Genomic DNA, 230,686 nt, shown 5'->3' with positions numbered 1-230,686 from the left:
CAATTATCAAAAAATCGTGGATGCTCTAGGGCAAAGCTATGGTGCCTTATCTGCCGAAGAAGTCAATAGCCTAGATGGGGTCAGTGTAGCTTTATCCGAGATCCAGTCAATCGCCCATCTTGATCCGGCTTACGAAAAAATCAGTGAAGCGATCCAAAGTGCGTATTACTTGTTGCAAGATGCAGCCACTGATATTTCGCGGCAAGTCGACAATCTTGAATTAGATGAAGGCCGACTGGAAGAAGTCATTTCACGGCTGGAAACGATTCGTCAATTGAAGCGCAAATACGGGGAGTCGATTCCTGTGATTCTTGCTTATTATGATGAGATCACTAAAGAAATCAGCGAGTCTGCCTATACAGAAGGTCAGTTGGAGCAATTAGAAGAAGAGCTTGCCCAAAAAGCTGAATCAGTCTGGCAGCTGGCGGAAGCCTTGCACGTCAAACGACGTGAACTGGCTCATCGTTTAGAAAAAGAAATCGTTCAAGAGTTAAAAGAGCTGTATATGGAGCACGCACAATTTGAAGTACGGTTTGCACCTGGCTCAAAACAATTGAGTAGCAGCGGATTTGACACCGTAGAATTTTATTTGACCACAAATCCTGGTGAAGGCATGAAGCCGTTGGTGCGGGTTGCTTCTGGGGGAGAACTTTCACGGATCTTACTGGCCCTCAAATCAATTTTCTCTCGGAAACAAGGAATCACCAGTATTGTTTTTGACGAAGTTGATACTGGGGTCAGTGGCCGAGTAGCCCAAGCAATTGCTGAAAAAATCGCCAAGATCGCAGCCAATTCGCAAGTTTTGTGTATCACTCACTTGCCGCAAGTAGCTGCTGTAGCGGATAATCAATATTTTATTGAAAAAGCAATTCAAGAAGGACGGACAGAAACCCACGTCCGTAAACTATCTAAAGAAGAACGGGTGGCAGAGATCGCCCGTATGCTCTCAGGTGCAGAAATCACCGATTTAACGATCGAACATGCACGAGAACTATTGGCACTTGCACACCGATAAAAATTGGGAAACATTCGTAGAAAGATTCAGGAGATGATGGACCAGCAAGTTTCGTCTGCCATCCTTTCCTGATCTTCTTTTTTGCAGGAGGATATGATGAGAAAAAGAACAAAAGTTTTGATTGGTGTATTGGTCACCGTTGTTATTTTAACTATTGCCGGTTGGATCGGTTGGCAACAACTACACTACCCAGCAGTTGATGCTGCAGTCACAGCTGCGAAAGAGGCAGAAGATGAGGGGAATGTCCTTTATTTTGCTGGAGATGAAGAAAAGCCATTGGTCATTTTCTATCCCGGCGCCCTTGTCGATGCGGAAAGCTATAGTGTATGGGCAGCAGGTCTAGCGGAAAAAGGCTATCCTGTCGCGATCGTTAAAATGCCCTTTAACATGGCTGTTTTATCAGGCAATCGTGCAGAAGAGGTCTTGAAAGAAATTCCCCATAACTCCTATGTCATTGGTGGTCATTCATTAGGTGGGGTAATGGCGAGCCGTTTTGCAGCGAATCAATTGGCTGCAAACGACAAGGATTTAAAAGGGGTCTTTTTCTTCGCAAGCTATCCCGATGAAAAAGGGTCTTTGGCTGATCAGTCGATTTCTGTGCTATCGTTGACAGGGAGTCAAGATCAGGTGGTCAATCAAGAAAATTGGCAAGCTGCCCGTAGCTTCCTTCCAGAATCTACCACGTTCCAAACGATCGAAGGCGGCAATCATGCTGGCTTTGGTACCTATGGGTTACAAAAAGGAGAAGCCGCCGCTGATTTATCAAATGAAGCGCAGCAAAAAGCCATCGTTGAGCAGATGGCTGCGTGGCTAAGTGAATTAGAGTAAAAAAAGACGGCAGAAGATGCATAGAAATGCTTCTTTCTGCCGTTTCGATTCAACAGACATTTTGGGGAAATGTTGATGAAATCGTGAAAACGCTGAACATAACAACATATTGTACTTGATTGGGGAAGCAAGATTAATAATTATGTTCTTTTAAAATACGTTTCCTCTCACAGTATAGCATAGCATACCTTCTGGATGCACGTAATTTAATTAAGAAATTCTGTCATTTTTTTTACGAAACAGTTATTTTGAAAAAGAAAAAAAGCGTTTTAAATAAACGAACGGACGCTGTTCCAGAAAAAAAAGCAAATAATAATTTTCATTAAATTCAACTAATGGTAAAATGAAAATAATTGATTTTTAAGATCAATGACTTACGAAAGTACAAGGAGCGTTATGATGAAAAAATTTAAACTTCTAAGTCCTATTATCGGATTGGTTATTTTACTCTCAGGATGTGCAAGCTGGGCAGATAGAGGAGAATCGATCACCGCAGTCGGTTCCTCTGCTTTGCAGCCGCTAGTAGAAACAGTTGCAGAAGAATTTCAAAACTCAAATCCAGGACGGTTCATCAATGTCCAAGGAGGCGGAAGCGGAACCGGACTAAGTCAAGTCCAAGCCGGTGCAGTCGATATCGGAAATTCTGATTTGTTTGCGGAAGAAAAGCCAGGAATCGATGCTGATGCCCTTGTTGATCATCGGGTGGCAACGGTGGGAATCACACCAATCGTTAACAAAGGAGTTGGTATCACAGACATTTCCACAGAAGATCTAAAAAATATCTTCTTAGGAAAGATCACCAATTGGAGCGAAGTCGGTGGAAATGATCTGCCGATCGTTTTATTGAACCGGGCGACAGGTAGTGGTACGAGAAGCACGTTTGAAAAATGGATCATGGATGGCGAAACCGCTATTCCTTCTCAAGAGCAAGATTCTAGTGGGATGGTACGCTCGATCGTTTCTGATACACCAGGGGCTATTAGCTACGTTGCATTTTCTTATGTGACTGATGAAGTCAATGTCCTTTCAATTGATGGCGTTGAACCTACGATTGAAAATGTGACGACGAATGATTGGAAAGTTTGGGCGTATGAGCATATGTATACAAAAGGAGAACCAACCGGATTAACTGCTGAGTTTTTAGAATATATGCTTTCTGACGAAGTCCAAGAGCATATCGTTGGGGATCTAGGCTATATTCCAATTTCCATCATGCAGGTGGAAAGAGACTGGGAAGGCAACATTGTTGAATAATCTTTACACAAAATTTACACAAGCTTTAACAGAAATTGATGTTGAACCGATAAACTAATGGTTATGAGTTTAGTTTGATTTTTGAGGAGGAACCCTCGTGGAAAATGTAAAAGAAGTGTTAACAAAAAAATCTAAGCGCGCAAGAATGGAACAAAGAGGAAAACTAATCAGTTTTCTTTGTATCGCGTTGATTGTTTTGGTTGTGATCTCCATTTTTTATTTCGTTGCTAGCCGAGGATTAGCGACATTCTTTGTAGACAAAGTCAATGTGTTTGACTTTTTGTTTGGTACCCAATGGAATCCGAGTGCTGTGGGACCTGATGGACAACCGTTAGTTGGTGCCTTGCCGATGATTCTAGGATCGTTCTTCGTAACGTTCTTATCAGCGATCGTGGCAACACCTTTTGCCATCGGTGCCGCCGTCTTTATGGTAGAAATCTCACCTCGTAATGGAGAGAAGATCTTGCAGCCGGTCATCGAACTTTTAGTCGGTATCCCTTCAGTTGTTTATGGTTTCATCGGTTTGTCTGTCGTTGTACCAGCAGTCCGCTCCGTTTTTGGCGGTACTGGTTTTGGGATCTTGGCGGGGACGTTTGTCCTGTTTATCATGATCTTACCGACAGTGACTACGATGACTGTCGACGCTTTGCGGGCAGTCCCACGGCATTATCGTGAAGCTTCGTTAGCTTTAGGTGCGACTCGCTGGCAAACGATTTACAAAGTTGTTTTACGAGCAGCTGTTCCTGGTATTTTAACAGCGGTTGTTTTTGGAATGGCGCGGGCGTTTGGTGAAGCATTGGCGATTCAAATGGTTATTGGTAATGCGGCATTGATGCCAACTAGCTTAGTGACACCAGCTTCAACATTGACTTCTATCCTAACGATGGGTATCGGAAATACGATCATGGGGACAGTCCAAAATAATGTCTTATGGTCATTAGCCTTGATCTTGTTATTGATGTCCTTACTATTTAACATTGTTATTCGCTTTATTGGGAAGAAAGGAGCCTTGAAATAATGAATGCAAAACGTTCAGATAAAATTGCTACCGGCGTCTTGTATGCCGTTGCTGGAATCATTGTTTTGATTTTGGCTTCCTTATTACTGTACATTTTGGTTCGGGGGGTTCCTCACATTAGCTGGGAATTTCTGACCTCTTCTTCAAAAGCGTATCAAGAAGGCGGCGGGATCGGCATCCAATTGTTCAATTCCCTTTACTTGCTTTTAGTAACAATGATCATTAGCTTCCCGATTTCTTTAGGAGCGGGGATCTACTTATCAGAGTATGCAAAGAAAAACTGGTTGACGGATATCATTCGGACATCGATCGAGATTTTGAGCTCACTGCCTTCAGTGGTTGTCGGTCTCTTTGGTTTCTTAGTCTTTGTTATTCAGTTTGGTTATGGCTTTTCAATTATTTCTGGTGCCTTGGCATTGACCTTCTTCAATTTGCCACTATTGACGAGAAATGTAGAAGAATCACTTCAAGCGATTCATTACACGCAACGTGAAGCAGGCTTGTCTCTTGGGTTGTCACGTTGGGAAACGGTCACACGCATCATTGTTCCAGAAGCAACACCAGGGATTTTGACTGGGGTCATTCTAAGTTCTGGTCGGATTTTTGGTGAAGCGGCAGCGCTGATCTATACTGCAGGACAAAGTGCACCGGCCCTTGATTTTACAAACTGGAATCCATTGAGTGTTTCCAGCCCGATCGGTCTTTTCCGACAAGCGGAGACGCTGGCAGTCCATATTTGGAAAATCAATACAGAGGGCACGATGCCTGATGGCGCACAAGTTTCAGCTGGAGCTTCGGCAGTATTGATCATTGCCGTCTTGCTATTTAACTTTGGCGCCCGTGCAGCTGGCAAACGGTTGTACAAGAAAATGACGTCAGCATAAGGAGAATGACAGTATGAACGATTACAATTGGGATGATCGAAATATCATTACCTTTGATAAACCAGAAGATGTGGCGCTTTATACCACTGACTTGCATGTATGGTATGGATCAAATGAAGCCATCAAAGGCATTGATCTACAATTTGAAAAGAATAAAATCACCGCATTGATCGGTCCCTCTGGTTGCGGAAAATCAACGTATCTGCGTTCCTTGAATCGAATGAATGACGGAATCGCAAATACGAGAGTCACAGGAAACATCATGTACAAAGGGGTCGACGTGAACACGAAAGAAGTCGATGTCTTCGAAATGCGTAAGCGGATCGGCATGGTTTTCCAACGACCAAACCCTTTCAGTAAATCGATCTATGACAACATCGCCTTTGCTTTGCGACGTCATGGAGAAAGAAACAAAAAGAAATTGGATGAAGCAGTCGAAACCAGCTTGAAACAAGCCGCACTTTGGGATCAAGTAAAGGACAGCTTAGACAAAAGTGCTTTGGCATTGTCCGGTGGACAGCAGCAACGTCTGTGTATCGCTCGAGCAATTGCGATGAAACCAGATATTTTGCTTCTAGATGAACCAGCTAGTGCCCTTGATCCCATCTCAACCGGGACAGTGGAAGAAACTCTTATCAACTTGAAAAACGACTATTCAATCATCATCGTGACCCACAACATGCAGCAAGCTGCTCGGATCAGCGATTATACCGCCTTTTTCTACTTAGGAAATGCGATCGAGTACGATGAGACCCGTAAGATATTTACTCGTCCAAAAATTAAAGCAACAGAAGATTACGTATCCGGTCATTTTGGCTGAGCCGATTCGATCAGTAAACGGAGGCAAAACAATGGCAGAAGAAATTATTACATCGAAAGATCTGCATTTATACTACGGAAAAAAAGAAGCATTAAAAGGAATCGACCTTTCCATCAAAAAAGGCGAGATCACTGCGATGATCGGTCCTTCAGGTTGTGGGAAATCGACCTACTTGCGTTCTCTTAATCGAATGAATGATTTGATCCCTGGTGTGACAATTACAGGAAGTGTTGTCTATAAAGGGAAAGACATTTATAGTCCGAAGCAAGACATCGTTGATTTGCGTAAAGAAATCGGGATGGTTTTTCAGCAACCGAATCCATTTCCCTTTTCAATTTACGAAAATGTGATTTATGGGTTAAAATTAAAAGGAGTCACGGACAAGGCGATTCTTGATAAGACGGTAGAGGAAAGCTTGAAAGCAGCGTCTGTCTGGGAAGATGTCAAAGATAAGCTTCACCAAAGTGCGCTATCTTTATCCGGTGGACAACAGCAGCGGGTATGCATCGCTCGGGTATTGGCTGTCGATCCAGAAATCATTTTGCTGGATGAACCAACCAGTGCGTTAGACCCAATTTCATCTGGGAAAATCGAGAATACCCTTTTGGCACTGAAAGAACGCTATACCATGATCATCGTGACTCACAACATGTCACAAGCTTCAAGAATCTCAGATAAAACCGCGTTCTTTTTGGACGGCAACTTGATCGAGTTTAATGACACGAAAAAAGTGTTCCTAAGTCCAAGCAAAAAAGAAACAGAAGATTATATCTCAGGAAGATTTGGTTAGGAGGAAAAGGGATGTTGCGTACACAGTTTGAAGAAGAATTATTAAATCTACACAATCAATTTTATGAGATGGGGATGCTAGTCAGCAGCGCGATCCACAAATCCGTACGAGCATATGTCAGACATGATAAAGCAATTGCTCAAGAAGTGATTGAAAATGATTTGGCGATCAACAATATGGAAGTTCGTTTGGAGAAAAAGAGCTTTGAAATGATTGCTTTGCAACAACCAGTAACCACCGATCTACGAATGATCATTACTGTAATGAAAGCCAGCTCTGACTTGGAACGAATGGGAGACCATGCAGTATCGATCGCGAAGTCAACGATTCGGGTCAAAGGTGAAACACGGATCGCCGAAATCGAAAAAGAAATTTCTGATATGTCGGATTATGTGAAGAAAATGGTCGATAATGTTTTAGTTGCCTATGTAAAAACTGACCAAGAAGATGCCCGTATGATCGCCCAAATGGATGATCGGGTCAATGAGTATTACAAAGACATCTATTACAAAACGATCGAGAGTATGAAAGAAAATCCGGAAACCGTTGTTAGTGGAACCGATTATTTATCTGTTGCACAGTACTTAGAACGTATCGGTGACTACGTAACGAATATTTGTGAATGGATTGTGTATCTTGCTACTGGAAAAATCAGTGAATTGAATACAAACCGTACGGAAATGATTTAAGAAACCAGCTTAGGTTCTTGATCACTTATCTCTTTTAAAAGAGATGGGACAGACCGCCGAAAGAAGTTGACCTTTAAGGAGTAACTTCTCTCGGCGGTCTTTTTGATTTGGAAGAATCACTGAAATAGATGACGTGAACAAGATAGACAAATTATAAAATGGCTTCCCTAAAGATGGACAATGGAAATCGATTCTATCGTAACCGAATTTTTCAAGTTGAACCTTCTGCTCTTTTCATCCCCGACCCGCAGTGAAATGAACAATAGATCATTTACTCTAGCAGGCCTATTCCTCAAGGCTGCTATTAGCTGAAACTTTTGTTTCCAATGGTTTTTCGTGGTACTGTTAAGATAAGGAAGATCGTTTTGTGCCTAAAGTAATGAAGAAAAGTGCCGGTTCTGCTTGCCAATCTGCAGATTGAGAAAAACTTGGTACTTAAGACCTATGACACTTTTGCAAAAACAAGGCATAATAGGTTCGTAAGCTAAACTTGCAATCACACATTTGCTGAAGGAGGCAATTTCCATGAACGAAAGAGAACGTATATTGGATCTAGTAAAAAAAGGTGTGCTTTCTACAGAAGAAGCCTTAGATTTACTAGAAGGTATGGCAAAAGCCAAAGACGAAAAACAAATTAACAAAGCTGCTGCTGAGGTAACCGCGGATAAGAATGCGACAAGCCCATTTGATGATACTGAAAATGACGATGAGATGTTCACGTTTGACGGCGAAGAAAAACTTCGTCAAAACGAAGCGCAAGACAAAGAAAATCTTGAAAAGATTCTTGATGGCTTAGCAACGGAAGCCAACCAAGCATCTGCTGAGTTGGACGAAATCAATGCTGAAATTCTTGGCGTCAAAGAAGAATTAAAAGAAGCGCAAGAAACTCTGATGCAATTGAATACCAAAGAAGAATTGGATCAATTGTCAGAAGAGGAATTGGCAACACGTCATGAAACAGAAGCGACCATTACTGGCTTAGAAGAAACTTTAGATGGCTTAACCGAAGAAAAAGCAGAATTGGAAGCAAAACTAAAAAATATTCGCAAAGACCAATGGTCTCAAACGAAAGAGAAAATCTCTCAAAAATTAGATATTCCAGAAGATTGGAAAGAGCAAGCGACCGATACTATCAATCAAGTAAGTGAAAAAATGGTCGATGCCAGCACCCACTTCGGACACTTCTTGAAGAAAACGGTTCGAGCAGTAACGGATTCTGTTAACGACAACATGGAATGGAAAGATATCAACTTGAAAGTTCCCGGTGTTGCAGCGACGAAATTTGAACACACATTCAGCTATGACGAAACGGCAGCGACATTGATCGATGTGAAGTTAGCCAACGGCAATGTTTCCTTCCAATTATGGGATGAACCAGGTGTCAAAGTAGATGCCAAAATCAAACTATATGGTAAAATGGATGCGGCGGAGCCTTTCGATGCTTTTGAAGCAAGAAGCCAAATCAATGTTGATGATGAACGCATCTCCTTCCAAATTCCAAACAAACGCATTCGTGCCGATCTGGTTTTCTATTTACCAAAACGTACCTATGATCATGTGGCAGTAAAACTATTGAACGGAAATGTTACATTCAATGAATTGGATGCAAAAGATGTTTATACAAAATCAACAAATGGCAATATCGATTTCCGCAAAGTAAACGCATCGATGTTAGAGATTGAAGGCGTGAATGGAACGATCACTGTTCAAGAGGGTGAGATTTTAGATGCCATCATCGAAACAGTGAATGGCGACGTGACGTTGACAGCCACACCACAAAACACCGGTATTTCTTTAGTAAACGGCAATATCCGTGTGACCTACAAAGAAGAAACGGTCCAAAAATTAAACGCCAGCTCTGTAAATGGCAATGTTAAAGTAGCATTACCTGCAGGGATCGGTTTTGAAGGGATCGCCAAAACAAGTTTAGGTAGCATTAACAATCGCTTAAGTGAAATGGAAGTTGTACGGGAGAAAAAAGAACGCCTAAACCAACTATTGCAATTCCGTCGGGTTGCCGATAAAGTCGCACAAATCGATCTATCCACAACAACAGGAAATGTCTTTATCAAAGATACAGATAAATAAGAATAGTTGAGTATACACTCATTAAAGAAAAGAAGGAAGGTGTAGATAAATGAACAAAAAATTAACAAAATCAGCCAATAACGTCGTCATTACAGGGACTCTAGGGGGTCTGGCAGAATACTTGCGAATCGATCCAACTATCGTTCGCGTGATCTATGTCTTTCTATCTTTAGTGACTGCTGGGTTCCCTGGAATCACTTTATATATCATCATGGCGGTCTTGATTCCTTCAGGACGCAAGAGCACCTCAGGATATGGTCATGACAATCGATATTACAAACAAAACAAATACAATGAAGCAAATCGTCCCCGTAAAGAAGCGGAAAAGGTAGAGGATGAGGACTGGAGTGACTTCTAGTGTCTTATTTTCAACGGCTTATCATGAATACACTGACGTTTGTCACATTGGCGGTTCTATTACCAAATATGATCCACGTTCAAAGCATTATGACTGCAGTGATCGCCAGTTTTGTACTGTCGATCCTGAATGCTTTGATTAAACCAATTCTGATCGTCATTTCATTTCCATTGACTTTACTGACGCTTGGGTTTTTCACCTTTGTGATCAATGCGCTCATGCTGAATTTGACTTCGTATTTTGTTGGGTCAGCCAACTTCGGCTTTTCCTCGTTTGGGGCTGCTTTATTAGTGGCACTGATCATGTCAGTGATCAATATGATCGTGACCGAACACCATATCGAAAAATATTCACGTTAAAAAGACGTTTCACGTTTTCTCCTACTAGCTACGAAGCTAGTGGAGAAACGGAAACGTCTTTTTTTAGTTTAACTGTTCTTCTTTGATGGCTGACAGATACGTATCTACTGCCTGTAAGGTTTCATCAAGCGCTCCTTTTTCAAAAGGTGAACGTAGATGAGCCAGAGCCAGGATCTCAAGAAATGTTTTCGTGCCGCCGACTTCGCAAATGGCCAAATAATCTTGCCAAGCGGTTTCGTCTTTTGCCACGATGAATCGATACCAAAATTGGAACGCACACACTTGTGCCAATGTGTAATCGATATAGTAGAAAGGTGATTCAAAAATATGCCCCTGTCTGAACCAATACAAGCCACGATCAAGGTCTGGATACTCTGAATAATCCCGTTCTGGACAGTATTGGCGCTCTAATTCCCGCCAACGGGCTTTGCGCTGTGATGGTGTCCATTCAGGATGCTCATAAACGTCTTGTTGGAAGTGATCTACTAAAACGCCATAAGGCAGAAATTGCAGGCTGCTAGCAAGATGCGCAAATTTGTATTTTTCTGTTTCTTCTCCAAAAAAGGCGTCCATCCATGGCCAAGCGATAAACTCCATCGACATTGAATGGATCTCGCAAGATTCATAATTTGGAAACAAAATTTCTGGTTCTTTGATCCAACGAGAGCGAAAGGCTTGAAAGGCGTGGCCAGCTTCGTGGGTCAAAACATCGACATCGCCCGAAGTACCGTTAAAGTTGGCAAAGATAAATGGCGATTGATATTCTTGGATAAAGGTACAGTAGCCGCCAGATTGTTTGCCTTTTTTGCTGAGGAGATCAAGCAAGTCATGTTCGACCATAAAGTCAAAAAATTCGCCAGTTTCAGGGGATAGTTCCTGATACATCACACGGGCTTTTTCCACTAGTTCTTCAGGTGTTCCTTTAGGCTCTGCGTTGCCACTAGGATAAACAAGTGGCAAGTCGGTAAAAGTTGCTTGTGCCAATTGATTACGCTGTGCCTGTCTTTGGTACAGTTTTTGGGTGATTGGGACGACTTTTTCTAAAATTTCACGACGATAGGTCTCAATCATTGAACGATCATAGTCCCAACGATTCATTTGGGTATCCGCAAAGGTGACGTAATTTTCAAAGCCGAGCTTGTGGGCGATCTCGGTACGAACCTTGACCATCTCGTCATAAATTTGATCAAAACGGTCTTCATTTTCCGTGAAGAAAGCCGTTTGCTTTTCAAACGCTTCTTTACGAACGCTGCGATCTTTATTTTCGGTAAATGGTCGCAGTTGTGCGAGGGTATAGGTTTCTCCTTGGAAGTCGATTTGGGCAGAAGCGACCAATTTGCTGTAATCGGAAGCCAATTGGTTTTCTTTTTGAAACAATTCGATCAAGGCATCATCAAAAAGCTTCACGCGGCTTTCGGCAAACAAGAAAAGTGTTTCTGGATATTCGGCTTTTAATTCATCTAAGACCGGTGAAGCCAAGAGTGCTTGATAGAATTGAAAATCCAGAGCTTCAAAATGAGGCTGGTATTCATTCCAGAAAGTGTCTTCTGTTTCATAAAAGGCATCGTTGGTATCGATCGAATAACGGATCGAAGCCAAGTTCATTGCGGTATCGATCGTTCCTCTTAGTTCGTTCAAAGCATCAAGAGCTTGCTTCGCCTCCGAGAAGGTATCGGCTGACTGAAGGTTTGCTAATGCTTTTTTGAATGTTTCTTGATAGACTGGAAAATCAGGGCGTTGATACGTGTATGCTGAAAATTTCATTAAAAATCCCTCCTTAGTAAAATAATAACACAAACGAAAAAGAATGAGGACTTCTATTGGCGAAGGTAGTAACTTTACTGATAGAATGATAAAATAGAACCAGAGTGTCGTTTACAAGAAGCAGCGGCAAGAATCATTGAGAAAAGAGGGAAAACCTATGGCAGAAACCGTCAAAGTCAGCGAGCTGGCGGAGGCTTTAAATTTAGAGATAGTTGAAGGAACTGAAAACAGTTTAGAAAGAGAAATCATTACCGGCGATATTTCCCGACCTGGTTTGGAATTGACGGGTTATTTTAATTACTATTCCCATGATCGTCTGCAATTATTCGGCAGCAAAGAGATCACCTTTGCGGAACGAATGATGCCAGAAGAACGCTTGATGGTGATGCGCAAAATGTGTGCCGATGATACACCGGGATTTATTGTTTCTCGCGGCTTGGAAGTACCAGCAGAAATGATTCAAGCCTGCAAAGAACATGAGATTACGATTCTACGTTCGCCCATCTCAACGTCACGTCTGCAAGGAGAGCTTTCTAGTTTTCTCGATGGGCGTTTAGCAACAAGAACCAGTGTCCATGGGGTATTAGTGGATGTCTATGGCTTGGGCGTTTTGATCCAAGGCGATAGCGGAATTGGTAAAAGCGAAACAGCATTAGAGTTGATCAAACGTGGGCATCGGTTGATCGCTGACGACCGTGTGGATGTGTATAAGCAAGATGAATTGACTTTGGTGGGGGAACCGCCGAAAATCTTGCAACACTTGATCGAGATCCGGGGAATCGGGATCATCGATGTCATGAATCTTTTTGGTGCCAGTGCCGTACGAGGGTATATGCAGGTTCAAGTAGCGGTGTATTTAGAAGCTTGGGCGAAAGACAAAAAGTATGATCGACTAGGAACCGATGATACGACGGTTGAAATTGGTGGCGTTGATGTACCACAAATCAAAATCCCCGTAAAAACTGGTCGAAATGTTGCGATCATTATCGAAGTTGCTGCCATGAATTTCCGGGCGAAAACGATGGGTTATGATGCTACGAAGACCTTTGAAAATCGATTGACGCAATTGATCGAAGAAAATTCTGGAAACTAGAGAGGATAAGATAGATGTTAGGTTTAGTAAATCGAGTCGCATTTGAACTATTTGGTTTGCCGATTTATTGGTATGCGATCATTATCGTATCAGGCGTGATCATTGCTATGTGGTTAAGCACGAGAGAGGCGGTTCGTGTCGGGCTCAAGCCAGATGATGTGACTGATTTTATGTTGATTGGATTGCCAGTATCGATCATTGGTGCACGGCTTTATTATATTCTATTTGACTTGCAATACTATATTGATGACCCAAGTCAAATTTTCAATATTCGGTCTGGTGGGATCGCTATCTATGGTGCATTGATCGCCGGGGGGATTTGGCTGTACTTTTTCTGCCAACGAAATTTTATTTCTCCCTGGACCTTTTTAGATATCGCCGCACCAAGTGTCCTATTGGCACAAGGCATCGGGCGTTGGGGCAACTTTATGAACCATGAAGCATTTGGAGCAGAAGTCAGCCGCTCCTTCTTAGAAAGTTTGTATATACCGAAATTTATTATCGATAATATGTATATCGACGAAGCGTATCGGCAGCCGACGTTTCTTTATGAATCGGTTTGGAATGTGATCGGATTTATCGTTTTGATTTTCTTGCGCAAGAAAACTGGGTTATTAAAAGAAGGCGAAGTTTTCTTGAGCTACTTAATTTGGTATGGGTTCGGACGCTTCTTTATTGAAGGAATGCGCACCGATAGTTTATACTTATTTGGGGATATCCGTGTGTCACAAGCACTTTCCGCTTTATTATTCTTTGGAGCGATTGGGCTATTGATCTGGCGTCGGAAAAACCAAACTTTAAAAGACTACAATCGCAGCTTTGGCAAAAACCAAACGATTATCTAAACAGTTATTTTATCGAAATTATGGTAAAATGATAAAGTGCATGAATTTGCGAAAAGGATAGAGGAGGTTTCCATAGTGAAACAGAAAATCGCCGTTTTAGGTCCCGGATCATGGGGGACTGCTTTGGCACAAGTCTTGTCTGAAAACGGACATGAAGTGACTATTTGGGGCAACAATCCCGCCCAAATCGATGAAATCAATACGTATCATACCAATCGGCATTATTTGCCTGATTTGAAATTACCTGAAAATATTTTAGGCTGCAAAAATCTAGAAGAGGCGATCCAAGGGGCAGATGCTGTCTTGTTTGTAGTACCAACCAAAGCGATTCGTGCCGTGGCACAAGAATTCACTAAGAAGACAACCGGTAAACCAGTCATCATCCATGCCTCAAAAGGATTAGAACAAGGCAGTCATAAACGAATCTCAGAAGTACTTGCCGAAGAGATCCCAGCCGATAAACGGCAAGAAATCGTTGTCCTGTCAGGACCATCACATGCCGAAGAAGTCGCTGTCCATGATATTACCACGATCACGGCAGCTTCAGAAAATGAATCGGCTGCTAAATATGTACAAGAGCTATTTATGAATGATTACTTTAGAATCTACACCAATAACGATGTGATCGGTGTCGAAACTGGCGCCGCGCTGAAAAACATCATCGCTATTGGTGCCGGAGCGATTGCTGGACTGGGCTTTGGGGATGATGCGAAGGCTGCGATCATGACCCGTGGGTTAGCAGAAATCAGTCGTCTCGGTGTGGCAATGGGTGCAAATCCATTAACCTTTATCGGATTGAGTGGTGTTGGCGATTTGATCGTCACGTGTACCAGTGTCCATTCGCGGAATTGGCGTGCCGGAAACCTATTAGGAAAAGGCCATAGCTTAGACGAAGTGTTAGACAATATGGGCATGATCGTTGAAGGAGTTTCAACCACCAAAGCTGCCCGCGAATTAGCAGAAGCTTTGTCAGTGGAAATGCCAATCACAGAAACGATTTATTCGGTCTTGTATGAAGGCAAAGACATCAAGCAAGCAGCTAAAGATATTATGCTGCGAGACGGCAAAGAAGAAAACGAATTTACGGTAGATCAATCATTATGATTAAAGGAGCGAGTCACATGAATGTCAAAAAAGCAGTTATCCCAGCAGCCGGTCTAGGTACCCGATTTTTACCAGCTACAAAGGCAATGGCAAAGGAAATGTTGCCGATCGTTGACAAACCAACGATCCAATTTATCGTGGAAGAAGCTTTACAATCAGGGATCGAAGATATTTTGATCGTAACAGGAAAAGCAAAGCGTCCGATCGAAGACCATTTCGATGCCAATTTAGAATTAGAGATGAATCTAAAAGAAAAAGGCAAGACAGAGCTTTTGAAATTAGTGGAAGAAACAACTGACGTAAATCTGCATTTCATTCGCCAATCTCATCCGAAAGGATTAGGCCATGCCGTATTACAGGCGCGGGCATTTGTCGGAAATGAACCGTTTGTAGTCATGCTAGGTGATGACTTGATGGAAGATCAAGTGCCATTGACGAAACAGCTGATCGATAATTATGAAAAAACGCATGCATCAACGATCGCTGTCATGGATGTTCCTCATGAAGATACATCAAAATACGGAATCATTGATCCTGGTATGGAAGTTGAAAAAGGCTTGTTCAATGTCAAAAACTTTGTTGAAAAACCAGCGCCAGAAAATGCGCCAAGTGATTTAGCAATTATTGGTCGCTACTTGCTGACCCCTGAAATTTTTGATATTTTAGCCAATCAGGAACCTGGTGCTGGCGGCGAGATCCAATTGACGGATGCCATCGACACATTAAACAAAACCCAACGCGTGTTTGCTCATCAATTTACCGGCAAGCGTTACGATGTAGGAGACAAGTTTGGTTTCTTAAAAACAAGTATTGAGTATGGTTTAGTACACCCTGAAGTCAAGGACAACTTGAAAGAGTATTTGATCGAGTTAGGAAAAGAACTAGCTCCGGCTCAAAAAGAAGTCAAAGAAGCACCGAAAGAGTCAAAAAAATAACAAAAACTCCTAAACAAGGCAATTTCTGATGAAATTGCTTTGTTTTTTTATTATTTCCTGTTGAAAGCGGATAATTTTCTTAAAAATGCAGTCTTTTATTTGTAGAAAGTGCAGTGAAATGCTATTCTTAATATAAGTAAATGGGGAAAGGAGCCATTCTATGTCAGGAGGAGAACTAGCTGCATTGATTGCTGCGATCGCATTTGTCGTATTGGTCATTTTCGTCGTTCGTTTGTTGATGCAAGTCAGCAAGACAATGACCAAAGTAGACAAAACGGTCGAAGAAGCAAACACAACCATCCGTGTCATTACCAAAGACGTTGATATTCTTTCAAAAGAGGTTGAAGGTCTTTTGGTAAAAACGAATGAGCTTTTACAAGATGTGAACGGAAAAGTCGCAACCATCGATCCTTTGTTCACAGCAGTTGCAGATCTAAGTACCAGTGTTTCAGAACTAAATGTTTCTGGAAAAAATTTAATTACGCGTGTGGGTAGTCTTGGCCGGACCACTGCCAAAGCAACGGTAGCTGGAAAAGTCGGTCAAACAGCCATGAAATTTTTCAAAGACAAAAATAACCAAAAATAAAAGGAGGACTTTCAATGAGTAAAAAAGGCGGATTTTTATTAGGAGCAATCATCGGAGGAACAGCGGCAGCAGCAGCAGCACTTTTGTTGGCGCCAGAATCTGGTAAAACATTAAGAAATAAATTAGCAAAACAAGCAGACGATTTATTAGATAAAGCATCTGATTATGGTGATTTAGCCAAAGAAAGAAGTACGGATCTTGTCGATATCGCTAAAGATAAAGCAGCAAAATTAAGCGAGCAAGCATCTGACTTTACCGGTTCTTTAACAGCGAAAGTCGATGACTTAAAAGAAACAGCAGCTGGTTCATCAGAAGAAACCGTTGAAGAGTTAAAGAAACAAGCAGGTGATCTATCAGAACGCTTCAAAAAATCAGCAAGCGATGTGAAAGAAACAGCGAAAGATGCCAAAGAAGATGCAGATGATACAGTCCAAGATATCATCATTGATGCAAAATCTTCTGCAGCGGATATGAAACAAACCGTCAAAGAAGGGGCACAAGAAGCAAAACCTGTAGTTGAAGAAGCCAAAAAAGACGGTCAAGCAGCCGCAGCTGATTTGAAAAAAGAAGCTGGAAAAGCAGCGGATGATGCCAAAAAAACAGCGAAAGCAGAAACAAAAGAAGCTAAAGCTGACTTGGAAGATGCAAAAGAAGAATTAAAAGATACATTAGAAAAAAACAATCCTGAAGCATAAGCAAGGATACAAAATTTGATTACTTTAAAAGATAAAAACGTTCGCCAGTTAAATCGGCGAACGTTTTTCGTGACTTCAGTAGCTATTCGTTTGATGCTTGGGTGATTTCCCAATCGCAAAGTTGATAGATCCAATCCCGCAGTTGACTGAATGGAAACCCAATTCCCTCAGCGAGAGCAACATTGATCGAATAAACAGGTGTACCATTGTAAGGGCCTTGATCACCTGTTTCTGAAAAGAGAGGGGAAAGACCGGTTTTTTCCGTTACGTATTGCAGCACTTCTTCTAAAGAAATCGTGCCTTTTGACGCACCGTTGATGGGTCCTGTGAAAGAGCTGGTACCTAAAAACGCTAAAAATTGGCCAGCTTCTTCAGCATCGACAAAGCCCATTTGATGCGTTAGATTATCGACAGCCATTGGCTTTTGCTTTATCAGATGGTCGATGTAAAAGGCAAAACGTTTTGTATAATCATCTGCACCGATCACGTAAGGAAAGCGGACAAAAACGGACGGAATCTGACTGTAGTTTTGGGTAAGAATCTCTTCAACGGTTCGTTTGCCTTCAGCATAATTGACTTCCTCAGAGCAGACAATTTTGACCGCTTCTTTGGCAGGGTCAAAATCCGTTTCTTTCAAATCGAAGTGCAGTTCATGATAGGCAGACATCGAACTAGTGACAATGTAGCGTTTGGGTGTGACATGACGCAGTAGAATCTCAATGTCGTTGGAAGTATAAGCAATATTGTCGTAAATAACATCATAGGTTTCTTGTGTCAACGTCGTTTTGATACTTTCTTCATCCGTGCGATCAAAGACAAGTCGGTTGACTTGATCGCCAAAAGAATCAGTCGTCTTCCCTCTGGTAGCGATCGTGACATCACAGCCTTGATCCACTAAAGATTGGACCAAATATTTACCGAAAAAACGCGTGCCGCCTAAAACTAACACTTTTTTACTCATAAGAACACTCCTTTTCATGTAATTACAACATATTGCGCCGTTTCATTAAAAGAATCAAGATAAAATCAACAATTCTTTTTTTGTTTTGGTAAATGGTACACAGCCATCTGCAGTGACATAGATGCAATCTTCAATACGAACACCGACTTGATCTAGCAAATAAATCCCTGGTTCGATAGAGAAGCACATGCCTTCTTCAATCACTAAATCATTGCCAGTGATCAAAGAGGGGAACTCATGAACCGTGGTCCCGATGCCATGACCTAAACGATGGTTGAAGTAGTCGCCATAGCCATAACCCGTAATCACATCACGAGCGATCTTGTCTAATTCTCCAGCGGTGATCCCAGGTTTGACCGCTGCTTGAGCCGCTAGTTCTGCTTCAAGAACGATGTCATAAATTTTTCTTTGTAATGCAGTCGGTTCTTTATAGGCAACCGTTCTGGTTGCATCGCTGCAATACCCTTTCCAGATGACTCCTAAATCAAATAAGACGAGTTCATTGGCAGTCACTTTGCGATCCCCAGGTACGCCATGAGGACTTGCTGCATTGGCACCAGCTAATACGGTCGTATCGAAGGACATATGGGAAATCCCACGTTTTTTCAACTCGTACTCAATTTCTGCCACGATTTCCATTTCACTAACGCCTTCTTTGATGGCAGCAAACCCAACCTCAAAAGCAACATCTGCCCAGTTGCCGGCTTCTAGCAAGGTGTCAATCTCAGACGCGGTTTTTGTTAATTGCATTTTTTGAATCACCGGGGTCACATCTAAAGAAAAATCGGTTTTTGGCAAGAACCGTTTCAATGCTTCATAGCGCTCGACGGAAAGGTCATTTTTTTCTAGTGCCAAGGATGAAACCTCGTAACGAGAGGTCAATTCCTGACAGATTTTCGCCCAAGGGTCTTCACTATCGAGATAGCCGATAATGTCAAAGGGCCAACCGCTATTTTTTGCTTCTTCTACTTCCAGAGCTGGTGTGAAAAGAAAGGGATCTTTTCCAGGTGCGACAAACAAAGCAAGAACCCGTTCATGAGGTTCACTTTTAAAACCGGAAAAATAAGCGATCGTTGCTGGATTAGAAATATAGGCAACATCGGCGCCAGTGGTTTTCAGCCAGCCATTTAACTCATTGATTTTTTTATCATTCATTTGAAAAAACCTTCTTTCAAGTATTATTTTTCTATTTTATCATGCTTTCGAAGAGAATAGGGGAGGGGAAAGTAGGAAATTGCTAAGTTTTCATGAAAACAAAATTAAAACGGTTGCAAATCCAGAAAAAATTTGCTATCCTAACAAAGAAATGTAAATAAGATTTTCTGAAAATAGAATAAGGGAGATATATCATGGAAAAACAAACAATTACGATTTATGATGTTGCACGGGAAGCGAATGTATCGATGGCAACTGTTTCACGGGTAGTCAACGGAAATCCAAATGTAAAACCAGCAACTCGTAAGAAAGTGCTGGAAGTGATCGACCGCTTGGATTATCGTCCAAACGCAGTTGCTCGAGGGTTGGCAAGTAAAAAGACCACAACTGTTGGTGTTATCATTCCTGATGTCAGCAATATGTTCTTCTCATCACTTGCTCGTGGGATCGATGATGTAGCGACCATGTATAAATACAATATCATCTTAGCCAACTCTGATGGCGATACGATGAAAGAAGTCAACGTATTGAACAACTTGTTAGCAAAACAAGTGGACGGCGTTATCTTCATGGGTCATCGCATCACGGATGAAATTCGCGGGGAATTCTCTCGCTCAAAAACACCAGTCGTTTTAGCTGGTTCGATCGATCCTGATGAACAAGTAGGAAGTGTCAATATTGATTACACAGCAGCTGCCAAAGATGCTGTTTCGTTATTGGCGAAAAACAATCAAAAAATCGCTTTTGTCAGCGGTGCTTTGATCGATCCAATCAATGGCCAAAACCGCTTGAAAGGCTATAAAGAAGCCTTGAAAGAAAACAACCTTGACTATTCTGAAGGGTTGATCTTTGAATCACCATACAGCTTTAAAGAAGGCTTAGCATTAGTTGATCGCATCATCAACAGTGGTGCAACAGCAGCTTATGTTACAGACGATGAGTTAGCCATCGGCGTCTTAGATGGTTTGTTAGACAAAGGCGTTAAAGTTCCTGAGGATTTCGAGATCATCACCAGCAACAACTCATTATTGGCTGAAGCAGCTCGTCCACGCTTATCAAGTGTGACGCAACCATTGTATGATATGGGTGCCGTTGCGATGCGTCTATTAACTAAAATGATGAACAAAGAAGATGTAGAACAAAAAACGATCGTCTTGCCTTACGGTATTTCAGAAAAAAGCTCTACGAAATAAGCAGCGATTTAATAAAAAGACTAGTGGAGCAACGCTTTGTTGTTCCACTTTTTGCTTCAACGATCGTTCGTGTGGGTAGAAAATCTATGGATTTTCTACCCACACTTTTTTTGTATAAAAAAACTGATCAGCACAAGGCTGATCAGTCATCATCATCATTTGTATTAGGTTGGTTATTTTCTTGCTCGTCATCGTCGTCATCATTTGCAGTAGGTGTAACATTGTTGGATGCGTTATTCGATGATGTATTCGACGAACGATTTGTTGAACGGCTAGAGGATGCTTTTTTCCAATAGTCAGCATAGTTTGCATCTGAACCACCGAGTCCAAATTTGAAATCGACCGTATCTGGTCCGCCAGTTGCCCAATAAGAAGTAACGGTACTACTTGGATTCGTATAGGTTCGATTATCGACTCGCACGGTTCCGCCTGGTTGGGTACCAGTAAACTTGGAAACTTGAGCTTTTTTGACATCACTAGAAAGTTCAAACTTCTGATTTACACCAAAGACTTCTTGGTTTGTTTGATAGATACGATTGATCAAGTAAGCCATGTAATTGGCTGTCCGAGTTCCTGCTGCACTATCGGTAGCTTTATTGTCATCCCGCCCTGACCAGCTGCTGATGGTGATCGATGGGGTGGAAACGACTAGCCAAGAGTCAGACCAATTATTGGTAGACCCAGTTTTACCGACCCAATCGGCATTCCCGAGGTTCCAATCTAATCCGCTGATAACCGATTTAAAGGAACTGGTTTTTTGCTCATCGATAACACTACGCATCATGTCGGTCATGATGGAAGCTGTCGCTTCAGAAAAGACTTGGACCGGTTTGGCTTCATGCTGATAAAGCACTTCGCCTTCATTATCCTTGATTGATTCGATGATGTAGCCTTGCTGATAGACACCGTTATTGGCAAATGTTTGGAAGCCATTTGTTTGATTCAACACTGTGACATCGGTAACCCCTAATGGCGCTGATTCATATGCCCAGCTGTTATCTTCAGGATAGCCCATTTTGCTCAAATAATTTGAATAGGCATAAAAATGATCGCCTTCTTTTTCCCACAGATCTTGGAAAATATTTGTCGCTGCGATATTACTGGAAACCTCCAAAGATTCACGAATCGACATGAAGGTATTGGTCCCACGGTTTGTGGCATTGACGATCGGCTCACCGGCGTTTTCTCCTGTCCGCCACTTTGCGGCATAATCAGAAACCATTGATTCAGAGCCCATCAAGCCACTTTCGATCGCCGGTCCGTAAACCAGCATTGGTTTGATACTTGAACCTGCTTGGCGTTTGGCATCAAAGGCATGGTTGAATTGATTGTCAGCATAGTTACGACCGCCAATAAAGCCTAATACTTTCCCGGTGGCATTGTCCATCATGACGTTGCCGACTTCGATGGTGGAGTCGCCCCAGTTGTCTAACATATAGCCGTATTTATCGACGGCATCTTGCATTGCATTATAAATATCTTTATCGATCGTTGATGTGACGGTATAGCCACCATTAACTAGTTTTTGCTGCGCCAATTCGAAGTATTTTTGGTAGGTTTCGTCTTTGGCATATTCTTCGTCACTGACATCATCTTCATCTGCCAGCTGTTTGGCAATAATGTCTTTTGCTTCATTTAACACAGTGTAATAAAGGAAGCTTTGATCCGTTTGTTCAATGGCTTCTTGTTTTTTGAAGTCTTGCTTCAAGTCATAATTAAGCGCTTCTTCGTATTCTTCTTTCGTAATATCGTGGTTACGATACATACTGAAGAGCACGAAGTCTTTCCGCTCTAAGCCAGCGGTCAAGTTTTCCTTGATCTCGCCCGTATTTGTATAAGGACTGTAGACGATCGGGCTTTGTGGCAGACCCGCAATAAAGGCTGCTTGCGGTAAAGACAGGTCAGCTGCGTTAACGCCAAAAATTCCTTGCGCCGCTTCTTGCACACCTGCGATATTTTGCCCTTTATTGTTCCGGCCGAAAGGGGAGATGTTTAGATACATGGTGACGATCTCATCTTTATCGAAAAATTTCTCCACTTCCATGGCTAATAAAATCTCATTGGCTTTGCGTTTGAAGGTCGTTTCACTAGAAAGGATTTGTTGTTTCACCAGCTGCTGGGTCAAAGTGGAACCCCCGCTGCCGCCAAAGCCTGTCGCTTCGGATAATAACGCCCGCACGACTGCTTTTGGTACGACGCCATTATGAATATTAAAATATTCGTCCTCTGTTGCGATGATCGCTTTTTTCAAGTAGTCTGAAATTTGATCGGAATTAACCGACGTTCGCATCAGATCTGAGCGAATCGTTGCGATTTTACTGCCATCAGCGTATGCGAGTTGAGAAGTCTCTGTGATGTCGGTCAGTTCTTTCTGCAACTCATCTTTAGAAGGAGCTGCGGTATCTTCCACAAGAAAAGCAAAGTAGCCGGCACCGATCCCCAAAGCTAAAGAACCGCCTAGCACCAGTAAAGAAATAGCCACTAAGAACAAGGCATGTAAAACCCTAAGACTGATATTGAAATAGAACCAGCCTCTATTTTTGTTTTCTGTATTCTTTTGATTTTTCGTTTTCTGGGACAAAAAGAGTCACCTCAATAAATTAGAATAGATTCCGTGTAATTATAGCAAAAAACAAGGCGCTTGGGTAGCACCCTATCTGTTATCGAAAGAAGTGTGCGAGAAAATGCCAGTTGGTATTTGTATTGAACCAGCGATAATAAGGGAAAACGAACAGATTTGCCTAAAAGTTTCTTTTTTGGTAAAGGACTTTGAGAGAAAGACTTTTCATTGCCCTCTTTTTCAGTTAAGATGAACAATGAAGCATTTATTAGGAGGAGAAAGAATGAGTACAGACTTTTTTGAAGAACTAAAGCAACGCGGATTAGTTCATCAGACCACAGACGAAGCAGCCTTGACCAAACAATTAAATGAAGAGTCTGTGAAACTATATATCGGCTTTGATCCTACCGCAGATAGCCTGCATATTGGTCATTTATTGCCTATTTTGATGTTGCGCCGTTTCCAACAAAACGGACATGTGCCGATCGCATTAGTTGGTGGCGGTACAGGAATGATCGGTGACCCATCCTTTAAAGATCAAGAACGTCAATTAAACACATTAGATACCGTTTTGGAATGGTCACAAAGTATCAAGAGCCAATTATCTCGCTTTATTGATTTTGATGACCAAGAAAATCCTGCCATCATTGCCAATAACTATGAATGGTTAGGGGAATTGAAACTGATCGATTTCTTACGGGACACTGGGAAAAACTTTACTATCAACTACATGATGAGCAAAGAAAGTGTCAAACGTCGGATCGAAACAGGAATTTCCTACACGGAATTTGCATACCAGCTTTTACAAGCCTATGACTTTTTGAACCTTTACGACAACCACGGTTGCTTGTTGCAATTAGGTGGTAGCGATCAATGGGGGAATATCACCTCTGGAATCGAATTATTGCGTCGTGAGCGTGAAGTCCAAGGGTTTGGGTTGACTATGCCATTGATCACAAAAGCAGATGGAACGAAATTTGGGAAAACAGAAGGCAATGCGGTTTGGCTAGATGCCAAGAAAACAACGCCTTACGAGTTCTACCAATTCTGGATCAATACGGATGATCGTGATGCAGTCAAATTCTTGAAATATTTCACGTTCTTATCATTAGAAGAAATCGCTGCGATCGAAGCTGAATTTAACGCTGCACCAGAATCTCGAGCAGCACAAAAAGCTTTGGCAAAAGAAGTCACTACTTTGGTTCATGGGGCAGAGGCTTATGAACAAGCCGTACGCATCTCAGCAAGTTTATTCAGCGGCAATATCAAAGAATTGAACGCTGAAGAGATCGAACAAGGCTTTAAAGGGGTTCCTAGTCATCAGGTAACAGCGGATGATTCTTTGAACATCGTTGAAGTGTTGACGACTGCTAAAATCGAACCATCAAAACGTCAAGCAAGAGAAGACGTACAAAATGGGGCCATCTACATCAATGGGGAACGCGTCCAAGCCCTAACGTACGAGATCCAAGCAAGTGATCGGATCGGTGGAAAATACGTCGTGATTCGTCGTGGCAAGAAAAAATATTTCTTATTAACATTTTAATCGCAAAAAGCGAACCGACCTGTTGGTTCGCTTTTTTTCAAATTTTTGTAGAGGAAGGGTCTTTGTTGGAATGGGAAATATAGTGTTGAATGCCGCCGGCTTATTTGCCATGATCTTCTTAGGGTATTTTCTTAAACGGCTAAATGTCCTTTCAAAAGCGGATGGCTCGATCTTATCCAAAATTATTTTGAATGTGACGTTACCGGCAGCAATCATTTTGAATTTAGCTTCAATGCAAGTACAAGTCAGTGCGCTTAGTTTGATTGTGATCGCTTTGATCATTACGATCGTCCAGATCCTCTTCGCATTTTTCTTGACCAAAAAAGAATCGAACACGCTGCAACAGTTTGCTATGTACTGCGGGTCAGGCTTTAATATCGGCAATTTTGCAATTCCTTTTGCCCAAAGTTTTTATCCTTTAGGGATTCCACTGATTTCGCTGTTTGATATGGGGAACAGTATCATGTTGGCAGGGGGAACGACGATTTTCATCGAGTTCTTGATTGGAAAGCGGACGACGTTTGAACCAGGAAAAATCTTTTTGAATCTCCTGCGCTCGCCAACATTTACCATTTATCTAGTGATGCTGATTATCCGCAGTGCGGATTGGAGGATTCCCGAGTCAGCCTTGGCGCTCGTTCAGCCAATCGGGATCGCAAATACGTTTCTGTCCATGTTTATGATTGGCTTATTTTTGGATTTCCGCTTACCGAAGCACACTACGCCAACGGTAATCAAAATTTTAAGCTTACGCTACGGACTGGCTTTCGTGCTGTTCGCGGCTTTCTATGTTTTACCGATCCCAGTTTTATTAAAACCAGTACTTTGTTTGTTAGTGTTTGCTCCGATCCCTTTATTTGGGGTCATTAATTCCGTGATTGCTGGGATGGAGGAAGAGGCGGTGGGATTTGTTTCTTCCATTAGCTTTTTGATAAGTATGCCGCTAATGACGGGTGTCCTGATGTTATTTGGACTCGCTTGATAAAAAAATACGGCAATGAGCAAAATAATCGCTTTACAAGGTGATTTTATCGATAATAGAGAAGACTAGATTTAGGAGGAAAAGAAAAATGTTGATTGGTTCACACGTTTCAATGAGCGGCAAAAAAATGCTTTTAGGAGCAGCAGAAGAGGCGGCTAGCTATCAAGCTACTACGTTTATGATCTATACCGGAGCTCCGCAAAACACGCGGCGCAAACTGATCGAAGAGATGCAGATCGCAGCTGGACAAGATTTTATGACGGAAAAGGGAATTTCGAATATCGTTGTCCATGCCCCTTACATCATTAATTTAGGTAATACCATCAAACCAGAAAACTTTGGCTTTGCCGTTTCGTTCTTACAAGAAGAAATCCAACGAGCCCAAGCTTTAGGTGCAACTCAAATCACGTTGCACCCCGGTGCCCATGTCGGTGCAGGACCCGAAGCTGGGATCAAGCAGATCATTAAAGGCTTGAACGAGGTCCTTGAAAAAAATCAAACCGCCCAGATCGCATTAGAAACAATGGCAGGTAAAGGCACCGAGATTGGTCGCAGCTTTGAAGAATTGGCAGCAATTATCGATGGCGTTACCTTAAATGAAAAATTATCCGTTACACTAGATACTTGTCACACGAATGATGCTGGCTACAATGTCAAAGAAGACTTTGACGGCGTGTTAAACGAGTTTGACAAAATCATCGGGTTGGATCGCTTGAAGGTCATCCATGTCAATGATTCAAAAAATCCACAGGGCAGCCACAAAGACCGACATGCGAATATTGGTTTTGGCACGATCGGCTTTGAAGCCTTGAATAAGATCGTTCATCATGAGCAATTATCAGCGTTACCGAAAATTTTGGAAACACCCTATGTTGGCGAAGACAAAAAGAATAAAAAAGCCCCTTATGGCTATGAAATCGCGATGCTGCGGGAAAAGACCTTTGATCCTGAGCTATTGACGAAAATCATGGCGGGTGCTTAAACGGTTCATTTAACCATGAGCCAGCTTATTATTGGAGGAAGAAAAATGGACTTTCAGTTGCTGATCGATGCCGCGAAACAAAAACTGGGATTCAGACAGCTCTCTCAATTTGCAGAAGCAGGGAGTGTTGCGGCAGCTCTGACTACTGCAGATGGACAGATTTATACAGGGATCTGTATCGATACCAGCTGTTCCATGGGTTTTTGCGCCGAACAGGCTGCGGCTGCGCAAATGATCACCGATGGGCAGCAGCGGGTGTTACAGATGGTTGCAATCAATTCGGCAGGTGAGCCGATCCCACCTTGTGGTCGTTGCCGTGAATTCATCAGCCAGCTGGATCCTGCCAACCACAACACGCAGGTCATGATCGCAGCAGGAAAAATCATGACGATAGAAGAGCTGTTGCCTTTTGATTGGAAAGCATCAAAATAAAAAGAGATTTAGCCCCTTAGACCGCTCTGTTCTAAGGGGCATCTTTGTTTTATCGATCCAATGGACGATCAACATGTTTAGATAAAAAAACTCCTCAACCAGCAATAGTGCTTTGTTGAGGAGTTGATCGATAGCAATGATTAGAATTTTTTCGCAGCTGCTGCTACGCGTTCTAAACCTTCAGCAATGATTTCTGCTGTTTTAGAAGGATCTGCATTGTGACCTTCGATGATTACTTCTTCTGTGATGTTCATGCCGAACATACCACCGAAAACTTTTTCCATAAAGGTTACAGCGTTTTCCATTGCGCTCATTTCGCCTGAGTAAACACCACCACGGGCATTCAATAGAACGATTTCTTTGTCTTTCAACAATTGGTTCATTGAACCATCTTCGTTATAAGAGAAAGTAAAGCCAGCTTGGAAGATATAGTCGATGAATGTGTGCAAAGCTGCTGGGATCGTTAGGTTCCACATTGGGAAAGCGAAAACGATGGTATCTGCTGCTGCGAATTTGTTCATTACGTCTTGACGGACAGTCATCAATTCTTGTTCTTCTTGGTTTAATTCTTGTTCTTGTGAAAGTTTGCCAAATGCTTCAAATAACGTTTGACCGATATAAGGCATTGGTTGTGCGTACACATCAAAGGTTACAACGTCCACATTGTTCGTATCAAGATTTTCAACGAACGTATCAAACATTTTTGCAGATACTCCATCAGGACGGTTATTGGCTTTAACAACTAAAATATTTTTCATTTTTTTCCACCTTTACTTTAAGTAAGTTTTAATCACAAAACGTAGTATACTATAAAATAATTTTGCTTACAATAAATAAGTGTACTTTTTTTAAAAAAGCTGGAATTTTGCAGTATTTTTCACGTAGTTTTGGTAAACTTTAGAGAAAACAGGAGGGGTTCTATGAAAATATTCGTGGTCGAAGATGACAAATCGTTAGTCAAAATGATGGAAAATCAATTATCCCGCTATGCGTATCAAACCTTTGTTCCGGAAAATTTCGCTGCGGTTTTAGCTGAATTCTTGATGATCCAACCTGATTTGGTTTTGTTAGATGTCAATCTGCCTTATTATGATGGGTTTTATTGGTGCCAAAAAATCAGGGAACATTCATTGGTTCCAATTCTCTTCATCTCCGCACGTGACGGCAATATGGACCAAGTGATGGCATTAGAATACGGTGCTGATGATTATCTGGTCAAACCTTTTTCTTATGACTTGCTGCTGGCTAAAGTGAAGAGCCATATTCGCAGAGTCTATGGGGATTATGCACAGTCTGATCGGGCGAGAAGCTTGAAAGCTGGCGAATTGACCTATTATCCGGAAGCGTTGAAGATGGTCTATCGTGAAGCCAGTGAATGGCTGACTGTTCGAGAAGGAGAATTATTGACCCTTTTAATGTCAGCGCACCCAGAAATGGTCAAACGGGAACGGATTTTAAATCTATTATGGGATGATGAGCGTTTTGTTGATGACAATACGCTTTCTGTCAATGTTGGCCGTTTGCGAAAAAAATTGGCGGCAATGGGCATCAATGATCCGATCCAAACGATTCGCGGAAAGGGTTACGCCTTATCGGTAGTAGGTACAGAAGAATGAGAGCATATGTAAGTGTTCATTTACCTAAACTACTCGTTACCTTCCTAGCCATTTCATTGTTCGTTTTAGTGATTTGGTTGGATGGCTATCGAAATTACCTCGTGATTGGTTATGGTCTGCTTCTATTCGGGCTGTTCATTGTTCTTGTTTATTTGGCAGATTACCTTTCCAATACTACGTTTTATCATTATATCAAGCATGGGAGAGCGACACACCGAAGCAATGGCTACCTTTCCAGGCAATGGCGCAAGCAGTTCGATGCACAAGAGCAGCATGAGCAAGAGCGGCTGACAGAATTAGATCAGCACCATCAAAATCATATTCGTTTCATGAATATCTGGGTTCATCAAATGAAAACACCTGTCTCAGTTTTGGCGCTAATGGCTGAAAGTGAAGAAGTCGATAGCTATGATCTTTTGGCTGAAACAGATCGCTTAAAAAGTGGCTTGGCGACTGCGCTGAATTTTGTGCGCTTGGAAGATTTCACGGAGGACTTCGTTATCGAGTCAGCCTCACTGTTGGAATTGTTAAAACACAGTATCGGTGACCAGAAGCGGAATTTCATTCGCAGTGAAGTCTATCCGAAGCTGATGAGTGAAGCAGATATCACGGTGACAACAGACAAAAAATGGCTAGGTATTCTGATCTTTCAACTCATTAGCAACGCCATTAAGTACTCAACAGCAGAGAGCAAAGTCTATTTTGAAATTGATCCGTTTTCTAGAAGCTTGACGATCGCAGATGAAGGATGCGGGATTGCAGCAGCGGATCTCCCGCGGGTTTTTCGCCCCTTTTATACAGGTCAGAATGGTCGGCAAACAGGCGAGGCAACTGGAATCGGACTTTACTTAGTCGAAACGATCAGCAAGCAATTGGATATCGATATCGCTTTGGTCTCTAAGGAGAATCTAGGCACGACGGTTACATTAACGTTTCGGACGTAAAGACTTTCTTACAATTTTGTAAGCTTTCTATCATGAAATCGATAACTGATTGCGGTGCCGCCTGCTAAACTGGTAGCAAAGGAGTGAAGATGATGGCTTTACTAGAATTGAAAAATGTATCGAAAACCTATACAGGGGAAGTGTCTGTTGAGGTTTTACAGCAAATCGATCTCAAAGTGCCAGAAGGAGAATTTATCAGCATTATGGGTCCATCTGGCAGTGGCAAGACCACCATGCTGAATTTGGTGGCAACATTGGATAAACCGACTTCAGGTTCGGTGATCATCAAGGGCGAGCAGCCCCTAGAATTATCTAAGCAAAAACTCGCGGAGTTTCGTCGTCGGCAACTAGGTTTTGTTTTTCAAAACTACAATTTACTTTCGCCATTGAGCGTGCTTGAGAATGTGATTTTACCACTGACATTGGATCGGGTGCCGGTTCTTGAGATGAAAGAACGTTCGGAACAGCTATTACGTGAGCTTGGGATCTATGAGAAAAAAGACAAACGCATCTATCAGCTTTCCGGTGGAGAGCAGCAGAGAGTTGCGATTGCTAGAGCTTTGATCCATCAACCGGAATTGCTTTTAGCAGATGAACCGACGGGCAATCTTGATTCAAAGGCAGCACGAGATGTCATGGAAATACTAAGTCAGATGAACAAGCAACTTAAGGTCACCACCATGATGGTCACCCATGATCCTTATTCTGCCAGCTTTTCTGATCGGGTCGTTTTCATCAAAGATGGAAAGCTGTATAACGAAGTCTATCGCGGGGCTGATCAACAGCAATTTTATCAAAAAATTCTTGAAGTCCTAGCACATTTAGGAGGTCGCCGTCATGAATTTCAGACAGTTGATCATTCGTAATCTGCGGGGGAATTTTCGAACCTATGCGGCCTACTTCGTCAGTAGCGCCTTTGCGGCGATGGTGTTTTATATCTTTAGTCTTTTGCTCTTTCATCCGCAATTGGAAGAAAATTTGTCCAATAGCGGTACACTTTCAGAATTGGCGAAGGTCGGTCTATCCGTCGCACTTGTGGTGATCGCTTTACTGTCGCTGTTGTTTTTATGGTATACATTTGTGGTCTTTTTAAAACGACGCAAACGTGATCTGGCAATCTACTTGATTTTGGGGATCGAAGAAAAAGATCTGCGAAAGATTTTGTTTGTCGAAAATGCCCTTGTAGGAACCTGTGCCACAGTGACCGGTATTGGGTTAGGGATTTTATTGACGAAATTATTGCTGCTGATTGCGCAAAATGTCATGTATCTAACAGAAGGACTGAAATTTATGGTTCCTATGGAAGGTTTAGGATTGACCTTTGGGATCTATGTCTTTATTTTTCTCTTGATCTCCTTTTTCAGTACCCGCGCCTTGCAAGGAGAACAGATCATCTCATTGATCAAGGAAAATGAAAAGCCACGTCCTGAACCAAAAAGCCATTGGGTATTGGCTTTTTCAGGAATTGTGCTGTTACTAATTGGCTATGGATCGGTCTTTTATTTTAGCTACCAAACGTACTCGATGCTGCCGCTTATGCTAGGAGTCTTGTTGACTGTTGCGGGCACGATTTTGTCATTCCATCAGTTCAGCGTATTTCTATTGAAACGATTAAAGAAACGCCCGACCTTCTTACGAGGGACTCGGATGCTGACTATCAGCGAATGGATTTTTCGCATGCGAGACAATGCGGCGATGTATAGTCTGATTGCTATTAGTACCTCCGTGGCATTCGTTGGGATTTCCGTGATGCTGGCGATTGGCAGTTCTTCTTTTTCTTCGATCCAAGGAATTAGTGTAGCCTATGTATTTCCGTGGTCTGGGCCAGAAGACCTCGATCATACCGAGGGAAAAGTAAACGAAATTAAAACTGCTATAGAAGAAAAAGGGTATGCGCCTGTAACGGATAGTGTTTCCTTACTATGGGCATATGCGAATCTTGATGAATCTGCAGTTACGAATGATTCATTCTATACGACGAATGGCTTTTCAATTATGCGAGAAAGCGACTATCAGAAAATGATGAAACAAATTGGTGAGGAAGCTGATTCTGTTGCAGATAATCAAATAATGACACTTAGTGCTAATTATTCACGTCGAAAACAGCTTCTAGAAGTCCCTGAGAACGAACGTACAAGTATCTATCCAATCGAATTGGGATCAGAGACCGGTATAAAAAAAGATGTTACGATTGTCCACAGTCCCTCAATGCTTTCTCTGGATTACTTTGGACTGTCAGTTGTGACAGATAAAACCTTTGAGGAGTGGCAAGCCCTCTTGCAAAAATCCACCGACGATATGGAATCTGGTTTTATTTGGTTAGACTATCCAGAATGGGCTGAAACACCTGAATTGGTATCTGATTTCAATGGGGATTTAGATAAAGAAAATGCCTTGATCGATCAGCAATACGAAGAGCTCAGTCAGGAGTTTGAAGCCAAAGGTGACTATACGGATGAAGAGTGGGCAGAAGCAGCAAAAGACATTCCGATGCGTACGTCTTATACCTCGAAATACCAAGCTTTCCAAGAAAATCGTCAAGGAAATGGCATCATCTTAATGATCACGGTATTACTGGGTTCGGTTTTCTTTATTTTCTCCGCTTCAATTATCTATTTCCGTTTATTTGCAGATTTAGATAAAGATGGGGCGTACCACCGTTCCTTGCATATCTTAGGTGTGTCGCCGAAGGAGCGTCACAAAGTTCTGCGACGCCAACTGCAAGTGATGTACTTCTTGCCAACAGTCGTGGCAATGATCCATTTTGCGGTGGCAATGACCGCTTTGCGTATTTTAGTAGAATTGCCTGTATGGCAATACTATGGTGTGATTGTTAGTCTCTTTTTGATTTTCCAAATCGTTTTTTACTTTGTTTGTCAGTATCGGTACTTGCAGCAAATTGATAGGATCGCCGATCCTACAGAGTAATTTATTCTTCAAGCCAAATCTCTTTCAGTTTGTACTGATTGGGATTTGGCTTTTTATTAGCTAGTTTGTCTAAATTTCTATCCATGAAGCCTTTTAATTGTGCAAATCATTGAAAAGCAGATAAAATTAAGTAACGCTCATTTTGTCAAACAAACGAAGAGACACTGTTAGAACACGACAACTGTCAGATGCAAAATTCATTTCGAGTACAGTGAAGGCTGCGGTCGATGGATTTAGGGAAGCACTTATTTGAGGGAGGAGACCAATGATCACACGACTTGGAAAAGCATTTGCAGTCTTACTGTTGCTGATTCCTTTATTTGCTGGTATCCGGATTGTTTATGGAGAAACCGATGTGGGCGCCAAGCTGATCACAAATGTGTCGATCGTCAATAGCCACAATGAGGTCATTACAAGTATCGAAAAAGATGACTCGTTTAAAATAGATATGACGTGGAGTTTAGAAAATCTGGGTGACTTAAAAGCCGGTGACAAAGCAACAGTCACCTTGCCAGTTGAGATTGAAGGCGTCAATAATACGTATGCTTTATACGATGAAAATAACAACTTAGTGGTCAATGTTACCCAAGTTGGCAATCAGCTGACCTTTGTTTTCACGGAATTTGTCGAACAAAATACCAATGTACACGGGGACTTTTATTTTTGGACAAAGTTCAGCGATGAAGTGACAGAGAACCAAATCAACAACATCAACTTCGAAACAGTAAATGGAACGCAATCGGTGCCTATTTTTATTCAAGCAGTGGATGATACAGGGGAGGGAGCCTTACTCACCAAACAAGGACTGTATTTAGGTACGCAAGAACCCAAACGGATTATTGATTGGCGTGTGTATATCAACTCGTTTGATACAAATCAAGTGACGATCAAAGATGGAACGTTTATTGATATTTTAGGTCCCCATCAGACACTCATCAGTACGACTGCCCGAGTGGTTTACGGCCCCAGCGTTTCCAACCCAACGTATGTTGAGCAAGTACCGATCGTTTTAAATAGTGATGGCTCCTTTGAAATTCCTTTGCGGGATACGGAGGAACGGATCTACATTACCTATAAAACAGAAACTGATGGATCATTGGAACAATATACCAATCGGGGCATCCTTGATGCCGTGGTCAATGATGTGCCAAGAACAAGCAGTATTACTGGCTATACGCCACGCTATGGTGGCGGTGGTGGCGGAACCGGTGAACCAGGGGAGTCCAGCAGCACGGAACCAAGTAGTGGAAGCAGTACTAGTAGTACTACCGAACCAAGTAGTGAAAGCAGTACAAGTAGTAGCACGGAATCAAGTAGTGAAAGCAGCACCAGCAGTAGCACAGAACCAAGTAGTGGAAGCAGTACTAGTAGTACTACCGAACCAAGTAGTGAAAGCAGTACAAGTAGTAGCACGGAACCAAATAGTGAAAGCAGCACCAGCAGTAGCACAGAACCAAGTAGTGAAAGCAGCACTAGTAGTACTACCGAACCAAGTAGTGAAAGTAGTACTACTAGTAGCACAGAACCAAGTAGTGAAAGCAGTACAAGTAGTAACACGGAACCAAGTAGTGAAAGCAGCACCAGCAGTAGCACAGAACCAAGTAGTGAAAGCATCACTAGTAATAGCACGGAACCAAGTAGCGACAGTAGCACCAGTGAATCCACCGAATCAACTAACAGGAGTAGTTCTAGTAATACTGGGGCGGTGTCACCTGAAAATTCATCCTCTGGGATCAATAAGTCATCCAAAACAAATAATTTGCATAATCAATCAGAAAAACAGCACTTTCCTCAAACGAATGAAGTGTCTAATCATTTATGGATTGCAATAGGAATGGTTTTAACAGGATGCGCATTGAAGTTAGGTTGGAGTAAATTTATCAGGTAGATAGAAACTGAAATTTTGGAGGCAGTTTTATTACTTGGAAGAAAAATTAATAAAGACTTATTTAAAGGAAAGATGCCATTTTATGGCCACTTTCCTTTTTTTTTCGGCGCATGTTTTCTCTGAGATTTTATTATAATTTCTTTATCAAGTTATCTTGAAATATACATTTAGGAAGTGAGGAAATGAGAAAACTGGTTGGTGTATTAATCACAATACTGCTAATAGGGTTATTGATTCTTGTGTTTGGTTTCGATCATACTTCAGCAAAAGAACGTTCCAGAGGAAATCTGTCGTTTTCTGTACAAACGAACCGAGTGATTTATGACGAAGCCTTGAAAATGATCACGGTTCCGGTACGGCCGAACAAAACGCTGACTTCACAAAAGGTTCGTGTCCTACTAACTTATGGTTGGGATGGGAACGGTCACAGCGAAAAAGTGATCGGCGAAACAGTTTTAACGAATGTCGATTGGTTTTCAGGTATTGAAAACTACTTAAGAATTCATGCTGAGATGGTTATTGATGAGATAAAAAGTATGGATAAAGTTGATTTAGTTGTCATATATGATGGTGAAACAACGATAACTGAGAACTTGAAGCCCAGTCAATGGCAAGTAATAACGCCCCCGAGCTCTAGCGAGACCACGAACTCTGAGATAAGCGCAAGCTCTAAGGTGACTGAAGAAACGGGCTCTTCCTTTAGTAGTATCGAACCGAAATTTAGCGACTCTCAATCCACGGATCCAAGGACTTCTACTACGGAAAACACAAGTCGGGATTCTCAAAGTATAGAAAGTAGTCACAATTCAAGTGAGTCAGAAAGTTTGAACACTCAACCAGTCAGTGAGAGCGAATCAAGTCAGATAACTAGGAGTCGAGAAACCACCGCAACAACAGGAACAACGACCGTTAGTGAAGCTGCATCTGAGGAGCTTTCAGATTCAGAAACGAAACCAAACAAATTAGCGCCGAACCAAAGTCAGTCAAGCAAGCTAAGTGTTTCCTCCAATGATCCCGCAGGCAAACAACTCGCTAAAGCATCGTCTTCAGTGAAAAAGGAACAGGAACAACCTACGAAGACAAGCAGTGCTAAGGAGGTCAATGGAGCCGTACTACCGAAAACCGGCAGCAAAAATACGAGTATTCACTATATCCTCTTTGGTCTAGGCGTGGTTATCCTTGCTGTCTTCCTTTACTGGCTGAATCGAAAGTTATTTTCTGATGAGAGGCAGTAAAGAAAAAAGCCAAGGAAAATGAGAGACTTGATAACCCACGATTGGAAATTTCTTCCCCAGAATGCACAATCACGTGTTGTTTTGCCGTAATTCATAATTAGTCTGACGATCGTTTTGAGGCGTCAGACTTTTTTTATGAAAATACACAGATAACGAAAGGAAAATTTGTTAAAAGTGATTTGACAGAAAAGAGCGCACGGTGGTACGATCACCAAACATTGACAGTTTACAATTTTGTACGATGACAAATTTAAGGTAAAAACAGCGTTTGCTGATTATACAAGCGAGGGAAATTTCATGTTACAGGCACTTTTGGATACGACAGAAAAACAAATTTATGCGTTTCTAAGTTATTGTTACGAAACGAACAAGAAAGACTATACAATGAAAGAGCTCTCAAGTGTTTTCGATAGGAAAACCAACAAAATGCAGTCGATCGTTCAGCAAGTAGAGGTGTTTCGTGCACGCTATCCTCAGTTTACTTTGACCTATGATCGGCTGGAGAAAGAAGTGTCCATTGCTTTTTCTCCACGATTCCTATTGAGTCAAGCCTATAGTGTATTGTTGCGGGGAACCGTTGGATTTATCTTGCTGGATGCACTCTTTCAGGGGGACTATCATTCCCTTGAACAACTCAGTCAAAAAACCTTTAGCAGTCCCCGCACGATTCAACGAAAATTGCAGGAGTTAAATCATGTTTTGGCGAACTATCATTTGTCCTATAGTTTAAAAAAAGGTGATCCTTTAGCAGGTGCTGAATATGCGATCCGCTATTTTTATCATCTTACCTATTGGCAAATTTTTGATGAGAAGGACTCACGAGTCTTGGCATCGCTCAAGGAGAAAGAGCAGGCTGTAGCGTTGTTTGAAACCCATGCTTCTTATATGAGAAAAATCGATATCGAGAAATTTCTTCATCTATTCGCTATCTCCGTGCAAAGAATCCATCAAAAGCATCCGCTTTCGTTTTTACCAAAAGAAGTACTGACGTTTGAGCACCCATTAATTGAAAAAAATCAGTTTGATCAGGTCTTTTTGAAACCATTGTTTAACAGGAATCATCTGTCGTTTTCTGATATTTCGGAGGATGAACGCAGCTTCTTGTATTATATGTTTGGCGTAATGAACACCTATCTTGAGGAGGATCTCGATGCTGCTAACATCTCGTGGCTGACTCAGCCAACGTACCAGCAAGAAGCGCAGCTCGTTGAAAAACTAGCCGTGTATTTTCGGTTGACGTTTACAGAAGCCGAAAAAAACTATTTACTGGTTAATCTGGTAATGATCCATTCCGCCTCTGGCTGTTTTGGTACGCGACAAAAAAGCGATAGTTTTGGCAAAACAACCGACGAGCAAGACCTGCAAGGCGCTTTTCCGGTGCTCTATCCAACCATGAAACGGTTTTTTTTGGAAGCGACTGTTTCTTTACCAGCGTTGCGTAGATTACTGCAAATGAATGATCGCTTGATTTTCCAATACTGTATGTTACTGAGAGTTATTTTTATAAAATATGAACAGCCGGTCACGTTCTCGATCCATTCGAAATACGGAAAAACGCAAGAGCTTTGGATCAAGAACCGCTTAATGAATGCCACGCATCGAGCGATGGCCCATTATTCGCTGTCTCAAAAGCCAGATTTGGTGATCAGCGATTATCCGATCCATCAGGAATTTTCTGAGGAAGAACAGCCGTACCTCTTTTATTGGAATGGTCACCCAAGCGCAAAGGAGTGGAAACAGCTCAAGCAAGTGATCAAACAGATCAGAAGTGCCAAGAACAAGGCAGCGTTTGCCCAGCTGGCATTCACCCAAACGGAGTGATCCCGCTATAAGATCGATCAGATAGAACTTATAATTTTGCCAAGCTTTTGACCAGTAGCAATAGGTCAAACGTTAAAAGTAACAGTGTTAAACGAAGAGGTCAAGAAGCAAAAACAGGAACATCGTCGTTCCTTTTTCGCTTCTTGACTTTTTTTTACAGAGATGGCATGGTATACATATTATCATAACGTTTTTTATTTAAAATCGTTGCAGAAATGGTGTTAGGAAGAAGGGGTAACTTTGACAGAAGTATTAGCACTGCAAAATGTTTCCAAATTGATTGGAACCAAACGAATCATTGATGATGTTTCCTTTGTGGTGGACCAAGGACAAGTCGTTGGTTTATTAGGGCCTAATGGGGCTGGGAAGACGACGATCATTCGGATGATCGTTGGCTTGATGAAGCACAACACAGGATCGATTGCCATTATGGGAAATTTACTGGATTCTTCTTTTAAAACCGCGATTGCCTCAGTCGGAGCGATCGTTGAGAATCCTGAGTTTTATAATTATATGACCGGTTATGAGAATTTGATGCAATATCAGCGCATGGCGAAGAAAAAAAGTACGACAGCAGAATTAGAAGCACTTATTCGTCAGGTACATTTAGAAGGACATATCCATCAAAAAGTCAAAACCTATTCATTAGGGATGCGTCAGCGTTTAGGTGTTGCCCAGGCATTGGTCCATCAACCAGACTTATTAGTTTTAGATGAACCGATGAATGGCCTGGATCCTAAAGGCATGCGGGAGTTTCGAGAAATGATTCTTTCTTTGAGAGAAAAAGGAGTTTCTGTCTTAGTTTCCAGTCATCAATTAAGCGATATCGAACAAATTGCCGATCATTTGATCGTGGTGCAAAAAGGAAAAGTCACTCATCAAGTAGCAATGGCAGAGTTGAAAGCAGAGAAAAATGTACTGATTATTAAAACTGATGATAATGCGGAAACAGAAGCACTGTTAAAAGCTTCCTTTGAGGTCGAGGTCTTGCAGGTTGCAGATGAATTGCAAGTCACTCTAGCAACAGATCAGCGTTCGGCAATCGCTGCAGCGATCGTGACGGCTGGGATCGGCTTGAAAGAACTACGGACAAAGCAATCTTCTCTAGAAGATACATTCTTGGCTTGGACCGAAGAAGGAGGTTTGTAAGCATGCTGACATTGATTAAAAATGAATGGATCAAATTAACCAAAAAACGTTCTACTTGGATCATGCTGCTTTTATTGGTTCTAATGACTTTTGGGTTGACCTATGTGGTTCGCTTAGGTAGTCCCGAGATTGGTGCCAATGATTTATTCGCTTCTTTGAGCGACATGACTTCCTTTTTAAACTTATTTGTGGTGATTGTGGCAGCTTCTTCAGTGGCGGAAGAGTTCAGTCGTGGAACAATCAAGTTCTTATTGATTCGGCCTTTTTCCAGAAGCCAAATCTTAGCAGCAAAAGCCATCAACACGTTTTTATTTGCGCTTTTAGGGACTGCTGTTTTACTAATCAGTAGTTTAGCAGCCGCCAATTTATTTTTAGCAGCTGAATCACCTTTTGCTGCTACTGGCTACAACGGGCTAGCGGCGATTCTCGTTGCCTTTGTTTTTGCGGGAACCAACTTGCTATTGATTGTCTTTTATATTGCATTGACCATCTTTATCTCAGCCGTCATTCGCTCTCAAAGCCTGGCGGTTGGCTTAGGCTTGGGTATGTTGTTTGGAAGCAGCATCATCAACTCGATCATGCTTTTTGCTCAAGAAAAATACCCATGGCTGAAGTGGAACCCGTTTAATTTTATGAATATCAAAGAGCAGATACCGAGTTTATTAAATAGTCCTGACATGCAGATGACTGCCTTTGATCCGGGATTGGGCTATTGGGAAATGGCGATCGGGATCCTTGTTTATAGTGTTTTAATCTACCTTTTAACAAATTGGTTATTCAATAAAAGAGATGTCGCATTAAGTTGAGGAAACGAGTGAAAGTTTTTGGATAAATCCAACTTTCACTCTTTCTTTTTGTGTTTTTTTCTAGTAAAATGATTCATTGAGAGTACAAGAGAAAGGAGAGTTTTCAAATGGTTAGTGTAGGAATCGTAATCGTGATCGCTGTTGTTGCAGCATTACTAGGCGCTGTCGGCGGCTTCTTTTTGGCGCGTAAATATATGCAAGATTATCTAAAGAAAAATCCTCCCGTTAATGAGGATATGCTTCGCTCGATGATGATGTCAATGGGTCAAAAACCTTCTGAGAAAAAGATTCGTCAGATGATGCAGCAAATGAAAAACCAAAAGTAGGTTTTTTTCTAAGAAGCGGGCTGATTTTATCAGCTCGCTTTTTATTGCGCCAAAATGCAGAAACTAAAAGAATGTCCCCAGGCTGCTTTTTCTATTTACGTTCTGTGAATAGCGGGGTAGCAATCGAATCTGAATCTAATAAATATTCGGAAAAATCGCAAAATTTAGGCAACAGGTCACAAAGAAATGGAGAGTGTTATGTCAATATTTAGGAAGTTAGGTTGGTTTTTTAAACAAGAAAAGAAACATTATTTGTTAGGCGTAGGCTCTTTAGTCCTAGTCGCCTTGGTACAGTTGGCACCCCCAAAAGTTATTGGGATCATCATCGATGAGATTGCGGAAAAAGAGATCTCGATGCAGACGATCTTTTTTTGGGTCATGATCTTGATTGCTTCAGCTATCGCTCAATACGTGTTCCGTTTCGTCTGGCGGACGCATATCTGGGGCAGTGCTGCTCGGCTAGAAAAAACGTTACGCAGACAGCTATTTGCACATTTTACAAGGATGGATCAGTTGTTTTATCAAAAGCATCGGACAGGTGATTTGATGGCCCATGCCACCAATGACTTGAATGCCATCCAAAATGTGGCAGGGGCGGGGATCTTAACCTTTGCCGATTCCTTCATCTCGGGAGGGGCAACCATCATTGCGATGGTTCTCTTTATTGATTGGCGTTTAACGTTGATTGCTTTGTTGCCGCTACCATTCTTAGCAGTCATGGCACGAGTTCTTGGCAGCAAATTGCATGATGCGTTTCGTGACTCACAAGAAGCATTTTCTTCCATCAACGACAAAGCCCAAGAAAGTATTACTGGGATGAAAGTCATCAAAACCTTTGGACAGGAAAAAGAGGACATCGCTGATTTTCAAACCAAAATCGATCATGCCATCATCAAAAACCGCAAAGTCAATTTTCTGGATGCCTTATTTGATCCGTTTATTACGATCATCATTGGAATCTCCTATGTGATGACGATCATCTTTGGCGGCAATTATGTCATGGACGGTACTATCTCGATCGGTCAATTGGTATCTTTCATCAGTTATATCGGTATGTTAGTTTGGCCAATGTTTGCCATCGGACGCCTGTTCAATGTGCTGGAACGAGGCAATGCAAGTTATGATCGGGTTGCCGAATTATTGGCGGCAAAGACCCATATCATTGAAGCCAAAGATGCGGTCGATACCCCAGCCCAAGGAACGGTGAACGTTCAAATCAATGAGTTTCACTATCAAGGAGATGATTTTGCCCTGCAAGACATCCACTTTACTTTGCCTGCCGGGCAAACACTTGGTGTGGTCGGGAAAACTGGTGCAGGAAAAACCTCTTTGATGAAGCTCTTGTTGCGAGAGTATGATTCATTTGATGGGGCGATCACCTTCGGGGGCATCGACAGCAAGCAATACTCTTTGAATGCTCTTTTGGGTTCGATCGGTTATGTTCCGCAAGATCATTTCTTATTTTCCATGACGATTCGAGACAATATCCGCTTCGCGCAACCACGGGCTTCTCAAGCAGAAGTTGAAGCGGCTGCTAGATTAGCAGTGATCCACGAGGATATCAGTCAGTTTCCTGAAGGGTACGAAACGATGGTGGGGGAACGAGGTGTTTCTCTTTCTGGCGGACAAAAACAGCGTTTATCAATTGCCCGTGCCTTGATCACTGATCCAGAATTATTGATTTTAGATGACGCCCTTTCAGCAGTAGATGCAAAAACGGAAGAAGCTATTTTACAACAATTACGGACATTCCGTCAGAATAAAACAACGATCATTGCTGCCCACCGCCTAAGCAGTGTCAAGCACGCAGAAGAAATTCTCGTGATTGACAATGGGAAAATCAGTGAACGTGGGACCCATGAACAATTATTGGCTGCAAATGGCTGGTATAAAAAAATGTGGGACAAGCAGCAACTAGAAGCCAAAATCGAAGGGAGTGAAGCCTAATGCAAGAATCAGAATGGAGCAAATCGATTCCCTTTAAAGAGCAAAAAAACATCATCAAACGAATGTTTCTTTTTGCCAAACCATTTCGGAAAACCTTCTATGCAGCGATCTTTTTTGCTTTTGTGCTATCGATCGTCAATATCTTGTTGCCTTTGATCATTCAAACCTTTATGGATAATTATTTGACCAATCAGACGGCGACCCAGCAAGTCATTTATTTCTTTGCTGCGTTGTATTTCTTTGGGGTGTTGGTAAAAGCCGTGATTTGGTTTTTCCAATGGTTCCTTTATTCAATGGGTTCTTTAAAAACCTATCAATATATTCGAGCAAAATTATTTGAAAAATTGCATAGTCTTGGGATGCGCTATTTCGATCAGACGCCAGCGGGTTCGATCGTTTCACGGGTCAGCAACGACACAGAAACATTGTATGAATTTTGGTATGTCTTCTTGATGGTATTGACAGGAATTTTTGCGGTGGTTTCTTCTTTTGCCGCCATGTTCCGCATCAACGTCAAAATTGCCTTACTAAACTTGATTTTTCTGCCAATCCTAATGGTAGTCATCTGGTATTATCAAAAATTCAGCTCTCGTATCTATCGTCAAATGCGGGAAAAACTGAGTCAGCTGAATACGAAATTGAATGAATCGATTTCTGGTATGCAGATCATTCAGCAATTCCGTCAAGAGGCGCGGCTGAATGAAGAATTCGAAGCGACCAACGATGATTATTTGAAAACCAGATACGCTATGATCCGCACGAATGCGCTGCTACTATCACCAATCATTAGTTTGTTGTATGCCTTAGCGATCGCCTTGTCATTGACGCTCTTTGGGTTTGATGCTTTAGAATCGCCGATTGAAGTTGGGTTAATTTTCGCCTTTACGACCTATATTCAAGGATTCTTTAATCCAATGACACAGATGATGGATTTTCTCAGCGTCTTTACTGATGGGATGGTAGCCGGCAGCCGGATTTTGAAGATTATGGATAACGAAGAATATACGCCGCAGCAAAATTCCGATGCCAGTCAAACCATCACCAAAGGAAAAATTGAATTTCGCGATGTCAGTTTTTCCTATGATGGAAAAAACAACGTATTGAATCATATTTCTTTCATCGCCTATCCAGGTGAGACCGTGGCTCTAGTCGGTCACACAGGAAGTGGCAAGAGCTCGATCATCAATGTGTTGATGCGTTTTTACGAATTTGGGGAAGGGCAAATTTTGATCGATGATCAAGATATCCGCGACTTCACGATGGAAGAGCTTCGGAAAAAAGTTGGACTCGTATTGCAAGATGCTTTCATGTTTTATGGGGACATCGCTGACAATATCCGCTTATTGAATCAGGACATTCGTGAAGAACAGATCGAAGCAGCAGCAAAATTTGTTCAAGCAGATGCCTTTATTCAAAAACTACCTGGTAAATACCACGCCAAAGTGATTGAACGGGGTGCCAGTTATTCAAGCGGGCAACGGCAATTGATTTCCTTTGCCCGAACGATGGTGACCGATCCGAAAGTGCTGGTCTTGGATGAGGCGACTGCCAATATCGATACTGAAACAGAAGGACTGATCCAAGAAGGCTTGGCAAATATGCGTCAAGGGCGAACCACGATCGCGATCGCCCATCGATTGTCTACCATTCGCGATGCTGAGTTGATTTTGGTGCTTGATAAAGGCTCGATCGTCGAACGAGGCACCCATGATGAACTTTTGGCTCAAAAAGGGTTGTATGCCGATATGTACCGTTTGCAGGCAAGTGAAGTTTAAACGGCCAATAGACCTTAAAATACCACGTAGGTATTTTAAGGTCTATTTTGTATAAATTGAACAAATGAAGCAAAAATTTCTATTTGTGATTGACAGCGTTTTCACCCTTTGCTATCATGTAGACATTAAAACAACTAGCACCTAGTCAAACAAATGATTAATCGGTTAGGATCCTTTTCGGTTTAGACTAGTAATTACGCTCGGTCAGGCGAGCGTCAGAGGAGCCTTATGTGAAATGTTGTGCAAACAAGAGGATCGAATCATAGAGGAGAAACAGGAGGGAAGCGGCTCTAAGCAAAAGGCAAGCATCCTGAGCCTATCTTTTACGAAGAGCCCAACCGACGAGAGTGGAATATGGAGGTTGATTTGAATAGTGGCAGCTCCCCATCGAGAAGGGATCGAAGGAGAATCGAGTGGAAGCTTAAAGATAGTGGATAAACACGAGATATTATTCGTTGTTTTATTTTTTTAAAATTTTTGTTAACCGGTTAACTAAAACGGTTAACAAAAAAGAGGAGGGAAGCAAACGTGGGAAATGGTCACAAGTCTAGCCGATTATTTCATGATAAAGGTCGCATTCAGCGAGAATAGGCAACACGATGTATGAACAAAAAAAGTTCAAATGGAAAGATGAGGGAAAATTTATGGTAGAAATTATAATTGGTATTTTAATGATCGTTTCTTTCTTAGGAATGGTTTGGTACTGCGTCAAAGGGTTCAACCTGATGGTGGGTTTCTTCGTTATGGCAACACTTTGGACCGTTTTAGCTTTTATTGGCAATGCGTTGAGTCCGGATTTAACAGCTTTGAATTTTGTCGATACGATCACAAATATTTATCAAACAGGACCCGCCGGTTTTGCTAGTTCGATTCTGGTCAATATTTTCTTCGGTTCCTTCTTTGGTCGGATTTTGATGGATACAGGGATCGCAGCAACGCTGATTCGCAAGGTTGTTGAGCTTGGTGGGGATAAACCACGGATCACCATGACCCTTTTATGTACTGTTACTGCTTTATGTTTCACATCCATGACGGGCATTGGTCCTGTAATCTCTATCGCAGTGATCGTTATGCCAATTTTGCAAGCGTTGGGTATTCCAACAGCGATCGCTTTATTCGCTTTTATGGGTTCCATCATGGCGGGAATTTTTGCCAATGTAACAAATTTTGTGCAATACCAAGGTATTTTAGCGGCATTACAACCTGACGGAAGTCAATCCATGATGGAATATGGGTTTTCCGATTATTTCACATTCGGCATGATTGCACTAGTCGTTTCCTTACTTGTGACATTGGTTTTTGCCAATATTGCTTTAAGTCGTGCGAAATCATCAAAAGTCAAAGCGTGGGCTTCCACACCTGGCGCAACTTCAGGCGATGCTCCTTGGTATTCTTGGGTAGCTGTGATCGCACCAGTCTTACTCGTTGTGTTTGCTGAATTTCCTATTATTCCAGCATTTATTCTCGCAGCTTTGTACGCCTTACTGACTTGCGGAAAATTAAAAGGTGGTTTCGTGAATATTTGCCGCATGTTAGCTAAACAATTTGCAGATGGTGCTGTCGATGTTGCGCCCCTGGTAGGTTTCTTATTAGTACTGGCTATGTTTAATTCAGCTGCAAGTCTAGCGGTTCCTTTCTTTGAACCAATCGTTGGCGGTCTAGTTCCTCATAGTACCGTGGCTCTTGCGATCTTATTTGCCATCTTAGCGCCCCTTGGTTTCTTCCGCGGTCCTTTGAACTTAGTCGGATCAGGAGGCGCAGTAGCGGCAGTGATCTTAGCTGCCACAAATTGGGATCTGGCATTCATTTTTCCACTTTTCGCTGTGGTCACGATCGCTCCTCAGCATTTGGATATTACTCAGTCATGGGTAGCATGGGGGCTAGGACATCATAAAGTTGGTTCTAAAGATTTCATGAAGTTTTCGATACCAGCTGGGTGGCTTTCTAGTGCGATCCTGTGTATCATTGCGCTCATTTTGTTCGGTTTGAATAACTAGTCGATGAAAGAACGTAGCTAATCAATAAATCATGCAACTATGGATGTAGGAGGAAAGTGGAAATGAGTGAATTAAGAAAAGTTAGAATGGGGATCGATGTAGGCGGTACCCATACAAAAGCTGTCGCTATCGATAATCTGACTCACGAGATCATAGGAAAATCCAGCGTGAAGACCACTCATGATCATGAACGGGGGGTAGCTGCTGGCGTTGTCGAGAGTTTTCAAAATTGTATGAAAGAAAATGATATTGACCCAAAAAGTGTGATTTTTGTTGCTCATTCAACCACCCAAGCCACGAACGCTTTGATTGAAGGGGATGTGGCTGACATTGGTGTTTTCGGTATGGCTCGTGGTGGTTTCGAAGGATTTCTGGCAAAGCGTCAATTAAAAATTGCCGATATCGTTCTAGGGAATCAGCGATCCATTAAGATCATCAATGCCTTCTCAAAACTCAAAGGAATGAATAAAGCGAGTGTTGAAGAAATGATCGATGATCTAGTGAGGCAAGGATCAGAAGTGATCGTCGCTAGTATGGCTTTTGGTGTAGATAATAATGATGCTGAGAATCTAGTGATGGAAGTTTGTACAGAAAAAGGAATTCCATGTACTGTTGCTTCAGATATCACGAAACTTTACGGATTGACCAGAAGGACACGAACTGCCACTATCAATGCAAGTATTTTACCTAAAATGTTATCTGTCGCAAATTCCACGGAAGTCTCTGTGAAGGAGTCTGGTGTAGATGTACCCTTAATGATCATGAGAGGCGATGGTGGGGTTATGGAGATTGCTGAGATGAAAAAGCGGCCAGTTCTGACCATGCTCTCGGGTCCGGCAGCTTCAGTAATGGGTTCACTGATGTATTTACGAGCATCAAATGGCGTGTATTTTGAAGTAGGCGGCACAACCACCAATATCGGTGTCATTAAAAACGGACGGCCAGCGATCGACTATTCTGTCGTTGGCGGACATGAAACATACATTTCCAGTTTGGATGTACGAATCACGGGCTGTGCAGGGGGGTCCATGATTCGCGCAACTGCTAATGGAGTGGTAGATGTAGGACCTCGTTCTGCACATATTGCCGGTCTTGACTACGCAGTTTACTCTGATCCAATCAACTGGACAGGAGGAACGGTGGAATTCTTTAGTCCGAAAGAAGGCGATCCTGCAGATTATGTTGCAATCAAATTTGATAATGGTGATCGGGTAACCATCACCAACTCATGTGCAGCAAACGTGTTGGGCTTGATCAAACCGGAACATTTCTCTTATGGGAATATCGAAGCGGCTCGAAAAGCGATGGGCGTATTAGCGGATTATTGTGGCACGACGATCGAAGATATCGCGACTCAAATCATGGAGCGTTCTTACGCAAAATTAGAGCCAGTCATTTTGGCTTTAGCAGAAAAATACAAACTAGAAAAAAGCCAGATTTCATTAGTAGGAGTTGGCGGCGGCGCTTCGTCATTAATTATCTACTTGTCAGAAAAAATGGGCGTAAAATATTCGATTCCGGAGAATGCTGAAGTGATTTCCTCTATTGGCGTCGCCCTAGCGATGGTACGAGATGTCGTTGAACGGATTATTCCTTCACCTTCGAAAGAAGACTTGCGATCAATCAAAACAGAGGCTATCAATAAAGCCATTGAGAGTGGGGCTACCCCAGAAAGTGTGGAAGTCTTTATCGAAATCGATCCTCAAACGTCTAAAGTCACAGCCATTGCAACTGGTTCCACCGAAGTCAAGACGACGGATCTTTTAGCAGAGGCAACCGTCGAGGAAGCCCAAGAATTAGCAGCGGGCGATTTAGGGCTACCTACTAACGAAATTGATCTTTTAGAGAAAAGCTCGCATTTTTATGTGTTTGGAACCCGTGTTTCTACAGGAGACAATCCGGCAATTCGAATCCTTGATAAAAAAGGCTTTATTAAAGTACAACGAGCTTCAGGGAAGGTCATCAAAACCACCGCGGAGAATTATGTGCAAGCAGTCGAGCAACTATGGGATGATTTGGCGATCTATCAGACAGAAGTGATTTTGCGTCCAGATTTCTATATTTGTGCCGGACCTCGGGTGATGGATTTTTCAGTAAACGATTTGGAGGCATTGATGTTGTTGATCGATATCGAAATGTCGACTTTAGATTCTAATGAAGAAGTGATGATTCTGGCGGCGAACTCCCTATGATCAAGCAGAGGTTTTTCTTAAAACAGCAAAATACGGTTGATCTGGCATTATTAGAAAAGTGGTATGAACAGCTCATGCCCATCAGCGAATTCAGTTGGGGAGTATTTGAGTTTACCCGCGAGATGCTACGTAATAAAGTGAGGGAAGAGGAAAAAAACGAAATCATTGAAGAAGCCATCTTATGTGGTAGAACATGGGCGCAAAAAATGCTCGACCAGTTTGATTTGAAAAAACAGGAAAAGGCAGATCGTGCCTGGTACTTGGCGAATAAGCTTGGTTTATCAATTACGGAAAGATCTGGAAAACCGACGAAGTTTCGCATGGTCTTTGCGCAGTTTGTCATGGAGCGCTCCATTGAATTGATCACTGAACCCATTGCTGCCTACACTGTGCTGACTCAATCTTCGCAAATATTGCCTAAACCAGAAGTTGTCCGAGGGATCTTGATCGCCCATGAAATTTTTCACTATTTAGAAGAGCAACATGGTGCCACGATGTACCATATCACCAAAACGATCCCACTGTGGCGCTTTTTTTCCTACGAGCACCGGTCAACGGTTGGTTGTGCTTCGGAAATTGCTGCGATGGCTTTTGCAAAAGAACTGTGTGAGGCAGACTTTGTGCCTCAAATATTAGATATTTTGCTTTCCTATCCGTTGGAAGTGGACTTTTCAAAAAGTATATATGAAGTCGTGCAGCAAGAAATGCGCCACATTGAAGCAATGGGCTAGTTCTTTGAAAATAGCTCACTTAGCGGCTTCTTTACGATCTGTCACTATTGAGATAGGACAGTCCGTGTCGAACGAAATCGGTCCTTGTTCATTTTTCAAGGGTTCCATGATATAATTGACCAACAGCAAAAAGCAAGGCGTGGATTGAATGGCAAATGAGAAAATCACCATTAAGATGGTGTCAGAAAAAGCAAATGTTTCAAAAACCACCGTTTCTAGATATTTGAATGGCAAATATGAATTTATGTCAGCAGAGACAAAAAAGCGCATCGAAGAAGTGATCGCAGAGCTTGAATACCGTCCAAATGCGCTAGCACAGGGGTTGAAAAACAATAAAACGGGATTGATCGGCATCGTTGTCAGCAATATCATGATCCCGGAAGTAGCAGCTTTAGTTCGAGGCGTCAATGATTATTGTATACGAAAATCTTTTCAGGTGATTCTTGTTGAAACCGATCAAAAAAATATTTCTCAGCAGGATCAAATCCAAGCGTTGATCGACCGTCAAGTGGAAGGGCTTATTCTATCGTCGAATCAGGACGAAGCATTCGTGAAAAGCTTGACTGAGCAAAAGGTCAAAATCGTGCTGGCTGATTGCACGATCGAAGAATTGATGATTGATACAGTCATCGTTGATAATGAAAAAGCGACGGCCGAGATGATTCAACGTATTTATTCAGAAGGCTTTGATCGAGTCGCTTACTTTACACCACCGCTCACAACGCCTAGTCGGAAGAAAAAACTTGCTCTTTTTCTGGAAAGTTCTAAAATCGCAGTCAGAAATCCTGAGCAACTAGCATTTGAGATCGAAGAAACACAAGTGGCATTTGACGCGTGTAAGGAATCACTAAACGAATTGTTGAAAAAAAATCAAGGCTATCGTTTAGCAATATTAGCTGAAAACAGTGAGTTGATGTTTGCATTGATCCATGTGATCTATAGCTTGGGCTTGCGGATTCCAGAAGACGTTGCGATCGGGGGCTATGATGATTTAGGCTGGAACAAACTTTATCATCATGAAATGTCTGTGATTGAAAAACCGTCGTATGAAATTGGTTCGCAAGCTGCTGAACTTTTAGTCAAGCGGATCTCAAAAGGGAAAATGCAGTATAAACCAAAAGTGATCGAAGTACAGCCAAAAATCAAAATGAGTGGTTCGACACAAGTGAGTGACAATAGTTTTGATAAAATCGTTATCCGTATGAACCAAGAAAACCAGCCTTACATCAAAAAAAATTATCGTAAACAAGATGATTAGCTTTTTTTGAAAAAACAAGAAGCAAATGACATAATAGCCGACTCCCCATCATTAGACTGATCAGTCAAGTCTTTGGGGAGCGGTTTTTTATCGTTCGTTAAGGTTTTGTCTTTATCTAAGATAAGAACGAATAAAAATTGATCCCTCGTGTTTTCAACAAACGATCAATAGATTCGTATTAGGTGTCAGTAAAAATAACGAACAACGATTGACAGCGCTTTCTGCCTTTGCTATGATAAAGATAATAGAACTGGTTCTAATGGATAGTGATTGTTGATTTTTAACAAGCTAAACCTGATGAAGCTGCGGTATTTGCGCTGCTTTCATGAGGTTTTTTCTGTGTTGACTGTTGGCTAAACAATAAAGACAAGCAATGAACCATATCCGCAATGATAAAGTAAGTGGGGGTAGGACATGAAAATCAGTAAAGTGTTAAACAATAATGTTGTGATCACTACCGATCAAAGTCAAAACGAGATTATTGTTATGGGGCGGGGGATTGCCTTTAAGAAAAAAGTGGGAGATGACATTTCTTCAGAAACGGTCGATAAAGTATATCGCTTAGAAAATCAGACGATCTTATCTCAATTTCAAGAGCTGCTTGCTGACTTACCACTGGAATATCTTGAATTATCCAATGAGATCATTGAGTATGCTCGGCGAGAATTGTCATCCCCCATCAATGATTCCATCTACATCTCGCTGACAGATCATATGCACTGTGCCATTGAACGATCGAAAAAAGGAATGACGGTCAAAAATGTCTTATTGTGGGATATCAAGCGTTTTTTCCCCGATGAGTACCAAATAGGCTGCAAAACAGTAGAAAAAATCAAAGAACATTACGGGATTCAGCTGCCAGATGATGAAGCTGGCTTTATTGCTCTGCATCTGGTCAATGCGCAAACCGAAAATGGTGACCAAGGCAATATTGCTGAGCTAACCCAAACGATGCAAGACATCATTAACATTGTTAAATATTTTTTCAAAACCACCTTTGATGAAGAGTCCGTTTATTTTTATCGCTTCACTACGCATTTGAAATTTTTTGTCTCAAGAATGCAAAACCATACCCCTCATACGGATGAAACCGATGAAGATCTTTTGGCTATGGTCAAAGTGAAGTACCGAAATGCGTATCAATGCGTACAAAAAATCGCTGAACTATTAGAAAATCAATATCAGTATCAAATGTCCAGTGACGAAAGTTTGTATTTAACGATTCATATTGCCAGACTTGTGCAAAAAAATCGTTGATTGAAATAAAGAAGAAAGGAGAAGGAGTTTTACTCAGTGCAAGATATAGAAGAAAGAATAATTTTTTGGCAATGATTTTTATTAAAACGTATTTTTAGGACCGCTAGTTAAGAAGCAGCATATCAAAGACGAAACATTTTGGATAGTGACATTCAGTTGGCTAAACCTTCAATACAAAAAAATTGGAGGAATCAAAAATGGGTAAATATCGTGAATTAGCAGAAAAAATTGTCGCAAATGTCGGTGGGAAAGAGAACATCAATAGCTTGACGCATTGTATCACACGCCTGCGTTTTAAATTAAAGGATGAAGGCGTCGCAAATGATGAAGTCTTAAAGAACATGGAAGGTGTCGTGACGGTCATGAAGAGTGGCGGTCAATACCAGGTGGTTATCGGAAACCATGTGCCAGATGTCTATGCAGAAGTGATCGATGTTGCAGGAATCAGTGGTGATGCTGAAGAAACAGCCTCAGGTGGCAACTTGTTTGATCGTTTGATTGATATTTTGAGCGGCTGCTTCCAACCCTTCTTAGGTGCTTTGTGTGCGGCTGGGATGATCAAAGGACTAAACGCACTGTTGCTTTTTATTGGTACAACAGGTTTGATCGATTATACAACAACGACTGGTACCTATGTGATGTTCAATGCGATCGGTGATTCGATCTTCATGTTTATGCCGGTGATTTTAGGGTATACGTCAGCAAAAAAATTCCGCTTAAATCCAATGGTGGGAATCGTGATCGGGTCGGCGCTTTGCTATCCGACGATTCAAGGATCAGCCTTGCAAGCGGCATTTGTTGCCGGAGCTGGCGAGGGAGCTGCTGCACCTTATAGCTTATTAGGCTTGCCAGCGTATGAAACCTTCTTAGGGATTCCGTGGGTTGGTGCGACATATACTAGTAGTGTGGTTCCAGTAATCTTTATCATCGCATTCGCTGCACAAGTTCAAAAATTGGCGAAGAAAATCATTCCGTCTGTTGTCCAAACATTTTTAGTGCCTTTCTTGGTTTTATTGATTGCATTGCCAATTGGCTTTTTGGTGATTGGACCTGTGATCAGTATGTTGACGGATCTTTTAAGCTCAGGATTTGAAGCATTGATGGACTTCTCTCCAGCGATTTATGGTTTGTTATTAGGCTTCTTCTGGCAAGTCTTGGTTATTTTCGGCTTGCATTGGTCAGTTGTGCCACTACACATTATGCAAGTGACACAGCTCGGCTACAGTCAAATTTTGGTAGCATCATTTGGTGCCAGCTTTGCCCAAACAGCGGTAGTGATGGCTATGTACTTTAAACTTAAAGATAAAAAACTAAAAGCTCTATGTCCACCAGCCATTATCTCAGGACTTTTTGGTGTAACAGAACCAGCAATTTATGGGATCACGTTACCGAAAAAAATGCCGTTTTTCTTCTCAATGATTGGTGGGGCGGTCGCAGGTGCCTTCTTAATGATCAATGGCACAACGAGCTATACCTCTGGTGGTTTAGGCGTCTTTGGAATCTTTAACTATATCACTCCAGAAGGCGATGCCAGTGGCATGTGGTTCTCGGTCATCGGGATCTTGATCGCTGCAGCGATTGGTTTTGGTTTGACGATGGCTTTCTGGAAAGATGATGCGGTGGAAGAAGAAATCGCAGAAGGACAACCAGCGATGACTGTTCGGAAAGAAGTAATCACTTCCCCTGTTGAAGGAACGATCGCACCACTAAGCAGTGCAAAAGATGAAGCCTTCGCACAAGGGATTCTAGGAAAAGGCATCTTGATCCATCCCTCAAAAGGCGAAGTTGTGGCTCCTTTTGACGGAACAGTAATGACCTTGTTCCCAACCAAACATGCCATTGGGTTGATCTCTGAGAACGGCTTAGAGCTTTTGATCCATATTGGTTTAGATACTGTTCAATTAAACGGTGAATACTTTGAAGCCCATGTGAAGCAAGGAGACACGGTGACTCGCGGACAAAAATTGATCACCTTTGATAAGGATGCATTGATCAAAGCTGGATTTAATATTGAGACCCCAGTGTTAGTCACCAACTCCGCCGATTATTTGGATATCATCGAGTCAGACAAACGTGAGGTAGGCTGTTCCGATGATTTGATCACGGCTTTTGTTTAGCCAAAAACTTTCTAACAAGTTCTACGTAAGGTTAAAAGCGATCGCCCATGTGAAGCGATCGCTTTTTGTCAGTCATTTAATTGGGAAACAGTGAGTCTTTATAATGAAGATTTTTATCGTAGGTTGGCTCAGCGATTATCGTCGATGATGTAGGGCGCTTGTCATAAGCCATGCCAATATCGATCAAATGCTGCAAGTTTTTTTCATAATGCTCCGAAAAGACGACTGCGTACAACAAATCCAGCAAGTAGCAAACGGACGTATTGATCGTAAAGTTGGCGATCTTTGAGTAGAGCCGTTCTCTTGTCGTGATATTCAAAACACAATTACTTAATTTCGCCAAGGAGTTCTCCCCGATACTCGTCATGCCAATGATGGAAACCTGCCGCTCGGCAAGGATCTTCCCGATTTCTTTGACCATTTTGTTTTCACCGGTGTAAGAAATCAAGATCGCAGTCGTATCGGAGGTACAGTTAGATGCCTCGTAAGCACTCTCGCCGAAGGTGTCGCAGACGTGAATGTTTTTTCCTAAACGCCGCATCTTCAAAACAAAGTCTTGAGAAATCAAGGTATTGGCATTACTGGCGAAGATCTTGATATGGTTGGCGTTGAGCAATGATTGTTTCGCTTTTTGTAATTCATCATGATGGATCAAGGAAAGCGTATCTTCAATCGTTGTTTGTTCAAGCTTTGCCAACTTTTTGGCGATGGTCATAATGCCGTCATGGGAGGAAAAAGGGAAGTTCGCATCTACATCGGTAAAATGGCTGCTCATATAAGTTTGCTCTTCCACAAAGGCCGTTTTTAAGTCGAGCCAACCATTGAAGCCTAATTTTTTGGCAATCCGAATAAAAGTAGAAGGATGAACATAGGTTTTTTCAGATAATTCCTTGATGGTTTGATCCGCCATCGCGGTCGGATTGGCTAATAAATAGTCAATCAACGATCGTTCGGCGGGTGCTAGTTTGATTTGGCGCATTTTTTCTTGTAACAACATGGTATATATGCTCCTTTTTACATTTTTTTATGATTATTTGTAAATCGTTTTTACAAAAATTCGTTTTTATTCAGTACCTAGCGAATCGTTTACATCCTAATTATTCCTTATTTGATGCTCTTTGTAAATCTTTTTTACAAAACATCTGCAAGAAGAAGCGAGATTTGCAAACGCTTTTTCTAAATAAGCTATTTACATTGAATCAAATGTTTTTATGAATGATAATAAGAATGTAAATAAAATAGCAAAGGAGCAATACAATGACAAAAGGAATCAAAATTGCAACCATTGGTGGCGGCAGCAGCTATACCCCGGAGTTAATGGAAGGCTTTATCAAACGCTATGAAGAATTGCCGATTCGTGAAATTTGGCTAGTAGATATCGAAGCAGGAAAAGAAAAATTAGCAATCGTTGGTGCGATGGCACAACGAATGTGGGATGCATCACCCTATGATGTAAAAATCCACATGACGCTAGATCGAGAAGAAGCGTTAAAGGATGCCGATTTCGTTACGACCCAATTTCGAGTAGGGTTGCTGAATGCTCGCATTAAAGATGAACGAATTCCTGCTTATTATGGCATGATTGGTCAAGAAACCAATGGCCCTGGCGGAATGTTCAAAGCGTTCCGTACGGTTCCAATCATTCTTGAGATTGTTGAAGACATGAAACGCTTGTGTCCCGATGCCTGGTTGATCAATTTTGCGAATCCAAGCGGCATGGTGACTGAAGCAATCGTGCGTTACGGAAAATGGGACAAAGTGATCGGGTTGTGTAATGTGCCAGTCATGGCAACCATGATTGAGCCAGCCTTGATCGGTAAAGAACCGGACGAATTGATCTACAAATTTGCAGGATTGAATCACTTCCATTGGCACAAAGTTGCTGATTCACACGGCAACGATGTAACGATGGATATTATTGATAAAATGTATGAAGAAGACAATGGCTTACCGAAGAATATCTTTGATATTCCATTTTACAAAGAACAGCTAGAACAAATGAAGATGATCCCTTGCGGTTATCATCGTTACTACTATCGTCAAGAAGAAATGCTGAATCATGCGATCGAAGAATACAAGACTGTTGGGACCCGTGCACAGCAAGTGAAACAAACCGAAGCCGAATTGTTTGAGTTGTACAAAGACCCTGAATTGGATCATAAACCAGAACAGCTGCAAAAACGTGGTGGTGCGTATTACTCAGATGCAGCGTGTGAAACGATTGCTTCCATTTATGCCAATAAAAATACCCAAATCGTTGTTTCAACAAAAAATGAAGGCGCCGTTCCAGATCTTCCTGCCGATTGCGTAGTTGAAGTAACAGCTTACGTTGGCGGACAAGGTGCTAGAAATGTTGCCTTTGGTGAGTTACCGACAGCTGAAAAAGGTTGGTTACAGGTAATGAAAGCAATGGAATTATTAACGATCGAAGCAGCTGTGACGGGGGATTACAATATCGCATTACAAGCCTTCACCATCAACCCATTGGTTCCATCAGGTGATACGGCAAAACGTGTCATGGACGAACTGTTTATTGCCCACAAAGATCACTTGCCTAAATTTAAGGAAACGATCGCACGTCTTGAAAAAGAAGGCGTAGAAGTACAAGATGAAGTAGCCCGCGAACTTGATCGCGAACTAGTTAAATAAAGAGAAAGTAGGAAAGAAACATGGCATTTAGAAAAGACTTTTTATGGGGCGGCGCAACAGCTGCCAATCAATGTGAAGGAGGCTACCAAGAAGGCGGACGCGGCTTGGCAAACGTTGACGTGGTACCGATCGGCAAAGATCGTTTTCCAGTCATTACTGGTCAAATGAAAATGTTCGATTTTGATGACGAACATTTCTACCCAGCAAAAGAAGCGATCGATATGTATCATCGCTACAAAGAAGACATCGCGCTATTTGGCGAAATGGGCTTTAAAACCTACCGTTTGTCGATCGCTTGGAGTCGGATTTTCCCTAAAGGGGATGAAACAGAACCAAATGAAGACGGCTTGAAGTTCTATGAAGATCTTTTCAAAGAATGCCACAAATATGGGATCGAACCATTAGTAACGATCACTCACTTTGATTGCCCAATGCATTTAGTTGAAAAATACGGAGCATGGCGTTCTCGTGAATTAGTCGGATTCTATGAAAACTTGTGTAACGTGATTTTCAACCGCTACAAAGGATTAGTAAAATACTGGTTGACCTTCAACGAAATCAACATGATTCTACATGCGCCATTTATGGGAGCGGGACTTTATTTTGAAGAAGGCGATAACGTTGAGCAAGTGAAATATCAAGCGGCTCATCACGAGTTGTTGGCATCCGCAATCGCAACGAAAATCGCTCACGAAGTTGATCCTGAAAACAAAGTAGGTTGTATGCTGGCTGCTGGCGCGTACTATCCATATACAAGCAAACCAGAAGATGTCTGGGAATCACGCAAAGCAGATCGCGAAAACTATTTCTTTATTGATGTTCAATCACGTGGGGAATATCCACAATATGCGCTGAAAGAAATGGAACGCAATGGGATCGAAATCAAAATGGAAGAAGGCGACCTTGAGCTGTTGAAAGCTCACACCGTAGACTTTATTTCTTTCTCTTACTATTCTTCACGCGTATCAACAACGGACGCTGAATTGTTAGAACAAACGGCTGGCAACATTTTTGCCTCTGTGAAAAACCCATACTTGGAAGCAAGTGAGTGGGGTTGGCAAATTGATCCACTTGGTTTGCGGATTACAATGAATGACATTTATGACCGTTACCAAAAACCATTGTTTATCGTTGAAAATGGTCTAGGCGCTGTGGATACACCAGATGCAGATGGCTATGTGGAAGATGATTACCGCATCCAATATTTGGCAGAGCATATCCAAGCAATGAAAGATGCGGTTGAACAAGATGGTGTCGACATATTGGGTTACACGACTTGGGGTTGTATCGATTTAGTTTCAGCTGGAACAGGTGAAATGAAAAAACGCTATGGTTTCATTTATGTGGACCGTGACAATGAAGGAAACGGCACCTTGAAACGAACAAAGAAAAAATCATTTGATTGGTACAAACAAGTGATTGCTTCAAATGGTGAAGATTTATCGAATAACTAATCAAAAGAAGCTGCAGTTGATCCCGTTGAGAAATCAAAGGGGATCAACTGCAGTTTTTTTAAAGTCTTTTTGAAATCTTTGTAACGAATGGTTTCTTTAAGAAGAAATAGACATTCAGATATTTTGACAAGCGCCAATGTGATTGTTGTATAATGTTTATGTTGCAGCAATCACAAAAAGGTGACCTTAAGGATGACATGTTTTGTCCTCAAAATCGCCTTTCTCTGTTTTTTAAAGAACTTTTTCAATTTCTGGAATCATTTTTTGAGGATTTGTCTGGGGAGCGAAACGCTCAACGACTTTACCTTGGCGATCCACCAAGAATTTCGTGAAATTCCATTTAATGGCTTTTCCTAGCGTGCCAGGTGCTTCTTCTTCCAAATAGCGAAACAAGGGATCCGCGTCTTTTCCATTGATCACTGTTAACTTGTGCATCGGAAAGTCGACACCATAGGTGGTTCGGCAAGAGGCTGCGGCTTCTTCGGCTGACCCGACTTCTTGTTTGAACTGATCAGAAGGAAACCCTAAAACGACCAATCCTTGGTCTTTATAAGTTTCATAAAGACCTTGTAATTCTTTGAACTGCGGGCTCAAACCACACTTCGTAGCTGTATTGACGATCACTAGCGGTTGACCTTCGTATTTTGCTAGCGAATAAGTTTCGCCATTTTCCAATGTTGCTTGGTAGTCATAGATTGACATAGCAAACGCTCCTTTTAATGTAAATCGTAGTCGATAGCTTCTGAGACAAGTATAGAGCAAAGACTTCAAAAAAACCAAGCAAACTTCTTGGCGCATTTTATTTTTTATGGAAAACAAAAAAGTCCAGCAGTCACCGAGACCGCTGGACTTTAATTATGCTTCTGGCAATACTTCGGGTTCTGTTTCTTGTGGATGAACGACAGATTTAGTTTTCCATACACCGGAGTGCCAACGATAAATCATTAAGACGCTGCGCAATGCTTCGTCAATGGCATAAGCGATCCAAACGCCGATCAAGCCGAATTTAAAGACGATCGCCAGTGAATAGGAAAACGGTAAGCTGATGACCCATAGAACAACTAGACTACAGATCAATGGGAACTTCACATCGCCACTTGCATTTAAGGAACCCACAAGGATCATATTGACTGCACGCGCCGTTTCTAAAACGATCTCTACCAAAAAGACACCTTTGGCAATCTCGATCACTTCCGCGTTGGTGGTAAAGATTCCCATGATTGGCTCAATAAACAAGTAAGTCAATAAACAGATCGTTACCGAGGCAATGATCCCGATCACCATCGTGCGCATGCCTCGCTGATGCGCGCGATCGTATTCTCCAGCACCGACATTGCGGCCAATCATGATTTGATTCCCTTGACTCAATGCGGAGGCAATCAAATAAACAAATTGGGTGATAGCTGTTACGTAAGATTTTGCAATCAAGACGCTGGCACCAAGTTGAGCCACGATCATCGTCACTACGACTTGCGCTCCCTGATAGGAAAGAGACTCGCCAGAAGAAGGCAATCCGTAAGTCAAAATGTTTTTCATCACACCCCAAGAGACATTCGAGAAACGGGCGGATAAAACAGAAAAATTCACATGCTTCTTCAGCAACATTGCGGCAATTATTAAACCAATCGAATTACCAAAGACGCTAGAAAATGCCAATCCGGTCACACCAAAATTCGGTAAACCAAAGGGGCTATATAAGACAAAGTAATTCCCAATGACGGCTAGGATACTAGCAAACATCGGCACCAATAACGCAGGTTTTGTGAAACTGTGGCTACGCATGACAGCAATTATGACCGCCGTGATCGATGAAAGGAACAGACTTCCCCCATACACTTGTAAGTATCCATGACCTAAAGCAACTAATTCAGCATCCAATCCCATGAAACGAAGGAGATAGGTTGAGCCGAAAAGGAACATTAAGCTGATCAAAATCCCGATGAACAATGAGCCAAAAAGAGCGGTATTGATGACTTTCGGTATCTGGTCGCGTTTTTTCGCACCAATCAATTGTGCGATAATGATCTGAGTACCCACGGTGATGAAACCGTAAATAAAGACCGTTAAATTCAATAGTTGATTGGCAGCACTGACGGCCGCTACTGCTGGCTCGGAGTAATGAGAAATCATCCAAACGTTGACATTCCCAATAACGACCCGCAAAAATAGCTCAACAAAAATCGGCCAGCTGAGGAAAAGCAGTTCACGGTCTGATTTTCCTAAAAGTTTTTTCTTATTCAATTGTAAGGACTCCTTATTTTCTATATAATAGACGTATCGTGAAAATTTTACAAAAATTGAAAAGAAAGTCAATGTAATTTTCAAAAGTAAAAGCAGGAATATCTTATTATTTTTTGTAAGCAGATGAGTTGATAGAATTTGCTTTTGAAAGTAAAGTATGGGTAGTCCAAATTGGAGGGAAATATATGTATGATGTAATTATCATCGGCGCAGGCCCTGCGGGGATGACAGCAGCGCTTTATGCGTCAAGATCGAATTTATCAGTACTAATGATTGAACGAGGCGCACCTGGCGGTCAAATGAACAATACGGCTGAAGTTGAAAACTACCCAGGATACGAATCAATCTTAGGCCCTGAATTAGCATTTAAAATGTATGAAGGTGCCATTAAATTTGGTGTTGAAAATGCCTATGGGATCGTTCAGAGCATCACGGATCAAGGTGAATTCAAAGAAGTTGCCACCGAAGACAAAACCTATCAAGGGAAAACAATCATCATTGCCACAGGATGCGTACATAGAAAGTTAGGCGTCAAAGGCGAAGAAGAATTCGCGGGACGCGGTGTTTCATACTGTGCGGTTTGTGACGGTGCCTTTTTCCGTAACAAACGCTTGATTGTTGTTGGCGGAGGCGACTCGGCAGTCGAAGAAGCTATCTACTTAACACAATTTGCTTCCGAAGTAACGATCGTTCACCGTCGTGACGAATTACGAGCACAAAAAATCATTCAAGATCGCGCATTTGCCAACGAGAAAATCTCTTTTATTTGGGATTCTGTTGTTGAAGAAATCAAAGGCAATGAGATGGTCGTGACTGGCGTGCAAATCAGAAACGTAAAAACGGATGAAGTGACAGAAGAAGCTGCTGGCGGTGTCTTTATCTATGTTGGTTTAGATCCGTTGACAGAACCATTCAAAGCCAGCGGTATCACGAATGATGCTGGCTGGATTTTAACCAATGAGCAGATGGAAACTTCAATTCCTGGTGTTTACGCGGTTGGCGATGTTCGTGAAAAAGGCTTGCGTCAAATCACGACGGCAGTCGGCGATGGCAGTATTGCTGGTCAACAAGTGTTTGATTTTATTGAAACACAAAAGGATGCTCAATTAACGAAATAGTTTAATGGAATCAGCTGTTATTTTTAAAGTGTCAATCACTTTTGATAGCAGCTGTTTTTATTTTTCGTTTGGTTATTCTTTGAGAAATCTGTAAGTAGTGTTATACTAATTTTAGAGCATTTTAACGGAAAAAGGAGAGGTTATTTTATGGCATGGGAACAAACATTTAATCAATGGAAAAACAGTGAACACTTAGATCCACAATTAAAAGAACAATTGACCGCATTAGAAGCAGATCCTGCGATGTTAGAAGACGCTTTTTATATGCCTTTGGAATTTGGAACTGCCGGTATGCGAGGAATTTTAGGACCTGGTATCAATCGGATGAATATTTATACGATTCGTCAAGCAACCGAAGGATTGGCTCGCTTTATGGATACACAAGATCCTGAAACAAGACGTCGTGGCGTAGCGATCGCCTATGATTCCCGTCATTTTTCACCTGAGTTCGCGATGGAAGCGGCAAAAACATTGGCAAAACACGATATTCCAGCCTTCGTCTTTGAAAGCTTACGTCCGACGCCAGAATTATCTTTTGCTGTGCGTTACTTAAAAACCTTTACTGGAATCATGATCACAGCTTCTCACAATCCAGCCGAATACAATGGCTACAAAGTATATGGGGAAGATGGTGGACAAATGCCACCAGCAGATGCGGATGCATTGACAAAATTCGTTCGGGAAATTGAAAATCCGTTAGAGATCCCTGTTTTAAGTGAAGAAGAAGCCAAAAACAGCGGCTTGATCTCTATTATTGGCGAAGAAATCGATACTGCCTATCTGAAAGAGATCAAAGAAGTCACGATCGATCAAGAATTGATCGATACGGTGGGCAAAGATTTGAAACTTGTCTATACACCACTTCACGGAACAGGGCGGATGCTTGGGGAGAAAGCGTTGAAACAAGCTGGTTTCCAACAATTCATTACTGAACCTTCTCAAGCGGTTGCTGATCCAAATTTCAGTACAGTAAAATCACCGAATCCAGAAGAGCACTCTGCCTTTGAATATGCGATTGCTTTAGGAGAAAAAGAAGGTGCTGACCTGTTGATCGCAACAGATCCAGATGCCGATCGCTTAGGAGCTGCAGTAAGAATGCCAGATGGCAACTACCAAGTGTTGACAGGTAATCAGTTAGGCGCATTGATGATCCGTTACATTTTAGAAGCCCATAAAACAGCTGGGACATTGCCAGAAAATGCAGCAGTCTTAAAATCGATCGTTTCTAGTGAATTGCCAACAGCGATCGCTAAATCCTACGATGTGGATATGATCAATGTATTGACCGGCTTTAAATTTATTGCCGAAAAAATCCAACAATTTGAAAAAGACCATTCTCAAACCTTTATGTTTGGCTTTGAAGAAAGCTATGGCTACTTAGTAAAACCATTCGTACGGGACAAGGACGCGATCCAAGCGCTCGTTTTATTAGCAGAAGTGGCTGCTTTTTACAAACAATCAAACAAAACATTGTATGACGGTCTGCAAGATATTTTTGAAGAGTACGGTTATTATGCAGAAAAAACGATTTCTGTAACGATGAGCGGCATGGAAGGGGCAACTAAGATTGCTGCCTTGATGAAGACTTTCCGTGAAAAAGCACCTTCTGTCTTCGCAGGAACCCCTGTCGTACAAACAGAAGACTTTAAACTTTTGACTCGTGTGGGCTTAGATGGTCACCAACAAAAAATGACCACACCGCCTTCTGATGTTTTGAAATACACCTTGGAAGATGAAAGCTGGATTGCGGTTCGTCCTTCTGGGACCGAACCGAAAATCAAGTTTTATATTGGTGTAAAAGGCGAAACGGCAGAAGCAGCAGAACAAAAAATTGCTGATCTGCAAGCAGCGATTGAAGAAATCACAGGTGAATAAAGTCATCTGCTGCCTTCATAATCAAAAAATTGCAATTTGACTGAATGATCCGAGTGGTAGAAAAAGAAGCATTTGTTTCCCTCAACGAACAGTTGTTGAGGGACCTAAGCTTCTAAAGGGAATTTTCTGACACTTGGATCTATTCTTGTCTTTTATTTAATTACTTCTCCTTGTTTGGCGGCCGCTGATTGACAAGCCGTCTATCAAGGGCTAAAATGCAAAAGGAAATAAGAGAGGATGTGGCGCGATGACTCCGCCTAAATTAGAGGAAATTCAGCAAGTAACGCAGATTTTTAAGATGCTTAGTGATCCGACCAGATTAAAAATTTTGTTGTCCCTTCAAGAGGGTGAACGCAATGTCACTTCAATCGCGGAACAAGTACATATGGAACAATCAGCAGTCTCTCATCAGTTGAAACTATTGAAAGATAATCGGATCGTAAAGTCGGAAAGACAAGGAAAAACCATCCTTTATAGTCTTGATGACAAACATGTTGTGGATATTTTGCAAAAAACATTCGAACATATCCATCACCGTTAAAACTAGGGCGAGAATTTCTCAAAAGTCCTAGTTTTTTCTTATTGTTTTTGGTATGCTAGTGGAAATATTAAAATTAGATGAACGGTTTTTAATAACGTTTTCAGTTAGGGGGCATTATGGGTAAGCAATTGAACATTGGATTATTAGGAATGGGTGTTGTCGGCAGCGGGGTATGCCAAGTGCTGGCAGAGCAAAAAGAAGCCATTCTAGCACGCACAGGAGTCAGTGTACAAATCACGAAAGCATTAGCTTCGCCTTATGAGGATAAGTCTGCGTTAGCAGCTAAGTATGGGTTTGCTTTGACGAATGAGGCAAATGAGTTGTTTGAAGATGAGACCATCGACGTAATTGTGGAATTGATCGGGAAGATCGATCCGGCAAAAGCGTTTATTTCAGCTGCTTTAGAAAATAAAAAGCATGTTGTGACGGCAAATAAAGATTTGATTGCCACCCATGGACCTGAACTGCTGGCAATTGCTGAAAAAGCCGGTGTTTCTCTTTATTATGAAGCCAGTGTGGGGGGAGGAATTCCGATTTTGCGCACATTGAGCACCCACTATCTACCTGATACCATCACAGGAATTTTTGGCATCGTCAATGGGACGACCAATTATATGCTGACGAAAATGACGGAAGATGGCATGACCTATGAAGATGCGTTGTCACAAGCTCAAGTAAAAGGTTTTGCCGAATCAGATCCTACCAATGATGTTGACGGTATCGATGCGGCTTATAAAATGGTGATTCTGACCAAATTTGCTTTTGGGAAAACAATCGACGTTGCAGATGTTGCAACAAAAGGTATTCGCGGATTAGCTGTAGAAGATATTAAGCAGGCACAAGCTTTTGGCTATGAAGTGAAATTGATTGGCGCAGCTCAAAAGACTGATGACGGTTCCCTTACTGTATCGGTTGGGCCGGTGTTAGTGCCAAAAAACCACGCCTTGGCGACGATCCAAAATGAGTTCAATGGTATTTTTATCAAAAGCGACGGAATTGATCAGTCGATGGTTTATGGACCAGGGGCTGGATCGCGTCCGACAGCCACTAGTGTGGTTGCCGATTTGACGGTATTGGCTAAAAACAAAACATTCGGGATCGTTGAACCTTTTTTAACCTTTGAAAAAGAAACAGCATTGGCTTCGGTACAAGAAGTTCCTGTGCAACACTATGTTTCCTTTTCAAGTAAAGACCTTAATGCAGCTTCTTTCCCAGAATGGTTTGAATCAAAGCACACAGCATTTGATGAAGCAAGCCAACGAATAGCTGGAATCACGAAGCCAATCAGTGAAAAGGAACTAACAGTAGCACTCAAGGCATACGCGAATACGCAAAACGTGCAAATAATGAAAGTGATGGAGGAATAAACATGTATCAAGGATTATTGCATCAATACAAAGAATATCTCCCAGTTAATGAAAATACCCCAGCATTGTCGCTGGCTGAAGGAAATACACCTCTGATTCCATTACCAAGTCTTTCAAATGAATTAGGGATCCAATTGTATGGAAAATACGAAGGCCTGAATCCGACAGGCTCATTTAAAGACCGCGGCATGGTGATGGCGGTGGCAAAAGCAGTGGAAGAAGGCGCGAAAGCGATCGTTTGTGCCTCGACAGGAAATACTAGTGCAGCCGCAGCCGCTTATGCGACCAGAGCGGGAATCAAAGCTTATGTCGTCATTCCAGAAGGCAAGATCGCTATGGGGAAACTGGCGCAAGCGATCGTTTATGGAGCGGACATCATTTCGATTCCAGGAAACTTTGATGAAGCGTTAAAAGCAGTCCGGGATATTGCGAAAACAGAAGCTGTGGCATTAGTGAACTCTGTCAATCCTTATCGTTTAGAAGGACAAAAAACAGCTGCCTTTGAAGTATGCGAACAGCTAGGACAGGCGCCTGATGTTCTTGCAATTCCAGTTGGTAATGCTGGGAATATCTCGGCTTATTGGAAAGGATTCAAAGAATGGCATGAGAAAAAAGGCACCACGTTGCCAAGAATGCATGGGTTTGAGGCAGAAGGTGCGGCTGCCATCGTTCGTGGGGAAGTCATTGAACAGCCGGAAACCATCGCTACAGCGATTCGTATCGGCAATCCAGCCAGCTGGCAGTTGGCAGAAGCCGCTCGTGATGAATCAAAAGGATACATCGATGCAGTAACCGATGAGGAAATTTTGAATGCGTATCGTAAAATTGCTGCGCAAGATGGTGTGTTTATTGAACCAGGCTCTGCTGCCTCGCTGGCTGGTGTCATCCAGCACGTGAAAGCAGGGAAAATCAAACCAGGTGAAACTGTCGTTGCCGTCTTTACTGGAAACGGGCTGAAAGATCCTGATACAGCGATTAAAGCAACGGAAGTTACGATCAATAAAATGAGTGATTTAGAAGAAATGCGTCAGCATCTTCGTGAAGGAGTTGCCAAGTTATGAAGATCCGCGTTCCTGCAACCAGTGCGAATTTAGGGCCTGGTTTTGATTCCTGCGGGATTGCCCTGTCAAAGTATTTGTTCATCGAAGTTTTAAAAGAAAACGATACATGGGAGATCATCCATGAGCTAGGCTCAGAGATCCCAAACGATGAAACTAACTTACTTTTGCGTGTGGCACTAAAATTAGCACCAGACATGAAACCCCTGAAGATCCGTATGAGTTCGGATATTCCTTTGGCACGAGGCTTAGGCAGTAGTTCCTCGGTGATCGTCGCTGGTATTGAACTAGCCAACCGAATGGCACACATGAATCTGAGTGCAGCACAAAAGCTTGAGATCGCAACTGCCATTGAAGGGCATCCTGACAATGTTGGACCAGCGATCTATGGAGATTTTGCAGTTGCTGCTTATGACCATCAGCACAAGCATACGTATTTAGTAAAGCATCATTTTCCAGAGTGCGAGATCATTGCCTATATTCCTCATGAAGAACTTTTGACTGAAGCAAGTCGTCAAGTCTTGCCGCAAACACTTTCTCACGAGCAAGCAGTTGAGGCCAGTGCGATCGCCAACGTGATGATCGCAGCGGTCATCAATGGCAATCTGCCTCTTGCAGGGAAATTGATGCAGCAGGATCGCTTTCATGAAGCCTATCGGGAAAAGCTTGTGCCACACTTGTCGACCATTCGCCAGATTTGCGAAGAAGAAGGCGGCTATGGCTGTTTCTTAAGCGGCGCTGGACCAACGGTCTTAGCGATCGTCCCAGAGGAACGGGCAGAACGAATCTCAAAACTTTTACATGCCTTGGAGAGCAATGCGTATATCGAACAATTACAAATCGATCGTGAAGGGCTGCAAGTTTTTTAAAAAACTTTGAAATGATAGATATTCTAAAAAAGATGAGCAGACGGCAGTCTGTTCATCTTTTTTTATTGCGTTATCGTTATCAGTCTTTTGTCTCTGAAGTGTAATAGCTATGGTCTTCTAAGTTTAATGCATTTAAAATCATTGAGGCGGTTTCTTCGATGGAAAGGGAAGCGACATTGATCACGACACAACCTAATTTCTCATAAAGATCATTAGCAAACGTCAGCTCCGCTTTGATTTTTTCAATATCGGAATATGCAGAGTCAGGGTTCAGGCCGTAAGAACGCATCCGTTCTTTGCGGATACTGTTTAACACATTCGGATCGTTTGTTAACCCGACGATTTTTTTCGGATCGATTTCCCAGAGCTGTTTCGGGATGTGGGCTTGTGGAACCAAAGGCAAATTAGCGACTTTTAAGTTTTTGTTCGCTAAAAATAGACTCAACGGTGTTTTTGAGGTTCGAGAAACCCCTAGTAACACGACATCTGCTTCCAAGAAGCCACGAGGGTCTTTTCCGTCATCGTACATGACCGCAAATTCCATGGCTTTGATGCGTTTGAAATAATTTTCGTTCAGGTGGTGCAAAGCCCCTGGCTCTCGTGAAGGTGCTACTCCAGTGCGGCGTGCCACTTCACTGACAGGCGGTGTTAATACGTCGAAATGATAGAGATCCGCTTCTTCACAAAAATGATTCGTCAAATCCACGAGTTCTTCTTTGATCAAAGTGTGAAGAATAATGGCATTGTGTTTCTTAGCATCTGATAATGCTTTGATCAAGTGCTCTTTCGTGTGGATAAATGTGCGTCTAAAAAGGTTAAATTCGACGCTGGGGTACTGTGCCATTGTCGCTTGGGCAAGCTTCGATGCTGTTTCACCGGCAGAGTCCGACAAAACGAACATCGTCACTGCAGCACTGGTTTGCAATTTTTCTTGCAAGTCTAGTTGTTCTGGTTCATTTGGCTTCATAAGAAAAATCCTCTCTTGCTTTTTTATTGATTTCATTATACCATACTTAAGATTGATAGAATCGGAATGATTTTGATTTATCAGGAGGGTCTACGATGAAAAATCAAACGCTCATAGAGCATGCCATGACAACGTTGAAAGAAAATGGCTTTAAAAATACGAAAAAAAGAGAAGCGATCATTACCTATTTAGTGAAACGCAATCGCTATTTACCGGCAAAAGAAATTCACGAATACATGTCGGAAAAGTACCCTGGCTTGAGTTATGATACGATCTACCGGAATTTGCACGATTTTTCTGAGATCGGTATTTTAGAAGAAACAGAACTGAACGGTGAGATGAAGTTTCGCTATAACTGTTGTGCAGAATTAGAAGACCATCATCACCATCACTTTATTTGCACGGTTTGTGGCAAAACAAAAGAACTGCATATTTGCCCAATGGACTTCTTTCAAGAACAGCTTCCCGGTTGTTTGATCGAGGGTCATCGCTTCGAGATTTTGGGTCGTTGTGAAGAATGTCAATGAAAACCCAAACAAACTTGACAGTATCGAAGACTTTTTTAACAGAATGCCTTGACACTTTTTCAGGGGTTAGCTATAATTTTTAAAGGACAGTCGTGTTTTTTGGGATTTTATTTCAATAACAACTACGGTTACTTTTTAAGCTCGGAGGGAGGGAATTTACATGTCAAAAACAGTCGTTCGCAAAAACGAATCACTTGACGATGCTCTTCGTCGCTTCAAACGTTCCGTGTCAAAAGCGGGTACTTTACAGGAATCTCGTAAACGTGAATTTTACGAAAAACCTAGCGTAAAGCGTAAGAAAAAATCTGAAGCAGCTAGAAAACGCAAAAAATTCTAATTTTCTACTGTTTTGAGAATTGGAGCTGGTAGTGTGACACTACTAAGTACACTGAATGATGACATGAAGACAGCGATGAAAGCCAAAGACAAGGAAACCTTGCAGGTGATCCGCATGTTGAAAGCATCAATTCAAAATGAGCAGATCAAAAAAGGTTCTGACTTGAATGAAGAAGAAGAGTTGACCGTTTTATCTCGTGAGATGAAGCAACGTCGGGACTCTTTACATGAGTTTGAGAAAGCTGACCGAAATGATCTAGCTGAGAAAGTCAAAGTTGAAATTGCAGTTGTTGAAAAATATTTGCCAGCACAACTTGATGAAGCGGAAATCCGCCAAATCGTTGCTGGAGCGATTGAAAAGACTGGTGCTTCTTCTTCCAAAGAATTTGGAAAAGTGATGGGTGCTGTAATGCCGCAAGTCAAAGGCAAAGCAGACGGCAATCAAGTCAATGCGATCGTTAAAGAATTATTGGATCAAATGTAAGCTCACGCCGCGAGTATGGATGACATGCTCGCGGCTTTTTTTCTGATTTCAAAAACTTAAAAAAAGCATAAGGACAAAAAGGAAACTACCCTTGGACTTTATAAGTAATTTTTCTTTTTTCCATCTTATGTTATTATTAATAAGAACGCCAAAAAAGGAGCTGTAACATATTTGACAGACAAAACTATGACGATCGAGATAACACTTAGTGAGAACGATGACGTTCGTTTACTCTTAGGTGCTCACGATAAGAACATTAAAATCATTGAAGACTCGACGGGGACAGTCATTCACACTCGTGGGGAGCTGATCCAAATCGTCGGCGAAGCGGAAGCTACAGAAAAAGCACAATCCGTGATCCGAGCGTTGCAAGAGTTGATCAAACGAGGCATCAATATCAGTACTCCTGATGTGATCACAGCTTTGAACATGGTAAACAAAGGCAGTCTTGATTATTTCAAAGATATGTATGAAGAAGAAATCATCAAGGACCGTAATGGGAAACCGATTCGGGCAAAAAATGCCGGTCAAAAGAAATATATCGAAGCTGTCCGTAAACATGATGTGGTCTTTGGGGTCGGACCAGCCGGAACCGGAAAAACCTTTCTGGCCGTCGTAATGGCGATCGCTGCTTTAAAGAAAGGTCAAGTGCAAAAGATTATTTTGACACGGCCCGCGGTTGAAGCAGGAGAGAACCTTGGCTTTCTGCCAGGCGATTTGAAAGAAAAAGTCGATCCTTACTTGCGACCGGTTTATGATGCGTTGTATCAAATTTTCGGGATGGATCATACGAACCGTCTGATGGAACGAGGCGTCATTGAGATCGCACCATTGGCATATATGCGTGGACGTACGCTAGAAGATGCCTTTGTCATTTTAGATGAAGCGCAAAATACGACGATCGCTCAAATGAAAATGTTTCTGACGCGTTTAGGATTCAACTCCAAAATGATCGTCAATGGCGATACGAGTCAGATCGACTTGCCAAAAGGGACTTTAAGCGGTTTGATCCATGCGGAGCGAACGTTGCAGGAGATCCCTAAAATTGCTTTTGCTAATTTTGAAGCAGGAGATGTGGTGCGGCACCCAGTTGTGGCCGATATCATTCGAGCTTATGAAGAAGCAGATCTTAAAGACAAGCGCTGATCGTCTTTCAGGAGGAGAACTATGATCATTCAACCACTACGGAAACTTAGAGAAAGACTCGGGAAGTTTTATTTACCAGTTTTGATGTTTCTCTTCTTTCTTTTTTCGATTGGTATCATGTACACCAGTGTCAAACAGAATAATGTCGATTATAGCGAAGGCCAGGTGGCGGAAGAAAACATTCGTGCCAATAAAACGATCGAAAACACTACTGCAACGGAACAAAAACGCAAATTGGCAGCAGAAGCGGTTCCGCCAGAGTACACCTATCAGGATACTCTAGCGCAGACACAGCACGATCGCATCGACCACCTTTTTGACTTAGTTGATTCAGTCAAAAAATCAACGGATGAGACACATGCAAAAGAAGTTGCTGAGGCGGATGAGGATGAAAATATCCCTAAACCGAGTACGGATGAATACATCGCAGCCTTAAAAAAAGAGTTTGAAAAAATGAGTGATGATGAACTTGATTTCTATCAGTCATTGACGAATAATTTTTTGTCGACATTGTTTTCATTAAGTACCGATGAATTGAATACGGTACGAACCTATGCGTTGCAGCTAGTAGACGAGCAAATGGCCAAACAGATCCGTCAAACAGAACTCAGTACTTTCCGCTCAGAGGCGGAAGACAAGATCCAATTTCTAGATGTTACTTCGGATATGGCGTCCGTTTTACGCTTCATTGTCAATCAAGGAATCGTCGTCAATGATATTCCCAATGAAAAGCGGACGGAAGAAGCGAGACAAACCGCCATGGATGCTGTTCCACCGGTAATGATCTATCAAGGGGAGATCATTGTTCGTGAAGGATCACAGATCGATGCCAACGCATTGGAAAAGCTGCAGCTTTTAGGAATGACCAATCAGACCTTCTCAGTTTTTCCATTAATCGCCTTAGTTTTAGCGACCTGCTTACAAATGCTCATGCTGTTTTATTATACAAGACAGACAAAAGATGTTGAAAAGCGAATGAACGCCGTCACTTTTTATATTTTGGCGATGGCATTCAGTATCTTGATCATGAAATTTTTCCAACTGTTCCAATCAGAATTAGTGACCTTTATCCCGCTCTTTTTCCCAGCAGCCTTTACACCGCTGATTCTAAGCATTTTCTCCAGCAGACGTTTAGGGATATTAGCCGCGATTTTCCAAGTGGTCAGTGCACTCTTCATTTACTTTGATTCCAGTGGGACCAACTTGTTGACGACTGTTTTAGTGACCTATCTCTTCTCTGGGTTGATGGGGACGATGATCAAACGAGCACGTATCGCCAGTCAAGGGAAAATCGCAGTCATGTGGGTGATCGTTTTCCCATTACTCTTAAGCATCATGTTGGTCATTTTCCAAGGAATGGATTTGGCCCGCGGCAATACGTGGACAACACTCGTCTGTGGATTGGCCGGCTCGCTTCTTAGCTATTTGCTGACGATGGGGCTGCATCCATATATCGAATTATTGGTAACGGATGAAAGTATGATCGTGTTGAATGAATTGAGTAACCCGAACCACCCGTTATTGAAGCAGTTGCTGGAAGAAGCACCAGGGACCTATCATCACAGTATGATGGTTGCTAATCTTAGCGCCAATGCCGTCGCCGAGATCGGTGGGCAAAGCTTACTGACCCGCGTGGCTTGTTATTACCATGATATTGGCAAAGTCAAACATGCCAATTTCTTCGTAGAAAATTTACCTGCTGGTGCCGAAAACCCGCATAATTTTTTGCTGCCGGAAGACAGCAAACAAATCATCTTCGGTCACGTGATCGACGGAGCGGAAATTCTCGAAGAAGCCAAAATGCCGCGGATGGTGATCGATATTTGCCGTCAACACCATGGCACAACTCTGATGCGTTATTTCTATGTAAAAGCTCAAGAGCGTAATCCCGAGGTGACAGAAGAAGATTTCCGTTATCCTGGGCCAAAACCGCAGACACGAGAAGCGGGTGTCGTGAGTATCGCTGACAGTTGTGAAGCAGCTGTTCGAGCGATGGAAAATCCGACCAATCAAAAAATTCAAGAATTTGTTGCGAATCTCATCAATGATCGGATCTTAGACGGTCAATTAGATGAAACGGGACTAACGTTGAAAGAAATCCGGATGATTGAAAAATCACTGGTCAACGGACTATGCAGTACCTTCCATTCACGGATCAAATACCCAAAAATGAAATCGGAAGCAGAGAAAATGAAAGAAGAACAAGAAAGAAGAGAGCGCTAATGGAGATTACCTTTTTAGATGAGACAAATTCAGTGGGGGAAACGAAGATCAAAGAGATCGAAGGACTTCTGCAATTTGCTGCAGGACATTTAGACCTTCCAGAGGATACGGAAATGTCCGTCACGTTTATGGACAATGCAGCCATCCAAGAAATCAATCGGGAGTATCGCGGCAAAGATATGCCGACAGATGTCATCAGTTTTGCCTTCGAAGAAGAAACGGCGGAGGAGATGCCGATTATTTTTGACGAAGCCCTTGAAGAGATGCCTCGTGATCTAGGAGACATTATGATCTCCATAGAACGGGCAAAGGAACAAGCTGCTGAATATGGGCATACCTATGATCGGGAACTTGGTTTCTTGGCGCTGCATGGTTTCTTGCATATCAATGGCTATGATCATATGACACCAGAAGATGAAAAGGAAATGTTTGGATTGCAAAAGGAAATACTGGATGCCTATGGACTCAAAAGATAAGAATATTGGGAAAAATAAACAGTTTATCTCGTCAATCGAATTTGCTTTCACCGGTATAAAAACCGTCTTTAAAGAGGAACGTAATATGCGTAAACATGTTGGGTTAGGCATCGTTGCGATCATTGCAGGTTTTATTTTCCGTTTGAATCAAATGGAATGGCTTTGGCTGCTGTTAGCCGTTTTCTTGGTCTGGATCGTGGAGATCATCAATACAGTCTTTGAGAATGTCGTTGACATGTTTACGGACTTTCATTTCCATCCAATCGGGAAAAAAATCAAAGATATGGCAGCTGGTGCTGTGCTGATGACCGCAGTTTTTGCATTAGTGGTCGCAGCGATCATCTTCTTGCCAAAATTACTGCAGCTCTTCTGATACGCACTAAAACCACAAGATAAAGGGGAACAACAATGACAACACACAAATCAGGCTTCGTTGCGATCGTCGGACGGCCAAATGTTGGGAAATCCACACTACTAAATCGAGTTGTAGGACAAAAAATCGCTATCATGAGTGACAAGGCGCAAACGACTCGTAATAAAATCCAAGGGGTCTATACGACAGATGACGCACAGCTGATCTTTATCGATACACCAGGGATCCATAAACCCAAACACCGTCTAGGCGATTTTATGGTGGAAACCGCCTATAGCGCACTTCGTGAAGTTGACGTGACACTATTTATGATCAGTGCCGATCAAAAGCGCGGCAAGGGTGATGATTTTATCATCGAACGGTTGCGTCAAAGCCAGACGCCGGTTTTCCTAGTGATCAATAAAATTGATAAAGTCCATCCGGATGCTTTATTGGCAATCATTGAAGATTACTCCTCACAAATGGACTTTGCCGAGATCGTACCGATTTCTGCAACGGAAGGCAATAATTTCGAAACGCTAATGAAACTATTGGTCGATGAAATGCCTGAAGGTCCTCAGTATTTCCCAGAAGATCAAATCACTGACCATCCGGAATACTTTATCGTTTCCGAGCTGGTACGGGAAAAAGTCTTGCTGCTGACCAGAGATGAAGTGCCTCACTCGGTAGCGGTCGTCGTTGACTCCATGAAACGAGATCATAATGATAAGGTGCATATTCAAGCGACGATCATTGTCGAACGTGACAGCCAAAAAGGCATTATCATCGGTAAAGGCGGTAAAATGCTGAAGCAGATCGGGACGAAAGCCCGTCTAGATATTGAACACTTACTAGATGACAAAGTCTTCTTGGAATTATGGGTGAAAGTTCAAAAAGATTGGCGCGACAAGCAAACCTTCTTAACGGATTACGGCTATCGTAAAGATGAGTATTAAGGAAAGGCAGATCCATCACGGTCTGCTTTAAAGAGGAAAAACTGATGCAGTTAGCGAACTGGATCAGTTTTTTTCAAGAAATGAGGTGCGACGATGAATCTTGTTGAAACAAAAGGAATTTTGCTTTTTTCAAAGGACCATAAAGAAAAAGACAAGCTAGTCAAAATCTTTACGGAATCTGCCGGGAAGCAAATGTTTTATGTCAAGGGTGCTCATCGGAAAAATAACCCCTTGGCACCAGCGTTGCTCTCCTATACTGAAGCCACCTACATGGGAACCATCAAAACGGAAGGCTTGTCCTTTTTAAACAATGCCAAAGACATCCATCCTTTTCGTACGATCCAAAGTGATATTTTTATTGCTGGTTATGCGACCTACTTGTTGAATTTGGCTGATTCTGCTATCGATGATCGGGTCTATGACCCACATCTATACCAATTTTTACATGAGGCATTGCACTTAATGGATCAAGGGAACGACGCAGAGATCATCACCAATATCTTTGAGATCCAGATTTTGCACCGTTTCGGGATCACTCCGAATTGGACCCATTGTGCCATCTGCGGAAAAACCGACGGTCGGTTTGACTATTCCTCAAAGTATAGCGGTATTTTATGCGAACAACACTGGGGGATGGACGAACGTCGCTATCATGCGGATTCTCGTGCGATCCATTTTATTCGCTTATTTTCGCAAATATCCTACGAGCAGATTGCTTCGATCAAATTAAAGCCAGAAACGAAAGCAGCGATTCGACAAGTGATCGATCTATTGTATGATGAATATGTGGGCATTCATTTAAAAAGTAAGAAGTTTATCGATCAGATGGGGCAATGGCAAGACGTCTTAAAACCGAAAAATCAATGATAGAGTTGGCGAAACTTCAATGGAGTTAAGCCGACTCTTTTTTTGAATAATGCGGTAAAGTGACTCGCATCCTGAAACCCTACAGCAAAAGCGGCTTGCTGAATGGGCAGATCCGGCTGTGCCACCAAAAGCTCTTTGGCACGGGTCATGCGATAGTTTAATAAGTATTGGGCGGTGGATTGTCCTAAAAAACGCTGGAACAACCGAGAGAGATATTGAGGCGAAACATAGACTAAACCAGCCAATTTTTTGATCGTGATCGCCTGATCATAATTGGTTTCGATTTCTTGTATAACAGGGACCAGATATTGTTGAAACAAGGGGTGTTTTTCGGTTGGATTCCCAGAGCGCTCTTGCATGATCGCCAGCAAAAAACGATAACACTCACTAGAAGCCCGTAACGGATCCCAGCTTATTTTTTGGTCTTCTTTAATGCGTTGTTTGATCCAAGTCATATAGGAAAAAGTTTTAGACTCTTCAACTAAAAGATAAGGTTGACTTGTAAATTGTTTTAATATCTCAGCTGCCAAAGGTCCTTGAAAGGTAGCGAAGGAGGTTTTCCAATCTGATAAGGGATAGTAGCGATGAGGAGTGAAAGGGAAAATCAAGATGCCTTCACTGGGACGTAAAATAAAGGATTCTTGACCAAAGGTGACGCGACCTTCTCCTTGTTCTGTCTGCAGCCAATGAAAGTAAGGGTAGCCATCGAGACGAACAACGTCATCTTGTGGCCAATCGTTTCCGATACTTTCAAGCGACAAAGGCAACTGCTGGTTTGTTTGATAAAAATAAATAGGCATGTTCAACCTCCATGTTTCGAAAAGTTATAAAATAGTGTTTCATGTATTATACTACAACAAAATGAAAAGCCTTACAATAAGAGAGTAGAAATCATTTTATTTTAAAGGAGCGTTCACTTATATGACAAAATTTTTTGATCGAATTCTATTCGGCGGCGATTATAATCCAAATCAGTGGCCGAAAGAGATTTGGGAAGAAGACATTCGGATCTTTAAAAAAGCAAGTATCAATAGCGCGACCGTCAATGTTTTTTCATGGGCAAAGATCCAACCCTCTGAAAATTGTTATGATTTTGAGGAATTGGATCAAATCATCGAAAAATTAAGTACGGAGGGCTTCGACATCGTCTTAGCCACTTCCACAGCCGCTTTGCCAGCTTGGATGTTTAAGAAGTATCCGGAAGTCGCTCGCACCGATTATGATGGACGCCATCATAAGTTTGGGCAACGGCATAATGCCTGTCCCAATAGTTTGGTTTATCAAAAATACGCAGAACGTCTGGCAACGAAATTAGCCGAACGTTACGGCGAAAATCCACAAGTGACTTGTTGGCACATCAATAATGAATACGGCGGCGAATGTTATTGCGACAACTGTGAAAAAGCGTTTCGTGTTTGGCTAAAGGATAAATATCAAACGATCGAAGCACTGAATAAAGCCTGGAATATGGAATTTTGGGGTCATACTGTATATGAATGGGATGAAATCGTTCTGCCAAATGCGCTGTCAGAAGGAATCGGCTATGACAAGACGGCATTTGCAGGAATTTCTATTGACTACCGACGCTTCAACTCGGATAGCCTTTTAAAAAACTATATGATGGAGCGGGACGCTATTCGGAAAATCGATCCCACGACACCGATTACAACGAATTTGATGGGAACCTTTAAAGGACTGGATTATTTCAAGTGGGCGAAGGAAATGGACCTTATTTCGTGGGATAATTATCCAGCGTATAATACGCCATGGAGTTTAGTAGCCATGACACATGATCTAATGCGCGGCTTGAAACAACAGCCCTTTATGCTGATGGAACAAACACCCTCTCAACAAAACTGGCAACCCTATAACTCATTAAAAAAACCGGGACAAATGCGGGCGCAAAGCTACCAAACGATCGCTCATGGGGCGGACACGATCCAATATTTCCAATTGCGACGTTCCATCGGTGCTTGTGAGAAATTCCATGGAGCTGTTATCGAACATGTCGGTCATGAAGACACGCGAGTTTTCCGAGAAACGGCAGCTCTTGGTGCTGAATTAGCGCAGCTTTCAGACATTATTGGGACGCAAACTCAATCACAGGTTGCCGTGATTTTCGATTGGGACAATTATTGGGCATTAGAATATACGAGTGGTCCGACCGTTGATCTGAAGTATGTAGAACAGATCCATCGCTACTATCGTTATTTTCATGAACAAAATATTGCCGTCGACTTGGTTCCCGTGGATGCTGACTTATCAAAATACAAATTAGTCGCAGCACCTGTTCTCTACATGATCAAAGAAGGAATGCAAGAGCGGCTCACTGATTTCGTCAAACAAGGTGGTTCTTTACTTACCACGTATATGAGCGGTATCGTTGATCAATCTGACAACGTTCACTTAGGGGGCTATCCTGGGCCATTGCGGGAGTTAGCTGGCATCTGGGTGGAAGAAATCGATGCATTAGCCCCAGAACAATCAAACGGCGTTTCCTTAGTCAATGAAGAACTGACAGGAACCAGTAATTTAGTCAGCGATTTGATCCATTTAGAAACCGCCGAAGCGCTAGCGCATTACAGAAGCAATTTCTATGCAGGAATGCCGGCAGTGACGAAAAATATGTTTGGCGATGGCACCGTCTATTACTTTGGTGGACAGTTGGAAGATCAGCTGCAAGATCAGCTTTTCAAAACGATTGTCGAAGAAAACGATATCACCCCAGTGATCGAGGAAGCAACAAAACTAGAAGTTGCCTGTCGTGAAAATGCAGAGGCGAAATTCTTCGTTATCATCAATTTCCACGAAGAAGCACAGCCTTTACCAGAAATTTTCGTCGGAGAAACGGATCTCCTGACGGGTGAGGTTCTTTCTTCAGAAACGAAACTGGCACAGTACACCACCTATATCGTCAAAGAGGAGCGTAACTGATGCGAACTTTTGCTATTGAAGATGACTTTTATTTAGACAACAAGCCGTTTAAAGTGATCTCTGGAGCGATCCACTATTTTCGTGTCGTTCCTGAATATTGGCAAGATCGTTTAGAGAAGCTACGCTTGATGGGCTGTAATACAGTGGAAACCTATGTTCCTTGGAATCTCCATGAAGCACAAGAAGGTGTCTATCAGTTTGAGGGGATCCTTGATTTGCGGCGATTTATCCAAACGGCACAAGAAGTAGGGCTTTATGTGATTTTGCGACCAGCACCTTATATTTGTGCGGAGTGGGAATTTGGTGGGTTGCCTTATTGGCTATTGCAAGATCCTATGATGAAGCTTCGGTTTGATTATCCACCATTTATGGAAAAAATCACTCGTTATTTCGCCCATTTGTTTCCACAAGTGCGGGATCTGCAGATCACCCAAGGCGGTCCGATTTTAATGATGCAAGTAGAAAATGAATACGGCAGCTACGCCAATGATAAAGAGTATTTGCGGAAAATGGTGGCTGCGATGCGGCAACAGGGTGTAGAAACGCCGTTAGTGACCTCTGACGGACCTTGGCACGATATGTTAGAAAACGGCAGTATCAAAGACTTGGCATTGCCAACGATCAACTGCGGCTCCAACATCAAGGAAAACTTTGAAAAACTTCGAAGATTTCACGGAGAAAAACGGCCACTGATGGTCATGGAATTTTGGATCGGCTGGTTTGATGCTTGGGGTGATGACCATCATCATACAACATCAACGGCTGATGCAGTAAAGGAACTTCAGGATTGCTTGGCAGAAGGTTCTGTCAATATTTATATGTTCCATGGCGGGACCAATTTTGGCTTTATGAACGGGTCAAACTATTACGAGCGTTTAGCGCCGGATGTCACTAGCTATGATTATGATGCCTTGTTGACAGAATGGGGAGAACCTACTGCCAAATACCAAGCCTTCAAAAAAGTGATCGCTGACTATGCGGAAATTCCTGAGTTTCCCTTGAGTATGAAACTTGAGCGAAAAGCTTATGGAACATTCTCAGTGAAAGAACGAGTCTCCTTGTTTTCGACGATCGACACGATCAGTCAACCGATCATAAGGAATTACCCTTTATCGATGGAAGCCTGCAATCAAGCGACAGGTTATATCTACTATCGCTCACTGATTGGGCCTGCACGGAAGATTGCCGACTACCGTCTGATCAATACGATGGATCGTGCCCATACGTTTATCAACCAGGAACTTTTGCGCATCGATTACGATCGAGAAATCGGTCAATCCTACAGTTTCGATCTATCAGAATCAGAAAACGAGTTGGGGATCTTGGTGGAGAATATGGGGCGGGTCAATTATTCCGTTAAAATGAACCATCAGCACAAAGGCATTAAAGACGGTGTGATCATTAATGGCGCATTCCAAAGCAACTGGGAAATCTATCCCTTGCCGATGGATAATTTGCATGCCATTGATTTCCAAGGGAAATGGCAAAAAGGCCAACCAAGTTTCTCACGCTTTGAATGTGTTTTTGATGAATGTGCAGATACCTTTATCGAATTGCCGGGCTGGGGCAAAGGGTTTGTCCAAGTCAATGGTCATATGATCGGCCGTTTCTGGGAAAAAGGACCGCAGCAGCGCTTGTACGTCCCGGCGCCGTTTTTAAAAACTGGAATGAATGAGATCATTGTTTTTGAAAGTGATGGGAAAATCGCTGATGAGATCGTCTTTCATGATCAGGCGGATTTAGGTCCAGAAGGATAAAAGTTCAAATTAATCATTGACAAACCCTAGCTTCAACTACTATCATAAGGGTAATCGAATCCGTGCTATGACCGGAAGAAAGAAAGAAGACCATTCCATGAAGCGAACTTGGGAGAGTGAAAGCCAAGTTGGAACCTTATTTCGCAGGCGTCCGTGAGCATGATCAATGAAGCTGCCGACTTGTCGGAAGTAGGGTGGAACCGCGAATGTATCGTCCCTATATCTATACACTTTGTATAGATATAGGGACTTTTTTATGTTTCACACTAAGAATAGCCAAAAATAAAGGAGGTTTATTATGTTATTTGATATGACGATTCCAGCAAGTGCGTTTACCGAAAAAAAGCTCAAAGTATTAGCAAGTATTCCACTGCAGGTTCGCCTTTTAAAGGATGAACAGCTTTTACATGAATTTACAACGAGTCCAGACCAAATGCTTTACGACTTATCTGATATTTTAGAAGCAGATGCCGTGGTCGAAGTGAAATTGATCCCCGGATCAGTTGTCGAGTTTTATCCTGTCGTCAATGCGTTATAAGAAAGGAAGAAAAAGATGAGTAAACTAACTGTGCAAGAGATGATTTTGACTTTGCAAAAATTCTGGTCTGAAAACGGCTGTATGCTGATGCAGGCCTATGATACAGAAAAAGGGGCTGGAACCATGAGCCCATACACATTTTTACGTGCAATCGGTCCAGAACCATGGAACGCCGCTTACGTAGAACCTTCTCGCCGTCCAGCTGATGGCCGCTACGGGGAAAACCCAAATCGTTTGTATCAGCACCACCAGTTCCAAGTCGTGATGAAGCCCTCTCCTGAAAATATCCAAGAGCTTTATTTAGAAAGCTTGCGTCTTTTAGGGATCGATCCATTAGAACATGATATTCGTTTCGTCGAAGATAACTGGGAAAACCCCTCAATGGGTTGTGCAGGTCTTGGTTGGGAAGTTTGGTTAGATGGGATGGAGATCACCCAGTTTACTTACTTCCAACAAGTTGGTGGCTTAGCGTGTAAGCCAGTGACATCAGAGATCACTTACGGCTTAGAACGTCTAGCATCTTATATTCAAGAAGTTGAAAGTGTCTACGATCTTGAATGGTCTGCAGGTGTCAAATATGGTGAGATTTTCCGCCAACCTGAGTATGAACATTCAAAATACTCCTTTGAAGTCAGTGACCAAGACTTGCTTTTAGGGAACTTCGATCGTTTTGAAAAAGAAGCAAAACGCTGTATCGATGAACGCTTAGTTCATCCAGCTTACGACTATATCTTAAAATGCAGCCATACCTTTAACCTGTTGGATGCTCGTGGCGCAGTCTCCGTCACTGAACGTGCTGGGTACCTCGCACGTATCCGTAATATGGCCCGTCAAGTAGCAAAACTATTTGTAGCAGAACGGGAAAACCTCGGTTATCCATTGCTTGATCCAGAAGTGGCGCAAAAACTGATTGAGGAGGGAAAATAAGATGGCACAAAACCTATTATTAGAAATCGGCTTAGAGGAATTACCTGCGCATGTCGTAACCCCAAGTATGAAACAATTACAAGAAAAAACGGCAGCTTTCTTAGATGCTCATGCATTACCTTATACAGCGATTGAAGCTTATTCGACACCTCGTCGTTTGGCAGTCTATGTCACTGGTCTTCCTGAAAAACAAGCGGATACGCAAGAAGAGGTCAAAGGACCAGCGAAAAAAATCGCGTTAGATGAAGCAGGCAATTGGTCGAAAGCAGCTCAAGGATTTGTTCGGGGACAAGGATTGACAACCGATGACATCACCTTCCGTGAATTAAAAGGTGTTGAGTATGTCTATGTAACGAAACATACCCAAGGTCAACCAACCGTTGAGGTATTGAAAGGATTGCAGGAAGTAATCACGAGTTTGACTTTCCCAGTAACGATGCACTGGGCAGACTACGATTTTGAATATATCCGACCAATTCATTGGATCGTCGCACTCTTTGGTGAGCAAGTCATTCCTTTCCAAATCCTTGATATTGTTACCGAACGCGAGTCAAAAGGTCATCGTTTCTTAGGTGAGGCAGTCACGTTTGATCATGCGGATGACTATTTGGAGAAAATGAAGCATCAGTTTGTCATTGCTGATCCAAGCGAACGTCAACAAATGATCACCTCACAAATCAATGCGATCGCTCAAGAAAACAACTGGCGGATCGATTTAGATGAAGACCTACTCGAAGAAGTGACAAATCTGGTTGAATACCCAACAGCTTTTGTAGGGGACTTTGAAGAAAAATATCTTTCTGTACCTGAAGAAGTGTTAGTTACTTCTATGAAAGAACATCAACGCTACTTCGATGTCCGCACCCTTGATGGAGAATTGCTGCCGCATTTCATCTCTGCCCGCAACGGGGATGCCGTGAAAATTGATAATGTCATCAAAGGAAACCAAAAAGTACTGACCGCCCGTCTAGAAGATGCTGAGTTTTTCTATAATGAGGACAAAAAATTGACCATCGACCATTGCGTGGAAAAGCTTAAGCAAGTCACCTTCCACGAAAAAATTGGCAGTTTGTATGAAAAAATGCAGCGTGTTGGATTAGCTGCACAAATCATCGGGAATACTGTTGGTTTAACACAAGAAGAACTGACTGATCTCCAACGGGCAGCTCAAATCTATAAATTTGATTTAGTGACAAATATGGTGGGAGAATTCCCTGAATTGCAAGGAATCATGGGGGAAAAGTATGCCTTGATCCAAGGAGAAAAACCAACAGTTGCCCAAGCGATTCGTGAACACTACATGCCGATCTCAGCAGAAGGTGAACTGCCGCAATCGAAAATCGGGGCTGTTTTAGCCATTGCGGATAAATTGGACAGCTTGCTTGCGTTCTTCGCTGTCGATATGGTTCCAAGTGGTTCAAACGATCCTTACGCACTCCGCCGGCAAACGTACGGAATTATCCGCATCCTAGCTGAAAAACGCTGGTATTTCCCATTTGCTCAGTTACAAGAAGAGATTCGTGAAGCTATTAATGCCCAACCGGAAATTTTTGGTATTCAACTTGCCGCAGGTCAAGAACAAGTGACCGATTTTGTGAAAAGCCGTCTGCGTCAATTCTTACTCAGCAAAAATACGCGTCATGATGTCATTGAAGCTGTTTTAGGCGCACGCCAAGCAGATATCAGTACGCTATTTGAAACGGCTCAGATGTTAAGAGAACATCTGCAAGACACCGACTTCAAACCATCGATGGAAGCCTTGACCCGAGTAATCAATTTAGCGAAAAAAGCCGAATTGGAACAAGCAGCAATTGATCCTGCCTTGTTTGAAAACGACTCTGAAACTGCCTTGTATGAAGCGGTCTTAACAGTAGAGAACAAGTTCCCACATCAAACGATGGAAGAAAACTACCAAAGCTTAGTGGCACTGCGCCCATTGATTGAAGCTTATTTTGATCAAACAATGGTCATGGTGGAAGATGAACAGATTCGCCGCAACCGTTTTGCCTTGTTGGATAAAATCGCGAAGATGAGTCTGGCAGTGGCTAGTTTAGATGCTTTGATTACAAAATAAAAAGCAGCTTGCAGTTGCACATTTCTGAATAAAAAAGCTGGAACTGAAAGAATCAGTTCTGGCTTTTTTTCTATGTTTCTCGATTTTTTTTGTACTTAGAATTGCTTTCTTGCAGTGTTAAATATTATATAATAAAAAACATTTTGACCCATTACTTTTCAAGGGATCGAACGATTCTTCGGCTTTAATGATTGGGGATTTGATGATGATTATAATGATACAAAGATTCTCATCATACAGACCGATTCATTTTTCCATTGAAAATACGCTGAAACGATAGGTGCAATAAAATAGCCTGACAGATCACAAGATGATTTGTCAGGCGAATGTTTATTTGCGGGTCAATTTTACCACCACTTCGCAGCGGGCGGTTTGTGGAAACATATCTACTGATTGCAGATATTCTACGTGAAACACTTTGGCTAATTGGACTAAGTCTCTTGCTAAAGTAGAAACATTACAAGATATATAGACCATCTTCTTCGGTGGTTGTTTCAGCAAAGCTTGCAATAATCGTTCATCCAAGCCTGTCCTTGGCGGATCAACAATGATGCTATCAGGTTTGAAGCCTTCATTGAACCATTTTGGTAAGAGCTCCTCAGCAGTTCCCGTTTCATAATGGGTATTTTGGGCACCAATACGGTGGGCATTTTCTTGGGCATTTTCGATCGCTTGAGGAATAATGTCCATGCCGCGGACTTCTTTGGCATAAGGTGCCACACTCAACCCAATCGTCCCCACACCACAGTAAGCATCAACAACTGTTTCATTTTTGCTTAAGTCAAGGGCTTTTAACCCTTCTTGATACAAGACGCTGGTTTGCTGCGGATTCAGCTGGAAGAATGCGCGGGCGGACAAGTCGAAGGTCAGTTCATTCAACCGTTCTTCGATCGCTTCTTTGCCCCAAAGATGAATCGTTTCCTCTCCCATGACGACGGACGTTTTTTTGTTTTGCACATTTTGCATGATGGAAACGACTTGCGGCAAGCGCTGATTGATCTCGCGAATCAGCGCATTTTTTTGCGGCAGTTTGACAGAATTGGTAATGAAAACAACTTGGACTTCGCCAGTGGCGATCCCGATGCGAACCATCAATGTTCGTAAAATCCCGCTATTTTTTCGTTCATCGTAAATCGGGATCTGGTATTTGTTCAACAATTGGACGATGCCGTTGATCACTTTTTGCGTATCTTGTTCTTGTACGAGGCAATCATCAATGGCGACTAAGCGATGAGACTCCATTTCGTATAAACCCGCTTCGATTCGTTTGGTTTGACTGTTGTAACGCAATTGAAATTGTGCTTTGTTGCGGTAATGCCAAGGAACATCCATGCCTAAAGTATCCCTTAGTTCAAACTGTTGGTAACCTTTTGGCTTAAATTTTTCAAGTGCTTGTTTCAATAGGTCTTTTTTGAAGTCTAATTGTTTGTCGTAGACTAAGTGCTGCAATTGGCAGCCGCCGCACCGGTCGTAAAACTTGCAGGGTGGTTGGATGCGATCGCTGCTTGGCTTGATGATTTTGGTCATCTTAGCTTCAGCAAAGCGGGGAGAGGCTTTGGTGACTTCGGCAATGACCTGTTCCCCCGGTAGAACACGGGGAACAAAGATGATCAGCTTTTTGTAATACCCGATGCCTTCTCCGTTGATCCCCAAGCGTTTGATCGTTAGTTGTAGTTTTTGTCCAAGCTGGACTTGTGTATTTGCCATGTGAACTCCTTAAATAAAATAGTCAGTTCATTTTACCACATTTTTTCAGCTTGATTAGAAGGAATTTCATCGTAGTTGTGGTAAAATAGAATGTACGTTCGCGAGGTGAAGAAGATGAATACAATTATTCGTATCAATAAAGGAAAAGGACCATTTTATGAAGTGGCGACATCAGAAGGTGAAACGCTGCGGGTCTCAGAAGATCTTTTGGTCCGTTTTCGGCTATTAAAAGGCAAGGAACTGAGTGAAGAAGAATTAAAAGAAATCAAAAAAAGTGCGGGGTTTGATTTAGGATTGCAGCAAGCCATGAACTATATCAGCTATCAGCTGCGTTCTGAAATGGAAGTCCGTACCTATTTGAAAGACAAAGAAATCGAAAAACAAGACCGAGACTTAGTCGTTGAACGTCTGAAAGAGTTGAATTTGATCGATGACAAAAACTACGGAGAAAGCTACATTCGCACCCAAGTCCGCATGAGTGATAAAGGACCCGTGGTCATCAGTCAGCAATTGAGAAAAAAAGGCTTGAAAGATCCTGTGATTCAGGAAGTATTGCCTTTGTATACCGAGGAAATGCAGTTTGAAGTCGGGTATCATACGGCTGAAAAAGCGATGCGTCGTTTTCACAACAAAAGCCATAAAGAAATGATCCAAAAGATAAAAATGCATTTGATGCAAAAAGGTTTTCATCAAGGAGTCATTCAGATGATTTTGGATGAATTACCGATGGAAAAAGATGAGGACCAAGAAAATGAAGCGCTCCAAAGAGAAGGGGCCCGACTTATGCGGCGGCATCAGCGGTTACCATTGATGAAACGAAAAATGAAAATCAAGCAAGGCCTTTATCAAAAAGGGTTTGCCATCGATGATATACAACGATTCTTAGATGAGGAAGTAATGGATGAGTAAGCAATGGGAAACTTGGGATGAAGAAAAAATCAAGACGTTCCAAGAAACATTTTTAACTTGGTATCATAAAGAAAAACGCAATCTGCCTTGGCGGGCGACCAACGATCCGTATGCAATCTGGATCTCAGAGATCATGCTTCAACAAACACGAGTGGAAACAGTGATTGGCTATTTCTATCGTTTTATGGAACAATTCCCGACGATCCAAGACTTGGCGGCAGCCGAAGAACAAAAGCTTTTAAAGGTTTGGGAAGGTTTAGGTTATTACTCTCGTGCCCGTAACCTTAAGGCTGCTGCACAGCAAATCGTTGCCGAATTCGACGGAGAAATGCCCCAATCAATTGAAGAGATTCGCTCATTAAAAGGAATTGGTCCCTACACAGCTGGAGCCATTGGCAGTATTGCTTTTGGCTTGCCAGAACCGGCAATCGATGGAAATGTGATGCGGGTCGTCAGTCGGTTATTTTGTATCGAAGCAGATATTGCGAAAGCCAGCAGCCGAAGACCATTTGACGAGGCGATGAGAACAATCATTTCCCCCGATGAACCTGGTGAGTTTAATCAAGCCTTGATGGATCTTGGCTCACGAATCTGTACACCCACTACACCGAAATGTGAAGAGTGTCCCATCAGTCAGTATTGTCTTGCTTATGCGGAGAATCGACAAACAGACTTTCCAGTGAAATCGAAAAAAGCAAAGCCAAAAGATGTCTATTACATCGCAGGCGCCATCGAAGATCAAGGCTCGTTTTTACTCGTGCAGCGACCTGAAACAGGCTTATTAGCTTCTATGTGGCATTTTCCTTTGGTAGAAGTGACGAAAGAACAGTACGAGGCTCTGCAGCGAACATGGGCAAAAGAGGAGCAGCTGCAGTTGGATTTGATTGCCGAAGATGATGCGCTCGAAATTTTTCCTGATCTGCCTGTCGTTTGGCAAAAACGACATTTTGGCGAGATCACTCATATCTTTAGTCATTTGAAATGGCACGTCCTTTTATTTTACGGCAGAAAACGTGGAGAGCTCACGTTACAAGACAGCGAATGGGCAGCAAAAGAATCCTTTCAAAACTATGTTTTCCCAAAACCCCAGCAGAAATTGGTGGATCAATTAAAGAAATATCAGAAACTCGATAAAGATTTCTAGGCAAAGCTTTCTTTTATTGCTATAATATTAACGATGTCGGTGTAATGAACACCCAAACAAAACGCAAGTTTTCTTGCTGAGGGAAGGGTTGCTATGCGAGTTCCAAAAGAAGGAGAGTTTGTCAGCATTCAAAGCTACAAACATGACGGCAATTTGCATCGAACGTGGCGGGATACGATGGTCTTAAAGACCAGTGAATTCTCAGTGATAGGGGTCAACGATCATACATTAGTGACCGAATCAGATGGAAGACGCTGGGTTACCCGTGAACCAGCAATTGTATATTTTCATAAAAAATACTGGTTTAATGTTATTGCAATGATTCGAGAAAAGGGGGTTTCCTATTATTGTAATCTTGCTTCACCGTATTTACTTGATGAAGAGGCATTGAAATATATCGATTATGACCTTGATATCAAAGTATTTCCTGATGGCGAGAAACGTTTACTAGATGTGGATGAGTATGAATTGCACAGTAAGATTATGCAATATCCGCAAGACATTGATTTTATCTTAAAAGAAAATGTCAAAATTTTAGTAGATTGGATCAATAATGGCAAAGGACCCTTTTCGCAAGGGTATGTGGACATTTGGTATGATCGCTACAAGCAGTTGTCTCAAAAATAAGTAAAATGGGTCGAATCGCTCATTTTCCCTAAGAAACTTCAACCAAGTTGGTTGGAGTTTTTTTGTGTTTCTAATGGAATGCTTCAATCAGCAGGTTTTAAGTTCTGTTTAAGCTGACAGTCCCATGATAGAGAGACCAAGAAAATTAGTGGGGGAAGCACATGAAGAAAAAAGGGAAGCTTGTTATCGGGACCACCATGATTCTGCTTTTTGCAGCGGGGTTTGCTGTGTTGAGAAACGACCAATCCGCTCGTGAGGAGAGTCAAGAAAGTACTTCTCAAACTGAGCTTAACGCTCAAACTGAAGAGACCACTCAGACTGCCAGTATGGTTCAAATTTATGTAGATCCCTCAGAATACGATGCAGCGATTGAAAGTGAGAACGATTATGTACCGATTTATCAGTCAACAAGTCAAGAGACAGTCATTGGGAAAATCCATCGGGGAAGTTGGGCAACCTTCATCAGTCAAACAGAAGACATGGTTGAAATTCAAACAGACGATGGGGTAACTGGTTATATTGAAAAGCAATCAGCATCGATTCAAGAAGTCGCGCTTTCGGCAATCCCAAAAGATCTATCGAACTTCAAAGTCGTCCTTGATGCAGGTCACGGCGGCGAAGATTCTGGGGCACTGTCAACGGATCAAATGATCATGGAAAAAGACTTGACGCTAACAACGGTCCAAACGATCGGCGAAGTGTTGACAGAAGCAGGTATTCAAGTCAGTTATACACGCACTGAAGATCGTTATCTCTCGCTGTCTGATATCACCGCTGCTTCGCTTTCAGAAGAACCAGATTTATTTATTAGCATTCATTACGATAATTCAGAAATACCAAACAGCAATCAAGGACTGACAACTTACTATTACTATACTGGGTCAAAAGAGATGGCAGAAACGATCACTGCCAATTTGAGTTCTTCGGTGGCATTGAGTTCCAACGGCACTCGTTTTGGTAACTATTATGTGTTGCGAGAACAATATCTTCCAGCAGTATTATTGGAGTTAGGCTATTTGAACAGTGACAATGATTTGGCAATGATTACAAGTGAAGGGTATGATCAAAGGGTGGCGCAAGCGTTGCTGACAGCGATTGAAGAGATCGTTGAAGCAGAGGAATAAAAAAACGGCGACTACAAAACAGAGGAAGGATCTGTTTTGTGGTCGCTATTTTAAGGAATCACTTCTCGTTAAAGATTTTGCTCATTTTGATATGGGGCATATCTGCGTCTAAAAAAACATCGCCTTGAGGCTGATAGCCTAACTTCAAGTAAAACTCTTTGGCAGTTATTTGTGCCCCTAAAGTGACTTTTTTGATTCCTTGTTTTTGAATGAAGGCTTCCGCACCTTCGATCAGTTGTCTGCCATAACCTGAACCTCGATGAGCAGCGGGGACCGCCATTCGCTGCAACTTCACTTCATGATCAGAGATAGGTAAGAAACGCAAGGTTGCGACTGCTTCATTATCGTCGTCATATAAGACAAAGTGGACTGCCAATGCTTCATTTTCATCTACTTCCAATGCTAATGGAACACCTTGCTCTTTCACGAATACTTGATTTCGTATTTTCAATGACGCCAAATAAATGTCACTCAGCGTATCTTTTGTTTGTGCAATATGCATAAAAAATTCACCTCAGCTAAGATTTCTCCGTTATTTTTAATAGTATACCACTTTTTTTACAAATTTTTTTTGTTTGCGGCTAAAGTCGCAAGCTTTTTTTTTCAAAATCATCTATAATGTTATAAAAAAGGGAGGGAATCTTTTGTTCGACAAATTCAAACAATCAAAACTGTTCTTTTGGTCATTGGAAGCATTGGTTTTAGTGACACTCGTGTTTGTGTTAAGTAAAGTCAATTTTCTATTTGCACCGATTGGCACGTTTTTTTCTACTTTATTTGCACCAGTATTGATTGCTGGCTTTCTGTATTACCTGCTAAATCCAATCGTCTTATTTTTGATGAAAACCACAAAAATAAAACGACTGTTTGCTGTCATATTGGTTCTGTTGTTATTAGTAGCAGCAATCATCTTGATTTTCGTCAGCGTTATTCCTAATCTAGTGAGTCAGATTACTTCATTGGCGGAAAATATTCCAACATTTGCCAAAAATATGGAAAGCTGGATCTCAAGAATCGCAGATGATCCATTTTTCAAACAAATCGATATCGCGCAGCAGTTAGAAAACCTAAATCTTTCTTATGGTTCTTTGCTGCAGCAGTTTCTTAGTGGGTTATCCACTAGCTTAGGATCGATCGTCAGTACGATTGCTTCCGCGACGATGATCATCGTTACAGTACCATTCATCCTGTTTTACATGTTGAAGGATGGAGAAAAGCTAGTTCCTAATCTGAAAACTGTCTTTCCAGAAAGAAGACGAGATCAGATTGTTGGGTTGCTAGGTGACTTAAACAAGACATTATCCAATTACATTAGTGGGCAAGCGATCGAATGTATTTTTGTCGCTACCTTCACGTTTATTGGTTACTGGATGATCGGCGTTAACTATGCCTTTCTTTTTGGGGTAATTGCAGGCGTCACAAACTTGATCCCTTATTTAGGCCCATATCTTGGTTTGATTCCGGCGGTGTTAGTGACGGTCTTTGATGAACCATTTCGCGCATTATTATGCTGTATCGTGGTTCTGGTCGTCCAACAATTAGACGGAAATGTTATTTACCCGAATGTAATCGGAAAATCATTGGCGATCCATCCGTTAACGATCATTTTGGTCTTATTAGTTGCTGGAAATCTAGCTGGCTTGCTGGGGATTTTCCTAGGTGTGCCATTTTATGCGATTTGCCGAACGATCGTCGTCTTTATTGTTCGCCTGATCAAAGACGACAAAATCAAGAAAAATCAGGAACGGTTGATCGAATAATCAATGACTGGTGTTTTTTATTGCAAAGAAAAAAACTTTGTGATAGGATTTTATCGTGGGCTAAGCCCACGATTTTTTTTAGAAAATAAAAAAATAAGGAGAGAATGCTATTATGAATGCTGACCCCGAGAGTCAGTCGCTTCTAGCGCAAATTTTATTATTGATCGTTTTGACATTGATCAACGCTTTTCTAGCGGCCTCTGAGATCGCAGTTGTCTCAGTTAACAAAAACCGTGTGGAGCAAAAAGCGGAAGAAGGAAATGTCAAATCACAAAAATTATTGAAAATCATTGATAATCCAACAAATTTCTTGTCAACGATCCAAGTTGGGATTACCTTGGTGAATATTTTATCTGGGGCATCTCTGGCAGATACCTTGTCGACCCGTTTGGCACCTTTATTAGGTGGAGGGACGGCGGCTAAAAGCTTAGCGAACATTATTGTTTTAGCGATCTTGACGTATGTGTCGATCGTTTTCGGTGAGTTGTATCCAAAACGGATCGCCATGAACAAATCAGAAGAAGTTGCCCAGTTCACTTCTGGTGTCATTCGAACGATCGGGATTATTGCAAAACCTTTCGTCTGGTTCTTATCTGCTTCGACAAGTTTATTGGCGCGCATCACTCCAATGGAATTTGACGATGAAGACACGAAGATGACCCGTGATGAAATGCGGTATATGTTGGAAACAGAAGGGGTCTTTGAAGAAGATGAATTAGAGATGCTGCAAGGGATCTTTTCATTAGACACGAAAGTGGCCCGGGAAGTCATGGTTCCTAGAACCTCAGCCTTTATGGTGGACATCAATGACTCAGTAGAAGAAATTTTGACTGAAATTTTAGCAGAAAATTATTCTCGTATTCCTGTATATAATGAAGATAAAGACAAAGTCGTAGGGATTCTACATACCAAAAATCTTTTGAAATGTGCGTACAAATACGGCTTTGATACGATGGACATCAAACAAATCCTGCAGGAACCATTGTTTGTGCCAGAAACGGTCTTTATCGATGATTTGCTTTATGAATTAAAGAAAACCCAAAACCAAATGGCGATTTTGCTTGATGAATATGGCGGCGTCGTTGGATTGGTTACACTAGAAGACTTGCTAGAAGAAATCGTCGGCGAGATCGATGATGAATCAGATGAAGTCGAAGAGCTTTATGAAAAAATCTCTGATAAAGAATATGTCATCCAAGGACGCATGTTGATCGATGATTTTAATGAAGCCTTCAACATGAGCTTGCATATGAGTGATGTGGATACGATGGCAGGATATTTGATCACTGCTTTAGGATTAATCCCTGATGAAGGAGAAAAACTATCCTTCGAAGTGGACAATGTGAAGCTGATCTCTGAAGAAATGGAAGGATCACGCGTCTTGAAGATCCGGGTGATTTTCCACGACCCAGAAGAAGGGGAAGTGGAACCAGAGGAAGAGCGGCGCTATTTCCGTAAAGATTTTGAGGAAGATGAGCCTCGCCGTTAAAGTTCCGTATAAATGAAATGAGAAAGACCAAGGCAGTTGCTTTGGTCTTTTTTGTCCGTTTTTTTACGTATTCCCCTTGATTTGTATGGAAGAAACGGTTACGATAAATTTATTGAATAATACAGTTTAAAAACAGATAAAAAAACACGTGTATCTTATCGTTAAGCAGTTTGATTGCAATTTTCCGTAAGAAAAGCGAGAATATCCATAGAAATATAATGAGAATGAGGGGCTTGAAATGAAATTTTACCGTATGCTTAGTGAAGATATCCGTTACAATTTGGCGACTGAAGAGTATCTGATGAATAACGTAGATGTTTCGGAACCTTGTCTTCTGTTATACATACAAAAACCATGTGTTATAATCGGCAGAAATCAGAATGCGTATCAAGAGATTGATTTTGACTATCTAAGAAGCCGTAAGATCGTTTTGACTCGCAGAACGTCTGGTGGTGGAGCGGTTTATGACGATCTAGGCAATATGAGTTTTAGTTTTGTCACCAAAAAAGATGCCACGAGTTTTGGTGACTATCAAAGTGCAACACAACCGATCATGAAAGGCTTAGCGGCAATGGGAGCCAAGGATGTTGAAGTACATGGCCGTAATGATCTGTTCATTGATGGGAAAAAGTTTTCTGGCAATGCGATGTATACAAAAAAAGGCCGGACGTATTCTCATGGCACGTTGATGTATGATGTGGATCTAGAAGAATTGACGAAAGTTCTACATGTTGCCCAAGAAAAAATTGCTTCTAAAGCCACGAAATCAGTTCGGAAAAGTGTGACGAATATCAAGCCCTTTTTGGCAGAGCAATACCAATCAATGGATACCAAGGAATTTCGAGATACACTGCTTTGCCGAATCTATGAAGTAGAATCGATTGATGAAATCAGTGAGCAAGAGATCGTCTTAACGGAAAACGATCGACAAGCGATCCAAGCACTGTTTGAAGAACGATATGCCAATAATGAGTGGATTTTTAATGAAGCGCCTGCTTTCGAATGGCAAAAAAGAAAGCGGTTTGAGCAGGTTGGGATTGTTGAAGTCGATTTTACTGTCAACAAAGGCAAGATTGCAGCGATTCAAATTACCGGTGATTTTTTTGGACAAAAAGAGATCAGTGAACTTGAAGCGATGTTGCAAGGTATTGATTTTGAAAAAAGCACCATTAGCCGCTTGCTAGAGGGAATCGCCATCGATCAGTTTATCCATCAGATGACCGCTTCTGAATTTTTAGCATTGCTGTTTGATTAGGAGGAAAAAGATGTTAGAAGCGATCAATCTCACAAAGCGTTACGATCGAAAGGTTCTCGATGGTTTGTCTTTTTCTGTTCAGGCAGGAGAAATCGTTGGGGTCGTCGGCAAAAGCGGCTCAGGAAAATCGACGTTGTTGCGGCTTTTAAACTTGATTGAAACCCCAGACAGCGGGGAATTACTTTTTGATGGCAAAAAAATCGATACATCGAATAAAAAGCATCTGCTACGTGCACAACAAGAAATCGGCATGATTTTTCAAAATTACAATCTGTTACACAATCGAACCGTTTTCGAAAATGTCTATTTGCCCTTGAAGTTAATGGGAAAGTCAGCAGATATGGTACTTGAGATGCTTTCGTTTGTTGGCATGGAAGATAAAGCCCACATCTATCCGGCCAAGTTAAGCGGCGGAGAGAAACAACGAGTGGCTATTGCACGGGCTTTGATCCGTGAGCCAAAAATCTTGCTGTGTGACGAGCCCACTAGTGCGCTGGACGAAGATACGAAAGCCGATGTTCTTGCTTTGCTGCAAAAAGTTCAACAGACGTTTCAACCAGCTGTCGTCTTTGTCAGTCATGAGCTATCGGCCGTCCGACAAATTTGTCAACGTGTGTTTGTATTGGAGGATGCCGTCTTTGAGGCGGAGTTTGCCAATCAGCCACAACCAATCGTCCGCATTGAAAGCTCTTATGTGAACAAAGTGGAGAGGAGTCTGCTGCATGACGATCAGTGAGAGTATTTTGTATTATCTGCCTGAATTGCTGCAATCTTTGAAAGAAACAGCGATCATGATGGGCATTTCGATGCTCGCAGCCATTGTCTTAGGTCTACCGTTAGGTGTCTGGCTTTTTCTCAGTCGCAGCCGAGGGAAAAAAATCTCATTTCTTTATGAGTGTTTGAATCTCGTTGTGACGATCATCCGCTCGTTTCCTTTTTTATTATTTGTTGTAGCGTTGATCCCGTTGACGCGGATGCTTTTAGGCAGCTCATTTGGACCGATTCCCGCCAGTTTTCCTTTGAGCATCGTTGCTATGAGTATTTTTGCTCGTTTGACGGAGCAAGTGCTGTTGGATGTTCCAGAAGAAGTTTCTTATTTGGCGAAATCTCTTGGTGTCAGTCAATGGCAGTATGTTTGGTCGTTTTTACTAGTGGAAGCTAGAAGCGGCTTGATTTTATCTTTAACGACGACAGCAGTCAGCATGGTTTCTTATTCGACGGTGATGGGGATCGTTGGTGGTGGCGGTATCGGCGATTTTGCGATCCGTTATGGGTACCAGCGTTATGAGTATGGCGTGATGTATTTTGCAATTATCATCATGATTCTTTTGGTCTTTATCCTGCAAGGGATTGGCAATCAAGCAGCAAGAAAACTTGATAAACGAAAATAGGAGGAATGAAAGTGAAAAAAGGATTTGTTTTAGGACTGAGTGTATTGGCATTAGGTGTATTGGGGGCTTGCGGTACAGGTTCTGATGAAGCGAGCGAAGAGAAAATCATCAAGGTCGCTTCGCAAACGACGCCAATGACCGATGTCGTAAAGGTTGCAGCTGAAGCAGTGGAAGATGGCTGGGAAATCCAATTGGTCCAAGTCAATGACAATATCCAGTACAATGAGTTGCTGAATAATGACGAGGTCGATGCTAACTTTGCGCAACATGAACCATATATGCAAATGTATAATGAAGAAAAAGATGCAAACCTAGTGGCACTAGATAAAATCTACAACGCAAAAGTCGGTTTTTATTCCAAAGAGTATACGGATATCAATGATATTCCAGAAGGAACGAAAGTCGCATTGCCAAATGATGTGTCCAATGAAGGTCGAGCGTTAGCGATTTTAGCAGAAGAAGGATTGATTACCCTTAAAGAAGGCGTTGGTGTCAATGGGACATTAAAAGACATTACCGAAAATCCGAAAAAATTTGAGTGGTTATCTGTCGATTTACTGAATCTTGCGGAAGCCTATGATGAACCAAACGTATCTTTGGTATACAATTACCCAACCTATATCGCGAAAATCGGTTTGAAACCAGCAGATGCCCTTTTCTTAGAAAAGACCATCGATGATCGCTTTGCTATCTCATTGGTTGCTCGAGAAGACAATCAAGATTCTGAAAAAATCGCTGTATTGCGCCGTGCCATGACTAGCGATAAAGTTCGTGAGTTTTTAGAAAACGAGCATAGCGATACCTTATTGCCAGCATTTTAATTTATTTCTATCAAAATGGAAGGAACGCCCTTTGCCTAACTCTCTAAAAGAGAGTAGTCAAAGGGGTTTCTTGTCTTTTTTTGCTTTTTTATCACCCTTATCCATGATATACTGATTTGGTCAGAAAACTAGCGACAGTCTAAAATAGACACTGTTCGCATTGTAAATACAAGAAATGGAGCAATAGAATCAATGGATAATCCAAAATTAAAACAACAAGTCGATAGTCGCCGTACCTTTGCGATTATTTCCCATCCGGATGCGGGGAAAACAACCATTACAGAACAATTATTATTATTCGGTGGCGCGATTCGCCAAGCTGGTACGGTCAAAGGGAAAAAGACTGGTAATTTCGCAAAGTCCGACTGGATGGAAATCGAAAAACAACGGGGGATCTCCGTTACCAGTTCCGTTATGCAGTTTGATTACCAAGGCAAACGGGTCAATATTTTAGATACCCCTGGGCATGAGGACTTTTCTGAAGATACCTACCGTACCTTGATGGCGGTGGATAGTGCTGTCATGGTGATCGATAGCGCAAAAGGGATCGAAGCACAAACGAAAAAACTCTTCCAGGTCGTTAAAAAACGTGGTATTCCGATTTTTACTTTTATCAATAAACTCGACCGTGATGGCCGCGAACCATTAGAATTATTAGAAGAACTAGAAGATCTTTTAGAGATCGAATCATTTCCAATGAATTGGCCGATCGGCATGGGGAAAGGCTTGGAAGGACTGTATGATATCCACAACCAACGGGTCGAATTTTACCGTCCTGACAATCACGGTGGGGAACGTTTAGTTGCCCTAGATGAAAATGGTCAATTCCCAGCAGATCATCCATTTGCCGAAGATGGGCTGTTCCAACAAGTTTTAGAAGAAGTGGAATTGCTGCAAGAAGCTGGCGACGCCTTTGATACAGAAAAAATCGCTCGGGGCGATCAAACCCCTGTATTCTTTGGTTCTGCTCTCACAAATTTTGGCGTACAGACCTTTTTAGAAACCTTCTTGACTTTTGCACCAGCACCTTACGGACATAAAACACTAGCTGGTGAGGAAGTCAGTCCTTATGAACCAGAAATGTCTGGGTTTGTATTCAAGATCCAAGCAAACATGAATCCTGCCCATCGTGACCGGATCGCCTTTGTCCGCATTTGTTCAGGAACCTTTGAACGAGGCATGGACGTTACTTTAGAACGTACTGGCAAAAAAATGAAACTCAGTAATGTGACTCAATTTATGGCTGATACCCGTGAAAATATTGAAGAAGCTGTCGCCGGAGATATCATTGGTGTCTATGACACGGGGAATTATCAAATCGGTGACACGATTTATGAAGGAAAACTAAAAGTTGCTTACGAAGAGCTGCCATCGTTTACTCCGGAACTCTTTATGAAAGTTACTGCGAAAAATGTGATGAAGCAAAAATCTTTCCATAAAGGAATCTATCAGTTGGTCCAAGAAGGGGCTATCCAGTTGTACAAGACGTATCTTAGTGATGAGTATATCATCGGTGCTGTCGGGCAACTGCAATTTGAAGTTTTCCAATATCGCATGATGAATGAGTACAATGCGGAAGTCATCATGACCCCAATGGGCCACAAGATCGCCCGTTGGATCGATCCGAAAGACTTGGATGAGCGTATGAGCTCCAGTCGTAACATTTTAGCGAAAGACCGTTTCGACCAGCCATTGTTCTTGTTTGAGAATCAATTTGCGATGCGTTGGTTCGCAGATAAGTACCCAGATGTCGAATTGAAGAGCTTGATGTAAGAGCCGTTTCCCGCGAGCCTGTCTAGGTATGCGCAACTCTGTACGTAAGGCTGATCTTTTTGAATTGAACGATCGTAGAAAGTCCTTTCTTATCAAAATGGATAAGAAGGGGCTTTTTTTGCTGAAAACGTGCTTTTGATACAGAAGGAAGGCTGTGTGATTGGGGCAATGGTCCAATGATCAGACAATTATCCTAATTTATAAGCATTCTTTTAAAAGAAGATAAAAAGAGTTGGAAAAAGAGCGTAGTATTAAAGATGACCGCAAGGAAGTGCACTTGAAATGAATAGAAAAATATCATAGGCACATTTGGTGATTCAGGAAATTTTCACTTGTTTGAAAGTAGAGGGAAAGCAGAGAATAGATTGCCAGTGATAGAGGTCATTTAATCATTTGATCGAGGGACAAGTTCTTTTTGTCAGATGCTACTAGTGAAGACTAAACTTTCTTTATCTGAGCATGATTCGGTTATAGCCCTTAAAACTTCATTTGAAGCACTTCTAACAGATGGCTTAAGTTTTCAGTTGGTGAACCATGGCTTCATAACTCCAAAATGAATTAGTCTCATTGCTAGTCTACTAGTTATCTATAGATCGATTTTGCTAAAGCGAATGATTATTTGTTAAATAAAAGTGATTTCTGAAAGAAGAAAGGGGACCATGTAGTGCTAAAAAGTTTGTTATTTATATTTTCGGCGATATTTTTCTTTCCAACAGTAGAGGCTGCGGCTGATGAGGTTTCCGAAACGTTGATTTTTGATTTGAACACGATTGACTTTAAGGACGAACACTATTATTTGTTGAAAACCACACAAGATCTTCAGCTGACCGTCGATAGCAACGGCAGTGAAGGTGCTTTTGGCGTAGAGATCACAGCTGTCGGGAAGGCATTTTCAGCAGAACTAAACAGCGTGAACGGTTCGGAAGAGAAAATCATTCAGATTGAGGATACTGATGAAGCATCAATGATTCTTAACGTAGCTGCAACATTGAACATAAAGGAATATCTTGATTCCAACTCTGAGTACTACCTATCAGTCACTTTTACAGCAATTGATGATTCAGAGACCTTTACGAAAGATATAAAAATGAATCAGACGGATGAGGAAAAAGAAGAGATATCGGATGAGAATTTAATGACTGAAGACCAAGACGATGAAAAGCAAGAAGACAATGGCATCGAAGATGATTCTGAGAGCCAAAAGGAAGAAGCAGAATCTATTTACGACGAGCAAGCAAACTTGGAAGAAGACTCGCTTGATAAGGATTCTACCAAACTAGAAGATTCAATCAGTGATGTTGAGGATGAGGCTGGTACTGAGTTTTTTTTAGGGAAGAAAAGCCAATGTGAGACAGCAACATTTTTTTCAAAAGAAATGATCATTGAAAAAAATATGTTTAGATTTATATTAGGAAAAACCGCTTATTTGATATGAGCAGTTTTTCTTGTCTCACTTCTTCTATTTCTTCCTAAAGAGGAAACCATGGAGAGAAGATACGCAACATTTCTTTAAAAAGGAATCTCTCAATAATTGATGACCAATGGAATAAGTAGAAGCAGAACAAAAGAGAGGAACTAGCCCTCTCTTTTTCTTTTTGATTTTAAAATGTAGATGACTGCAGTTGCTAGCGCTGCAATGAGAACAAAGATGATCCAGATAAGGATTTGATTATTTGTCTGAACGTTGGCAGCGTTCGTTGGACGGTTCTCTTTTTTGAAGTTATCCAAGTCCTCTTTCTCATAAGAAAAAGTAGTGGTGATCGCTTTTCTAGTTGTTTCTATTGTTAAACGGTATTCGCCTTCAATAAGCTCACTATCGTCTATTAAAGGAATCTGCATTCTTGATTTGGTTAACGGCGTTAAAAGAACGGAATCTGCTAACTCTCCAGAGGCAATTGTTTCTCCATTTGGGTTTATTAGTTCGTAGAGCGCATTGTTTAAGTTGCCTAAAATAGGATTATAGTTGAGGGCATAAAATTGAAGGTTTATCGTGTCCTGAAGAGCAACAAATGAGAAATCTTGATAAATAATATCTTGAATATCCTCATATTTGCTAAAAATTAAGTTGATAAAAATGATAGACTCGTAGGCAGACGCAATACTAATAGAATCTTCAGCTGTTTGAACACCTAATATTTGCTTAAAATTAATTCCACCCATTACAGTACCTTCAAGCTCTATGTCGTCTGGAACATTTATGGTAATGCTGACACCAACAGATTCATTAGGAGCAATTTCTATTTGATTCTCTTCGTCTATAGCTTCTGAAGCGATAGTAACATAATTTGAAAAGTCATATTTATCATCGAGAAGGTTCTCTGTATTCGAAGTGTACAAAATAGAGGATTCTCTTGAAATAGCAGTTGAAGCAAAGGGAGTGACCACTATTGATGAATCACCAGCTCCGATGTTTTCCAATTTAATTTCAAATGTATACTTTTTATCAACGTCAGAAGGAAGAGTAATAGTATTTCTTGATGTCTCATATTCGGTATCGCTAAGCGATAGTTTTAAAGTATTCGTTGTCTCATTCGCTGTTGCAATACTTATATTTATATTTGCGATTATTGTCAATATGAGGAAGAACACAGAAACTCTTAGAAAGGAGTCTCTGTGTTTTGATATTTTATCCATATGTTATCCTTTTTAAGAATTAAAGGTCTTGGCCATTGTCTAAGTCAGTAGTATCTGATGCAGTAACTGTGATAGTGGGTGTGCCATCTAGCAAAGCAGTTTGACGATTGAATGTGAAAGTTGTATCTACGCTGGTAGCTACTGATTGGGAAATAGCTTCTGCTTCAACGGCAACATCACCATTTTCGGTGATAACGATTCCTTCAGAATCAGAAGAAACTGTAATTGTAACTTTATTAACTGAACGAGTTAAGTTTGTTAATGTTCCGCCAACGTTTTCAATAGTTCCTGTCATTGTTCCGTTGACAAATAATGCTGGACTTATTTCGAACGTTTCGTTTAAATTCATATCATTAAATGCAAAACTAGATGTTCCTTCTGTTATAGTAACAGCAAATGGAACAGAGGGAACCTCTGGCATAGCAACATCTGCTGACGCAGTGATTCCTCCTACTAGTAGTAAAGATGTTGCCAATGTAGTACCCAAAATAACTTTTTTCATAATAAAACCTCACTTTAATTTTTGCAGATGATTTACTGCTTAAATAAAGTATACAATGATGATGTATTAAGTTATTATCCGTTTTTGCGCTATTTTTAATGAAAAAGTAGAAAGTATTTTATTAATCTGATTTTTTATGAAATAATTTAATCAAATTTTCTAGTAGTCAAGTGATGTTGATTATCAAGTCCACATATTTTTCTGTGTAGCAATTGTCCGTGCGGTAATGATTTATATGAAAATAATTTTGTTGCAATGTTACAATTTGGCTAATATTTTAAGTCAAGATCTTCTCAGAGTTGAAAGAATTGTCGTTCCAACTAGGATTCGACCTAGCAAAGTAATTATATTGTTATTCGTAGTCTCTGAGAATTTGCTCTGAATCAGTCGCTGTCAGGGGAATCAGTTCTGAAGATTCATATCTGTTATTTCTTTCGTGAACATCTGCAATTCAGTAGAATACAATCTTCTATCATTTTTAAGATACTATTTATAGAAGTAGTTTTACGAGTATGAACTATTGCATAGGTGGGGATTGAACGTATTGTTCTATTTATGCATTTCTATTGAATGGGCAATCAAAGTCATAGATTTGAAAATTATCAATTAATGTTTTTATTCAATTTGTAATCTGTACCTATAAATCTTCTACCTTAACGGGACAGAGATATTAAAGGTTGCTTCAAGCTTAAAATTATAAATCCGTACTTGTTTCATTTTAAAAATATCTCAAAAAAATTAGCTGTTTAGAATTACTATCTCATTAATACTAGATTTTAGTAGGATTCATAATATTAGGAGAATATACAATAAGACTCTTTGAAGAAACCTTAGAGTTTTTTTGTCTCTTTTATTTTTATGAAGTTGCTACTCGTTTCTAATTAACAGGTCTTTTAGTCAGTAGAAAGAAAAATGAGGAACAATGATTATTTTATTTGTAGTTTTTTTGAAAAAAAGACGATAAAAATCGGCTGGTTCTTACTATATCCTTAATAGCAGAGGATCAAAGTTCTTTTAAGGAGTGAATCAAAATGCTGCAAACCAGAATAAATTTCAGTCGACAAAAGAATGCTACCATGTTGACTGTGCGCTTTTTCAGCAACAAGACGAATACGATTTTAGAGAGAAATTTAATTGTGGATCAAGAAGATGATCGCCAATCGGTTCTTGACTACTTAGCACAATCACTAGGGGAAATCAACATCTTGCAATACTCTTCGAAAAACGTTTTGTGTATCGCTGAACGTTCAAGGTTAGAAAAAGCAGGCGGCAGTCATCGATTGGAACATTTTTGGGGAGATGTGATCAGCTATATCGTTGAGTGCGTGGATAAATCTGGTGTTCATTATGATTTGCATGTCATTGGCAATGTTGATTCGGATGATGAAGAAATCATGCGGTCAATCAATCAAATGAGTGATGAATTGTCGATCATCAACATTTATGAATACAAAGATTGCTGGCTAAAAAGAGAAGATATTTTATTACAAGCTCTTTGAAATGAACTTGATTCCTCAAAGAAGTTTGTCCAGCTAGAAAATGATTTTACTCTCCAAGTCACTTACCAATCAATGAAAGAATACGAATTTTTTCTAAGTTTATGGAAACAGCTAATTCACAGGTTCTTTTTCATGGTTTCCAACACTTTTATGTTACAAAAAATAAGAATCGTTTCACAAGTTTTTCTCACCCGTACTGTTTTAAAGAAGAGGGGATTTTTCTGAAGTTTTTATTAAAATTGTCCGTTTAATGAAAAAAGAGGCTTGAATTTAAGTTTATTTTACTATAATTGGATACTGGGATACTTTTTAAATAAGGCGGGTAAAAAATTTTGGAGTATATAGAAAAATTGTATAGGTTTTATTTAACCAAAAAACAGGTAGATAAATTAACTGTTGTTAGAAATATCATTTTGGAGAAGCAGCTGTCTCTCGATAAAATATGTGAAACGACAAACAAATCTTTGTATCAGGTGAAAATATTGATCAATGAAATCGCCGAAGATATGAGAGAGTTTACGACTTTTGACGAGTCAATTTTTTTGCTGAAAAAGAGAACTGTTTATTTGTCACGAGAATTAAATGAAGAACAAAGCCTGCATATTTTTGTGAATCTAAAGAAAAAATATTTCTTAGAATCTCCTTATTATCGTCTATTATCCTATTTGTTAAGAAAAAGAAAGACCCGTATGGTGGACATCTCGGAAGAATTGATTTTTAGTATTTCTTATTGTTATAAATTGATCAGCTATCTTAAGAAAATGCTGGTTATCCAAAATGTTCCGATTACTATCAATAACAATACAGATTCCATTGATTTGACAGGGGCAGAGCCGTGTGTGAGGATGTACCATTATTTAGTTGAGATCATGGCTTGTAATGTATACATCAATCAGCGAACCCGTGCCAGCGTTGAATTAGCAGCTAAAGAATATGAGCCGTTAAAAACCACGAAAGTGAAGCACGACATTATGTTTTCAATCATTGAAAATGCGGTGTTGAGAGGCTATATTGTCAACGAGTTAGACGATGCTTCCATCACTATTTATGAGCAAATCAAGCAACTAGATGGGGAAAAGCAAGTGATCAAGCTGCTGCCGATCAGAAGTCAGCAAGATATTGAGAAAGAACAGATTTTTTATCATTTCTGGGTTTTTCTTTTCATACCTGAAACGATCTCGGATCAAGAAAAACTACTTTTGGGCCAAAAGCTGAGAAATCTTTTAGGAAATCCGCTGGTCGAATTTTCTGCCGATGTTGTAGCTGTCTTGTCGCAAAAGTATAATCTTTCTAAAGAGATCGAAGAATTCATTACCTATGAATTAGTGATGAATACATGGGGCTGTCTTCATCTCTTTTTGGATAGTTTTGTGTCTACTGAAGATTTGTCCTCTACGAACGAACGAGTATTAGAGGTGGAAGAGCTGATTGCAGCTGCCTTGCAGCGCCATTCGTTTGTAATAGAAAAAGAAGCCCTCTTCTTAAGGAAAATCGCTCAGATCACAGCGTCTTATTTACCTATCCAGGAAGAGGAACCGATTCGCATTGGTATTTCTCTTTTGAACCATCCAGAATATATTCCGGTCATTAAAAACAAACTGTTGAAAATTTACAATGAAAATGTGATTCACTTTAGTTCGAATTTAGGAGACTCAGATATATTGGTTTCTGATGGCGTGCTAATCCATAATGAGTCGCAGAAATTCACATTTTTTGGCAATGTTCATAGTACCAAGGATTGGCACAATCTAAATGTGATGATCCAGTCGATGATTTCTAATAAATATACTTAAAAAGAGAGCGTATGGCTCTCTTTTTTTACTTGAACATCAGGTGTCGTTGATCGAAGTACTAACCAAAAGAAGGAAGAGAGAAGACAAAAAAAGATATCTATAAAAGAGGGCTGCGACAGTCACCTTTTATAGATATTTTTTAAACCCATGATCAGGCAAAGCTAACGTGATGAGGATAGCGTTTTTTTGATGGAGATTTCCACCACTTCGGGCATTTGGATCACAGAGATCGTTGCAGGATCATAAGAGCCATCAGGTAATTTTTTCAAGAAGTAATTTTTGATTTCTTCAACTTCCGTCGGGCGAATAGTTCTTTTTTTATTGATCAGCAAAATTTCATTGTGGTTCGGCGCTGAGGTAAAGATCACGGTTGTATCTCCGGCTGTGTAAACCTTTACAAGTTCCGCGTCGGTATTTTCAAGTTGATTCAATACTAGTCGAGAATGGCTGTTCGTAACATTGATTAATTTCACCAGACTCACCTCACATTCTATGTATTTATTAATAACATTATAGGGCGTTTTTTTTCAAAAGAAAAGCCAGACAACTCGGAATTACCCAATTTTTTGGCAAAACATGGTTGTCTGGCAAAGGAAACGTTTCGTTACACGTTTTGGCAGCTTGTTACTCGTTTGTTCCCGATGCTTCTTCTTCAGAAGCCGGATTGGCTTCTTCAAGAGGTGCAGGGGACTCAGCGGAGGTCACGATGATTTTATCTGCATCTTCTAATTGTGCTTTTAGTTGATGTACTTGTGGATGCTCAAGATAAAATTCTGCAATGCCGTCTTCGATTTGATCTTGGATGGTTCTACGCAATGGGCGAGCCCCCATCGTTGCACTGTAACCAAGATCCACCAATTTTTCTTGCACGTCTTGTGGAACGTCGATATGCAGTTTTTGTTGGTTAAGGGTTTGATTGACTTCATGCAGCATGAGAGACACAATCGATAACAAGTTTTCCTTGCTTAAAGCTTTAAATTCGATGATGCCGTCAAAGCGGTTGAGAAACTCTGGTGTAAAGTAATTATTCAATTGATTCAAAACGGAACGAGTGATACCTTCACGCGCCGCACCAAAGCCAACGTTAGCTTCAACTTTGCCGGTTCCGGCATTACTTGTCATGATGATCAAGGTGTCCTTAAAGCTGACGGTACGTCCTTGAGCATCGGTCAAGCGACCATCATCGAGAATTTGCAAGAACATATGCAATACATCAGGATGGGCTTTTTCTACTTCATCTAATAGAATCAAGCTGTAAGGATTCCGACGAACCTTTTCAGTCAATTGACCTGCTTCTTCATAGCCAACATAGCCTGGAGGAGAACCAATCAATTTGGATACACTGTGTTTCTCCATGTATTCTGACATGTCGAAACGAATCATTGATTCTTCAGAACCAAACATTTCATAAGCTAATTGTTTTGCTAATTCGGTTTTCCCGACACCGGTTGGACCGACGAATAGGAAAGAGCCGATCGGACGGTTTTGTTTGCCTAAACCGACCCGATTTCTGCGGATCGCTTTTGCAACTTTGTCGATTGCTTCGTCTTGACCAATAACTTTAGCTTTCAAGTCATCCGCAAGATTCCTCAACTGGGTTTGTTCTTTTTCTTTTAATTCCCCAACAGGGATATTTGTCCGTTCTTCAACGATTTGTTCCATGTCTTTTTCGGTGATGACTGGCGTTTCTTCTTCGCTGATTTGACGTTCTTTCATTTTTTGCAGCTTGTTGATTTGATCGCGATAGTAAGCAGCTTTTTCAAAATCTTCTTCTCGAGAGGCAGCTTGTTTTTGTTCTTCCGCTTCTTGTAATTTCTTTTCGATCGTTTTTGGATCAACGATTTGGATCGTCAAGTTTTTCTTCGAACCTGTTTCATCTAGCAGATCGATCGCTTTATCAGGCAAGAATCGGTCTTGAATGTAACGGTTAGAAAGGGTAGCGGCAGCTGCGATCGCTTCATCCGTATATTTCACATGATGATAATCTTCATAACGCGGTTGTAGGCCTTTTAAAATACGAATGGTTTCTTCCACAGAAGGTTCATCCACACGTACTGGTTGCAAACGCCGTTCTAAAGCGGCGTCTTTTTCGATAATGCGGTATTCATTTAACGTCGTTGCTCCGACCATTTGTAGTTCTCCACGGGCAAGAGCTGGTTTTAAGATGTTTCCAGCATCCATATTTCCGTCGCCGGCTGCACCAGCGCCAACGATTTCATGGACTTCATCGATAAACAAGATCACATTTTCCGCTTGCTTGATTTCTTCGATCAATTTTTGGATGCGTTCTTCAAATTGGCCACGAATACCTGTGCCTTGAACAAGCGACGCAACGTCCAAACGAATAACTTCTTTTTCCATCAATTTTTGTGGCACATCACCATCAACGATTTTTTGGGCTAACCCTTCAACGACGGCAGTTTTCCCAACCCCAGGTTCACCAATCAATACAGGATTATTTTTGGTTCGGCGATTAAGGATCTCGATCACGCGTTTGATTTCTGAATCACGACCGACCACTGGATCGACTTCACCATCACGAGCCATTTGAGTGATATTGATGCCATATTCTCCCAGCAGACCCGCAGGTGCTTGGTTATTGCGTGGTGGTTGCCCGCCAACAAAACCGTTACCGCCAGTTTGTGTCGGTGGGGTTTGTTCATAAGGGGTATTTCCTTGCTGCATTTGACGAGACATTTGACGGAATAAATCATCAAGATTGCCAAATCCAAAAGGATCTTGCGCCATTGCAGCTGTAGCATTCCCAGATTGTTCTTTTAATTTTTGGTAACAACTTTGACAATAATCGAGTTGTTTTCTTTGACCATTGACATTGGCATATAAATGAATTGAAGCTTCATTTTTGCCGCAATTTTGACAAAGCATAGATTCACGACCTTTCATATTTGTTCCAACAACCCTATTTTACGGCGCATTTGATTGCTTGTAAAAGAAAAGGGGCTGTGGGCAAAGTAACGGTCACCTTCAAGGTAATGTGATATTGACCTTTACTGACCATAATTCTATTATACTAACTTTTTGTCAGACTGCAAGAATTTTACCTTTAAAAATTTTCCCTTCGATTTCACTTATAGAAGCGGTCTTTTAAATAAAAAGTAATTCCTATATAATAGAAAGAAAGAGGTGAGAATAGACGTTGGAGAACAGAGATTTTGCTGCAGAAGTAGTACGTTTACGCAATGGAGAGATCCAAGAATTGATTGTCCAACAGCTGGAATTTCTGGCGTTTAGAGATGTCTGGCTCCAGTTGGAAGACCGGTCTTCTTTTGTCGGAGAAGCGGGGTTAAATGGGAAGATCATCTACCGTTACGTGCAAGAAAATAAATAGGACATTTATTTCAATCGTTTATTTAAGAGAAAACGGTTGTCTATCGAGGAAAAAAATGGTAATCTTAACAGTTGAAAGGGCGATTTTTTTCGGGTATCATTGCATGCATGGAAATTTTGCCTTCACACAAAAAAACGTATCATAAAGGAGATTGATCAATATGGAAAAGAAAGATTTTCACGTAGTTGCTGAGACAGGGATTCACGCACGTCCAGCTACATTATTGGTTCAAACAGCAAGCAAATTCAACTCTGATATCAACTTAGAGTACAAAGGTAAATCAGTAAACCTTAAATCAATCATGGGCGTAATGTCATTAGGTGTTGGCCAAGGTTCTGATGTAACTATCACTGCTGAAGGTGCTGACGAAGCAGATGCAATCGCTGCAATCGTAGAAACAATGAAAAAAGAAGGTTTGTCTGAATAATGGTTGAGATGCTAAAAGGAATTGCTGCTAGTGATGGTGTAGCCGTTGCGAAAGCCTACCTGTTAGTACAACCTGATTTATCTTTTTCAAAAGTATCAGTTGAAGATACTGCAGCAGAGGAAGCACGCTTAGATGATGCGTTAGCGAAGTCAACAGCGGAATTACAACAAATCCGCGACAAAGCAGCGCAAACTTTAGGTGAAGCAGAAGCACAAGTATTTGATGCTCATTTAATGGTTCTTTCAGATCCTGAGATGATCGGTCAAATCAAACAAAACGTGACAGATAACAAAGTCAATGCAGAAGCTGCATTGAAAGAAGTTACTGACATGTATATTGGTATGTTTGAAGCAATGGATGACAATGCTTACATGCAAGAACGTGCAGCTGACATCAAAGATGTTGCTAAACGTATCTTGGCGCATTTGTTGAATGTGACTTTGCCTAATCCTTCAATGATCAACGAAGAAGTAGTCGTTGTTGCGCATGACTTGACACCAAGTGATACCGCACAATTAGACCGCAACTTTGTTAAAGCTTTTGTAACAGATATCGGTGGACGTACTTCTCATTCCGCAATCATGGCACGTTCTCTTGAAATCCCAGCAATCGTTGGAACGATGGAGATCACTGCAAAAGTGAAAGCGGGCGACATCTTAGCTGTTAACGGCATTATCGGTGACGTTATCGTCAACCCGACAGATGACCAAGCGGCTGAATTTGTTGAAGCTGGGAAAGCCTACGCAGATCAAAAAGCAGAGTGGGAAAAATTAAAAGATGCTGAAACAGTTACGGCTGATGGTAAGCACTTTGAATTAGCTGCGAACATTGGTACACCAAAAGATTTAGAAGGTGTCCACAACAATGGTGCAGAAGCAGTCGGTTTATACCGTACTGAATTCTTGTACATGGATTCTCCTGATTTCCCAACAGAAGAAGACCAATATAAAGCGTATAAAGCAGTTCTAGAAGGAATGGCTGGAAAACCAGTGGTTGTCCGCACAATGGATATCGGTGGCGATAAAGAACTTCCTTACTTAAAATTGCCTCATGAAATGAATCCTTTCTTAGGCTATCGTGCATTGCGTATCAGCTTGTCTGAACTTGGGGACGACATGTTCCGTACCCAACTTCGTGCGTTGTTACGTGCTTCTGCTCATGGTAACTTACGTATTATGTTCCCAATGGTGGCAACATTGAAAGAGTTCCGTACAGCGAAGAAAATGTATGAAGAAGAGCGTCAAAAATTGATTGACGAAGGCGTTGAGATTTCTAACGAGATCCAAGTCGGAATCATGATCGAAATTCCAGCAGCAGCTGTCTTAGCAGACAAGTTTGCGAAGGAAGTTGACTTCTTCAGTATTGGTACTAATGACTTGATCCAATACACAATGGCTGCAGACCGCATGAATGAACGCGTGTCTTACTTGTACCAACCATACAACCCATCCATCTTACGCTTGATCAAAAACGTGATCGATTCAGCGCATGCTGAAGGCAAATGGGCTGGTATGTGTGGAGAAATGGCCGGCGATCAAACTGCTGTGCCACTTCTTGTAGGTATGGGCTTAGATGAGTTCTCAATGAGTGCAACATCTGTTCTGAAAACACGTAGCTTAATGAAACGTTTGTCAACCACTGACATGCAAGAATTAGCAAAACGTGCTTTAGAAGATTGCGATACAATGGAAGAAGTTGTAGAGTTAATCGAACAGTATGTAAAATAATCATTTCTAGGCAACAAGCAATTTTTGCTTGTTGCCTTTTTTTGTTTTAAGAAGACATTTTGTTTGATTTGACTTGCAACAACTTACTACTTTTTTCAGAAAACGAACAGTTTTGTCATATCTTGGAATTAAGCTATGATTCCCTGAGCTTTTCCCGTATCATGGTTAAATGGGGAACAAAATCTAGGACCATGGTAGGAGTATCTCTGCGATCGCCTATGGTATACTAATATCAGATATAAGCATTTCCAAGGAGGAATCATCTTTGAAAGTACTTCTTTATTTTGAAGGAGAAAAATTATTAGCTAAATCAGGTATCGGTCGCGCATTGGCCCATCAGCAACGAGCGCTGACATCTGTCGGGATTCCTTTTACTCTTGATAAAAATGATGAGGATTATGACATTCTTCACATCAACACGTATGGAATCAATAGTATGCATATGGTCAATAAAGCCAAAAGACAAGGAAAAAAAGTGATTTACCATGCCCATTCTACAGAAGAGGATTTTCGAAATTCATTTATAGGTTCAAATCAGCTTTCGCCATTATATAAAAAATATTTGATCAATCTTTATTCCAGAGCCGATCAATTGATCACCCCGACCCCTTATTCGAAAGAACTTTTGGAAGGGTATGGTATCCAAGTGCCGATCGAAGCGATCTCAAACGGGATCGATCTTGACAAATATCAGCCGGATCATGAGAAAGAAAAAGCCTTTCGTGAGTATTTTCAGCTTTTACCTGATCAAAAAGTCATTATATCGGTCGGTTTGTTTTTTGAACGAAAAGGCATTCTTGATTTTGTAGAGATAGCTAGACAATTGCCTGAATATACGTTTATCTGGTTTGGTCATACACCAATGATGACGATTCCTAAGCAGATCCGCGACCTTGTCAATGAAGACCATCCAGAAAATGTGCTGTTTCCCGGCTATATCAAAGGAGACATCATCGAAGGGGCATATTCAGCGGCTGATCTGTTCTTCTTTCCTTCCTATGAAGAAACAGAAGGGATCGTGGTCCTTGAGGCGTTAGCCAGCCACCAAAATGTGCTTGTTCGGGATATTCCAGTATATAAAGGGTGGCTAAGCAATGGGCACAATGCATACATGGAGAAAACCAATCAAGGGTTTATCGAGAAAATCAAAGGAATCGTAGATGGCACGTTGCCACAGTTAAGTGAAGCGGGTTATGAAACGGCCAAGCAAAAGAGTATTGATGAAATCGGATATGAGCTAAAAGAAGTTTATACAAAAGTGATGAATACGGAATAAAGAAACTAATGTAAAGTTTGGAGGTACCGTTTTGAAAATCGGATTTTTTACAGACACCTACTTCCCCCAGGTAAGTGGTGTGGCGACATCGATCAAGACATTGAAAGAAGAGCTTGAGAAAAAAGGCCATAAAGTGTATATCTTTACTACGACCGATCCCAATGCTGATCTGGACGAAGAAGATATCATTCGCATGCCAAGTGTCCCGTTTGTGTCCTTCAAAGATCGGCGAATCGTAGTGCGCGGCATGTTGTATGCCTATTTGATCGCCAAAGAGTTAGAGTTGGAATTGATCCATACCCATACCGAGTTTGGCTCTGGGATGTTAGGGAAAATGGTGGGGCGCAAATTGCAAATTCCTGTGATCCATACCTACCATACGATGTATGAAGACTACTTGCACTACATCGCCAATGGGAAGGTCTTACGGCCGTCTCACGTGAAATATCTTTCGCGGCTATTTGCCAACCACTCGACAGGTGTTGTTTGTCCAAGTGAACGAGTCATCGATACGCTGAGGGGGTATGGTGTGGTTTCACCGATGCGGATCATCCCCACAGGGATCGAAGTCGAGAAGTTTCGTCGACCGGACATTACATCTGAAATGAAAAAAGAATTGCGGGAGAAATTAGGCATCACTGAGGATCAACCCATGCTGCTTTCCCTCAGTCGTATTTCTTATGAAAAGAATATCCAAGCGATCATCGATGGGATGCCGGAAATTCTAACCAAGATTCCTGATGCGCAATTAGTGATCGTTGGGAAAGGTCCGCATAAAGAAAAATTAGAAGAAAAAGTGGTGGATATGGCGCTAACTGACCATGTTCAATTTGTCGGCGAAGTGGCGAATGATAAAGTGGCGATCTATTACCACGCTGCCGATTACTTCGTCAGTGCCTCCACTTCAGAAACACAAGGACTGACATACACGGAAGCAATGGCTGCTGGGACCCCATTAGTCGTGGAAGGCAATGATTACTTAAACACCTTGATCGATGATCCATCGTTAGGCGTCACCTTTGAGAGTGATCGGGATTTCGCAAAAGCATTTATTGATTATTATGAACAAAAGATTCCTGCTGATCCCGAAGTTCTTTCTAGGAAGATGTACGAGATCTCGGCATTACGCTTTGGTGAGTCGATGCTGTCTTTCTACCATGATATGGTTGCCTATTATGAAACCGAACGCATCGAGAAAGAAACCGAGCAGACGTTAGAAAAATTCAAAGTAAAATTAAAGGCATTTCGCCGAACGATCGATTAAACAGAAAATTTTCGCAAGTTCATGTTTTTAGCGTAAACAATAATTTTAGGTTAACTAAATGAAATATCCTTTAATATCAACGTTTCTATCAAATCTTTTTTGTGCAAATTTAAAGAAAAATCAAGTTTGGTTCTCAAAATGTTCTCACTAACCACAAATAACAGTAAAGCAAAGAGCGTTAACAATCATTATTGTTAATGCTTTTTGTTTTGCTTCTTTTAGTTGTTTTGGGATTTAATGAAATCAGATTAGTAAATATTTTAATTAATAACGTAGGGAAGAAATGCCACATTGAATATTTTGTTCACTACACCTAAAAATATTAGAAAGCGATGGATATAATTTGAAGTATTAATACTTGTTAAGAAATAGTTGTTGAAGTTGAAAAACTAAAATGACCTAAATTAATTAAAATATAGTAATAATAAGCAGCTTTATTATAATGTATTCTCATAAGTTTAAATGAAAAAGTTAAAAACAATGTAATGCTTAAATTTTTTTCTAGTTAGCTTTATAAATTTATAGCTTAAAAAAATTTAGTAAAATTCAATTTTTGTCCAAATAAAACGTGAAATTCGATAAAAAACAATAACTTTATTATACGTTATTATATTTTTTTTGATATTTTATATTGAAAAAAAACTGTATTATTGGTAATATGATTTTAACCTCTTTTTAATAATCAGAGGGGTTGAATTTTGATGGTCGAGTGATTTTATATAATTTTGTTGGTATAAAAATCAAGGAGTGATAGAGATGATAAAAAGAACAAAAAGTAAATTTTTTATGGGGATAATATGTTTGTCTTTACTTCTTCCATTATTTTCATTTGGATATTCTCCAAAAGTTGAAGCTGCTTCTAAAGAAGCTGTGGTTAAGAGTAAAGTTATCCATTATTTTGCGGTAACCGATATATATATGGGAACGGATACTTTTTGGCGCTCCATTTGGTACACTCAGTATTGTTATCTTCAAAACTCTTATATTTCAACTCAGACAGCATGGAATGGATCATATACAAAAACAGAGAACTTTATATATACCTATAAATAATTAGTAAGTACTCGACCATCTATTTATTGAAAGGGGATACATATGATAGATATTGTCAGAATTTCAAAAAAAATGAACGATAATGTAGTTTTCGATGATGTTTCATTAAAACTGCCTAGTAAAGGAATTATTTCTATCGTTGGAGAAAATGGTTCTGGAAAAACAACTTTTTTCAAAATACTTACACAGCTTACTTCTATTGATAGTGGACAAATATCGTATGGAAATAATTATGTTAATAAAAATGGAATAAGCTTCTTTCCAAGCGAGCAAATACTTGTAGATGATTTATCAGGATGGGATCATATTCACCTTTTTAGAGAAACAAGTCTGACTGAACAACTAATAGAGCTGTTTGAAGCTGAAAAATTTCTGGATAAAAGGATAAGAAAATATTCCCTTGGAATGAAGCAAATGTTGCTAATAATATTGACTTGTTCGGTTGATGCCCATATTTTTATTTTTGATGAAATAATTAACGGTCTTGATCCAGTCAATAGAGATCGCTCTCTAAATTTTTTGAAGGATCTAAAAGATAATAATTTAATACTCTTTTCCTCACATCTTTTGTATGATGTCATAGACATTTCAGACCAAATATTATTTATTAAAAACAAAAGTTTTTATAATTTAAGTGCAGATGAAGGCATCGATGTAAATAAAATTTTGAGTGAATTTAAGGAGGTTCATATGAATGCGAAAAATGCTGGCATTTGAATTCAAAAAAATGATATATAATAAGAAGAATATTTGTTTAATGATTATTCTCATGATTTATTTGTTTGTATTGTTTTATATGTCTGTAAATCTTACTAAAAATTTTTCTACAGATGCGATAAATCATAATAATGAACAGATTGTTACTTTATCTGAGCAAGTGAAGATAGCTGAGAATGATTTAAATAATAAAGATTTGGACAAGGCTACTGTGGAATTTATAGAAAAATATATTTCAGATACTAAAGATACTATTAGTATTTTGGAATTACAGAATGATACTATTAATATTAATCCAAAAGAATATTGGTTATTGCAAAGTAAATTATATTCAAAGATGGTTGAAGCACCTGAAGGTAATCTTCAACCAGATGAAATGACTAATATAAAAATCGTTCAAAACAAAATAGCTATTTTAGACAAGGAAAATATTGAGTTTGAAGAAAATATTCACGATCCAATAAGAGCCTTTCCTTATTTTGAGAAAAATGTTGTCTTTATTTCTTCTTTAATAGTTTTGCTTATCATCTCTTTGTTAATTGGAGATATTATGTCAAAGGATTATGTTGATAAGTCTCTTTATATTTATAGAAACATTGTTAATAAGGAAAAAAAGATACTTTTCAGTAAACTAGTTGTAGCAACAATTGTACCGTATGTTTCTTTTCTGATTTGTATAAGTATTTTTTTTATAGTTAATGGATTAGTAACAGGCTTCGGTTCCTTTAAATATCCTGTATTTTATTCGGGGCAAGGAGATCATCTTATTTATGACAATATGGCTGTTTTTGGAGTCAAGTTCATCTTTGTATTCTTAGTGATCTTATATATGTATTCAAGTTTATCTATTCTACTAGGTATTTTAACTAAAAATGTTATGTTGTCGACGGGGTTATTAAGTATTTTAATTATAACCATGGATTACCTTTCTAATGTACCTTCTGTTAAAGAGGTTTTGAAATACTTACCAATTAATTATTTTGGAGTATACAAAATTTTGAGTTATGATTCAATAATAGGGGATAGAATCATAATAGTGATAGGATACTTGTTGATATTCTGCCTATTTTTGAATATATGTAATTACTATTTATTGAAGAATAAAAAAGCGTGGTGTTTCTAAAATAAGAAAGGAGTAGATGGATAATGATAGAGACTTTGTTTTTCTTGTGTGTAATTTTGGGGTTTGTCGGATTAATATTAGTAGGAATAAACTTCAAAAAATTAAATTGGATGGTTAGAGTAGGGTATGTTTGTCTATTTATAAGCATATTGCTACCATATATTTTGAGGTTTTTTTACTAGTATAGAATTCTTTTTATTTTGACTAAAATTTTATTTCTTAAAAAAAAGTTTAGCGTAAACATGTATTCTGTGTAATTTATGCTGAAAAACCTTTAATATTAACGATAATTTAAAATCCGTTTTGTACAAAAATAAAGAAAAAACAGTTTTGTTCTCAAAATGTTCTCACGCCTATATAAAAACAAGACAAAGAGTATTATCAGAAATGATAGTACTCTTTGTTTTTCTGTATATAAAGAAGTAATTTGTTTTATATTCCCAATACTAATTTTATTAATTTCTCCCTTACTATTATAAAGAAGTACTTTTTTATCAAATATAGTTAAAAAATTATGTCAAATTAATTTATTGTATATTCATCTAGACGCATACTTAGTGTATAATATTATTAAAATAAACTTTTTTACTTTTAAATGGAGGCACTAGTATGGAGGAAGCTTTAACTCAAGAAATAAATTTTATAAATACGTTATTCTATTATTCAGATTATGTTAACTTAAATGATTTCTTGATTGAGTTACTTAGAATTAAGAATAATCATGAAACATCTGTTTTAGATCCTATTTTAAATGTGAATCGATTCTCTGAAATAATAAACTTCATGAAGAAAACAGTCATTCCTTTGGATATACTTAGGGACTTAAATGATTCTTTGGTTAAGAATATTATCTACCATAGTGTTTCTCATGTTTATATGTATCAATTGAACACTTCATACTCAATAAAAACTATTGAGAAGAAGTTAGTAAATAATATAGATAGTTTAACTAGTAATTGGAGTGATACGGCTCTTGATAATTTAGCAGAGGGTGATATTTACTATAATTTAATTGATCGTATTGCTCCTTCACGTAGCAATGAAATTTATTATCCTGCATTTTTTAAAACTTCTTCTAATCTATATCTTTTTTCAGTAATAAGAACTGTTACTAAAACAGGAGACTCTATTGTAATACCAGCAATGACAGTATTAGATACAAGTCAATCAATTGTAATGATTTTAGTTCCTAATAAATTTAAAGGTGGAAAACCTGATGGTGTATTTATTTGGTCTCCAGAAGCATACTGTAAAATTTTAAAAAGTAAAATTTCGATGATATGCGATGTTAGCGTAAAAAAAATAGATGATGTTTATGAGAGGGCTTTGAAAAAAAATCTGTTCACTTCTTGTGTCGAAATGAACAGAAAATTAGTTGAAGATTATGAAGACCAGCTCTTAGAAAAAATGCCGCCAATAAAAAAACATATCAACAATATCAAAAATAATATTGGCAAGGTAGTTCACCTAACTACAAATGATAAGGAGAAAATCGAAAAAAAAATTCTTTCTACTTGTGTCAGTGAGTATATGACTAAAGCGGTTAAACCATCTGAATTACAAAAAAAAGCTTTGGAAAAAGGTTTACAAGGATATCCCACAAAAATAAAGTTTGATGGTCTAGACTCTTCAAGTGGGGGAACAAGATCCAGTAATAGAAATTCACCTTTACCTATACATGAAATTTTTCATTCTATCAATACAAGTTTTGTATATTTCGGGACTATAAAAGAATGTCGAATTGCATGGTTTAATAAGTACCTATTTCCTAATAAAAAAGAATTTCTTAATAAGTCTAGTGTTAGTCAAGCTAATATTAAAATTTCATCTGGTAAAGTTCTTATTAATATCTTGAGACAAACAAATAAAAACGAGGTGATGGTTAATTATGTTATTAGCGAAGTTATCAAAATTATCAACTTTGTATGATACATGTAAGAAAGATAAAAATGAGTCTACTTTTTATGATCTTTTAAATGTTTTTTGTATGACAGAACAGAAATTAAGATATGAATATTATTTTGAGATGTTAGATAATAATATTAATGATCCAGAGTTTTTTTTTAGTGAAATGAAAAATGAAAATATTTTTTTCATTGATTATCAATATAAATGTGAAGAAGAGACTGAAATAACTAATATTTTAGATTCTTATTGTGAATGTGGAAAAAAGGTAAGCCAACATGATTCTGTAATAGAGTTGTATCAACTATCTAGTGATTTCAAGGAATTCATAAGTGATAGGAATAAAAAAGCTTTAGATTATAATGGAACTTCTTGGAGGAAGAACAAACTGATTTTAGAAGAATTAAGGGGCGTCAATAATTTGGTACCCTTTTTAGGATCTGGATTGTCAAAACCATTAGGATTTCCTTCGTGGCCCGAACTCGTAGAAGAATATAAGGAAGGCTGTTCTGAAAGTGAATTGCTAGGGATTCAATTTTTTTTAAGCAAAAAAAAATATTTGGATTGTTTCGATCTTATCATTAATGATGTAGAAAATCAAAATATTAAAAATGTTGAACATTTGAAACAAAAAATTTCGTGGGCATTTAAATCTAAAAAAATAGATAATGATAATAATTACAAAGATGTAATCAATTTGAATCTACCATTAATTATCACAACAAATTATGATGATAATATTGATATATCAGGGGAAAATCGATATTCATCAGTAATATTCAAAGATATTGAAGATATAAGAAGTATTGAAAATGACAATGTAATAATTCATCTTCATGGTTCTGCTAAAAATACAGTGAAATCTTCTATGATTGTAACAAAGCAAGATTATATAGAATTGTATGAAGATGATATATATATGAGGAAACTTCAGAGTATACTTGGAAATAAAGCAATACTATTTATCGGATACTCATTAGATGATTATTATTTTATGGATGAACTCATAAAGATATGTGAGGCAAATAAAGGTTTTTCAGAATATTATGCATTTATGATTAATGTAAGCCAAGCCGATTTACAATCCTATATGCCAGATTATTATAACATCATTAAAATTATATCAATTGATATATCAGAAACAGTAGAATTCAATTGTGAAGTTATTAATATCGTAAGAAGTTATTTAAAGTATATAAATAATAATTTATATTTAATGGATATTTAATAGCTAGAGTGATTATCATACTTAAAATTTATATAACCAATCATTTTTAATAATTTAAACAAAAGAGCATTATTCGATTTATAATGTTTTTTTTGTTTAAAATATATTAATCTAATAAATTACAGAGATATTTTAAAATATACGTTTACAAAAAAATCCTGAATTTTAATTTCATAAAAATCAGCAAGAGTCTTTGTGATAGATAGAGAGGGTTCCGTAAAGCTTTTTTCATAATTCTCTAGCATACCTTTGGATATGCTTTCTTTGTTATTTATGATAATAATATGAATAAGTATTTTTGTCTCTTTTAGTATATGAAATTAAAAAGGGAACACTTTTGTAATGACGTTAGAAAAAAATTTATTATCTTGCATTGTAAAGTAATTAATATTAGGATTGTTGTAGTAGTGTCAATAATAAACTAATATTATAAGGAGACTAGGCGATAAATTGAAAAGTGAGTACTATTATTCTGATTGTCCAGAGGAAGACATTTGGTTAAATTTAAAACATTATTCATACATCGAGAATATTAAAAGGTATTTTAGTGAAAAAGGTTTAGAAGTTAATGATGATTTGAGTGAAGTGATATCAGGTTCAATATTGCAAGCTTATGAATACTTTGAAGCAAGTAAATCGGCGTCTTTACAAACAGCACCTTTACTTTTATACTACGGATCTATAAATTTACTTTACGGTTCTTCATGTCTTCTTAGTGGAATGAAATTAGAAGTTAAAGGACATGGTATGCGTTTGGGGAGTAATGAGCAGCTTAAGGCGATATTAGAAAATAAAGTCAAAGTAATTAATACTGATTTTGGAGGGTTTAGCACCTACGTTAATGCATTGGAAGCAACTCAAGTTACTGAAAGTATTGAATTTACTATTTCTGAGTTACTATCCTCTATTCCAGAAATACATAAAGAATATGTAAACCTTTTTGGCATTGAAAGATCTTATGTTCTTCCGTTAGAAAAAGTTATTTCTGAAAATGAAACGACTTTGAGAGTGGATTTAAAATCTGTTTCTCAGGATGTAATGGAATCTATGTTAAATAATGTAACTGGTTATAATCTAAACTATCATAAATATAGAGTAAACAATAATGATCAAGCTATTTTACAAACGAAATTAAACGGAATCGATATGTCAATACAATCTTATCATGGAAATTTTTATTTTCCAGTAGCACATCAGAACAGTAATTTTAATAGTTTTTTCCTTCAGTTTATAGCGTTATTTGGTCTTGGAACTTTATGTCGTTACCACACCGAAGTATGGACCCCGTTCATAAGATTAGATACAAGTGGAGAAGTTAATCTGATAGAAAAATTTTTAAATTCAAGTAGAAGATACTTTCCTAATTATATTTTAGACAAAATTACAGGAGTAAAGCACTTCTATTCAAATAAATTGTATATGCCGATAAATTCTAAGAATATACTATCAGAAGGAGAATTAAGTAGAAAAATAAAACAAGAGCTAAGAAAAATGGGGGTCAGTTTAAATGAAAACTTTTAAACAAGAAGTTTTAATTATTGCCAAAAAATTATCAACAATGGATATTAGTAAAACATTAAAAGAAGTCAGAGAAAATATCAATAGTAGCAATAATGTTGAGATTGGAAGGAAATTTGATGGGAAAAGTTTGTTTTTCTCTGCAACGAACGAGACTTTTAACCATTTTTATGGTGTTTTGTTATTAAATAATGAAGTTGAAAATGGTAAAGTATCTGATGTAATGTTTAAAGGTGCTACAACATTTTCTGATGAAGAGAAATCCGTTTACTTACATGGTAATAAAATACTCATGTATGCCTTTAATGAAATAAGAAAAGAAATTGATTTTCTACCTATTTCGTATCAGTTGCTTTTAAATCCTTATGCATCCTTAAGAACGTTTAACCAAGAACCTATAGAATTAGCTGACACTAATTTTGATTACTCTGTATTTAATGAATTAGGTAACTCTTTTAAAAATACACAACTTATAAAAAATGTAAAGACAACATTTTTAGCTTCTAAAAAAAATTAAAGTCTTTTTCTGTAAATCAAATATTACAATTAACTAAAAAGATAGAGGATGAAGTAACAGGCTATGGTTTCGATGGTTATTCACCAGAGATGGGTAAATTATCAATAAAAAGAAAAGAAGGAGGGATGTCAGATGTGGATAAAGTGACTGACTTTTTTTGTTGCTATTTTTTTCTTAAGGATAGTATAGCTACGATGATGAACACATTTTTCTCTGCATTAATTGGTCACGATTTGTCAATAATAAGTGAAGAAAATATTATAAATATTACGAATGATTTCGGTAATCTAATTAAAAAAGGACGATCCTTTTTATTAACCGACTTTGATTTAAGAGTAGCACCTAGGGTTGGTAATTTAGCATTAATGTCATATGAAATTAAAATGAGTAATGCAACTTATAAAGATTTTGGTTTAGTATATTCTACAACTCATTCTTTTTTAGGAGACAGCGGAGGTACAATTAGCTGTTCCATACAATTAGTTGATGAAGATCTAAATAGGTTTTTTCCCTATCTTCGATGATTAAACGTTTATAATCTTTAAAGGATAAAGTAATATAAAAAGCATTGTCTTTAATGATAATGCTTTTTATATTATGGTGAATTTAAAGTAAATTATGCCAGTAATGGAAATAATATACGTTTTATGAAAAGAAGTCTTCGATTTTTACATTATAAAAATCAGCAAGAATTCTAGCAGATGATAATTTTGGTTCTTCCTTGTTATTCTCCCACTTAGATAGTTTTCCTTTACTGAATTTAGCTGTATCTGGATACTTTTCATTGAGTTGCTTTGCTAAATCTTCTAAGGTTAAATGTCGTTCTATTCTTAGTTGTTTTAATTTGTCCCCAATCAATTTGAATCCTCCCTTTTTGTTCTCTATGATATTATATCTTTCCTGTTGCGAAAACGCAACAAACATATTTTTTACGGTTTTCGTATTGACAGTGTAAATAGCTATGATAATATAGAATTATAAAGTTTCGAAAACGAAACAAACGAGGAGGTTTAGGCATGGTCACAGCACAACAATTCAAAAGTCCGTATAATAATTTGAAAATAATAATTGAGAAGCAGGAACAGACTCAAAAAGATGTTGCGGATAAAATGGAAATGAATCGCTCGACATTCAATCTTAAGATTAATCGAACAAATGGGCGAGATTTTTCACTGGAAGAAGCAAAAAGACTATCTGAGATATTAAGAATAAGCATTGATAATTTTTTTTGAACTCCAAGTTGCGAAAACGAAACAAAAGGGTGTGAAATTACTATATCTAACAAAGGGGTTTTAGCGAAGCAACTTAAAATAGATGGCAGAATTAAGTTGTTTCACTAAGGCGTTAGCCTTTAATGTCCATTGAAAAGTAAATAGGAACCAACAATACTACAAGCGGAATTACTCAAAAGAGGTCAGAAGCTGTAAGTATCGTTGATTCCCTACAAAGAGTTTCCCCTTTGCAAATCGTGGTTGATTTCATTATAAGGGAAAAACGCTTTGGTTGGTAGTGGAAACCATTTATAAAATCCATAAGACGCTCGCATGACTCGGTCATTGGGGGCGCTGATCGCACTAGATGGAACGCTTAGACTTGGTAATGAGATGAGTGTGTGCGTGACTGACAAAGAAGCCTAGCTGGCATGTCTGTATTTCCGCTGGGAGCGTGTTGATGCGATGAATTTTTCTGATTATAGCATTGATAGTGCCAAAATCAGCGGAAGTAAAAATCAGAACTATAATTCGATAGGAGTGTATAAATGAATGTCGAAAGTTGAATTAGTTCGAAGAACAGCTCGATTACTGAAGATAGTGGGTTGTTTGATTGGTTGGAATGATAATAGAATTTCTTTTGCTAATAATCATTCTGAAATTAACCTATTTTACTATTTAAAAAGTGCATATAGTGTTAATGAATTAAAAGATTTAGTAGATTATTTATTAGATGTATTAGATGATCTTGAAGTAATGGTATTTACAGGAGATTATGATGCCAGAGTTATGTAATTTAGAAACGAACTATGTGATAGATTTATTAGAGTCACGATTACAAGAATTGAAATGTTTATTAAGAGAGTTTTCAAAGTGCCGAATTTCGTGTAAAGTAGATATTGAAAATGAAATCCGTATTTGTGAACGTGTCTTAAGTAAACTAAAATGAGAAAGGATCGATGATTACATGATTTATTCCATTGAAGAGATACAATCAGTCATTAAGCCTGTTTGTGAAGCATATAAAATCCATGAAGTGTATCTTTTTGGTTCTTATGCTAGAGGTGAAGCAGACGAACAGAGTGACTTAGATTTTGTTGTAGATACAGTAGATTCTAATATCGTTTCCTTATTAGACAAGATGGCCTTTAAAAGTCAGCTGGAAAATTTATTGGATAAGGAAATTGATGTTATCTTGAAGTCTTCACTGGATAATCCTAGTAATCGTAAAAGAAATCCTTTCTTTTTGAAAAATATTCAAGAAGACATGAAGGTGATTTATGGAGCAGAAAGACAAGTTTTCGTTAACTAATATTGTAATAATTATAGATGAGATTAGAGAAACTGTTACTAAATTTGGTAACAGTTTTTTTTCGTTTGAAAATGATAGTGATTATCAAAAATCGGTAGCATTTAGTCTTACTCAAGTTGGCGAAATGATTCGTCATAATTTGAGTGATGAACTAAAAGAAAAGTATACAGATATATCTTGGGATCATTATCGTTTATTCAGAAATGACTTAGTGCATGCATATAATACAATAGATTTAAAAGAAATCTGGTATTTTGTCCAAAATGATTTGAAACCGCTAGAAGAGTACATTAGGTATATCTTAGTTGAAGAACAAGGATGATAATTTTTGAGAAAGATGAGGTATTAAATTTATGGAGTTTGCTATTTGTGAACCAAAAGCAACATTTGGTCGTTTAGAGTATGTAGGTAGAAAAGAAGAATTTGCAGAATACGTTAATGGTCGGCGTCAACCAGTGGGCTATTATCATGCAATTATGTCAGTGAAACAACAAGAAACAATCGAAGTAATCATTCCCAATCGTGTGAATACATCAGGATTAAGCTACGGTGATGAAGTTATTTTGAGAGATGTGAGATGCGAGCCTTTCAGCCAAGCAGCAGGAACAGATGGAGCAGTTGCTGGATGGACGATCAAGGCACAAGGTATCGAAAAAGCGTAAGTAATGGAGGAGTAATAGTTTATGGCAAAAATCAATGAATTGAATAAAGGAATTAGTTTAAATATTGAAGAAACCTTTGGTGAATTGAAATTTCTTCGAATGAAAGAAGATAAAAAGCGAGAAAACGACGAGGGAGAACTTATTTCTACCCAAGTTCGTTATGTTGTGCAATCGAAACGTCAAGTGTCAGAGGAGATTGTGAGCATTGATGTCTCTGCTGATCGGAAAGAATTTGAGTTTGGTGATCAGGTGAAATTGATCAATCCGAGAATCGAATACTATTCGTTCAGACAAGGTAATCGAACTAATAATTATTTAAAAGTAGTCGCCGATGGGATTGAGAAAGTTCAAAAGAAAGTGGATCAAAGAAAACCAGAACCACATAAACAAGAATCGAATAAGCAACAATAAAAAATTAGCGAAAAGCGTACAACAAAAGATTCAAGTTGTGCGCTTTTTTTTGATAGTTGGAGATACATAAAATGAATATAAATTAGGCGTTTGTTGGAAAAATAGACTGAGGTGAAAGCAATGGTTAAAATATTTGTTGAAAACTTACATGTTAGAAATCAAGGGGATTTGAAAGGGGATTGGTTTGATTTACCTGTTAGTATTGACCATATGAATCGAAAACTGGGATTAGAAGATGGTGATGAACATATCATTACTGATTTTGAAAGTCCGTTTCCAGTTGGTGAGTATGATGATTTAGAAGAATTAAACGAGCTAGCAGAATTGTTAGAAGACCTGCCTAGCGGCTACAAAAATAATCTAGCTGAAATTAAGGATGCTTTCTTTAGCGATATTCGAGAAGCAATCGAAGATTATGAGGAGATCATTCACTTACCAGAGGTTTATAACGACAAAGATTATGGGAACCATTTAGTCGAAGAAGGCTTATTTGAAGTTCCTGAAAACTTGCGATCATACATTGATGGAGAAGCACTAGGCAGGGATTGTCGATACGAAGGAAATATTATTTACACTGATGACGGGGCTTTCTATAAGTGAAAATATGCGTTTACCATAATTGTATAGAATTTTTTTCAAGAATGCGACCGATTTCAAATATGACTCCAAGACGATAGTCAATTGGCTTTATAACAGGAGTATTACAAGCTTTGTGAATATAGAATGTACCATCAAATTCAAAGTGTTTGAATCGATCAGACAAATCAATCATATAGGATGTTTTAAGAGTTCCTTCTCCTTTTAGAATTCCAGTGTTTGTAGAATGCAAGCCGTTTCCGTTCCAAAAAAATCCTAGAGGTTTGATATACTCTAAATCAAAATGATTATTTTCCTGATGCCTGAATGGAGCGCCAACATCTGCTCCTATAAACATAAACGCTTGGGACATTCGTCCCTTATTCCATATTGGAGAAATAATTGGTGCTGATTGTAAAGCTACTGGTATGTCAATATCAGTTTGAGGAATTGTTTCAAATTGCTTATAACAGTTGGTGCAGTGTGAACGTATAGGAAATGAGTCAATCATATAGTAGTTTATATTTTGGTCTTCACTGGTAATACACTCAGTATTGATGTCTGATTGAATTCCTGAGCTTAATCCTTTGATCATGCAAATGATGGCACTCTTTCGCTGGTTTATGCTCACATTTTTTTCATTCAAAATAGCAGCAGTTTGATCTAAATAAGCACGTAAAACATTTTGACGATGCTTCGCTTCTTTTGAAGGGAATTTTCGTGCTATTTTATATGCAGTGGTTTGAGGAAATAACTTCTGTTCCATAGCAATGTATACCTTCTTTCTAAAATTTAATGGTGGTGAATAAGTTGGTAATAGTGGTTACCTTAATAATAACAAATTTTTTCTTCTTTATCCTGTTTTTTAAAGAATGGAAACAAAAATACAAAATAAAAAAAGAGTTGCAGCAACTGAGAAAAAAAGAGCTAATTCAGCGTTCTATAGTGAAGATATGCTTAGATATGATGAAAGAAAAAGAATACTTAATTTCAGATAGCTCTTTTTCAACAAAAGAGATAAGCGTAATTGAACTGCTCCGATATTTAAGGGATGTTGATCTAATTTACGAACTGGAGGAAAAGAAGCTTAGTGAGAATAAGGGAAGATTTCCTAGAAGTGTCTATCTAGAGTTATTAAAAGTAGAAGGAATGCTAACTCGTGGCTAGTGAACATATTATTCGCAAAAGAATGGAGGAGATCATTTGAATCCAATGCTAAAAAAGTGGTTATATCGTGTGCTAGAAATAGCTACAAAAAAAGAAAATCGTTTTCGGGAGCTTTTTTACCAGAAGAGAAAGAATATTCCAGAAGAAAAAGCAGATATCTTTGAAAGTTTCTTTTATAACCGATTACGAAGATTAACAAATCTTCAAGATGAAGGAACGCAAATCATTGTTGATAGGTGGTTCGATTGTGTATTCATGGATGAAGGAACACAAGAAGAGCAATTGAAAAACTATGTAGAACAAGAGTTTCAAACAAAATTAAATGAAGTTTATGGAAATTGTGTTTCAGATTTAGAAGAAAAAACGAAACTGTTAGGTGTAAATTATGCTGAAAGAAATATTTAAGTATCGAGGACGGCGGATAAAGAAAATCCATCTTTATGATTGGTGGCTTCATTTTTTATTTTTGCTGAGTCCTTTTTTGATTGGAATCGGCTTTGTTGGATTTCTTTTGTTAAAACCAGTCATGACGGATTTTCATACGGCGCAACAATTAATTGTTCCGTCTTTAGTAATAACGCTCCTAACAGTGGGGGCTTGTTTTATTGTCTTTTCGTTTATGATGTGGTCTCGTTTGAAGGGTGGTTATTTTCTAAAAGTAAAGTACTATGACATGATTGCGAAAATGTTAAAACTAAGTGGCTTTGTAATTAAGAAAGAATCACGTCAAGCTGGGAAGAAACCTAAAGAAAAATTCCCAAAAGTTTATGTAAAAAAAGGCAAACATACAACTGATGTCACGTTACCATTAGACGGTGGGCAGCACCACGATCGATTTTTACAGTTGGGAAAGAAGTTAGAAGAAATGTTTTTAGCAGATTTAGTTGCAGAACAAATGGACTTTGGTTTTGTGACCTATTCTTTCATGACGGATGTCCTTTCGAAACGAAACGCAATCAGTGAAGTTATTGCTAAAGATGGCGCAATTACACTCATGAACGGTGTGAAATGGGCATATGACGAGTTACCGCACATGTTAATTGCAGGCGGAACAGGTGGAGGGAAAACGTATTTTATGTACTCGCTGATCAAAGCAATTTTATCAGTTGGAACCGTGCATATTTGTGATCCCAAGTCATCTGATTTAGCTGATCTAGCAGATTTACCTGTTTTTAAAGGGAAAGTTCATTACGGACAAGGAGAAACAATGATTCGTTGTTTAGAAGATGCAGTCAAACGTATGGAACAGCGATTTAAGTATATGAAATCTTTACCAAACTATGAATCAGGGCGTAATTATGCATTCTATAAGATGCCTCCTGAGTTCATTATTTTTGATGAGTGGAAGGCATTTTATGGGAGTCTAGGTCGTGATTATAAGAAAATTGAACGAGTGGATAATGCAGTTCAACAAATAGTTATGAAAGCCAGACAAGCTGGTATCTTTTTAATCCTTGGCACTCAAAAACCTGACAGTTCTGATTTTCCTTCGGGCGTTCGAGATAATTTAATGTGTCGGGTAACGCTTGGAAAGTTATCTGTACAAGGATATTACATGGTATTCGGTGATGAAAGTAAGAATAAGGCTTTCTTCAACAAGCCGATTAAGGGCAGAGGATATATTGACGATGGAAGTGGTGTTGTTAGGGAATTTTATTCGCCGTTCGTGCCTAAAAGCTATAATTTCCTAGAAGAATTCAAGAAATATGATCATATGATCGAGTTAGATATGCAGAACAAAAAAGTGTCCGAAGAGGAGGCAGAATCTTGAGTACTAAAGCAGATAAAATGTGTAAAGCTATTACCTGAAATGGTGGTAGTTTTTTTACTACTCAAAAGAAATATGCTTAGGAGGAAAATCTAATGGGTGATAGTGTGAATTTTGTGTATCTGTTAGTGACTTTTTCTATGTCGTTGTTCGTATTACATTATTATAATAATATCGACTTTGAAAAGATTGATTTGTATTTAACGAAAGAGTATCAAGAGTATCTACTGAAATATTGTTTCTATGATTCTTCTTTTAAGGAAGATACACTTGTCGCTATTGAAAAAATGATGCATCGAATGAAATTTGTATTGCTAGGAAAAAGAAAGCTTCCTGTAGATGATGATTTACCAGATAAGTTAGAACGTTTAAGAGGTTTTAGAAAACAGGTAGTAGCTGGAAGTTACACTGAAAAATTAACTGCAATGCCTGCGGAACAACGTAGGTTAGATGACTGGGATTTGTTCTAATTGATTGGATGAAAAAGATCGGTCATGGAGATTTTTTAGCTATTACCAGTAGTATAACAATAGGAGAATTTAAAATTGCCAAAGAGTATGAGAAGACTATATGAAAATAGTAACGTTTTTTCAACCGAGTATACGAGAGAGGACGAGCAATTGATAGCAGATATAACCACTGCTGCTATTGAATCTATCCGAATTCATAAGAAACAAATGAAAAATGAGCTTTCGCATACACAAATAAGCCGCATGGATAGCGAGTGTTCACAATTACAGAATTTACTATATAAGTGTGCTTTACGAAAACAACTATTGCCTTAAGAAGAATGAATATATATGGAGGAAAATTATGAATAGACTGAGACGAGCGAGATTGCAAGGAGTTTCTGATTCTATTTCTGAGTTGATTGAAACGTTACGTGATATTAGGGATAACGAAGAAAATTACAAAGAGAATATGCCTGAAAATCTTTATGGTTCAGAACGTTATGAGAAAGCAGAAGAAGCGGTTGAACAAATCGAAGAAGCAATCGAACTGCTGGAAAGTGCTACAGAATCAATTGAGGAAGCCATGAGCTAATCGTACTTTAGTTTAAAATTTATGGAGGTTTGTTGGGTGAAGGAAAAATATATTGAAAAACGATTTCGAGAAGAATCATTAAGGATGATCAATCGAGTAAATCACATAATTGAAGAATATAGTGAGAAAGGGTATGATCTCACCTTGCGTCAGGTCTATTATCAACTTGTTGCGGCGGATCTGATTGTAAACAGCGAGCGATCTTATAAAAATCTAGGGACATTGATCAATGATGGACGAATGGCAGGATTAATCGATTGGAATGCAATTATCGACCGAACACGAAACTTACGAGGGCTTCGTTCTGATGAAAATCCAGAAGATGCGATAAGTAGTGCCGCAAGAATTTATCGTCTGGATAAGTGGAAGAATCAATTCTATCATGTTGAGGTTTGGGTAGAAAAAGATGCATTGGCAGGGATCGTCGGACAAATCTGTGGTCGGCTAGATGTCGACTATTTTTCTTGTCGTGGTTATACGTCCCAATCGGAAATGTGGCGAGCCGCTCAAAGACTGAGCTATTACGAAAGTATCGGACAAGAAACAGTTATTTTACATTTAGGGGATCATGATCCATCTGGTATTGATATGAGTCGGGATATTGTCGATCGTTTAGAAATGTTTGGAGTCAATCCCCGGTTTAAGCGATTGGCTTTAAATATGGATCAAATCGAAGAATTCTCACCGCCACCGAATCCTGCTAAATTGAGCGACAGCCGAGCAAAAGGTTATATTACTAAGTTTGGTAAATCGTCATGGGAGCTGGACGCATTGAAACCTGAAACGTTAGATGCGTTGATTAATGTGCATGTAAAACAATATATCAATGATTATTTATTGGCAGAGACTGTGAATCAAGAAAAAGATGACATAGCACAAATGGAATCTGTTGTGGAGCGGTGGGATGATATTGTTGAATTTATTAATCAGAATTAGTTGGGTGTAGAGATGGAAAAAAAGATAGAATTATTGATGTTTTCAGATCGCTTTAAGAAATGGTATATTCGGCTGTATCATGTGCTCTCCTATGTTGGGGTAATGCTGGTGTTAGGTGGTGTATTGATAATTAATAGGCTTTTATTCTCGGAAGAAATGGTCGATGTGTTTCCAATAGGGACACCTATTGTCATCTCCTTGATGCTGACAGCTCTTGTGATATGTACTATTTTTGACACGAAAAATAAAGATTTCGATGATCCTGTAGAAGTATAAGCTATGCGTATTATGTATACACGAATAAAAAAGATGACGAGCGAGTGGAAAAGAAATGTTTCTAGTCGTTTTTTTTGGTTCTTGCAGGTGGGAAATGTATTATTACTAATGCGGTTTCTGCTAAAGAATATACTTTGGATTTTGCTTTATCAAGCAGTATTTCTTACCTGTCGAGAAATTATTGCAACAGAAATTTTAGCATTAGATGGTGTGTCGAGCAGTAAGGCAGCTTTTGATTTAGTTCGAAATTTGGAAATAAGTTTACTTGTTGTATTAATTTTGGCAGTGATTTTTTGGTGGGGGCTCGCTTTAACTGTTGTTAGTAAGAGGAATGTTCTGAATTATCGAAATCTGCGTTTAGTTATTGCGTTGTTGTTTCTTCCAGATTTTGAAGATGTTGAGCAATTATCAATGGTTCTCACAGGAACAATGATGAGAACATTTTTAATGTTTAGTATTGCCTTTTGTTTAGTATGTGGGATTTATGCCATTTATCTATACTTTTTAAAGGCTAAATCCTTCAACCTGAGTGTCAAAGATAAAGATGATTTGTCATGTAAAGAAGATTGGAGGGAAAGTTGTCAATTTCTAGAAAACTGTATTCTGCAAAAAGACTATGTCTATATTAAAGAATTTTCACTGAGTAAAGGTTTTTTACCTGAGAAATATGAAGGGTATTCAGAAAACTATCTGCTGGAGGTTTATGGAACGTCATTTAAAGACTTGCGATTTGTGATCCGATATAAATATTTATGGATAAGAAATTATTTTCAACTTTAGGAAGTTTATTTACCAAATGGATAAGGAAATAAAAAAAGGCGTGGCGAGTCTGCCGTGCAGGCTCAGCAAGCGGGGCTGCCCTAAGCAGCGCCGCTGTTAGGCTTTTTTAGGGAGTAGGTGGCGCCGTGCGACGCCTGCGACCGTAGAACCCCCGTATTCTAACAGGGGGGTAATGAAGATGTAAAAATGACAGAATTTAACGATTAAACATTGATATATAAGCGATTTGTTACTTTACATTGCGCTCGAAAAAAATGGCGAAAATGTAAAGTAAGGCATGATTAGAGGTGAAGTGTTGGATAGTGAAGAATTGAAGCTGATTGGTAAAAGTATAAAAGCTTCGAGAAGTCTGTTGAAAATGACTCAGGCAACTTTTGCTAAAAATGTTGGTCTTTCGAGGCAATCGATTTATAACCTCGAAAGAGGTTTAAGTTTACTATCAGATGAAAAAATGTATCGAATTTATGACTTTATTGCAGAGCAAAATTGTCATGAGCCGCTGGAAAGTATTATTGATTATATTCGTATCACGTTTCAAACTCATGATGTTGAACTAATTTTTAATGAGATTTTAAAAGTCAAAAAAGAATTTTTTGCACAAATATCTAGCCACCTTTACGGCTATGTCGGAGGGTATCAGTTAGATTACTTGATGGTTATGTATTCTAAAAAAGGTGATTCTCGTGGAACGATGATCCAATTATCTGGTCAAGGATGTCGTCAGTTTGAAGCATTTCTGAAAGCTCAAGGGCGGACTTGGTTTGATTTTTTTCATACTTGTTTTGATTACAGAGCAAAGTTCACTAGAGTTGATTTAGCTATTAATGATTATAAAGAATATTTGAGTATTCCGACATTGCTAAACAAAATAAATCGACAAGAACTGATTTCTCGTTTTGAACGTTTCGATTTCAATGGTTCTGGATCAATTTCTAAAAAGAAACGAGAAGGTGTCACTATTTATCTAGGTTCAAAAAGAAGCGAGCTTTATATTGCGTTTTATCAAAAGAATTATGAGCAGGCGAAAAAACTTGGGATTGATGTAGAGGATGTGCCAATCAAGAATCGTTATGAGCTTCGGTTTAAAGATGAAAAAGCCGAACAGGCGATTCATGGCTATACGAAAACTGGTGATTTGACTGAATTTTTATTGGGAATTTTAAGTGACTATCTTTGCTTTGTAGATAGAAAAGGCGGTGTTTCAAGGAAGTACTGGCCTGTAAATAAAAAATGGGAATACTTTCTTGGTGGTGTTGAAAAAGTAAAGCTAGTAACTGAACCGAATGAAGCTTTATACGAACGCTCAAAAAATTGGTTTAAACGATCGGTGGCTCCTACGATAAAAATGTTGATGGAAGTAGATGAGATTGAAGAAACAGATGAAGTGCAAGAAATTATCGATGAAGCTGAGCTTAGTGACAAGCATTTACACATGATTGAAGCACAAACAACAAGAATTGATGATATGATTCTTTGATAAATATAGAAAATAACGGAGTATGTGAATGGAAAATTCATACGAAATAAATATCACAAAACGTTATACAATCAATGATTGGGATGGAGAAACGAATGGAACGTATTAATGATCTATTGTCCAATCCAGAAAAATACGATCTATCACTGCAAGCAAGGGATGGCTTGCGTGAATTGAAAAGAATTTTTGATGGGAATCCTTTCTTCCCGATGGAGCCTTATGTTTATGCCAAAAATCATTTGTATGGCATGTATGCAAGAGGAGTGATAAGTGGGGACTTGATGCAAAGTATACTGAGCGATTTTTAATCTAATGAGGTGAAATCTGTGTGGGGAATTTTTGAAGATGGCGAGTTGATAAATATCTTTGGAGATGAGGCTGGTGCTGAATACTTTTTGGAATGTTGGATAAAAGAGGAACCACTGAGGAACTTTGAAGATTTCTCTGTTGAGAAAATTGATGACAAAATGAACGAATAGGTGTTTAAATTGGAGTTTCGGGAATACATTGACTGTTATATGGACTCAATCGGCGAGGTATTAAGAAAAACGATTCCAGATTATGACGAAAATTGTTCAAGATCGATATTTTTACTCACAGAAGAAGAAAAAATTGCTGAACAAGATTGGTATAATTATGTGAATGACAATCGAAAGAAGCCTGATCGTGCATTCATGTTCGAGAATGTTCATCGGTTTGGTGTCAATCGTGCTGATTTATTTGATGCGAATCAACGAGAAGTGTCAAAGACTGACTTTATTGACTTTTACTTAAACGAAATCAAAAATCACATTTTAATGAAAGAAACAAAATTTGAAGCAGAAGATCGTACGTTTATTATGGATCGTGAGAAATATATTGCGATAAAAAAATATGATGAACGCACGAACCCAGTAACGGGATACGATGAACTGAATATTACTACGTCTAAAAAGACCCAAGAATGGTTGTTACAAGCGCTCATATTGCGTTTTGAACGAGATTTTGGGTCTTTTTATATTGGACTACAAGCAAGGTGATTTATGAAATCAATTCGTCTAGTGGATCACTTAAAAGAAAAAGGCTTTATGTGTTATGTATCTAGTCCTTCAAAAGAGGAGTACGAGAAATTCTGTGAGCTACAAAAAAGGACAGGAAATATGAACATGAAATTTAAGCCATTTGTTCCTGTTTGCTATGAAAAGCAACTTTCACGAATTACGTCACTAATCATTGAAGGGGCTGCTAAGAATAACGTGTATTATTACGATTTTTATAAAATCACTTTTTTTCCTAAACAAAGTCAAGGATCAAATATCAAAATTTATGGTCGACACATGACGAGAAATCAATTGTTACGCTGTGTGGAGTGGGTAAAAAAATAAATGACAAAAGGAAGTTTTTGGATGAGTATACGTTCGCCGCCTAAGCTATTTTCATAAAAAAAGAAAGAGAGGATGTGAAAACATTGCTAAAAAAAATAATTGTGCATTTTATTGCTTCGATAGGATTGTTACTTGTTCTACTGCTTGTTCGAACCACAATTACCGATGCCTCAACGAATATTTGGGGGACTGGCAATTTAGGAAGTTCTGAATATGGTGAGATTGTTACCGACGAAACAGAAATTAGTGGCGACTATTCTTTTATTGCTCGCTGGATTGATGGCGTAACAACAGTTTCCACTTTTGGCGGACGCTGGGATAGTTGGGCATATAGTTATGGTGGTGCATCGGGGATTCTAGGACACCTACCTACAAATGATCGTGGAAAAGGTAACATTGGTGTTACTTACCATAATGTCGGTATGCACAATGGACGTGTCATTGATTTGAAAATCACGGTTACTGATTGGGAAAGAGGAGCGAATAACTACGGGTATATTTTCTATACGACTGGTGCAATCGCTCATATCCAACAAAGCTATCGTTATGTAAAACAGCGGTGGGAATTTATCGATGCTCAAACAGGACAACCTGTAAAGCTGAGCGGATATATGACCATTACAGATATCGATTTTCATCAAGGCGTGACTTTTGATAAAAATACTGTACCTCATATAGGCACAATCTATGTAACAGAAGATAGTAATATCAATGTCAAAAAAGAAAGCGATGGCGCTTTAACTGTCTATGATCCATTTCGTGTGAACGCTGATCCAAGTGATCTTTGGGCTCAATTTACATTTCTTTACAAAGACACAAGTTTTGTGGAATTTGATTGGAACTTGAAGAATCTGCCTAGTCATATGCAGATTGGAGAACCGAACATTAATGCACGAGGTGGGGAATTCTTTGGATTCACAGGGAAAAAACTTGCACGAACTGCAACGATTGAGCCAGAAAAATATATTCAATCTGATGATGGTTTGGTAACAGGTTCAATCCTTGAATCGCTCCACGATTCATTTACGTACCTTCTGATTCATAAGGTACCAGATGAACTGGATGAGTTCTACTATCGCTCGTATGAGATCCGTGACGATCTTCCAGCTGGTCTTGAAGTAGTGAATTATCGGATCGTTGATCAAGAAGGAAGAGATGTCTCTTTGTTTTTTGATGATTATTCGACAAAAAACAAAATACATCTTGTTGCGAAACCATCGGTGTTGAAAACAGCACGCTTTTACGATACAGATTATCGGATCGAAGTTGAAGTGAGAGTAACCGATGCAAAAGAATTGGAAAAACTCATTGACTCCGATCATGTGCTGTTTCGAAACGTCGTTCGGGTAAGTGTAGATGATAAGCCCAAAGTGTCGGAAGAAGTGACAACACAATTGTTTCGAAGAAAAATTGTTGTCGATCATATCGATAAACAAACCGAAGCATTGCTTCGAAAAGTTGAAGAATTTAAATTTGATGGTGAATCTTACCTGTATGAACCTCTTACTGATTTAGAAGATGATGAAGGACATCGATACAAGTCTACGGTCACACATTCAGGTATTGTTAATGGTCGTAATTTATCTTTTGTGATTCCTTATCATATCCCTGTTTTACAAGTTAATGTCGATTCGATTCAAATTGATACGTCTAAAGCGGAAAAAGATGGCGGATTACCGACACAACTCACATTGACCAAAGAAGCGGAGTACGAAGAGGATTTGTCGAATTTGCGCTTTGTACTTGAAGTTGTTGAAGAGTCAACGGGTCGGGTCGTCTATGAAAAAGAGTTGACCTTGTCCGATGAAGCAGATGTTTTGGAGCTATTGCTACCAACTGATGCAGTTGAAAAGGCGGAAAAAATCGATTACTTTGTGACAATCAAGGTAGTTGATAATCCTGACAAGAACAAATTCGTCACGGATACAAAAGATTTGGCGACTCACGGGTATACAGCTACTGAAAAGGTTTTGACCATTAGCGATTTAGAGAATGGTGTCGTAGACTATGCAGCAGTAGCTCGTACATTACGCTTGCGAGAGGAAGACGCTGTTCAAGAATTCAACGAGAGTATTCGTTTTGATTTCGATCCAACGATCCGTTCCAAAACAGGCTATGGTTTTGCGATTGACTTAGCACCAACTTTTTCGAGTCATGTTCATGATACCGTTGAAGCTTTTGATCTTCAAGTTAAGGTGCCGCAAGATCTAGTCGATAGCCAAATTCACGAAGTTTTTGTCGCAAGAGAAAAGGAAGTGATTATTCCTTTGGATCAAACATGGGCGTTGGCTCGTGCAGGCGATAGTCGGTCAGATAGTTCCTTCACTTATGAATTCCCAGAGATGCGTGTAGAGAGACTAACAGGAAATCTCTTCACAGAAAACCAAGTGTCTAGAACTAATCGTGAATTACTTGACGGTGGTCGTAACTTCTACTTGCCGATTTGGTTAGACCTTGGCAGTTATGATGTAACACTTGAATCCAATGATGTCGGGAAGAACCATATTCAATTGGCGATGACGAAATCAATCGATGTGTTCGCTTATATGTATGCCACGATGGATAGTGAAACGAAGGAGTTTGATGAACTGTTGTTAACACCAGTCTTTCCAGAAACCACTGTGCCAAATGGATGGTCGGATGAGGAAATCGCTTGGTTGAAAGGAGGCTAAGCGATGTATGGGACACATGCTTATTCCATATACGGGGAGTTTGCTCGAAGTCGTGCTGCTTTTTGGCGCTTCGTTCGTTTTTTGTTTCTTGTTAGTTTAGGCATATTGCTGGCTCGTCATTTATTTGAGATTCCGTTTTCCTTTTTAGACGGACTTTCTCAAAATTTGATGTCTGGCGATTTTTCTCAAAATCTGTCATTCAAACAAATTGCTCTAGAAAACGATCTTGTTCAATCGGTAGTGGTTTTTCTAACAGGATTAATCACTGTGTTTGCGACTTTCTTCAAATCACTGCGGCAGTTGCTGTTCTCTAAGTAGAACTGTTTTTTATCGAGGGGAGGTGAGGATAAATGAACCTAGAATTAAATACGGATCGCTTTTGGGCGACCTTGGGTGTGATTGCATTGTGTTCGTTAGTGATTGGTGCAGCCCTGTTGTTCTTTCCAGAATTGATGAACAATATTTTTGGACAGATGGAAGCTTATATCAATGGTATTAATGTACCTAACTAAGGATAAAGGGAAGAGAAATCTTCCTTTTTTTGTTCCTGCTTGAAGGGAGAAACACTATGAATAACGAAATTACCTTTGATGAAATTTGGCAAGATTTGTTTTCAACAAGTGCGGAATCGTTTGTTGCTAAGATGGAAGCAGAAAATATACCATTTGAATGGATCGATCAAAGGCTAGATGAATTGAAAGCATTTAGCCGCAATCGAAGAAACAAAGAATTGGAGTTGCTGACGGAACCTGTATCAGCGGCTGTCATTGATCGAATGATACGACGGATTTTCGATCATGAAGTCTATCCGTTGATCGATGAAAAAGAAGCGTTGTTAAGAAAAGAAACTGCTCAACGACCTGAAAATACACAATAAAAATAACTAGAAAAAGGTGGAATTTGAATGAATTTAGAATTGAATACAGATCGCTTCTGGGCGACATTAGGTGTTATTGCGTTATGTTCGTTAGTGATTGGTGCAGCTCTGCTGTTCTTTCCAGAATTGATGGATAGTGTTTTTGGGCAAATGCAGAACTATATCAACGGAATTACAGTGCCTAACTAAACAGTGGAAAATGCAAAGGTAAGGGATACCCCTTGCCTTTTGCTTGTTATATAGGAGGTGGCAAATGTTATCAGGAATACCTAGAAAAGTTGCGTTGATGTCTCTTAGCTTTTTGATTATTACAGGTCTCGTTGTGTTTGTGTTAGGAAACTATCAAACGGATGTTGATTCGTTGACATTGACGGAAACATTACGCAGTACGGCGCTTGCCAATCGGGATGATTCTGCACGAGTGAATCAAGGTGATTTTTATTTAGACAAAGAAAATTTTGAGAAGGACTTTGAGCAGACGATCAAAAGACAAGGAACCTATCAGAATCGCACATTGACTATTGATTTTGAGTATTTGATGCCTTCAAACCAAAAAGGGATTAAAGCAATCCGTGTGTCGGTCTCTGATGGACGAAAAACAGATCAGGCAACGTGTATTTTGAGTACGCCAGAAAATGAAGAGGAGGGATGATTCGTTGGCATTAAAAATAACTGATGATAGTCAAGAAGAATTGCAAAAAGAAGCTACGGCGGCAAAAAAAGCTGGTACAACAGTGAAAAAGATTGTCAAAAAAATGGAACCAATCCAAGATGCTGTAACGAACAAGCTAGTGGATGTACAAGCCAATGGTTTATTGCCAAAAAAAGAAGAAACACTGTCTAAAAAAGATTTCAAACGTGCGATTTCTGATCAACAATTAATGAGTATTCGAGAAGATTTGGTCAAGCACCACACGCAACTTATTTTAGATGCAGCAGTGGATCAATCCGCACGGAAGGAATTGTTAGAAATCGTAAGGAAGGAACAGCGATTAAGCATGCACGGCAAAGAAATTGCGGAATATGTCGTCCAAGAAATTGTCGGTACAGGGTTCATTGAGAAAATTCTTTTAGATGATTCTGTTACTGACATCGGTTGGAATGGGAGCTTTTTGACTGTCCAAGGTAGCGATTCGTATCAAGTGTATTCAAAAGAAGACTTAGAATTAAATGATCCAGAAGGATCGGTTTTACGTATTATTAATCGCTTTGCAAATTCAGAAGGAAAAGCATTTAATCCGTCAAGACCGATTTTGGATGGGGTGTTTAATCACTTGCGTTTAAGTGCCGTTGATAAAAGCCTAAGTCCTAATGGAACAACGACTTCTTTGCGAGTTGTACGACCAAGATTGGCATTAACCGAAGAACACTTTGTTGACTTTGCCCCAGCGTTTGTTCTTGACTTCTTTAAAGTAGTTATGAAAACAGGTGTATGCATGACGATTGCTGGAGAAACAGGTTCCGGTAAAACGGAACTGTTAAAATTACTTCTTTCGTTTATCCCGAAGGAAACAAGGCAAATTGTCATCGAAGATGTTCAAGAAACACATATAAAGGAGCTTTTCCCTGAACATGATGTTTTTGCATGGGTTACTTCTCCAGAAAAATCGATTGAGGATTTGGTAAAGGCGAGCTTACGTTTTTATCCAAAGTATATCAATGTTTCTGAAACACGTGGAGCAGAAGCGTATGAAATGATTCAAGCAGCGTTAACCGATCATAAAATTGTCACAACAATCCACGCAACCGATGCGTGGTCAATCCCACGACGGTTAGTCAATATGTGTAACTCAAAATATTCAATCAATGAAGAAGCAGTGACTGAAGATGTGCTAACCTATTTTGATTTTGGTGTGCATATAAAAACCGTTCGATTAGTTGTGGATGAAAAGAAAAATATATTTAAAATCATTCGTTACTTGTCTGAGATTGTCGAGTTTTCACCGAATGGATCAAGGTCTATTTTTAAACAGAAATTTGCTCATGGGCATTTTTATGTAACGACTGGTATTTTATCGGAAAAATTTCAGGAACGAATGGCAGAAAAATTCTTGTCTTTTGAATTTCCAGAAATGCAGGATGAAGAGATTCAGAAATCTGCGGAATTAACAGCGATTATCAAAGATGTGGTGAAACGTCATGAAGATTAGCCAGATTGAAACACAGAAAAAGAATTATTTAGATTTAGAAGAACTTTATGCGTTAAGTGCTGCTTACGGCAATGGCATGCAGCGAAAAGAAGTGGTGCGCTTGATTGCTATGCCAGCTTTGGTGATCGGAATCATGTTGGGCTTCTTAACCTATCTTTGGTGGGTTGTTTTGATCGGGATGGCGTTTGGTGGTTGGTATGGTTATCGTAAAATCTTGCCTAAGATTGTCCAACGCCGATATGAAACAGAAGCCCTGGCTGCACGAAACCATTTTATGAACACCATGACACAGGTAATGGCTGATCCCAGTAAAACTGTGATCCGATCGATTGAACACATCTTGCCGCGTATGCGTGGGGAGCTTCAAACCGATATGTCCGAATTAGTCGCTTCTTTAGCGATTGGCGCTGACATGCAGTTGGTCATAGATACCATGACAAAACTCAATGAGAAGTACCACGAAGATGTCTTGTTCTGTCAATATCTAGAACAATTGGAAACGACAATCCATGAAGGCAAACACAATGTTTCGAGTATGCAAGATCTGACTCAGCACCATAACGATATGCTGCAAAAGCGCAAACTCATTTTTGCGGCAAAAGATGACTATTTGCGAGGTGTAAAACTGATGTCTACGATGATTATTGGTTTGATTGGCATGTTTCACCTATCGTCGTATGTTATGGGAAATAGCTTTGAAATGTATATTGATGGTTTTGCGAGAAGTATGGTGGGCTATATCACTACTGGTATCTATGTACCCATTTATTTTCTGATTATTAACCGATTTTTGAAAAACTATTTTGATGATTCAGTAATGGAAGTGGCGGTGAGAACGAAATGACAACACGCAGTGCAAACCACTTAGTCATTGAAAATAAGCCGCCTATTTGGCTACGGCTATTACCAGAAGATGTTGTAAGACAGTTAAGAGAGATGAACAATAGCACGATTGGAATTGCAAAATGGCAAAAAAAGAATATCCAAAGAGTGCTCTTGCTGACGATTCTATTTTTGCCATTAGGTTATTTTGTCGATTGGCGAATGGCACCGCTTGGTTTAGTGCTGAGCATATTGTTGTATCGCCAACAACTGACAACGGTCAAACGGGTTTACATGCAGTTTCGCTTCGAGAGACAGATGCAATTTGCCAAATTTGCTCGATTGTTGATTCCGCTTTTAAAACAAGCAGAATCAGGAATTAACCTTTATCAAATATTTAGTCGAGTTGTACCACGACTAAACTATCAAGTCGACAAAGACTTATTGATGGGCTTAATGAAAGACCTATCCGATTTCCCTAATAGTATTACCCCATATGAAGATTATGCAATAGCTGTATCAGGAAGTGAAATGAGTATCTTGTTTATGTCCACGCTGTACGATCTGGAACAAGGAGCCATAAATCTTGAAGTGATTGATCGGCTTGGTCAATTGGCGAGTCAAGAAATGATGCAAGGCATTGATCAAATTATTACATTTAAAATCAAACGATTCCAGTTGTTGTTTACGAAAATGATGACCAGTATTGTAGTGTTGATCGTAGGTTTTGCACTTGCCTTATTTATCTATCAAATTGGGCAAGTCGGATTTTATTTTTAGGAGGCAAAAGATGAGAGAAGAAACCGAAGCGTTACCGTTATGGAAAACGTTGCTGCTCGTTTTGTTTTTTCTGATTTGCTTTGGGGCAATTTATTATTTCTTCGGAAGTGCGGGTGTGCTGATGAGTATTTTAATTTTACTAGGAGTGTCGCATATTTTAAATCAGTGAAAGGAGTGATCTAAAATGTTAGAACAACCAGTTAGTGAGATTTTTCGATATTTACTTGGATTAATCTTAACGTGTTTTATTCTAAGTGTGGCAATTTTTTGTTACCAAATTCAGGATGTGAATACGTTTCGCCAACAAGTCAATTATCGGATTGAGCGACGTGGCGGTTTAACGCAAGAAGCAATGGAGGAAATTGATACGTACTCAAAAGAGTACTTTCAAGGTCGGTATAGCATTGATAGTCCACAAGTGGGCGAAAAAGTAAGTTTTGGTGATACAGTCTCTTATGAAATTGTCGGAAGTTATGAGATTGTCTTTTTGCCAATGCCGACTGTTCATATGACAACTGTTGGTCAAGCAATCTCTCAAGTGAGGTGAGGCTGTATGAACCAAGAGAATATGACTGGTCGCTTGTGGCTCTTTGTGCTGGCATTAGCGATTGTGATAATGCTAACGCCAATTATTTTGAGTCATTGGGAAGCAATTCAAACATTCTGGAACCAATGGTTTATTAATCGTCAATTGAAAATGTAAAAGGAGGAAAAATTTTTGAAGAAAAAGTATAGTTTTCGATTCAGAGGAGTCGAAAAGAATCTCTATCGGAGGTATGGTTTTTTGCGAGGTACAGATTATGGCGCATACGATGCCCAACAAGCCTTGGTCGAGTTACAAAAAAATCTGCATGAAAGTACCTTATTGACTGTAACGGTGAAAGATCTTGAAGCGTCTCAAACCTATCATTTCGAAAGTGTTTTGGTTGATCCAGTTGGGACAGAATTTAATCTGTTGGACGAATTACAACACCAACTATTAGAAGCAGGAGAAGCGATTGATGGTGCAAGAATTTATACAGAAATCAATCGTCAATTCAATACGGAAGCAGAAGCTGCTCGTCCTTCGCCGCAAAGCTATGCAAGACCAGTAGCGCCAGCACTGCAGAAAAAGAACATGCTACAAAAGATGTTTCCATATATGTTCAAATCGAAAACCACGGAACAGGTACAACAAATCTATCATCAACCAATTTTTCCGCCAAGGGAAGAAACCATAGTCGATGTACCTGCGATGCAGCAACCAGCAGCACCCAAAGCAGCGCTAAAAGAAGCCCACACTTTTTATGACTATGAAATGGTAGTCGTGAAGATCGATGGACAAGAAATTCGTTGCGAATTTCAGTCGGGGAATCCGAACGAGACCCGCAATACGGCATTAAAAAACTATTTTCCAATTGATGGCAAATACTTAATTGTTGATACGGAAAAAATCCTTGTTACGGAAATCAAAGCTTGTCGTCTTGAAAAAGTGGAAGCATTTGATATTTTCTCGGTACCTGAATATGTCGACGATTTTGAAGCAACCGATACCTTCACTAGTCTAACGGAATTGCCAGAATAGAGGGGTGTATACATGGCATTAAAAGTAACTAATGAATTACCACAAGCACCTAGTGCTACAGTAATCAAAAAAAGCAAACTATTCAAAGGGAAAAATAAACAAAAAAGTGCGATCCCTTCAGGGAAACGTACAGTTGCGAAACGTACTCGTTATGCGGTTTGGGGAACGATTGTTGTGCTTGGCTTAAGTGGTGTGTTCGCATTTATCAAAGCGAATAATGTCTCTGACAGTAATTCGCAGTTAGTCGAACAAGTGGATGCAATGACAAAGAAACTAGAAACACTAACGGCAGTCTCGGTAGATGAACGAAAAACAGATGCTTATTTTGCGGAGTTCATTCCGCTTTTTATGAACCTTGATGCCGAAGACTATGACACTAGAGTTAAACGTGAACAGGCATTAGGACATTATTTTGAATCCACAAGTGATTATACGTTTGGCGATAGCACCAATCGCCGTTTGAAAGACTTCCGTTTGTATGAACTCAACCAATCCGAAGTGGGGTTTGTAGCACGCTATTTTGTTCGCTATACGACCAGTGAAATTGAGGGAGAAAATCCCCAAACCTTTGAACACTTGTTAAATATTCCTTTCGTGGAAGAAAATGGCGTATTTGCGATTACCGAATTTCCATATTTTGGGTTAGTGCCAGAAAACAGAGGCATGGTCGAAACAATCGAAAGTACATTATCTGAACGGAACCAAGTCTCTTTTGCAGAAGTCGAAGGACTCGAAGAATTTTTGGAACAATTCTTTAACAATTATGCGTCAAGCAGCGTAGAAGATATTGCTTATATGATGCAAGAACCAATCTCTTTAAATGGACAGTTTGAGTATGTCCGTTCAGAGAATAAGGTATATGAATTTGAGGATCAAGAGGAATTCATTGTGCAATCGGTGATTGAATTACAACTGAGCAATACTGGATTGACACACAAAGAACATATGACATTAACGATCTCAAATGATGGGGATCGTTTTTTTGTTGAAAAACTAACACATACTTTAGGAGGAATGAACTAATGCCAACATTAACAGCATTATTAGAATGGGTACAAAGAGAAGGAATCAATGCGGTATGGATTGTCATGGTTGGGTTTGCATTGAAGTACTTGTTTGAACAAAAATGGAGTAAATTTCTTATCTTTTTACTTGCGGCAGGCGCAACTGCTTTTGTTGTAAACAATCCGAGAGTCGTTTCTCAAGCGTTTGAAGCAGTCAGCAACTTGTTCTTTAGATAAGGGGCAGGTCGATGAAAGTTTGTTATAACTACAAGAAGGTATTTGATGATCCGATTCGAGTACGTGCCTTTGGAAATTTTATGTTGCCGATGGCGATTGAGTTGAATCGAGTTGTGCTATTTTTTGTTTTGCTTGCGATCACTCATCTTGTATTTGGTGGTCTAATTGCAGTGATCAACCAGATTGCAGGAGGTACCAGATTTGCCATTTATCTTGGTTTGCCTTATTGGGTTTCAGGGAAGCTATTGAATCTAAATCCTGATGGACAAAAGGTGTTTCCTTACTTAAGGGACTTAGTTATCTATTTGGTCGTTTTTAAATTGTTTAAGGTACGCTATTGCAAGGAAGAAATGGTCAACGATGTTGGCAAAATAGTATTTGAGAAAGTAGAGGACGGAGTCTAGACTCTGTGCTCTTTTCTTTTTAAAGGAGGAAGAAATGAAGGCAGTCAAAGAAATGATCAAATTAGCTCAAATTCCTTTTAAAGCAATTCAAGGTAATTTGATGTTTGATAAAAGTGGCTACGTGTGGGCATATTATCGGATTACCGCCGAAGAAACCAATCCCAATAATTTTGAAGAGCTAGAAAAATATAAGAAACGCTGGGCAACAATTTTTCGAAAAACATTACCGAAATACGGTGAATTTGAGTTGGTGATGTACCCAAAAGATAAACAATTGACGGAACGTTTCAAAGAGTTCTCAAAGGACTTATCGCCTGAATACCACCGTTTAGGATTAGAGTATATGGGGAGAACTGTTGCAGCTTTAAAAAAGGAATTAGGTGAAATTACAGAACCTGATTTTATTTTAGGCGTACGCTTAAAGGATATGTATGGAAACGAAAATCCAATTGAATCAATAAAGAGAGTTACAGATGAAGTGAGTGATCAAATTCTTGGTTTGTTAGGTAAAAAAGTTTTAATGGAAGAGGATGAACGAGAGAAAATTCAACCAATCGAAGAAGAGCTGTTTCGTTCTATACGCAGTCGAAGGGCTGCTCGTTTAACAGAAGATGAACTGATCTATTTAAATCGACTCTCTTTTATTGGTGGACTTCCTCACGAAAAGAGAAACGAAGATTTTTCTCAAGCCAGAATCACCGAAGCGATTGTGGATGCAGGCAAAGACGTTGGCTTTATTCATTTATCTTCTGATCTGGGCAATAGTGTCGTGTCCTATTTACCTATTGCCGATTTTGAAGAAAATAATATTGCTTACAATCACCTGTACCAAGTTGCTCAACAAATGGATTTCCCTTGCGATTTTCGAATCAAAGCATACTATCCCGATCCTAAAGGGGTAACAGGTTTTGCGTCGAAGGTCATGATCCAAAAGAATCGTCATAAGACGGAAGCCAAAGAAGCAAGGTTGGCAGGAGAATCTGCGAGTGAACGAATTAAAGGCAATGCTCAAATGGTGAATCATATTAGTAATGAACTAGAAAGTGGCGAACCGCTGATCGCATGGATGGGCTGTTTTGTGATCATAGGAAAAAGTCGGGAACAAAACAAACGACGTGGGGATGCGTTGATCAATGCGATGAAGAGCTTAAAAATCAGTGTTGTTCGTCCAAGTGCCAAACAAGCCCAATTGTTTTATCGCTGTTTATTTAGTGCGTCTGTCGAATCAATGTCTGATTGGATGCAAGTGACGAATGGGCATAGTTTAGCGGAGACCTTATTTGCGGTCACGAACAGTGCGGGCACACGATCAGGATGGTATCTGGGGCGGATTGATCCTTTCTTGGAATCAGAAACATTAAAAGATAGTATCCAGTCTTCAAGAAATAGTGTCTTTTATAATATGTTGGTAGCTAACCAAGGTCAAGAAGGGGCGATCACGGACAGTCCTCACGTGGCGATCACTGGTGAAACAGGGAAAGGAAAGTCGTATTTAACAGGGATGTTGTTCTTCTATTCGTCTTTACTAGACGCAAAAGTGTTGTATATCGATCCGAAAAATCAAGTTGCAAAGCAATTTAAACGAACTGCCAATGATCCAGTAATTCGACAAAAATTTCCAAGCTTCGTGACATATTTGAATTCCATTAACTACGTGACACTAGATGCTACGAAAAAAGAAAACCATGGTGTCCTAGACCCAATTGTTTTTTTACGAGGGGTAGAAGCCAAAGATACTGCACAAGCAATGATTCAATCCATTTACAACTTGGATAATCGAGAAGAGGTAGAAACTGCGATTAATGAAGAACTCGACAAAATCATTGAAGAACGTGAACTGGGAGAAAAAGTTGGCTTGCTCACTGTGATTCGACGGTTACATAACTATGAGGATCAAGTGATACAACGTGCAGCTAAGTTGTTGTTTTCTAAAATTCAAAACAGTATCTTGCATTTAGGTTTTAGTGATGGTGATTCTAATGGTTTGGATTTGAATCATAAGTGTACGGTATTGGGGATTGCAGGGCTGAGTTTGCCTGAACCGCATGTACCCGTCAAAGAATATTCAGAAGCCAACAAAAAATCGACCTGTTTGATGTTGCCGTTAGGTAAATTTTGTGAAAAATTCGGGAATCAAAATGAAGAACAGTACACGATTGAATTTTTCGATGAGGCGTGGATTCTGGCGAAAGCCAAAGGCGGACGTGAAGTGTTGAAAGCCATGCAGCGAGTCGGTCGGTCGTTTTGTAATATCCTTGTCTATTCTACACAATCAGTTAAAGATGTTGGAGATGACCAAGATACGAATAGTTTTGGTACAATGTTTGCCTTTGATTGGCAGTCTGAACGAAGTGATATTTTGAGCCATATCGGCATTGAAGTCAATGAGCGCAATTTGACACTGGTAGAGAATATGAAAAAAGGACAATGCTTGTTTAGAGATATTTATGGACGAACAGCAAAACTGAGTATTCATAATCTTTTCCCAGAATGGCACCATGCCTTGCAGACAGTGAAGAAAACAGCTTCAAGTGAAGCTGAAAAACAGTTTGCTTAAAGGAGGAGTGTATGAAAAATAAGAAGTATTTTAAATGGTTGGCGCTATTTTTGTTGTTTTTTACTCTAATGTCAACGGTTAGTGCCGATGCAGCACCGACACCAATCAATCCTGATCAAGAAACAAGCGTGACGGATAAAGCAGAACAATATAGTCTTGATTCCTATCAAAGTTATATGGTTGAAAATGTTAGATGGTTTCAGAGCCTAGACATTGCCAATTGGTTAAACGGTGGTGCCAATTTATTTTTTGATTTAAATAAAATCGTTTATTCGATGTATCGGACTGGAATAGATTTGTTTGGTAATGCAAATGTAGTTAATGATTATGTTTCTGTTTTTACAACGTATTCTAAATCGATGTACGACTCGCTCTATCGTGATTTTGGGTTAACGATCATTATTGTAATGGCACTGTATTGCTTGTATCTGTATATTATGAAATCTCCCCAACAAGCAATGAAACAGTTCTTTGCTTTTTCGGCAGTGGTGATCATGAGTATGGTTTGGAACAATAGTGCAACGACAATCATTCGTGACTTTAATTCCCTTACTGAGGAAGTTCAAGGGAACCTGATCCGTACTACAAGCAATGCACAATCTACCAATGCGACTACACCTGTGACACATGCTCAAAACACTTTGTTTGAGCTAGCAATTGAAGAGCCATTTCTATTGATGAATTATGGTCTGGCAAATAGAAGTGATGTAATTTCAGATCACGGGGCAAGCGCAATTTCTTCATTATTATTTCAAGGGGAACGGGAGTCTGAAGAAAATGATCCTACCAAAGGAATCGTAGAAGAAATGGCAAAAACAAATGTCTACATGACCACTGAAAAAGCAGGTTGGAAATTCGTTGTTGGTTTTCTCTCGCCAATCACTACGATTGTGTTAGGTACGCCGATTCTAATCATTCAGGTGATGAATCTATTAACAGGGATCATGGCGTTAGTGGTGGCAGCCTTTATCGGATTGGCGATGTTTATCAGTATGATCCCACGATTTCGAGGGGCGTTTCTCAAATCTTTACAGACCTTGATCGGGTTGTTTGGGGTACGTGTTTTATTAGGTATTTCTTTCATGATGCTGGTATCTGTGATCAATGTCGTTCGTGGGGTAATCCCAGCTGATGGTGTAGCGAATTACTTACTTCAAGTTATTGCGATTACTGTCACTCTTGTCGTGATCTGGAGAAACCGTGACAAAATCTTCAAGATGATTTCAGGTGGTATGATCTCAAGTGCCGATGGCGGAATCTGGAACAAAGCCAGTACACCGATTAAGAAGAAAGCCAAAGATGCGGTTAAACTTGGTGCAGATGTGGCAGGTTTAGCAACATTCGGTATGCCGTTAGGTGAAGTAGGTGGGCATGTTGCAGAAAATGCGAAAGAAAACGCCTACGATATATTTGCGGATTGTCAAGCATTCAAGCAACACGAGCAAGATAAGCAGACGCAAGTGGCGGTGGATGATTACTTTGATACGGTGGATCGAGCGAAGAGCGCTATCGATGAAGAAGATCAAGCGTCAACTCAGCCAACAGAAGCAGCTTTTGAAGATGCCAATTACCAACAAGCACCGACAAAAGATATTGATGCCGATGATGTAGCACTAGATGCAGATGCGGTTCAAACAGAAATCAATGAACTATCGGCAGATGATGTTTGTTCTACGAGTGATGATTTTGAGGAGATCGATGCCCTTGAGATTGAGAATGCAGAAACAGAAAACGTAGAACAGGCAGAAATCAATGAGTTGGAAGCGACAGATGTTCGATCTACGAATGAGGATTCTGAGGGGATTGATACGATTGAGGTTGATCATGCGGAAACAGAGAATTTAGAACAAACGGAAATTCAAGAATTAGAAGCACCAGATGTCCAACAAACGAAAGAAGATATTGCACCGATTGATGCAATTGAACTCCAAAATGAGGAAACAGAAAACGTAGAACAAGCTGAAATTCAAGAATTGGAAGCAACAGATGTCCAACAAACGAAAGAAGATATCGCAACGATTGATACAATTGAAATTCAAAATGCCGAAACTGAAAATGTAGAACAAGCTGAAATCAATGAGTTGGAAGCAGCCGACGTACAAGCGACTGGTGTAGGATTTGGAACTGAGGAACGCCAAGTAGAAGCATTAGAGACGTCCGCTATTGAAGGAACGAATCCTGAAATAACGTTGAATCCATTGGAAACTATGCCAGAAATCGAACTAGGCTTACCTGATGTATCAATGGAGTACCTTGATCAACAAACAAACGAGTTTTTTAATCATTTAGAAAATGAAACATTGGTACAAGCCAATAATGTGTTTGAAACAGATATTGAAACTAACCATGTGTCGGCAGTTTCTGAAAGTCTTGAGCAGCCAGAACAAGTTGGTGAGAGGATAAGTATAGATTTTCAAGATGAAGTGAATCAACTTGAGGCGGACTCCAAGGCTTCGTTTGATGCGTTATTCGCAGAAGTACGAGGTGAGTAAATGATCAAAAAATATATACTTTCTACGTTAATGCCACTGTTTTTTATAGGCGCTTTTCTGATTTTATTTGCAGGAGGCTATGATCAAAGTCAGAAAAAAGGCGATAATATCTCTTTTGAAGGAGCTTATGGGAATGTTGGTTTAAGCGAAGCAGTTTTACGCTGGAAAAGCGAAGTCGAACGAGTCGCAAGAGAACATGATGTTTTAGATCAGGTGCCAATTTTATTAGCGATGATGATGGTTGAAAGCGGAGGAAGATACCCAGATTTATTTCAAGCAAGTGAATCGCTAGGTTTGCCTGTCAATACGTTAAACGAACGAGAGTCTATTGCGCAAGGAGTGAAGTATTATGCACAAGCTTTAGCAATGGCGCGAGAAAATGAAGTGGATGAGTGGTCAGCTGTACAAAGCTATAATTTTGGGCTGTCTTATATTTCATTTATCGCTAGTAATGGCAAACGCCATACAACTGATTTAGCGGAACGATATTCGAGAAATGTGGTGGCGCCAAGCTTGGGTAATACAACAGGTGTGAAAAATGTGTATATCAATGCAGTATCGATTGCGGATGGACGCACGTACCAATACAATAACGGTGGAAATTTTCACTATGTCGGTCTTGTTCGACAATTTATAGCTGTTGGGGGGATAGGTGAATATATCTTGCCGCTTGATCCACCAAATATTAGTTCGTGGTTTGGTATGCGGGATATTGGCGAGGGAATGGAATTTCATAGAGGACTTGACTTTGCACACCCGCAAGGCACGCCAATCAGAGCCGTTGCGGATGGAGAAGTGATCATTTCGGGGTGGCATGACTCTTGGGGAAACTATGTACGGATTGAACATGAGAATGGTTATTGTAGTTTATATGCACATAATGTGTCTAATAGTGTAAAGGTTGGCGATCGAGTGAAGCAAGGAGACATTATAGCTTTAGTCGGAACAACTGGCAGGAGTACTGGACCACATTTGCATTTTGAGATTTCCACTTCAAGAGATTTGTCGAATGCTAGCTTACTAGACCCAGCAGAAGTGCTTGGTTTGAAATGATTGGAGGAAATGTGTGAAAAAAATAGGTTTAATCATTGTCAGTATGTTAATGATAGGTGGAGTGGTGTTCTATATTGTTTCTAATGAGCAGCCTATGCAAGAACGTGTGATCGATACGGCTGAAGAGTCAAAGAACCTTTTTGATTTTCGACCAAGTCCGAACGGCTCGGTTGCTTCTTCTGATTCGCCAGAAGTAGATCAAACGGAACCTTCAAGTTCAATAGACGACCAAACAGGTGATAGTTGCCCAACGGAAGAAAGTACAGATGAACGAAGCGGTTCGCTTGCGTTTCTGGATGTGAACCATAAACTGTTTGATGCGTATTACGGCGAAGGGGCTGTGGAAGAACGAAACAAACAATTAAGAAATATTTTATCAGAATCACTGCATAACGAGTATCTAGTATCGGATAATTCAGAAGTTCTTTCTGAAAGTATTTCTGAATTTGGCTATCGCTCATTCTATAATCAAGAGGACAGTCACCATGCAACAGTTGTTAATGTGCTTGAGATGGTGTCCGATGGTTTGGATCAGCAGATGTTGGTTACCGTAGAATTAGAATTTGATGGTAAATGGTTGATTTTATGCTTGAAATTTGAGTTGATCTATGGGTAAACTATTATCAAATGGTTGGAAATTTGTTAGATAAAAGGAGAAAAATATGAAAAAGAGAATAAAAGTAGGGTTGTTGTTGGTTACGGTAATTCTCTTTGTTTTAGTTGGTTGTGGTAATAAATCGATTAATGACGCACAAGATGTCGTTGATGCGATTGTAGCTGACTATGATCGATCTGATGGAAATCAAGATTATACAAAAGATGATTTTAGTTTTAAGGTTTATTATAGCGAAATGCAGGATACTTATGTGACCCATGCTTTTGTACCATATATATCTGATCATGTGTCTAATCGTGGAGAAAGAGACTATCTAGAGCGAATCTATTTCTATCGAAAGGTGATGGATGAGTTGGATTGGACTAGTTCGATTAGTCAATTACCGAGTGTTTTGACCGATGGAAGATACGAAGAGATTTATCGAAGTGGTAAATTTGATGAATAAAACAAAAGAAGTGAGTACCAGTGAGGAAATTAATCCTTGCTGGTTTTTTAGGTATAAAAAGCAATGTGATAATAAAAGATGATTTGAAGAAGTAATTAGTTTATAATAATATGAAATGGAAACTTATAGATTGGAGAAAAAAATGGAGCTAATAGTATCGAATGTAGGAAAGATTAGCCAAGCGAATATAAAGATTGAAGGAATGACTGTCATTGCTGGAGAAAACAATACTGGCAAGAGTACAATTGGAAAAGCGTTATTTGCTTTTTTTAACGGTTTGTATCAGCTAGATGATGCTGTAATCAATGTTCGGAAAGAAAATATTTATGATGCCTTACGTCTTTATGTCAATGAGGAATATAATGTAAGAAATATTTGGTGGAGAAGATCTCAGGAAAGAGAATTAGAACCAATAATTTCATGTATGGCTGAGAAAAAAGAGTTTTCTGATGATGAATTTGATAACATGTTGGAATCAATAGATGAGCTTATCGAGAACGCTTTAAATGATAATCCTAGCATGGTTATCAATCGTAATATTGTAATATCTGATTCTGACAAAAGCGGGGACAACAAAAATAAGTTTAGATCATCTATCGAAAGAGCGTTAACTATTTGTGATGAAGAAATTAGAAATAGGATTTTAACGAGTTACTTTATTTCAGAGTTTGATAACCAAGTAAATAACGTTTTTACAAATGAAAAGACGGTTGTTGAGCTACAAATAAAGTCCAACAGATTTAAAGTAGAAATCAAGGAGAATTTAGTAGAAGAGTTTGATCATATTGAATCTTTAGAGACGCAAGCTGTTTATATTGATGATCCTTTTATAGTTGACGAAGACCCGAGATCTATAACTTGGGGGCGCTATCCAAAAGATCATAGGAGTATACTTAAAGCTCAACTAATAAAAGAAAAATACGATAATATCATCGATCAGATAGTAGTTGATAAAAAAATAGGTAATATTTTTGAAAAAATTAATACTATTGTTGGTGGAGAATTAGTTCTTTCTGATCGTCGTTCTTTTGCGTATCAACCTCTAAATGCTAAAGACTCGATTAACATGAAGAATATATCTTCTGGATTGAAACCTTTTTTGATCGTTAAACAATTGCTGCAAAATGGAGTATTAAAAGAAAATGGGATGCTTATTTTAGATGAACCTGAGATTCATTTGCACCCTGAGTGGCAAATTGTACTGGCGGAATTAATTGTGTTAATTCAAAAAGAATTCGGAATGCATGTTTTATTAACAACTCATAGTCCATATTTTTTGTATGCAATTGAATTGTTTACTGGAAAACATGGTATGGAGGATACTAGTCACTATTACCTTGCCAAAAATCATAATAACCAATTGCTGTTTTCTGACGTAAGTAATAATATTGATCTAATTTACAAAAAACTCTCCGATCCTTTTCAAAGATTGGAGAATTTAAGTTATGAGTAGTATTGTTTTAGAGAATTATAAAAAAACAATGCGCGATTTATCGGTTGACAGTACTAATAAAGAGTACATGACGGATTCACTAGTACAAGCAATTGATTTCGATCGTGTAAAAGACCAATTTACAAGTGGTATTGGTTATAGGGATTGTAAATCGCCTATGTCAAACGATGCATTGTATATTGACTCAGATGGTACACATTACTTTATAGAGTTTAAAAATGGTGCAAATATTACACCCCATGAGTTATCTCAAAAAAATTACGATAGTACCATTATTTTAGCAATGCTTTTATCCGAAAAGTTGGAGGCTTTAAAAGATAATTTGCAATATATTTTAGTCTATAATGAAGAAAAATATACTGAAGAATTTTTAAATAAACGTTATGTTCAGAAATCAAAAGAAAGGGATTATATTGGGAAACTTTTTTCAAAGAAAGCGAATACTACATTTGTTTTTTTTCAGCAAGACTTTTTTAAAGGGTATTTATTTTCTGAAGTTTTCACTCTGAATAAGAAAGAGTTTCAAGAGATGTTCGTCTCAAAGTGGGAACGGATAGATTAATTTAAATTGAATAACAAAAAAGAATCAAAGGTAACCTTTGGTTCTTTTTTTGTTCTTAATTACAGCATGTTGTTATGGGTAGTTTTTTCAAAAGGAGAATTATATAATGGAAACATGTACAAAACAAGATTTGATGGAGAAAGGATATCGGGAGTTTCAAGCAAGAGAAATAATTCGTGAAGCAAAGTTAATGTTAGTAAAAAAGGGCTGTCCTTTCTACTTGAGTAAAGGAAGAGGAAGAGTTCCGAAGTGGGCAGTAGAGGAAATTTTGGGTTACGAACTTGAGACAGGTGAGGTAGCTCAAAATGGGTAGGAAGCAAAATATTTATAAAGATTCGAATGGGTATTATTTCAAAGCTAATTTAGGGAAAGATCCGATCACTGGAAAAAGACTTACTAAAACGAAAAGAGGTTTTAAGACAGAGGCAGAGGCATATCGTGAGTATATGGTTTTTATGTTGAATCAGACTAACGATCAAGTGGTTTCTGATTCATATAGTAATGAGAATATGACTTTTAAGGATTTTAGGGATCAGATATATTTGGATTGGTATAAATCGAGAGTTAAGCCGAATACATTTAATCCAAGAAGATATTGTTTGCTCAAATATTTCGAAGTTTTTGAAAAAAAGAATATGCGTGATATTAGTGTTTTGGATGTACAAATATTTCAAAATAAGCTTTTATCAAGTGGTGTGTGCGGATCATATATTAATTTGTTGTGCTCTTTAATGGCTGGTATATGGGATAGAGCAAAAATCTTTGGGTTTGTTGAAGAAAATCCATTTCGTGCATTGGGAAGAATAAGGGTTGAAAAGAAAAAGATCAATTTTTGGACGTTGGATGATTTCAAAGTATTTGAGAAAAGCATTTTTACAACTAATCTCGAGAATAAAATTATGTTACATGAAAATCTATCGCAAACTGAATACTACGATTTTTTTCACTATTTATTTTATCGCTTTTTGTTTTTCACTGGCTTAAGATTTGGGGAGAGTGCTGCATTATTGTGGGAAAATATTGATTTAGATGAAGGAAAAATCAAGGTGCTGTATACAGTTGGTAATCGATCTAAAAAAAAGTCGGAACAATATCTATCTACTCCAAAATCGAAAAGTAGTGAAAGAACATTATTTATTGATAGCAGGACAATTTTATTGTTAAAAAAGTGGAGATATTATCAACGTTGTTCTGGTGACATAAAATTAGTGTTTAGCCACGACGATGTATTCATTGATGGAGCTTGGATGGGAGTTAAGTTCAAACGCTTGCAAGAGAAGTTTGGTCTTCCTAGAGCTACGTTGCATGACATGCGGCACTCACATGCTAGTTTACTTATTCATATGAAAGAGAATCCTAAAATGGTTCAAGAAAGATTAGGTCATGCCAAGATTGAAATGACATTAGACATATATTCTCATTTGTATCCGACAGAGAATTTTGATGTTGTTGATCGTTTAAATGCGATCAGCGGTAGAGAATAACGTACTATAATAGAAGCAAAATATTGGGATATGTTCTCACGAATGTTCTCACGAGAAAATAAAGGGGCTGTAACCGTTGATAGCAGTGGATTTGTTTCCCTTGTTCATGTTTTTAGCGTATACTAAAGACATGAACTTTTTTATTTTGGAGGGATCTGCATGAAATTAGGATTTATCGGTACTGGTGTCATGGGTCAAGCGATGGTTGGTCATCTCTTAGCTGCAGGACATACAGTGAATGTTTACAATCGGACGAAAGCAAAAACAGATGAACTCGTTGCGAATGGAGCAATTTGGTGTGACACCCCAACAGAAGTTGCATCAGAAAGTGAAATCATCTTTACAATGGTTGGGTATCCATCCGACGTTGAAGAGGTTTACTATGGGCCTCAAGGGATTTTTCAAACGGCTGTGACGGGCAAAACATTGGTGGATTTTACAACCAGCACACCTGATTTGGCAGAACGAATCTACCAGACAGCGAAGGAAAAAGGAGCAGCGAGTATTGATGCTCCAGTTTCTGGTGGTGATCTTGGTGCGAGAAACGCCACGCTAACGATTATGGTTGGTGGCGATGAAGAAGCTTACCAACAAGTAAAACCACTTTTTGAAGTATTAGGAAAGACGTTTCAACTTCAAGGAGGGGCTGGAAAGGGTCAGCATACGAAAATGGCCAATCAGATCATGATTGCCGGAACCATGACGGGGATGACAGAAATGCTGGTCTATGCGAACCAAGCGGGTCTAGATTTACCACGAGTGATTGACACCCTTTCTGGCGGTGGTGCAGCCAATTGGTCCATGACGAATTACAGTCCACGTATCCTAAAAGAGGATTATTCACCAGGTTTTTTTGTCAAACATTTCATCAAAGATCTGGGGATCGCTCTGGATGAAGCCAAGAAGATGGGATTGGATTTGCCGAGCACCACTTTAGCTAAAAAATTGTATGATCAGTTGGCTGAAAAAGGCTATGAAAATGACGGAACGCAGGCGCTGATTAAACTTTGGTGGCAAGATGGAAAAAAATCTTAAAATGACAAAAAAAATACGAAAAATCAATGCAAGATAGAGGATGTTTTGATACAATATAACGGACAGAAAAAGGAGGCTTACGAATGAAAAGTTCGCAATTAGTCGCTATCATCAAACGTTTAGAAGCGATGGTCGAAGCGCAAGACAATGAAGTTCAAGTACGTCGTTTTGAAAAAGAAGGCGTCGAAAAATGTACCGTTACTTATGACAACTCGACAGAAACGTTTGAATTAACGGAAGCAGAATCAAGTCAATCTTATCAATTTGATAATGTTGATATTGTAGCCATGGAAATCTATGATTTGATCCAATAAGAATGAGTGGGACGTTCGTCGTCGCTTTCTCATTTCTATACAGCAAGCCTACTTGGGCTTGCTGTTTTTTATTTTTCTGCTGCTTTTTCTTGGCGGTACAGGTGATTAAGGATGATCCCTAATGGATCGAGATCTTCTGGGGCTAAAGGCAGCGCAGCGCTTGATGGCGGAAGTGGCTGGAATATTTCTTCGGGAGAAAGAATGTTTGTTTGGATCAACTTGCCAAAGCTGACTTGATAGTATTTGAGTTGAGTCGTCTGTGATACTGGCTCCTCTAAGTCAAGGGGAATCGAAAAAATCACTTCCGGTTCTTGAATGAACTGATTGACCCTCACGATTTCTTGGTAAAAGCTTTCTGCTAAATGGATCTCTCGCTGCAGTACACTAGCTTGTTCAAACAATAAGTGATCAATCAGGTATGCCAAACGTTTTTTAAGGAGCGAAAAACAGTCGGTCTTCTTTCCTGCAAAAAAACAGCCGATCTCTCGCCACTTCTCTTCCAAGGAATACGCCTCCATTTGAGGGAGTTGCTTACGTAAGGTTAATAGCGTCAGTTCGTTGACAGTCGGCAATTGAAACGTTTCTGACAATAATTGAAACAACACAGGCAATTTTTTTGTTTGTCGAAAGGGGCCATAACTGCCAATTTGTGGTGTTTGAGTGATCGTGAAGCTATGATTCGTCAAATCAACAAAGCAATAGTTCGCTGAATGGTTCATTTGGCGGTTGTAGATAGGATGAAAAGCTTGGATCAAACGACATTCAAGTAATAGTGCATCCAATTCGGTATCTGTTTCGATGGTTTCAAAATCAACGACATTATAAACAAGTCGAAGTACCTTATTGGCATGCTGCTGGTTTTTTCGGAAGTAGGAAACGACACGCTGCTTCAATGATTTGGCTTTTCCCACATACAAGACTTCGTTGTGTTGATCTTTCATTAGATAAACGCCAGGCTTTTCAGGCAGTGCATTTGCTTTGTTTTTTAGAAACTCTTTGTTCGAATTCATCGATCTTTCCTCTCCTTCCTTCAAAGAGTAGCAGATGAGAGCGGAGAGAGCAACGTTTGCTGGCCGTTGACAAGAAAAAAATAGGAATAGAGTGGAGACAACGCAATGATAAACTTTGACATTCAAAGGAAATTTCTCTATAACGGAAACGGATTGTTTTGTCAACTCGCAGCTTTTAGAATCTTAGAAAATCAGTTCTCAAATAAAAATGTGCTTAAAAATAAAAAAAGTTCAAAAAAATTCTTGCATTTCTCAATAACTTCCGATATAGTTTGACTATCAAATGATTTGATTATCAAAGTATTCGGATGGTGAAGGTTATGGAACCCAATTTAGAAACAGTTAATGACTACTTAGTCAGCGTCTTTAATGACATCTTAGTGATTGAAGAATCTGAATTGAAAAAATCTCAATTCAAAGACCTTTCAATTACCGAAATGCATACCATCGAAGCCATCGGGATGTACAAAAAAAAGACCACGACTGAAGTTGCCAAAGAGCTTTCGATCACTGTTGGGACTTTGACCATCGCGATCAATCGTTTGGTGAAAAAAGAATATGTAGAACGGATTCGCAGTGAAGATGATCGGCGAGTCGTCAAACTAGGTTTGACGAAAAAAGGAAAACTCCTTTATCGTGTTCATCAGCATTTTCATCGTGAGATGGTGAAAGGTGTCTTGAGTCAGATGTCTCCTGAAGAGGAACAGGCACTGTTGAAAGCACTGAAAAATCTGCATGACTTTTTACAAGATTATAAGTGAGAATAATGGATGAATATGTTTGGAAAAATTACCGCGACTGCAAGTTATGTTCCAGAAAAAATCGTAACAAATGATGATCTATCAAATTTGATGGATACTTCAGATGAATGGATCCATTCTCGCACGGGAATCAAACGAAGAAGAGTCGCTGTCGGCGAAAACACTTCAGACCTTTGTATTCGCGTCGCTCAAACGCTCTTACAAGATGCTCAGCTTTCAGCAGAAAGTCTAGATTTTATCTTGGTAGCGACGATCACACCGGATTTTAATACACCGGCGGTTGCTTGCCAAGTCCAAGGGGCGATTGGGGCAGTCAATGCCTTTGCTTTTGATATCAGTGCAGCATGTGCTGGTTTCGTGTATGCATTGTCTATGGCTGAAAAACTGATTCGAACGGGCGCTAAAAAAGGATTGGTCATCGGTGGAGAAGTACTTTCAAAAGTCTTGGATTGGAACGACCGTTCGACGGCTGTTTTATTCGGAGATGGTGCCGGCGGTCTATTGTTGGAAGCATCTTCAGAGCAGTATTTGCTCAAAGAGTCTTTAAAAGCAGATGGGACGCGAGGCATGTCCTTAACATCTGGTTTTCGCACGAATGAGAATCCTTTTTCACAAAACGCTCCGGCGTATAGTGCTTGTATGCAAATGATTGGACGAGAAATCTTTGATTTTGCGACGCGTGATGTGGTCGCCTCGATCAATGATCTGACACAAGATGAAGCAATCGATTATTTTTTGCTTCACCAAGCAAATTCACGTATTTTAGACAAAGTTGCTCGCAAGCTGAAGCAGCCCCGTGAGAAATTTTTGCAAAATATGCAAGATTATGGCAATACTTCGGCAGCCTCGATTCCGTTATTGCTAGATGAAGAAATCAAACGAGGTACACTGTCACTTGGCAGTGGTCAAAAAGTGGTGTTCTCAGGTTTTGGCGGCGGATTAACATGGGGAACTATGTTAGCCACCTTATAACTTGTTCACGAAACAAAATTACTATTGAAAAACACATTGGAGGAATATACACATGGTATTCGAAAAAATTCAAGAAATCGTAGCAGAAGAATTAGGAAAAGAAAAAGAAGAAATCAAATTGAACACAAACATCCAAGAAGATTTAGAAGCAGACAGCTTGGATCTTTTCCAAATCATTAACGAGATCGAAGATGAATTCGATGTGAAGATCGAAACAGAAGATGGTATCACAACCGTTGAAGATCTAGTTAAATATGTAGAAAAACAACAAGCATAAAACAAAGGCTAGGCAGACAGCCTAGCCTTTCCTTTTTAAGAACGTGTTTTTGCTGATTCATAGACGAACTGCAAGAAGCCATGTTCTCCAACGACAACGATCAAAGTAATGAAGGAGTACAAGATGAAGACAGCCTTTTTATTTAGCGGTCAAGGCGCACAGTACCCCAAAATGGGAGAAGAGCTCTATCACCAAGAAGCCATCGTTCGTGAGACTTTTGAACAAGCCAGCACCATTCTAGGATATGATATGGCGGAGCTATGCTTTACTGAAAACGAACGTTTAAACCAGACGGAATATACGCAGCCTGCCATCTTAACGGTAAGTACGGCTTTTTGGCGTCTTTTGGATGCGCAAGGAATCAAAGCAGATGCTGTTGCTGGCTTGAGTTTAGGCGAATATACAGCCTTAGTCGCTAGTGGTGCGCTTGATTTCCAGACAGCAGTCGCATTGGTACAAAAGCGCGGTCGGTATATGGCAAGTGCGGCGCCAGCAGGTGTTGGGAAAATGGTTGCTGTGATGAACACACCCGCTGAAACGATTGAAGAAATCTGTAAAGAAGCAAGTCAAGTGGGGATCGTGACACCAGCGAATTACAATACGCCGCAGCAGATCGTCATTGGCGGTGAAGCGCCGGCAGTGGATAAAGCGGTGGAATTGTTACAAGCTGCTGGAACCAAACGGGTGATTCCTTTAAATGTCAGCGGTCCTTTCCATACCGCTTTGTTGGAACCCGCATCGCAGCAATTAGCACAGGAATTAGCTCAAATTACCTTTGATGAGTTGCAAGTACCTGTCATCAGCAATACGACCGCGCAGCCAATGCAGCAAGACCAAATCAAGGAACTGTTGACGCTGCAAGTGAAATCGCCAGTGCGTTTTTACGAAAGCATTGCGACACTGAAGCAGCTTGGCATCCAACAAGTCATCGAGATCGGACCAGGAAAAGTATTGAGCGGTTTTATGAAGAAAATAGACAAAGAAATCCAGACTGCGCGTGTAGAAGATAGCCAAACGTTGGCAGATACACTAGCCCGATTCAACTAGGAGGAATTTATGGATCTGCAAAATAAAAACGTCTTTGTAACTGGTAGCTCGCGAGGGATCGGTTTTACTATCGCGGAAGCCTTTGCCAAAGAAGGAGCGAATATCGTTTTAAATGGACGAAAAGAAATTCCCCAGTCACTGATCGATCGCATCACCAGCTACGGCGTGAAATGTGTAGCGATCAATGGGGACATTTCTGATTTTGATCAAGCGGCAGCCATGCTTTCGGAAGCAGAAGCGGCAGTCGGACCGATCCACATTTTGGTCAATAATGCCGGGATCACGAATGACAAATTATTGTTGAGAATGAAACCGGAAGATTTTGATTCCGTGATCAAAATCAATTTGACTGGTACCTTCAATATGACGCAGCACGCGCTGAAAAAAATGATGAAGCTGCGAGAAGGCCGCATCATCAATTTGACGAGTGTGGTCGGCTTGACAGGAAATATCGGGCAAGCCAACTATGCGGCAAGTAAAGCCGGCGTGATCGGTTTTACGAAATCTGCCGCTCGTGAAGGTGCTGCTCGGGGGATTACCTGCAATGCGATCGCCCCAGGATTTATCGAAACAGAGATGACTGAGGTGCTGTCGGATAAAGTCAAAGAACAATCATTGGCAACTATTCCATTACAGCGTTTTGGTTCAACACAGGATGTTGCTCAAACAGCAGTCTTTTTAGCAAAAAGCCCCTACATCACTGGTCAGGTGATCAGTGTAGACGGCGGGATGGCAATGCAAGGGTAGGAGGAAGAATAGATGAATCGAGTAGTAGTTACAGGATACGGCGTCACTTCTCCAATCGGAAATGACCCAGAAACATTTTTAGCAAGTTTACAAAACGGGACCAACGGCATCGGCCCGATTACAAAATTTGACGCCGAAGCAACAGGGATCTCAGTTGCTGCTGAAGTCAAAGATTTTCCGTTAGAAAAGTACTTCGTTAAAAAAGATACGAAGCGGATGGATCTTTTTTCCATTTATGGAATTTATGCGGCCTTAGAAGCGATGGAAATGGCGAAGTTAGATACAGAAACCATTGATGTGGATCGTTTTGGCGTGATGGTTGGTTCGGGGATCGGCGGCTTGCCAACGATTCAAGACCAAGTGATTCGAATGCATGACAAAGGAGCAAATCGGGTATCACCAATGTTCGTACCGATGTCGATCGTAAATATGGTTGCCGGCAACATTGCGTTACGGGTAGGTGCGAAAGGCATTTGTACGACGACTGTTTCCGCCTGTGCTTCTGGTACCCATTCAATCGGTGAAGCTTTCCGAAACATCAAGCATGGCTATGCAGATGTCATGATCGCTGGTGGTTCAGAAGCGACGATCTGTGAAATCGGTATTGCTGGTTTTGCTTCGCTGACGGCGTTAACCACTGAATCAGACCCTGACAAAGCTTCCGTTCCGTTTGATAAAAATCGTAGTGGATTTGTCATGGGTGAAGGCGCTGGCGTCTTCATTTTAGAATCATTGGCGCATGCACAAAAACGTGGGGCAACGATTTTAGGTGAAGTCGTAGGGTACGGTGCGAACTGTGATGCCTACCATATGACTGCGCCAAACCCTGATGGATCAGGTGCTGGAAAAGCAATGAAATTAGCGATGCAAGAAGCGGCGATTACCCCAGCTGAAGTTGGTTACATCAATGCCCACGGTACAAGCACGCCCGCCAATGACAGTGCAGAAGCGACATCGATCCAATACGGATTGGGCGAAGACTATAAAAAACCATATGTCAGCAGTACAAAGTCAATGACTGGTCATTTGCTTGGGGCGGCTGGTGGAATCGAAGCCATTGCTTCACTATTAGCATTACAACATCAATTTATTCCACCAACCATCAACGTGACAGAACAAGATCCTGAGATCGACTTGAACGTTGTTATCAATCAAAGCCAACCAGCAGAATTGACCTATGCCATGAGTAATTCACTTGGGTTTGGCGGTCATAATGCAGTGATCTTGCTGAAACGTTGGGAGGAAGCGTAATTGGAAACACATGAGATAAAAGAGCTGCTCAGCCAATTCGATCAATCGACGTTAACTGAGCTTCAATTAAAAAAAGAGACGTTTGAACTTTATTTTAATAAAAATACGACAAGTGGGCTACAAAATGCACAATCTACACCTGCGCCTGCTCCTGCAGCGAATGCTGCGCCAACTCCTGTTGTACCAACGCCTGCTGTCTCAGCGACACCTGACACAGTAGAAGCGGCAAAACCTGTCTTAGAGGGCAAAGAAGTTGTCTCGCCATTAGTGGGTGTCGTTTATTTGAAACCAAGTCCTGACAAAGATAACTTTAAGCAAATCGGCGATCACGTGAAAAAAGGCGATATTCTTTGTATCGTTGAAGCGATGAAAGTCATGAATGAAATCGTCAGCGACGTCGATGGCGAATTGGTTGAAGTCTTGGTTGAAAGCGAACAAATCGTTGAATTCAATCAACCATTATTCCGTGTGAAAGAAGGGTAAAGCAATGAGCGCATTAACGATTCAAGAAATCAAAGAAATCATCCCTCATCGTTATCCGATGCTTTTAGTGGATCGCGTTGAGGAGTTAGAAGAAGGCAAACGGGTCATTGCGAAGAAAAACGTTACCATTAATGAGCCGTTTTTCCAAGGCCATTTTCCCCATGAACCAGTGATGCCTGGAGTATTGATCGTGGAAGCAATGGCGCAAGCAGGTGCTGTGGCATTATTGTCATTGGAAGACTTTCGTGGGAAAACTGCCTACTTTGGCGGTTTAGACAAAGCAAAATTCAGAAAAAAAGTAACACCAGGCGATACCTTGATCTTAGAAGTAGAAATAATCAAAGTAAAATCTGCAGCCGGCATCGGCAAAGGAATTGCCTATGTTGATGGGAAAAAAGTGGCGGAAGCAGAATTGACTTTCATGATTGGATAGGTGAGACATGTTTTCTAAAGTATTGATCGCAAACCGTGGCGAAATCGCCGTACGTATCATTCGCGCTTGTCGCGAATTAGGTATTCAAACGGTCGCCGTTTATTCAGAAGCAGATAAAGAAGCGTTGCACACAGAGCTTGCCGATGAAGCGATTTGTATCGGACCTGCCAAAGCAGCTGACTCTTATTTGAATGTACAGCAGATCCTAAGCGCTGCGATCGTCACAAAGGCTGAGGCGATCCATCCCGGCTTTGGCTTTCTTTCAGAGAATAGCCGTTTTGCTGCGATGTGCGAGGAATGCAATATCGTCTTTATTGGGCCAAAGAGTGAGACTATCGATGCAATGGGAAACAAAATCAATGCAAGACGCTTGATGATCGAAGCAGAAGTACCGGTCATTCCCGGAAGCAAAGGCGCGATTTCTGATGTGGAAGAAGCTTTAACGATCGCTGAAGAGATTGGTTACCCGGTCATGCTCAAAGCAGCAGCCGGCGGTGGCGGTAAAGGGATACGGAAAGTCGCCGATAAAGAAGCGTTACCACATCATTTTGCTTCGGCACAGCAAGAGGCGAAAGCGGCATTTGGCAACGATGAAATGTACATTGAAAAAATCATTTACCCTGCTCGACACATAGAAGTGCAAGTGTTAGGTGATTCTTTTGGTAATATTATCCACCTTGGTGAACGCGATTGCTCGCTGCAACGCAACAACCAAAAAGTGTTGGAAGAATCTCCTTCTGTGGTGATTTCTGAAAGCAAACGAGCAGAGCTAGGAGAAGCAGCGGTACGTGCCGCACAAGCGGTAGGGTATCGCAATGCCGGCACGATCGAGTTTTTAATGGCAGACACTGGGGCGTTTTATTTCATGGAAATGAACACTCGAATCCAAGTGGAACACCCCATCACTGAAATGGTGACGAACATTGATCTAGTCAAAAAACAACTCGAAGTTGCTAGTGGTGAACCGCTAGGCTTGACACAAACAGACATCAAGATGACAGGTGCGGCAATCGAATGTCGGATCAATGCAGAAAATCCAGCCTTCAATTTTGCACCGTCACCAGGAAAGATCAACAATTTATTTCTGCCTGGTGGAGGCTTGGGTGTACGGGTAGACAGTGCCATGTATTCCGGCTATACGATCCCGCCTTATTATGATTCCATGATCGCTAAAGTGATCGTTCACGGCGAGAACCGTTTTGAAGCATTGATGAAAATGCAGCGGGCATTAGCTGAATTAGTGACCGATGGTGTCATTACGAATGCAGAATTCCAAATGGACTTGATCAGTCACCCGAAAGTGATTGCGGGAGACTATACAACCGCCTTTTTACAAGAGGAATTTTTGCCAAATTGGACACCTGAACAATAGGAGGGAAGTTGAGTGGCTTTATTTAAGAAAAAAAACTACATTCGCATCAATCCTAATCGAGGTCAGCTGCCAACGAACGAACCAGTCGTCCCAGATAATCTTTGGGCGAAATGTCCTAGTTGCAAACGAACGCTTTATACGAAGGAGATGGGGGCAGAAAAAGTCTGTCCCCACTGCGGGTATAATTTCCGGATCAGCGCCTGGGAACGGATCGCTATCACGATTGATGAAAAAAGTTTTGAAGAATGGGACACAGATGTTACCACAAAAGATCCCCTTGATTTCCCAGGGTACCTGGATAAAGTCGCACAAATGCAAGAAAAAACTGGTTTGCATGAGGCTGTTCTAACGGGAGAAGCCAAAGTTCGAGGATTGCCGTTAGCAATCGGTGTCATGGATGCGAATTTCATCATGGGCAGTATGGGAACGGTCGTGGGGGAGAAAATCACCCGTTTGTTTGAACGTGCGATCGAAAAACAGCTACCAGTTGTTCTTTTTACCGCTTCGGGTGGGGCTCGGATGCAAGAAGGGATTTTGTCACTGATGCAAATGGCAAAAATCTCTGCGGCGGTAAAACGCCACAGTAAAGCTGGCTTGTTTTATCTAACGGTTTTAACGGACCCGACCACCGGTGGCGTTACCGCTAGTTTTGCGATGGAAGGGGATATCATCCTGGCAGAACCGCAAGCATTGATCGGTTTTGCTGGACGACGTGTGATTGAACAAACCATTCGTCAGGAACTACCTGAAGATTTTCAAAAGGCAGAGTTCCTGTTAGATCATGGCTTTGTCGATCAAATCGTTCCACGGACGAACTTGCGGGAGAAAATCTACCATTTGATTTCTTTGCATACGCGGAAAGGATGGAATCGCAATGACTAGAGCAGCCCACGAAATCGTTGAACTCGCTCGCAGCAAAGACCGCTTGACGGCACTGGATTACTTTGAAGGCATTTTTTCTGAGTTTGAAGAGTTTCATGGAGACCGTCTGTTTGGCGAAGATGAAGCCGTTGTTGGCGGGATAGCTTGTTTAGATGGCAAGCCAGTGACCGTGATCGGTATTCAAAAAGGCCGTAATCTACCTGAAAATTTACGCAGAAACTTTGGCTCACCACATCCTGAAGGCTATCGAAAAGCGTTACGCCTAATGAAGCAAGCAGAAAAATTTCAGCGACCTGTGGTCACATTGATCAATACAGCAGGGGCGTTTTGTGGTATTGGCGCGGAAGAACGGGGAGAAGGTGAAGCGATTGCCCGTAACTTGATGGAAATGTCCGATTTAACGGTGCCGATCTTGGCAATCATCATTGGTGAAGGCGGCAGCGGCGGTGCCTTAGGACTGGCATTAGGCGATGAGGTTTGGATGATGGAACATTCGATCTATGCCATTTTATCTCCCGAAGGCTTTGCTTCGATCCTATGGAAAGATGGTAGCCGGGCCAAAGAAGCTGCTGGTTTAATGAAGATCACTGCCCAAGAACTATTTGAATTAGGCGTTATTGAAAAAGTGATTGCTGAAACCCATGAAGAGGCCTTTTTACCGAAAGAGCAATTGATGGAACAGATGAAAGCGGCAATTTCAACGAAACTCGCTGAACTTTCTACGTTGCAAACAGAAGAATTGCTTGAGGCAAGGTATCAGCGTTTTCGCCGATTTTAACAACTAGGATATCCACTCTGATTAGAGAGAGGGTATCCTAGTATTTTTTTATTAAAAGTGTTATTGAATAAATCGTGCAAATGACGAAGTTTTTAGTTTAAAATTTAATTATTCTGTGCTATTATGTATATATTCTGAATATAAGAAGATTATATTGCATAAATATTTGTTTTGAAGAGGAGCGTTTTTAATGAAAAAATTATTTGGAGCACTTGTTGTATTGACGGGGATTTTGGTTTTAGGAGCTTGTGGAAATGGCGGCTCATCGAGTACTGGCAGTTCTAGTGCCAGCGGTTCGGCGGATAACCAATTGGAAGCCATCAAAGCAGCCGGTGTGTTAAATGTGGCAACTTCTGCTGACTTTGCCCCCTTTGAATTTCATGCCTTGATTGATGGCAAAGATACGATCGTGGGCGCAGATATCGATATGGTCAATGAGATCGCTGATCGTCTTGGTGTCGAAGTGAATATTTTGGACCTTGATTTCAATGCTGTCTTGACTGCTTTGCAACAAGGAAAAGCCGATATCGCTGTTTCAGGCATCTCAGCAACTGACGAACGTAAACAGACTTTTGATTTCACCGATAACTATTTTACACCAGAACAAAAAGTAGTTGTTAATAAAAACAATGAGTCGGCATTTGATTCAATCGAAAGCTTGTCTGGCAAAAAGGTGGGCGCTCAAAAAGGCTCGATCCAAGAAATGATCGTTCAAGACCAATTAGCGGATTCGCAATTGGTTTCCATCGCCAAAGTTCCGAATCTAGTCAATGAATTGAAACAAGGATCGATCGACGGTTTGGTGCTTGAAAGTGCGGTGGCTGAATCGTATGTTGCACAAAATGATGACCTCGTGATCACTGATGTAGCATTAGAAGCGTCTGAAGGCGATTCTTATGCAATTGCTTTACCTAAAGGGAGTACCGAACTACAAGAAGAGCTAAACAGTATTTTGAAAGAATTGATTGAAGATGGTACAATCGATGAGTATGTACAAAAGAACACAGATCTAGCCAACGAAAATGCGGCGCAATAGATAGAACGGAGTAGACACAATTATGGATTTATCCTTTTTAGCGATATATTACCCTTATTTTCTTTCTGGTGTGGTGATCACCATCGTGATCTCTATCATCACCGTGATCTTTGGAACGATTCTAGGGGTGATTTTTGCCCTAATGAAATTATCAAAAGTGACGCCTTTGCGCTGGTTTGCTAATGCGTATATTGAAGTCATCCGCGGCACACCAATGTTGGTGCAGATATTGATCGCTTTTGGTCTTTTGCAAGGCATGTTTGCCTTGCCGACAGTCTCGATCGGTGTGTTGAGTCTTGATTTTGGGCGGTTATTTCCTGGAATCATTGCGCTCTCGCTTAATTCTGGGGCATATGTTGCTGAGATCGTCCGAGGGGGAATCAATGCCGTTGATTACGGTCAAACAGAAGCGGCTGGTTCTTTAGGGCTGCGGCCTTTTCAAACGATGCGTTATGTCGTATTGCCACAAGCACTACGCAACATCTTGCCGCCACTAGGCAATGAATTTATCGTTTTGATCAAGGATTCCTCTTTGCTTTCAACGATCGGCATCTACGAGCTGATGAACAGTGCGCAGATCGTTGTCACCAGTTCTTTCCAACCATTAACGCCTTTCTATGTGGCGGCGGTCATTTATTTCATCTTGACGTTTACGACTTCGCGACTATTGAGTTTATGGGAAAAGAAACTAGGAAAAGGCTATCGTCGTTAAAAGGAGAAGACAAGCTATGATGTTAGATATTCAAGAGTTACACAAAACCTTTGGCAGCAATCAAGTGCTAAAAGGGATCACAACGACGATCGAGCAAGGAGAAGTCGTTGTGGTGATTGGACCATCTGGTTCAGGAAAAAGCACGTTCTTACGCTGTTTAAACTTACTAGAAGTACCGACAAGCGGAAAAATCTTTTTTGAAGGAACCGATATTACCGATCCAAAGAATGATTTGTATAAAATGCGGGAAAAAATGGGCATGGTTTTTCAAAATTTCAATCTTTTTCCGAATATGACGGTTTTAGAAAACATTACTTTGTCCCCGACGAAAGTCAAAAAGGTAGCAAAACCAGCTGCTGAAACACTAGCAAAGCAACTATTGAATGATGTAGGTCTGCCTGATAAGGCAAACTCCTATCCACAAAGTCTATCTGGTGGACAAATGCAACGGATCGCTATTGCACGTGCCTTGGCGATGGAACCGGATGTGATGCTCTTTGATGAACCGACTTCTGCGTTAGACCCTGAAATGGTTGGCGAAGTATTGTCCGTTATGCAGCGTTTGGCTCAGCAAGGAATGACGATGGTCATCGTCACTCATGAAATGGGCTTTGCGAAGGAAGTCGCGGATCGGATTTTATTTATGGATCAGGGAATCATTATGGAGGAAGGAACGCCAGAACAGCTCTTTGATCATCCGAAAAACCCGAGAACCATTGATTTTTTAAGTAAAGTATTGTAAAATGCGAGAAGCTCGCAGTTGCAAATGACAATTTTGGACTTTTTCTAAGCATCCTTTCAGTAAAAGGATGCTTTTTTGACGGAAAAAAAGACTACTTTAAAGAAGTGATGGAACAAACTGTTGTTTCGACACCTTCGTTTTTCAGTTCTTTTACAAGAAACCTGCAGAAACTAGCGCACTTGCTAGTATTCAAAAAGATTCTATTGTATAATTACAGGTTGAAGAGGTCTGATCCTTTTAGAAACTGCCTGCTTGCTTGTCAACAGCTAGTACGGTTTCTTTTTAAAGATCGACTATGTGGATCGATGACTAGTCGCCGACTTTTAACATGCGAAGAAATCAGATAGTAAAGGAGATTCTATGTTTTCAAATTATAAACCGACTTGGATGGTCGATGCGATTTATAAAATCACCCCTAGCCAACTAAAGGCACAGGGGATCAAAGGGATTTTGACCGATCTTGATAATACCTTGATTGCTTGGAATAATCCTGATGGAACCGAAGAATTAAAAAACTGGTTATTGGAAATGAAAAACGCTGGCATACCGGTGATTGTCGTTTCTAACAACAATAGTGAACGCGTGGCACGGGCTGTTGCGCCTTTTGGTTTAAAGTACGTACACCGCGCATTAAAACCTTTTTCAAGAGGGATCAAACAAGGGTATCAGCAATTAGGCTTGAAAAAAGAAGAGGTTGTCATGATCGGCGATCAGATTATGACGGATGTACGAGGTGCCAATCGTGCTGGTGTTCGCAGCATTCTAGTGAAACCAGTGATCCCAACGGATTCTTGGAAAACCCAGTTTAATCGAGCAGCAGAAAGAAAAATCATGAACTATTTATTGAAACACAACCCAGAGTTAAAATGGCGTGGAGGAATTTAATATGACAGAAGGAATCGAACAAATTCACTGTATCGGCTGCGGGGCATTGATTCAAACAACAAATCCTAACGAATTGGGGTACACCCCGCAATCTGCATTAGAAAAAGGACTTGAATCAGGAGAAGTCTATTGTCAACGCTGCTTCCGCTTGCGCCATTATAATGAGATTCAAGATGTCGCGCTGACAGACGATGATTTCCTACGTTTGCTGAATGAAATCGGGGAAAAAGACGCCTTGATCGTTAATGTCGTCGATATTTTTGACTTTAATGGTTCATTGATCCCAGGACTGCACCGCTTTGTTGGTGATAATCCTGTTTTATTAGTGGGCAACAAGGTGGATATTTTACCGAAATCTTTGAAAAAATCGAAAATGACCCAATGGATGAAGGAACGGGCTCACGAAGTCGGTTTAAGACCCGTCGATGTATTGTTGACGAGTGCCAAGAAACCGGGTGAAACCCAAGCGTTGCTACAAGCGATCGAAACGTATCGTGAAGGTCGTGATGTGTATGTGGTTGGTGTGACGAATGTTGGAAAATCAACATTGATCAATCAAATCATCAAACAAACAGCAGGGATCAACGAGCTGATCACCACTTCGCGATTCCCTGGAACTACATTGGATAAAATTGAGATTCCATTGGACGACGGGCACTTTTTGATCGACACACCAGGAATCATTCATCGTCATCAAATGGCACACTATTTAGGTAAAAAAGATCTGAAAATCGTGGCACCAGCCAAAGAAATTAAACCGAAAGTGTATCAATTGAACCCTGAACAAACCTTGTTCTTAGGGGGACTTGCCCGTTTTGATTTCATACAAGGAGAACGAAGTTCGTTTGTTGCCTATGTAGCGAATGATGTGGCGATCCATCGGACCAAATTAAGTAAAGCCGATGAATTTTATGAGAAACATGTTGGTGGGCTGCTGCAGCCGCCACGAGCCGATGAAGTGGCGGATTTTCCTGAACTCGTCCGTTTCGAATTTTCAATCAAAGAAAAAACCGATATCGTTTTTGCTGGACTTGGCTGGATCACGATCACCAAACCATGTGTCATCGCCGGGTGGGCGCCAAAGGGTGTCGATGTGCTTAGACGTAAAGCATTAGTATAAGGAAGAAGGAAGAATATGGACTTACGAGGAAAACAAAAAAGATTTTTACGAAGTGAAGCGCACCATCTAAACCCGATTTTTCAAATCGGCAAAGGCGGCTTGAATGACGCGATGATGGCGCAAATTGAAGAAGCACTAGAAAAACGAGAATTGATCAAAGTCTCATTACTCCAAAATACCGATGAGGTTGCTGACGAAGCAGCTGAAACGATCCGTGAGAAAGTTGGCTGTGAAGTGGTCCAGATCATCGGACGAGTGATCGTTTTATTCAAACCGTCTAGTAAAGAAAAATACCAAACGATTTCAAGCAAAGTTCGTTCAATTTAGGAGGGAGAAGGCATGCAAGGACAAACATTTGGAAAGGTACAAACGGTTTTAGAGACACAAACACAAGAACTTGTACCGAAAAAGCAAGTGGGCATTCTTGGTGGAAATTTTAATCCAGTACACTACGCACATCTGGTCATGGGTGAGCAAGTAGGGCAAGCATTAGGGCTGGATAAAGTTTATTTCATGCCTGAGTATTTACCGCCTCATGTTGATGAGAAAAAGACAATCCCCGCTGAGCATCGTTTAGCGATGTTGAAGTTGGCGATCGCCGATAATCCGCGATTTGCTGTAGAGACCATTGAGTTGGAACGAAAAGGTAAGAGTTATACGGTTGATACGATGCGGGAATTGACAGCTAAGAATCCAGATACTAATTATTATTTTATCATTGGCGGGGATATGGTGAACTATTTACCAAAATGGCATCAAATCGATGAGCTGATGGAATTGGTAACTTTTGTGGGGGTTCGCCGCCCGGAAGTGCCGATCGATAGCCCATACCCGATTATTTGGATCGATATTCCTCTAATGGATGTCAGCTCAACAACAATTCGTAAAAAAGTGCAACAAGGTTGTTCGGTTCGCTACTTATTGCCAGATAATGTGTTACACTATATTCAAGAAAAGGGGTTGTACTTGGATGAAGAGTGAACACTACACACAAGCAGAACGGGAACTTTTGATGCAAAAGGTCCAAATGCAGATGAGTCAAAAGCGCTTTGAGCATGTGTTGGGTGTCGAAAAAACGGCCGTTGCCCTTGCGGAAAAATATGGTGCTTCACCGGTCAAAGCCAGCATCGCTGCTTTGACGCATGATTATGCGAAGGAACGCAGCGATGAAGAATTTCAATTAGTCATTCGTAGAGACGGATTTGAATTGGATCTCTTGAACTGGAACAATGCTATCTGGCATGGACTCGTCGGTGCTGATTTCGTTCAACGAGAATTAGAAATCGATGACGAAGAAATCTTACAAGCGATCCGTTTGCACACAACCGGAGCTGCCAAGATGAGCCTACTAGATAAAATCATCTATGTAGCAGATTATATCGAACCCGGGCGTACGTTTCCTGGAGTCGTTGAGGCTAGGGAAATCGCAATGATCGACTTAGATGCCGCTGTTGCTTACGAAACGAAACATACCTTGCTTCATTTGATCGAAACAGAAGCAGTTATCTACCCAAAAACGATCGAAACCTACAATTTTTGGGTAGCCAAATATAGGAGGGAATTACCATAGATAGTCAGAAAATATTAGAAATTGCTGTAAAAGCCGCCGATTCAAAACATGCCGAAGATATTATGGCATTAGATGTGCGGGAAATCTCTTTGCTAGCAGATTACTTTGTGATCTGTTCAGGAAATAGTGAACGTCAAATCAATGCGATCATTGATGAAGTCATCGATAAAGAAGAAGAAAGTCAAGTATCTGTTCGCCGTGTCGAAGGAAAAGATGGTGGAAAATGGGTCTTGATCGACTTAGGTGACGTAATCGTTCACGTATTCAGTGCCTCAGAACGTGCTTTTTACAACCTAGAAAAATTATGGTCTGATGCGCCGCTTGTGGATCTTAATGAATGGGTCGTGGCGTAATGGCTTACGAAACCTTCGCATTTGTCTATGACGAAGTAATGGATTCCAGTCTCTATAAAAAGTGGCTGGATTTTTCTTGTCGTCATTTAGGAAAAAGAAAACAGCTGTTAGAATTGGCTTGTGGAACCGGTGCGTTAGCCGTTGAATTTGCCAAGGCTGGGTTTGATGTGACTGGGTTAGATCTTTCAGAAGAGATGCTGATGATCGCTAGTCAACGGGCTGAAAAAGAAGAGGCGGCTGTGCAATTTGTTGCGGGTGACATGCTGGATCTCGTAGATATTGGCACCTATCAAGCTATTACTTGCTATTCTGACTCCCTTTGCTACATGGAAGACGAGCAGAGTGTGCAGCAAGTTTTTGATGGTGTTTACAGTTGTTTAGAAGAAGATGGCGTCTTTTTATTTGATGTGCATTCCTTATATCAAATCAATGAAGTGTTTCCTGATTATAGCTACCATTACCAGACGGATGAATTTGCCTTTCTTTGGGAAAGCTATCAAGGAGAAAAAGACCATAGCATTGAACATTTCTTGACCTTTTTTGTTGCACAAGAGAATGGGTTGTTTGAACGCTTAGATGAGCTTCATCAAGAAAGAACCTATCCTCTCGAAAGCTATTTAAGAATGTTAGAAAATGCTGGTTTTGCTAATGTTGAATGCTACGCTGATTTTATCGATACAAAACCAAATGAAAAAAGCCGTCGCTGGTTTTTTGTCTGCCATAAGTAACCGTTATGTAAAACAGGAGGGATGTCGATGAAGGCTTGCGGACTAGTCGTAGAATATAATCCTTTTCACCATGGCCATCAATACCACGTGGACAAAGCCAGGCAAGAAACCAACGCCGATGTCATTGTAGCCGTGATGAGTGGAAATTTTTTACAGCGTGGTGAACCGGCGATCATCGATAAATGGCAACGAGCCCAAGCGGCATTGCAAAATGGCGTCGATTTGGTCGTTGAACTGCCATCCGCTTGGGCCGTCCAGTCTGCTGATTTTTTTGCAGCGGGAGCGATTAGGATCTTACAAAATCTGCAATGTGATTCTTTGTGTTTTGGTACAGATGCGAAACAACCCTTTGACTATGCAAAGTTCGCTCAGTTTGAAAAAGAAAATCAGCGGATGATCGATGACGCATTTCAACGCATAGCTAGGCAAAATGCTACCTATAGTCAAAAAATGAGTATGGTCCTCAGTGAGCTTTATCCTGAGTACCATGCAGAAAAAGACCAGCCGAATCATCTGTTGGGTATGGCGTATGCACGGGAAGTGTTGTGTTATGAAAAACCAATGAGGCTTGTTCCCATTCAACGAATTGCGGCCTCTTATCATTCAGAACAATTTAAGCATCCAACGATCGCTAGTGCCACAGCCATTCGTCAAGGACTCAAACAAGGTGAAGCTGTTGTGGATTTTGTTCCTGAAGCAACACAAAAATTTCTTTCGCAAACAACAGTCGACTGGGAAGCCTTTTGGCCGTATCTTCAATACCAGATCATTTCTGCCCCCCTCGAAAAATTAGCTGCTATTTACCAGATGGAAGAAGGACTAGAATATCGACTAAAACAATATGTGACTGCGGCGGATTCGTTTGCAGATTTTATCAAGTTGTTAAAGACAAAACGCTATACCCAAACGAGACTGCAGCGTCTTGCTTGTTATGTATTGTTCCAAGTGACAAAAGCTGAAATGAAGGAAGCCCAAGCACATCCCTTTATTCGAGTCTTAGGCTATACAAAGCAAGGGCAGCACTATTTAAAAGAAGTCAAAAAAGAGCTGACCCTGCCGCTGATCGCTAAATTCGGTAAGAAAGAAGCACAGCGCTACGGCTTGTCATTGCGGATCGACCAGATTTATCAGCAAGGGAATGCTCAAATCTCAGAACAAAATTTTCGAAGAATTCCGCTTTTTATTGATAAATAAGTGAAAATTGCTTCACAGAACGCCATTTGACAAGTATAATGAATAAGGATTTTTAAAAACAAGAAAGCGAAGTGAAATCATGGGTCGTAAATGGGCAAATATCGTAGCGAAAAAAACTGCTAAAGATGCAAACAATAGCCGAGTTTATGCAAAATTTGGAATCGAAATCTACGCAGCAGCAAAATCGGGTGATCCTGATCCTCACGCGAACCAAAAATTACGCTTTGTTATCGAACGTGCGAAAACCTACAATGTGCCAAAACACATTATTGACCGTGCGATTGAAAAAGCCAAAGGTTCTGGCGATGAACAATACTCAGAACTTCGATATGAAGGATTTGGACCAAATGGATCAATGGTGATCGTCGATACTTTGACAAACAACGTCAACCGTACCGCAGCCGATGTTCGGGCCGCTTTTGGTAAAAACGGCGGGAATATGGGTGTTTCTGGGGCAGTTGCTTATATGTTTGATAACACAGCATTATTTGGCTTTGCTGGTGACGATGCCGATGAGATCTTAGAATACTTGATGGACAAAGAGATCGATGTTCGTGATGTTGTTGAAGAAGATGGACAAATTATCGTTCACGGTGAACCAAGTGACTTCCATGCCATTCAGGAAGCCTTGAAAGAAAAAGGAATCACCGAATTTTCAATTGCTGAAATGCAAATGATTCCTCAAAATGAAGTAACCTTAACTGGCGATGATCTAGAAAAATTCGAAAAAATGATCGATGTATTAGAAGATCTTGAAGATGTTCAAAATGTCTATCACAATGTGGCAGACGCTGAAGAATAAGACATACTGGCAGCCTAGAGGTGATCTGGCTGCCAGTTTTTGGTGTTTTTTTCATCAACCTTCCGTTGTTTAGTCAAGTGAAAAAAACAAGAGAGCGAGAAGCACTTCTCTTGAAAATTCTTCAATATTCATCGTCTTTTCAGTTGGTTTCCAGACATTTTATATGTTATGATTTACTACATAAGCAAACAACTCGTTAGGGGGGCAGACATGGAAGAAAAAATCGTTTTAGAGCCATTTAATCGAATCTTAAGTGGTTTTGAAAAGCTAGCAGAAGTGTCTGTATCGATTTCTGACTGCTCGGCTCTTTGTCGGAAATATCAAAAGTATGGGGTGGAAGGGTATCGTCTAGGCGATTATCGTGGTTCTTCTTATTTGAATCGTTATTTAAATGTCGTCGTTGATCGCGCACCCTTGTTAATTTATAAAGAGCGATTCTTGATTCCTTTGGTCTTTCGCATGTCGGAATACTCTGAACGGCTCTTTATCGATGATTATCGAATGGAAGGGTTCTTCATGCTGTTGGATTGGCTTTTGGAACACCGACCAGAAAAAGCAATTATTGATTATAAGCGAACGCGTGCTTTACCTCACAGAAAAGAATTGGTGATCGATAGTTCTTATGTGCTTTTTCGATTGACGGAAATTCTCGACGGTGCTGGTTTTCCTCTTAGTCGCTTTACAACGATCGAGGAATTTAGTCAATGGAATCGTACCCATCGTTTGATCGATAATGGCAGTATCGGACGTCATACAAAATTATTTGTTCCAGAAGATCCGGAACACGTTTCTGAGCTGCAGATGATTTTAACAATCGTTGGGATGCGTTATCCAGAAACCCGCTTATTTATTGGCGAATTAAAAGGCTAAAAAACATCACAATCGGCTGGTTTCATTTGAGAATCAGTCGAAAGTGATGTTTTTTTGTTAGGTTATTCGTCAATCCGTGATGCTTCTTGAAACTGATAAGTGGCAGGATCAGCTTTCACTAGAAGCGGCAATTCTTCTTGGGTAAGGACGGTCAACTGATGCATCGCCCGTGTCGCCATTGTATAAAAAATCAATTGGTCTTGTTCAGTCGCGAAAGTGGCACCTGGTGTCCAGACAAATACTTGGTCAAACTCTAGCCCTTTTGCTAAAAAGGCCGGGAAGATCATGACATTGCGTTTCATGAAGTCTTCTTCAGAGGTGATCAGCTGCACTTGTTCCTGCATTGTTTCTGTCAGCTGGGCATATAACTGCTGGCAATCCTTTGCGGTTTTACAAATGATCGCGGTGCGCCAACGCTGATTCTCCGCTGCCTTTCGAATACTGGTTTCTAGGAAAGCCAGATTTTCAGATTCAGTTCCTTTAACAATTGTTGGTACCGCACCTTTACGAGCCGTCAATTCCACTTGATCACTGCCAACTAAAAATTGATTGGCGAAATCTGTGATTTCCTTAGTCGAACGATAGCTGGTTTTCAATTGATAACGTTTCACGCTTTCGTGGGGGAATAATTCTGCTAATGCTCCGACGATCGTTTCATTGCCATAAACTTTTTGGTTCAAATCGCCGCACAGGGTGATACCAGCCTTTGGATAAAGCTGACGCAGCAGAGCCACTTGTGCTGGTGGAAAATCCTGCATTTCATCGATAAAGATAAACCGAGCTTTTTCTTCGACGTGAACAGGATAAAGCTGTTTGATCAGTAAGAAAAACAAAACGGCGTCTTCTTGTTTGATTTGTCTTTGGCGCATTCCTTGGCGAATGTTGGCAATACTTTGCTGCCAAGCCGCAGCCTCGATGCCAGTTTCTTTGACTGCAGCAGACTCAACCGATTGTAAAAAGTGTAAGTATTGCTTGGCTTGGTTGATAAACTGAAAGTTTTTCACTCCCCGCGTCAAGGAACGGAATTTCTTGCGGACGATCTGCTGTCTGAGTTTCTTCCGCAAACGGCGTTCGTTTTCTTCGCTGTATTCTTGATGAGGATCGTTGGTAAATACTTGTTGCAATTGCTCTTCGGTCGCTTCTTTGACCCAGTCTTTTTTGGCTTCATCTTTTTCCAAGCCGCCGATTTTTTTTAATAATTTTGTTTGAAGCAGTTGGGTTCTTTGGTAAATCGGCAATTCATGATTGGTTTCTTGGTACCAGCGGCGAATCTGTTCTTTTGTCAAATAGGTTTGCCCTTGGATTTTTAGATCACGGAACAAGGGGCCGATCGGTGCAATCGAACGGACATAACGGTTGATTTTTTCCACCAAGAAAAGACTACTTTTGATTTTTTCAATGGCATCATCGTCGCCGCGTAAAAAGTTCTCTTCTTGTTGGGTTTCTTTTGTTACTTCATAGCCAGTCAGAATCAATTGGATAAAGTGGTGGAAGGTTCTTGTGGGCACTTCACTTTCCCCTAATGAAGGCAGGACCATGGATATATAGTCAGAAAACAAATGATTGGGTGAAAACAGCAAGACTTGTTTTTCGTCCAGCCATTTGCGATTACGGTAAAGTAAAAAGGCGACCCGTTGCAATAAAGCAGAGGTTTTCCCACTTCCAGCAATCCCTTCGATCAGTAAAAATTTATTGGTGGTATCACGAATAATTTGGTTCTGTGCTTTTTGGATCGTTGAAACGATGTTACGCATTTGAGAAGAAGAGGCCTCATCCAAGATTTCCAATAAAAATTCGTCATTGATGATCTCCGAAGTATCGACCATCGATAAGATCTCACCATTTTGAATTTTAAACTGGCGTTTTAAGAGCAGCTCTACCGTAAAACGGTCGGTGTCTGTTTCGTAGAATGTTTCACCAAGTTCTCCTTCATAGTAAAGATTAGCGATCGGTGCGCGCCAGTCAATGACGATCGTTTCTTCCTCTTTGTCTCGTAAAGAAGCGATCCCTAAATAGAGGGTCTCGGTTTCTTGCTCTTCTTTGAAATCGATTCGAGCAAAGTAGGGATTGCCTGCCATCGTTGTTAGGGTTTTGACGCGTTTTTCTTGTGATTCTGCGGTTTGATACTTGATCAGCAGTTCTTGTTCATGCTGCTGGTACTCGATAACTGATTCATAAAAGGCTTCACTGTCGCCTCCGCGAATTTTCTTATCGGCGATTTCTTTTAATTGATCATCCATTTTAGCGGCTAATTCTTGTTTTTGCTGCGAAAGGATCGCTTGTTCTCTGTGGATCAGAGCAATGGTTTCATTGACATGTTGTTGTTCTTTTTGACGTTCGTTCACGAAGGATCCTCCTTAAAAAAATTGCGACATAAAATTATAGCATATTTTCCCTGTGAATGTCGTGGAAAAAAAGAAACTATGCTAATATTTATAAAAAGAGCTTAGGTGTTCAAAAACGAAACGAAATAGAGGTGGAAAAGGTGAGAGAAGAAGCAGAATTGCGCCAATTGATCCTGTCTGTTGGGAAACGTGTTGGGGCACGTGCCATCGGTTTATCTGGTTCACGGACCGATCCACAGGCGCCAAAAGATATTTTGCAGGATTTTGACGTGGTCTTCGTGATGGAGGATATTCAGCCTTTGGTCGATGATTCTTCATGGTTAGAAGCCTTTGGATCAATCATGATCAGGCAAACACCGGAAGCTAGCACGATTTATCCACCCAGCTTGGGTGGTTGTTTTACCTACTTAATGCATTTTCAAGACGGAGCACGAATCGATCTCATGCTTTGTCCTCTTGCACTGGTCGATCGTCTTGCTAAAGAACCAGGCTTGCAGCCGCTGCTTGATCCAGACCAATTACTAAGTTTTGCTAATCAAGCAAATCATTCGCATTACTGGATCAAGCGCCCGACCCAAGCCGCTTTTCAAGAACACTGCAATGAATTTTGGTGGGTAAGCACGTATGTTGTGAAAGGGCTGCTTCGAAAGCAGCTGATTTATGCTGCGGATCATTTATATACCATTTGTTGGCAAGAGTTGTTATGGATTGAAGATTTGTTTGTTGCCCATGCTCAGCAATTTCAGGTGAGTACTGGGAAAAATCATAAATACCTGCAGTCGTTTCTAACGGAAAAGGAGTGGCGGGAATTGACCTCATTGCTTGATTTTTCCACGATCACTGCTTGCGGTCAGTCCCTTTTGAAGATGCAAAAACGATTTGATAAGCAAGCAAAGAAAATCAGCGAGAAATTAGGGTTGGCCTATGATTGGCAAGAAGCTGAGAATGTCCAAACATATACGAAGTATTGGAGTGAAAAAAATTGGCAGATGAGACCAGAGAACCAAAAATAAAAGACAGTCAGATTCAAGCGTTTTGGCAGCGGTTTTTAAAAGCAAATCCAAGAAATCAATCTTCTCTGACCTATGAAGATGCTTGGTCCTTTGGTGATACTTCAGAAATGGCGGATGAACTGGCAGCACTTGTTTTAGCTGGCAAAAAGACAGCGACGACCTCCGCCGCTGCGCTCTATGAAATCGAGCAAGAAGCATTGCCACAATCAGAAACGTATAGTGTCCTTTTAGATGGTTCGGATGTACCAAGAGCTGTTCTTTATTTAGAGTCAGTGTCGATCGTGCCATTTGATGAAGTGACAGCAGCGTTTGCCTTTTTAGAAGGGGAAGGAGATCGCACTTTGGCTTATTGGCGCCGTGTTCATGAAGCTTTTTTTCGACGAGCTTATGCCTCAGCGGGGTTGTCTTTTCACGATCAAATGCTATGCGTTTGTGAAAAGTTTTCTGTCGTGTATCAGGAGGAATAAAGACACGTTTTTCTTTGGAAATCATGGGAATAGCTTTTGTCTTTTTGAAAAAGGTGTATAATCAAAAGCAAACAAAGGAGGAAATCGTATGCCATTTATTCATGTCGAACTAGTTGAAGGGCGTTCGCAAGAACAACTGACGAATATGATGAAAGAAATCACTGAGGCGGTCCATAAAAATACGGGTGCCCCTAAGGAGCATATCCATGTCATCATCAATGAAATGAAGCAAGGAACTTATGCTGTGAATGGCGATTGGAAATAATTCTCTTGCTTTTTCTTGTAGGTAGTGGTTTAATTGAGCCATAATCGATCAATAAAAAAGACACCTGAGTTTGAGAGTCTTCGATAAGAGAGGGAAATCTTGGCTGAAAATTTCCTGGAAGAAAACCAAAGGATGACCACTTTTTTAGACCTCTGTCGAAACGGAGGCGGTTGAACCGTTATCTCATGAAGAGGAAAACAGACTTTTTCTGTTTTCGAACAATAGGTGGAACCACGAGTGATCGTCCTAGTATCGTAACCGATACTAGGACTTTTTTATTGATTGAAATCATTCAAAGGAGGACATTCATATGTCATTATTTATTACATTTCCTGATGGCGCAAAAAAAGAATTTGCTGTTGGGGTAACAACTAAAGAGATTGCTGAAAGTATCTCGAAAAGTCTTGCAAAAAAAGCCTTAGCTGGAAAAGTCAATGGACAACTGATCGATCTTTCACGTCCGATCGAAGAAGATGCAACGATTGAGATCGTGACACCCGATCATGAAGACGCCTTAGGTTTACTTCGTCATTCGACAGCTCATTTAATGGCTCAAGCCATGCGCAGACTCTATCCATCGATCCATTTTGGAGTAGGACCTGCAATTGATTCTGGTTTTTACTATGACACAGACAATGGGGAAAACCCAGTAACTGCGGAAGATCTACCAGCAATCGAAGCAGAAATGATGAAAATCATTAAAGAAAATCTGCCAATTGAACGACGTGTATTAACAAAAGAGGAAGCTTTGGCTCTTTTTGCTGAAGATCCATACAAAGTTGAGTTGATCACAGAATTACCAGATGACGAAACGATTACTGCCTATCAGCAAGGAGAATTTGTTGACTTATGCCGCGGCCCTCATGTCCCATCGACAGGTCGTATCCAAGTGTACAAATTGTTATCAGTAGCCGGAGCCTATTGGCGTGGAAGTTCTGATAATCAAATGATGCAAAGGGTATATGGAACAGCCTTTTTCGATAAGAAAGACTTGAAGGAATTTATTCGTTTACGAGAAGAAGCAAAAGAACGCGATCATCGTAAATTAGGGAAAGAATTAGAATTGTTTATGTTGTCCCCTGAAGTCGGCGCGGGTTTGCCTTTCTGGTTGCCAAAAGGAGCAACGATCCGTCGTACGATCGAGCGTTATATCGTGGATAAAGAAGTTAGCCTTGGGTACCAACACGTATACACACCAATCATGGCAAACGTGGATTTATACAAAACATCAGGGCACTGGGATCATTACCACGAGGACATGTTCCCACCAATGGATATGGGGGATGGCGAAATGCTGGTTCTACGACCAATGAATTGCCCGCATCACATGATGGTTTACAAAAATGACATCCATTCGTATCGTGAACTACCAATTCGGATCGCTGAATTAGGAATGATGCACCGCTATGAAAAATCAGGGGCACTATCAGGGTTGCAACGGGTTCGGGAAATGACCTTAAATGATGGTCATACATTTGTTCGTCCTGATCAAATCAAAGAAGAATTCAAACGGACACTGGATCTTATGGTGGGCGTTTACGAAGACTTTAATATTACTGACTATCGTTTCCGTTTAAGTTATCGCGATCCACAAAACAAAGACAAATATTTTGATGACGATGCGATGTGGGAAAATGCGCAAACAATGCTAAAAGCGGCCATGGATGAATTAGAATTGGATTATTTTGAAGCTGACGGTGAAGCAGCTTTCTACGGACCTAAACTAGATGTCCAAGTGAAAACAGCTTTAGGTATGGAAGAAACCTTGTCAACGATCCAATTGGATTTCTTATTGCCTGAACGGTTTGATCTAACATATGTTGGTGAAGATGGCGAAAACAATCACCGTCCAGTGGTGATCCACCGCGGAATCGTTTCAACGATGGAACGTTTTGTGGCTTACCTGACAGAAGTCTATAAAGGGGCATTCCCGACTTGGTTGGCACCAATCCAAGCATCGATCATTCCGGTCTCAGTCGAAGCCCACAGCGACTATGCTTACGAAATCAAAGAACGCCTGCAAGCGCAAGGACTGCGAGTGGAAGTGGATGACCGCAACGAAAAAATGGGGTATAAGATCCGTGCATCACAAACCCAAAAAATTCCTTACCAAATTGTTGTTGGGGATCAAGAAGTCAATGATGCGACAGTCAATATCCGTCGCTACGGCAGCAAGGAGACCCAAGTCGAAGAATTGAATCTGTTTGTTGATGCAATGGCTGCTGAAGTGAAAAATTATAGTCGAGCATAGCTTTTGGTTCAAAGAAAACGAATGATTTTATAGTATAGGCACCTGCTTTCAGCAGGTGCTATTTACCTTTTTTAATCTATATAAAATAAAATAATTAGATTTTTTTTGTTTTTGTGAATAAAATCGTGTATAATTAGTAAGTGATAAAAAGGAATAAACTAGAAGGAGTTTGTGATGAATTATAATTACGGAGTTAGAAAGAAATCGGTTGTATCGGTCATTTTATTAACATTTATTACTTGTGGCATTTATACATTCTTTTGGATGTACCAAACAACCAAAGAGCTGGCAGAATACAGCGGGGATAATCGTCTTTCGCCAGAAACGTCGATTTTACTCACGATCCTTACTTGTGGATTGTATCAAATTTATTGGTGGTACCGAATTGCGGATATCTTTATGAGTGCACAACAACGAGCGAATATGCCTCGTCTGAGTGACAACAAAATTCTTTTTGTCGTCTTGAGCCTGTTTGCTTTTGATTTCATCAACATGGCGATTTTACAAGGTGATATGAACCAAATGTGGGAAGCGGCTGATCAAAATGCCATGACCTCATCTAACAATACAAACGATTCGTCTGATTCAGATGATTGGGTAGATTATTGATTTGTCCGTTTAAATGGTTAACGGGGTTTCCTTGTCCAGGTTGTGGCATGACGCGCGCCTATTTGCACTTATTTCAGGGTGATCTTGAAGGTGCGCTGCATTTTCATCCCTTGTTTTGGTTAGTGCCGATCGTATTCGGAATTGTTTTATTCAAAAAAAATCCGAAAATCAGCAAACTTTACTACAGTCACAACCTGTGGGTGACATTGACACTTTTGGTACTAGTGGTTTATGGTGGTCGGCTCTGGCTTCATTTCCCACATGACGCGCCAATGGACTTTGATCCAGAGAGCATTTTCCCACAACTACTACGTCGGATTGGTCAAGTGATTCACTAACAGCCATTCACCCAAGCATTAAAAATCTTTAAGAAAATACTTTGTTTTTTTCTGAAAGCGAAGGGAACATGCGACAGTAGTTGAATCTTTATGAAAATTGTGTTATATTTACAATGTAATGATACTTAGAGTGAGTGAGCGGTTTTTTCGCTCACTCTTTTTAATGGAATGAAGTTCGTTTCGTTGAGAAATAAAGGAGGCGATGTTGTGAGTACGGTAGTGGAAACTGTTACAGATATAGTGACCCCTATTCTGGATGCGCAAAAATTTGAATTAGTTGAAGTAGAATTCGTGAAGGAAGGGAAAAATTGGTTTCTTCGTGTGTTCATTGATAAAGAAGGCGGAATCGATATCGAGGAATGTGCCTTTGTCAGTGAACAACTTAGTGAACAATTAGACCAATGCGAACCTGATCCTATTCCACAGGCCTATTTCTTGGAAGTTTCTTCCCCTGGCGCCGAGCGTCCATTGAAGAAAGAAGCAGATTATCAACGGGCAGTCGGCGAGTACATTCATGTTTCTTTATATCAACCGATTGATGGAGAAAAACAGTTCGAAGGCTTTTTACAGTCATTCGACGAAAATCAGCTAGTTATGAAGACCCGAATCAAAACCAGAGAAAAAGAACGAACGATCGACCGGAAAAATATTGCCAAAGCTCGTTTAGCCATTCAATTTTAAACACGGAGGAATGAAAGAATCATGAGTAAAGAAATGTTGAATGCATTGGATGCATTAGAAGCAGAGAAAGGCATTTCAAAAGAGATTGTCATCGATGCCTTGGAAGCGGCATTGGTTTCAGCGTACAAACGTCATTACGGGCAAGCACAAAATGTGGAAGTAGAATTTGATCAGAAAAAAGGCAATATCCACGTCTATGCAGTCAAAGAAGTGACAGAAGAAGTCATGGACTCGCAACTAGAGGTTTCATTAAAAGAAGCGATGACAATCAACCCCGCTTATGAAATCGGCGACAAAATCCGCTTTGAAGTAACGCCTAAAGACTTTGGTCGTATTGCGGCGCAAACGGCAAAACAAGTCATTTTGCAACGGGTCCGTGAAGCGGAAAGAAACATTATCTATAACGAATTTAGTGCGTACGAAAAAGACATTTTGCAAGGAATCGTTGAACGCCAAGACAATCGTTATATCTATGTAAACTTAGGCAAAATTGAAGCCGTGCTTTCAAAACAAGACCAAATGCCAAATGAGTTTTATCAACCCCATGATCGGATCAAAGTATTCGTTTCTCGTGTTGAAAATACTTCAAAAGGACCTCAAGTATTCGTTAGCCGCAGCCATCCAGATTTGCTGCGCCGATTATTTGAACAAGAAGTGCCAGAAGTATATGATGGTACTGTAGAGATCGTAAGTATTGCTCGTGAAGCAGGGGATCGTGCCAAAGTTGCTGTTCGTTCCTTTGATGCCAACGTCGATCCAGTCGGCACTTGTGTTGGCCCTAAAGGTCAACGGGTTCAAGCGATCGTCAATGAACTAAAAGGCGAAAACATGGACATCGTGGAATGGAATGAAGATCCAGCGATCTTCATCGCCAATGCGTTGAATCCAGCAGAAGTCAGCGACGTTATTTTTGATGTTGATAATCCGAAGGCTTGTACTGTTGTCGTGCCTGATTACCAACTATCATTAGCGATCGGTAAACGCGGACAAAATGCTCGCCTAGCAGCCAAATTGACTGGCTTCAAAATCGATATCAAATCAGAAACAGACATGGAAGAATTTTATGCGAAGCTGGATGAAGGCGACTATATCGATGAGTATGATGCCAATGCTTCAGAAGCTGCTGAAGAAATCAGTACAGAAGCAACAGAATCTGCAGAAACAGTTGATGAAGCGATCCTTCCATCAGACATGACTGCGGATGATTATGAAAATGTTGAGTTTGACGAAAAATAGTTGAGGTGAGATCGTGATGAAAAAACGAAAAATTCCTTTACGAAAATCAGTGATTTCAGGCGAAATGCTACCTAAGAAAGAAATGCTTCGTATCACTCGTTCAAAAGAAGGCGTTGTTTCCATCGATCCGACAGGAAAAATGCCAGGTCGGGGAGCTTATATAGCGATCGAACCGGCTGAAGCCCAGAAAGCATGGGATAAGCGTATCTTGGATCGAGTGCTGGAAACGAAATTGACAGATGAATTTTACCAAGAACTATTGGACTATGTAACGCACCAAAAAGCGCGAAAAGAGTTATTTGCAAATGAATAAAACCAAAGCATTAAATATGTTAGGACTAGCCATGCGTGCTGGGAAATTAGTAACTGGTGAAGAAATGACTTTAAAAGAGATTCGCAATGAGAAAGCTGCTTTAGTCATTATCGCCAGTGATGCTGGTAAAAATACACAAAAGAAAATTAAGGACAAAAGTTCTTATTACGAAATTCCGCTCCTAGATGCATTTTCTGCTGATGAAATCAGTGCGGCCATTGGGAAACCAAGAATGGTCATTGGCATCTTAGATCAAGGATTTGCAAGGAAGGTGCAGGAATTAATATTAGGTTAGGAAGGTGATTGCATGGGAAAAAAAAGAATTTATGAACTTGCAAAAGAATGGAATAAGTCGAGCAAAGAGGTTGTTGAAAAAGCACAATCTTTAGGCTTTGATGTCAAAAATCATATGGGCGCGATCTCAGATGGAGAGGCGCAAAAATTGCAGCAGTCATTAGGCGGCAATCCAAATGGTAAAACATCTGCAAACTCAAATCCCGCAAATCAGAAACCAGCCAACCAGCCGGAAAAACAAGAACAAAAGAAATTTAAAACGCAAAGAAATAATCCTAACTTCCAAAACCGTCATAACAATCAAAGTCAACAGCGAACTACGCAAAGCAATAACCGTCCTGCTGGTCAAGGACAAGTAGATCGCACGAACAGTCAAGGAAGTAACAGACCAAATAACCAAGGAAGTCATAATCGAGTGAATAACCAAGAGAATCGTAACAATCAAGGGCAACAAAACCGCCCAACAAACCAAGGACAACAAAACCGTCCGAATAATCAAGGGCAACAAAATCGCCCAACAAACCAAGGACAGCAAAACCGTCCGAATAATCAAGGGCAACAAAATCGTCCGAACAATCAAGGACAGCAAAACCGTCCAAACAACCAAGGACAACAAAATCGTCCGAACAATCAAGGACAGCAAAACCGTCCGAATAATCAAGGGCAACAGAATCGCCCAACAAACCAAGGACAACAAAACCGTCCGAATAATCAAGGGCAACAAAATCGCCCAACAAACCAAGGACAGCAAAACCGTCCAAATAACCAAGGGCAACAAAACCGTCCGGCCGCTCAATCTGCAGGAAATACGCAAGGGGCAGACCGTAACAATAACCGTCCGCAAGGATCGAATGATTCTCGTGGAGGAAATCAAAACCGCGGCAAGTCAAACTACGGTGGACGCAACAATAATTTCAACAATAACAATCGCAACAAATTCAATAAAAAAGGCAAAAAAGGCCGTCAGCAGACGGAAAAGAAACCGCCAGTTCCAGCACGTAAATTCCGTGAGCTACCAGAAGTATTGGAATATTCAGAAGGCATGAACGTAGCGGATATCGCGAAAAAAATCTACCGTGAACCAGCAGAGATCATCAAGAAACTCTTTATGATGGGGGTTATGGTCAATCAAAACCAACCTTTAGATAAAGATACGATTGAACTGCTTGCTACCGATTACGGAATCGAACCACAAGAAAAAGTTCAAGTGGATATCGCAGACATCGATAAATTCTTCGAAGCAGAAGAACAAATTGAAGATAATTTAGTATCACGACCACCTGTTGTGACGATCATGGGTCACGTTGACCACGGGAAAACAACATTGCTTGATACTTTACGTCATTCACGCGTAACAAGTGGTGAAGCTGGAGGAATCACCCAGCATATTGGCGCTTACCAAATCGACATCAATGGCAAACCAATTACTTTCTTAGATACTCCTGGACACGCGGCCTTCACTAGTATGCGTGCACGGGGAGCAAGTATCACCGATATCACGATTCTTGTTGTCGCAGCTGATGATGGAGTGATGCCACAAACAGTGGAAGCGATCAACCATGCGAAAGCAGCAAAAGTGCCGATCATCGTTGCAGTAAACAAAATCGATAAACCAGGTGCTAACCCACAACATGTGATGCAAGAATTAAGTGAACATGAGTTGATCCCAGAAGCTTGGGGTGGCGATACGATCTTCGTTGAAATCTCAGCGAAATTTGGGCAAAACATTGAAGAATTGCTTGAAATGATCCTCTTAGTAGCAGAAGTCGAAGATTTGAAAGCTGATCCTACCCAACGGGCGATCGGTACAGTCATTGAAGCGCGCCTTGATAAAGGAAAAGGTCCTGTAGCAACACTATTGGTTCAACAAGGGACTCTTCATGTAGGTGATCCAATTGTTGTAGGGAATACTTTCGGTCGTGTTCGCGTAATGACGAATGATTTAGGTCGTCGTGATAAAGCAGCTGGACCTGCTACACCAGTCGAAATCACAGGATTGAATGATGTGCCTCAAGCAGGTGATCGTTTCGTTACTTTTGAAGACGAGAAAACAGCTCGAGCAGCGGGTGAAGAACGTGCAAAACGTGCTTTGATGGAGCAACGCGCATCAAGCAGTCGTGTGACATTGGATAACTTGTTTGAAAGTCTAAAAGAAGGCGAACTGAAAGAAGTAAATGTCATCATCAAAGCAGACGTACAAGGTTCAGCTGAAGCATTAGCTGCTTCATTGAAGAAAATCGATGTTGAAGGTGTGCGAGTGAACATCGTCCATTCAGCTGTTGGTGCAATCAATGAAAGTGATGTAACGCTAGCAGCAGCAAGTAATGCCATCATCATCGGATTCAACGTCCGTCCAACACCGCAAGCCAAACAGCAAGCGGAAGCGGAAAAAGTCGATATTCGTTTGCATCGCATCATCTACAAAGCGATCGAAGAAATCGAAACTGCGATGAAAGGGATGCTTGATCCTGAATTCGAAGAAAAAATCACTGGTCAAATGATCGTTCGTGAAACATACAAAGTATCTAAAGTGGGCACGATCGCAGGTTGTTACGTAACGGAAGGCAGTATTCGCCGTGACAGTGGCGTCCGCGTGATCCGTGACGGCATCGTTATCTATGAAGGCAAACTTGCCAGCTTGAAACGCTTCAAAGATGATGTCAAAGAAGTGAAGCTAGGGTTTGAATGTGGCGCGATGATCGAGAAATTCAACGATCTTAAAGTTGATGACGTGATCGAAGGCTATGTCATGGAAGAAGTACCGACAAAATAACGGAATGACAACTATACAAGGAGGCTTTTTGAATGGCTAACTATCGAGATCGCCGAGTGGCACAAGAAATCTTAAAAGAAGTCAATCAAATTCTTCGTAAAAAAGTTCGTGATCCTCGCGTGCAAGATGTGACGATCACAGATGTACGAGTAACTGGAGATTTACAGCAAGCAACGATCTTTTACAGCACCCTAACGGACTTAGCTTCAGATAAGCAAAAAGCCCAAGCAGGACTGGAAAAAGCAACTGGCTTGGTTCGTCGTGAATTAGGTCAAGCGTTAACGCTCTATAAAGTTCCAGAAATCCAATTCGAATTGGATGAATCAGTACAATACGGGAATAAAATTGATGAAATGATTCGCGCATTGCACTCAGAAGAATAAAAAAAAGAGCAGCTTCCAATCGAAGCTGTTCTTTTTTATTTGAAAAGAGCATCAGGTATTCATCAGTAAAGTTACCAGTCCAGCAACACCTGTCCCCAAGAGCCAGCCTCCGATCACATCTGTTAAAAAATGGATCCCTAAGTAGACTCTGCTAAAGCCGATCATAAAGCTTAACAAAACTGCCAGCAGAGTCATCGGAAGGACTGCTGAGGGAACCAATTGTCCAAGATTCAAGGCGATCGTTCCGTACATGGCAGCGGATGTGGCAGCATGGGCACTAGGAAAGCTGTGATCTTTTTCTTCAACTAAACGATGATCGATCGGACGATCCGTTTGATCAGGTAAGCAGCTGCTGATACTATGAAGATACTGACTGCTGTTTTTGGTGCAAGATCCGCCCGCGATGATGGAAAGACAAACAATAGTAAAGCGATCGCAACTGTCGGAAAGGCTTTTCCTAAATTGGTAAAAAAGTGCATCATGCGCGTCAAAGAAGGCGTACGGCTTTGGATGATCTGCAAAGCAAACGCTTCTTCCCAACGCTGCATCGTGCCGAGCTGAATCATGATCAAAAAGATGGCAAATCCAATAAATGACCCTATCGTTAAAACAACCATTCTAGGACCTCCTTATATGCTTAGTTTATCATGTAATGAGAAGGAGCGAAAAGGATTTTGTCGTGCAATGAATTTTTTTTATATGTTATAATAAGCAAGTTGAAGTGAAATGGAGGAATACGATGGACGGGATTTTACCATTATGGAAAGAGCGTGGACAAACAAGTCACGACTGCGTGTTTAAATTACGAAAAATATTAAAGACAAAAAAAATCGGACACAGCGGCACACTAGATCCTGACGTGGATGGTGTCTTGCCCATTTGTATCGGAAAAGGAACGAAGATCGTCGAATACTTGGTTGATTCTGGAAAAGTCTACACCGGGGAAATCACCTTGGGCTTCAGTACCACTACAGAAGATCGGTCGGGGGATATCGTTGAACAACAAGCACTAACTCGTCCGTTTACGAAGACAGAAATCGATCAGGCAATGAAACAGTTGACGGGGACGATTACCCAGATCCCGCCGATGTATTCGGCGGTCAAAGTCAATGGCAAACGACTTTACGAATATGCTCGCAACAATGAAACTGTCGAGCGACCACAGCGCAAAGCAGAAATTTATTCCTTCAAACGAATTTCAGAGCCGGTTTTTCATGAGGACAATACGCAAAGCTGGCGTTTTGAAGTTTCTTGTGGAAAAGGGACTTATGTTCGCACGTTAGCGGTCGACACAGGAAAATTGCTGGGTGTACCCGCGCATATGTCTGATTTGACTCGCTTAAAAAGCGGTGGTTTTTCTAAAGAACAATCTTACACGATTGCAGAGGTGCAAAAGGCAGTCGATGAACAACGTGTTTCGGAACTACTGCTACCGGTGGAATATGGGGTATCGGAGTTTGTTCAAGTGACGATCGATGCGGACCTCTGGCAGAAAGTAAAAAATGGCATGCGCTTGCCTTTCAGCGTGTTTGGATTACAAGAGCGCCCAGAGGAATTAGTGGCGATTTTTTATCGAGAACAATTGATCAGTATCTATAAAGCTCATGACAAATACCAAGATATGATGAAACCGGTAAAAGTCATCCGTACAGAAATAGGAGAATGAACATGGAAATCATTGAAATGAGACACCCTTATGATCACGAAACGATTCCTGATGAGGAGATCGTCTTAGTGTTAGGCTTTTTCGATGGCGTACATCTAGGTCATCAGAAAGTCATTGAAACAGGACGAAAGATCGCAGAAGAAAAAGGGTTAAAATTGGCATTAATGACCTTTAATCAACATCCCTCGATCGTTTTCCAAAAAGTCGATCCTGAAAAAATGCAATACCTGACCAGCTTGGCTCAAAAGGAAGCGCATATGGAAAAGCTTGGAGTAGATATTCTTTATATCATTGAGTTTACTTCTGCTTTTGCAAATCTGGCACCACAAGTGTTTGTGGATGAATACATGATCGGTCTGCATGCAAAAGTTGTTGTTGCTGGATTCGACTATACCTACGGCAAGAAAGAGATAGCCAACATGGCGCTGTTACCAACATATGCAGAAAATCGTTTTGAAGTTGTGACTGTCGCGCAAGAATCGTTTGATGAAGAAAAGGTTAGCTCCACACGCATTCGCTCTGCCCTACAAAATGGCGATATGGCACAAGTCAATCGCTTGTTAGGGTATATTTATGAATTTGAAGGAACCGTCGTTCACGGTGATGCTAGAGGACGAGAACTTGGGTTTCCAACCGCGAATATCAAAGTAAAGAGCACCGTTCGGTTGCCAAAAGAAGGCGTCTATGTGACGGAAATCAAAGTCGGTGACAAGTGGTATCCATCGATGGGATCGATTGGTCACAATGATACGTTTGGTCAGGGGCGCCAGTTAACAGTTGAAATCTATATTCTCGATTTTCACCAAGATATCTATGGTGAAACCGTGGCGATCCGCTGGAATCATTTCTTACGTGATCAAGTCGCTTTCAATGGCGCACAAGCGTTGATCGAACAATTAAAGCAAGATGAACGAGACACTGAAACTTATTTTGATGGGCTTTCTGAAGAAAACTAAGCATTCGTAGTGAAAAGAAGCGTTTCTGGCTTCTTTTCACTTTTTCTTTTTCTTTCTTTTTATAACGTAGTTTATTTGAATTCTAATGCTTTCCCCATGAGGAAAAAACGTTTTTTCGATATACTAAAAAATAGGCAAAAATGATAATTTATGCAGAACGCTGCAAAGGGAAAGGGAGAGAAAAAGTGACAATTGGAAAAAAAGCGAAAAAGGGGAAAGAAAAGAAAGATTTAACTAAAATGAAAACGCCTCATACGTATGTCATCATCTTTGGGGTCGTATTGTTGGCGTGGTTGCTGACTTTCTTAGTTCCCGCTGGAAAATTCAGTACACAAGAAATCGAGTATACCGATGCAAATGGGGAAATAAGTACCAGAACGGTCTTGATGCAAGATTCGTTTCGTTATGCCTACCCGTTAGATAACGAATACGTCTATCAACAGTTGAATCAATTGGAAGACGATCCACAAGAGTTGGAAGAATTAGATGTCGATCCTGAGGCTTTAGCAGCTGTTCTAGCTGAAGGGCCTAAAGAGTTGTCCCAGAGTCAATTAGATGAGGTGGGACTGACCGATGACACGCTTTACAGTCTTTACGGCGAAAAAATTTATGATACTTCTGAAAAACTGCACAAAACAGCCAAGGTTTGGGGAACTGATGACTTTAACGGTTTCGGCTTCTTAAATTTTGTTTTTGAAGGATTGGTTTCTGGTGATAAATACGGCTCAGCAGTTGGGATCGCAGCACTGATCCTAGTGGTCGGTGGTGCGTTTGGTATTATCATGCAAACCGGAGCGATTGATGCGGGGATCTTTGCATTTATCAGCAAAACTCGTGGATTAGAACGCTTGGCATTGCCGCTGTTGTTCTTTGCTTTTTCATTTGGGGGCGCTACCTTTGGGATGGCAGAAGAAGTCATTCCGTTTTCGATGGTCATGGTGCCTTTCGTGATCGCATTGGGGTATGATTCGATCGTGGCGGTCACCGTCACCTATGTCGCCTCCCAGATTGGAAATGCCACCTCGTGGATGAGTCCGTTTAGTGTGGCAGTAGCTCAAGGGATCGCAGGTATTCCCGTTCTTTCAGGCGCAACGTTCCGAATCATCATGTGGGTCGTGGTTACCGCACTATCCGCAGGGTACCTCATGATCTATGCCGAAAGAATTCGCAAGAATCCTGAGAAATCGCTAACGTATCAATCGGATGCGTATTTTAGAAATCATCTTGAAAAAACCTCCAGTGAGCAAAAACCATTTTTATTAGGTCATAAATTGATCTTGGTTGAAATGCTGGCGGTTTTGATCTGGATCGTATGGGGTGTGACGCAGAAAGGCTACTATATTCCCGAGATTGCTTCTCAATTCTTTGTTATGGGCTTAGGGGCAGGAATCATAGCGGTTCTTTTCAAATTAGAAAATATGGGCTTGAATGATGTGGCGAGTGCCTTTCAATCTGGTGCCTCAGAATTGGCAGGAACTGCAATCGTTGTAGGGATGGCCAAAGGGATTCTTCTGGTTCTCGGCGGTTCTGATGCCAATGTGCCGTCAGCGTTGAATACGATTTTGCACAGCATCGGCGGATTGTTAAGCAATGTTCCAGCTTTTATTGGTGCCTGGTTCATGTACATTTTCCAAAGCTTCTTCAATTTGATCGTGACTTCAAATTCAGGTCAAGCTGCATTAACCATGCCGATCATGGCGCCATTAGCCGATCTTTTAGGTGTCTCTAGACAGATCGCTGTCTTGGCTTATCAATTAGGCTCGGGCTTTATGGATGCCTTCACTCCAGTATCGGCAAGTCTGATCGGTGTCTTAGGTGTCGCAAGAATCGAATGGGTGAAATGGGCGAAATTCCAGATCAAAATGCAAGGTTTCTTATTTGTATTAGGAACGATTTTTATCTTTATTGCGGTCGCAATCGGCTTGCAATAAGAAGTAATCAGCCACAAGGAGGAAGCACTTATGAAGGTGATACGACAAGCAGAGGTTTACGCTCCTGACTATTTAGGAAAAAAAGATATTTTATTAAATGAAGACAAGATCATTGCTATTCAAGATTCGATTGAAGGAGGATTCTCAGGTGTTCCTCTTGAAGAAATCGATGGCACAGGGTTACTCGCTGTGCCCGGCTTTATTGACTGCCACTTTCATATCTTAGGAGGTGGCGGGGAAGGCGGCTTTCAAAACCGGACACCAGAAGTGAAATTGAGTCAATTGACCTCTGCAGGAGTAACGACAGTGGTTGGCTGTTTAGGTACTGACGGAGTAGGCAGAGATATGACTGCCTTGATCAGTAAGGCGCGTGGACTAGAGGCGGAAGGCATCACGACTTATCTTTATGACGGTTCGTATCGATTGCCTTTGGCGCCCGTCACGGATTCCATCATCCAAGATTTTTTGACTATCGATAAAATTATTGGTATCGGTGAAATTGCCGTTTCTGACCATCGTTCTTCACAACCAAGTTTCGAAGAATTTACCCGCGCGGTTGCGGATGCTCGTGTTGGTGGGATGCTTTCTGGAAAAGCAGGTATCGTAAACGTCCACTTAGGTGGAGGAAAGAAAAAATATGAGCTGCTTTTACGAACCATCGAAGAGACAGAGATTCCAATCAGCCAATTTTTACCGACACATGCCAATCGGACCAGCGAGCTTTTCGAAGCAAGTATTGCTTTTGCAAAAATGGGTGGAACGATTGATTTTACGGCGAGTGAAGATCCTGATTTCTGGGAAAAAGAAGACGATGAGGTTCGCTTCAGTAAAGGATTGAAACGTTTGTTAGCAGAAGGGATCGGCCTGGATCAATTTACCATGACCTCTGATGGGCAAGGCAGCCTCCCGTACTTTGATGAAAACAATCAATTCATAGGTCTGGGTGTCGGCAGTTCGCGAGCGCTGATGGTAGGCATTAAAGAAGCAGTCCAAAAAGAGCAGATTCCATTGGAGATCGCCATTCGAGCAATCACTTCCAATCCAGCGAAAGTATTGAAGCTTGATCAAAAGGGACGTCTTGCAGCAGGGATGGATGCTGATATTTGCTTGCTGAACAAAGACTCATTAGCAGTAGAAACGGTTCTAGCAAAAGGCAGAACAATGGTAGAAGAACAAGAAGTAAAAGTGTGGGGTACCTTTGAACAACTAACATAAGAAGAATTCAGTTTTAACAGACTAAGAAACGGTTGTTTTTCTAAACAGAGTTGTAGAAGAAAATAAGCAGCCCGATCCATGACCAGCATTTACTGGACTTGATCGGACTGCTTTTTTCAATTAAACGCAAGTATTCTTAAGCTTGCAACTCATCCAATTTCTTCATGTCTTCTTCAGAAATTTCAAAGTCAACTTTGGCATTGTCAGCAATGTATTCTTCATGAACGGATTTTGGCAATGGCAGAATGTCTTTTTGTAGCAAGTAACGAATTGAAAGTTGTGGAATAGATTTTCCATAGGCTTCAGCAATCGTCTTCACTGCATCGTTATCGAGTAAACGACCAGTAGCGATTGGTGAATAGCCTTCCACTAAAATTTCGTGCGCTTTGCAAAATGTCAATAGTTCTTCATTTGTGCGGCCAATATGGTAAATAAACTGGTTGACCATCGGTTTCACATCGCAATGGTCAAAAATATTTTGCAAATCTTTTTGATCGAAGTTGGAAACACCAATCGATTTTACTTTTCCACTTAAGTAGGCTTCTTCTAATGCTTTCCAAACATCGATGTTTTCAAGATAAAAATCTTTGTTTTCTGGATTGTTTCCCATGATTTTCCAAGGACGAGGGGCATGGATCAAAATCAAATCGATATACCCTAAGTCAAGTTTTTTTAGAGAGGCATCAATGCTATCAACCGCTTCTTGGTAGGTCTTTAACTCAGCAGGTACTTTCGTGGTAACAAAAATTTCATCGCGGGCAACGCCTGAATCGCGCACAGCTTTCCCAACCGCTTCTTCGTTTTTGTAAGCTGCCGCTGTATCGACATGTCGATAACCATTTTGAATGGCAAATTTTGTTGCGTTGTAAGCATCTTCTGGAGAAGATTGCCAGGTTCCAAGGCCAATCTTAGGAATTGCCAGTTTGTTCTGCAAGGTAAATGTTTCTTGTAATATCACGTATCTCAACCTACTTTCATCGCTTTTTTTTGTTACATCTTCCATTATAAAACGTTTTCTTGTTTGAAACAAATCAGACGCTGAAACTTTTGAGGGAAATTGACTTTCAAAAGGATCTTTGATACATTATCAGCAACCTAAACACAGAAAGATGTGGAAAAAATGGATTTTGTTAAAGAAGATTTTGCCTATTATCGGCGCTCTTTTGAATTGATGTATCGCAGTTATTTCCGTAGAAGAATGATTGCCCTTGGTGTGGCGATTTTGATTATCTTAGGTTATTTACTTTTGTTACAAGAAAGTTTGCTTTTAAATATCATTTTGCTAGTTATATTGCTAGGCATAATGGCGTGGTTGGTTTCACTTTATCAGCGAGCGAGTGAGGTCGTACTTGCTTTCGAAGAAGAAAATCAGGTGCCGCAAATTCATCAACTGACAGAATTTGAGGATCATTATGCGTTCCAAATGAATGATGGAACAACGATGCGCGTGAAGAAAAACGGCAATCGCAACTTTCCTTCCAATAATAAGCAGTACACGTTGATGGCAGGCTATAAAAAAGTTTTCTTTGTGCAACAACCCTTGATGATTTTTTATTATGACCTCTTGGAGATGAAGTATGATGAAGCGTATCGTTTGAAACGAAACCGCCAAAACGGGTTCAATCGTTGGTCGCGTTATTTCAGTTTTCGCTCCTTTAAGGGATCGATTGGCAATGTCTTTCAATTCTTGCTGGGAAATATTTTCTTCTTATTTATTGCGTATCGGTTGATCCGCTATCTGATCGATATTTTGCTGCACATTTTATAACTGTTACCAAGGTGAAGATTCTCATCGTTTTCATAGACTGGTGAAAAAGATGATAGGACTTAATTTTTTTAAAAAGGTATACTTAAGTCAGATAAGACAAGCAATTGTCTTTCATGAATAAGAGTCCTGCTCTTGTTAAGTAAGCCGTCAACAACAGCTTATCTATTGTGGCGCTAACAGTTTGGGGGAAGTGTTAGTTCTTGTAACAAACAGATTTTTTTCTGGGCGGGATAAGAACAAAAGCGGTATTTTACCGTACTTAATAAGAGTAGTGCTCTTTATTTTTTCTATGAATATTTGAAGACATCACTTCTTGGAAGTGGTGTTTTTTCTTGCTTAAAAATAGTCCAAGTGATAGGAGAATTCTAAGAACTATGCTACAATGAGTGCCGGTGCTCTCAGCGGTGGGAGCAAAAAAGAAGGTAGAGGAGAATTACTTAGGAATGCCTGAAGGTCAAACAATAAACGATCCATCTACAAAAAGCGCGCAAAATATTTCTGCGTATATACATATACCTTTCTGTGAACATATCTGCTACTACTGTGACTTCAACAAAGTGTTTTTAGAAGGGCAGCCAGTGGATGAGTACATCGAAGCGTTACTAAAAGAAATTGAGCTGACCCTCTTGCGTCAGCCTCTCAATGAGGCGAAAACGATTTATATCGGCGGCGGGACGCCAACGTCGCTTTCGGCGAACCAACTGGATCGATTGCTGTCAGGTGTGCATGAATTGCTGCCAACACACACAACCAAAGAGTTTACAGTGGAAGCAAATCCTGGTGATTTGAGTGAAGAAAAAATGCTGGTTTTGAAAAACCATCAAGTCAATCGCTTGTCGATGGGGGTCCAGACCTTTGATAATCGCTTGCTTAAAAAAATTGGCCGCAAGCATACCGCTGAAGATGTTTATTCAACTATTCAGCTGCTGGAAAAACATGATTTTCAGAATGTGACGATCGATTTGATTTATGCACTTCCGGGACAAAGCATAGAAAGCTTCCGTGATACACTGACGCGAGCGATTGATCTCGGGTTGCCTCACTATGCGATGTATTCTTTGATTTTAGAAAACAAAACCATGTTTATGAACTGGGTTCGCCAAGGGAGAATGGCACTGCCTTCTCAAGAAGCTGAAACGCAGATGTTTGATGAGGCGATCGCCGCGATGACAAAAGCTGGATTGAACCAATATGAAATCAGTAATTTTGCACGACCAGGGTATGAGTCCTTGCATAATCTAGTGTATTGGAACAATGAACATTATTTTGGCTTTGGGGCAGGCGCCAGCGGGTATCTTGGACAGACTCGCTACAAGAACAAAGGTCCAATCCAGCATTATTTGAAACCATTACAGGAAAATCAGTTGCCAATCCACGAAATCGAAGAATTGACAACCAGCAATCAAATGGAAGAGGAACTGTTTTTAGGCCTTCGTAAAAAGGTCGGCATTTCAAAAATACAGTTTGCAGAAAAATTCGGGAAGTCTTTTCAGGAAATCTATGGTTCAACGAGCGAACAGTTGATTCAAAAAGGCTGGTTGGCTAGTCAAGGTGACCGTGTCTTTTTAACGAAAGCTGGGATGTTTATTGGCAACGAAGTGTTTGAAGCATTTCTCTTGGATGGAGAAAAATAAGAAAGAACGAGTAAGAGAAGTAGCCATTTCGTGCTGCTTCTTTTTTTGATTTCTTTTTTAGCACTCTCTTAGAAAGAGTGCTAAAAAAGTGATGCAAATACTTGACATTCCTAGCAAATATGGTATATTTATAATCGTGTTAGCACTTAATAGGAATGAGTGCTAACGGAGGAGTGGATAAAATGTTGACACCTAGACAACAAATGATTTTACACCTCATCATCCAAAATTATACGAATACTGGTCAGCCCACGGGCTCGAAGCGATTGATGGAAGATGGGGTTGAAGCTAGTTCTGCCACCATTCGTAATGAGATGAAGGCGCTGGAAGAAGCTGGACTTCTGTTAAAGACACATTCATCTTCAGGGCGTGTGCCGTCAATAAAAGGGTATCGCTATTACGTTGATCACTTATTGAAGCCATCGGAAGTTGACCAAAACGAAATTCAAACCATTCGTCATTCTTTTGGAAAAGATTTTCATGAAATCAATGAAATCATCCAGCAGTCTGCCACGATCTTGTCCAACTTGACTAGCTATACAGCGTTGTCTCTCGGGCCAGATATGAAGGAAAGGAAATTGACCGGTTTTCGAATCGTCCCATTGAATGCACGACAGATCATCGCGATCATCGTGACGGATAAAGGGAATGTCGAAAATCAAGTCTTTACTCTTCCTGAATCGATGAGCAGCGAAGATTTGGAAAAAATGGTAAGGATCATCAACGACAAATTGATTGGTGAGCCTCTAATGACGGTCTACCATCGTTTAAGAACAGAGATTCCTATGATTCTGCATAAGTATTTTCAAACGACTGACGGAATCGTTGATCTCTTTGATACGATGCTGAGCCACATTTTTGAAGAAAAAATCTTCGTCGGCGGGCGAATGAATCTTCTGGATTTTGAACCGACGCAAGATGTTAGTCAGTTCAAATCGATGTATTCATTTATGAAAAATGCAGATCAGCTGACACAGCTGCTGGCGCCAAGAGATTCTGCGATTCAAATCAGAATCGGCTCTGAGCTTGGCAATGACTTGTTACAAAATATGAGTCTGATCCAAGCTAGCTATGAAATCGAAGGTCATGGACAAGGAACGATCGCTTTATTAGGTCCATCAAGTATGCCGTATTCACGGATGTTTGGTTTGATGGAAGTTTTTCGAGGCGAGTTAGCAAAAAAATTGGCCGATTATTATCGCGCATTAGACGCTGCCAATGAATAAGCGGCAATGAAACAAATCGTAGAAGGGATGGTTGAAACGTGACGGAAAAAGAAGAGCGTTTAGATGAAGAATTAGATAAAACTGCTGAAGAAACCGCAGAAACAACTGAATCTTCAAATGAATCAACTGAAACTGAAGCACAGACTCCTCAACCAGAGGAAGAAACAGTGGAAAAAAGCGAATTGGAACTTTTGCAAGAAAAGAATAATGAATTGGAAGATCAATTCCTGCGTGCTCGTGCAGAGATCGCAAATATCACTTCACGTAACCGCAACGAGCGGGAACTTTTACAAAAATACCGCTCGCAAGATCTTGGCAAAAAACTGTTGCCAGCAATCGACAATTTGGAACGAGCGATGGCAGCAGATGTCGATCAAGACCAAGCGGCGAATTTGAAAAAAGGCGTTGAAATGGTTCTTGAAAGTCTGCGTCAAGCCTTAAAAGAAGAGGGAATCGAAGAGATTCCTGCTGAAGGTGCAATGTTCGATCCGAACTTGCATCAAGCGGTGCAGACTGTACCTGCCTCTGATGAAACACCGGCAGACACAATCGTTACTGTCTTGCAAAAAGGGTATAAATTGCATGATCGTGTCTTGCGTGCAAGCATGGTCATCGTTGCACAATAGTTCTTTCTATCTATAAGTAGATGTTTAAATTAAAAAAGGGAGTGTATTACTTATGAGTAAAATTATCGGTATCGACTTAGGAACAACAAACTCAGCTGTTGCTGTCCTTGAAGGCGGCGAAGCAAAAATCATTACGAATCCAGAAGGAAACCGTACCACACCTTCTGTTGTCTCATTCAAAAATGGTGAGATCCAAGTAGGGGAAGTTGCAAAACGCCAAGCAGTGACAAATCCTAATACGATTTCTTCTATTAAACGCCATATGGGTGAAGCTGGATACAAAGTAGAAGTTGAAGGCAAATCGTATACACCACAAGAAGTTTCCGCAATGGTTCTTCAATACATCAAAGGATTTGCTGAAGACTATTTAGGGGAAAAAGTTGAAAAAGCAGTCATCACTGTTCCTGCATACTTCAACGATGCACAACGTCAAGCAACCAAAGATGCTGGTAAAATTGCCGGTCTTGAAGTAGAACGGATCGTCAATGAACCAACTGCCGCAGCTTTAGCTTATGGGTTAGATAAAACAGATAAAGATGAAAAAATCTTGGTCTTTGACTTAGGTGGCGGTACTTTCGACGTATCGATCCTTGAATTAGGTGATGGCGTCTTTGACGTATTATCAACTGCTGGGGACAACAACCTAGGTGGGGATGACTTTGATAACAAAATCATCGATCACATGGTAGCAGAATTCAAAAAAGAAAACGGCATTGATCTTGGAAAAGATAAAATGGCTTTGCAACGTTTGAAAGATGCTGCTGAAAAAGCGAAAAAAGACTTGTCAGGTGTAACAAGTACACAAATCAGCTTACCGTTTATCACAGCTGGCGATGCTGGTCCATTGCACTTGGAAATGACCTTGACTCGTGCGAAATTTGATGAATTAACAGCAGACTTAGTAGAACGTACAAAAATTCCAGTACGTCAAGCTTTGAAAGATGCTGGGCTATCACAATCAGAAATCGACGAAGTGATCTTAGTTGGTGGTTCAACTCGTATTCCGGCAGTAGTTGATGCTGTACGTAAAGAAACCAATAAAGAACCAAACAAATCAGTAAACCCAGATGAAGTGGTAGCGATGGGGGCTGCGATCCAAGGTGGCGTGATCACTGGGGATGTGAAAGATGTTGTCTTACTAGATGTTACACCATTATCATTAGGTATCGAAACGATGGGTGCTGTCTTCACAAAACTGATCGATCGTAACACAACGATCCCTACAAGTAAATCACAAGTCTTCTCAACTGCAGCAGACAATCAACCAGCCGTTGATATCCATGTCTTGCAAGGGGAACGTCCAATGGCTGCTGATAACAAAACATTAGGAAGATTCCAATTGACGGATATTCCACCAGCACCTCGTGGCATCCCTCAAATCGAAGTAACATTTGATATCGATAAAAATGGGATCGTTAATGTTTCTGCAAAAGATTTAGGTACACAAAAAGAACAAAAAATCACGATCAAATCATCTTCAGGTTTATCAGATGAAGAAATCGAACGCATGGTAAAAGATGCTGAAGCAAACGCTGAAGCTGACAAACAACGCAAAGAAGAAGTTGATCTACGCAATGACGTCGATGCATTGTTGTTCACTGTTGATAAAACATTGAAAGAGCTTGAAGGCAAAGTGGATGCAGACGAAGTCAAAAAAGCGGAAGAAGCTCGTGATGAGTTGAAAGCTGCGGTTGAAGCAAACAACTTAGAAGAAATGAAAACGAAACGTGATGCTTTGAATGAAATCGTACAAAACTTAACCGTTAAATTATACGAACAAGCAGCACAACAACAAGCACAAGAAAATCCAGAAGCTGCACAAGGCGGCGCAGACGATGTGGTTGACGCCGACTTTGAAGAAGTAGACGGTGACGATAAATAATCGCTGTTTGTGAAAAAGCCAAAGTCACCGCTTTGGCTTTTTCTTATGAATTTGCGAAACGTATTTTTCTAGAGCGAATTATATGCTAAAATACGAGAGACGCAAGAATAGAGTGGAGGGAAGCCAATGGCAGACAAAAGAGATTATTATGAGGTCTTAGGTCTACAAAAAGGGGCTTCGGATGACGAAATCAAAAAAGCTTATCGTAAGCTTTCAAAACAATATCATCCAGACATCAATAAAGAACCTGATGCAGAAGCAAAGTTTAAAGAGATTTCTGAGGCCTATGAAATATTAAGTGATTCCCAAAAAAGAGCTGCTTATGACCAGTATGGTCATGCTGGTACCGATCCGAACTACGGAGGCGGTTATGGCGGTGGATTCGGCGGCTTTAACAGTGGCGGATTCTCCGGTGGCGGTTTTGGTGGATTTGAAGACATTTTCGAATCGTTTTTTGGTGGCGGAGGCGGCAGAGCAGCCAATCCTAATGCACCTCGACAAGGAGCAGACTTGCAATATGCGGTTGATCTTTCCTTTGAAGAAGCGATTTTCGGAGTGGAAAAAACTGTTCAATACAATCGTGAAGAAACCTGTCATACCTGCGGCGGGAACGGGGCAAAACCAGGTACTTCACCAGAAACCTGTCATAAATGTCATGGTGCAGGTACTATCAATGTTGAACGTCAAACACCGCTTGGTCGTGTAATGAGCCGTCAAACCTGTGATTTTTGTCATGGAACTGGGAAAGAAATCAAAGAACCATGTACAACCTGTCATGGTACTGGCCATGAAAAGAAAAAACATAATGTAAAAGTCAACGTGCCTGCAGGTGTCGAAGATGGACAACAAATGCGTTTATCTGGCCAAGGGGAAGCTGGAACCAATGGTGGTCCTTATGGGGACCTATACGTTGTTTTCCGTGTGGAAGAAAGTGATATTTTTGATCGTGACGGTTCAGAGATTTATTACGAGTTGCCGTTGAACTTTGTCCAAGCAGCTTTAGGAGATGAGGTCAATGTGCCAACCGTTCACGGGAATGTGAAGTTAAAAATCCCAGCTGGGACCCAAACAGGTACGAACTTCCGCTTACGCGGTAAAGGAGCACCTCGCTTACGGGGAGGCGGCAATGGCGATCAACAAGTCAAAGTGAAGCTGATCACACCTAAGAACTTAAATGAGGAACAAAAAGAAGCATTGCGGGCTTATGCAAAAGCTAGTGGTCATGAAACCACCGAACAACAACCAGAAGGGTTTTTTGATAAAATGAAAGATGCTTTTGGTGGGAAAAAGAAATAACAAGTAAATAATCCAATTCATGCCCTTATAAAACCATCAGTTTTATAAGGGCATGAGTGTTTGTATGGCTATAAATGTGCAGTATGGGCGAGAATCGAATCTTCTTGGCCATCTTTTTTTCTTTTCCTTTGAAATCGCTTGCTTAGTGTGTCACAATAAAAGTAGACCAATTGAAGGAGGAGATACAATGGAAAGAATATTTGCGAGTCCGTCACGATACGTTCAAGGAAAAGGAGTATTGAAGGATGGTTTATCTCACATTAAAGATCTAGGAAAGAAAGTGCTGCTTTTGACCGATGAAACAGTTTGGAAAATTGCCGGGGAAGATTTATTTGAAAATCTCAAAGCGGCTGATTTAGGTCCGGTAAAAGAAATTTTTGGTGGAGAAGCTTCTGCAAATGAAATCGATCGTATCGTCTCTAAAGCCAAAAGCGAATCCATTGAAGTAATTGCTGCATTAGGTGGCGGGAAAGCCATCGATACTGGGAAAGCTGTTGCGGATGAATTAAACATACCGATTGCTGTTTTGCCAACGATCGCTTCTACTGATGCACCAACTTCGGCACTTTCTGTTATTTATACAGATGAAGGTCGCTTTGAAAAATATCGTTTTTACAACAAAAACCCTGAACTTGTCTTAGTGGATACAGCCGTTATTGCGAAAGCGCCTGCCAAATTACTTGCAGCGGGTATTGCGGATGCACTAGCAACCTATGTCGAAGCACGCGCCGTTGCCCGAAGCCATAGTAAGAATATGGTGGGTGGTATTCAACCAATTGCCGGCATGGCAATCGCTGAAAAATGCGAAGAGATTCTTTTTGAGAATGCACTGAAAGCCTATCAAGCAAATAAAAAACAAGTCGTTACCGAAGCTTTTGAACAAATCGTGGAAGCCAACACTCTGTTAAGTGGTTTAGGCTTTGAAAGTGCTGGTTTGGCAGCAGCTCATGCGATCCATAATGGCTTGACAGCCCTTGAAGGAGACGTCCATGATTTGACTCATGGGGAGAAAGTTGCTTACGGGACACTTACACAATTGATGCTGGAAAACGCGGATCCTGATGAAATTGACCAATATATTGAGTTGTATCAGGCGTTGGAATTACCAACGACATTAGCTGAAATGCATCTTTCTGATGTTAGCGATGCAGAGCTTATGAAAGTCGGTAAACAAGCAACCATCGAAGGGGAGACGATTCACAATATGCCGTTCACGGTATCCGCAGAAGATGTTGTAGCCGCGATCAAAGCCGTGGATGCCTATGTGACTGCTTATTATCCTCTTTAATGTTATTTTATAAACGTTCATTGATCGATACTTGTTGATTAAAAAAATATTTGACAAAAAAAAAGAGTCGTGCTATTTTGATAACAAGCAAATTAAAGGAGGGAACAAGACATGACGAACTTCAACACACAAACTACCTGTTGTTGTTGTATGGTGCAAAAAGCAGCATACCCATTTGTCATGCCTATTATTAGTTCCTTTGTCGCAGCAGATCGCTGATTTTTTTAGTGATTCGCTTCTATCCGGATAAGACGACATTTTTTTGGGGTACTGATGTAATAGTCAGTACCCCTTTTTGTTTGCTTTTTTTTACCGCTTTCAATGGCGACGGCTGATGATTGCAAGCCAAAATATGTATATGAAGCTTACAAGTTTTGCCTAAAAATCTGAATAAGGAGTCAAACGATGATCGTTAAAAATGTAAAAGAATTGATAGGGCATACCCCGCTCTTTGAATTTGATGCCGCAGCTTTAGGCGGAAAAAAGGGAAGTAAAATCTATGCGAAACTTGAATATTTAAATCCTGGTGGCAGCATTAAGGACCGCTTAGGAAAGTACTTGATCGATGAGGCATTTCGTGAGCGTACAATCAATCATGAGACAACAGTAATTGAACCGACAGCCGGAAATACCGGGATTGGCTTAGCTATTGCCGGGATCGAGCATGGACTAAAAATGATTTTTGTTATTCCAGAGAAATTCAGCATTGAAAAGCAGCAATTGATTGAGGCATTAGGCGCAACTATCGTTCATACACCAACGGAAGCTGGCATTCAAGGGGCAATCGAAAAAGCAAAGGAATTAGCAAAAGGACAGCCGAATAGTTTTATGCCATTGCAGTTTCATAATCAGAACAATCCTGCAGCCTATCAAGCAACATTGGGGCCTGAGATCTATCAGGAATTACATGGAAAAATTGACAGCTTTGTTGCAGGCGCTGGCAGTGGTGGTACTTTTGCGGGTGTCGCGACGTACTTAAAGAAGCAAAAATCAAGCACTCGTCTTGCTGTTGTTGAACCGGAAGGATCAATCTTGAACGGCGGTCCTGCCCATGGCCACGAGATTGAAGGGATCGGTGTTGAGTTCATTCCACAATTTTTTGACGATTTGCTTATTGATAACATTTATACGATAAGTGATGCCGAAGGCTTTGCCTTTACTCGTTACTTGGCAAGAAACTATGGTCTGCTTGTTGGAAGTTCAAGTGGAGCCGTGATGGCAGCAGCAGTAAAAGAAAGCCTCGAATTACCAACCGGAAGCTCGATCGCCACAGTCTTTCCCGATGGTGGCGACCGCTATCTATCAAAAAAGATTTATGCTGGCCAATCAGCAATCACACCATTCATAGGAGGAACAAACAATGCATTTTAATACAAAAGTAATTCACGGCGGTATCAGCGAAGACGAACTCACCGGTGCAGTCAGTGTGCCAATCTACCAAACATCTACCTATCGGCAAAATGCTCTTGGTCAGCCAAAGCAATATGAATACAGTCGTTCAGGCAACCCAACTCGTTTTGCCTTAGAAGAATTGATTGCGGATCTTGAAGAAGGCGCTCAAGGGTTTGCTTTTGCCTCTGGATTAGCAGCCACCCATGCGATCTTCACGCTTTTTCAGACAGGAGATCATGTCATTTTAGGAGATGACGTTTATGGTGGGACATTTCGTTTGCTTCATCAAGTATTAGAAAAAAGCGGGTTGACTTATTCACTTGTCAAAACCGATGATTTAGTTGCTATTGAAACAGCCATTCTTCCGGAGACCAAAGCGATTTTTCTGGAAACACCGACGAATCCGCTGTTAAAAATCACGGATATCAAATCGGTTGCGAGACTAGCTGCCCAGCACGATCTCTTGACGATCGTGGATAATACCTTTGCGACGCCATATTTTCAAAAGCCGCTACAATTAGGCGCAGATATTGTGATTCACAGTGCTACCAAGTATCTCGGTGGACACAGTGATGTAGTAGCTGGATTAGCGGTTGCCAAAGAGCCGCTAATCGCCGAAAGAATTGCCTTTTTACAAAACGCTATTGGCGGTGTATTGGGGCCTCATGATAGCTGGTTGATCCAACGAAGCATCAAAACACTTGCTTTGCGGATGAAAGCACATCAAAACAATGCGATGAAAATTGCCCACTACTTACAAGCACATCAAGCTGTTGCAAAGGTCTATTATCCAGGATTGATTGACCATGAAGGTCATGAGATCGCCAAATCACAGATGTCCGGGTATAGCGGTATGATATCTTTTGAACTAAACGATGAATCGAAAACAGCAGAATTTGTTGAATCATTAAAGATTTTTACTTTAGCAGAAAGCTTAGGTGGCGTGGAAAGCTTGGTAGAAGTGCCAGCCGTGATGACCCATGCCTCGATCCCTAAAGAAATCCGCCAGCAATCAGGGATCAAAGATGGCCTGATTCGGTTGTCGGTTGGCATCGAAGACAGTGAGGATCTTCTGGCGGATTTAGAACAAGCGTTTGAAAAGGCAGGTAGCTAGTGATGGGCAGAGAGTTTATTCCAATTTTTTCTGACTGGGCAGCTGAGTACGATGAAACAGTTGCAGGTAAGGATGAAGAATATCGAGCGGTTTTTTTCAAATATGAACAGTTACTAGCTGAAATTGCTGAAAAGGCAGGGCGGTCTGTGGTAGAATTTGGTAGTGGAACTGGAAATCTAACACAAGCTCTACTTACTCAAGGAAAAAACGTGCTGGCAATCGAGCCATCGCCAGAGATGCGGCGGATCGCCAAGTCAAAACCCAGTCTTTCTAAAGTGACTTTTGTAGATGGTGATATGGAGGTTTTTCCTGAAATCACGGATGTAATCGATACGATCGTTTCTACCTATGTTTTTCATCATCTTACGGAGGACGAAAAACAACGGGCAATCGGCAAATATGCGGCGATGCTGCCAAAAGGCGGGAAAGTGCTTTTTGGGGATACGATGTTTCTTTCCCTAGCCCGAAAAATGGAGCTAATCGATGAAGCGCGGCAAGCTGGACACCAGCGACTAGCCGCTGATCTGCAACGGGAGTACTATCCAGTTACTGCGGATATCGAACGATATTTTCGCCAACATGGGTTTACCAGTCGTTTTAAGCAAATCAATGAGTATGTTTGGCTTGTGGAAGCACAAAAAGAGTAGGAGAGAAGTACAATGAAAATGAATGTTGAAAGCTTTAATTTGGATCATACGAAAGTCAAAGCACCTTATGTACGGGTTGCCGATAAAAAACAAGGAACAAATGATACCATCATCAAATATGATGTTCGTTTGAAGCAGCCGAACCAAGCACATATGGATATGGCAAGTCTGCATTCTTTAGAACATTTGACGGCAGAGTTGATTCGTAATCATGCAGATTATATCGTGGATTGGTCACCCATGGGATGCCAAACCGGCTTCTATCTGACTGTCTTGAATCATGACGATTATGAAGAGATTTTGACAGTCCTAGAAAAAACCATGAAGGATGTTTTGCAAGCAACTGAAGTACCTGCCAGCAATGAAGTGCAATGCGGTTGGGCGGCGAACCATACCTTAGAAGGTGCGCAAAAATTAGCGCAAGAATTTCTTGATGAACGTGACAATTGGTCGACCGTTTTTGCCTAAACAAAATAGAAGTAGAAAAAAGGTGCCTGCGTTTGTATTCGCGGACGCTTTTTTTGTTAATCCCGCAAAGAGAGGGGGATTAACTATTTTTCGTTTATGGTTCTACCGCTTGGACGGTGATGCCGACTCCATTCGGATTGTAGGTATGACTAATGTAAAACTCAAATCCTTCATGAACAAAGAAAAGTCTCCGAATGGCGCTAACGTCCCTGATGTGAGCATCTAAACCATACTGTACGATCAATGTCTCTTTGATCTCCTCAACATCAGCCTCTTTCTCGAATTGTGAGAAATCAATACCGAAAAATTCTGGGACATCAACCAATGTGATTTTCGCTAATCTTTCATTACCAGAATCATCAAAGTCAAAATCAAATCTGATTTTGGACAGTTTGTCCCGTGAACCTAAAGGCACTCTTTTTGTCTCGAGAGCGCTGCTATCAACCATCATTGATAACAAATCAATGGCTGAATCAGGTAAGCGAGTGGTTACTTTTCTTACTTCATCAACCATTGCTCCTTGATCGGGAGAAAAAACTTTTCTAGTCTCTTCTGTGACGATCACATTTTCGCGGCGCCGCTTTCGGTTGATGGCACTGCGCTCTTGGTTTACCCGATCACTACGTTTGATGAGATCGAGGCCAAGATCGCTGATGGACTCAGGGGAAGGTCTTTCTTCCAGTAAAGCAGTTAAGTAATCGATCTCTAAAAACTGCTCGTAGGCAGCTGCCGGCTGGTTTTCGCTGTAGAAGAGGGCAGCGCCAAGCAAAAAACAACTGATACCCAAAGAAAGCAAAAGGCTTCTTCTGCTATGCTCCCGGATTTTTTTTCTAAGTCGACTCAGTTTCATTTGATCCTTCAACTCCCAAGTTTTTTAGATGACTTCTGATAAAAGTGGTGATTGAATTTCATCCTGCGTTTTACCAATATCAGTCACGTGAGATCGCTTAATGGATTACTCAATTTCTGATTCAGAAAACTGATCATGCCAGGCCACATCAGAAACGGTTCGGTTAATAAGAGTGACAATGATTGCTTCACCATCGGAATTGATCCAGGCATTGGATTCCACACCTACGACTGCTAGTCGCCAAGAAGGAAGGCCACCCATGGTTTCAAGAACTTGATCGCAAGACATTCCTATTTGCAGTTGATGGAGCAAGTCTTTGTTGACTGTTCGATTCCACCGTCGCGGCAGCCCGATCTGCAATTGTTCACAATACGAAAATTGAGGGGCAGCTGTTTCGGTACTGCTCTGAGCTTGTACAACGTCATCAGAAGAAGGAGTTGTTTCTGATGCGGGTTCTGATGCATGGTTCTCAGTTCTGGAAGAAGAAGCTCTGGTTTCTGAATAAGCTGACAAAGTTTGAGAAGACGACGTTGCTTCTGGTGAAAAACTGCTTTTGGTGTTGTCATCCATGATTTCGTCAATCAAGGTACAGCCAGTGAGAAAGAGGGAGAGTATCATTAGTGGGAAAAATAAAATGATGGTTTTCATAAGATAGGTTCCTCCAAAATGATTTTCTTGGCCTTCCTTTGTTATTTTAATGTTGGTTTTTTATTAGGAAAACCCCGTCATTTGCTATAAAATAAAAAAGAAAAATGTTTGTATACCTATTTTGGTTTGGAGGGAGTGTTGTTTAATAAGTGTAACATGTTGCTTCTGATCTGGCTACTTGATTTCAAATGTCCTTTCATGGTTTTAGTAAAATTAGTATCTGCAGCTTACGATGGTGAAAAGGAAATGTTATAATAGATTTAACTACTCAATAAAAACTTGCTATTTTAAAGGTGAACCCTGTATACTCTTACCAGATCAACAGGAACCAGCATACCGGTTGCTAAGAATTTATGTAAGGATTCATAACAAGGAGAGGAGGGAATGAAGATGAGCATCTTAAAGCAGTGGCAAGCAAAACATCAAGCGAAAAAAGAAGCGAAAAAACAAGCGTTACGTTTAAAAAATGCGCAACTTCGTGCAGCAGGGAAAGAGCCATTGAAGGGTTGGGGAAAGATGGTTGATACTGGCGTCGGAGGGGCGAACAAAGCCAACCCTATCGATACAAAAGTATTTTTAGGTGAAAATCAAAAGCGGATTTCAGAAGAAACCAAACGAAAAAATCAATAAAAAAAAAGACCTCTGCAACAGTCCGAGAAAAGAGCTGTTGCAGAGGATTTTTTTAGATATTCAATACTTTGTCTAAGAAATCTTTCGTACGATCGTGCTTAGGGTTGGAAAAGATTTGCTCAGGTGTACCGTCTTCCAAGAAATTACCGCCATCAATAAACATCACACGGTTTGCTACTTCTTTGGCAAAGCCCATCTCATGAGTAACGATTACCATGGTCATTCCTTGTTTTGCCAAATCCTTCATAACATTGAGTACATCTCCAACCATTTCTGGATCGAGGGCGGAGGTTGGTTCATCGAACAACATCACATCGGGATTCATTGCTAAGGCTCTAGCGATTGCCACCCGTTGTTTTTGTCCTCCAGACAGATTGTCCGGGTACATGTCTTTTTTATCTGCCAAACCCACCGTCTCTAATAAACGAATCGCGTTTTGTTCCGCTTCTTGCCGAGAAGCATTTTTTAGATCCATTGGAGCTAAAATAATATTTTCTAAAACCGACAAGTGAGGGAAGAGATTGAAATGCTGAAACACCATGCCGATATGTTGACGAACAGCATTGATATTGGTGTTTTTATCCATCAGATGTGCGCCGTCAACGATAATATCGCCGCTGGTTGGTTCTTCTAAGCGGTTCAAACAGCGTAAGAACGTCGATTTCCCAGATCCTGAAGGGCCGATCACACAAACGACTTCTCCTTCAGCGATTGAAACATTGATATTGTTCAATACGGTATTGTCGCCGTATTTTTTTACAAGATTTTCAACTAAGATTTTTTCTTTCATGCTATTTCACCTTCTTTTCTAAAACTTTTGCAAGTTTCGTTAAAGCTGTGATCACGACTAAGTAAATAATCGCGATGATCAAGTAGACATAGGTACTTTGTGTGGTTCGTGCAACGATGATTTTCCCAGTTTGCAATAATTCTACGACTCCAATAACCGAGATGATCGTTGTATCTTTCAACGAGATAACGAATTGGTTAACGAAAGATGGAATCATGATTTTGATCGCTTGCGGTAAAATGATTTTCTGCATTGTCCGAGTGTAGGTCATCCCCAAACTACGAGAGGCTTCCATCTGACCTTTTGGCACCGCGTTGATCCCACCACGGACGATCTCAGCGATATAGGCACTGGCATTTAAGGTCAATGTAATGACCCCAGCAGCAAAGTCCGGAATCGTGATACCAATCGCATCGGAGAGGCCGAAGAAGATGAAGAAAGCCAATACCATCATAGGAATACCACGAATGATGTCAACATAGATCCCTGCAAAAACCCGCAATGCTTTGATTGGAGCAACACTAAATAGTCCAAAAATGATTCCGATCACTAATGCTAAGGCAAAAGAAATCAATGCTAGTAAAAGGGTATTCCATAATCCTTTTAACAAGACGTTATAGTTGTTGCTGATCAAACCAGTGATCGTTGATTCATCCACTCGTTTTTCTGTGGCAGAGCCATCTTCAATGTATTTATTGATGATTTGATCGTACTCCCCAGTCCGTTTCATTTCTTTCAATGCTTCATTGAACATTTGGATCAGTTCAGGATTTTGGCCTTTTTTCACCGCAAAACCGTACTGACCACCAGATTCTTTTTCAATCGGTGTCACTAGTTTTTGTCCTTGGCTGATGGCATAACCAATCACTGGATAATCATCCATCATGGCATCAATTTGTCCGCCGTTAACAGCCGCATATAATTGATCGGCAGCATCATAATATTTGATCGAATAGCCATATTTCTCTTCGTTGGCGATCAAGAAGTCTGCACTTTCTGTCCCAACTTTTGCACCGACGGTTTTTCCATCTAAATCTTCATAGGATTTGATGGAATCATTGCCTTCTTTTACAGCAATCTGAATACCACTTTCAAAATAAGAATCAGAAAAGTCATAGGATTGACGACGCTCATCAGTGATTGTCATCCCAGCGATCATCCCATCTGCTTGGTTACCATCCAACGCTTGCAAAGCTCCGGAAAAACCGATGAAATTGAATTCGATGTTGAACCCTTGCAATTCTGCCGCCCGGTTCATTAAATCAACATCGATCCCTACGTACTCATTGTCTTCATTTTGGAATTCAAATGGAGCGAAGGCTGAGTCACTGGCAATTCGGTAAACATCTTTCTTTGGTTCGACTTTCACCATTTCACTAGTGCCTGCATCTGTATCAGACGTTGTGATGTAAGTATTGACGATTTCGTCGTATTTGCCGGAAGCTTTCATATTGGCTAAACCAGCGTTGAATTTTTCAAGGAGTTCTTGATTTTGGCCTTTTCTGACGGCAAATCCGTAAGAAGCGCCTTTTTCAGGTTCGCCGACAAGCTTCATTGGTTCGCCATTGTTGATAGCATAGCCAAGCACTGGATAATCATCAAAAGCGGCTGCCACAGTACCATTGCGTACAGCGCCATATAGTCCAGTAGCGTCATCATATAATTTGATGTCGTAGCCATATTGGTCTTTATTGCTTTCTAGAAAGCGGGCACTTTCGGTACCAACCTTTGCACCGACCGTTTCGCCTTCAAGATCCTCGTAGCTAGTAATACTGTCATTGTCAGCAGCTACTGCCATTTGAATCCCACTATCGAAATAAGGATCAGAGAAATCAAAGGTTTCTTTACGTTCATCTGTGATACTCATCCCAGCGATCATGCCATCTAACTGATTTGATTGCACGCCTTGAATGGAGGCGTCAAAACCTAAAGGACGTAAATCAACTGCAAAACCTTGATCTTCTGCGATCGCATTTAATAAATCTATATCGATCCCAACGTATTCATTATTTTCATTTTGGAATTCGAAAGGAGCAAATGTTAAATCTGTTCCTATCTTATACGTAGTTTCCTCCGCACTTGCTGACTTTACTGAGAGCGTAAAAATGCTGATAATCAGCGCGATTAAAGCGAAGGACATGTGTTTTCTTTTCAAGAAAATTCCCCCTTTAGATATAACGTATTTATAGATTATATGGATTTTTTCTTCAACACACAAGTCTTTCTCTTTAAAAATATGACAAAATCGTTTAAACCTCACATTAGATGTTAGAAAATCAAACATGTTAAGTTATGCTTAATCGCATGAAACTTTCATAGCAAATGATGGCGAAAGTATGTTCGCTATGATATACTTATTTATGGAAAAGCGGCAGCGAGTTTTTCTTTTTTTGTTGTCGTTTAGAATAATCGAGGGGGAATGAAGATGATCGAAAGAACAACTTCCCATGAATTTGACTTAGTATCAAAATATCAACCAGCTGGGGATCAACCAGAAGCGATCCATCAATTGGTTGACGGGGTGGTCGGTGGAAAAAAAGCACAGATTTTGTTGGGAGCCACTGGGACCGGTAAGACTTATACGATTTCTAATCTAATCAAGGAAGTCAATAAACCGACATTGATCATTGCCCATAATAAAACATTGGCTGGACAATTATATGGCGAGTTTAAGGATTTCTTTCCAAATAATGCAGTCGAGTATTTTGTCAGTTACTATGATTACTATCAACCAGAAGCGTATGTTCCTTCCAGTGATACATACATCGAAAAAGACTCCAGTGTCAACGATGAAATCGATAAGCTCCGTCACTCGGCGACAAGTTCTTTATTAGAGAGAAACGATGTGATTGTTGTAGCTTCTGTCTCTTGTATTTTCGGTTTAGGTTCGCCGATCGAGTATGCAAGACAAGTTGTTTCTTTACGAGTAGGGATGGAAAAGTCTCGGGATCAACTATTAAAAGAATTGATCGAGATCCAATTTGAACGAAACGACATCGATTTTCAACGGGGGCGTTTTCGCGTGCGCGGCGATGTTGTGGAGATTTTCCCAGCTTCTCGTGATGAGCGAGCGTTGCGCATTGAGTTTTTTGGCGATGAAATCGATCGGATTCGTGAAGTTGATGCCTTGACGGGCGAGATCATGAGTGACACCGAACATGTGTCGATCTTTCCGGCAACCCACTTTGTGACCAATGAAGACCATATGGAACATGCGATCGCTTCAATCCAAAGTGAACTCGATGAACGACTGAAAGTTTTGCGAGCAGAAAATAAGCTGCTGGAAGCACAGCGTTTAGAGCAGCGAACCAACTATGATATTGAGATGATGCGAGAAATGGGGTATACCTCAGGAATCGAAAACTACTCTCGCCACATGGATGGACGAAAAGAAGGCGAACCGCCTTATACGTTATTGGATTTCTTCCCAGATGATTTTCTATTAGTAATCGACGAATCACACGTAACGATGCCCCAAGTTCGTGGGATGTATAATGGTGACCGTGCTAGAAAACAAATGTTAGTGGATTATGGCTTCCGTTTGCCTTCTGCACTGGACAACCGTCCGTTACGCTTGGAAGAATTTGAGAAACATGTCAATCAAATCGTCTATGTGTCAGCAACACCTGGCCCCTATGAATACGATCAAACCGATACCGTCGTTCAACAAATCATTCGACCAACTGGTCTGTTAGATCCGGTGATCGAAGTACGACCGATCATGGGTCAAATTGACGACCTCGTGGGAGAAATCAATGAGCGCGTCGAGCGAAATGAACGGGTCTTTGTGACGACCTTGACGAAAAAAATGTCTGAAGATTTGACGGATTACTTCAAAGAATTAGGGATCAAAGTCAAATACTTGCACAGTGACATCAAAACATTGGAACGAACAGAGATCATTCGAGACCTGCGCCTCGGTGAATTTGATGTACTGGTCGGAATCAACTTACTGCGAGAAGGGTTAGACGTGCCGGAAGTTTCTCTGGTTGCGATTCTTGATGCCGATAAGGAAGGCTTCCTGCGCAGCGAACGCTCATTAGTCCAAACCATTGGACGGGCAGCTCGAAACTCTGAAGGAAAAGTAATCATGTACGCTGATAAAATGACTGATTCGATGCAGCGAGCGATCGATGAAACGGCGCGACGCCGAAGTATCCAAGAAGCCTACAACGAAGAACATGGGATCGTACCGAAAACCATTATTAAAGAAATTCGCGATCTGATCGCGATCACAAAAGTGGCAGAAGAGACCGGTGAATACACCACGACTTCTTATGAAGAACTGAGTCGTGAGGAAAAAGCAACCTTGTTGTTGAAGCTAGAAAAAGAGATGAAAGATGCTGCGAAAGCATTGGATTTTGAAACGGCTGCTACCTTAAGAGATACTATTCTTGAGCTAAAAGCTGCTGATTAGAAGGAGAAACACTATGGCAAATGATAAAATCGTGATCCATGGGGCACGGGCCCATAATTTAAAAAATATCGATGTGACGATTCCCAGAGACCAACTCGTTGTTGTTACTGGTCTTTCGGGTTCAGGGAAAAGTTCCTTAGCTTTTGATACGTTGTATGCCGAAGGACAACGCCGATATGTAGAAAGTCTATCGGCGTATGCCCGTCAGTTTTTAGGTCAAATGGATAAACCAGACGTAGATAGCATTGATGGACTTAGTCCAGCGATTTCTATCGATCAAAAAACCACCAGCAAGAACCCGCGATCAACAGTAGGGACGGTTACTGAAATCAATGATTATCTGCGGCTTCTTTACGCTAGAATCGGTCACCCGATTTGTCCAAATGATCACATCGAGATCACTAGTCAGTCGGTTGAGCAGATGGTGGATGAAGTTTTGGCATTACCAGAACGCACCAAGATCCAATTGTTGGCACCGATCGTTTACCAAAAGAAAGGGCAGCACAAAAAAGTCTTCGAACGTATCCAAAGAGAAGGCTATGTAAGGATGCGCGTAGACGGTGAAGTCTATGATGTTTCTGAAGCGCCTGAATTAGAAAAAAATAAAAAGCACGATATTGCCATCATCATCGACCGGATTGTTGTGAAGGAAGGCATACGTTCACGCCTGTTTGATTCTTTTGAAGCGGCATTACGGTTAGCGGACGGCTATGCGGTAGTCGATGTGATCGGCCAAAAAGAAATGCTCTTCAGTGAACATTATTCTTGTCCTTATTGCGGTTTTACGGTTGGAGAATTAGAACCACGCCTCTTTTCATTCAACGCGCCTTTTGGTGCTTGTCCAGACTGTGATGGTCTTGGCGTGAAGCTAGAAGTCGATGTCGACTTAGTGATTCCCGATCAAAGCAAAACGTTGCGTGAAGGCGCACTATTGCCATGGAATCCAATCAGTTCACAATATTATCCGCAAATGCTGGAACAAGCCTGTCAAGAATTCAATATCGATATGGACACACCATTTGAAGAATTGCCAGAAGAACACAGAGATATTATCTTGAATGGTTCGAATGGGGAGATGTTCCATTTCCATTATGAGAATGATTTTGGTGGGGTGCGTGATGTTGAGGTCGCTTTTGAAGGGATCTTACCAAATATCAAACGCCGTTATCATGAAACCAACTCTGATTTTACCCGTGATCAAATGCGTTTGTACATGACAGAGTTGACTTGTAAAACCTGTCATGGCTATCGCTTGAACCCTCAAGCGCTGTGCGTGCAAGTCAATGGGAAGCATATTGGTGAAATGAGTGAGATGGCGATCAACAATGCCTTGAACTTTGTCGAAGAATTGAAACTAACGGAACAAGAGCAAATGATTGCACGTCCGATCGTGAAAGAAGTCGATGATCGTTTAAGCTTCTTAAAAAATGTCGGATTGGACTATTTGACCTTGAGTCGTGCGTCAGGCACACTCTCTGGTGGGGAAGCGCAACGAATTCGCTTGGCAACACAAATCGGCTCCAATCTGTCTGGGGTGCTTTACATTCTTGATGAGCCATCGATCGGTCTTCACCAACGAGACAATGATCGCTTGCTAGATTCATTGCGGAAAATGCGTGATCTCGGGAATACCCTGATTGTCGTTGAGCATGACGAAGACACGATGCGGGCAGCAGACTACTTGATCGATGTCGGTCCGGGTGCAGGACATGCAGGTGGCGAGATCGTCGCTGCAGGCACTCCCGATGAAGTCGCTGCCAATGAGTCTTCTTTAACAGGTCAATACTTATCTGGAAAACGAGAAATCCCAACACCGACGGAACGCCGCAAAGGCAATGGTGAAAAGATTCGTGTGACCGGTGCCTCCGAGAATAACTTGAAAAACATTTCGGTCGATTTTCCATTAGGAAAGTTCGTCGCAGTTACAGGGGTCTCTGGCTCTGGTAAATCAACATTAGTCAATGAAATTTTGAAAAAAGCCTTGGCGCAAAAAATCAATCGGAATTCGAACAAACCTGGCCGCTTTAAAACCATTACTGGTTATGAAGCTATTGAGAAATTGATCGATATCGATCAGAGCCCGATTGGTCGGACACCTCGAAGCAATCCGGCAACATATACCAGTGTCTTTGATGACATTCGTGATTTATTTGCTAAAACCAATGAGGCGAAAGTCCGTGGTTATAAAAAAGGACGCTTTAGTTTTAATGTAAAAGGTGGACGCTGTGAAGCATGTAAAGGGGACGGAATCATCAAGATCGAGATGCACTTCTTACCTGATGTCTACGTACCTTGTGAGGTTTGTCATGGCAAACGTTATAACTCAGAAACGTTAGAAGTTCATTACAAAGGAAAAAACATTTCGGAAATCTTAGATATGACCGTGGAAGATGCAGTGGAATTTTTCCAACATATTCCCAAAATCCATCGAAAATTGCAAACGATCGTCGATGTCGGTTTAGGTTATGTCACTATGGGACAACCAGCGACTACTTTGTCTGGTGGGGAAGCGCAACGGATGAAGCTTGCCAGTGAACTGCACAAAAATTCCAATGGCAAGAGTTTTTATATCTTAGATGAACCGACGACTGGTCTGCATACGGATGATATTGCCCGTTTGTTGAAAGTTTTGGAACGATTTGTCGACGCTGGCAACACCGTTTTAGTGATCGAACACAACTTGGATGTCATCAAATCAGCGGACCATGTGATTGACCTAGGTCCAGAAGGTGGCGAAGGCGGTGGCACGATCATTGCAACTGGTACACCAGAAGAAATTGCTGCGGTTTCAGACAGCTACACCGGTCATTATTTGAAAAAAGTCCTTTAAGCAGATGAAAAAGCACTCACTTTTTCACTTGTCTGTCAATAGGTTTCGCTAAAGTTTAAGGAAGCGTGAAATATCTGCAAATTTCATGATAAGGGCTTGAAATCAAAATTTTATTTGTTAGAATAGCAATAGGTATACGTATATTCGCATTGAATAAACTGCCTATAAGTTCTATCCGTTCAAAGTGGGAGAAAGCAATCAAAGATAGATACTTTGATTGCTTTTTTCTTTGTGGTATTATAATGCTATTGTAATTAAACGAAACGAGAGAGGTCGTTTTTCGTATTCAAAAGAGAGAGTGATTTTTGATGAGTCAGGAAAATTTTCTTCCCATATTATTAGGAAGCGATATGAATGTTTATGGTATGGCCAGAGCGTTCCACGAAGCATATGGTATTCAATCAGTTGCCTATGCAGGCGCCGAACTTGCGCCAACCCGCTTTAGTAAAATTGTAAAAATCAATCAAGTGGAAGGTTTTGACCATGATCCCGGATTCACTGAAACGTTGATCAAGTTAGGAAAAAATACTTACAACGATCCTGCGATGAAATATTTGTTGATTCCTTGCGGCGATGGTTATGCGGAACTGTTAGCGAAGCATAAAGAAGAATTGAAGCCCTATTATACCTTTATCGCTAACGATTATTCTTTACTAAAACGGTTGATCAACAAAGTAAGCTTTTACGAAGTCTGCGAGGAATATGGCTTGCCTTATCCTAAGACCTTCATTTTAACGCCTGAACTGTTGACGGAAGGAACGTTCAAAGGAGAGCTGCCTTTTGATTTTCCTGTGGCTTTGAAACCAGCAAATAGTGTCGCGTGGCTGTCAGTTGATTTTGAAGGACGCAAAAAAGCCTTTATTATTGATAATCGAACAGAATTTGAAGAAATCGTTTCTCGCATTTATCAAGCGGGTTATCAATATGAAATGATCGTCCAAGATTTTATTCCTGGCGACGACAGCAACATGCGGGTTTTAAATGCCTATGTTGATGAGAATCACGAAGTTCGTGTGATGGGCTTAGGTCATCCTTTACTAGAAGACCCAACCCCTGGCGCTGTTGGGAATTATGTCGTGATCATTCCAGATGAAAATGATCAAATCTATCAAATGATTCGTAAGTTTTTAAAAGAGATCGAGTATGTTGGATTTGCCAATTTTGACTTGAAATATGATGCGCGCGACGGGCAATATAAATTATTTGAAATCAACTTGCGTCAAGGAAGAAGCAGTTTCTTTATTACCTTAAGCGGATTGAATTTGGCAAAGTTTATCACTGAAGATTTAGTCTTCGAAAAACCTTACACAGAAACGGTTTATGGCAAAGCTGACGCGCCGGAGGCGAAATTATGGCTAGGTGTACCAAAAAACATCTTCTTGACTTACGCAAAAGAAAATCCTGCGAAAGAACGAGCAAAAAAATTATTAGCAGACAATCGCTGGGGAACGACCGTCTTTTATAAAGAAGACTTATCGCTGAAGCGTTGGATTCTATTAAAGAGAATGTTCCATCTATACAACAAACGATTCAAAACGTATTTCCATACGAAAGAAGGCTAGAAGATGGAGAATTTTTTTAGTATTTTAGGCGGCATGGGAACGTTAGCGACGGAAAGTTTCGTCCGCATTTTAAACCGACGGACACAGACCCATAAAGACCAAGATTACTTGAACTATGTTTTATTCAATCATGCGACAGTACCGGATCGGACGGCATATATTTTAGACAATACGTTAGAAAACCCTGTTCCTTATTTAATGGACGACATCGAAAAACAAAATTTATTAAAGCCAAATTTTATTGTGTTGACTTGTAACACAGCGCATTATTTTTTTGATGAGTTGCAAGCGGCTACTGAGATTGAGATTTTGCATATGCCTCGTGAGGCAGCGAAAGTCGTTTTTGAAAAAGGCGTCACTGGAAAAGTGGCCTTTCTTGGGACAGAAGGCAGTGTCAAAGCCGGCATCTATGAGAAAGAATTGCGCCAGTTGGGACTTGATGTCTATCTCCCAGAGCCAGCGATCCAAAAAAAGGTCAATACATTGATCTATGATCGAATCAAAGAAAATGATCATCTGGATCAAGAACTTTACTTTGAGATACTGGAAGAAGTCACCGAACGCATCGGCTGTGAAAGCGTAGTACTTGGATGTACCGAGTTATCCTTGATGGATGAATTTGTGACTGACAATCCTTATCCAGTCGTGGATGCCCAATCCATTTTAGTTGATCGGACGATTGAAAAAGCATTGGCAAATCGCCAAGCAATCTAAAGCTGATAGCGACGTTAGCGGCATTTTTTGAGCTAACGTCTTTTTTTATGCCGGTGTTCCAATGATACGCCCGGCATGATATAATAGAGTTGTTTCAGAAAGGAGTTTTACCTATGACTGAAGTGGATCATTTAGAATTGGTCATTATTACTGGGATGAGCGGAGCCGGCAAAACAGTCGCGATCCAGAGTTTTGAAGATATGGGGTACTTTTGTATCGACAATATGCCCCCAAGCTTGATCCCTAAATTTTGGGAACTGATCAAAGAATCAGGAAAAGTGACAAAAATTGCCTTAGTTGTCGATCTGCGTTCAAGATCGTTTTTTGAAGAAATCCAAAGTATGCTGATCGATATTGAAAACACGAATTTTATCGACACACGGATGCTCTTTTTAGATGCATCGGACAATGAATTGGTGTCAAGATATAAGGAAACGAGAAGAGCACATCCATTAGCGATGGATGGCTTAGTTACGGAAGGCATTCGCAAAGAGCGAGCGATCTTAAACGATTTGAAGACGCGCGCCAGTATTGTTATCGACACAACGACGTTGACCCCTCGGCAACTGAGAGAAAAAATCAATCAAGAATTTCGTGCTTCTCATGAGACAGGGTTTCGTATTGAAATACTTTCGTTTGGCTTCAAGTATGGCTTGCCGATCGATGCTGATATCGTGATGGATGTTCGTTTCTTACCGAATCCCCATTACATTCCAGAGTTGCGTCCTTTAACGGGTAAAGATGAACCCGTGTATGATTACGTCATGTCTTTTCCAGAAACGGAAGAATTCTATCAGCAATTTAGTACACTGTTGCAAACGATCATGCCAGGCTATGTCAAGGAAGGTAAAAGCAGCTTGACGGTGGCTATCGGCTGTACTGGGGGTCAACACCGTTCGGTTGCATTATCGGAGCGCATCGGGGCGGTTTTGGCAGAAGACTATCGCGTCAATATTACTCATCGCGACAAAGATAAGCGCAAAGAGACGGTGAATCGTTCATGAAAATGAAAACGTACCGGATCAGAAAGCCGAAGATCGTTGTGGTAGGTGGCGGAACTGGGTTACCAGTCATCCTGAAGAGCTTGCGGAATCAAGGTGTCGACATCACAGCGATCGTTACGGTCGCTGATGATGGCGGTAGCAGCGGCGAGATCCGCAATTTGGTTTCCTCTATTTCACCACCGGGGGATCTGCGCAATGTTCTGGCGGCTCTATCTGATATGCCGCAATTATATAATGATATTTTTCAATACCGTTTTAAAGCGGAAGACAAATTTTTAGCCAATCATGCCCTTGGGAACTTGATTATTGCGGCGATTGCTGAAATGCGTAGCAGTACCTATGAAGCCATTCAAATTTTGTCGAAAATCATGCATATCGATGGACGAGTATATCCTTCCTCAGATCTGCCATTGGTGTTGCACGCTGTTTTTAAAGACGGCACCGAAGCGGTAGGAGAGTCCAAAATCGCGGTTGATCGCAAAACGATCGAACGGGTCTTTGTTCGTAATCAAGAAAATAATGATGAGCCGAAAGCAGCTCGTAAAGTTGTTTCTTCAATTATGGAGGCAGATATGATCGTCTTGGGTCCTGGTAGTCTCTTTACTAGTATTTTGCCCAATCTCATGATCAGCGAGATCGGCCAAGCAATGTTGGAAACACAAGCTGAAACGGTTTATATTTGTAATATCATGACCCAAAAAGGTGAAACCGAACACTTTAGTGATGCCGACCATGTGCGAGTCTTGCATAAGCATTTAGGCAAACCCTTTATTGATACGGTGTTAGTCAACACCGAGAAAGTTCCAGAAGGATATATGGACCCAGAGATTTATGATGAATATCTTGTACAAGTGAAACACGATTTCCAAGGACTGCGAGAAGAAGCCAGCCGTGTCATTTCAGCTGACTTTCTGGAGCTTAGAGATGGCGGAGTTTTTCATGACGGAGATAAAGTGATTGAAGAACTTCTACGTATCGTTTACGGGGCCAAAATCTAAGAAAGGAGGGATTTTTTAATGTCCTTTGCAGCAGAAGTAAAAAAAGAATTGACTGCATTAGAAGTTCATCGCGAACATGCCAAGGCAGAACTGGCAGCTTTGATTCGGATGAATGGGTCATTAAGTATCAACAACCAGCAATTTGTTTTAAACGTTCAAACAGAAAACGCGGCGATTGCCAGACGCATCTACTCTTTACTAAAAGATCATTACGACGTGCGCAGCGAGTTGCTGGTCCGTCGCAAAATGAAATTAAAAAAGAACAACGTCTACATCGTTCGTTTGAAGCAAGAGACAAAGCGCGTGCTTTTGGACTTAGATATCATGGACGGGCTGATGTTTCAAAGCCATGTTTCTGATGAGATCATGGGCAATACTCAAAAAATGCGTTCCTATTTACGAGGGGCTTTCATGGCATCAGGATCGATCAACAATCCAGAAACTAGCCGCTATCACTTAGAGATTTATTCCATCTACGAGGAGCATAACCAAGATATTTGCGATATGCTAAACGCATATGGTTTGAATGCCCGTGCATTAGAACGTAGAAATGGGTATATTTCTTACTTGAAAGGCGCTGAGAAAATCGCTGATTTTTTGACTCTGATCGGCGCCACCAATTCCATGTTGAAATTCGAGGACGTGCGGATCGTGCGAGACATGCGTAACTCAGTCAACCGTTTGGTGAATTGTGAAACCGCCAATATGAACAAAACGATCGATGCTGCTTCGAAGCAGATCGACAATATCGAGTTTATTCAAGATCGAGTTGGCTTGCAAGCTCTACCTGAAAAGCTGCAAGAAATCGCCGAATTACGTTTGGAACATCCCGAGGTCAGCTTGAAAGAGCTAGGAGAAATGATTCCATCAGGAGCGATCTCGAAATCAGGGATCAATCATCGCATTCGAAAAATCAACGAATTTGCCGATCATCTTCGTGAACAAGTCAGCTAGTCGAATGGAATAAAAATGAATTAAAAGAGCAGGAGCAGATTTGACGTGGATGTTCGCGTCAAATCTGCTCCTGCTCTTTTATTTGTGGTTACTCATTGATCAATGCAGTTAATTCCTCAGCAGTGATCGATTCATCAAAAATGTGCCCATCTAAGATAATCGTTGGCACAAATTGAATGTTGGCGTTTTTCGCTTCTTCCACAATTTCTCCGGCGATCGCAGGATGATTTTGTTCAGATAGCCCTAAGGTATTTTTCGCATATTCTGCCACTTCATTTAAAGATAAATGACCCCATTCGTCTTGTGTTTGATAAATTTTTGTAATCTCAGCGATCGTTGCCTGAGGATCTGTACTGGAAACAAACCGATGCATCACATTGCCTCGTTGCAATGATTCTTTTTCTTTGTCGAATAATTTGATGACACGGCGTAGTTTCCCAGCTGTGACAGCTTCACTTAAGATCGGTAACGATTCCTCAAACCATTGCCGACAATAAGGACAACGCAAATTCATAAATTCGACGATCGGTTTAGCGGAAGGGTCTCCGATATGTATCCCTGTTACCGCATTTGTTTCTTGTGCTTTGATGATTGAAATATCCATTAAGATTCCTCCTTTTTCTTTTAGTTTACCGAAGTTTCTACTGAAAGAAAAGCCTCAGGTCTTTTGATCCGAGTCTGTGAAATGAGGAGGGGAATTAGCTAAATACTATGTATTTCGTTTCACGAAATAAAGAAAATTACCCAGCCGGTGCTTTTATATTCCTTGATTTTCAGCTATAATGAATTGTGTTTTATTGTGCAAAATGATGATTAAAGGAAGTTATATAGATGAGAAAAAGAAAAACAATGGATGGCAATACGGCAGCTGCCTATATTTCCTATGCCTTTACGGAACTTGCGGCGATCTATCCGATAACCCCTAGTTCAACCATGGCTGAATTAGTGGATCAGTGGTCTGCTCAGGGAAAGCATAATCTTTTTGGGCAGCCGGTGAAAGTGGTTGAAATGCAATCTGAAGCAGGGGCGGCGGGTGTGGTTCACGGCTCATTAAAAACCGGTGCCTTAACGACGACCTATACGGCATCTCAGGGACTTTTGTTAATGGTACCAAATATGTACAAGATTGCTGGGGAAATGCTGCCAGGCGTCTTTCATGTCGCCAGCCGAGCAGTAACAACCAATGCCTTGAATATTTTCGGAGATCATACCGACGTAATGGCCACTCGACAAACAGGCTTTGCTATGCTAGCGGAAAGCAGTGTTCAAGAAGTAATGGATTTAGCGCCAGTCGCTCATTTAGCAGCAATTGAAGCCAACATTCCATTTTTAAACTTTTTTGATGGTTTCCGAACCAGTCACGAGATTCAAAAAATCGAGGTGCTGGACTATGAAGAACTCGCACAACTGGTTAATCATGAAAAGTTGGCTGCTTTTCGTCAAAAAGCGATGAATCCGAATCACCCAACAACGAGTGGGACGAATCAAAATCCTGATATCCATTTTCAACAGCGGGAAACGATCAATCAGCACTATCAAACATTGCCTGAGATCGTTCGTTTTTACATGAAGAAAATCAATGCTTTAAGAGGAACCAACTATGATTTAGTGGACTATTATGGTGCTGCGGACGCCGAAGAAGTTATCGTTTCGATGGGGTCCTCAACGCAAACGATCCAGCAAACGGTGGATCATTTGTGCGCTTCTGGACGCAAGGTGGGAGTCTTGTCGATCCATCTGTATCGACCGTTCCCATTAGAAGTCTTCTTAGAAAAAATGCCTGCTACCGTCAAAAGTATCGCTGTATTGGATCGCAGCAAAGAACCTGGTGCCAACGGAGAGTCTTTGCTTTTGGATGTGCAAAGTGCCATGTATGATGCAGCGATTCGGCCGACGATCATTGGTGGACGCTATGGTCTTGGGTCAAAAGATGTGACGCCTGATCAAATCGTTGCCGTTTATGACGAATTGATTAAGCCAAAAGCGAGCCAAAAGAAACGCTTCACCATTGGGATCACGGATGATGTGACGCAATTGTCGTTGCCCTCAAAAGGCACGCTAGATCTAACTGATCCATCCACCTTCCAAGCGAAATTCTGGGGATTTGGCTCTGATGGGACCGTTGGGGCGAATAAGTCAGCAATCAAAATCATCGGTGACCATACCGAAAAATATGTGCAAGGCTATTTCCACTATGATTCGAAAAAATCTGGTGGTCTAACGGTTTCCCATCTGCGATTTGGGGATACCCCCATTCGTTCTACCTATCTGATCGAACACGCGGATTTCGTTGCATGTCATACGCCTGCGTATTTGCATACGTATGATTTGCTGAAAGGACTCAAAAAAGGCGGAACCTTTTTATTAAATACGACCTGGTCACAAGAGCAAATTTTAAATAATCTACCGAAGAAGATGAAACGTTATCTTGCTGAAAACGAGATCCGTTTTTATACCATCAACGCCATGCAGTTGGCAATGGAAGTTGGCTTAGGTGGGCGGATCAATACCGCGATGGAAACAGCCTTCTTTTACTTGGCAAACATCATTCCGACCGAGGAAATCTTGCCGATTTTAAAAGAAGAGGCGCTGAAAAGTTATCGGCACAAATCGATGGCGATCGTTGAAAAGAACCAAGCAGCCATTGATCGCACCATCGAATTATTACAAGAAATCCCTGTTCCAAGCGAGTGGGCAACAATCGAAGTGCCGGAAAGGACATCCACTGCTATGACACAATTTGTGCGGGAAATCGTGGAACCCATCAACCGTCAAGAAGGCAATCAACTATCCGTCGGCACCCTCGTAAGGAACCAAATGACTGAAGGGGTGATCCCTGTCGGGACAACAGCGGTTGAGAAGCGGGGCATCGCTGTTGAAGTGCCTGAGTGGCTATCAGATCGCTGTACCATGTGCAATGAGTGTGCCTTCGTCTGTCCTCATGCGGCGATCCGCCCGTTTTTGGCAGATGAAGATGAATTAACCGAAGCACCGGAAGGCTTTATCGTCAGAGAGATGCGAGGAGCGAACGGCCAAAAATATCGAATTCAAGTTTCCGTTGAAGATTGTACAGGTTGCGGCCTTTGTGTGGAGGCATGTCCCGCCAAAGGGAAAGCCTTGACGATGCGTCCTTACGAAGAACAAAAAGAGCAAGCTTTAAATTGGGCTTTTGCGATGACTTTACGCCAAAAGGAAAATCCAGCAAAACCAGGAACTGTTTTGGGCTCCCAATTCAATAAGCCCTTATTGGAGTTCTCTGGTGCTTGTGCGGGCTGTGGGGAAACCCCTTATGTCAAACTTCTGACCCAAATGTTTGGTGATCGCATGATGATCGCCAATGCGACCGGTTGCTCTTCGATTTGGGGTGGAACCTCACCAGTATCCCCTTATACAACCAATCACTTAGGACAGGGTCCAGCTTGGTCAAACTCGCTGTTTGAAGACAATGCCGAATATGGCTATGGCATGTTCTTAGCCAACCAAACCCGACGGGAGAAATTAGCAGCCCAGTTGCAGTCATTGAAAGCCGCTGTATCAGAAGAATTGCAGGCTTTGATTGATGATTGGGACCTTCATCGAGAAGAAAGTGCTGGGACACAGCAGCGAGCAGCAAAATTGATCGCCGCCTTAGAAGCTGAGGCTTCCACGACACCTCAGCTGAACAAAATCCTGCAGGAAAAAGATTTGTTTGTTAAGCCAAGCCAATGGATGATAGGTGGCGATGGCTGGGCATATGATATTGGGTTTGGCGGTATCGATCATGTTCTCGCTTCTGGTGCAGATGTCAATATTCTTGTGTTAGATAATGAAGTTTATTCCAATACGGGGGGGCAAGTCTCCAAAGCGACACCAACTTCGGCTATTGCTAAATTCGCTGCTAGTGGCAAGTTTGTTTCCAAAAAAGATTTAGGAATGATGGCGATGACCTACGGACATGTCTACGTCGCACAAATCGCATCTGGTGCTAATCAAATGCAAACGATCAAAGCCTTTGAAGAAGCCGAGCGGTTCCCGGGACCGTCAATCATCATTGCCTATACGCCATGTATCACTCACGGTCTTGCTGGCGGAATGCGTCAATCCTTGAAAGAAGCGCAAGAAGCAGTTGCATCAGGGTATTGGAGTCTCTACCGCTATAACCCGCTGTTGGCAGAAAATGGGAAACAGCCAATGACGCTCGATTTCAAAAAGCCAGCATTTGATCAAATGCCTGCCTTTATGCAGACCCAAGTCCGATTTGCTTCCTTGCAGTCTGCCAATCCCAATGCGGCGCAAGCCTTGTTTGAAAAAACCGTTTCAGATGCGAAAACTCGTTTCTATAACTATGCCCGCTTAGCAGGTCAAGAAGAAAAAATTCGAGCAAAGCTTGAAAAAAATGTAAGTACTGATACAGAACAACCAATGGCAGTAAAAACGGAGCGTGTGCGAAGAGAAAAACAGCCGTTAAGCGAAGAACAGCTCGCTGAAAGAGCAGCACGGCGTGCAGCGCGCGCAAAACGTCGTCAGCAAGAATAATCGCTAGCTGAGGAACGACCCTGGAAAAACGCTTTATCACGTTTTTTCAGGGTCGTTTGTTGTTTTTCCTATGAAATGCGTGCAAGAAGCTCTTTTAGATGAAATCTTCTAAGACCTTTGACAAACAATGATTTCATGATAATGGTAAACTAAATAAAAGAGCTGTTTATTTTTTCAAAACTTTTTCATAAATTTGTTTTTTTTCAAATCTTTGAAGAGGTCCTATGTTATACTATTATCTGAAGTCTTAAGAATAAAGGAAGGCTGTTTATGTTGATAAATTTCAGGGATTTTTTTAATTTAGATTATTGGAGAGAATTGCTCTCATTTGATATATTTTCTTGGTCTTTTTTAGTAAATGTTTTAGATGTGATCGTTGTTTGGTACTTGGTTTATAAGCTTATCCAGCTTGTGCGAGGGACAAAAGCGATCCAGTTGTTCAAAGGAGTCGGACTGTTCATTGTTCTAAGGTTTTTGGCTGGTATCGTAGGATTAAAGACGCTATCTTGGTTGATGGATCAAGTCATTACTTATGGGGTGATCGCCGCAATTGTTATTTTCCAACCAGAAATTCGACGGGGGCTAGAGCATCTTGGACGCAGCTCTTTCTTCAAGACTTCTAAAAACGAAAAACGGCGGGATGAAGTTTTGGTCCAAGCACTGGACAAAGCTGTTCAATATATGGCAAAACGAAAGATCGGTGCATTGATCACGATCGAGCGGACGACTGGTTTAGAAGAATACATCGAAACTGGGATTCCCTTAGATGCGGATGTGACGGGCGAACTACTGATCAATATTTTTATTCCTAATACACCGCTGCATGATGGTGCAGTCATTTTAAGAGATGATAAGATCGCTGTTGCTAGTGCCTACTTGCCATTGTCAGAAAGTCCACTGATTCCGAAAGAATTCGGGACACGTCATAGAGCAGCTGTTGGGATATCAGAAGTCAGTGACGCATTGACCATTATCGTCTCAGAAGAAACCGGCGACGTTAGTATTACGCTAAATAATCGCATGTTGACTGAACTTTCTCGCCAAGAGTATCTCGACGTGTTGAATCGCGAATTAGTTCCGGAAGAAAAACCTGGCAAACGCAACTTGCTGCAATCTTTCTTTGAAGGGGTCAACAAAGGAGGAAGAAAATGATCAAGAAAGAGCGTCGTCAAAACGTATTTTATGGTATACTAGCGCTGTTCTTTAGTCTGGTTTTGTTTTTCATCGCCAGCGGATCAAGCCTGCAAGTCAATCTTGCGGGAACATCAAATCCTTATGAGGAAGAGATCGAAAATGTACCGATTCAGACCACCTACGACACGGATGAATACTTCATCCAAGGATTTGAAACAACAGTGGATGTGACTTTATCTAGTCGAAATCGGGTACAATTGAATGCAGAACGTAGTGAGGAAACACGGAGCTTTCGAGTCGTAGCTGATTTGACTGGGCTCGATGAAGGAACCCATGAGGTCCCTTTAGAAGTAAAAAATCTTAGTTCAAGCGTCACAGCTGAAATCGAACCAAAAACAGTCACTGTGACGATCGAGAAAAAAGTGACCCAAACGTTTACCGTTGAACCCGTCATCTCCACTGACGGAGCAACGAGTGGTTACGGCGTCGATTCAATGAGTGTCGATCCGCAGAAAGTAGAAATCACAACTGGCGATCAAACATTAGCTGAAATCGACCGAGTGGTAGCGATCGTAAATCCAGATGATATCACTGGGGATTCGATCACTGTCAATGGAACCATCGAAGCCTGGGATAGCGACAACAATCCATTAGCGATCATCGCGGATCCTGATTCGGTAGATGTTGCATTGGTGATGGAGGCTCCAAGCAAAGAAATTGAATTGTTTGTTACACAACAAGGGACAACTCCAGACGGGATCTCCCATTACATTTATCGCATGAGTAGTATCAGTGCCGTTCTGACAGGACCACAAAGTATCTTGGATGAAACCCAACAGATCGGTGTGCCGGTGGACGTTAGTGAGATCACGACAACGACGGAACGGACAGTAACCATTCCAGTGCCTGAGGGGACAACAATCAATCCAACGGTCGTGACGATCCAAATCACACCGGTTGCAGAAGCTACTACGGAGAATCAATCAAACAATGATAGCAATGAAGCAGTGAATAGTGAGAATTCTCAAGACAACTCTTCAACAGACGACACGACGAACGAACAAACAGAGAATTCCGCAAGCAGCACGACGACAAGTAGTTCTTAGTCGTTTGACTGTAGAGAATGAATAAGAGAGGTTATTAAAATGGGAAAATATTTTGGTACTGATGGTGTTAGAGGAGAAGCTAACAAGGAATTGACACCTGAGTTAGCATTTAAATTGGGGCGTTACGGCGGCTATGTACTAAGTCAACATGAAACCGGAGACCGTCGTCCTCGCGTATTGGTTGGGCGAGACACACGAATTTCTGGACAAATGCTAGAAAGCGCATTGATTGCTGGTTTGTTATCCGTTGGGATCGAGGTATTTCAATTAGGCGTTATTTCCACACCAGGAGTGGCATACTTGACGAAAGTACAAAAAGCAAGCGCAGGTGTGATGATCTCTGCCTCTCACAATCCTGCACAAGACAATGGGATCAAGTTCTTCGGAAATGATGGCTTTAAATTAGTCGATGAACAAGAAGCTGAAATTGAAGCATTGCTTGATGCGCCGGAAGATACACTTCCTCGACCTTCTGCCGATGGCTTAGGAACGGTGGATGAGTTCCCAGAAGGGTTATTGAAATACTCTCAATTTCTACGTCAAACGATTCCTGACGATTTAGAAGGGATCACGGTTTGTGTCGATGCAGCAAATGGCGCAACAGCTACAAGCGTTAATCGTTTGTTTGCCGATCTAGAAACAGAATTCTTCACAATGGGAACTTCCCCAGATGGGTTGAACATCAATGATGGTGTTGGTTCGACTCACCCCGAACCATTAGCCGAATTCGTCGTTGAAAAAGGGGCCGATGCTGGTCTTGCATTTGATGGAGATGGCGATCGGGTCATCGCAGTTGATGAACTAGGAAATATCGTTGATGGCGATAAGATCATGTATATCTGTGCAAAATATTTAGCAGAACAAAAACGCTTGAACCAAGGAACGATCGTTACAACAGTCATGAGCAATTTAGGGTTCCACAAAGCAGTGGAAGCAATTGGTCTGAAAGATGTGATCACACAAGTCGGTGACCGTTATGTCGTAGAAGAAATGCGTAAAAACGATTATAATTTCGGTGGCGAGCAATCAGGGCATATGATTTTCTTGGATTTCAATACGACAGGTGACGGTTTACTATCAGGAATTCAACTATTGAATATCATGAAACAAACGGGCAAGAAACTGTCGGAATTAGCAGGAGAGGTAACGATCTATCCACAAAAACTTGTCAACATTCGAGTGACAGATAAAAATGGTGCGATGGATGTTCCAGCTATCCGTAAAATCGTGGAAGAGACAGAAGCAGAAATGAACGGTGAAGGCCGGATCTTGGTTCGTCCTTCAGGAACAGAACCATTGCTTCGGGTGATGGCAGAAGCACCAACCATTGAAAAAGTCGATTACTATGTTGAAAAAATCGCAGCGGTCGTTCGAGAAGAAATCGGTGCGGAATAAATGAAGAAGTAAGACGATCAAAGATATTCTTTGGTCGTCTTTTTTGTCTACTTACCAGCAAGAAGCCAACTTGCGAACTAGAGAAACTTGTCAACGAATTTGTCGACAACGCTTAAAAGGGAACACGCCGTGGGCAAGCCTTGCGAAGTATAGTTGCTTTTAAAAGTCTTTTCGGATTTGTTGGGCAGAAAACAAGAAAAAAGAACCCCTATGAACGATCGAGTCATCGAACGAGGAGTTCTTTTTATTAAACAGAAGATAACCAATTCGGTTTCAGTTTTTTAAAAAACTATTCAACGGTAACGGATTTTGCTAAGTTTCTTGGTTTATCAACATCGAAT

General features: G+C 40.6%; 228 protein-coding genes (2 of these 228 only partly in view). 199 read left to right on the top strand and 29 right to left on the bottom strand.

The window, feature by feature from the left end; translation table 11 throughout:
* The 11 genes from recN to IGI86_RS09855 form a co-directional block, all read left to right on the top strand.
* Positions 1 to 1,015: the 3' portion of a DNA repair protein RecN gene (gene recN, locus IGI86_RS09905; protein WP_430617239.1), read on the top strand. Its footprint begins 659 nt before the window's first position; the window shows 1,015 of its 1,674 coding nt (coding positions 660-1,674); its start codon lies beyond the left edge, outside the window; it ends in the stop codon at positions 1,013 to 1,015.
* Between the two features lie 96 nt (positions 1,016 to 1,111).
* The gene (locus IGI86_RS09900; protein ID WP_008378480.1) at positions 1,112 to 1,843 is read left to right on the top strand and encodes an alpha/beta hydrolase; all 732 of its coding nucleotides are present in this window, start codon (positions 1,112 to 1,114) and stop codon (positions 1,841 to 1,843) included.
* Positions 1,844 to 2,242: 399 nt separating this feature from the next.
* Positions 2,243 to 3,097: a phosphate ABC transporter substrate-binding protein PstS gene (locus IGI86_RS09895; protein ID WP_008378479.1), complete on the top strand. Its 855-nt coding sequence runs from the start codon at positions 2,243 to 2,245 to the stop codon at positions 3,095 to 3,097.
* 97 nt (positions 3,098 to 3,194) lie between these two features.
* Positions 3,195 to 4,115, top strand: coding sequence for a phosphate ABC transporter permease subunit PstC (gene pstC, locus IGI86_RS09890; RefSeq protein ID WP_005235375.1), 921 nt, complete (start codon positions 3,195 to 3,197; stop codon positions 4,113 to 4,115).
* Positions 4,115 to 4,999, top strand: coding sequence for a phosphate ABC transporter permease PstA (gene pstA, locus IGI86_RS09885; protein ID WP_008378478.1), 885 nt, complete (start codon positions 4,115 to 4,117; stop codon positions 4,997 to 4,999). Before pstC ends, pstA begins: the two co-directional genes overlap by 1 nt.
* A 13-nt stretch (positions 5,000 to 5,012) precedes the next feature.
* Positions 5,013 to 5,819: a phosphate ABC transporter ATP-binding protein PstB gene (gene pstB / locus IGI86_RS09880; RefSeq protein WP_005225783.1), complete on the top strand. Its 807-nt coding sequence runs from the start codon at positions 5,013 to 5,015 to the stop codon at positions 5,817 to 5,819.
* Between the two features lie 31 nt (positions 5,820 to 5,850).
* Positions 5,851 to 6,609, top strand: a complete 759-nt coding sequence (gene pstB / locus IGI86_RS09875) for a phosphate ABC transporter ATP-binding protein PstB (protein WP_005235379.1) — start codon at positions 5,851 to 5,853, stop codon at positions 6,607 to 6,609.
* Between the two features lie 11 nt (positions 6,610 to 6,620).
* Entirely contained in the window at positions 6,621 to 7,298 is a 678-nt protein-coding gene (gene phoU / locus IGI86_RS09870) for a phosphate signaling complex protein PhoU (RefSeq protein ID WP_008378477.1), read from the top strand.
* A 525-nt stretch (positions 7,299 to 7,823) separates the two neighbouring features.
* A complete protein-coding gene (liaX, locus tag IGI86_RS09865) occupies positions 7,824 to 9,386 on the top strand; it encodes a daptomycin-sensing surface protein LiaX (protein ID WP_016612240.1) in 1,563 nt (520 codons plus the stop codon).
* 49 nt (positions 9,387 to 9,435) lie between these two features.
* Positions 9,436 to 9,744 carry a PspC domain-containing protein gene (locus IGI86_RS09860; protein WP_005235384.1) on the top strand — a complete coding sequence of 103 codons (309 nt, stop codon included), beginning with the start codon at positions 9,436 to 9,438 and terminating at the stop codon, positions 9,742 to 9,744.
* Positions 9,744 to 10,103 carry a phage holin family protein gene (locus IGI86_RS09855; protein WP_005225788.1) on the top strand — a complete coding sequence of 120 codons (360 nt, stop codon included), beginning with the start codon at positions 9,744 to 9,746 and terminating at the stop codon, positions 10,101 to 10,103. The genes IGI86_RS09860 and IGI86_RS09855 overlap by 1 nt, the downstream gene beginning before the upstream one ends.
* Before the next feature lie 63 nt (positions 10,104 to 10,166).
* On the opposite strand, the gene IGI86_RS09850 is transcribed toward IGI86_RS09855, so the two are convergent.
* On the bottom strand, positions 10,167 to 11,867 hold the full coding sequence (locus tag IGI86_RS09850) for a M3 family oligoendopeptidase (RefSeq protein WP_430617238.1): 1,701 nt from the start codon (positions 11,865 to 11,867) through the stop codon (positions 10,167 to 10,169).
* Positions 11,868 to 12,024: 157 nt separating this feature from the next.
* Between IGI86_RS09850 and hprK the strand changes: the two genes are divergently transcribed.
* The 6 genes from hprK to IGI86_RS09820 all read left to right on the top strand — a co-directional run bounded on the left by hprK (position 12,025) and on the right by IGI86_RS09820 (position 17,125).
* Positions 12,025 to 12,960 carry an HPr(Ser) kinase/phosphatase gene (gene hprK / locus IGI86_RS09845; protein ID WP_005235388.1) on the top strand — a complete coding sequence of 312 codons (936 nt, stop codon included), beginning with the start codon at positions 12,025 to 12,027 and terminating at the stop codon, positions 12,958 to 12,960.
* A gap of 14 nt (positions 12,961 to 12,974) precedes the next feature.
* Positions 12,975 to 13,805, top strand: coding sequence for a prolipoprotein diacylglyceryl transferase (gene lgt / locus IGI86_RS09840; protein WP_005235390.1), 831 nt, complete (start codon positions 12,975 to 12,977; stop codon positions 13,803 to 13,805).
* A 75-nt stretch (positions 13,806 to 13,880) separates the two neighbouring features.
* Positions 13,881 to 14,909: an NAD(P)H-dependent glycerol-3-phosphate dehydrogenase gene (locus IGI86_RS09835; protein ID WP_008378474.1), complete on the top strand. Its 1,029-nt coding sequence runs from the start codon at positions 13,881 to 13,883 to the stop codon at positions 14,907 to 14,909.
* Positions 14,910 to 14,926: 17 nt separating this feature from the next.
* Complete coding sequence (gene galU / locus IGI86_RS09830; protein ID WP_008378473.1) at positions 14,927 to 15,844, top strand: UTP--glucose-1-phosphate uridylyltransferase GalU; 918 nt, start codon at positions 14,927 to 14,929, stop codon at positions 15,842 to 15,844.
* A gap of 160 nt (positions 15,845 to 16,004) precedes the next feature.
* Positions 16,005 to 16,430, top strand: a complete 426-nt coding sequence (locus tag IGI86_RS09825; protein ID WP_005235398.1) for a DUF948 domain-containing protein — start codon at positions 16,005 to 16,007, stop codon at positions 16,428 to 16,430.
* Between the two features lie 14 nt (positions 16,431 to 16,444).
* Positions 16,445 to 17,125, top strand: a complete 681-nt coding sequence (locus IGI86_RS09820; RefSeq protein ID WP_005235400.1) for a YtxH domain-containing protein — start codon at positions 16,445 to 16,447, stop codon at positions 17,123 to 17,125.
* Positions 17,126 to 17,207: 82 nt separating this feature from the next.
* On the opposite strand, the gene IGI86_RS09815 is transcribed toward IGI86_RS09820, so the two are convergent.
* Both IGI86_RS09815 and IGI86_RS09810 read right to left on the bottom strand, forming a co-directional pair.
* The gene (locus IGI86_RS09815) at positions 17,208 to 18,086 is read right to left on the bottom strand and encodes an NAD-dependent epimerase/dehydratase family protein (protein WP_008378472.1); all 879 of its coding nucleotides are present in this window, start codon (positions 18,084 to 18,086) and stop codon (positions 17,208 to 17,210) included.
* Between the two features lie 54 nt (positions 18,087 to 18,140).
* Positions 18,141 to 19,241, bottom strand: coding sequence for a M24 family metallopeptidase (locus IGI86_RS09810; RefSeq protein ID WP_430617237.1), 1,101 nt, complete (start codon positions 19,239 to 19,241; stop codon positions 18,141 to 18,143).
* A 194-nt stretch (positions 19,242 to 19,435) separates the two neighbouring features.
* Here IGI86_RS09810 and ccpA point away from each other — a divergent pair, with 194 nt between their 5' ends.
* The gene (gene ccpA, locus IGI86_RS09805) at positions 19,436 to 20,434 is read left to right on the top strand and encodes a catabolite control protein A (protein WP_008378470.1); all 999 of its coding nucleotides are present in this window, start codon (positions 19,436 to 19,438) and stop codon (positions 20,432 to 20,434) included.
* Between the two features lie 142 nt (positions 20,435 to 20,576).
* On the opposite strand, the gene IGI86_RS09800 is transcribed toward ccpA, so the two are convergent.
* The gene (locus tag IGI86_RS09800; RefSeq protein WP_005235408.1) at positions 20,577 to 23,015 is read right to left on the bottom strand and encodes a transglycosylase domain-containing protein; all 2,439 of its coding nucleotides are present in this window, start codon (positions 23,013 to 23,015) and stop codon (positions 20,577 to 20,579) included.
* Between the two features lie 262 nt (positions 23,016 to 23,277).
* Here IGI86_RS09800 and tyrS point away from each other — a divergent pair, with 262 nt between their 5' ends.
* From tyrS to IGI86_RS09780, 4 genes are all read left to right on the top strand, one after another.
* Complete coding sequence (gene tyrS / locus IGI86_RS09795; protein ID WP_087663992.1) at positions 23,278 to 24,540, top strand: tyrosine--tRNA ligase; 1,263 nt, start codon at positions 23,278 to 23,280, stop codon at positions 24,538 to 24,540.
* Positions 24,541 to 24,610: 70 nt separating this feature from the next.
* Positions 24,611 to 25,522, top strand: coding sequence for an AEC family transporter (locus tag IGI86_RS09790; protein ID WP_016612232.1), 912 nt, complete (start codon positions 24,611 to 24,613; stop codon positions 25,520 to 25,522).
* An 88-nt stretch (positions 25,523 to 25,610) separates the two neighbouring features.
* Positions 25,611 to 26,504: a deoxyribonuclease IV gene (locus tag IGI86_RS09785; protein ID WP_429967212.1), complete on the top strand. Its 894-nt coding sequence runs from the start codon at positions 25,611 to 25,613 to the stop codon at positions 26,502 to 26,504.
* A 45-nt stretch (positions 26,505 to 26,549) separates the two neighbouring features.
* Entirely contained in the window at positions 26,550 to 26,936 is a 387-nt protein-coding gene (locus IGI86_RS09780) for a cytidine deaminase family protein (protein ID WP_086332454.1), read from the top strand.
* 140 nt (positions 26,937 to 27,076) lie between these two features.
* Here IGI86_RS09780 and IGI86_RS09775 read toward each other — a convergent pair whose 3' ends face one another.
* A complete protein-coding gene (locus IGI86_RS09775) occupies positions 27,077 to 27,694 on the bottom strand; it encodes an FMN-dependent NADH-azoreductase (protein ID WP_005225804.1) in 618 nt (205 codons plus the stop codon).
* Positions 27,695 to 27,856: 162 nt separating this feature from the next.
* Between IGI86_RS09775 and IGI86_RS09770 the strand changes: the two genes are divergently transcribed.
* The 18 genes from IGI86_RS09770 to IGI86_RS09685 all read left to right on the top strand — a co-directional run bounded on the left by IGI86_RS09770 (position 27,857) and on the right by IGI86_RS09685 (position 52,923).
* Positions 27,857 to 28,552, top strand: coding sequence for a response regulator transcription factor (locus IGI86_RS09770; protein ID WP_005235415.1), 696 nt, complete (start codon positions 27,857 to 27,859; stop codon positions 28,550 to 28,552).
* Positions 28,549 to 29,496, top strand: a complete 948-nt coding sequence (locus tag IGI86_RS09765; RefSeq protein WP_429976689.1) for a sensor histidine kinase — start codon at positions 28,549 to 28,551, stop codon at positions 29,494 to 29,496. Before IGI86_RS09770 ends, IGI86_RS09765 begins: the two co-directional genes overlap by 4 nt.
* An 89-nt stretch (positions 29,497 to 29,585) precedes the next feature.
* Positions 29,586 to 30,362 (top strand): ABC transporter ATP-binding protein, encoded by a 777-nt coding sequence (locus IGI86_RS09760; protein ID WP_008378452.1) that lies wholly within the window; start codon positions 29,586 to 29,588, stop codon positions 30,360 to 30,362.
* Entirely contained in the window at positions 30,334 to 32,424 is a 2,091-nt protein-coding gene (locus IGI86_RS09755) for an ABC transporter permease (protein ID WP_430617236.1), read from the top strand. Before IGI86_RS09760 ends, IGI86_RS09755 begins: the two co-directional genes overlap by 29 nt.
* A 265-nt stretch (positions 32,425 to 32,689) precedes the next feature.
* A complete protein-coding gene (locus IGI86_RS09750) occupies positions 32,690 to 34,312 on the top strand; it encodes an Ig-like domain-containing protein (RefSeq protein ID WP_008378448.1) in 1,623 nt (540 codons plus the stop codon).
* Between the two features lie 182 nt (positions 34,313 to 34,494).
* Positions 34,495 to 35,547: an LPXTG cell wall anchor domain-containing protein gene (locus IGI86_RS09745; RefSeq protein ID WP_430617235.1), complete on the top strand. Its 1,053-nt coding sequence runs from the start codon at positions 34,495 to 34,497 to the stop codon at positions 35,545 to 35,547.
* 297 nt (positions 35,548 to 35,844) lie between these two features.
* Positions 35,845 to 37,368, top strand: a complete 1,524-nt coding sequence (locus IGI86_RS09740; protein WP_144330585.1) for a helix-turn-helix domain-containing protein — start codon at positions 35,845 to 35,847, stop codon at positions 37,366 to 37,368.
* Positions 37,369 to 37,608: 240 nt separating this feature from the next.
* A complete protein-coding gene (locus tag IGI86_RS09735; RefSeq protein ID WP_144330586.1) occupies positions 37,609 to 38,517 on the top strand; it encodes an ABC transporter ATP-binding protein in 909 nt (302 codons plus the stop codon).
* 2 nt (positions 38,518 to 38,519) lie between these two features.
* The gene (locus IGI86_RS09730; RefSeq protein ID WP_008378441.1) at positions 38,520 to 39,323 is read left to right on the top strand and encodes an ABC transporter permease; all 804 of its coding nucleotides are present in this window, start codon (positions 38,520 to 38,522) and stop codon (positions 39,321 to 39,323) included.
* A 107-nt stretch (positions 39,324 to 39,430) separates the two neighbouring features.
* Positions 39,431 to 39,649, top strand: coding sequence for a YneF family protein (locus IGI86_RS09725; RefSeq protein WP_005235432.1), 219 nt, complete (start codon positions 39,431 to 39,433; stop codon positions 39,647 to 39,649).
* 198 nt (positions 39,650 to 39,847) lie between these two features.
* Complete coding sequence (locus tag IGI86_RS09720) at positions 39,848 to 41,596, top strand: ABC transporter ATP-binding protein (protein ID WP_430617234.1); 1,749 nt, start codon at positions 39,848 to 39,850, stop codon at positions 41,594 to 41,596.
* A complete protein-coding gene (locus tag IGI86_RS09715; protein WP_008378435.1) occupies positions 41,596 to 43,371 on the top strand; it encodes an ABC transporter ATP-binding protein in 1,776 nt (591 codons plus the stop codon). The genes IGI86_RS09720 and IGI86_RS09715 overlap by 1 nt, the downstream gene beginning before the upstream one ends.
* Before the next feature lie 644 nt (positions 43,372 to 44,015).
* Positions 44,016 to 45,368: an SLC13 family permease gene (locus tag IGI86_RS09710; protein WP_008378434.1), complete on the top strand. Its 1,353-nt coding sequence runs from the start codon at positions 44,016 to 44,018 to the stop codon at positions 45,366 to 45,368.
* A gap of 62 nt (positions 45,369 to 45,430) precedes the next feature.
* The gene (locus IGI86_RS09705; RefSeq protein WP_016612222.1) at positions 45,431 to 47,560 is read left to right on the top strand and encodes a hydantoinase/oxoprolinase family protein; all 2,130 of its coding nucleotides are present in this window, start codon (positions 45,431 to 45,433) and stop codon (positions 47,558 to 47,560) included.
* On the top strand, positions 47,557 to 48,291 hold the full coding sequence (locus tag IGI86_RS09700) for a hypothetical protein (protein ID WP_005235446.1): 735 nt from the start codon (positions 47,557 to 47,559) through the stop codon (positions 48,289 to 48,291). Before IGI86_RS09705 ends, IGI86_RS09700 begins: the two co-directional genes overlap by 4 nt.
* Positions 48,292 to 48,439: 148 nt before the next feature.
* Positions 48,440 to 49,549, top strand: a complete 1,110-nt coding sequence (locus IGI86_RS09695; RefSeq protein ID WP_005235448.1) for a LacI family DNA-binding transcriptional regulator — start codon at positions 48,440 to 48,442, stop codon at positions 49,547 to 49,549.
* Positions 49,550 to 49,963: 414 nt separating this feature from the next.
* Positions 49,964 to 50,806, top strand: coding sequence for a BglG family transcription antiterminator LicT (gene licT, locus IGI86_RS09690; RefSeq protein ID WP_005235451.1), 843 nt, complete (start codon positions 49,964 to 49,966; stop codon positions 50,804 to 50,806).
* A 197-nt stretch (positions 50,807 to 51,003) separates the two neighbouring features.
* Positions 51,004 to 52,923: a beta-glucoside-specific PTS transporter subunit IIABC gene (locus IGI86_RS09685; protein WP_430617233.1), complete on the top strand. Its 1,920-nt coding sequence runs from the start codon at positions 51,004 to 51,006 to the stop codon at positions 52,921 to 52,923.
* A gap of 76 nt (positions 52,924 to 52,999) precedes the next feature.
* Here IGI86_RS09685 and IGI86_RS09680 read toward each other — a convergent pair whose 3' ends face one another.
* A complete protein-coding gene (locus IGI86_RS09680; protein ID WP_005235454.1) occupies positions 53,000 to 53,920 on the bottom strand; it encodes a MurR/RpiR family transcriptional regulator in 921 nt (306 codons plus the stop codon).
* 260 nt (positions 53,921 to 54,180) lie between these two features.
* Between IGI86_RS09680 and IGI86_RS09675 the strand changes: the two genes are divergently transcribed.
* Entirely contained in the window at positions 54,181 to 55,572 is a 1,392-nt protein-coding gene (locus IGI86_RS09675; protein WP_008378426.1) for a 6-phospho-beta-glucosidase, read from the top strand.
* 20 nt (positions 55,573 to 55,592) lie between these two features.
* Positions 55,593 to 57,026: a 6-phospho-beta-glucosidase gene (locus IGI86_RS09670; RefSeq protein ID WP_430617232.1), complete on the top strand. Its 1,434-nt coding sequence runs from the start codon at positions 55,593 to 55,595 to the stop codon at positions 57,024 to 57,026.
* Between the two features lie 231 nt (positions 57,027 to 57,257).
* Here the strand turns inward: IGI86_RS09670 and IGI86_RS09665 are convergent, their stop codons facing one another.
* Positions 57,258 to 57,728, bottom strand: a complete 471-nt coding sequence (locus IGI86_RS09665; protein ID WP_008378422.1) for a glutathione peroxidase — start codon at positions 57,726 to 57,728, stop codon at positions 57,258 to 57,260.
* A 153-nt stretch (positions 57,729 to 57,881) separates the two neighbouring features.
* Entirely contained in the window at positions 57,882 to 59,267 is a 1,386-nt protein-coding gene (locus tag IGI86_RS09660; protein ID WP_008378420.1) for an MATE family efflux transporter, read from the bottom strand.
* Positions 59,268 to 59,452: 185 nt separating this feature from the next.
* Between IGI86_RS09660 and trxB the strand changes: the two genes are divergently transcribed.
* From trxB to thrB, 6 genes are all read left to right on the top strand, one after another.
* Positions 59,453 to 60,385: a thioredoxin-disulfide reductase gene (trxB, locus tag IGI86_RS09655; protein WP_008378419.1), complete on the top strand. Its 933-nt coding sequence runs from the start codon at positions 59,453 to 59,455 to the stop codon at positions 60,383 to 60,385.
* Positions 60,386 to 60,532: 147 nt separating this feature from the next.
* On the top strand, positions 60,533 to 62,260 hold the full coding sequence (locus IGI86_RS09650; RefSeq protein ID WP_430617231.1) for a phospho-sugar mutase: 1,728 nt from the start codon (positions 60,533 to 60,535) through the stop codon (positions 62,258 to 62,260).
* A gap of 247 nt (positions 62,261 to 62,507) precedes the next feature.
* Positions 62,508 to 62,801, top strand: a complete 294-nt coding sequence (locus tag IGI86_RS09645) for an ArsR/SmtB family transcription factor (RefSeq protein ID WP_005235473.1) — start codon at positions 62,508 to 62,510, stop codon at positions 62,799 to 62,801.
* Positions 62,802 to 62,917: 116 nt separating this feature from the next.
* Positions 62,918 to 64,168, top strand: coding sequence for a homoserine dehydrogenase (locus IGI86_RS09640; protein WP_194199642.1), 1,251 nt, complete (start codon positions 62,918 to 62,920; stop codon positions 64,166 to 64,168).
* 2 nt (positions 64,169 to 64,170) lie between these two features.
* Positions 64,171 to 65,229, top strand: a complete 1,059-nt coding sequence (thrC, locus tag IGI86_RS09635) for a threonine synthase (protein ID WP_016620425.1) — start codon at positions 64,171 to 64,173, stop codon at positions 65,227 to 65,229.
* Positions 65,226 to 66,095: a homoserine kinase gene (gene thrB / locus IGI86_RS09630; protein ID WP_008378411.1), complete on the top strand. Its 870-nt coding sequence runs from the start codon at positions 65,226 to 65,228 to the stop codon at positions 66,093 to 66,095. The genes thrC and thrB overlap by 4 nt, the downstream gene beginning before the upstream one ends.
* Positions 66,096 to 66,174: 79 nt before the next feature.
* On the opposite strand, the gene IGI86_RS09625 is transcribed toward thrB, so the two are convergent.
* Positions 66,175 to 67,062 carry a pyruvate, water dikinase regulatory protein gene (locus tag IGI86_RS09625; RefSeq protein WP_008378409.1) on the bottom strand — a complete coding sequence of 296 codons (888 nt, stop codon included), beginning with the start codon at positions 67,060 to 67,062 and terminating at the stop codon, positions 66,175 to 66,177.
* Positions 67,063 to 67,157: 95 nt separating this feature from the next.
* Between IGI86_RS09625 and IGI86_RS09620 the strand changes: the two genes are divergently transcribed.
* The 9 genes from IGI86_RS09620 to recO all read left to right on the top strand — a co-directional run bounded on the left by IGI86_RS09620 (position 67,158) and on the right by recO (position 74,429).
* Complete coding sequence (locus IGI86_RS09620) at positions 67,158 to 67,589, top strand: Fur family transcriptional regulator (RefSeq protein WP_008378408.1); 432 nt, start codon at positions 67,158 to 67,160, stop codon at positions 67,587 to 67,589.
* Positions 67,590 to 67,749: 160 nt separating this feature from the next.
* Complete coding sequence (gene rpsU, locus IGI86_RS09615; RefSeq protein WP_002356740.1) at positions 67,750 to 67,926, top strand: 30S ribosomal protein S21; 177 nt, start codon at positions 67,750 to 67,752, stop codon at positions 67,924 to 67,926.
* Positions 67,927 to 67,959: 33 nt separating this feature from the next.
* Positions 67,960 to 68,409: a GatB/YqeY domain-containing protein gene (locus IGI86_RS09610; protein ID WP_005235483.1), complete on the top strand. Its 450-nt coding sequence runs from the start codon at positions 67,960 to 67,962 to the stop codon at positions 68,407 to 68,409.
* A gap of 186 nt (positions 68,410 to 68,595) precedes the next feature.
* Entirely contained in the window at positions 68,596 to 69,555 is a 960-nt protein-coding gene (locus IGI86_RS09605) for a PhoH family protein (protein ID WP_016612213.1), read from the top strand.
* Positions 69,556 to 69,576: 21 nt separating this feature from the next.
* Positions 69,577 to 71,778, top strand: a complete 2,202-nt coding sequence (locus IGI86_RS09600) for an HD family phosphohydrolase (protein ID WP_016612212.1) — start codon at positions 69,577 to 69,579, stop codon at positions 71,776 to 71,778.
* The gene (ybeY, locus tag IGI86_RS09595; RefSeq protein ID WP_008378268.1) at positions 71,778 to 72,254 is read left to right on the top strand and encodes an rRNA maturation RNase YbeY; all 477 of its coding nucleotides are present in this window, start codon (positions 71,778 to 71,780) and stop codon (positions 72,252 to 72,254) included. Before IGI86_RS09600 ends, ybeY begins: the two co-directional genes overlap by 1 nt.
* The gene (locus IGI86_RS09590) at positions 72,238 to 72,627 is read left to right on the top strand and encodes a diacylglycerol kinase family protein (RefSeq protein WP_016612211.1); all 390 of its coding nucleotides are present in this window, start codon (positions 72,238 to 72,240) and stop codon (positions 72,625 to 72,627) included. The genes ybeY and IGI86_RS09590 overlap by 17 nt, the downstream gene beginning before the upstream one ends.
* 35 nt (positions 72,628 to 72,662) lie before the next feature.
* A complete protein-coding gene (gene era, locus IGI86_RS09585) occupies positions 72,663 to 73,562 on the top strand; it encodes a GTPase Era (RefSeq protein ID WP_008378264.1) in 900 nt (299 codons plus the stop codon).
* Between the two features lie 93 nt (positions 73,563 to 73,655).
* Complete coding sequence (recO, locus tag IGI86_RS09580) at positions 73,656 to 74,429, top strand: DNA repair protein RecO (RefSeq protein ID WP_005235491.1); 774 nt, start codon at positions 73,656 to 73,658, stop codon at positions 74,427 to 74,429.
* On the opposite strand, the gene IGI86_RS09575 is transcribed toward recO, so the two are convergent.
* Positions 74,423 to 75,229, bottom strand: a complete 807-nt coding sequence (locus IGI86_RS09575; RefSeq protein WP_008378261.1) for an AraC family transcriptional regulator — start codon at positions 75,227 to 75,229, stop codon at positions 74,423 to 74,425. The genes recO and IGI86_RS09575 overlap by 7 nt on opposite strands.
* Positions 75,230 to 75,350: 121 nt before the next feature.
* On the opposite strand from IGI86_RS09575, the gene IGI86_RS09570 reads away from it, so the two are divergent.
* The 5 genes from IGI86_RS09570 (at position 75,351) to glyS (ending at position 82,659) form a co-directional block, all read left to right on the top strand.
* On the top strand, positions 75,351 to 77,363 hold the full coding sequence (locus tag IGI86_RS09570; protein ID WP_430617230.1) for a beta-galactosidase: 2,013 nt from the start codon (positions 75,351 to 75,353) through the stop codon (positions 77,361 to 77,363).
* The gene (locus IGI86_RS09565; RefSeq protein ID WP_008378257.1) at positions 77,363 to 79,120 is read left to right on the top strand and encodes a glycoside hydrolase family 35 protein; all 1,758 of its coding nucleotides are present in this window, start codon (positions 77,363 to 77,365) and stop codon (positions 79,118 to 79,120) included. The genes IGI86_RS09570 and IGI86_RS09565 overlap by 1 nt, the downstream gene beginning before the upstream one ends.
* A gap of 298 nt (positions 79,121 to 79,418) precedes the next feature.
* Positions 79,419 to 79,658 (top strand): hypothetical protein, encoded by a 240-nt coding sequence (locus IGI86_RS09560; protein ID WP_008378255.1) that lies wholly within the window; start codon positions 79,419 to 79,421, stop codon positions 79,656 to 79,658.
* Between the two features lie 15 nt (positions 79,659 to 79,673).
* Positions 79,674 to 80,585, top strand: coding sequence for a glycine--tRNA ligase subunit alpha (gene glyQ, locus IGI86_RS09555; protein ID WP_005225852.1), 912 nt, complete (start codon positions 79,674 to 79,676; stop codon positions 80,583 to 80,585).
* Position 80,586: 1 nt separating this feature from the next.
* Entirely contained in the window at positions 80,587 to 82,659 is a 2,073-nt protein-coding gene (glyS, locus tag IGI86_RS09550; RefSeq protein WP_430617229.1) for a glycine--tRNA ligase subunit beta, read from the top strand.
* A 330-nt stretch (positions 82,660 to 82,989) separates the two neighbouring features.
* On the opposite strand, the gene rlmD is transcribed toward glyS, so the two are convergent.
* Entirely contained in the window at positions 82,990 to 84,366 is a 1,377-nt protein-coding gene (rlmD, locus tag IGI86_RS09545; protein ID WP_008378249.1) for a 23S rRNA (uracil(1939)-C(5))-methyltransferase RlmD, read from the bottom strand.
* A 114-nt stretch (positions 84,367 to 84,480) separates the two neighbouring features.
* On the opposite strand from rlmD, the gene recX reads away from it, so the two are divergent.
* From recX to IGI86_RS09525, 4 genes are all read left to right on the top strand, one after another.
* Complete coding sequence (gene recX, locus IGI86_RS09540) at positions 84,481 to 85,275, top strand: recombination regulator RecX (protein WP_008378247.1); 795 nt, start codon at positions 84,481 to 84,483, stop codon at positions 85,273 to 85,275.
* Positions 85,268 to 86,419 (top strand): A/G-specific adenine glycosylase, encoded by a 1,152-nt coding sequence (mutY, locus tag IGI86_RS09535; protein WP_016610228.1) that lies wholly within the window; start codon positions 85,268 to 85,270, stop codon positions 86,417 to 86,419. Before recX ends, mutY begins: the two co-directional genes overlap by 8 nt.
* A gap of 93 nt (positions 86,420 to 86,512) precedes the next feature.
* Positions 86,513 to 87,046, top strand: a complete 534-nt coding sequence (gene ntdP / locus IGI86_RS09530; protein ID WP_005225863.1) for a nucleoside tri-diphosphate phosphatase — start codon at positions 86,513 to 86,515, stop codon at positions 87,044 to 87,046.
* Positions 87,047 to 87,207: 161 nt separating this feature from the next.
* Complete coding sequence (locus tag IGI86_RS09525; protein WP_430617227.1) at positions 87,208 to 88,170, top strand: N-acetylmuramoyl-L-alanine amidase; 963 nt, start codon at positions 87,208 to 87,210, stop codon at positions 88,168 to 88,170.
* A 58-nt stretch (positions 88,171 to 88,228) separates the two neighbouring features.
* Here IGI86_RS09525 and IGI86_RS09520 read toward each other — a convergent pair whose 3' ends face one another.
* Positions 88,229 to 88,672 carry a GNAT family N-acetyltransferase gene (locus tag IGI86_RS09520; protein WP_016620420.1) on the bottom strand — a complete coding sequence of 148 codons (444 nt, stop codon included), beginning with the start codon at positions 88,670 to 88,672 and terminating at the stop codon, positions 88,229 to 88,231.
* 142 nt (positions 88,673 to 88,814) lie between these two features.
* Between IGI86_RS09520 and IGI86_RS09515 the strand changes: the two genes are divergently transcribed.
* From IGI86_RS09515 to IGI86_RS09480, 8 genes are all read left to right on the top strand, one after another.
* Positions 88,815 to 89,930: an AI-2E family transporter gene (locus IGI86_RS09515; protein ID WP_008378242.1), complete on the top strand. Its 1,116-nt coding sequence runs from the start codon at positions 88,815 to 88,817 to the stop codon at positions 89,928 to 89,930.
* Positions 89,931 to 90,042: 112 nt separating this feature from the next.
* A complete protein-coding gene (locus IGI86_RS09510; protein ID WP_005235523.1) occupies positions 90,043 to 91,419 on the top strand; it encodes a hemolysin family protein in 1,377 nt (458 codons plus the stop codon).
* Positions 91,420 to 91,657: 238 nt separating this feature from the next.
* Positions 91,658 to 92,674 carry a lipoate--protein ligase gene (locus IGI86_RS09505; protein WP_086332441.1) on the top strand — a complete coding sequence of 339 codons (1,017 nt, stop codon included), beginning with the start codon at positions 91,658 to 91,660 and terminating at the stop codon, positions 92,672 to 92,674.
* A 10-nt stretch (positions 92,675 to 92,684) separates the two neighbouring features.
* A complete protein-coding gene (locus tag IGI86_RS09500) occupies positions 92,685 to 93,410 on the top strand; it encodes a methionine ABC transporter ATP-binding protein (protein WP_101699142.1) in 726 nt (241 codons plus the stop codon).
* The gene (locus tag IGI86_RS09495; RefSeq protein ID WP_086332439.1) at positions 93,397 to 94,065 is read left to right on the top strand and encodes a methionine ABC transporter permease; all 669 of its coding nucleotides are present in this window, start codon (positions 93,397 to 93,399) and stop codon (positions 94,063 to 94,065) included. Before IGI86_RS09500 ends, IGI86_RS09495 begins: the two co-directional genes overlap by 14 nt.
* A gap of 5 nt (positions 94,066 to 94,070) precedes the next feature.
* Positions 94,071 to 94,886 (top strand): MetQ/NlpA family ABC transporter substrate-binding protein, encoded by an 816-nt coding sequence (locus tag IGI86_RS09490; protein WP_016612200.1) that lies wholly within the window; start codon positions 94,071 to 94,073, stop codon positions 94,884 to 94,886.
* A 192-nt stretch (positions 94,887 to 95,078) separates the two neighbouring features.
* Entirely contained in the window at positions 95,079 to 96,659 is a 1,581-nt protein-coding gene (locus tag IGI86_RS09485) for a peptide chain release factor 3 (protein WP_008378231.1), read from the top strand.
* Positions 96,660 to 97,323: 664 nt separating this feature from the next.
* Positions 97,324 to 98,094 (top strand): hypothetical protein, encoded by a 771-nt coding sequence (locus IGI86_RS09480; protein WP_061054249.1) that lies wholly within the window; start codon positions 97,324 to 97,326, stop codon positions 98,092 to 98,094.
* A gap of 140 nt (positions 98,095 to 98,234) precedes the next feature.
* Here IGI86_RS09480 and IGI86_RS09475 read toward each other — a convergent pair whose 3' ends face one another.
* Positions 98,235 to 99,293 carry a WxL protein peptidoglycan domain-containing protein gene (locus tag IGI86_RS09475; protein ID WP_139960293.1) on the bottom strand — a complete coding sequence of 353 codons (1,059 nt, stop codon included), beginning with the start codon at positions 99,291 to 99,293 and terminating at the stop codon, positions 98,235 to 98,237.
* Between the two features lie 19 nt (positions 99,294 to 99,312).
* Positions 99,313 to 99,795: a hypothetical protein gene (locus IGI86_RS09470; RefSeq protein ID WP_005235554.1), complete on the bottom strand. Its 483-nt coding sequence runs from the start codon at positions 99,793 to 99,795 to the stop codon at positions 99,313 to 99,315.
* A 1,031-nt stretch (positions 99,796 to 100,826) separates the two neighbouring features.
* Between IGI86_RS09470 and IGI86_RS09465 the strand changes: the two genes are divergently transcribed.
* Together IGI86_RS09465 and IGI86_RS09460 are read left to right on the top strand one after the other, a co-directional pair.
* Positions 100,827 to 101,294, top strand: a complete 468-nt coding sequence (locus IGI86_RS09465) for a hypothetical protein (RefSeq protein WP_101699139.1) — start codon at positions 100,827 to 100,829, stop codon at positions 101,292 to 101,294.
* A gap of 473 nt (positions 101,295 to 101,767) precedes the next feature.
* The gene (locus IGI86_RS09460) at positions 101,768 to 103,087 is read left to right on the top strand and encodes a helix-turn-helix domain-containing protein (RefSeq protein WP_223347168.1); all 1,320 of its coding nucleotides are present in this window, start codon (positions 101,768 to 101,770) and stop codon (positions 103,085 to 103,087) included.
* Between the two features lie 161 nt (positions 103,088 to 103,248).
* Here the strand turns inward: IGI86_RS09460 and IGI86_RS09455 are convergent, their stop codons facing one another.
* Positions 103,249 to 103,560: a DUF1827 family protein gene (locus IGI86_RS09455; protein WP_008378223.1), complete on the bottom strand. Its 312-nt coding sequence runs from the start codon at positions 103,558 to 103,560 to the stop codon at positions 103,249 to 103,251.
* Positions 103,561 to 103,711: 151 nt separating this feature from the next.
* Positions 103,712 to 105,973 (bottom strand): ATP-dependent Clp protease ATP-binding subunit, encoded by a 2,262-nt coding sequence (locus IGI86_RS09450; protein ID WP_176462048.1) that lies wholly within the window; start codon positions 105,971 to 105,973, stop codon positions 103,712 to 103,714.
* Between the two features lie 271 nt (positions 105,974 to 106,244).
* On the opposite strand from IGI86_RS09450, the gene IGI86_RS09445 reads away from it, so the two are divergent.
* From IGI86_RS09445 to IGI86_RS09385, 13 genes are all read left to right on the top strand, one after another.
* Positions 106,245 to 106,436 carry a hypothetical protein gene (locus IGI86_RS09445; RefSeq protein ID WP_086373036.1) on the top strand — a complete coding sequence of 64 codons (192 nt, stop codon included), beginning with the start codon at positions 106,245 to 106,247 and terminating at the stop codon, positions 106,434 to 106,436.
* A gap of 160 nt (positions 106,437 to 106,596) precedes the next feature.
* On the top strand, positions 106,597 to 106,863 hold the full coding sequence (locus tag IGI86_RS09440; RefSeq protein WP_003126335.1) for a phosphocarrier protein HPr: 267 nt from the start codon (positions 106,597 to 106,599) through the stop codon (positions 106,861 to 106,863).
* Positions 106,863 to 108,590, top strand: a complete 1,728-nt coding sequence (gene ptsP / locus IGI86_RS09435; RefSeq protein WP_008378209.1) for a phosphoenolpyruvate--protein phosphotransferase — start codon at positions 106,863 to 106,865, stop codon at positions 108,588 to 108,590. The genes IGI86_RS09440 and ptsP overlap by 1 nt, the downstream gene beginning before the upstream one ends.
* Positions 108,591 to 108,855: 265 nt before the next feature.
* Positions 108,856 to 109,866, top strand: a complete 1,011-nt coding sequence (locus tag IGI86_RS09430) for a glycosyltransferase (RefSeq protein WP_005235568.1) — start codon at positions 108,856 to 108,858, stop codon at positions 109,864 to 109,866.
* Positions 109,867 to 109,897: 31 nt separating this feature from the next.
* Positions 109,898 to 111,130, top strand: coding sequence for a glycosyltransferase family 4 protein (locus IGI86_RS09425; RefSeq protein WP_005235570.1), 1,233 nt, complete (start codon positions 109,898 to 109,900; stop codon positions 111,128 to 111,130).
* 756 nt (positions 111,131 to 111,886) lie between these two features.
* Positions 111,887 to 112,183 carry a hypothetical protein gene (locus IGI86_RS09420; protein ID WP_430617225.1) on the top strand — a complete coding sequence of 99 codons (297 nt, stop codon included), beginning with the start codon at positions 111,887 to 111,889 and terminating at the stop codon, positions 112,181 to 112,183.
* A gap of 42 nt (positions 112,184 to 112,225) precedes the next feature.
* A complete protein-coding gene (locus tag IGI86_RS09415; RefSeq protein ID WP_430617223.1) occupies positions 112,226 to 112,900 on the top strand; it encodes an ATP-binding cassette domain-containing protein in 675 nt (224 codons plus the stop codon).
* Positions 112,878 to 114,023 carry a hypothetical protein gene (locus tag IGI86_RS09410; protein WP_430617222.1) on the top strand — a complete coding sequence of 382 codons (1,146 nt, stop codon included), beginning with the start codon at positions 112,878 to 112,880 and terminating at the stop codon, positions 114,021 to 114,023. The genes IGI86_RS09415 and IGI86_RS09410 overlap by 23 nt, the downstream gene beginning before the upstream one ends.
* Before the next feature lie 609 nt (positions 114,024 to 114,632).
* Positions 114,633 to 115,952: a hypothetical protein gene (locus tag IGI86_RS09405; RefSeq protein WP_430617221.1), complete on the top strand. Its 1,320-nt coding sequence runs from the start codon at positions 114,633 to 114,635 to the stop codon at positions 115,950 to 115,952.
* Positions 115,912 to 117,156: an SIR2 family protein gene (locus IGI86_RS09400; RefSeq protein WP_430617219.1), complete on the top strand. Its 1,245-nt coding sequence runs from the start codon at positions 115,912 to 115,914 to the stop codon at positions 117,154 to 117,156. The genes IGI86_RS09405 and IGI86_RS09400 overlap by 41 nt, the downstream gene beginning before the upstream one ends.
* 450 nt (positions 117,157 to 117,606) lie before the next feature.
* Positions 117,607 to 118,677 carry a YaaC family protein gene (locus IGI86_RS09395; protein ID WP_430617218.1) on the top strand — a complete coding sequence of 357 codons (1,071 nt, stop codon included), beginning with the start codon at positions 117,607 to 117,609 and terminating at the stop codon, positions 118,675 to 118,677.
* A complete protein-coding gene (locus IGI86_RS09390; protein WP_430617217.1) occupies positions 118,664 to 119,191 on the top strand; it encodes a hypothetical protein in 528 nt (175 codons plus the stop codon). The genes IGI86_RS09395 and IGI86_RS09390 overlap by 14 nt, the downstream gene beginning before the upstream one ends.
* Before the next feature lie 134 nt (positions 119,192 to 119,325).
* Positions 119,326 to 119,715, top strand: a complete 390-nt coding sequence (locus IGI86_RS09385) for a hypothetical protein (RefSeq protein WP_430617216.1) — start codon at positions 119,326 to 119,328, stop codon at positions 119,713 to 119,715.
* Positions 119,716 to 119,836: 121 nt separating this feature from the next.
* On the opposite strand, the gene IGI86_RS09380 is transcribed toward IGI86_RS09385, so the two are convergent.
* On the bottom strand, positions 119,837 to 120,049 hold the full coding sequence (locus tag IGI86_RS09380; RefSeq protein WP_086292243.1) for a helix-turn-helix domain-containing protein: 213 nt from the start codon (positions 120,047 to 120,049) through the stop codon (positions 119,837 to 119,839).
* Between the two features lie 158 nt (positions 120,050 to 120,207).
* Here IGI86_RS09380 and IGI86_RS09375 point away from each other — a divergent pair, with 158 nt between their 5' ends.
* The 7 genes from IGI86_RS09375 (at position 120,208) to IGI86_RS09345 (ending at position 123,387) form a co-directional block, all read left to right on the top strand.
* Complete coding sequence (locus IGI86_RS09375) at positions 120,208 to 120,423, top strand: helix-turn-helix transcriptional regulator (protein WP_395997260.1); 216 nt, start codon at positions 120,208 to 120,210, stop codon at positions 120,421 to 120,423.
* A gap of 531 nt (positions 120,424 to 120,954) precedes the next feature.
* A complete protein-coding gene (locus IGI86_RS09370; RefSeq protein WP_430617215.1) occupies positions 120,955 to 121,197 on the top strand; it encodes a hypothetical protein in 243 nt (80 codons plus the stop codon).
* Between the two features lie 172 nt (positions 121,198 to 121,369).
* Positions 121,370 to 121,714, top strand: a complete 345-nt coding sequence (locus tag IGI86_RS09365) for a nucleotidyltransferase family protein (protein ID WP_086292246.1) — start codon at positions 121,370 to 121,372, stop codon at positions 121,712 to 121,714.
* Positions 121,683 to 122,036 carry a HepT-like ribonuclease domain-containing protein gene (locus IGI86_RS09360; protein ID WP_016620402.1) on the top strand — a complete coding sequence of 118 codons (354 nt, stop codon included), beginning with the start codon at positions 121,683 to 121,685 and terminating at the stop codon, positions 122,034 to 122,036. The genes IGI86_RS09365 and IGI86_RS09360 overlap by 32 nt, the downstream gene beginning before the upstream one ends.
* A 31-nt stretch (positions 122,037 to 122,067) precedes the next feature.
* On the top strand, positions 122,068 to 122,376 hold the full coding sequence (locus IGI86_RS09355) for a DUF961 family protein (protein ID WP_395997263.1): 309 nt from the start codon (positions 122,068 to 122,070) through the stop codon (positions 122,374 to 122,376).
* Between the two features lie 21 nt (positions 122,377 to 122,397).
* Positions 122,398 to 122,787, top strand: coding sequence for a DUF961 family protein (locus IGI86_RS09350; RefSeq protein ID WP_430617214.1), 390 nt, complete (start codon positions 122,398 to 122,400; stop codon positions 122,785 to 122,787).
* Positions 122,788 to 122,907: 120 nt separating this feature from the next.
* Complete coding sequence (locus tag IGI86_RS09345) at positions 122,908 to 123,387, top strand: antirestriction protein ArdA (protein ID WP_430617213.1); 480 nt, start codon at positions 122,908 to 122,910, stop codon at positions 123,385 to 123,387.
* Between the two features lie 10 nt (positions 123,388 to 123,397).
* Here the strand turns inward: IGI86_RS09345 and IGI86_RS09340 are convergent, their stop codons facing one another.
* Positions 123,398 to 124,129 (bottom strand): DUF6710 family protein, encoded by a 732-nt coding sequence (locus IGI86_RS09340; protein ID WP_430617212.1) that lies wholly within the window; start codon positions 124,127 to 124,129, stop codon positions 123,398 to 123,400.
* A gap of 44 nt (positions 124,130 to 124,173) precedes the next feature.
* Between IGI86_RS09340 and IGI86_RS09335 the strand changes: the two genes are divergently transcribed.
* From IGI86_RS09335 to IGI86_RS09140, 40 genes are all read left to right on the top strand, one after another.
* Positions 124,174 to 124,530, top strand: a complete 357-nt coding sequence (locus tag IGI86_RS09335) for a hypothetical protein (RefSeq protein WP_430617211.1) — start codon at positions 124,174 to 124,176, stop codon at positions 124,528 to 124,530.
* Positions 124,531 to 124,566: 36 nt separating this feature from the next.
* Positions 124,567 to 124,935 carry a hypothetical protein gene (locus IGI86_RS09330; RefSeq protein ID WP_430617210.1) on the top strand — a complete coding sequence of 123 codons (369 nt, stop codon included), beginning with the start codon at positions 124,567 to 124,569 and terminating at the stop codon, positions 124,933 to 124,935.
* On the top strand, positions 124,916 to 126,301 hold the full coding sequence (locus IGI86_RS09325; protein WP_430617209.1) for an FtsK/SpoIIIE domain-containing protein: 1,386 nt from the start codon (positions 124,916 to 124,918) through the stop codon (positions 126,299 to 126,301). Before IGI86_RS09330 ends, IGI86_RS09325 begins: the two co-directional genes overlap by 20 nt.
* Positions 126,302 to 126,393: 92 nt before the next feature.
* Positions 126,394 to 126,768, top strand: a complete 375-nt coding sequence (locus tag IGI86_RS09320; protein WP_430617208.1) for a hypothetical protein — start codon at positions 126,394 to 126,396, stop codon at positions 126,766 to 126,768.
* 343 nt (positions 126,769 to 127,111) lie between these two features.
* Positions 127,112 to 127,342: a hypothetical protein gene (locus tag IGI86_RS09315; protein WP_430617207.1), complete on the top strand. Its 231-nt coding sequence runs from the start codon at positions 127,112 to 127,114 to the stop codon at positions 127,340 to 127,342.
* Positions 127,343 to 127,378: 36 nt separating this feature from the next.
* Complete coding sequence (locus IGI86_RS09310; protein WP_430617206.1) at positions 127,379 to 128,278, top strand: hypothetical protein; 900 nt, start codon at positions 127,379 to 127,381, stop codon at positions 128,276 to 128,278.
* Positions 128,279 to 128,290: 12 nt separating this feature from the next.
* Positions 128,291 to 128,554 (top strand): hypothetical protein, encoded by a 264-nt coding sequence (locus IGI86_RS09305; RefSeq protein WP_430617205.1) that lies wholly within the window; start codon positions 128,291 to 128,293, stop codon positions 128,552 to 128,554.
* 3 nt (positions 128,555 to 128,557) lie between these two features.
* On the top strand, positions 128,558 to 129,334 hold the full coding sequence (locus IGI86_RS09300; protein WP_430617204.1) for a hypothetical protein: 777 nt from the start codon (positions 128,558 to 128,560) through the stop codon (positions 129,332 to 129,334).
* A 292-nt stretch (positions 129,335 to 129,626) separates the two neighbouring features.
* On the top strand, positions 129,627 to 130,811 hold the full coding sequence (locus IGI86_RS09295) for a replication initiation factor domain-containing protein (protein WP_430617203.1): 1,185 nt from the start codon (positions 129,627 to 129,629) through the stop codon (positions 130,809 to 130,811).
* A 95-nt stretch (positions 130,812 to 130,906) separates the two neighbouring features.
* Positions 130,907 to 131,119, top strand: a complete 213-nt coding sequence (locus IGI86_RS09290; protein WP_042890939.1) for a hypothetical protein — start codon at positions 130,907 to 130,909, stop codon at positions 131,117 to 131,119.
* An 18-nt stretch (positions 131,120 to 131,137) separates the two neighbouring features.
* Entirely contained in the window at positions 131,138 to 131,290 is a 153-nt protein-coding gene (locus IGI86_RS09285) for a hypothetical protein (protein ID WP_159160505.1), read from the top strand.
* A 9-nt stretch (positions 131,291 to 131,299) separates the two neighbouring features.
* Positions 131,300 to 131,830, top strand: coding sequence for a hypothetical protein (locus IGI86_RS09280; protein WP_430617202.1), 531 nt, complete (start codon positions 131,300 to 131,302; stop codon positions 131,828 to 131,830).
* A 3-nt stretch (positions 131,831 to 131,833) separates the two neighbouring features.
* A complete protein-coding gene (locus IGI86_RS09275) occupies positions 131,834 to 132,175 on the top strand; it encodes a hypothetical protein (protein WP_430617201.1) in 342 nt (113 codons plus the stop codon).
* Positions 132,176 to 132,258: 83 nt separating this feature from the next.
* A complete protein-coding gene (locus IGI86_RS09270; protein WP_430617199.1) occupies positions 132,259 to 134,847 on the top strand; it encodes an isopeptide-forming domain-containing fimbrial protein in 2,589 nt (862 codons plus the stop codon).
* A 3-nt stretch (positions 134,848 to 134,850) separates the two neighbouring features.
* Positions 134,851 to 135,165, top strand: a complete 315-nt coding sequence (locus IGI86_RS09265; protein ID WP_430617198.1) for a hypothetical protein — start codon at positions 134,851 to 134,853, stop codon at positions 135,163 to 135,165.
* Positions 135,166 to 135,197: 32 nt separating this feature from the next.
* Entirely contained in the window at positions 135,198 to 135,359 is a 162-nt protein-coding gene (locus IGI86_RS09260; RefSeq protein ID WP_430617197.1) for a hypothetical protein, read from the top strand.
* Positions 135,360 to 135,415: 56 nt separating this feature from the next.
* A complete protein-coding gene (locus IGI86_RS09255) occupies positions 135,416 to 135,724 on the top strand; it encodes a hypothetical protein (RefSeq protein WP_430617196.1) in 309 nt (102 codons plus the stop codon).
* A 27-nt stretch (positions 135,725 to 135,751) separates the two neighbouring features.
* Positions 135,752 to 135,913 carry a hypothetical protein gene (locus IGI86_RS09250; RefSeq protein ID WP_016620384.1) on the top strand — a complete coding sequence of 54 codons (162 nt, stop codon included), beginning with the start codon at positions 135,752 to 135,754 and terminating at the stop codon, positions 135,911 to 135,913.
* A 64-nt stretch (positions 135,914 to 135,977) separates the two neighbouring features.
* Positions 135,978 to 136,376 carry a hypothetical protein gene (locus IGI86_RS09245; RefSeq protein WP_430617195.1) on the top strand — a complete coding sequence of 133 codons (399 nt, stop codon included), beginning with the start codon at positions 135,978 to 135,980 and terminating at the stop codon, positions 136,374 to 136,376.
* A gap of 4 nt (positions 136,377 to 136,380) precedes the next feature.
* Entirely contained in the window at positions 136,381 to 137,874 is a 1,494-nt protein-coding gene (locus IGI86_RS09240) for an ATPase, T2SS/T4P/T4SS family (RefSeq protein ID WP_430617194.1), read from the top strand.
* A complete protein-coding gene (locus tag IGI86_RS09235; RefSeq protein ID WP_430617193.1) occupies positions 137,864 to 138,718 on the top strand; it encodes a hypothetical protein in 855 nt (284 codons plus the stop codon). Before IGI86_RS09240 ends, IGI86_RS09235 begins: the two co-directional genes overlap by 11 nt.
* Positions 138,715 to 139,476: a hypothetical protein gene (locus IGI86_RS09230; protein WP_430617192.1), complete on the top strand. Its 762-nt coding sequence runs from the start codon at positions 138,715 to 138,717 to the stop codon at positions 139,474 to 139,476. The genes IGI86_RS09235 and IGI86_RS09230 overlap by 4 nt, the downstream gene beginning before the upstream one ends.
* A 10-nt stretch (positions 139,477 to 139,486) precedes the next feature.
* Positions 139,487 to 139,645 carry a hypothetical protein gene (locus IGI86_RS09225; protein WP_430617191.1) on the top strand — a complete coding sequence of 53 codons (159 nt, stop codon included), beginning with the start codon at positions 139,487 to 139,489 and terminating at the stop codon, positions 139,643 to 139,645.
* Between the two features lie 15 nt (positions 139,646 to 139,660).
* Positions 139,661 to 140,023: a hypothetical protein gene (locus IGI86_RS09220; protein WP_430617190.1), complete on the top strand. Its 363-nt coding sequence runs from the start codon at positions 139,661 to 139,663 to the stop codon at positions 140,021 to 140,023.
* Between the two features lie 6 nt (positions 140,024 to 140,029).
* Complete coding sequence (locus IGI86_RS09215) at positions 140,030 to 140,179, top strand: hypothetical protein (RefSeq protein WP_430617189.1); 150 nt, start codon at positions 140,030 to 140,032, stop codon at positions 140,177 to 140,179.
* Between the two features lie 15 nt (positions 140,180 to 140,194).
* The gene (locus tag IGI86_RS09210) at positions 140,195 to 141,040 is read left to right on the top strand and encodes a hypothetical protein (RefSeq protein WP_430617188.1); all 846 of its coding nucleotides are present in this window, start codon (positions 140,195 to 140,197) and stop codon (positions 141,038 to 141,040) included.
* 12 nt (positions 141,041 to 141,052) lie between these two features.
* Positions 141,053 to 142,063, top strand: coding sequence for a conjugal transfer protein (locus IGI86_RS09205; protein ID WP_430617187.1), 1,011 nt, complete (start codon positions 141,053 to 141,055; stop codon positions 142,061 to 142,063).
* The gene (locus tag IGI86_RS09200; RefSeq protein WP_271811890.1) at positions 142,063 to 142,281 is read left to right on the top strand and encodes a TcpD family membrane protein; all 219 of its coding nucleotides are present in this window, start codon (positions 142,063 to 142,065) and stop codon (positions 142,279 to 142,281) included. The genes IGI86_RS09205 and IGI86_RS09200 overlap by 1 nt, the downstream gene beginning before the upstream one ends.
* 11 nt (positions 142,282 to 142,292) lie before the next feature.
* Positions 142,293 to 142,685, top strand: a complete 393-nt coding sequence (locus tag IGI86_RS09195; protein WP_430617186.1) for a TcpE family conjugal transfer membrane protein — start codon at positions 142,293 to 142,295, stop codon at positions 142,683 to 142,685.
* Between the two features lie 34 nt (positions 142,686 to 142,719).
* Positions 142,720 to 145,242 carry an ATP-binding protein gene (locus IGI86_RS09190; RefSeq protein ID WP_430617185.1) on the top strand — a complete coding sequence of 841 codons (2,523 nt, stop codon included), beginning with the start codon at positions 142,720 to 142,722 and terminating at the stop codon, positions 145,240 to 145,242.
* A gap of 11 nt (positions 145,243 to 145,253) precedes the next feature.
* A complete protein-coding gene (locus IGI86_RS09185) occupies positions 145,254 to 147,734 on the top strand; it encodes a CD3337/EF1877 family mobilome membrane protein (protein WP_430617184.1) in 2,481 nt (826 codons plus the stop codon).
* A complete protein-coding gene (locus IGI86_RS09180; protein ID WP_430617183.1) occupies positions 147,735 to 148,787 on the top strand; it encodes a lysozyme family protein in 1,053 nt (350 codons plus the stop codon).
* A gap of 13 nt (positions 148,788 to 148,800) precedes the next feature.
* Positions 148,801 to 149,403: a hypothetical protein gene (locus IGI86_RS09175; RefSeq protein ID WP_430617182.1), complete on the top strand. Its 603-nt coding sequence runs from the start codon at positions 148,801 to 148,803 to the stop codon at positions 149,401 to 149,403.
* A gap of 46 nt (positions 149,404 to 149,449) precedes the next feature.
* Complete coding sequence (locus IGI86_RS09170) at positions 149,450 to 149,848, top strand: hypothetical protein (RefSeq protein ID WP_430617181.1); 399 nt, start codon at positions 149,450 to 149,452, stop codon at positions 149,846 to 149,848.
* 142 nt (positions 149,849 to 149,990) lie between these two features.
* A complete protein-coding gene (locus IGI86_RS09165; RefSeq protein ID WP_430617180.1) occupies positions 149,991 to 151,301 on the top strand; it encodes an AAA family ATPase in 1,311 nt (436 codons plus the stop codon).
* Entirely contained in the window at positions 151,294 to 151,863 is a 570-nt protein-coding gene (locus tag IGI86_RS09160; protein ID WP_430617179.1) for a hypothetical protein, read from the top strand. Before IGI86_RS09165 ends, IGI86_RS09160 begins: the two co-directional genes overlap by 8 nt.
* A gap of 106 nt (positions 151,864 to 151,969) precedes the next feature.
* Entirely contained in the window at positions 151,970 to 152,176 is a 207-nt protein-coding gene (locus IGI86_RS09155) for a DUF3173 family protein (RefSeq protein WP_430617178.1), read from the top strand.
* Complete coding sequence (locus tag IGI86_RS09150; RefSeq protein ID WP_430617177.1) at positions 152,169 to 153,347, top strand: tyrosine-type recombinase/integrase; 1,179 nt, start codon at positions 152,169 to 152,171, stop codon at positions 153,345 to 153,347. The genes IGI86_RS09155 and IGI86_RS09150 overlap by 8 nt, the downstream gene beginning before the upstream one ends.
* Before the next feature lie 159 nt (positions 153,348 to 153,506).
* On the top strand, positions 153,507 to 154,382 hold the full coding sequence (locus IGI86_RS09145) for an NAD(P)-dependent oxidoreductase (RefSeq protein ID WP_005235572.1): 876 nt from the start codon (positions 153,507 to 153,509) through the stop codon (positions 154,380 to 154,382).
* An 83-nt stretch (positions 154,383 to 154,465) separates the two neighbouring features.
* Positions 154,466 to 154,696: a YkuJ family protein gene (locus IGI86_RS09140; protein WP_005225886.1), complete on the top strand. Its 231-nt coding sequence runs from the start codon at positions 154,466 to 154,468 to the stop codon at positions 154,694 to 154,696.
* A 68-nt stretch (positions 154,697 to 154,764) separates the two neighbouring features.
* On the opposite strand, the gene IGI86_RS09135 is transcribed toward IGI86_RS09140, so the two are convergent.
* A complete protein-coding gene (locus tag IGI86_RS09135) occupies positions 154,765 to 155,706 on the bottom strand; it encodes a GIY-YIG nuclease family protein (protein WP_430617176.1) in 942 nt (313 codons plus the stop codon).
* A 320-nt stretch (positions 155,707 to 156,026) separates the two neighbouring features.
* Here IGI86_RS09135 and fabT point away from each other — a divergent pair, with 320 nt between their 5' ends.
* From fabT to IGI86_RS09015, 24 genes are all read left to right on the top strand, one after another.
* A complete protein-coding gene (fabT, locus tag IGI86_RS09130) occupies positions 156,027 to 156,467 on the top strand; it encodes a fatty acid biosynthesis transcriptional regulator FabT (RefSeq protein WP_008378199.1) in 441 nt (146 codons plus the stop codon).
* A 9-nt stretch (positions 156,468 to 156,476) separates the two neighbouring features.
* Positions 156,477 to 157,439 carry a beta-ketoacyl-ACP synthase III gene (locus tag IGI86_RS09125; protein WP_430617175.1) on the top strand — a complete coding sequence of 321 codons (963 nt, stop codon included), beginning with the start codon at positions 156,477 to 156,479 and terminating at the stop codon, positions 157,437 to 157,439.
* A gap of 52 nt (positions 157,440 to 157,491) precedes the next feature.
* The gene (locus IGI86_RS09120) at positions 157,492 to 157,716 is read left to right on the top strand and encodes an acyl carrier protein (RefSeq protein WP_005225890.1); all 225 of its coding nucleotides are present in this window, start codon (positions 157,492 to 157,494) and stop codon (positions 157,714 to 157,716) included.
* A 123-nt stretch (positions 157,717 to 157,839) separates the two neighbouring features.
* Positions 157,840 to 158,763 (top strand): ACP S-malonyltransferase, encoded by a 924-nt coding sequence (gene fabD, locus IGI86_RS09115; protein ID WP_034872550.1) that lies wholly within the window; start codon positions 157,840 to 157,842, stop codon positions 158,761 to 158,763.
* A gap of 9 nt (positions 158,764 to 158,772) precedes the next feature.
* Complete coding sequence (gene fabG / locus IGI86_RS09110) at positions 158,773 to 159,510, top strand: 3-oxoacyl-[acyl-carrier-protein] reductase (protein WP_016620362.1); 738 nt, start codon at positions 158,773 to 158,775, stop codon at positions 159,508 to 159,510.
* A gap of 12 nt (positions 159,511 to 159,522) precedes the next feature.
* Entirely contained in the window at positions 159,523 to 160,761 is a 1,239-nt protein-coding gene (gene fabF, locus IGI86_RS09105) for a beta-ketoacyl-ACP synthase II (RefSeq protein WP_016610185.1), read from the top strand.
* A complete protein-coding gene (gene accB, locus IGI86_RS09100) occupies positions 160,762 to 161,244 on the top strand; it encodes an acetyl-CoA carboxylase biotin carboxyl carrier protein (protein ID WP_016612188.1) in 483 nt (160 codons plus the stop codon).
* Between the two features lie 4 nt (positions 161,245 to 161,248).
* A complete protein-coding gene (fabZ, locus tag IGI86_RS09095) occupies positions 161,249 to 161,677 on the top strand; it encodes a 3-hydroxyacyl-ACP dehydratase FabZ (protein ID WP_061054244.1) in 429 nt (142 codons plus the stop codon).
* A 7-nt stretch (positions 161,678 to 161,684) separates the two neighbouring features.
* Positions 161,685 to 163,049 (top strand): acetyl-CoA carboxylase biotin carboxylase subunit, encoded by a 1,365-nt coding sequence (locus IGI86_RS09090; protein WP_016620360.1) that lies wholly within the window; start codon positions 161,685 to 161,687, stop codon positions 163,047 to 163,049.
* A gap of 12 nt (positions 163,050 to 163,061) precedes the next feature.
* Complete coding sequence (gene accD / locus IGI86_RS09085) at positions 163,062 to 163,931, top strand: acetyl-CoA carboxylase, carboxyltransferase subunit beta (protein ID WP_005235586.1); 870 nt, start codon at positions 163,062 to 163,064, stop codon at positions 163,929 to 163,931.
* Positions 163,924 to 164,709, top strand: coding sequence for an acetyl-CoA carboxylase carboxyl transferase subunit alpha (locus tag IGI86_RS09080; protein ID WP_430617174.1), 786 nt, complete (start codon positions 163,924 to 163,926; stop codon positions 164,707 to 164,709). Before accD ends, IGI86_RS09080 begins: the two co-directional genes overlap by 8 nt.
* 190 nt (positions 164,710 to 164,899) lie before the next feature.
* A complete protein-coding gene (locus IGI86_RS09075) occupies positions 164,900 to 165,745 on the top strand; it encodes a transporter substrate-binding domain-containing protein (RefSeq protein WP_005235588.1) in 846 nt (281 codons plus the stop codon).
* Positions 165,746 to 165,767: 22 nt separating this feature from the next.
* Positions 165,768 to 166,457 (top strand): amino acid ABC transporter permease, encoded by a 690-nt coding sequence (locus IGI86_RS09070; protein ID WP_005225900.1) that lies wholly within the window; start codon positions 165,768 to 165,770, stop codon positions 166,455 to 166,457.
* A 16-nt stretch (positions 166,458 to 166,473) separates the two neighbouring features.
* Positions 166,474 to 167,199, top strand: a complete 726-nt coding sequence (locus IGI86_RS09065) for an amino acid ABC transporter ATP-binding protein (RefSeq protein ID WP_016612186.1) — start codon at positions 166,474 to 166,476, stop codon at positions 167,197 to 167,199.
* A gap of 360 nt (positions 167,200 to 167,559) precedes the next feature.
* Positions 167,560 to 168,084, top strand: a complete 525-nt coding sequence (locus tag IGI86_RS09060; protein ID WP_008378174.1) for a YqeG family HAD IIIA-type phosphatase — start codon at positions 167,560 to 167,562, stop codon at positions 168,082 to 168,084.
* Position 168,085: 1 nt separating this feature from the next.
* Positions 168,086 to 169,204: a ribosome biogenesis GTPase YqeH gene (yqeH, locus tag IGI86_RS09055; protein WP_061054243.1), complete on the top strand. Its 1,119-nt coding sequence runs from the start codon at positions 168,086 to 168,088 to the stop codon at positions 169,202 to 169,204.
* A gap of 15 nt (positions 169,205 to 169,219) precedes the next feature.
* The gene (gene yhbY, locus IGI86_RS09050) at positions 169,220 to 169,531 is read left to right on the top strand and encodes a ribosome assembly RNA-binding protein YhbY (RefSeq protein WP_005225905.1); all 312 of its coding nucleotides are present in this window, start codon (positions 169,220 to 169,222) and stop codon (positions 169,529 to 169,531) included.
* Between the two features lie 12 nt (positions 169,532 to 169,543).
* On the top strand, positions 169,544 to 170,185 hold the full coding sequence (locus tag IGI86_RS09045; protein WP_016620357.1) for a nicotinate-nucleotide adenylyltransferase: 642 nt from the start codon (positions 169,544 to 169,546) through the stop codon (positions 170,183 to 170,185).
* Complete coding sequence (gene yqeK, locus IGI86_RS09040) at positions 170,175 to 170,774, top strand: bis(5'-nucleosyl)-tetraphosphatase (symmetrical) YqeK (protein WP_008378167.1); 600 nt, start codon at positions 170,175 to 170,177, stop codon at positions 170,772 to 170,774. The genes IGI86_RS09045 and yqeK overlap by 11 nt, the downstream gene beginning before the upstream one ends.
* Positions 170,775 to 170,785: 11 nt before the next feature.
* The gene (gene rsfS / locus IGI86_RS09035) at positions 170,786 to 171,127 is read left to right on the top strand and encodes a ribosome silencing factor (protein WP_034878521.1); all 342 of its coding nucleotides are present in this window, start codon (positions 170,786 to 170,788) and stop codon (positions 171,125 to 171,127) included.
* Complete coding sequence (locus IGI86_RS09030) at positions 171,127 to 171,855, top strand: class I SAM-dependent DNA methyltransferase (RefSeq protein ID WP_016612181.1); 729 nt, start codon at positions 171,127 to 171,129, stop codon at positions 171,853 to 171,855. The genes rsfS and IGI86_RS09030 overlap by 1 nt, the downstream gene beginning before the upstream one ends.
* A 27-nt stretch (positions 171,856 to 171,882) precedes the next feature.
* Positions 171,883 to 173,049 (top strand): nucleotidyltransferase, encoded by a 1,167-nt coding sequence (locus tag IGI86_RS09025; RefSeq protein ID WP_061054242.1) that lies wholly within the window; start codon positions 171,883 to 171,885, stop codon positions 173,047 to 173,049.
* A gap of 79 nt (positions 173,050 to 173,128) precedes the next feature.
* Positions 173,129 to 173,851: a YebC/PmpR family DNA-binding transcriptional regulator gene (locus IGI86_RS09020; RefSeq protein ID WP_005225911.1), complete on the top strand. Its 723-nt coding sequence runs from the start codon at positions 173,129 to 173,131 to the stop codon at positions 173,849 to 173,851.
* Positions 173,852 to 174,061: 210 nt separating this feature from the next.
* Entirely contained in the window at positions 174,062 to 174,721 is a 660-nt protein-coding gene (locus tag IGI86_RS09015; protein ID WP_008378159.1) for a hypothetical protein, read from the top strand.
* A gap of 62 nt (positions 174,722 to 174,783) precedes the next feature.
* On the opposite strand, the gene helD is transcribed toward IGI86_RS09015, so the two are convergent.
* The gene (helD, locus tag IGI86_RS09010) at positions 174,784 to 177,066 is read right to left on the bottom strand and encodes an RNA polymerase recycling motor HelD (RefSeq protein WP_086373031.1); all 2,283 of its coding nucleotides are present in this window, start codon (positions 177,064 to 177,066) and stop codon (positions 174,784 to 174,786) included.
* A 140-nt stretch (positions 177,067 to 177,206) separates the two neighbouring features.
* On the opposite strand from helD, the gene IGI86_RS09005 reads away from it, so the two are divergent.
* The 12 genes from IGI86_RS09005 to rbfA all read left to right on the top strand — a co-directional run bounded on the left by IGI86_RS09005 (position 177,207) and on the right by rbfA (position 187,689).
* The gene (locus IGI86_RS09005) at positions 177,207 to 178,079 is read left to right on the top strand and encodes an aminoglycoside 6-adenylyltransferase (RefSeq protein WP_042890922.1); all 873 of its coding nucleotides are present in this window, start codon (positions 177,207 to 177,209) and stop codon (positions 178,077 to 178,079) included.
* Positions 178,049 to 178,546: an ASCH domain-containing protein gene (locus tag IGI86_RS09000; RefSeq protein WP_005235615.1), complete on the top strand. Its 498-nt coding sequence runs from the start codon at positions 178,049 to 178,051 to the stop codon at positions 178,544 to 178,546. The genes IGI86_RS09005 and IGI86_RS09000 overlap by 31 nt, the downstream gene beginning before the upstream one ends.
* 88 nt (positions 178,547 to 178,634) lie before the next feature.
* A complete protein-coding gene (locus IGI86_RS08995; RefSeq protein WP_005225916.1) occupies positions 178,635 to 178,811 on the top strand; it encodes a 2-hydroxymuconate tautomerase in 177 nt (58 codons plus the stop codon).
* A 310-nt stretch (positions 178,812 to 179,121) separates the two neighbouring features.
* The gene (gene thrS, locus IGI86_RS08990) at positions 179,122 to 181,062 is read left to right on the top strand and encodes a threonine--tRNA ligase (protein WP_005235617.1); all 1,941 of its coding nucleotides are present in this window, start codon (positions 179,122 to 179,124) and stop codon (positions 181,060 to 181,062) included.
* A gap of 174 nt (positions 181,063 to 181,236) precedes the next feature.
* On the top strand, positions 181,237 to 181,671 hold the full coding sequence (locus IGI86_RS08985) for a DUF4234 domain-containing protein (protein WP_008378150.1): 435 nt from the start codon (positions 181,237 to 181,239) through the stop codon (positions 181,669 to 181,671).
* Positions 181,656 to 182,009 carry a DUF2752 domain-containing protein gene (locus IGI86_RS08980; protein ID WP_034695542.1) on the top strand — a complete coding sequence of 118 codons (354 nt, stop codon included), beginning with the start codon at positions 181,656 to 181,658 and terminating at the stop codon, positions 182,007 to 182,009. The genes IGI86_RS08985 and IGI86_RS08980 overlap by 16 nt, the downstream gene beginning before the upstream one ends.
* Before the next feature lie 207 nt (positions 182,010 to 182,216).
* The gene (gene rimP, locus IGI86_RS08975) at positions 182,217 to 182,690 is read left to right on the top strand and encodes a ribosome maturation factor RimP (protein ID WP_008378146.1); all 474 of its coding nucleotides are present in this window, start codon (positions 182,217 to 182,219) and stop codon (positions 182,688 to 182,690) included.
* 21 nt (positions 182,691 to 182,711) lie between these two features.
* Positions 182,712 to 183,926 (top strand): transcription termination factor NusA, encoded by a 1,215-nt coding sequence (gene nusA, locus IGI86_RS08970; RefSeq protein ID WP_008378144.1) that lies wholly within the window; start codon positions 182,712 to 182,714, stop codon positions 183,924 to 183,926.
* 16 nt (positions 183,927 to 183,942) lie between these two features.
* Positions 183,943 to 184,239 carry an RNase P modulator RnpM gene (rnpM, locus tag IGI86_RS08965; protein WP_005225922.1) on the top strand — a complete coding sequence of 99 codons (297 nt, stop codon included), beginning with the start codon at positions 183,943 to 183,945 and terminating at the stop codon, positions 184,237 to 184,239.
* Positions 184,232 to 184,534, top strand: a complete 303-nt coding sequence (locus IGI86_RS08960) for a YlxQ-related RNA-binding protein (protein WP_005235626.1) — start codon at positions 184,232 to 184,234, stop codon at positions 184,532 to 184,534. The genes rnpM and IGI86_RS08960 overlap by 8 nt, the downstream gene beginning before the upstream one ends.
* Before the next feature lie 12 nt (positions 184,535 to 184,546).
* Entirely contained in the window at positions 184,547 to 187,306 is a 2,760-nt protein-coding gene (gene infB / locus IGI86_RS08955; RefSeq protein WP_061054241.1) for a translation initiation factor IF-2, read from the top strand.
* A gap of 32 nt (positions 187,307 to 187,338) precedes the next feature.
* Entirely contained in the window at positions 187,339 to 187,689 is a 351-nt protein-coding gene (gene rbfA / locus IGI86_RS08950; protein WP_005225925.1) for a 30S ribosome-binding factor RbfA, read from the top strand.
* Positions 187,690 to 187,740: 51 nt separating this feature from the next.
* On the opposite strand, the gene IGI86_RS08945 is transcribed toward rbfA, so the two are convergent.
* Positions 187,741 to 188,094 carry a phosphatase PAP2 family protein gene (locus tag IGI86_RS08945; protein ID WP_430617947.1) on the bottom strand — a complete coding sequence of 118 codons (354 nt, stop codon included), beginning with the start codon at positions 188,092 to 188,094 and terminating at the stop codon, positions 187,741 to 187,743.
* Positions 187,995 to 188,306, bottom strand: a complete 312-nt coding sequence (locus tag IGI86_RS08940) for a hypothetical protein (RefSeq protein ID WP_430617960.1) — start codon at positions 188,304 to 188,306, stop codon at positions 187,995 to 187,997. Before IGI86_RS08940 ends, IGI86_RS08945 begins: the two co-directional genes overlap by 100 nt.
* 122 nt (positions 188,307 to 188,428) lie before the next feature.
* On the opposite strand from IGI86_RS08940, the gene truB reads away from it, so the two are divergent.
* From truB to iadA, 4 genes are all read left to right on the top strand, one after another.
* On the top strand, positions 188,429 to 189,355 hold the full coding sequence (gene truB / locus IGI86_RS08935) for a tRNA pseudouridine(55) synthase TruB (protein WP_016610162.1): 927 nt from the start codon (positions 188,429 to 188,431) through the stop codon (positions 189,353 to 189,355).
* A 2-nt stretch (positions 189,356 to 189,357) separates the two neighbouring features.
* Positions 189,358 to 190,311, top strand: coding sequence for a riboflavin biosynthesis protein RibF (ribF, locus tag IGI86_RS08930; protein WP_430617173.1), 954 nt, complete (start codon positions 189,358 to 189,360; stop codon positions 190,309 to 190,311).
* Positions 190,312 to 190,550: 239 nt separating this feature from the next.
* Positions 190,551 to 192,242 (top strand): putative basic amino acid antiporter YfcC, encoded by a 1,692-nt coding sequence (gene yfcC / locus IGI86_RS08925; protein ID WP_176273503.1) that lies wholly within the window; start codon positions 190,551 to 190,553, stop codon positions 192,240 to 192,242.
* A 30-nt stretch (positions 192,243 to 192,272) separates the two neighbouring features.
* On the top strand, positions 192,273 to 193,457 hold the full coding sequence (gene iadA, locus IGI86_RS08920) for a beta-aspartyl-peptidase (protein WP_016620344.1): 1,185 nt from the start codon (positions 192,273 to 192,275) through the stop codon (positions 193,455 to 193,457).
* Between the two features lie 136 nt (positions 193,458 to 193,593).
* Here iadA and IGI86_RS08915 read toward each other — a convergent pair whose 3' ends face one another.
* A complete protein-coding gene (locus tag IGI86_RS08915; protein WP_005235638.1) occupies positions 193,594 to 194,460 on the bottom strand; it encodes an aldo/keto reductase in 867 nt (288 codons plus the stop codon).
* A gap of 117 nt (positions 194,461 to 194,577) precedes the next feature.
* Here IGI86_RS08915 and IGI86_RS08910 point away from each other — a divergent pair, with 117 nt between their 5' ends.
* The 11 genes from IGI86_RS08910 to IGI86_RS08860 all read left to right on the top strand — a co-directional run bounded on the left by IGI86_RS08910 (position 194,578) and on the right by IGI86_RS08860 (position 206,798).
* Positions 194,578 to 195,225 (top strand): hypothetical protein, encoded by a 648-nt coding sequence (locus tag IGI86_RS08910; protein ID WP_005235640.1) that lies wholly within the window; start codon positions 194,578 to 194,580, stop codon positions 195,223 to 195,225.
* Positions 195,226 to 195,668: 443 nt separating this feature from the next.
* Positions 195,669 to 196,859: a radical SAM family heme chaperone HemW gene (hemW, locus tag IGI86_RS08905; protein ID WP_008378119.1), complete on the top strand. Its 1,191-nt coding sequence runs from the start codon at positions 195,669 to 195,671 to the stop codon at positions 196,857 to 196,859.
* Between the two features lie 182 nt (positions 196,860 to 197,041).
* Positions 197,042 to 198,085, top strand: coding sequence for a heat-inducible transcriptional repressor HrcA (hrcA, locus tag IGI86_RS08900; RefSeq protein WP_005225934.1), 1,044 nt, complete (start codon positions 197,042 to 197,044; stop codon positions 198,083 to 198,085).
* 38 nt (positions 198,086 to 198,123) lie between these two features.
* Positions 198,124 to 198,711 (top strand): nucleotide exchange factor GrpE, encoded by a 588-nt coding sequence (gene grpE / locus IGI86_RS08895; protein WP_005235647.1) that lies wholly within the window; start codon positions 198,124 to 198,126, stop codon positions 198,709 to 198,711.
* 52 nt (positions 198,712 to 198,763) lie between these two features.
* On the top strand, positions 198,764 to 200,593 hold the full coding sequence (gene dnaK / locus IGI86_RS08890) for a molecular chaperone DnaK (RefSeq protein WP_005235649.1): 1,830 nt from the start codon (positions 198,764 to 198,766) through the stop codon (positions 200,591 to 200,593).
* A 126-nt stretch (positions 200,594 to 200,719) separates the two neighbouring features.
* The gene (gene dnaJ / locus IGI86_RS08885) at positions 200,720 to 201,889 is read left to right on the top strand and encodes a molecular chaperone DnaJ (protein ID WP_430617172.1); all 1,170 of its coding nucleotides are present in this window, start codon (positions 200,720 to 200,722) and stop codon (positions 201,887 to 201,889) included.
* A 187-nt stretch (positions 201,890 to 202,076) separates the two neighbouring features.
* The gene (locus IGI86_RS08880; RefSeq protein WP_008382170.1) at positions 202,077 to 203,177 is read left to right on the top strand and encodes a glycerol dehydrogenase; all 1,101 of its coding nucleotides are present in this window, start codon (positions 202,077 to 202,079) and stop codon (positions 203,175 to 203,177) included.
* Between the two features lie 405 nt (positions 203,178 to 203,582).
* On the top strand, positions 203,583 to 204,548 hold the full coding sequence (locus IGI86_RS08875) for a PLP-dependent cysteine synthase family protein (RefSeq protein WP_005235659.1): 966 nt from the start codon (positions 203,583 to 203,585) through the stop codon (positions 204,546 to 204,548).
* A complete protein-coding gene (locus tag IGI86_RS08870; protein ID WP_086299385.1) occupies positions 204,538 to 205,683 on the top strand; it encodes a cystathionine gamma-synthase in 1,146 nt (381 codons plus the stop codon). The genes IGI86_RS08875 and IGI86_RS08870 overlap by 11 nt, the downstream gene beginning before the upstream one ends.
* A 2-nt stretch (positions 205,684 to 205,685) precedes the next feature.
* The gene (locus tag IGI86_RS08865) at positions 205,686 to 206,330 is read left to right on the top strand and encodes a class I SAM-dependent methyltransferase (protein ID WP_005235661.1); all 645 of its coding nucleotides are present in this window, start codon (positions 205,686 to 205,688) and stop codon (positions 206,328 to 206,330) included.
* A 12-nt stretch (positions 206,331 to 206,342) separates the two neighbouring features.
* On the top strand, positions 206,343 to 206,798 hold the full coding sequence (locus IGI86_RS08860) for an S-ribosylhomocysteine lyase (RefSeq protein WP_008382180.1): 456 nt from the start codon (positions 206,343 to 206,345) through the stop codon (positions 206,796 to 206,798).
* A gap of 94 nt (positions 206,799 to 206,892) precedes the next feature.
* On the opposite strand, the gene IGI86_RS08855 is transcribed toward IGI86_RS08860, so the two are convergent.
* Positions 206,893 to 207,648, bottom strand: coding sequence for a Tat pathway signal sequence domain protein (locus tag IGI86_RS08855; protein WP_086299386.1), 756 nt, complete (start codon positions 207,646 to 207,648; stop codon positions 206,893 to 206,895).
* Positions 207,649 to 207,753: 105 nt separating this feature from the next.
* On the bottom strand, positions 207,754 to 208,296 hold the full coding sequence (locus tag IGI86_RS08850) for a hypothetical protein (protein ID WP_086299387.1): 543 nt from the start codon (positions 208,294 to 208,296) through the stop codon (positions 207,754 to 207,756).
* A gap of 390 nt (positions 208,297 to 208,686) precedes the next feature.
* Here IGI86_RS08850 and IGI86_RS08845 point away from each other — a divergent pair, with 390 nt between their 5' ends.
* Positions 208,687 to 208,926: a hypothetical protein gene (locus IGI86_RS08845; protein WP_008382185.1), complete on the top strand. Its 240-nt coding sequence runs from the start codon at positions 208,687 to 208,689 to the stop codon at positions 208,924 to 208,926.
* Between the two features lie 52 nt (positions 208,927 to 208,978).
* Here the strand turns inward: IGI86_RS08845 and IGI86_RS08840 are convergent, their stop codons facing one another.
* Both IGI86_RS08840 and IGI86_RS08835 read right to left on the bottom strand, forming a co-directional pair.
* Positions 208,979 to 209,716: an amino acid ABC transporter ATP-binding protein gene (locus IGI86_RS08840; RefSeq protein WP_005235668.1), complete on the bottom strand. Its 738-nt coding sequence runs from the start codon at positions 209,714 to 209,716 to the stop codon at positions 208,979 to 208,981.
* A gap of 1 nt (position 209,717) precedes the next feature.
* A complete protein-coding gene (locus IGI86_RS08835; RefSeq protein ID WP_008382186.1) occupies positions 209,718 to 211,871 on the bottom strand; it encodes an amino acid ABC transporter substrate-binding protein/permease in 2,154 nt (717 codons plus the stop codon).
* Between the two features lie 270 nt (positions 211,872 to 212,141).
* On the opposite strand from IGI86_RS08835, the gene uvrB reads away from it, so the two are divergent.
* The 7 genes from uvrB (at position 212,142) to whiA (ending at position 222,195) form a co-directional block, all read left to right on the top strand.
* Positions 212,142 to 214,133: an excinuclease ABC subunit UvrB gene (gene uvrB / locus IGI86_RS08830; protein WP_008382187.1), complete on the top strand. Its 1,992-nt coding sequence runs from the start codon at positions 212,142 to 212,144 to the stop codon at positions 214,131 to 214,133.
* 13 nt (positions 214,134 to 214,146) lie between these two features.
* Positions 214,147 to 216,963 (top strand): excinuclease ABC subunit UvrA, encoded by a 2,817-nt coding sequence (uvrA, locus tag IGI86_RS08825; RefSeq protein ID WP_086299388.1) that lies wholly within the window; start codon positions 214,147 to 214,149, stop codon positions 216,961 to 216,963.
* A 308-nt stretch (positions 216,964 to 217,271) separates the two neighbouring features.
* Positions 217,272 to 218,525, top strand: coding sequence for a carboxylate--amine ligase (locus IGI86_RS08820; protein ID WP_035007337.1), 1,254 nt, complete (start codon positions 217,272 to 217,274; stop codon positions 218,523 to 218,525).
* A gap of 3 nt (positions 218,526 to 218,528) precedes the next feature.
* Positions 218,529 to 219,239: an amino acid racemase gene (locus IGI86_RS08815; protein ID WP_005235674.1), complete on the top strand. Its 711-nt coding sequence runs from the start codon at positions 218,529 to 218,531 to the stop codon at positions 219,237 to 219,239.
* Positions 219,240 to 219,352: 113 nt separating this feature from the next.
* A complete protein-coding gene (gene rapZ / locus IGI86_RS08810; RefSeq protein WP_005235675.1) occupies positions 219,353 to 220,243 on the top strand; it encodes an RNase adapter RapZ in 891 nt (296 codons plus the stop codon).
* A complete protein-coding gene (locus IGI86_RS08805; RefSeq protein ID WP_008382192.1) occupies positions 220,240 to 221,241 on the top strand; it encodes a gluconeogenesis factor YvcK family protein in 1,002 nt (333 codons plus the stop codon). The genes rapZ and IGI86_RS08805 overlap by 4 nt, the downstream gene beginning before the upstream one ends.
* Before the next feature lie 18 nt (positions 221,242 to 221,259).
* Positions 221,260 to 222,195: a DNA-binding protein WhiA gene (gene whiA, locus IGI86_RS08800; RefSeq protein ID WP_005235679.1), complete on the top strand. Its 936-nt coding sequence runs from the start codon at positions 221,260 to 221,262 to the stop codon at positions 222,193 to 222,195.
* 88 nt (positions 222,196 to 222,283) lie between these two features.
* Here the strand turns inward: whiA and IGI86_RS08795 are convergent, their stop codons facing one another.
* Positions 222,284 to 222,799, bottom strand: coding sequence for a DsbA family protein (locus IGI86_RS08795; protein WP_016611872.1), 516 nt, complete (start codon positions 222,797 to 222,799; stop codon positions 222,284 to 222,286).
* 227 nt (positions 222,800 to 223,026) lie between these two features.
* Between IGI86_RS08795 and nifJ the strand changes: the two genes are divergently transcribed.
* From nifJ to glmM, 4 genes are all read left to right on the top strand, one after another.
* A complete protein-coding gene (gene nifJ / locus IGI86_RS08790; protein WP_086299392.1) occupies positions 223,027 to 226,710 on the top strand; it encodes a pyruvate:ferredoxin (flavodoxin) oxidoreductase in 3,684 nt (1,227 codons plus the stop codon).
* Between the two features lie 270 nt (positions 226,711 to 226,980).
* Positions 226,981 to 227,862: a diadenylate cyclase CdaA gene (cdaA, locus tag IGI86_RS08785; protein ID WP_005235688.1), complete on the top strand. Its 882-nt coding sequence runs from the start codon at positions 226,981 to 226,983 to the stop codon at positions 227,860 to 227,862.
* Positions 227,859 to 228,950: a CdaR family protein gene (locus tag IGI86_RS08780; protein ID WP_016620048.1), complete on the top strand. Its 1,092-nt coding sequence runs from the start codon at positions 227,859 to 227,861 to the stop codon at positions 228,948 to 228,950. Before cdaA ends, IGI86_RS08780 begins: the two co-directional genes overlap by 4 nt.
* 39 nt (positions 228,951 to 228,989) lie before the next feature.
* Positions 228,990 to 230,345, top strand: a complete 1,356-nt coding sequence (gene glmM / locus IGI86_RS08775) for a phosphoglucosamine mutase (RefSeq protein ID WP_016620049.1) — start codon at positions 228,990 to 228,992, stop codon at positions 230,343 to 230,345.
* 289 nt (positions 230,346 to 230,634) lie between these two features.
* Here the strand turns inward: glmM and glmS are convergent, their stop codons facing one another.
* On the bottom strand, positions 230,635 to 230,686 hold the 3' end of the coding sequence (gene glmS, locus IGI86_RS08770) for a glutamine--fructose-6-phosphate transaminase (isomerizing) (protein WP_008382201.1). 1,760 nt of this gene lie beyond the right edge of the window; 52 of the gene's 1,812 nt are visible here — the last part of the coding sequence; its start codon lies off the right edge, out of view; it ends in the stop codon at positions 230,635 to 230,637.

The organism is Enterococcus sp. AZ188, assembly GCF_050544075.1.
Classification (GTDB): Bacteria; Bacillota; Bacilli; order Lactobacillales; family Enterococcaceae; genus Enterococcus_D; species Enterococcus_D entomosocium.
The sequence above is the reverse complement of the archived record's forward strand: the minus strand, read 5'-3'. Positions and strand labels throughout refer to the sequence as shown.

What these genes read in the sequence shown, in the direction of transcription:
- IGI86_RS09485 (WP_008378231.1), top strand. Translation starts at nt 95,079, where the DNA reads ATGGATAATCCAAAATTAAAACAACAAGTCGATAGTCGCCGTACCTTT.
- whiA (WP_005235679.1), top strand. Translation starts at nt 221,260, where the DNA reads ATGTCCTTTGCAGCAGAAGTAAAAAAAGAATTGACTGCATTAGAAGTT.
- ccpA (WP_008378470.1), top strand. Translation starts at nt 19,436, where the DNA reads ATGGAAAAACAAACAATTACGATTTATGATGTTGCACGGGAAGCGAAT.
- IGI86_RS09510 (WP_005235523.1), top strand. Translation starts at nt 90,043, where the DNA reads ATGAATGCTGACCCCGAGAGTCAGTCGCTTCTAGCGCAAATTTTATTA.
- IGI86_RS09825 (WP_005235398.1), top strand. Translation starts at nt 16,005, where the DNA reads ATGTCAGGAGGAGAACTAGCTGCATTGATTGCTGCGATCGCATTTGTC.
- IGI86_RS09520 (WP_016620420.1), bottom strand. Translation starts at nt 88,672, where the DNA reads ATGCATATTGCACAAACAAAAGATACGCTGAGTGACATTTATTTGGCG.
- trxB (WP_008378419.1), top strand. Translation starts at nt 59,453, where the DNA reads ATGTATGATGTAATTATCATCGGCGCAGGCCCTGCGGGGATGACAGCA.
- IGI86_RS09265 (WP_430617198.1), top strand. Translation starts at nt 134,851, where the DNA reads ATGTATGGGACACATGCTTATTCCATATACGGGGAGTTTGCTCGAAGT.
- IGI86_RS09770 (WP_005235415.1), top strand. Translation starts at nt 27,857, where the DNA reads ATGAAAATATTCGTGGTCGAAGATGACAAATCGTTAGTCAAAATGATG.
- tyrS (WP_087663992.1), top strand. Translation starts at nt 23,278, where the DNA reads ATGAGTACAGACTTTTTTGAAGAACTAAAGCAACGCGGATTAGTTCAT.
- IGI86_RS09745 (WP_430617235.1), top strand. Translation starts at nt 34,495, where the DNA reads ATGAGAAAACTGGTTGGTGTATTAATCACAATACTGCTAATAGGGTTA.
- IGI86_RS09400 (WP_430617219.1), top strand. Translation starts at nt 115,912, where the DNA reads ATGTTATTAGCGAAGTTATCAAAATTATCAACTTTGTATGATACATGT.
- IGI86_RS09420 (WP_430617225.1), top strand. Translation starts at nt 111,887, where the DNA reads ATGATAAAAAGAACAAAAAGTAAATTTTTTATGGGGATAATATGTTTG.
- IGI86_RS09680 (WP_005235454.1), bottom strand. Translation starts at nt 53,920, where the DNA reads ATGTTGTTACAAGAAAAAATGCGCCAAATCAAACTAGCACCCGCCGAA.
- IGI86_RS09340 (WP_430617212.1), bottom strand. Translation starts at nt 124,129, where the DNA reads ATGGAACAGAAGTTATTTCCTCAAACCACTGCATATAAAATAGCACGA.
- IGI86_RS09195 (WP_430617186.1), top strand. Translation starts at nt 142,293, where the DNA reads ATGAAAGTTTGTTATAACTACAAGAAGGTATTTGATGATCCGATTCGA.
- mutY (WP_016610228.1), top strand. Translation starts at nt 85,268, where the DNA reads ATGAGTAAGCAATGGGAAACTTGGGATGAAGAAAAAATCAAGACGTTC.
- IGI86_RS09505 (WP_086332441.1), top strand. Translation starts at nt 91,658, where the DNA reads ATGAAATTTTACCGTATGCTTAGTGAAGATATCCGTTACAATTTGGCG.
- IGI86_RS08815 (WP_005235674.1), top strand. Translation starts at nt 218,529, where the DNA reads ATGGAGAATTTTTTTAGTATTTTAGGCGGCATGGGAACGTTAGCGACG.
- IGI86_RS09755 (WP_430617236.1), top strand. Translation starts at nt 30,334, where the DNA reads ATGAATTTCAGACAGTTGATCATTCGTAATCTGCGGGGGAATTTTCGA.
- glyQ (WP_005225852.1), top strand. Translation starts at nt 79,674, where the DNA reads ATGAGTAAACTAACTGTGCAAGAGATGATTTTGACTTTGCAAAAATTC.
- yhbY (WP_005225905.1), top strand. Translation starts at nt 169,220, where the DNA reads ATGGACTTACGAGGAAAACAAAAAAGATTTTTACGAAGTGAAGCGCAC.
- uvrB (WP_008382187.1), top strand. Translation starts at nt 212,142, where the DNA reads ATGATCGAAAGAACAACTTCCCATGAATTTGACTTAGTATCAAAATAT.
- IGI86_RS09075 (WP_005235588.1), top strand. Translation starts at nt 164,900, where the DNA reads ATGAAAAAATTATTTGGAGCACTTGTTGTATTGACGGGGATTTTGGTT.
- IGI86_RS09315 (WP_430617207.1), top strand. Translation starts at nt 127,112, where the DNA reads ATGAATAGACTGAGACGAGCGAGATTGCAAGGAGTTTCTGATTCTATT.
- IGI86_RS09325 (WP_430617209.1), top strand. Translation starts at nt 124,916, where the DNA reads ATGCTGAAAGAAATATTTAAGTATCGAGGACGGCGGATAAAGAAAATC.
- ntdP (WP_005225863.1), top strand. Translation starts at nt 86,513, where the DNA reads ATGCGAGTTCCAAAAGAAGGAGAGTTTGTCAGCATTCAAAGCTACAAA.
- licT (WP_005235451.1), top strand. Translation starts at nt 49,964, where the DNA reads ATGAAAATCAGTAAAGTGTTAAACAATAATGTTGTGATCACTACCGAT.
- nusA (WP_008378144.1), top strand. Translation starts at nt 182,712, where the DNA reads ATGAGTAAAGAAATGTTGAATGCATTGGATGCATTAGAAGCAGAGAAA.
- IGI86_RS09030 (WP_016612181.1), top strand. Translation starts at nt 171,127, where the DNA reads ATGGCTTACGAAACCTTCGCATTTGTCTATGACGAAGTAATGGATTCC.
- yqeK (WP_008378167.1), top strand. Translation starts at nt 170,175, where the DNA reads ATGAAGAGTGAACACTACACACAAGCAGAACGGGAACTTTTGATGCAA.
- IGI86_RS09725 (WP_005235432.1), top strand. Translation starts at nt 39,431, where the DNA reads ATGGTTAGTGTAGGAATCGTAATCGTGATCGCTGTTGTTGCAGCATTA.
- IGI86_RS09760 (WP_008378452.1), top strand. Translation starts at nt 29,586, where the DNA reads ATGATGGCTTTACTAGAATTGAAAAATGTATCGAAAACCTATACAGGG.
- IGI86_RS08805 (WP_008382192.1), top strand. Translation starts at nt 220,240, where the DNA reads ATGAAAATGAAAACGTACCGGATCAGAAAGCCGAAGATCGTTGTGGTA.
- IGI86_RS09235 (WP_430617193.1), top strand. Translation starts at nt 137,864, where the DNA reads ATGAAGATTAGCCAGATTGAAACACAGAAAAAGAATTATTTAGATTTA.
- fabZ (WP_061054244.1), top strand. Translation starts at nt 161,249, where the DNA reads ATGAGCGCATTAACGATTCAAGAAATCAAAGAAATCATCCCTCATCGT.
- IGI86_RS09575 (WP_008378261.1), bottom strand. Translation starts at nt 75,229, where the DNA reads ATGCCTATTTATTTTTATCAAACAAACCAGCAGTTGCCTTTGTCGCTT.
- IGI86_RS09230 (WP_430617192.1), top strand. Translation starts at nt 138,715, where the DNA reads ATGACAACACGCAGTGCAAACCACTTAGTCATTGAAAATAAGCCGCCT.
- IGI86_RS09850 (WP_430617238.1), bottom strand. Translation starts at nt 11,867, where the DNA reads ATGAAATTTTCAGCATACACGTATCAACGCCCTGATTTTCCAGTCTAT.
- IGI86_RS09785 (WP_429967212.1), top strand. Translation starts at nt 25,611, where the DNA reads ATGTTGATTGGTTCACACGTTTCAATGAGCGGCAAAAAAATGCTTTTA.
- IGI86_RS09190 (WP_430617185.1), top strand. Translation starts at nt 142,720, where the DNA reads ATGAAGGCAGTCAAAGAAATGATCAAATTAGCTCAAATTCCTTTTAAA.
- ribF (WP_430617173.1), top strand. Translation starts at nt 189,358, where the DNA reads ATGGAAATCATTGAAATGAGACACCCTTATGATCACGAAACGATTCCT.
- fabT (WP_008378199.1), top strand. Translation starts at nt 156,027, where the DNA reads ATGGAACCCAATTTAGAAACAGTTAATGACTACTTAGTCAGCGTCTTT.
- IGI86_RS09605 (WP_016612213.1), top strand. Translation starts at nt 68,596, where the DNA reads ATGACGATCGAGATAACACTTAGTGAGAACGATGACGTTCGTTTACTC.
- IGI86_RS09560 (WP_008378255.1), top strand. Translation starts at nt 79,419, where the DNA reads ATGTTATTTGATATGACGATTCCAGCAAGTGCGTTTACCGAAAAAAAG.
- IGI86_RS09495 (WP_086332439.1), top strand. Translation starts at nt 93,397, where the DNA reads ATGACGATCAGTGAGAGTATTTTGTATTATCTGCCTGAATTGCTGCAA.
- IGI86_RS08855 (WP_086299386.1), bottom strand. Translation starts at nt 207,648, where the DNA reads ATGAAACTGAGTCGACTTAGAAAAAAAATCCGGGAGCATAGCAGAAGA.
- rlmD (WP_008378249.1), bottom strand. Translation starts at nt 84,366, where the DNA reads ATGGCAAATACACAAGTCCAGCTTGGACAAAAACTACAACTAACGATC.
- IGI86_RS09155 (WP_430617178.1), top strand. Translation starts at nt 151,970, where the DNA reads ATGGAAACATGTACAAAACAAGATTTGATGGAGAAAGGATATCGGGAG.
- IGI86_RS09860 (WP_005235384.1), top strand. Translation starts at nt 9,436, where the DNA reads ATGAACAAAAAATTAACAAAATCAGCCAATAACGTCGTCATTACAGGG.
- IGI86_RS09705 (WP_016612222.1), top strand. Translation starts at nt 45,431, where the DNA reads ATGAGTGAATTAAGAAAAGTTAGAATGGGGATCGATGTAGGCGGTACC.
- IGI86_RS09045 (WP_016620357.1), top strand. Translation starts at nt 169,544, where the DNA reads ATGCAAGGACAAACATTTGGAAAGGTACAAACGGTTTTAGAGACACAA.
- IGI86_RS09415 (WP_430617223.1), top strand. Translation starts at nt 112,226, where the DNA reads ATGATAGATATTGTCAGAATTTCAAAAAAAATGAACGATAATGTAGTT.
- rapZ (WP_005235675.1), top strand. Translation starts at nt 219,353, where the DNA reads ATGACTGAAGTGGATCATTTAGAATTGGTCATTATTACTGGGATGAGC.
- IGI86_RS09300 (WP_430617204.1), top strand. Translation starts at nt 128,558, where the DNA reads ATGCGTATTATGTATACACGAATAAAAAAGATGACGAGCGAGTGGAAA.
- IGI86_RS09405 (WP_430617221.1), top strand. Translation starts at nt 114,633, where the DNA reads ATGGAGGAAGCTTTAACTCAAGAAATAAATTTTATAAATACGTTATTC.
- IGI86_RS08780 (WP_016620048.1), top strand. Translation starts at nt 227,859, where the DNA reads ATGATCAAGAAAGAGCGTCGTCAAAACGTATTTTATGGTATACTAGCG.
- IGI86_RS09275 (WP_430617201.1), top strand. Translation starts at nt 131,834, where the DNA reads ATGAAATCAATTCGTCTAGTGGATCACTTAAAAGAAAAAGGCTTTATG.
- IGI86_RS09625 (WP_008378409.1), bottom strand. Translation starts at nt 67,062, where the DNA reads ATGAAGCCAAATGAACCAGAACAACTAGACTTGCAAGAAAAATTGCAA.
- hemW (WP_008378119.1), top strand. Translation starts at nt 195,669, where the DNA reads ATGCCTGAAGGTCAAACAATAAACGATCCATCTACAAAAAGCGCGCAA.
- IGI86_RS09730 (WP_008378441.1), top strand. Translation starts at nt 38,520, where the DNA reads ATGCTGACATTGATTAAAAATGAATGGATCAAATTAACCAAAAAACGT.
- pstB (WP_005225783.1), top strand. Translation starts at nt 5,013, where the DNA reads ATGAACGATTACAATTGGGATGATCGAAATATCATTACCTTTGATAAA.
- IGI86_RS09135 (WP_430617176.1), bottom strand. Translation starts at nt 155,706, where the DNA reads ATGAATTCGAACAAAGAGTTTCTAAAAAACAAAGCAAATGCACTGCCT.
- IGI86_RS09080 (WP_430617174.1), top strand. Translation starts at nt 163,924, where the DNA reads ATGACTAGAGCAGCCCACGAAATCGTTGAACTCGCTCGCAGCAAAGAC.
- IGI86_RS09140 (WP_005225886.1), top strand. Translation starts at nt 154,466, where the DNA reads ATGAAAAGTTCGCAATTAGTCGCTATCATCAAACGTTTAGAAGCGATG.
- IGI86_RS09370 (WP_430617215.1), top strand. Translation starts at nt 120,955, where the DNA reads ATGTCGAAAGTTGAATTAGTTCGAAGAACAGCTCGATTACTGAAGATA.
- IGI86_RS09815 (WP_008378472.1), bottom strand. Translation starts at nt 18,086, where the DNA reads ATGAGTAAAAAAGTGTTAGTTTTAGGCGGCACGCGTTTTTTCGGTAAA.
- fabD (WP_034872550.1), top strand. Translation starts at nt 157,840, where the DNA reads ATGAAGACAGCCTTTTTATTTAGCGGTCAAGGCGCACAGTACCCCAAA.
- IGI86_RS09900 (WP_008378480.1), top strand. Translation starts at nt 1,112, where the DNA reads ATGAGAAAAAGAACAAAAGTTTTGATTGGTGTATTGGTCACCGTTGTT.
- IGI86_RS09470 (WP_005235554.1), bottom strand. Translation starts at nt 99,795, where the DNA reads ATGAAAAAAGTTATTTTGGGTACTACATTGGCAACATCTTTACTACTA.
- IGI86_RS09070 (WP_005225900.1), top strand. Translation starts at nt 165,768, where the DNA reads ATGGATTTATCCTTTTTAGCGATATATTACCCTTATTTTCTTTCTGGT.
- IGI86_RS09250 (WP_016620384.1), top strand. Translation starts at nt 135,752, where the DNA reads ATGAATTTAGAATTGAATACAGATCGCTTCTGGGCGACATTAGGTGTT.
- recX (WP_008378247.1), top strand. Translation starts at nt 84,481, where the DNA reads ATGAATACAATTATTCGTATCAATAAAGGAAAAGGACCATTTTATGAA.
- rnpM (WP_005225922.1), top strand. Translation starts at nt 183,943, where the DNA reads ATGAAAAAACGAAAAATTCCTTTACGAAAATCAGTGATTTCAGGCGAA.
- IGI86_RS09090 (WP_016620360.1), top strand. Translation starts at nt 161,685, where the DNA reads ATGTTTTCTAAAGTATTGATCGCAAACCGTGGCGAAATCGCCGTACGT.
- IGI86_RS09145 (WP_005235572.1), top strand. Translation starts at nt 153,507, where the DNA reads ATGAAATTAGGATTTATCGGTACTGGTGTCATGGGTCAAGCGATGGTT.
- IGI86_RS09290 (WP_042890939.1), top strand. Translation starts at nt 130,907, where the DNA reads ATGGAACGTATTAATGATCTATTGTCCAATCCAGAAAAATACGATCTA.
- IGI86_RS09305 (WP_430617205.1), top strand. Translation starts at nt 128,291, where the DNA reads ATGGAAAAAAAGATAGAATTATTGATGTTTTCAGATCGCTTTAAGAAA.
- IGI86_RS09640 (WP_194199642.1), top strand. Translation starts at nt 62,918, where the DNA reads ATGGGTAAGCAATTGAACATTGGATTATTAGGAATGGGTGTTGTCGGC.
- IGI86_RS08860 (WP_008382180.1), top strand. Translation starts at nt 206,343, where the DNA reads ATGAAAATGAATGTTGAAAGCTTTAATTTGGATCATACGAAAGTCAAA.
- fabF (WP_016610185.1), top strand. Translation starts at nt 159,523, where the DNA reads ATGAATCGAGTAGTAGTTACAGGATACGGCGTCACTTCTCCAATCGGA.
- IGI86_RS08795 (WP_016611872.1), bottom strand. Translation starts at nt 222,799, where the DNA reads ATGGATATTTCAATCATCAAAGCACAAGAAACAAATGCGGTAACAGGG.
- IGI86_RS08940 (WP_430617960.1), bottom strand. Translation starts at nt 188,306, where the DNA reads ATGGTTGTTTTAACGATAGGGTCATTTATTGGATTTGCCATCTTTTTG.
- IGI86_RS09170 (WP_430617181.1), top strand. Translation starts at nt 149,450, where the DNA reads ATGAAAAAGAGAATAAAAGTAGGGTTGTTGTTGGTTACGGTAATTCTC.
- IGI86_RS08850 (WP_086299387.1), bottom strand. Translation starts at nt 208,296, where the DNA reads ATGAAAACCATCATTTTATTTTTCCCACTAATGATACTCTCCCTCTTT.
- glyS (WP_430617229.1), top strand. Translation starts at nt 80,587, where the DNA reads ATGGCACAAAACCTATTATTAGAAATCGGCTTAGAGGAATTACCTGCG.
- IGI86_RS09120 (WP_005225890.1), top strand. Translation starts at nt 157,492, where the DNA reads ATGGTATTCGAAAAAATTCAAGAAATCGTAGCAGAAGAATTAGGAAAA.
- IGI86_RS08985 (WP_008378150.1), top strand. Translation starts at nt 181,237, where the DNA reads ATGAATTATAATTACGGAGTTAGAAAGAAATCGGTTGTATCGGTCATT.
- cdaA (WP_005235688.1), top strand. Translation starts at nt 226,981, where the DNA reads ATGTTGATAAATTTCAGGGATTTTTTTAATTTAGATTATTGGAGAGAA.
- IGI86_RS09360 (WP_016620402.1), top strand. Translation starts at nt 121,683, where the DNA reads ATGGAGCAGAAAGACAAGTTTTCGTTAACTAATATTGTAATAATTATA.
- IGI86_RS08960 (WP_005235626.1), top strand. Translation starts at nt 184,232, where the DNA reads ATGAATAAAACCAAAGCATTAAATATGTTAGGACTAGCCATGCGTGCT.
- IGI86_RS08880 (WP_008382170.1), top strand. Translation starts at nt 202,077, where the DNA reads ATGGAAAGAATATTTGCGAGTCCGTCACGATACGTTCAAGGAAAAGGA.
- IGI86_RS09465 (WP_101699139.1), top strand. Translation starts at nt 100,827, where the DNA reads ATGCTGCAAACCAGAATAAATTTCAGTCGACAAAAGAATGCTACCATG.
- IGI86_RS09645 (WP_005235473.1), top strand. Translation starts at nt 62,508, where the DNA reads ATGACTCCGCCTAAATTAGAGGAAATTCAGCAAGTAACGCAGATTTTT.
- IGI86_RS09600 (WP_016612212.1), top strand. Translation starts at nt 69,577, where the DNA reads ATGATCATTCAACCACTACGGAAACTTAGAGAAAGACTCGGGAAGTTT.
- IGI86_RS08845 (WP_008382185.1), top strand. Translation starts at nt 208,687, where the DNA reads ATGAGCATCTTAAAGCAGTGGCAAGCAAAACATCAAGCGAAAAAAGAA.
- IGI86_RS09255 (WP_430617196.1), top strand. Translation starts at nt 135,416, where the DNA reads ATGAATAACGAAATTACCTTTGATGAAATTTGGCAAGATTTGTTTTCA.
- dnaJ (WP_430617172.1), top strand. Translation starts at nt 200,720, where the DNA reads ATGGCAGACAAAAGAGATTATTATGAGGTCTTAGGTCTACAAAAAGGG.
- lgt (WP_005235390.1), top strand. Translation starts at nt 12,975, where the DNA reads ATGTTAGGTTTAGTAAATCGAGTCGCATTTGAACTATTTGGTTTGCCG.
- IGI86_RS09180 (WP_430617183.1), top strand. Translation starts at nt 147,735, where the DNA reads ATGATCAAAAAATATATACTTTCTACGTTAATGCCACTGTTTTTTATA.
- pstB (WP_005235379.1), top strand. Translation starts at nt 5,851, where the DNA reads ATGGCAGAAGAAATTATTACATCGAAAGATCTGCATTTATACTACGGA.
- IGI86_RS09225 (WP_430617191.1), top strand. Translation starts at nt 139,487, where the DNA reads ATGAGAGAAGAAACCGAAGCGTTACCGTTATGGAAAACGTTGCTGCTC.
- IGI86_RS09150 (WP_430617177.1), top strand. Translation starts at nt 152,169, where the DNA reads ATGGGTAGGAAGCAAAATATTTATAAAGATTCGAATGGGTATTATTTC.
- IGI86_RS09620 (WP_008378408.1), top strand. Translation starts at nt 67,158, where the DNA reads ATGAAAAATCAAACGCTCATAGAGCATGCCATGACAACGTTGAAAGAA.
- IGI86_RS09780 (WP_086332454.1), top strand. Translation starts at nt 26,550, where the DNA reads ATGGACTTTCAGTTGCTGATCGATGCCGCGAAACAAAAACTGGGATTC.
- IGI86_RS09665 (WP_008378422.1), bottom strand. Translation starts at nt 57,728, where the DNA reads ATGTCAATCTATGACTACCAAGCAACATTGGAAAATGGCGAAACTTAT.
- IGI86_RS08870 (WP_086299385.1), top strand. Translation starts at nt 204,538, where the DNA reads ATGCATTTTAATACAAAAGTAATTCACGGCGGTATCAGCGAAGACGAA.
- IGI86_RS09410 (WP_430617222.1), top strand. Translation starts at nt 112,878, where the DNA reads ATGCGAAAAATGCTGGCATTTGAATTCAAAAAAATGATATATAATAAG.
- IGI86_RS09565 (WP_008378257.1), top strand. Translation starts at nt 77,363, where the DNA reads ATGCGAACTTTTGCTATTGAAGATGACTTTTATTTAGACAACAAGCCG.
- IGI86_RS09160 (WP_430617179.1), top strand. Translation starts at nt 151,294, where the DNA reads ATGAGTAGTATTGTTTTAGAGAATTATAAAAAAACAATGCGCGATTTA.
- IGI86_RS09355 (WP_395997263.1), top strand. Translation starts at nt 122,068, where the DNA reads ATGGAGTTTGCTATTTGTGAACCAAAAGCAACATTTGGTCGTTTAGAG.
- IGI86_RS08865 (WP_005235661.1), top strand. Translation starts at nt 205,686, where the DNA reads ATGGGCAGAGAGTTTATTCCAATTTTTTCTGACTGGGCAGCTGAGTAC.
- thrB (WP_008378411.1), top strand. Translation starts at nt 65,226, where the DNA reads ATGAAGATCCGCGTTCCTGCAACCAGTGCGAATTTAGGGCCTGGTTTT.
- IGI86_RS09200 (WP_271811890.1), top strand. Translation starts at nt 142,063, where the DNA reads ATGCCAACATTAACAGCATTATTAGAATGGGTACAAAGAGAAGGAATC.
- IGI86_RS09320 (WP_430617208.1), top strand. Translation starts at nt 126,394, where the DNA reads ATGGGTGATAGTGTGAATTTTGTGTATCTGTTAGTGACTTTTTCTATG.
- uvrA (WP_086299388.1), top strand. Translation starts at nt 214,147, where the DNA reads ATGGCAAATGATAAAATCGTGATCCATGGGGCACGGGCCCATAATTTA.
- IGI86_RS08915 (WP_005235638.1), bottom strand. Translation starts at nt 194,460, where the DNA reads ATGGAAGATGTAACAAAAAAAAGCGATGAAAGTAGGTTGAGATACGTG.
- ybeY (WP_008378268.1), top strand. Translation starts at nt 71,778, where the DNA reads ATGGAGATTACCTTTTTAGATGAGACAAATTCAGTGGGGGAAACGAAG.
- glmM (WP_016620049.1), top strand. Translation starts at nt 228,990, where the DNA reads ATGGGAAAATATTTTGGTACTGATGGTGTTAGAGGAGAAGCTAACAAG.
- thrC (WP_016620425.1), top strand. Translation starts at nt 64,171, where the DNA reads ATGTATCAAGGATTATTGCATCAATACAAAGAATATCTCCCAGTTAAT.
- hprK (WP_005235388.1), top strand. Translation starts at nt 12,025, where the DNA reads ATGGCAGAAACCGTCAAAGTCAGCGAGCTGGCGGAGGCTTTAAATTTA.
- yqeH (WP_061054243.1), top strand. Translation starts at nt 168,086, where the DNA reads ATGACAGAAGGAATCGAACAAATTCACTGTATCGGCTGCGGGGCATTG.
- IGI86_RS09895 (WP_008378479.1), top strand. Translation starts at nt 2,243, where the DNA reads ATGAAAAAATTTAAACTTCTAAGTCCTATTATCGGATTGGTTATTTTA.
- IGI86_RS09820 (WP_005235400.1), top strand. Translation starts at nt 16,445, where the DNA reads ATGAGTAAAAAAGGCGGATTTTTATTAGGAGCAATCATCGGAGGAACA.
- IGI86_RS09205 (WP_430617187.1), top strand. Translation starts at nt 141,053, where the DNA reads ATGGCATTAAAAGTAACTAATGAATTACCACAAGCACCTAGTGCTACA.
- phoU (WP_008378477.1), top strand. Translation starts at nt 6,621, where the DNA reads ATGTTGCGTACACAGTTTGAAGAAGAATTATTAAATCTACACAATCAA.
- IGI86_RS08910 (WP_005235640.1), top strand. Translation starts at nt 194,578, where the DNA reads ATGGATTTTGTTAAAGAAGATTTTGCCTATTATCGGCGCTCTTTTGAA.
- pstA (WP_008378478.1), top strand. Translation starts at nt 4,115, where the DNA reads ATGAATGCAAAACGTTCAGATAAAATTGCTACCGGCGTCTTGTATGCC.
- IGI86_RS09475 (WP_139960293.1), bottom strand. Translation starts at nt 99,293, where the DNA reads ATGGATAAAATATCAAAACACAGAGACTCCTTTCTAAGAGTTTCTGTG.
- IGI86_RS09260 (WP_430617197.1), top strand. Translation starts at nt 135,198, where the DNA reads ATGAACCTAGAATTAAATACGGATCGCTTTTGGGCGACCTTGGGTGTG.
- galU (WP_008378473.1), top strand. Translation starts at nt 14,927, where the DNA reads ATGAATGTCAAAAAAGCAGTTATCCCAGCAGCCGGTCTAGGTACCCGA.
- IGI86_RS09685 (WP_430617233.1), top strand. Translation starts at nt 51,004, where the DNA reads ATGGGTAAATATCGTGAATTAGCAGAAAAAATTGTCGCAAATGTCGGT.
- IGI86_RS09695 (WP_005235448.1), top strand. Translation starts at nt 48,440, where the DNA reads ATGGCAAATGAGAAAATCACCATTAAGATGGTGTCAGAAAAAGCAAAT.
- IGI86_RS09450 (WP_176462048.1), bottom strand. Translation starts at nt 105,973, where the DNA reads ATGCTTTGTCAAAATTGCGGCAAAAATGAAGCTTCAATTCATTTATAT.
- IGI86_RS09025 (WP_061054242.1), top strand. Translation starts at nt 171,883, where the DNA reads ATGAAGGCTTGCGGACTAGTCGTAGAATATAATCCTTTTCACCATGGC.
- IGI86_RS09790 (WP_016612232.1), top strand. Translation starts at nt 24,611, where the DNA reads ATGGGAAATATAGTGTTGAATGCCGCCGGCTTATTTGCCATGATCTTC.
- IGI86_RS09440 (WP_003126335.1), top strand. Translation starts at nt 106,597, where the DNA reads ATGGAAAAGAAAGATTTTCACGTAGTTGCTGAGACAGGGATTCACGCA.
- dnaK (WP_005235649.1), top strand. Translation starts at nt 198,764, where the DNA reads ATGAGTAAAATTATCGGTATCGACTTAGGAACAACAAACTCAGCTGTT.
- IGI86_RS09810 (WP_430617237.1), bottom strand. Translation starts at nt 19,241, where the DNA reads ATGAATGATAAAAAAATCAATGAGTTAAATGGCTGGCTGAAAACCACT.
- IGI86_RS09765 (WP_429976689.1), top strand. Translation starts at nt 28,549, where the DNA reads ATGAGAGCATATGTAAGTGTTCATTTACCTAAACTACTCGTTACCTTC.
- IGI86_RS09710 (WP_008378434.1), top strand. Translation starts at nt 44,016, where the DNA reads ATGGTAGAAATTATAATTGGTATTTTAATGATCGTTTCTTTCTTAGGA.
- IGI86_RS08995 (WP_005225916.1), top strand. Translation starts at nt 178,635, where the DNA reads ATGCCATTTATTCATGTCGAACTAGTTGAAGGGCGTTCGCAAGAACAA.
- IGI86_RS09220 (WP_430617190.1), top strand. Translation starts at nt 139,661, where the DNA reads ATGTTAGAACAACCAGTTAGTGAGATTTTTCGATATTTACTTGGATTA.
- IGI86_RS09375 (WP_395997260.1), top strand. Translation starts at nt 120,208, where the DNA reads ATGGTCACAGCACAACAATTCAAAAGTCCGTATAATAATTTGAAAATA.
- IGI86_RS09060 (WP_008378174.1), top strand. Translation starts at nt 167,560, where the DNA reads ATGTTTTCAAATTATAAACCGACTTGGATGGTCGATGCGATTTATAAA.
- nifJ (WP_086299392.1), top strand. Translation starts at nt 223,027, where the DNA reads ATGAGAAAAAGAAAAACAATGGATGGCAATACGGCAGCTGCCTATATT.
- fabG (WP_016620362.1), top strand. Translation starts at nt 158,773, where the DNA reads ATGGATCTGCAAAATAAAAACGTCTTTGTAACTGGTAGCTCGCGAGGG.
- era (WP_008378264.1), top strand. Translation starts at nt 72,663, where the DNA reads ATGACAACACACAAATCAGGCTTCGTTGCGATCGTCGGACGGCCAAAT.
- IGI86_RS09570 (WP_430617230.1), top strand. Translation starts at nt 75,351, where the DNA reads ATGACAAAATTTTTTGATCGAATTCTATTCGGCGGCGATTATAATCCA.
- IGI86_RS09715 (WP_008378435.1), top strand. Translation starts at nt 41,596, where the DNA reads ATGCAAGAATCAGAATGGAGCAAATCGATTCCCTTTAAAGAGCAAAAA.
- IGI86_RS09020 (WP_005225911.1), top strand. Translation starts at nt 173,129, where the DNA reads ATGGGTCGTAAATGGGCAAATATCGTAGCGAAAAAAACTGCTAAAGAT.
- IGI86_RS09740 (WP_144330585.1), top strand. Translation starts at nt 35,845, where the DNA reads ATGTTACAGGCACTTTTGGATACGACAGAAAAACAAATTTATGCGTTT.
- IGI86_RS08820 (WP_035007337.1), top strand. Translation starts at nt 217,272, where the DNA reads ATGAGTCAGGAAAATTTTCTTCCCATATTATTAGGAAGCGATATGAAT.
- iadA (WP_016620344.1), top strand. Translation starts at nt 192,273, where the DNA reads ATGAAGGTGATACGACAAGCAGAGGTTTACGCTCCTGACTATTTAGGA.
- IGI86_RS09165 (WP_430617180.1), top strand. Translation starts at nt 149,991, where the DNA reads ATGGAGCTAATAGTATCGAATGTAGGAAAGATTAGCCAAGCGAATATA.
- IGI86_RS09345 (WP_430617213.1), top strand. Translation starts at nt 122,908, where the DNA reads ATGGTTAAAATATTTGTTGAAAACTTACATGTTAGAAATCAAGGGGAT.
- IGI86_RS09675 (WP_008378426.1), top strand. Translation starts at nt 54,181, where the DNA reads ATGACAAAAGGAATCAAAATTGCAACCATTGGTGGCGGCAGCAGCTAT.
- IGI86_RS09500 (WP_101699142.1), top strand. Translation starts at nt 92,685, where the DNA reads ATGTTAGAAGCGATCAATCTCACAAAGCGTTACGATCGAAAGGTTCTC.
- IGI86_RS09215 (WP_430617189.1), top strand. Translation starts at nt 140,030, where the DNA reads ATGAACCAAGAGAATATGACTGGTCGCTTGTGGCTCTTTGTGCTGGCA.
- IGI86_RS09775 (WP_005225804.1), bottom strand. Translation starts at nt 27,694, where the DNA reads ATGAAAAATATTTTAGTTGTTAAAGCCAATAACCGTCCTGATGGAGTA.
- thrS (WP_005235617.1), top strand. Translation starts at nt 179,122, where the DNA reads ATGTCATTATTTATTACATTTCCTGATGGCGCAAAAAAAGAATTTGCT.
- IGI86_RS08875 (WP_005235659.1), top strand. Translation starts at nt 203,583, where the DNA reads ATGATCGTTAAAAATGTAAAAGAATTGATAGGGCATACCCCGCTCTTT.
- IGI86_RS09390 (WP_430617217.1), top strand. Translation starts at nt 118,664, where the DNA reads ATGAAAACTTTTAAACAAGAAGTTTTAATTATTGCCAAAAAATTATCA.
- yfcC (WP_176273503.1), top strand. Translation starts at nt 190,551, where the DNA reads ATGAAAACGCCTCATACGTATGTCATCATCTTTGGGGTCGTATTGTTG.
- infB (WP_061054241.1), top strand. Translation starts at nt 184,547, where the DNA reads ATGGGAAAAAAAAGAATTTATGAACTTGCAAAAGAATGGAATAAGTCG.
- IGI86_RS09650 (WP_430617231.1), top strand. Translation starts at nt 60,533, where the DNA reads ATGGCATGGGAACAAACATTTAATCAATGGAAAAACAGTGAACACTTA.
- liaX (WP_016612240.1), top strand. Translation starts at nt 7,824, where the DNA reads ATGAACGAAAGAGAACGTATATTGGATCTAGTAAAAAAAGGTGTGCTT.
- truB (WP_016610162.1), top strand. Translation starts at nt 188,429, where the DNA reads ATGGACGGGATTTTACCATTATGGAAAGAGCGTGGACAAACAAGTCAC.
- IGI86_RS09365 (WP_086292246.1), top strand. Translation starts at nt 121,370, where the DNA reads ATGATTTATTCCATTGAAGAGATACAATCAGTCATTAAGCCTGTTTGT.
- IGI86_RS09670 (WP_430617232.1), top strand. Translation starts at nt 55,593, where the DNA reads ATGGCATTTAGAAAAGACTTTTTATGGGGCGGCGCAACAGCTGCCAAT.
- IGI86_RS09245 (WP_430617195.1), top strand. Translation starts at nt 135,978, where the DNA reads ATGTTATCAGGAATACCTAGAAAAGTTGCGTTGATGTCTCTTAGCTTT.
- ptsP (WP_008378209.1), top strand. Translation starts at nt 106,863, where the DNA reads ATGGTTGAGATGCTAAAAGGAATTGCTGCTAGTGATGGTGTAGCCGTT.
- IGI86_RS09720 (WP_430617234.1), top strand. Translation starts at nt 39,848, where the DNA reads ATGTCAATATTTAGGAAGTTAGGTTGGTTTTTTAAACAAGAAAAGAAA.
- hrcA (WP_005225934.1), top strand. Translation starts at nt 197,042, where the DNA reads ATGTTGACACCTAGACAACAAATGATTTTACACCTCATCATCCAAAAT.
- IGI86_RS09750 (WP_008378448.1), top strand. Translation starts at nt 32,690, where the DNA reads ATGATCACACGACTTGGAAAAGCATTTGCAGTCTTACTGTTGCTGATT.
- IGI86_RS09590 (WP_016612211.1), top strand. Translation starts at nt 72,238, where the DNA reads ATGGACTCAAAAGATAAGAATATTGGGAAAAATAAACAGTTTATCTCG.
- IGI86_RS08840 (WP_005235668.1), bottom strand. Translation starts at nt 209,716, where the DNA reads ATGAAAGAAAAAATCTTAGTTGAAAATCTTGTAAAAAAATACGGCGAC.
- IGI86_RS09525 (WP_430617227.1), top strand. Translation starts at nt 87,208, where the DNA reads ATGAAGAAAAAAGGGAAGCTTGTTATCGGGACCACCATGATTCTGCTT.
- IGI86_RS09490 (WP_016612200.1), top strand. Translation starts at nt 94,071, where the DNA reads ATGAAAGTGAAAAAAGGATTTGTTTTAGGACTGAGTGTATTGGCATTA.
- IGI86_RS09350 (WP_430617214.1), top strand. Translation starts at nt 122,398, where the DNA reads ATGGCAAAAATCAATGAATTGAATAAAGGAATTAGTTTAAATATTGAA.
- IGI86_RS09125 (WP_430617175.1), top strand. Translation starts at nt 156,477, where the DNA reads ATGAATATGTTTGGAAAAATTACCGCGACTGCAAGTTATGTTCCAGAA.
- recO (WP_005235491.1), top strand. Translation starts at nt 73,656, where the DNA reads ATGAATCTTGTTGAAACAAAAGGAATTTTGCTTTTTTCAAAGGACCAT.
- IGI86_RS09015 (WP_008378159.1), top strand. Translation starts at nt 174,062, where the DNA reads ATGGAAGAAAAAATCGTTTTAGAGCCATTTAATCGAATCTTAAGTGGT.
- rbfA (WP_005225925.1), top strand. Translation starts at nt 187,339, where the DNA reads ATGGCTAACTATCGAGATCGCCGAGTGGCACAAGAAATCTTAAAAGAA.
- rpsU (WP_002356740.1), top strand. Translation starts at nt 67,750, where the DNA reads ATGTCAAAAACAGTCGTTCGCAAAAACGAATCACTTGACGATGCTCTT.
- IGI86_RS09700 (WP_005235446.1), top strand. Translation starts at nt 47,557, where the DNA reads ATGATCAAGCAGAGGTTTTTCTTAAAACAGCAAAATACGGTTGATCTG.
- IGI86_RS09065 (WP_016612186.1), top strand. Translation starts at nt 166,474, where the DNA reads ATGATGTTAGATATTCAAGAGTTACACAAAACCTTTGGCAGCAATCAA.
- IGI86_RS09185 (WP_430617184.1), top strand. Translation starts at nt 145,254, where the DNA reads ATGAAAAATAAGAAGTATTTTAAATGGTTGGCGCTATTTTTGTTGTTT.